The organism is Mesorhizobium sp. ES1-1, assembly GCF_020164785.1.
Taxonomy (GTDB): Bacteria; Pseudomonadota; Alphaproteobacteria; order Rhizobiales; family Rhizobiaceae; genus Mesorhizobium.
The window spans coordinates 56,572-285,670 of record NZ_JAIUGX010000005.1; the positions used below are offsets into that span (position 1 = coordinate 56,572).

At 63.7% G+C, this 229,099-nt stretch carries 205 protein-coding genes, 1 tRNA gene and 4 pseudogenes (2 of these 210 running past the window's edge); 114 read left to right on the forward strand and 96 right to left on the reverse strand.

What is annotated here, in order from left to right; genetic code table 11:
* On the reverse strand, nt 1-863 hold the 5' portion of the coding sequence (locus tag LB513_RS10410) for a S1C family serine protease (protein ID WP_224663408.1). 88 nt of this gene lie to the left of the window's left edge; only the first 863 of its 951 coding nucleotides appear in the window; it begins with the start codon at nt 861-863; its stop codon lies off the left edge, out of view.
* 168 nt (nt 864-1,031) lie between these two features.
* On the opposite strand from LB513_RS10410, the gene LB513_RS10415 reads away from it, so the two are divergent.
* The 3 genes from LB513_RS10415 (at nt 1,032) to LB513_RS10425 (ending at nt 3,610) form a co-directional block, all read left to right on the forward strand.
* Nucleotides 1,032-1,904, forward strand: a complete 873-nt coding sequence (locus LB513_RS10415) for a S1C family serine protease (RefSeq protein ID WP_224663409.1) — start codon at nt 1,032-1,034, stop codon at nt 1,902-1,904.
* Nucleotides 1,905-1,912: 8 nt separating this feature from the next.
* A complete protein-coding gene (locus LB513_RS10420; RefSeq protein ID WP_224663410.1) occupies nt 1,913-2,590 on the forward strand; it encodes a helix-turn-helix transcriptional regulator in 678 nt (225 codons plus the stop codon).
* A 153-nt stretch (nt 2,591-2,743) separates the two neighbouring features.
* Nucleotides 2,744-3,610, forward strand: coding sequence for an SDR family oxidoreductase (locus LB513_RS10425; RefSeq protein WP_224663411.1), 867 nt, complete (start codon nt 2,744-2,746; stop codon nt 3,608-3,610).
* Between the two features lie 262 nt (nt 3,611-3,872).
* Here LB513_RS10425 and LB513_RS10430 read toward each other — a convergent pair whose 3' ends face one another.
* Together LB513_RS10430 and LB513_RS10435 are read right to left on the reverse strand one after the other, a co-directional pair.
* Nucleotides 3,873-4,391: a TIGR00645 family protein gene (locus tag LB513_RS10430; protein WP_224663412.1), complete on the reverse strand. Its 519-nt coding sequence runs from the start codon at nt 4,389-4,391 to the stop codon at nt 3,873-3,875.
* Nucleotides 4,392-4,720: 329 nt separating this feature from the next.
* Nucleotides 4,721-6,634 (reverse strand): OmpA family protein, encoded by a 1,914-nt coding sequence (locus LB513_RS10435; protein ID WP_224663413.1) that lies wholly within the window; start codon nt 6,632-6,634, stop codon nt 4,721-4,723.
* Between the two features lie 195 nt (nt 6,635-6,829).
* Between LB513_RS10435 and LB513_RS10440 the strand changes: the two genes are divergently transcribed.
* Both LB513_RS10440 and LB513_RS10445 read left to right on the forward strand, forming a co-directional pair.
* Nucleotides 6,830-7,276, forward strand: coding sequence for a YcgN family cysteine cluster protein (locus LB513_RS10440; protein WP_224663414.1), 447 nt, complete (start codon nt 6,830-6,832; stop codon nt 7,274-7,276).
* Between the two features lie 229 nt (nt 7,277-7,505).
* Nucleotides 7,506-7,880 carry a hypothetical protein gene (locus tag LB513_RS10445; RefSeq protein WP_224663415.1) on the forward strand — a complete coding sequence of 125 codons (375 nt, stop codon included), beginning with the start codon at nt 7,506-7,508 and terminating at the stop codon, nt 7,878-7,880.
* A 222-nt stretch (nt 7,881-8,102) separates the two neighbouring features.
* Here LB513_RS10445 and LB513_RS10450 read toward each other — a convergent pair whose 3' ends face one another.
* Nucleotides 8,103-8,816: an SIMPL domain-containing protein gene (locus tag LB513_RS10450; protein ID WP_224663416.1), complete on the reverse strand. Its 714-nt coding sequence runs from the start codon at nt 8,814-8,816 to the stop codon at nt 8,103-8,105.
* Between the two features lie 134 nt (nt 8,817-8,950).
* On the opposite strand from LB513_RS10450, the gene LB513_RS10455 reads away from it, so the two are divergent.
* From LB513_RS10455 to LB513_RS10470, 4 genes are all read left to right on the forward strand, one after another.
* A tRNA-Ile gene (locus LB513_RS10455) sits at nt 8,951-9,026 on the forward strand.
* A gap of 535 nt (nt 9,027-9,561) precedes the next feature.
* Entirely contained in the window at nt 9,562-9,843 is a 282-nt protein-coding gene (locus LB513_RS10460; protein ID WP_224663417.1) for a hypothetical protein, read from the forward strand.
* A gap of 1,710 nt (nt 9,844-11,553) precedes the next feature.
* The gene (locus LB513_RS10465; protein ID WP_224663418.1) at nt 11,554-12,075 is read left to right on the forward strand and encodes a ferritin-like domain-containing protein; all 522 of its coding nucleotides are present in this window, start codon (nt 11,554-11,556) and stop codon (nt 12,073-12,075) included.
* A 192-nt stretch (nt 12,076-12,267) separates the two neighbouring features.
* Nucleotides 12,268-13,137 (forward strand): SDR family oxidoreductase, encoded by an 870-nt coding sequence (locus LB513_RS10470; protein WP_224663419.1) that lies wholly within the window; start codon nt 12,268-12,270, stop codon nt 13,135-13,137.
* Nucleotides 13,138-13,528: 391 nt separating this feature from the next.
* On the opposite strand, the gene LB513_RS10475 is transcribed toward LB513_RS10470, so the two are convergent.
* From LB513_RS10475 to LB513_RS10550, 16 genes and pseudogenes are all read right to left on the reverse strand, one after another.
* Complete coding sequence (locus tag LB513_RS10475; RefSeq protein WP_224663420.1) at nt 13,529-13,885, reverse strand: hypothetical protein; 357 nt, start codon at nt 13,883-13,885, stop codon at nt 13,529-13,531.
* A 67-nt stretch (nt 13,886-13,952) separates the two neighbouring features.
* Nucleotides 13,953-14,465, reverse strand: coding sequence for a DUF4142 domain-containing protein (locus LB513_RS10480; RefSeq protein ID WP_224663421.1), 513 nt, complete (start codon nt 14,463-14,465; stop codon nt 13,953-13,955).
* 125 nt (nt 14,466-14,590) lie between these two features.
* Complete coding sequence (locus tag LB513_RS10485) at nt 14,591-16,063, reverse strand: protein adenylyltransferase SelO (protein ID WP_224663422.1); 1,473 nt, start codon at nt 16,061-16,063, stop codon at nt 14,591-14,593.
* A 453-nt stretch (nt 16,064-16,516) separates the two neighbouring features.
* A complete protein-coding gene (locus LB513_RS10490) occupies nt 16,517-17,032 on the reverse strand; it encodes a GNAT family N-acetyltransferase (RefSeq protein WP_224663423.1) in 516 nt (171 codons plus the stop codon).
* A gap of 70 nt (nt 17,033-17,102) precedes the next feature.
* Nucleotides 17,103-17,750 carry a helix-turn-helix domain-containing protein gene (locus LB513_RS10495; protein ID WP_224663424.1) on the reverse strand — a complete coding sequence of 216 codons (648 nt, stop codon included), beginning with the start codon at nt 17,748-17,750 and terminating at the stop codon, nt 17,103-17,105.
* A 314-nt stretch (nt 17,751-18,064) separates the two neighbouring features.
* The gene (arcC, locus tag LB513_RS10500; protein WP_224663425.1) at nt 18,065-19,006 is read right to left on the reverse strand and encodes a carbamate kinase; all 942 of its coding nucleotides are present in this window, start codon (nt 19,004-19,006) and stop codon (nt 18,065-18,067) included.
* 1 nt (nt 19,007) lies between these two features.
* Nucleotides 19,008-20,009: an ornithine carbamoyltransferase gene (gene argF / locus LB513_RS10505; protein WP_224663426.1), complete on the reverse strand. Its 1,002-nt coding sequence runs from the start codon at nt 20,007-20,009 to the stop codon at nt 19,008-19,010.
* A gap of 17 nt (nt 20,010-20,026) precedes the next feature.
* Nucleotides 20,027-21,241 carry an arginine deiminase gene (locus LB513_RS10510; RefSeq protein WP_224663427.1) on the reverse strand — a complete coding sequence of 405 codons (1,215 nt, stop codon included), beginning with the start codon at nt 21,239-21,241 and terminating at the stop codon, nt 20,027-20,029.
* Between the two features lie 13 nt (nt 21,242-21,254).
* A complete protein-coding gene (gene arcD / locus LB513_RS10515) occupies nt 21,255-22,721 on the reverse strand; it encodes an arginine-ornithine antiporter (protein ID WP_224663428.1) in 1,467 nt (488 codons plus the stop codon).
* Between the two features lie 225 nt (nt 22,722-22,946).
* Nucleotides 22,947-23,537, reverse strand: a complete 591-nt coding sequence (locus LB513_RS10520; RefSeq protein WP_224663429.1) for an NAD(P)H-dependent oxidoreductase — start codon at nt 23,535-23,537, stop codon at nt 22,947-22,949.
* Nucleotides 23,538-23,569: 32 nt separating this feature from the next.
* The gene (locus tag LB513_RS10525) at nt 23,570-23,956 is read right to left on the reverse strand and encodes a hypothetical protein (protein ID WP_224663430.1); all 387 of its coding nucleotides are present in this window, start codon (nt 23,954-23,956) and stop codon (nt 23,570-23,572) included.
* An 83-nt stretch (nt 23,957-24,039) separates the two neighbouring features.
* Complete coding sequence (locus LB513_RS10530) at nt 24,040-25,293, reverse strand: MgtC/SapB family protein (protein ID WP_224663431.1); 1,254 nt, start codon at nt 25,291-25,293, stop codon at nt 24,040-24,042.
* Between the two features lie 4 nt (nt 25,294-25,297).
* Nucleotides 25,298-25,748: pseudogene (gene trxC / locus LB513_RS10535) on the reverse strand (thioredoxin TrxC).
* A 28-nt stretch (nt 25,749-25,776) separates the two neighbouring features.
* Nucleotides 25,777-27,630, reverse strand: coding sequence for a heavy metal translocating P-type ATPase (locus LB513_RS10540; protein ID WP_224663432.1), 1,854 nt, complete (start codon nt 27,628-27,630; stop codon nt 25,777-25,779).
* Between the two features lie 97 nt (nt 27,631-27,727).
* Nucleotides 27,728-28,174 (reverse strand): pyridoxamine 5'-phosphate oxidase family protein, encoded by a 447-nt coding sequence (locus LB513_RS10545; RefSeq protein WP_224663433.1) that lies wholly within the window; start codon nt 28,172-28,174, stop codon nt 27,728-27,730.
* Nucleotides 28,175-28,389: 215 nt separating this feature from the next.
* Nucleotides 28,390-28,824, reverse strand: coding sequence for a DUF2267 domain-containing protein (locus LB513_RS10550; protein ID WP_224663434.1), 435 nt, complete (start codon nt 28,822-28,824; stop codon nt 28,390-28,392).
* A 353-nt stretch (nt 28,825-29,177) separates the two neighbouring features.
* Here LB513_RS10550 and LB513_RS10555 point away from each other — a divergent pair, with 353 nt between their 5' ends.
* Together LB513_RS10555 and mgtA are read left to right on the forward strand one after the other, a co-directional pair.
* On the forward strand, nt 29,178-29,990 hold the full coding sequence (locus LB513_RS10555; protein WP_224663435.1) for a universal stress protein: 813 nt from the start codon (nt 29,178-29,180) through the stop codon (nt 29,988-29,990).
* Nucleotides 29,990-32,632: a magnesium-translocating P-type ATPase gene (mgtA, locus tag LB513_RS10560; RefSeq protein ID WP_224663436.1), complete on the forward strand. Its 2,643-nt coding sequence runs from the start codon at nt 29,990-29,992 to the stop codon at nt 32,630-32,632. The genes LB513_RS10555 and mgtA overlap by 1 nt, the downstream gene beginning before the upstream one ends.
* Before the next feature lie 88 nt (nt 32,633-32,720).
* On the opposite strand, the gene LB513_RS10565 is transcribed toward mgtA, so the two are convergent.
* A complete protein-coding gene (locus tag LB513_RS10565; protein ID WP_224663437.1) occupies nt 32,721-33,188 on the reverse strand; it encodes a DUF2231 domain-containing protein in 468 nt (155 codons plus the stop codon).
* A 121-nt stretch (nt 33,189-33,309) separates the two neighbouring features.
* Nucleotides 33,310-33,582, reverse strand: coding sequence for a hypothetical protein (locus LB513_RS10570; RefSeq protein ID WP_224663438.1), 273 nt, complete (start codon nt 33,580-33,582; stop codon nt 33,310-33,312).
* A gap of 126 nt (nt 33,583-33,708) precedes the next feature.
* Between LB513_RS10570 and LB513_RS10575 the strand changes: the two genes are divergently transcribed.
* From LB513_RS10575 to LB513_RS10585, 3 genes are all read left to right on the forward strand, one after another.
* Nucleotides 33,709-34,035 (forward strand): PepSY domain-containing protein, encoded by a 327-nt coding sequence (locus LB513_RS10575; RefSeq protein WP_224663439.1) that lies wholly within the window; start codon nt 33,709-33,711, stop codon nt 34,033-34,035.
* Nucleotides 34,035-34,700 carry a response regulator transcription factor gene (locus LB513_RS10580; protein WP_224663440.1) on the forward strand — a complete coding sequence of 222 codons (666 nt, stop codon included), beginning with the start codon at nt 34,035-34,037 and terminating at the stop codon, nt 34,698-34,700. The genes LB513_RS10575 and LB513_RS10580 overlap by 1 nt, the downstream gene beginning before the upstream one ends.
* An 80-nt stretch (nt 34,701-34,780) precedes the next feature.
* Nucleotides 34,781-36,043 carry a sensor histidine kinase gene (locus tag LB513_RS10585; protein WP_224663441.1) on the forward strand — a complete coding sequence of 421 codons (1,263 nt, stop codon included), beginning with the start codon at nt 34,781-34,783 and terminating at the stop codon, nt 36,041-36,043.
* Between the two features lie 7 nt (nt 36,044-36,050).
* Here LB513_RS10585 and LB513_RS10590 read toward each other — a convergent pair whose 3' ends face one another.
* Genes LB513_RS10590 through LB513_RS10605 form a run of 4 tightly spaced genes read right to left on the reverse strand, consistent with a single transcriptional unit; the run spans nt 36,051 to nt 39,050 of the window.
* Entirely contained in the window at nt 36,051-36,710 is a 660-nt protein-coding gene (locus LB513_RS10590) for an FAD-dependent oxidoreductase (RefSeq protein ID WP_224663442.1), read from the reverse strand.
* Nucleotides 36,652-37,560: an RnfABCDGE type electron transport complex subunit D gene (locus LB513_RS10595; protein WP_224663675.1), complete on the reverse strand. Its 909-nt coding sequence runs from the start codon at nt 37,558-37,560 to the stop codon at nt 36,652-36,654. Before LB513_RS10595 ends, LB513_RS10590 begins: the two co-directional genes overlap by 59 nt.
* On the reverse strand, nt 37,442-38,275 hold the full coding sequence (locus tag LB513_RS10600) for an FAD:protein FMN transferase (RefSeq protein WP_263482058.1): 834 nt from the start codon (nt 38,273-38,275) through the stop codon (nt 37,442-37,444). The genes LB513_RS10595 and LB513_RS10600 overlap by 119 nt, the downstream gene beginning before the upstream one ends.
* Nucleotides 38,276-38,306: 31 nt before the next feature.
* On the reverse strand, nt 38,307-39,050 hold the full coding sequence (locus tag LB513_RS10605; protein WP_224663444.1) for an FMN-binding protein: 744 nt from the start codon (nt 39,048-39,050) through the stop codon (nt 38,307-38,309).
* A 210-nt stretch (nt 39,051-39,260) separates the two neighbouring features.
* Here LB513_RS10605 and LB513_RS10610 point away from each other — a divergent pair, with 210 nt between their 5' ends.
* The 10 genes from LB513_RS10610 (at nt 39,261) to LB513_RS10655 (ending at nt 47,916) form a co-directional block, all read left to right on the forward strand.
* Nucleotides 39,261-39,779 carry a cytochrome b gene (locus LB513_RS10610; RefSeq protein ID WP_224663445.1) on the forward strand — a complete coding sequence of 173 codons (519 nt, stop codon included), beginning with the start codon at nt 39,261-39,263 and terminating at the stop codon, nt 39,777-39,779.
* A 4-nt stretch (nt 39,780-39,783) separates the two neighbouring features.
* Nucleotides 39,784-40,479, forward strand: a complete 696-nt coding sequence (locus LB513_RS10615) for a VIT family protein (RefSeq protein WP_224663446.1) — start codon at nt 39,784-39,786, stop codon at nt 40,477-40,479.
* A gap of 152 nt (nt 40,480-40,631) precedes the next feature.
* A complete protein-coding gene (locus tag LB513_RS10620; RefSeq protein WP_224663676.1) occupies nt 40,632-41,414 on the forward strand; it encodes an ABC transporter ATP-binding protein in 783 nt (260 codons plus the stop codon).
* Nucleotides 41,401-42,132 (forward strand): ABC transporter ATP-binding protein, encoded by a 732-nt coding sequence (locus LB513_RS10625; protein ID WP_224663447.1) that lies wholly within the window; start codon nt 41,401-41,403, stop codon nt 42,130-42,132. The genes LB513_RS10620 and LB513_RS10625 overlap by 14 nt, the downstream gene beginning before the upstream one ends.
* Nucleotides 42,129-43,031 carry a branched-chain amino acid ABC transporter permease gene (locus tag LB513_RS10630; RefSeq protein WP_224663448.1) on the forward strand — a complete coding sequence of 301 codons (903 nt, stop codon included), beginning with the start codon at nt 42,129-42,131 and terminating at the stop codon, nt 43,029-43,031. Before LB513_RS10625 ends, LB513_RS10630 begins: the two co-directional genes overlap by 4 nt.
* A complete protein-coding gene (locus tag LB513_RS10635) occupies nt 43,028-44,077 on the forward strand; it encodes a branched-chain amino acid ABC transporter permease (RefSeq protein WP_224663449.1) in 1,050 nt (349 codons plus the stop codon). The genes LB513_RS10630 and LB513_RS10635 overlap by 4 nt, the downstream gene beginning before the upstream one ends.
* On the forward strand, nt 44,074-45,252 hold the full coding sequence (locus LB513_RS10640; protein WP_224663450.1) for an ABC transporter substrate-binding protein: 1,179 nt from the start codon (nt 44,074-44,076) through the stop codon (nt 45,250-45,252). Before LB513_RS10635 ends, LB513_RS10640 begins: the two co-directional genes overlap by 4 nt.
* A 2-nt stretch (nt 45,253-45,254) precedes the next feature.
* The gene (locus LB513_RS10645) at nt 45,255-46,013 is read left to right on the forward strand and encodes a cyclase family protein (RefSeq protein ID WP_224663451.1); all 759 of its coding nucleotides are present in this window, start codon (nt 45,255-45,257) and stop codon (nt 46,011-46,013) included.
* 63 nt (nt 46,014-46,076) lie between these two features.
* A complete protein-coding gene (locus tag LB513_RS10650; protein ID WP_224663452.1) occupies nt 46,077-47,333 on the forward strand; it encodes a cysteine desulfurase-like protein in 1,257 nt (418 codons plus the stop codon).
* Nucleotide 47,334: 1 nt separating this feature from the next.
* Entirely contained in the window at nt 47,335-47,916 is a 582-nt protein-coding gene (locus LB513_RS10655) for a cupin domain-containing protein (RefSeq protein WP_224663453.1), read from the forward strand.
* Between the two features lie 46 nt (nt 47,917-47,962).
* On the opposite strand, the gene LB513_RS10660 is transcribed toward LB513_RS10655, so the two are convergent.
* Nucleotides 47,963-48,793: a GNAT family N-acetyltransferase gene (locus LB513_RS10660; protein WP_411962697.1), complete on the reverse strand. Its 831-nt coding sequence runs from the start codon at nt 48,791-48,793 to the stop codon at nt 47,963-47,965.
* Between the two features lie 165 nt (nt 48,794-48,958).
* The gene (locus tag LB513_RS10665) at nt 48,959-49,675 is read right to left on the reverse strand and encodes a hypothetical protein (RefSeq protein ID WP_224663455.1); all 717 of its coding nucleotides are present in this window, start codon (nt 49,673-49,675) and stop codon (nt 48,959-48,961) included.
* Nucleotides 49,676-49,822: 147 nt separating this feature from the next.
* Here LB513_RS10665 and LB513_RS10670 point away from each other — a divergent pair, with 147 nt between their 5' ends.
* From LB513_RS10670 to LB513_RS10685, 4 genes are all read left to right on the forward strand, one after another.
* Nucleotides 49,823-50,521, forward strand: a complete 699-nt coding sequence (locus tag LB513_RS10670) for a TIGR00730 family Rossman fold protein (protein WP_224663456.1) — start codon at nt 49,823-49,825, stop codon at nt 50,519-50,521.
* Nucleotides 50,522-50,570: 49 nt separating this feature from the next.
* Nucleotides 50,571-51,533 carry a DMT family transporter gene (locus LB513_RS10675; RefSeq protein ID WP_224663457.1) on the forward strand — a complete coding sequence of 321 codons (963 nt, stop codon included), beginning with the start codon at nt 50,571-50,573 and terminating at the stop codon, nt 51,531-51,533.
* A gap of 115 nt (nt 51,534-51,648) precedes the next feature.
* Nucleotides 51,649-53,319 (forward strand): peroxidase family protein, encoded by a 1,671-nt coding sequence (locus LB513_RS10680; protein ID WP_224663458.1) that lies wholly within the window; start codon nt 51,649-51,651, stop codon nt 53,317-53,319.
* A 23-nt stretch (nt 53,320-53,342) separates the two neighbouring features.
* Nucleotides 53,343-53,744, forward strand: coding sequence for a hypothetical protein (locus LB513_RS10685; protein WP_224663459.1), 402 nt, complete (start codon nt 53,343-53,345; stop codon nt 53,742-53,744).
* 29 nt (nt 53,745-53,773) lie between these two features.
* Here the strand turns inward: LB513_RS10685 and LB513_RS10690 are convergent, their stop codons facing one another.
* Nucleotides 53,774-55,762 (reverse strand): hypothetical protein, encoded by a 1,989-nt coding sequence (locus LB513_RS10690; protein ID WP_224663460.1) that lies wholly within the window; start codon nt 55,760-55,762, stop codon nt 53,774-53,776.
* A 328-nt stretch (nt 55,763-56,090) separates the two neighbouring features.
* Here LB513_RS10690 and LB513_RS10695 point away from each other — a divergent pair, with 328 nt between their 5' ends.
* Nucleotides 56,091-57,242 (forward strand): YcaO-like family protein, encoded by a 1,152-nt coding sequence (locus LB513_RS10695; protein ID WP_224663677.1) that lies wholly within the window; start codon nt 56,091-56,093, stop codon nt 57,240-57,242.
* Nucleotides 57,243-57,331: 89 nt separating this feature from the next.
* On the opposite strand, the gene LB513_RS10700 is transcribed toward LB513_RS10695, so the two are convergent.
* Entirely contained in the window at nt 57,332-59,932 is a 2,601-nt protein-coding gene (locus LB513_RS10700; protein ID WP_224663461.1) for a LuxR C-terminal-related transcriptional regulator, read from the reverse strand.
* Between the two features lie 147 nt (nt 59,933-60,079).
* Between LB513_RS10700 and LB513_RS10705 the strand changes: the two genes are divergently transcribed.
* The 7 genes from LB513_RS10705 (at nt 60,080) to LB513_RS10735 (ending at nt 67,617) form a co-directional block, all read left to right on the forward strand.
* Nucleotides 60,080-61,501, forward strand: a complete 1,422-nt coding sequence (locus tag LB513_RS10705) for an amidase (protein WP_224663462.1) — start codon at nt 60,080-60,082, stop codon at nt 61,499-61,501.
* A 43-nt stretch (nt 61,502-61,544) separates the two neighbouring features.
* Nucleotides 61,545-63,095 (forward strand): ABC transporter substrate-binding protein, encoded by a 1,551-nt coding sequence (locus tag LB513_RS10710; protein ID WP_224663463.1) that lies wholly within the window; start codon nt 61,545-61,547, stop codon nt 63,093-63,095.
* 60 nt (nt 63,096-63,155) lie between these two features.
* On the forward strand, nt 63,156-64,079 hold the full coding sequence (locus LB513_RS10715) for an ABC transporter permease (protein WP_224663464.1): 924 nt from the start codon (nt 63,156-63,158) through the stop codon (nt 64,077-64,079).
* Nucleotides 64,076-64,924, forward strand: a complete 849-nt coding sequence (locus tag LB513_RS10720) for an ABC transporter permease (RefSeq protein WP_224663465.1) — start codon at nt 64,076-64,078, stop codon at nt 64,922-64,924. The genes LB513_RS10715 and LB513_RS10720 overlap by 4 nt, the downstream gene beginning before the upstream one ends.
* Nucleotides 64,921-65,754 (forward strand): ABC transporter ATP-binding protein, encoded by an 834-nt coding sequence (locus tag LB513_RS10725; protein ID WP_224663466.1) that lies wholly within the window; start codon nt 64,921-64,923, stop codon nt 65,752-65,754. Before LB513_RS10720 ends, LB513_RS10725 begins: the two co-directional genes overlap by 4 nt.
* Complete coding sequence (locus LB513_RS10730; protein ID WP_224663467.1) at nt 65,751-66,635, forward strand: ABC transporter ATP-binding protein; 885 nt, start codon at nt 65,751-65,753, stop codon at nt 66,633-66,635. Before LB513_RS10725 ends, LB513_RS10730 begins: the two co-directional genes overlap by 4 nt.
* A 682-nt stretch (nt 66,636-67,317) precedes the next feature.
* Complete coding sequence (locus tag LB513_RS10735; RefSeq protein WP_224663468.1) at nt 67,318-67,617, forward strand: DUF1236 domain-containing protein; 300 nt, start codon at nt 67,318-67,320, stop codon at nt 67,615-67,617.
* A gap of 238 nt (nt 67,618-67,855) precedes the next feature.
* On the opposite strand, the gene LB513_RS10740 is transcribed toward LB513_RS10735, so the two are convergent.
* The 3 genes from LB513_RS10740 to LB513_RS10750 form a co-directional block, all read right to left on the reverse strand.
* Nucleotides 67,856-68,917, reverse strand: a complete 1,062-nt coding sequence (locus LB513_RS10740) for an aromatic ring-hydroxylating oxygenase subunit alpha (protein ID WP_224663469.1) — start codon at nt 68,915-68,917, stop codon at nt 67,856-67,858.
* A 205-nt stretch (nt 68,918-69,122) separates the two neighbouring features.
* Entirely contained in the window at nt 69,123-69,917 is a 795-nt protein-coding gene (locus tag LB513_RS10745) for an SDR family NAD(P)-dependent oxidoreductase (protein WP_224663470.1), read from the reverse strand.
* 14 nt (nt 69,918-69,931) lie between these two features.
* On the reverse strand, nt 69,932-71,107 hold the full coding sequence (locus LB513_RS10750; RefSeq protein ID WP_224663471.1) for a zinc-dependent alcohol dehydrogenase: 1,176 nt from the start codon (nt 71,105-71,107) through the stop codon (nt 69,932-69,934).
* Nucleotides 71,108-71,398: 291 nt separating this feature from the next.
* Here LB513_RS10750 and LB513_RS10755 point away from each other — a divergent pair, with 291 nt between their 5' ends.
* Both LB513_RS10755 and LB513_RS10760 read left to right on the forward strand, forming a co-directional pair.
* Nucleotides 71,399-72,856 (forward strand): amidase, encoded by a 1,458-nt coding sequence (locus tag LB513_RS10755; protein ID WP_224663472.1) that lies wholly within the window; start codon nt 71,399-71,401, stop codon nt 72,854-72,856.
* A 156-nt stretch (nt 72,857-73,012) separates the two neighbouring features.
* On the forward strand, nt 73,013-73,450 hold the full coding sequence (locus tag LB513_RS10760) for a GlcG/HbpS family heme-binding protein (protein WP_224663678.1): 438 nt from the start codon (nt 73,013-73,015) through the stop codon (nt 73,448-73,450).
* A gap of 190 nt (nt 73,451-73,640) precedes the next feature.
* Here LB513_RS10760 and LB513_RS10765 read toward each other — a convergent pair whose 3' ends face one another.
* Both LB513_RS10765 and LB513_RS10770 read right to left on the reverse strand, forming a co-directional pair.
* The gene (locus LB513_RS10765) at nt 73,641-74,282 is read right to left on the reverse strand and encodes a hypothetical protein (RefSeq protein WP_224663473.1); all 642 of its coding nucleotides are present in this window, start codon (nt 74,280-74,282) and stop codon (nt 73,641-73,643) included.
* A 228-nt stretch (nt 74,283-74,510) separates the two neighbouring features.
* Nucleotides 74,511-75,533, reverse strand: a complete 1,023-nt coding sequence (locus tag LB513_RS10770; RefSeq protein WP_224663474.1) for a LacI family DNA-binding transcriptional regulator — start codon at nt 75,531-75,533, stop codon at nt 74,511-74,513.
* Nucleotides 75,534-75,710: 177 nt separating this feature from the next.
* On the opposite strand from LB513_RS10770, the gene LB513_RS10775 reads away from it, so the two are divergent.
* Genes LB513_RS10775 through LB513_RS10790 form a run of 4 tightly spaced genes read left to right on the forward strand, consistent with a single transcriptional unit; the run spans nt 75,711 to nt 80,081 of the window.
* A complete protein-coding gene (locus tag LB513_RS10775; RefSeq protein WP_224663475.1) occupies nt 75,711-76,652 on the forward strand; it encodes a sugar ABC transporter substrate-binding protein in 942 nt (313 codons plus the stop codon).
* Nucleotides 76,653-76,701: 49 nt separating this feature from the next.
* Nucleotides 76,702-78,225: a sugar ABC transporter ATP-binding protein gene (locus tag LB513_RS10780; RefSeq protein WP_224663476.1), complete on the forward strand. Its 1,524-nt coding sequence runs from the start codon at nt 76,702-76,704 to the stop codon at nt 78,223-78,225.
* 16 nt (nt 78,226-78,241) lie between these two features.
* Nucleotides 78,242-79,234: an ABC transporter permease gene (locus tag LB513_RS10785; RefSeq protein ID WP_224663477.1), complete on the forward strand. Its 993-nt coding sequence runs from the start codon at nt 78,242-78,244 to the stop codon at nt 79,232-79,234.
* Nucleotides 79,235-79,244: 10 nt separating this feature from the next.
* Nucleotides 79,245-80,081 (forward strand): N-acyl homoserine lactonase family protein, encoded by an 837-nt coding sequence (locus LB513_RS10790; protein WP_224663478.1) that lies wholly within the window; start codon nt 79,245-79,247, stop codon nt 80,079-80,081.
* A gap of 11 nt (nt 80,082-80,092) precedes the next feature.
* Here LB513_RS10790 and LB513_RS10795 read toward each other — a convergent pair whose 3' ends face one another.
* The 6 genes from LB513_RS10795 to LB513_RS10820 are packed head-to-tail and all read right to left on the reverse strand — an operon-like array spanning nt 80,093 to nt 86,138.
* Nucleotides 80,093-80,866, reverse strand: a complete 774-nt coding sequence (locus LB513_RS10795; RefSeq protein WP_224663479.1) for an SDR family NAD(P)-dependent oxidoreductase — start codon at nt 80,864-80,866, stop codon at nt 80,093-80,095.
* A 5-nt stretch (nt 80,867-80,871) separates the two neighbouring features.
* Nucleotides 80,872-82,206: a dihydroorotase gene (locus tag LB513_RS10800; protein WP_224663480.1), complete on the reverse strand. Its 1,335-nt coding sequence runs from the start codon at nt 82,204-82,206 to the stop codon at nt 80,872-80,874.
* A gap of 15 nt (nt 82,207-82,221) precedes the next feature.
* Nucleotides 82,222-83,154, reverse strand: a complete 933-nt coding sequence (locus LB513_RS10805) for a polysaccharide deacetylase family protein (RefSeq protein ID WP_224663481.1) — start codon at nt 83,152-83,154, stop codon at nt 82,222-82,224.
* A gap of 25 nt (nt 83,155-83,179) precedes the next feature.
* Nucleotides 83,180-84,202 (reverse strand): NAD-dependent epimerase/dehydratase family protein, encoded by a 1,023-nt coding sequence (locus LB513_RS10810; protein ID WP_224663482.1) that lies wholly within the window; start codon nt 84,200-84,202, stop codon nt 83,180-83,182.
* Between the two features lie 30 nt (nt 84,203-84,232).
* On the reverse strand, nt 84,233-84,982 hold the full coding sequence (locus LB513_RS10815) for an SDR family NAD(P)-dependent oxidoreductase (RefSeq protein ID WP_224663483.1): 750 nt from the start codon (nt 84,980-84,982) through the stop codon (nt 84,233-84,235).
* 10 nt (nt 84,983-84,992) lie between these two features.
* Nucleotides 84,993-86,138, reverse strand: a complete 1,146-nt coding sequence (locus tag LB513_RS10820) for an MFS transporter (RefSeq protein WP_263482061.1) — start codon at nt 86,136-86,138, stop codon at nt 84,993-84,995.
* A gap of 400 nt (nt 86,139-86,538) precedes the next feature.
* Here LB513_RS10820 and LB513_RS10825 point away from each other — a divergent pair, with 400 nt between their 5' ends.
* The 7 genes from LB513_RS10825 to LB513_RS10855 are packed head-to-tail and all read left to right on the forward strand — an operon-like array spanning nt 86,539 to nt 93,682.
* Nucleotides 86,539-86,889, forward strand: coding sequence for a RidA family protein (locus LB513_RS10825; protein WP_224663484.1), 351 nt, complete (start codon nt 86,539-86,541; stop codon nt 86,887-86,889).
* Between the two features lie 24 nt (nt 86,890-86,913).
* Complete coding sequence (hydA, locus tag LB513_RS10830; protein ID WP_224663485.1) at nt 86,914-88,344, forward strand: dihydropyrimidinase; 1,431 nt, start codon at nt 86,914-86,916, stop codon at nt 88,342-88,344.
* Nucleotides 88,329-89,243: a nitrilase-related carbon-nitrogen hydrolase gene (locus LB513_RS10835; RefSeq protein ID WP_224663486.1), complete on the forward strand. Its 915-nt coding sequence runs from the start codon at nt 88,329-88,331 to the stop codon at nt 89,241-89,243. Before hydA ends, LB513_RS10835 begins: the two co-directional genes overlap by 16 nt.
* A gap of 11 nt (nt 89,244-89,254) precedes the next feature.
* On the forward strand, nt 89,255-90,577 hold the full coding sequence (locus tag LB513_RS10840; protein WP_224663487.1) for a Coenzyme F420 hydrogenase/dehydrogenase, beta subunit C-terminal domain: 1,323 nt from the start codon (nt 89,255-89,257) through the stop codon (nt 90,575-90,577).
* Complete coding sequence (locus tag LB513_RS10845; RefSeq protein ID WP_224663488.1) at nt 90,574-91,740, forward strand: NAD(P)/FAD-dependent oxidoreductase; 1,167 nt, start codon at nt 90,574-90,576, stop codon at nt 91,738-91,740. The genes LB513_RS10840 and LB513_RS10845 overlap by 4 nt, the downstream gene beginning before the upstream one ends.
* The gene (locus LB513_RS10850) at nt 91,737-93,020 is read left to right on the forward strand and encodes a Zn-dependent hydrolase (protein WP_224663489.1); all 1,284 of its coding nucleotides are present in this window, start codon (nt 91,737-91,739) and stop codon (nt 93,018-93,020) included. Before LB513_RS10845 ends, LB513_RS10850 begins: the two co-directional genes overlap by 4 nt.
* Nucleotides 93,017-93,682: a cysteine hydrolase family protein gene (locus tag LB513_RS10855; RefSeq protein WP_224663490.1), complete on the forward strand. Its 666-nt coding sequence runs from the start codon at nt 93,017-93,019 to the stop codon at nt 93,680-93,682. Before LB513_RS10850 ends, LB513_RS10855 begins: the two co-directional genes overlap by 4 nt.
* On the opposite strand, the gene LB513_RS10860 is transcribed toward LB513_RS10855, so the two are convergent.
* Genes LB513_RS10860 through LB513_RS10900 form a run of 9 tightly spaced genes read right to left on the reverse strand, consistent with a single transcriptional unit; the run spans nt 93,667 to nt 105,001 of the window.
* Entirely contained in the window at nt 93,667-95,154 is a 1,488-nt protein-coding gene (locus LB513_RS10860; RefSeq protein ID WP_224663491.1) for an N-acyl-D-amino-acid deacylase family protein, read from the reverse strand. The two genes, LB513_RS10855 and LB513_RS10860, sit on opposite strands and share 16 nt — an antisense overlap.
* A gap of 6 nt (nt 95,155-95,160) precedes the next feature.
* Nucleotides 95,161-96,702, reverse strand: a complete 1,542-nt coding sequence (locus tag LB513_RS10865) for a trimethylamine methyltransferase family protein (RefSeq protein ID WP_224663492.1) — start codon at nt 96,700-96,702, stop codon at nt 95,161-95,163.
* Nucleotides 96,703-96,723: 21 nt separating this feature from the next.
* Nucleotides 96,724-97,692, reverse strand: a complete 969-nt coding sequence (locus tag LB513_RS10870) for a D-2-hydroxyacid dehydrogenase (protein WP_224663493.1) — start codon at nt 97,690-97,692, stop codon at nt 96,724-96,726.
* A gap of 8 nt (nt 97,693-97,700) precedes the next feature.
* Nucleotides 97,701-98,609: a dihydrodipicolinate synthase family protein gene (locus tag LB513_RS10875; protein ID WP_224663494.1), complete on the reverse strand. Its 909-nt coding sequence runs from the start codon at nt 98,607-98,609 to the stop codon at nt 97,701-97,703.
* Nucleotides 98,606-99,196, reverse strand: a complete 591-nt coding sequence (locus LB513_RS10880) for a hypothetical protein (protein WP_224663495.1) — start codon at nt 99,194-99,196, stop codon at nt 98,606-98,608. Before LB513_RS10880 ends, LB513_RS10875 begins: the two co-directional genes overlap by 4 nt.
* Complete coding sequence (locus tag LB513_RS10885; RefSeq protein WP_224663496.1) at nt 99,197-102,055, reverse strand: 2Fe-2S iron-sulfur cluster-binding protein; 2,859 nt, start codon at nt 102,053-102,055, stop codon at nt 99,197-99,199. It abuts the gene before it with no gap.
* Entirely contained in the window at nt 102,052-102,318 is a 267-nt protein-coding gene (locus LB513_RS10890) for a sarcosine oxidase subunit delta (RefSeq protein ID WP_224663497.1), read from the reverse strand. Before LB513_RS10890 ends, LB513_RS10885 begins: the two co-directional genes overlap by 4 nt.
* Before the next feature lie 16 nt (nt 102,319-102,334).
* Nucleotides 102,335-103,576 (reverse strand): FAD-dependent oxidoreductase, encoded by a 1,242-nt coding sequence (locus LB513_RS10895; RefSeq protein WP_224663498.1) that lies wholly within the window; start codon nt 103,574-103,576, stop codon nt 102,335-102,337.
* A gap of 6 nt (nt 103,577-103,582) precedes the next feature.
* On the reverse strand, nt 103,583-105,001 hold the full coding sequence (locus LB513_RS10900; RefSeq protein ID WP_224663499.1) for an MmgE/PrpD family protein: 1,419 nt from the start codon (nt 104,999-105,001) through the stop codon (nt 103,583-103,585).
* Between the two features lie 169 nt (nt 105,002-105,170).
* Here LB513_RS10900 and LB513_RS10905 point away from each other — a divergent pair, with 169 nt between their 5' ends.
* The 4 genes from LB513_RS10905 to LB513_RS10920 all read left to right on the forward strand — a co-directional run bounded on the left by LB513_RS10905 (nt 105,171) and on the right by LB513_RS10920 (nt 111,494).
* Complete coding sequence (locus LB513_RS10905) at nt 105,171-106,058, forward strand: LysR substrate-binding domain-containing protein (RefSeq protein ID WP_224663500.1); 888 nt, start codon at nt 105,171-105,173, stop codon at nt 106,056-106,058.
* Between the two features lie 196 nt (nt 106,059-106,254).
* Complete coding sequence (locus LB513_RS10910; RefSeq protein WP_224663501.1) at nt 106,255-107,910, forward strand: ABC transporter substrate-binding protein; 1,656 nt, start codon at nt 106,255-106,257, stop codon at nt 107,908-107,910.
* Nucleotides 107,911-108,062: 152 nt separating this feature from the next.
* Nucleotides 108,063-110,483 carry an FAD-dependent oxidoreductase gene (locus LB513_RS10915; RefSeq protein ID WP_224663502.1) on the forward strand — a complete coding sequence of 807 codons (2,421 nt, stop codon included), beginning with the start codon at nt 108,063-108,065 and terminating at the stop codon, nt 110,481-110,483.
* A 108-nt stretch (nt 110,484-110,591) separates the two neighbouring features.
* The gene (locus tag LB513_RS10920; protein WP_224663503.1) at nt 110,592-111,494 is read left to right on the forward strand and encodes an SMP-30/gluconolactonase/LRE family protein; all 903 of its coding nucleotides are present in this window, start codon (nt 110,592-110,594) and stop codon (nt 111,492-111,494) included.
* 54 nt (nt 111,495-111,548) lie between these two features.
* Here the strand turns inward: LB513_RS10920 and LB513_RS10925 are convergent, their stop codons facing one another.
* The 4 genes from LB513_RS10925 to LB513_RS10940 all read right to left on the reverse strand — a co-directional run bounded on the left by LB513_RS10925 (nt 111,549) and on the right by LB513_RS10940 (nt 115,661).
* The gene (locus tag LB513_RS10925; protein ID WP_224663504.1) at nt 111,549-112,454 is read right to left on the reverse strand and encodes an allantoinase PuuE; all 906 of its coding nucleotides are present in this window, start codon (nt 112,452-112,454) and stop codon (nt 111,549-111,551) included.
* A 17-nt stretch (nt 112,455-112,471) separates the two neighbouring features.
* Nucleotides 112,472-113,539, reverse strand: a complete 1,068-nt coding sequence (locus LB513_RS10930) for a pyridoxal phosphate-dependent aminotransferase (RefSeq protein ID WP_224663505.1) — start codon at nt 113,537-113,539, stop codon at nt 112,472-112,474.
* A 331-nt stretch (nt 113,540-113,870) separates the two neighbouring features.
* Nucleotides 113,871-114,551 (reverse strand): outer membrane protein, encoded by a 681-nt coding sequence (locus LB513_RS10935; protein WP_224663506.1) that lies wholly within the window; start codon nt 114,549-114,551, stop codon nt 113,871-113,873.
* A 456-nt stretch (nt 114,552-115,007) separates the two neighbouring features.
* Nucleotides 115,008-115,661, reverse strand: a complete 654-nt coding sequence (locus LB513_RS10940) for a TetR/AcrR family transcriptional regulator (protein WP_224663507.1) — start codon at nt 115,659-115,661, stop codon at nt 115,008-115,010.
* Between the two features lie 109 nt (nt 115,662-115,770).
* On the opposite strand from LB513_RS10940, the gene LB513_RS10945 reads away from it, so the two are divergent.
* The 3 genes from LB513_RS10945 to LB513_RS10955 all read left to right on the forward strand — a co-directional run bounded on the left by LB513_RS10945 (nt 115,771) and on the right by LB513_RS10955 (nt 120,325).
* Nucleotides 115,771-116,454 (forward strand): PspA/IM30 family protein, encoded by a 684-nt coding sequence (locus LB513_RS10945; RefSeq protein ID WP_224663508.1) that lies wholly within the window; start codon nt 115,771-115,773, stop codon nt 116,452-116,454.
* A 65-nt stretch (nt 116,455-116,519) separates the two neighbouring features.
* A complete protein-coding gene (locus LB513_RS10950) occupies nt 116,520-116,807 on the forward strand; it encodes a YiaA/YiaB family inner membrane protein (protein ID WP_224663509.1) in 288 nt (95 codons plus the stop codon).
* A gap of 92 nt (nt 116,808-116,899) precedes the next feature.
* Nucleotides 116,900-120,325 (forward strand): acyl-[ACP]--phospholipid O-acyltransferase, encoded by a 3,426-nt coding sequence (locus tag LB513_RS10955; protein WP_224663510.1) that lies wholly within the window; start codon nt 116,900-116,902, stop codon nt 120,323-120,325.
* Nucleotides 120,326-120,364: 39 nt separating this feature from the next.
* Here LB513_RS10955 and LB513_RS10960 read toward each other — a convergent pair whose 3' ends face one another.
* The 11 genes from LB513_RS10960 to ccoN form a co-directional block, all read right to left on the reverse strand.
* Nucleotides 120,365-120,814: a hypothetical protein gene (locus tag LB513_RS10960; RefSeq protein ID WP_224663511.1), complete on the reverse strand. Its 450-nt coding sequence runs from the start codon at nt 120,812-120,814 to the stop codon at nt 120,365-120,367.
* A gap of 154 nt (nt 120,815-120,968) precedes the next feature.
* Nucleotides 120,969-122,180: a hypothetical protein gene (locus LB513_RS10965; protein ID WP_224663512.1), complete on the reverse strand. Its 1,212-nt coding sequence runs from the start codon at nt 122,178-122,180 to the stop codon at nt 120,969-120,971.
* Between the two features lie 103 nt (nt 122,181-122,283).
* Nucleotides 122,284-123,234 (reverse strand): hypothetical protein, encoded by a 951-nt coding sequence (locus LB513_RS10970; RefSeq protein ID WP_224663513.1) that lies wholly within the window; start codon nt 123,232-123,234, stop codon nt 122,284-122,286.
* 164 nt (nt 123,235-123,398) lie between these two features.
* The gene (gene ccoS, locus LB513_RS10975; RefSeq protein WP_224663514.1) at nt 123,399-123,554 is read right to left on the reverse strand and encodes a cbb3-type cytochrome oxidase assembly protein CcoS; all 156 of its coding nucleotides are present in this window, start codon (nt 123,552-123,554) and stop codon (nt 123,399-123,401) included.
* Entirely contained in the window at nt 123,551-125,830 is a 2,280-nt protein-coding gene (locus LB513_RS10980; RefSeq protein WP_224663515.1) for a cation-translocating P-type ATPase, read from the reverse strand. Before LB513_RS10980 ends, ccoS begins: the two co-directional genes overlap by 4 nt.
* Nucleotides 125,827-126,324 carry a FixH family protein gene (locus LB513_RS10985; RefSeq protein WP_224663516.1) on the reverse strand — a complete coding sequence of 166 codons (498 nt, stop codon included), beginning with the start codon at nt 126,322-126,324 and terminating at the stop codon, nt 125,827-125,829. The genes LB513_RS10980 and LB513_RS10985 overlap by 4 nt, the downstream gene beginning before the upstream one ends.
* A complete protein-coding gene (gene ccoG, locus LB513_RS10990) occupies nt 126,321-127,907 on the reverse strand; it encodes a cytochrome c oxidase accessory protein CcoG (protein WP_263482063.1) in 1,587 nt (528 codons plus the stop codon). Before ccoG ends, LB513_RS10985 begins: the two co-directional genes overlap by 4 nt.
* 156 nt (nt 127,908-128,063) lie before the next feature.
* Entirely contained in the window at nt 128,064-128,927 is an 864-nt protein-coding gene (gene ccoP / locus LB513_RS10995) for a cytochrome-c oxidase, cbb3-type subunit III (RefSeq protein WP_224663517.1), read from the reverse strand.
* Nucleotides 128,924-129,079, reverse strand: a complete 156-nt coding sequence (locus tag LB513_RS11000) for a cbb3-type cytochrome c oxidase subunit 3 (protein WP_224663518.1) — start codon at nt 129,077-129,079, stop codon at nt 128,924-128,926. The genes ccoP and LB513_RS11000 overlap by 4 nt, the downstream gene beginning before the upstream one ends.
* 11 nt (nt 129,080-129,090) lie before the next feature.
* Nucleotides 129,091-129,822, reverse strand: a complete 732-nt coding sequence (gene ccoO, locus LB513_RS11005) for a cytochrome-c oxidase, cbb3-type subunit II (protein WP_224663519.1) — start codon at nt 129,820-129,822, stop codon at nt 129,091-129,093.
* Between the two features lie 10 nt (nt 129,823-129,832).
* Nucleotides 129,833-131,443, reverse strand: a complete 1,611-nt coding sequence (gene ccoN / locus LB513_RS11010) for a cytochrome-c oxidase, cbb3-type subunit I (RefSeq protein ID WP_224663520.1) — start codon at nt 131,441-131,443, stop codon at nt 129,833-129,835.
* A 125-nt stretch (nt 131,444-131,568) separates the two neighbouring features.
* Between ccoN and LB513_RS11015 the strand changes: the two genes are divergently transcribed.
* Genes LB513_RS11015 through cyoD form a run of 5 tightly spaced genes read left to right on the forward strand, consistent with a single transcriptional unit; the run spans nt 131,569 to nt 135,692 of the window.
* On the forward strand, nt 131,569-131,757 hold the full coding sequence (locus LB513_RS11015) for a hypothetical protein (protein WP_224663521.1): 189 nt from the start codon (nt 131,569-131,571) through the stop codon (nt 131,755-131,757).
* A gap of 57 nt (nt 131,758-131,814) precedes the next feature.
* Nucleotides 131,815-132,717, forward strand: coding sequence for a ubiquinol oxidase subunit II (gene cyoA / locus LB513_RS11020; RefSeq protein WP_263482064.1), 903 nt, complete (start codon nt 131,815-131,817; stop codon nt 132,715-132,717).
* Between the two features lies 1 nt (nt 132,718).
* Nucleotides 132,719-134,686 (forward strand): cytochrome o ubiquinol oxidase subunit I, encoded by a 1,968-nt coding sequence (gene cyoB / locus LB513_RS11025; protein WP_224663523.1) that lies wholly within the window; start codon nt 132,719-132,721, stop codon nt 134,684-134,686.
* Complete coding sequence (cyoC, locus tag LB513_RS11030) at nt 134,683-135,315, forward strand: cytochrome o ubiquinol oxidase subunit III (RefSeq protein WP_224663524.1); 633 nt, start codon at nt 134,683-134,685, stop codon at nt 135,313-135,315. The genes cyoB and cyoC overlap by 4 nt, the downstream gene beginning before the upstream one ends.
* The gene (cyoD, locus tag LB513_RS11035) at nt 135,315-135,692 is read left to right on the forward strand and encodes a cytochrome o ubiquinol oxidase subunit IV (protein ID WP_224663525.1); all 378 of its coding nucleotides are present in this window, start codon (nt 135,315-135,317) and stop codon (nt 135,690-135,692) included. The genes cyoC and cyoD overlap by 1 nt, the downstream gene beginning before the upstream one ends.
* Before the next feature lie 44 nt (nt 135,693-135,736).
* On the opposite strand, the gene LB513_RS11040 is transcribed toward cyoD, so the two are convergent.
* A complete protein-coding gene (locus tag LB513_RS11040) occupies nt 135,737-137,077 on the reverse strand; it encodes a PQQ-dependent sugar dehydrogenase (RefSeq protein ID WP_224663681.1) in 1,341 nt (446 codons plus the stop codon).
* Nucleotides 137,077-137,526 carry a DUF2231 domain-containing protein gene (locus LB513_RS11045; protein ID WP_224663526.1) on the reverse strand — a complete coding sequence of 150 codons (450 nt, stop codon included), beginning with the start codon at nt 137,524-137,526 and terminating at the stop codon, nt 137,077-137,079. Before LB513_RS11045 ends, LB513_RS11040 begins: the two co-directional genes overlap by 1 nt.
* Nucleotides 137,527-137,750: 224 nt before the next feature.
* Here LB513_RS11045 and LB513_RS11050 point away from each other — a divergent pair, with 224 nt between their 5' ends.
* Nucleotides 137,751-138,794, forward strand: a complete 1,044-nt coding sequence (locus LB513_RS11050; protein WP_224663527.1) for a YihY/virulence factor BrkB family protein — start codon at nt 137,751-137,753, stop codon at nt 138,792-138,794.
* Nucleotides 138,795-138,841: 47 nt separating this feature from the next.
* On the opposite strand, the gene LB513_RS11055 is transcribed toward LB513_RS11050, so the two are convergent.
* Nucleotides 138,842-139,639 carry a class I fructose-bisphosphate aldolase gene (locus LB513_RS11055; RefSeq protein WP_224663528.1) on the reverse strand — a complete coding sequence of 266 codons (798 nt, stop codon included), beginning with the start codon at nt 139,637-139,639 and terminating at the stop codon, nt 138,842-138,844.
* 47 nt (nt 139,640-139,686) lie between these two features.
* Entirely contained in the window at nt 139,687-140,472 is a 786-nt protein-coding gene (locus LB513_RS11060) for a DeoR/GlpR family DNA-binding transcription regulator (protein WP_224663529.1), read from the reverse strand.
* A 372-nt stretch (nt 140,473-140,844) separates the two neighbouring features.
* Between LB513_RS11060 and LB513_RS11065 the strand changes: the two genes are divergently transcribed.
* The 13 genes from LB513_RS11065 to LB513_RS11125 all read left to right on the forward strand — a co-directional run bounded on the left by LB513_RS11065 (nt 140,845) and on the right by LB513_RS11125 (nt 152,936).
* Nucleotides 140,845-142,248, forward strand: coding sequence for an ABC transporter substrate-binding protein (locus LB513_RS11065; protein ID WP_224663530.1), 1,404 nt, complete (start codon nt 140,845-140,847; stop codon nt 142,246-142,248).
* A gap of 104 nt (nt 142,249-142,352) precedes the next feature.
* The gene (locus LB513_RS11070) at nt 142,353-143,225 is read left to right on the forward strand and encodes a carbohydrate ABC transporter permease (protein WP_224663531.1); all 873 of its coding nucleotides are present in this window, start codon (nt 142,353-142,355) and stop codon (nt 143,223-143,225) included.
* A 3-nt stretch (nt 143,226-143,228) separates the two neighbouring features.
* A complete protein-coding gene (locus tag LB513_RS11075; protein WP_224663532.1) occupies nt 143,229-144,179 on the forward strand; it encodes a carbohydrate ABC transporter permease in 951 nt (316 codons plus the stop codon).
* The gene (locus tag LB513_RS11080) at nt 144,179-145,264 is read left to right on the forward strand and encodes an ABC transporter ATP-binding protein (RefSeq protein WP_224663533.1); all 1,086 of its coding nucleotides are present in this window, start codon (nt 144,179-144,181) and stop codon (nt 145,262-145,264) included. The genes LB513_RS11075 and LB513_RS11080 overlap by 1 nt, the downstream gene beginning before the upstream one ends.
* The gene (locus tag LB513_RS11085) at nt 145,261-146,367 is read left to right on the forward strand and encodes an ABC transporter ATP-binding protein (RefSeq protein WP_224663534.1); all 1,107 of its coding nucleotides are present in this window, start codon (nt 145,261-145,263) and stop codon (nt 146,365-146,367) included. The genes LB513_RS11080 and LB513_RS11085 overlap by 4 nt, the downstream gene beginning before the upstream one ends.
* Nucleotides 146,367-146,570, forward strand: a complete 204-nt coding sequence (locus tag LB513_RS11090; protein WP_224663535.1) for a hypothetical protein — start codon at nt 146,367-146,369, stop codon at nt 146,568-146,570. Before LB513_RS11085 ends, LB513_RS11090 begins: the two co-directional genes overlap by 1 nt.
* The gene (locus LB513_RS11095; protein WP_224663536.1) at nt 146,563-147,567 is read left to right on the forward strand and encodes a dihydroxyacetone kinase subunit DhaK; all 1,005 of its coding nucleotides are present in this window, start codon (nt 146,563-146,565) and stop codon (nt 147,565-147,567) included. The genes LB513_RS11090 and LB513_RS11095 overlap by 8 nt, the downstream gene beginning before the upstream one ends.
* Nucleotides 147,568-147,572: 5 nt before the next feature.
* Complete coding sequence (gene dhaL, locus LB513_RS11100; RefSeq protein ID WP_224663537.1) at nt 147,573-148,208, forward strand: dihydroxyacetone kinase subunit DhaL; 636 nt, start codon at nt 147,573-147,575, stop codon at nt 148,206-148,208.
* A gap of 31 nt (nt 148,209-148,239) precedes the next feature.
* Nucleotides 148,240-149,127, forward strand: coding sequence for a 3-hydroxy-5-phosphonooxypentane-2,4-dione thiolase (lsrF, locus tag LB513_RS11105; protein ID WP_224663538.1), 888 nt, complete (start codon nt 148,240-148,242; stop codon nt 149,125-149,127).
* A gap of 20 nt (nt 149,128-149,147) precedes the next feature.
* Nucleotides 149,148-149,924, forward strand: a complete 777-nt coding sequence (locus LB513_RS11110; RefSeq protein ID WP_224663539.1) for an SDR family oxidoreductase — start codon at nt 149,148-149,150, stop codon at nt 149,922-149,924.
* Nucleotides 149,925-149,943: 19 nt separating this feature from the next.
* Nucleotides 149,944-151,665 carry a dihydroxyacetone kinase family protein gene (locus tag LB513_RS11115; RefSeq protein ID WP_224663540.1) on the forward strand — a complete coding sequence of 574 codons (1,722 nt, stop codon included), beginning with the start codon at nt 149,944-149,946 and terminating at the stop codon, nt 151,663-151,665.
* Entirely contained in the window at nt 151,666-152,502 is an 837-nt protein-coding gene (locus LB513_RS11120) for a triose-phosphate isomerase (protein ID WP_224663541.1), read from the forward strand.
* Nucleotides 152,499-152,936 carry an RpiB/LacA/LacB family sugar-phosphate isomerase gene (locus LB513_RS11125; protein WP_224663542.1) on the forward strand — a complete coding sequence of 146 codons (438 nt, stop codon included), beginning with the start codon at nt 152,499-152,501 and terminating at the stop codon, nt 152,934-152,936. The genes LB513_RS11120 and LB513_RS11125 overlap by 4 nt, the downstream gene beginning before the upstream one ends.
* A gap of 56 nt (nt 152,937-152,992) precedes the next feature.
* Here the strand turns inward: LB513_RS11125 and LB513_RS11130 are convergent, their stop codons facing one another.
* From LB513_RS11130 to LB513_RS11170, 9 genes are read right to left on the reverse strand one after another with little or no spacing between them, the layout of a single operon-like run.
* Complete coding sequence (locus LB513_RS11130; protein WP_224663543.1) at nt 152,993-154,006, reverse strand: zinc-binding dehydrogenase; 1,014 nt, start codon at nt 154,004-154,006, stop codon at nt 152,993-152,995.
* Between the two features lie 59 nt (nt 154,007-154,065).
* The gene (locus LB513_RS11135) at nt 154,066-155,634 is read right to left on the reverse strand and encodes a class I adenylate-forming enzyme family protein (RefSeq protein WP_224663544.1); all 1,569 of its coding nucleotides are present in this window, start codon (nt 155,632-155,634) and stop codon (nt 154,066-154,068) included.
* A gap of 37 nt (nt 155,635-155,671) precedes the next feature.
* Nucleotides 155,672-156,298 (reverse strand): VOC family protein, encoded by a 627-nt coding sequence (locus LB513_RS11140; RefSeq protein WP_224663545.1) that lies wholly within the window; start codon nt 156,296-156,298, stop codon nt 155,672-155,674.
* Nucleotides 156,299-156,315: 17 nt separating this feature from the next.
* Nucleotides 156,316-156,729: a PaaI family thioesterase gene (locus LB513_RS11145; protein ID WP_224663546.1), complete on the reverse strand. Its 414-nt coding sequence runs from the start codon at nt 156,727-156,729 to the stop codon at nt 156,316-156,318.
* Nucleotides 156,722-157,447 (reverse strand): ABC transporter ATP-binding protein, encoded by a 726-nt coding sequence (locus tag LB513_RS11150; protein ID WP_224663547.1) that lies wholly within the window; start codon nt 157,445-157,447, stop codon nt 156,722-156,724. Before LB513_RS11150 ends, LB513_RS11145 begins: the two co-directional genes overlap by 8 nt.
* On the reverse strand, nt 157,444-158,232 hold the full coding sequence (locus LB513_RS11155; protein ID WP_224663548.1) for an ABC transporter ATP-binding protein: 789 nt from the start codon (nt 158,230-158,232) through the stop codon (nt 157,444-157,446). The genes LB513_RS11150 and LB513_RS11155 overlap by 4 nt, the downstream gene beginning before the upstream one ends.
* Nucleotides 158,229-159,155 carry a branched-chain amino acid ABC transporter permease gene (locus tag LB513_RS11160; RefSeq protein ID WP_224663549.1) on the reverse strand — a complete coding sequence of 309 codons (927 nt, stop codon included), beginning with the start codon at nt 159,153-159,155 and terminating at the stop codon, nt 158,229-158,231. Before LB513_RS11160 ends, LB513_RS11155 begins: the two co-directional genes overlap by 4 nt.
* Nucleotides 159,152-160,165, reverse strand: a complete 1,014-nt coding sequence (locus LB513_RS11165) for a branched-chain amino acid ABC transporter permease (protein WP_224663550.1) — start codon at nt 160,163-160,165, stop codon at nt 159,152-159,154. Before LB513_RS11165 ends, LB513_RS11160 begins: the two co-directional genes overlap by 4 nt.
* A gap of 5 nt (nt 160,166-160,170) precedes the next feature.
* The gene (locus LB513_RS11170; RefSeq protein WP_224663551.1) at nt 160,171-161,412 is read right to left on the reverse strand and encodes an ABC transporter substrate-binding protein; all 1,242 of its coding nucleotides are present in this window, start codon (nt 161,410-161,412) and stop codon (nt 160,171-160,173) included.
* A 155-nt stretch (nt 161,413-161,567) separates the two neighbouring features.
* Here LB513_RS11170 and LB513_RS11175 point away from each other — a divergent pair, with 155 nt between their 5' ends.
* From LB513_RS11175 to LB513_RS11205, 7 genes and pseudogenes are all read left to right on the forward strand, one after another.
* Nucleotides 161,568-162,599: a TetR/AcrR family transcriptional regulator gene (locus tag LB513_RS11175; RefSeq protein WP_224663552.1), complete on the forward strand. Its 1,032-nt coding sequence runs from the start codon at nt 161,568-161,570 to the stop codon at nt 162,597-162,599.
* A 428-nt stretch (nt 162,600-163,027) separates the two neighbouring features.
* Entirely contained in the window at nt 163,028-164,647 is a 1,620-nt protein-coding gene (locus tag LB513_RS11180) for an ABC transporter substrate-binding protein (RefSeq protein WP_224663553.1), read from the forward strand.
* A gap of 188 nt (nt 164,648-164,835) precedes the next feature.
* Complete coding sequence (locus LB513_RS11185; protein WP_224663554.1) at nt 164,836-165,849, forward strand: ABC transporter permease; 1,014 nt, start codon at nt 164,836-164,838, stop codon at nt 165,847-165,849.
* A gap of 29 nt (nt 165,850-165,878) precedes the next feature.
* Nucleotides 165,879-166,700 carry an ABC transporter permease gene (locus tag LB513_RS11190; protein ID WP_411962700.1) on the forward strand — a complete coding sequence of 274 codons (822 nt, stop codon included), beginning with the start codon at nt 165,879-165,881 and terminating at the stop codon, nt 166,698-166,700.
* Between the two features lie 11 nt (nt 166,701-166,711).
* Nucleotides 166,712-167,746 carry an ABC transporter ATP-binding protein gene (locus LB513_RS11195; protein ID WP_224663556.1) on the forward strand — a complete coding sequence of 345 codons (1,035 nt, stop codon included), beginning with the start codon at nt 166,712-166,714 and terminating at the stop codon, nt 167,744-167,746.
* A pseudogene (locus LB513_RS11200) lies at nt 167,739-168,765 on the forward strand (ABC transporter ATP-binding protein); the annotation flags it as partial. The gene LB513_RS11195 and the pseudogene LB513_RS11200, both read left to right, overlap by 8 nt.
* An 18-nt stretch (nt 168,766-168,783) precedes the next feature.
* Nucleotides 168,784-169,950 (forward strand): serine hydrolase domain-containing protein, encoded by a 1,167-nt coding sequence (locus LB513_RS11205; RefSeq protein ID WP_224663558.1) that lies wholly within the window; start codon nt 168,784-168,786, stop codon nt 169,948-169,950.
* A 13-nt stretch (nt 169,951-169,963) separates the two neighbouring features.
* On the opposite strand, the gene LB513_RS11210 is transcribed toward LB513_RS11205, so the two are convergent.
* The 4 genes from LB513_RS11210 to LB513_RS11225 form a co-directional block, all read right to left on the reverse strand.
* Nucleotides 169,964-170,317: a RidA family protein gene (locus LB513_RS11210; protein ID WP_224663559.1), complete on the reverse strand. Its 354-nt coding sequence runs from the start codon at nt 170,315-170,317 to the stop codon at nt 169,964-169,966.
* Between the two features lie 79 nt (nt 170,318-170,396).
* Entirely contained in the window at nt 170,397-171,872 is a 1,476-nt protein-coding gene (locus tag LB513_RS11215; protein ID WP_224663560.1) for an aldehyde dehydrogenase family protein, read from the reverse strand.
* A 35-nt stretch (nt 171,873-171,907) separates the two neighbouring features.
* Entirely contained in the window at nt 171,908-173,173 is a 1,266-nt protein-coding gene (locus LB513_RS11220; RefSeq protein WP_224663561.1) for a D-arabinono-1,4-lactone oxidase, read from the reverse strand.
* A 24-nt stretch (nt 173,174-173,197) separates the two neighbouring features.
* Entirely contained in the window at nt 173,198-174,307 is a 1,110-nt protein-coding gene (locus tag LB513_RS11225; RefSeq protein ID WP_224663562.1) for an LLM class flavin-dependent oxidoreductase, read from the reverse strand.
* A 395-nt stretch (nt 174,308-174,702) separates the two neighbouring features.
* Here LB513_RS11225 and LB513_RS11230 point away from each other — a divergent pair, with 395 nt between their 5' ends.
* The 8 genes and pseudogenes from LB513_RS11230 to LB513_RS11265 all read left to right on the forward strand — a co-directional run bounded on the left by LB513_RS11230 (nt 174,703) and on the right by LB513_RS11265 (nt 185,568).
* Nucleotides 174,703-176,628: a sigma-54-dependent Fis family transcriptional regulator gene (locus LB513_RS11230; RefSeq protein ID WP_224663563.1), complete on the forward strand. Its 1,926-nt coding sequence runs from the start codon at nt 174,703-174,705 to the stop codon at nt 176,626-176,628.
* Nucleotides 176,629-176,780: 152 nt separating this feature from the next.
* Entirely contained in the window at nt 176,781-177,305 is a 525-nt protein-coding gene (locus LB513_RS11235) for a flavin reductase family protein (RefSeq protein WP_224663564.1), read from the forward strand.
* The gene (locus tag LB513_RS11240) at nt 177,302-178,582 is read left to right on the forward strand and encodes an NAD(P)/FAD-dependent oxidoreductase (RefSeq protein ID WP_224663565.1); all 1,281 of its coding nucleotides are present in this window, start codon (nt 177,302-177,304) and stop codon (nt 178,580-178,582) included. The genes LB513_RS11235 and LB513_RS11240 overlap by 4 nt, the downstream gene beginning before the upstream one ends.
* Nucleotides 178,583-178,823: 241 nt before the next feature.
* The gene (locus tag LB513_RS11245) at nt 178,824-179,933 is read left to right on the forward strand and encodes an extracellular solute-binding protein (protein WP_224663566.1); all 1,110 of its coding nucleotides are present in this window, start codon (nt 178,824-178,826) and stop codon (nt 179,931-179,933) included.
* A 36-nt stretch (nt 179,934-179,969) separates the two neighbouring features.
* Nucleotides 179,970-181,049, forward strand: coding sequence for an ABC transporter ATP-binding protein (locus LB513_RS11250; RefSeq protein ID WP_224663567.1), 1,080 nt, complete (start codon nt 179,970-179,972; stop codon nt 181,047-181,049).
* Entirely contained in the window at nt 181,042-182,766 is a 1,725-nt protein-coding gene (locus LB513_RS11255) for an ABC transporter permease subunit (RefSeq protein ID WP_224663568.1), read from the forward strand. The genes LB513_RS11250 and LB513_RS11255 overlap by 8 nt, the downstream gene beginning before the upstream one ends.
* 39 nt (nt 182,767-182,805) lie before the next feature.
* A pseudogene (locus LB513_RS11260) lies at nt 182,806-183,723 on the forward strand (NAD(P)-dependent oxidoreductase); the annotation flags it as partial.
* Nucleotides 183,724-184,014: 291 nt separating this feature from the next.
* Nucleotides 184,015-185,568, forward strand: coding sequence for an EAL domain-containing protein (locus tag LB513_RS11265; protein WP_224663570.1), 1,554 nt, complete (start codon nt 184,015-184,017; stop codon nt 185,566-185,568).
* Nucleotides 185,569-185,598: 30 nt separating this feature from the next.
* Here LB513_RS11265 and LB513_RS11270 read toward each other — a convergent pair whose 3' ends face one another.
* The 3 genes from LB513_RS11270 to LB513_RS11280 all read right to left on the reverse strand — a co-directional run bounded on the left by LB513_RS11270 (nt 185,599) and on the right by LB513_RS11280 (nt 187,806).
* Nucleotides 185,599-186,027, reverse strand: coding sequence for a type II toxin-antitoxin system VapC family toxin (locus tag LB513_RS11270; RefSeq protein ID WP_224663571.1), 429 nt, complete (start codon nt 186,025-186,027; stop codon nt 185,599-185,601).
* Nucleotides 186,027-186,326, reverse strand: a complete 300-nt coding sequence (locus LB513_RS11275; protein WP_224663572.1) for a hypothetical protein — start codon at nt 186,324-186,326, stop codon at nt 186,027-186,029. The genes LB513_RS11270 and LB513_RS11275 overlap by 1 nt, the downstream gene beginning before the upstream one ends.
* 97 nt (nt 186,327-186,423) lie before the next feature.
* Nucleotides 186,424-187,806, reverse strand: coding sequence for a PLP-dependent aminotransferase family protein (locus LB513_RS11280; protein WP_224663573.1), 1,383 nt, complete (start codon nt 187,804-187,806; stop codon nt 186,424-186,426).
* Nucleotides 187,807-187,947: 141 nt separating this feature from the next.
* Between LB513_RS11280 and LB513_RS11285 the strand changes: the two genes are divergently transcribed.
* From LB513_RS11285 to LB513_RS11360, 16 genes are all read left to right on the forward strand, one after another.
* Nucleotides 187,948-189,267, forward strand: coding sequence for a hydroxymethylglutaryl-CoA reductase, degradative (locus tag LB513_RS11285; protein ID WP_224663574.1), 1,320 nt, complete (start codon nt 187,948-187,950; stop codon nt 189,265-189,267).
* A 3-nt stretch (nt 189,268-189,270) separates the two neighbouring features.
* The gene (locus LB513_RS11290; protein WP_224663575.1) at nt 189,271-190,275 is read left to right on the forward strand and encodes an ABC transporter permease; all 1,005 of its coding nucleotides are present in this window, start codon (nt 189,271-189,273) and stop codon (nt 190,273-190,275) included.
* 38 nt (nt 190,276-190,313) lie between these two features.
* Complete coding sequence (locus tag LB513_RS11295; protein ID WP_224663576.1) at nt 190,314-191,330, forward strand: sugar ABC transporter substrate-binding protein; 1,017 nt, start codon at nt 190,314-190,316, stop codon at nt 191,328-191,330.
* Nucleotides 191,331-191,345: 15 nt separating this feature from the next.
* Complete coding sequence (locus tag LB513_RS11300) at nt 191,346-193,460, forward strand: ABC transporter permease (protein WP_224663577.1); 2,115 nt, start codon at nt 191,346-191,348, stop codon at nt 193,458-193,460.
* Nucleotides 193,460-194,566 (forward strand): SMP-30/gluconolactonase/LRE family protein, encoded by a 1,107-nt coding sequence (locus tag LB513_RS11305; RefSeq protein WP_224663578.1) that lies wholly within the window; start codon nt 193,460-193,462, stop codon nt 194,564-194,566. Before LB513_RS11300 ends, LB513_RS11305 begins: the two co-directional genes overlap by 1 nt.
* Nucleotides 194,559-196,058, forward strand: coding sequence for a sugar ABC transporter ATP-binding protein (locus LB513_RS11310; RefSeq protein ID WP_224663579.1), 1,500 nt, complete (start codon nt 194,559-194,561; stop codon nt 196,056-196,058). Before LB513_RS11305 ends, LB513_RS11310 begins: the two co-directional genes overlap by 8 nt.
* Nucleotides 196,042-196,929, forward strand: coding sequence for a hydroxymethylglutaryl-CoA lyase (locus LB513_RS11315; protein ID WP_224663580.1), 888 nt, complete (start codon nt 196,042-196,044; stop codon nt 196,927-196,929). The genes LB513_RS11310 and LB513_RS11315 overlap by 17 nt, the downstream gene beginning before the upstream one ends.
* Nucleotides 196,930-197,240: 311 nt before the next feature.
* The gene (locus LB513_RS11320) at nt 197,241-197,927 is read left to right on the forward strand and encodes a TetR/AcrR family transcriptional regulator (protein ID WP_411962699.1); all 687 of its coding nucleotides are present in this window, start codon (nt 197,241-197,243) and stop codon (nt 197,925-197,927) included.
* 367 nt (nt 197,928-198,294) lie between these two features.
* The gene (locus tag LB513_RS11325) at nt 198,295-199,302 is read left to right on the forward strand and encodes an ABC transporter permease (RefSeq protein WP_224663582.1); all 1,008 of its coding nucleotides are present in this window, start codon (nt 198,295-198,297) and stop codon (nt 199,300-199,302) included.
* 26 nt (nt 199,303-199,328) lie between these two features.
* A complete protein-coding gene (locus LB513_RS11330) occupies nt 199,329-200,318 on the forward strand; it encodes a sugar ABC transporter substrate-binding protein (protein WP_224663583.1) in 990 nt (329 codons plus the stop codon).
* A gap of 73 nt (nt 200,319-200,391) precedes the next feature.
* Nucleotides 200,392-202,527 (forward strand): ABC transporter permease, encoded by a 2,136-nt coding sequence (locus LB513_RS11335; protein WP_224663584.1) that lies wholly within the window; start codon nt 200,392-200,394, stop codon nt 202,525-202,527.
* On the forward strand, nt 202,527-203,570 hold the full coding sequence (locus LB513_RS11340) for a hypothetical protein (protein ID WP_224663585.1): 1,044 nt from the start codon (nt 202,527-202,529) through the stop codon (nt 203,568-203,570). The genes LB513_RS11335 and LB513_RS11340 overlap by 1 nt, the downstream gene beginning before the upstream one ends.
* A complete protein-coding gene (locus LB513_RS11345; RefSeq protein ID WP_224663586.1) occupies nt 203,567-205,063 on the forward strand; it encodes a sugar ABC transporter ATP-binding protein in 1,497 nt (498 codons plus the stop codon). Before LB513_RS11340 ends, LB513_RS11345 begins: the two co-directional genes overlap by 4 nt.
* Before the next feature lie 105 nt (nt 205,064-205,168).
* On the forward strand, nt 205,169-206,743 hold the full coding sequence (locus LB513_RS11350) for an AMP-binding protein (RefSeq protein ID WP_224663587.1): 1,575 nt from the start codon (nt 205,169-205,171) through the stop codon (nt 206,741-206,743).
* Between the two features lie 105 nt (nt 206,744-206,848).
* Nucleotides 206,849-207,739 (forward strand): SDR family NAD(P)-dependent oxidoreductase, encoded by an 891-nt coding sequence (locus LB513_RS11355; RefSeq protein WP_224663588.1) that lies wholly within the window; start codon nt 206,849-206,851, stop codon nt 207,737-207,739.
* A complete protein-coding gene (locus tag LB513_RS11360) occupies nt 207,739-208,911 on the forward strand; it encodes an acetyl-CoA C-acyltransferase (protein WP_224663682.1) in 1,173 nt (390 codons plus the stop codon). Before LB513_RS11355 ends, LB513_RS11360 begins: the two co-directional genes overlap by 1 nt.
* 115 nt (nt 208,912-209,026) lie before the next feature.
* Here the strand turns inward: LB513_RS11360 and LB513_RS11365 are convergent, their stop codons facing one another.
* A complete protein-coding gene (locus LB513_RS11365; protein WP_224663589.1) occupies nt 209,027-209,602 on the reverse strand; it encodes a Fic/DOC family protein in 576 nt (191 codons plus the stop codon).
* 5 nt (nt 209,603-209,607) lie between these two features.
* Entirely contained in the window at nt 209,608-209,811 is a 204-nt protein-coding gene (locus tag LB513_RS11370) for a hypothetical protein (RefSeq protein WP_224663590.1), read from the reverse strand.
* 122 nt (nt 209,812-209,933) lie between these two features.
* Between LB513_RS11370 and LB513_RS11375 the strand changes: the two genes are divergently transcribed.
* From LB513_RS11375 to LB513_RS11385, 3 genes and pseudogenes are all read left to right on the forward strand, one after another.
* The gene (locus LB513_RS11375; RefSeq protein WP_224663591.1) at nt 209,934-210,521 is read left to right on the forward strand and encodes a TetR/AcrR family transcriptional regulator; all 588 of its coding nucleotides are present in this window, start codon (nt 209,934-209,936) and stop codon (nt 210,519-210,521) included.
* 87 nt (nt 210,522-210,608) lie between these two features.
* Nucleotides 210,609-211,231, forward strand: a pseudogene (locus LB513_RS11380) (hypothetical protein).
* A 96-nt stretch (nt 211,232-211,327) separates the two neighbouring features.
* Nucleotides 211,328-211,906, forward strand: a complete 579-nt coding sequence (locus LB513_RS11385) for a DUF308 domain-containing protein (RefSeq protein ID WP_224663683.1) — start codon at nt 211,328-211,330, stop codon at nt 211,904-211,906.
* An 18-nt stretch (nt 211,907-211,924) separates the two neighbouring features.
* On the opposite strand, the gene LB513_RS11390 is transcribed toward LB513_RS11385, so the two are convergent.
* From LB513_RS11390 to LB513_RS11400, 3 genes are all read right to left on the reverse strand, one after another.
* Nucleotides 211,925-213,130, reverse strand: a complete 1,206-nt coding sequence (locus tag LB513_RS11390) for a glycosyltransferase family 4 protein (protein WP_224663592.1) — start codon at nt 213,128-213,130, stop codon at nt 211,925-211,927.
* Complete coding sequence (locus LB513_RS11395; RefSeq protein WP_224663593.1) at nt 213,127-213,957, reverse strand: amidohydrolase family protein; 831 nt, start codon at nt 213,955-213,957, stop codon at nt 213,127-213,129. Before LB513_RS11395 ends, LB513_RS11390 begins: the two co-directional genes overlap by 4 nt.
* A gap of 541 nt (nt 213,958-214,498) precedes the next feature.
* Nucleotides 214,499-214,690 carry a hypothetical protein gene (locus tag LB513_RS11400; protein WP_224663594.1) on the reverse strand — a complete coding sequence of 64 codons (192 nt, stop codon included), beginning with the start codon at nt 214,688-214,690 and terminating at the stop codon, nt 214,499-214,501.
* 233 nt (nt 214,691-214,923) lie between these two features.
* On the opposite strand from LB513_RS11400, the gene LB513_RS11405 reads away from it, so the two are divergent.
* A complete protein-coding gene (locus LB513_RS11405) occupies nt 214,924-216,081 on the forward strand; it encodes an alpha/beta hydrolase family esterase (RefSeq protein WP_224663595.1) in 1,158 nt (385 codons plus the stop codon).
* Nucleotides 216,082-216,160: 79 nt separating this feature from the next.
* Here the strand turns inward: LB513_RS11405 and LB513_RS11410 are convergent, their stop codons facing one another.
* Entirely contained in the window at nt 216,161-216,781 is a 621-nt protein-coding gene (locus tag LB513_RS11410) for a general stress protein (RefSeq protein ID WP_224663596.1), read from the reverse strand.
* A gap of 42 nt (nt 216,782-216,823) precedes the next feature.
* Entirely contained in the window at nt 216,824-217,639 is an 816-nt protein-coding gene (locus tag LB513_RS11415; RefSeq protein WP_224663597.1) for a DUF4142 domain-containing protein, read from the reverse strand.
* A 219-nt stretch (nt 217,640-217,858) separates the two neighbouring features.
* Here LB513_RS11415 and LB513_RS11420 point away from each other — a divergent pair, with 219 nt between their 5' ends.
* Nucleotides 217,859-219,547, forward strand: coding sequence for an FAD/NAD(P)-binding protein (locus LB513_RS11420; RefSeq protein WP_224663598.1), 1,689 nt, complete (start codon nt 217,859-217,861; stop codon nt 219,545-219,547).
* A 114-nt stretch (nt 219,548-219,661) separates the two neighbouring features.
* On the opposite strand, the gene LB513_RS11425 is transcribed toward LB513_RS11420, so the two are convergent.
* From LB513_RS11425 to LB513_RS11440, 4 genes are all read right to left on the reverse strand, one after another.
* The gene (locus tag LB513_RS11425) at nt 219,662-220,117 is read right to left on the reverse strand and encodes a DUF6894 family protein (protein WP_224663599.1); all 456 of its coding nucleotides are present in this window, start codon (nt 220,115-220,117) and stop codon (nt 219,662-219,664) included.
* A 176-nt stretch (nt 220,118-220,293) separates the two neighbouring features.
* Nucleotides 220,294-221,970, reverse strand: a complete 1,677-nt coding sequence (locus tag LB513_RS11430; RefSeq protein WP_224663600.1) for a family 1 glycosylhydrolase — start codon at nt 221,968-221,970, stop codon at nt 220,294-220,296.
* The gene (glf, locus tag LB513_RS11435) at nt 221,967-223,097 is read right to left on the reverse strand and encodes a UDP-galactopyranose mutase (RefSeq protein WP_224663601.1); all 1,131 of its coding nucleotides are present in this window, start codon (nt 223,095-223,097) and stop codon (nt 221,967-221,969) included. The genes LB513_RS11430 and glf overlap by 4 nt, the downstream gene beginning before the upstream one ends.
* A gap of 2 nt (nt 223,098-223,099) precedes the next feature.
* Nucleotides 223,100-224,272, reverse strand: coding sequence for a glycosyltransferase family 1 protein (locus LB513_RS11440; RefSeq protein WP_224663602.1), 1,173 nt, complete (start codon nt 224,270-224,272; stop codon nt 223,100-223,102).
* Nucleotides 224,273-224,661: 389 nt separating this feature from the next.
* Here LB513_RS11440 and htpG point away from each other — a divergent pair, with 389 nt between their 5' ends.
* The 3 genes from htpG to LB513_RS11455 form a co-directional block, all read left to right on the forward strand.
* Entirely contained in the window at nt 224,662-226,557 is a 1,896-nt protein-coding gene (htpG, locus tag LB513_RS11445) for a molecular chaperone HtpG (protein ID WP_224663603.1), read from the forward strand.
* 57 nt (nt 226,558-226,614) lie between these two features.
* Nucleotides 226,615-227,637 (forward strand): LLM class flavin-dependent oxidoreductase, encoded by a 1,023-nt coding sequence (locus tag LB513_RS11450; protein ID WP_224663684.1) that lies wholly within the window; start codon nt 226,615-226,617, stop codon nt 227,635-227,637.
* Nucleotides 227,638-227,710: 73 nt separating this feature from the next.
* Nucleotides 227,711-229,099, forward strand: partial view of an aldehyde dehydrogenase family protein gene (locus tag LB513_RS11455; protein WP_224663604.1) — the 5' portion only. The gene runs 105 nt beyond the window's last position; only the first 1,389 of its 1,494 coding nucleotides appear in the window; the start codon lies at nt 227,711-227,713; its stop codon lies beyond the right edge, outside the window.

Genomic DNA, 229,099 nt, shown 5'->3' on the forward strand with positions numbered 1-229,099 from the left:
TCGGCGTCGAGCATGCGTACAAGATCGTCGACGCCGGTCACGGGGCGGCCGTCTATCGCCGCGATGATGTCGCCCTCCTTCAAGCCGGCCTTTGCCGCCGGCGCATCCTTTTCGACGCTGCGCAGCCGCACCGCCGTGCTGGTCGACACCTGGGACAGGAGTGCCGCGCGGCGCGGCAGGTTGGTGGTGTCGGCCGACACGCCGATGAAGGCGCGGCGCACGCGGCCGAAGCGGATGATCTCGGAAATGACGAAGTTGGCGGTGTTGGACGCCACCGCAAAGGCGATGCCGTGCGCGCCGTGGATCATGGCGGTGTTGACGCCGATCACCTCGCCCGCCGACGACACCAGCGGCCCGCCCGAATTGCCGGGGTTGAGCGACGCGTCGGTCTGGATCACGTCGTCGATCAGCCGGCCGGTCGAGGCGCGCATCGAGCGGCCGAGCGCCGAGACGACGCCCGAGGTGACGGTCCATTCGAAGCCGAGCGGATTGCCGATGGCGATGGCGATCTGGCCGCGCCGCAGCCGTTTGGAGTCGCCCAGCGGCGCGACATCGGCGAAGCTGCCATCGGCACGCACCAGGGCGATGTCGGTGTCGGGATCGCGGCCGAGCACGCGGCCTTCGCTGGAGGCGCCATCGGGCATCGAGACGCGAACGGTCCTCGCATCGCCGACCACGTGGAAATTGGTGATCACCAGCCCATCAGGCGCGATGACGAAGCCCGAACCATGGCCGCCCTGGCCGCCGATGCGCTCAATGCGGCAGACGGCCGGACCGATGCGGTCGACCGCATCGGCGACGGTCATGGAATAGGCGTCGAGCAGCGTGTAGTCATTTGGCAATTTTGCAGCGGCGAAGGCCATGGCGGGCTCCGTGTTTTCAGGCTTGATCGTCACTATATGTGCGGAGCGGCAACAACCGCCGCGACCTGACCACATGGCCAGCCGAACCGGCAACTAGCCGTCAGGCGAGTACCTCTTGGCGCGCCATCGCGCGATATCTGGGGCATGCAACAACACCGAGAGATCGATATGAGTGAGTTCAATCTAGCCGCGTTTTCGGAGGCAGTAGCCAATATCGCCGCGAGCGCGGCGCCGGCGACGGCGAGCTTTGCAACGCACCATCACCGCACCGCCACCGCGTTTCACTGGAGCGAGGGCTATTTCGTTACCGCCGAGGAAGCCGTCGAGGCCGGCGAGGAGATCGAACTGGTGCTGGCCTCGGGCGAGAAGGTCAAGGCCGAACTGGTCGGCCGCGATCCGTCGACCGGCGTCGCCGTGCTCAAGCCAACCACCGCGGTGAATGCCGCCCCGCTGGCCAGGGCGGACGCGGTCCGGCCCGGCCATGTCGCCATCGCCATCGGCAGCAGCCAGGGTTCGTCGCTGGCGGTTTCGGGTTCGGTCGGCGAGGTCGGCCCGGCCTGGCGGTCGATGCGCGGCGGCACAATCGACCGGCGCATCAATCTGGCAGTCGGGGCCGGCGGCCGCTTCGAGGGCGGTCCGGTCCTGGACGCCAAGGGGGCGCTGATCGGCATGCTGTTGTTCGGGCCGCGCCACAAGGCGCTGGTAATGCCCTATGAGACGATCGAGCGCGCGGTCGCGACGCTGCGCGAGAAGGGTCATGTGGCGCGCGGCTATCTGGGCGCCGGCCTGCATCCGGTTCGCGACCAGGGCGCCGATGGCGCCATGGTGGTGAGCCTCGACGACGAAGGGCCGGCCAAGGCTGCGGGCCTCTCGCTCGGCGATATCATCGTGGCCTGGAACGGCGAGACCGTGCGGGGTCCACGCGACCTGATCCGCAGGCTTGGCCCCGACAGCGCCGGCGCATCGGTGACGCTGGGCGTGATACGCGCCGGCGAACAGCGCGAGATGGCATTGACCATCGGTGAGAAGCCGCTGAGCTGAGAGGACATATGAAAAGCGACATTCTGGAGAGGCGCAAGACCAATAGCGAGGAGCGGCGGCTGGTGGTGCTGGTCGCGCTGCGCGACGCGGCGCGCGCCGGCCGCCTGTCGGCCTCGCTAGCCATGGCGAATGACCTGTTGCCCGTCATGGCCGGGGGCGGCGCGATCGCCGATGTCGTGGTCATTGACGATGCGGTCGCCAGCAGCGCCGCATGGATCGACCGGCCCGGCAACGGCGCAACCCCAAAGGTGCTGCTGTCGGTACGCGACCGCCAGCCGGAAGGCCAGGTCTATGCGGTGCTGCCCCTGGGCGCGGACCCAGATCTGATCGCTGCCGCCATACGGCTTGTGGCGGCCGGCTACCGGGTCTCCAGCGACGGGCGTTCGGCGCCAAAGCACGATATCGATTTCGGCGGCGACGCCGGCGGAGCCGGCGATGACGGAGGGCTGTTTGGCGAGGAACCGCAAGAGGAGGGGCCCGCCACCCGGCCGACACTATCGCCGCGAGAGGCCGAGGTGCTGGCGCTCCTGGCTGAAGGCGCGCCCAACAAGGTGATCGCGCGCCGCCTGAACATTTCCGTGCATACCGCGAAGTTCCACGTCGCAGCCATCTTGATCAAGCTGGGGGCCGCCAACCGCACGGACGCCATTGCGATCGCCATGCGTCAGGGGCTGGTGCTGGTCTGATCGCACCCTTCGGCTGATTTGCCGACCTGCAAAGACGGAGCCAGCAGATCCGGCGAGCCTCCGCTGCGTCACCATAGCTTGCCAACGCGGCCTCTTGTATCCGCCGGCGGCACGGGCAAGGATCGCGCGACAAGATTAGCCATGGGAGGGAAAATGTCGCTCAAGGGCAAGACGCTGTTCATCTCCGGCGGGTCGCGCGGCATCGGGCTGGCCATCGCGCTGCGCGCCGCGCGCGACGGCGCCAACGTCACGATCGCCGCCAAGACCGCCGAGCCGCATCCCAAGCTGCCCGGCACGATCTACACGGCGGCGAAAGAAATCGAAGAGGCCGGCGGCACTGCCCTGCCTGTGTTGTGCGACATACGCGACGAAGCGCAGGTGGCCGAGGCGGTGGCAAGGACCGTAGAGACATTCGGCGGCATCGATATCTGCGTCAACAATGCCAGCGCCATCCAGCTCACCGGCACGCTCGAGACAGACATGAAGCGCTACGATCTGATGCATCAGATCAACACGCGCGGCACCTTCCTAGTGTCCAAAATGTGCATCCCGCACCTGAAGTTAGCAGCCAATCCTCACATCCTGAATCTGGCGCCGCCGCTCGACATGAAAGCCAAATGGTTCAAGAACCACGTCGCCTACACGATGGCGAAGTTCGGCATGTCGATGTGCACTCTGGGCATGAGCGCGGAATTCGCCAAAGATGGCATTGCGGTGAATTCGCTGTGGCCGATCTCGACCATCGACACGGCGGCGGTGCGCAACCTGCTGGGCGGCGCGACGGTGGCGGCGATGAGCCGCTCTCCGGACATCATGGCCGACGCCGCGCACGCTATCTTCCTGCGGCCATCGCGCGAGACATCAGGCAATTTCTACATCGATGAGGAAGTGCTGCGCGCCGAGGGCGTCAGCGATTTCTCGATCTATTCGCCAGGCGCCACGGGGCCGCTGGCCGGCGACTTCTTCGTGCCGGACGAGGTGTTCGAAGGCAGCAACAGCCAGATCAGCTCGGTCTTTTAGGGGCGCCGCATTGTCGGCCATAGTCGTTGAGGGTAGCCGCTGGTCGACCCCACTCCGTCTCGGCTTCGCCGATCCACCTTGCCGGGGCGAGCCACGGGTCTCGCCCATCCTTCGGACCCCCGATCGCGGGGAAAGGAACGCGCGAGCGGACGCTCATCTAATGGGCACGCCGCCTTCCCTTCGGTGAGGGAAGGTGGCGCGGAGGGAGCAGCGACGGATGGGGGAGGCGATTCTCGGACGCTACGGCGCCCCACTGTTGGCGTCAGCCTTCCTCGCCCTTCTTGCCTTTGCTCAGGCCCATCAGCCGGTCGATATAGGCCAGCATCAGCGCGGAGAGGACGAAGGCGAGGTGGATGATGGTCAGCCACATCAGCTGTTGGGTGGTGTAGGAGGACGAGTTCAAGAACACCTGCAGCAGGTGGATTGAAGAGATGGCGACGATGGTCGAGGCGACCTTGACCTTGAGCGAACCGACATCGATCGTGCCCAGCCAATGCACGCCGCCATCATGGTCGTCGAAGCGGCTGACGAAGTTCTCGTAGCCGGAGATGATGACCATGACCACCAGGGAGGCGACCAGCGCCGCGTCGATGAGGCCGAGCATCTTTAGGATGGTGTCGGTGTCGCCCAGCGTGAAGGCCACGGTGATGAACTCATAGAGCTTCTTGCCGAACGACAAGGCATAGATGGCGAGCGCCACGCCCAGCCCGAGATAGAACACCACCAGCAGCCAGCGAGAGGCCAGGATGATGGATTCAATGGCGAGTTCGAGACGCTTCATGAGTTGCTCCGGTTGGCTCCCTTGACGGTGCGGTCCGTATTTCAGTCAGGTCGCGCCGCTTTGCAAGGTGCCGGACCTCGAAACAAAAAACCCCGCCGGAGGGGGCCGGCGGGGCTTAATGCGTCCCGCTGGAGTCGGGACGGGGCAGGGAACGCCCAGTCTTCAATCTGGTGTTGACCGCCCCCCGATTCAATGAGCGCGGCGGGTATCGATGTAATTCCTGCCAAGGCCGAATGATGGCCCTGGGACGGGCCCATCCCGGAAGCCGGGATGGGCCCGTGTCTACCAGCGTGATTCAGGAGCTTGCGGTAAGCTCCTGAACGACCACTCTATTCGTTGCTGGCAACGGGTGCCACCAGCGAGGTGATGCGGCGGATGCCGACGCGACGGTTCTCGCGGTTCGGCCCCGAAGTGTTGACCTTCAGATACTCCTCGCCATAGCCCTGCGTCGTCAGGTTTTCGGGCGGGATGCCGAAGGCATTGGTGAGCGCCTCGGCGACCGATTCCGCCCTGCGATCCGACAGGGCCAGATTGGCCTCCGGCGTGCCGACGGCGTCTGTATGGCCCTCGATGAGGAAGGTCTCGGCTGGGTTCTTCTTCAACAGCTTCTCCATCGCACTGGCGACGCCCTCGAGCTTCTGGACCTCGGTGTCGGAGATCGTTGCCGAGCCGAATTCGAAGTTCAACGTGTCGAGATCGATGCGGCGGGCGATGTCGCGGACACGAGCCGACCGCTTGACCTCGTCGATCGAATAGAGACGCTGGACCTTCTCCACCGGCGGCTGTTCGAGGAACTCGTAATAGTCGTCCGGGCTCTCGACCTCCTCGGAATCGAGAATGTACTGACGGCGCGGGATGGTCAGCCGCATGGGCGGCAGGTCATCGCCGGGATCGCGCCAGTCACCCTCGTCCTGATAGTCACGTTCGTCGACGTAGCTCAGCACATATTCGCGGCCATCGGGCGTGATGCGAGAGCGCCGGACGACATCGCCGTAGCGGTTGCGGATGGTGACGATCTCGACGCCATTGCCGCGCTGCACGGTTTCACGAGTTCGGCCCTGCGGCAGATCCTCGTAATAGACGTCCTTGGCGCCGCGGTTCAGGCGCGAGCCATCATTGCTCTGGACGATCGTCTGGTCGCCCAACTGGATGATGACGCGGTCGCCGATCTCCTTAAGCACGTCGACGCCCTTCGGACGGCGGCGGTCGCGGATGTTCTCGTCGGGCGCGCGGTCGAGCCGCTTGCCCTTCTCCTCGGTGACGGGAACGAATTTTTCGCGCTTGATCTCCTGCTGGGCGGCCTTGTCGTCAGCAGGCGGCGGGCCCTGGTCGACCGGAGCAGCCACCGGCTTGTTGGCTTCATTGCCACCCTGCTGGGAGCCCTGCGCGTCGTTCTGTTGCTGGCCGTTCTTGTCACGCCTGCGGCCGCCTTCCTTGCGCTCGGCATCCTTCTGGCTGTCCAGGATGGGGGCCGCGTTCGGGTCGGCGGGCGCCTCGCCCTGCACGGGGTTTTCGCCTTGGGCGGGAGCAACCTTGTTGCCATTGGCCGGAAGTTCGCCAGTTGCCGGCTTCTCGCCATTGGCGGGTTGTTCGCCAGTCGCCGGCTGCTCACCATTTGCTGGTTGCTCTTCAACGGGCTTCCTGCCGTTCTTCCTTGTCCTGTCCAAGGGTTGTTCAGCCTCGGTTGCCGGCGCTTCGCCTGCGGCAGGCGCTTGTTTCGGCGTCGGCGCGGCTTCAGGTGTGACCGCCGGCGCTTCCTTGCGTTGGTCCTGCTTGTGTTTCCTGCCGGGCTTGACATCCTGGTTGTCATTGGCTGGCTGGGCTTCACCCGCGGGCTGTTCGGCCGGGGCCTGTTCGGTCTGCTGCTGCTGGTCGCGCTTCTTCCTGCGCGGCTGCTGCTCTTCTGCAGGAGCTGCCTGCTCGGCGGCCGGCGCCTGCTCGCTCTGCTGCTGCTGGTCGCGCTTCTTCCTGCGCGGCTGCTGCTCCTCTGCAGGAGCTGCCTGCTCGGCGGCCGGCGCCTGTTCGGTCTGCTGCTGCTGCTCGCGCTTCTTCTTGCGCCGCTGCTCCTGGTCGCTCTGCTGACCGTCCTCCGCCGGTGCGTCCTGCGCCAGGATCAGCGGTGTCGCGCTGCCTTGCATAGGGCCGAACGCGGCACTCCCCTGAAGCGGGAACGCGCCCAACGGCGCGGATGCCATCAGCAGGCCAAGTGCGGTGCCTGCCAGAATCCGTGGTTGGCGTTTCATTGAAAATTCTCCTTGTGGGGTCCCATCCTTGCCGAAACCGATCGTGGGCTGATTGGTTCCAGTTCAGCGCGTATAGGAGTGGTAAGGGGCTATTGGCCGGCCTTTTGAAGGCAACTTCGTGTCTTTCGCGAGGTTGCGGCCTTCCCAAGCTCCGCCGCGCTTGACGTCACCGCCGCCGAAGGCCACATCCCGCAAATGGATACGCCTTTCTGGAAAACCAAGACGCTGGAAGCGATGAGCCCCGCCGAGTGGGAATCGCTGTGTGACGGCTGCGGCAAGTGCTGCCTGTCGAAGCTGGAGGATGAGGATACCGGCGAGATTTACTGGACCAGTGTCGGCTGCCGGCTTTTCGACGACCAGACCTGCCGGTGCTCGGATTACGCCAACCGGCTGGCACGTGTCCCGGACTGCGTCGGCCTGACGCCAAAAAATGTGCGCACCATCAGTTGGCTGCCCAGCACCTGCGCCTATCGGCTGGTGGCCGAGGGCCGCGACCTTTACTGGTGGCACCGATTGTTGTCGGGCAGCGCCGACACGGTCCATGAGGCCGGCGTTTCGGTCCGCGGGCGGGTCAACGCCAGCGAAACCGATCTTGCCGAACCGGAGGATTACTTCGACTTCATGCTGGCGGAGGAACCCTGATCGCCAGCGATCGATCCGCCTTCGATGCGGGCGAAGGAGGAACCGGGCGCCGGATCAGGCGTTCTTGCGCCATTGCACGGCTATGTACGGGGAAACGTCTGGAGCGTCCCATTATATTTCACATGAACCGCATATGAACGAGCGGTTCGTCAAGAGTTCAGACAGGCAAGTGCATTCTGCGCCCATTGGTTCACCAGAACGGGCACAGCCCGCAACAAGGAGAGAAGACATGTTCAACAAGATCAAGACAGCGGCGCTTTCGGCCCTGGTCGGTCTCGGCACACTGGCGGCAATCCCCGCCCATGCCGACAATCTCTATCTCGGCCTCGGCAACAATGACGATGCGCGTGTCGGCGTCTATGTCGGCGAGGACGGTTACCGCCATCGCCGTGAAGACTGGCGCCGCGATGACTGGCGCCGCGACGAATGGCGCCGTGGCTGCTCGCCGGAACGCGCCCTTGGCAAGGCCGAGCGCATGGGCCTGCATCGCGTCCGCATCCTCGATGTCAACCGCCGGACGGTGAAGGTGGCCGGCCGCCAGTATGGGGATCGCGTCGTCGTCGTGTTCGCCAACGAGCGCGGCTGCCCGGTCATCTACCGCTGAGGTCAGGGTCCCGTTCACTCCTCATGGGGTAGCGGGAGACCGGTCACGGCTGGACTGTCGATCGCAGGCATGACCCCTTGAGGGTTCGCCTGGACTAGCTGAGCCCCTTTCCACGGAAGGCGGCGGCTCCAAGAGCCCCGCGGGATCATTTCCCGCGGGGTTTTTTGATACCGGCCATGGACGATCGCTCGGCCGCAGGCAGGTTGTTCGCGGAGCGGCAGCCTACTTAAGCTCGAACGTGACCGTGACCTGCACGGAGTAGGAGTTTTCGCCAGCCTGCATCGGAACTGCCGCGCGGGGTGCGGAGTCGAAGGCCTTGGCGTTGATCGGCATCGGCACCGGCGCGATGTTCTGGTCGGTGATCTCCAAAACTCGGCCGAGGCTGACCCCGGCGGCTTCGGCCAGTGTCCTGGCCTTCGCCAAGGCGTCGGCGACCGCCCTCTTGCGCGCTTCGTTGACGGTGGCTGCCGGGTCGTCATTGGTGAAGGCGACGCCGCCGCCCTGGTTGACGCCGAGTGTCACCGCCTTGTCGAGAACCTCGCCGGTCTTGTCGACATCGCGCACGCGGACCGAGAGCGTATTGGTCACCTGATAGGCGACAAGCTCGGCATCCTGGCTGCCGTCGGGCTTGTTGGTGTAGTTGTAGCGCGGGTTGATCTGGATGCCCGCCGTCTGAAGGTCGCGGTCGACGATGCCCGACGACTTCATCGCCGCGATCACGGCGGCCATGGCGTCATTGTTGGCATCGAGCGCGGCGCGCGCGGTCTTGGCCTCGCGCATGACGCTTAGTGTCAGGACCGCCAGGTCGGGCGCCACCGTGGCCTCGCCTTCGCCGCTGACAATGATGCGGGGCGGCGTCGGTAAATCAGCCGCGCCGGCCATCGCCGGAAAGGCGATCGCGGCGGCAAGCGCGAGAGGCAATAGGTGTCTGGTCATGAAAATCTCCTTAGTACGCGATCCAGTCGCACGGGTCGCGTAAACAGGGATTATGGGTTGATTTGGGCGTTCTGCGAAAGCCTTCTGGGAAAGCCTTGTGCGGCGATGCGAAAAACATTAATCCAGCCGTCGTGGGGCCTGTAGCTCAATGGTTAGAGCCGGCGGCTCATAACCGCTTGGTTGGGGGTTCGAGTCCCTCCGGGCCCACCATTTCTGTATTTTGTGTTGTTTTCGCTTTGGAATTTGACTCCCCACTCAAGCGCGGCTTGCGGCGGGAGTTTCACCATTCGCTTTAAACGCGACATCGCGAAGAGAGCCCGCAAAGTCTCCCATCCCGCCGCCCTGAAATAATCCTAGGCTAACGCCTGAGCCGGGAAATTGAACACGTGGTGCGGCCGCTTGACACCGAAAGATCCGACCGGCACCTTCCAAGCTGAGGGAGCGAGGAAAATCCATGAAGAAGCAATACACGAGGCCAGTTCTTACGAAGCGCGAAAGATTGTCGCTTGTGACAGCCTTTATGCCGTCATCGCAGATTGAAATCGACGGATAAGACGTTTTCGTTTCAACCAAGTTCCGCGGTTCCGTCGGCCGGCTTTTGCGGTTCGGGCTTCTAGATGGGGACCGTGTCGTCCGTACAACGCTCACTTACCATAATGCGGTTCGCATAAGTCTTCTTCAGAGGTTGTCTCTTTGCGTGTTCCCAGAGCGCGAATGACGCCCAGGGGAGTAGAGGAACGACCTTATGACGGTAGCCTATGCGATCGGCCTAGCGCTTGGTGCGCTGTTCTCTGCTTTCGTGGTCAGCCGAGTTCTTCTCTGGGCCATGCGCCGCTGGTTTGCGTGGCGCCCTATAGTCGCCAACAGTGCATCATTTATCATGATTGTCTGCATATCGGGGCTGGTCAGAGAGGGTGTTGAATGGCCGGCTATGGCATTGCACCTGATCGCTCAGTCGATTTGGCTCTGCTACGATCTCTGGAGGGTCTCCCGGCGGCGATCTCATGACCAATTGAATGCGTCGTGATCTTGCCCTGTTCGAATACACGAACGAACCTACCGACGATAGTCCTGCGGATGACATGGTGGGCACCAAGGCTTGTCAGCTTCTGCCATGCGGTGGAGAAACGTCGGGTCCAGCGATCGATGTCAGTAGAATTCCGTTGACCGCCGCGCGCTCGGAGCGGCAAGCTTCAACAAAGCGAGTCCGTTTTAGGATGCGCTTTGCCAAGTCCGACAGACCGTGGGCACGCACGAGACGAAGCATCGGGTCAGAACGAGAAGAAACGGGATCTGATACGCTTTCCGTCGCCCCAACTTGGCAGCTTCCAGAGTGGGTCCGTGACAGGAACGAGGCCCAGTGACATGGCCGCCGCGACTATATGCTTCTTGAGCTGGCTATCCGCCAAGCCACAGGCCGGCCATGCACGATGAAAGTCCGCACAGGTTTCATCCGTAGAGACGATCGATCCCTTTGGCCGATTGGCGAGACTTGTCAGGATGCGCAATGCAATGACCTGTTCGCTATCATGGTCATGGATTGTATCCATTGTTATGTGATTATCCTTCATTTCAACGTCTACTTCCCGCACACGAAAACGTTGCATACGCATTTGTAGCTTGGTTAATACTTTGTGTGTGCCGGCTCCTTAGAGGGCGCGCCGGAAAGCGAACCCTTATTTTCAAAGTAACGGTGCACCGCGTCGACGCGGATGCAACAACTGCACTGCAGTGCCGCCATCGGGGTGTAGGGGATCGCAGCCATGACGTGCTGGAGCTACCATCTGTCCTGCATGGTCCTGGCCAGAGCCAGATGGCGAAAGCGCAGGCGCTGCCCGGCTGCGTAATTGGCTGCAAACATTTCCTGGGTGAATGACCGGCACGATATCTGACCGCCTTCCAATACCCGCACGACCCAGCCTCCGCGGACTCGTCTGATTGTCACCGAATCGTGGGCGGCCTCTGGCCTCCTGGCGCCGCCCGCAAGGTCGACACCACGACCATTTCGCCTCGATCCAGCGACGTCTGAATCTCTCAAGCCGTCGCATATCTCGCCGGTGAGCTTACGCCGTCGACGATTGCGACGATCATGATTGTCGGGGGTGTCTGCGGTCATCCCGGTAAACGGGGAGCTTTGGCAATCGATCCGGGGGTGTCTCGCGTTGGTTAATTGGTTCCTGGGCTAGGATGTCCTGACCGAGATCGTGCGTGACGCCATCGCGTTGCCCGTTAGCGTCGCTATGTGCGTTGACAGGAGCCTCATGTCGCCCAGGCTGATGGTGTCGAGCGGCGCACCTCCTGCTGCAAATTCCATCTCGCCAGACGCGGCTCGATTTCCCCTAAGCTGACAATGCAGGATTTGCCGGGGATGTTCATCGTCGTGATCTATGCATCGAACTTCCTCCCTTGGCGTCTGTCGCGTTCCCGACGGGCTTGCTCTGCGAGAAGGCGGTCCAGCTTGGCGTGCATAGACATATTGTGCCGTCTCAAGGACACAAAGATTACCGCCAGAAGGATGCCGATGATCAACCATGGAAAGCTCATTCGCTCGTAAATTCAAACTGGAAAGCTTGTTCCGTGCTTGCCAAGAATAAATTTCGGGAATGATTAGGCGGCCGCTGCCGCGGTCTTCAACCTTCATCCCTTTTAGTGAATCCGCGCTGAGGGCAGGGCCATAAGTCTGCCGGAACAATTCGACTAGAGCGTGGTTGGGGCTGTTCAACAGCAGGAGACGCTTATGAACACCGATTTTACCTCCGAGACCCGTGCGATCTTCATCGATGGCCTTCGCAATGCACACGCGATGGAAAATCAGGCTCTTTCGATCATGAAGCCCCAGGTGGCGCGCATCGAAAATTATCCTGAGGTGGCCAGCCGGCTGCAGCAGCACATCCGGGAGACCGAGGGCCAGATCACTCGCCTGGAATCGATCTTGAGTGGATTCGACAAGGAGCCGTCCACCCTCAAGGACACAGCATTGTCCATGGTCGGCAGCCTCGCAACGATAGGACACGCGATGGCGGGCGACGAGATTCTCAAGAACAGCTTTGCAAACTACGCTTTCGAGAATTTTGAAATCGCGGCGTACAACTCGTTGCTGGTGCTGGCGCAAGCCGGCGGTCTGCAGGAGGCCCAGCAAATCCTGCAGCAGAACCTGAGCGAAGAAGAGGCGATGGCCGAGTGGCTCGAGCAAAATCTGCCCGTCGTCACATTGCGCTATGCCGAGCTTCGAGAAGCCGGCCAGACAGCGAAAAGCTGAGCCTGCAGTTATCGGGCTTGGCGAGAGTGATGCCTGTAAGCCCCTGCGACGCTAGTCCGTGCGGATTAACGTCGCAGGGTCGGCGCATGTTCGGAGGCCGCCGGTTGCCGGCTTTCTTTCAGGGAACAACGGCGTCCTTCGCTGGTTGGACAAATACAAGTTCCAGCAATCTTTAGGGAATTAGGGCCAGCCATGCAGACGCAATCTGACAGCACAATCCTGGAAAACCCGCTGCCCAGACAGCAGCAGGAGATGCCAGGGTTTACCGAAGACATGACGCCGCGGCCCGATCATGGCGAGGAAAGCTATCGGGGCAGCGGGAAACTCGACGGTATGGCGGCAATCATCACCGGCGGCGATTCGGGCATCGGTCGTGCCGTGGCGATCGCCTTTGCTCGTGAGGGGGCGGATATCCTCATTTCGTATCTCAATGAAGAGGATGATGCGCGCGAGACCGCGCGCTGGGTCGAGGAAGCCGGGCGCAAGGCGGTGCTGATGCCGGGCGACGTCTCGCAGGAGGCCCATTGCCGCGAGATCGTCCAGCGCGCCGTCGCGGAATTCGGCCGTATCGACGTCCTGATCAACAACGCCGCGCACCAGGACACGATCGACAGGATCGAGGATATCAGTTCGGAAGAGTGGGACCTGACCGTCCGCACCAACATCTATAGCCAGTTCTACCTCAGCAAGGCGGCTATCCCACACATGGGGGAGGGCGCCAGCATCATCAACACCGCCTCGATTCAGGCTTCCAAGCCGTCACCGCAATTGCTTGCCTATGCGACGACCAAGGGCGCCATCGTCAATTTCACCATCGGTCTCGCCCAGATGGTCGCGGAACGCGGGATCCGGGTGAATGCCGTGGCCCCCGGGCCGATCTGGACACCGCTGATCCCGTCCACCATGCCGCCGGAAAAGGTGGAGCAGTTCGGAAAGAACACGCCGCTCGGCAGACCGGGAAATCCCGCCGAGCTTGCCGGCGCATATGTGTTGCTTGCCTCGCGAGACGGAAGCTACATCACCGGAGCCGTCATCCCCGTGACCGGCGGAAACCCGCTGTGATCCGCTGTTCAGGCCTGGACTTCGCCTATCGCCGGCCTACCCGATCGGCGGGCTCCTGATGCTACAGGATCAAAAACCACGCACACCGTTCTCGCGCGTCGCACTCGTGGTGATCGTCGTCATTTGTGCCGTCATCGTGACCGTGTTCTTTATCGGGTTCGAATACTCGAAGCCCAATCAGGGTGCGCTCATCGTGCCAGGAGGATCGCAGCAGGCACAATAAGCGCGGGGGCGCAGACCTGCGTATGATGCTGCTGGCCTAGCATCGATGCCACCGGGCCGGCCGACAGCCGCTGGAGTAAAGCGCCAGTGGGAGGGCGCCGCCAGCGCCATTGCACGAGACGAAATCGGATTCGTCTCGTGTCGCGGCTCATCGAGCTAGGTATTCGGCTCAAAGCTCGGTGCTGCTTCGGCCCCTCTCGAAGACGGGGATGTCTTCCTCGTCCTCTTCATCGTCGCTGGTCGGTATGTCCTCAGCGTAACTGCGGGTCAGTTCCTCAGTCTCGCTCAGACCGTCGATCGTCTCATTGGCGCCGGCCCCTTCATCATGGCGGCCAGTGATCTCGCTGCGAGGTCTTGCACCGATTGGCTGGTCGACATCGTCGGCTCCAATAAAGCCGGGATCGGCGCCGTGCCTGTCTTTATGACCCGCCGGGCTGTCCAACAAGGCGGCATCTTCCGGGCGGATGGGCTCATCATTGGCGAAGTCGCTCGGTCTTGAGTTCGGCATATCGGGTGTTTCCGGCATCTCTGACACTCCTGGCGAAGGCATGTTGACCGGCTCGGAAGCCGGTCAGCTGTGGGCGGCGAGGTCCTCAGCCCTCAGAACCGGTCTTGCCCAGTTGCTTGGCATGTTTGAAATGCTCGCGGATGATCGGCGCGGTCTTTTTGGCATGTGCCTTCAAGTCCTTGGCTTCGCCTCCCTTGGCATAGGATGTCATCAATGCCAGGGCTTCCTGGTGCGCTGCCAACTGAGCCTGGACGTAGGCGTCATCGAATGCCTCGCTGTTGTCATTGCCCAGCGCCTTCAACAGGGATGCATGCTTGCTCGTCATCTCGGGAGCCACGGCGACATCGTCCTTCTTAGCGGCCGCCATGAGCTGCTTGGACGATTTCGTATGATCCTTGATCATCATGCGAGCGAATTCCTTCACGGCTGATGTGTGCGATTTCTGCAAGGCCAATTCGCTCGAACGGATCTCGAACATATCCGAACTGGCAGCGGCCGCGACGAATTCCTGCGGGGACACAGTAGCGGTCTGAGCCATTGCAACCGGGCTGCTCACACCGATGGTGATCGCAGCAACAAGCGTCTTCACGAAATGCATGTTGTTCTCCTTCAATGATGCATTGTTCCGACAGCCGAACCTCGCTTAGAAATCCTTGTTCCGTTCGTCCTCAAAAAACGATTGAAGCGGCGCCCGGATGCCGGCCCGGTGCGAGACTGATTGCCTCAGGTGCCGCAGAAGGTCTGCAGCACCCGCTCATCCGGCTGTGGCGGTTCGGCGTAGCGCTCCATGCCCGGCTGCTCATCGAAGGGCCGGGTAACCACCTCGAGCATTTCCTCGAATGGCTTGAAGTCGCCGCCCAACGCCGCCTGGATCATCTCCTCGATGCGGTGATTGCGCGGGATGAATTTCGGGTTTACCGCGTGCATGGTTGCCCGGCGCGTGGCGCTGTCGGTTGGTTCGCTGGCAATCCGCTCGCGCCACCGCGCGGACCAAGCGTCGAATGCGTCCGGATCCGGGAACAATTGCCGGGTCGCTCCCTGGCCTTGCGCCGTGTCGAGGTCGTCGCCCAAGCGCCGGAATGCGAGCGTGAAGTCGGCCTCGCCGCGAGCCAACACATCCAGAAAATCAGCCGCGAGCTGCAAGTCGCCGTCCGCCTCGGTCAGAAGCCCCAGTTTTCTGCGGAAACCGCGCTGCAGAACAGTCTCGTAGGACGCCTGGAACGATCTCAGCACATCCTCAGCTTCGGCCACGGCTTCGTTTTCGTCCGGGCTCATCAGCGGCAGCAGCGTTTCGGCAAAGCGCGCCAGGTTCCATGTCGCGACACGAGGCTGGTTGGCATAGGCGTAGCGTCCGACGCGGTCGATGGAACTGAACACCGTGGCCGGGTCATAAGCATCGAGGAAGGCGCAGGGGCCATAGTCGATGGTCTCGCCCGAGATCGCCATATTGTCGGTGTTCATGACACCATGGATGAAGCCGACCAGCATCCAGCGCGCCACCAGCTCCGCCTGCGCGGCGACAACGGCCGCCAGCAAAGCGCGATAAGGCCGTGCTTCACCGGCCAGCTGTGGGAAGTGACGCTGAATGGAATAGTCCGCGAGGATCTTGAGCGCCTCCGTGTCATGGCGCGCGGCGAAATATTGGAACGTGCCGATGCGGATATGGCTTGCAGCCACACGTGTAAGGACCGCGCCCGGCAGCCGGACCTCGCGATAGACCGGATCGCCGGTGAGCACCGCAGCCAGGGTTCGCGTCGTTGGAATGCCCAGCGCGGCCATCGCTTCGCTGACGACATATTCGCGCAGCACGGGGCCGAGGGCCGCACGGCCGTCGCCATTGCGCGAGAAACGCGTCGGGCCCGATCCCTTCAGCTGGATGTCGCGGCGAATGCCGTTCACGTCCACGACTTCGCCCAACAGCAGCGCGCGGCCATCACCAAGCTGAGGCACGAAATTTCCAAACTGATGGCCCGCATAGGCCAAGGCGACCGGCTGCAGGCCTTCGGGAAACCTGTTGCCGGCAAGCATCTGCACCCCGTCCGGGCTGGTAAGCTGGTCGGCATCGAGCCCTAGCTCGTCGGCAAGTGCCCGATTGAAGCGGATCAGACTGGGTTCGGAGACCGGCTTAGGCTCCGATTGTGCGAAGAAGCGCTCCGGCAATTGCGCATAGCTGTTCGAAAGCGCTGGAAGCTGCATCCGAATGGCCCGGGTTTGTTCAGGGGTCGCAGGTGAAATCATGGCAGCTGGCTCGGATCGGGATGGAGCGGCTCCGGTTCTAGGAGCCTATTTCATATAGGACGCAACGTCGCCGGTGCCATCCCGATCCATCAGTTCATCGAATCCATGAGATCCGGTCCGCCTTCTAGAGGTACCGCCAGCGTCACCCCATTTTCAGCTGCGGATTGGCGACCTCAACGGCTGCATCATTGCCGCCGCGCTACCTGCCCGAGATCGACGATGACTTGGCAGAACCGTTGCAAACGGCCTGCGCGGCCGCCACTGCCGCAGCCAGCACAATCTGGGTCAGCGCCACGCGCTGGTCAGCGGTGGCTGGGCAACACCAGCGCCAACAGCGGCACGATGCCGAAGACATGATTTTCAAGAGATTGCTTACGGCCAGCCCGGTCGAACCAGGGCCGAACCGGCAGGTTAGACGGCCGGTCGCGCCCCCAGCTCCCGCCGGACCAGAACCAGCGTCGCATCGTCGGGATCGGTGGTGATGGTAAAGCCCGAGTCACGCTCGACTTCGATCGCGGCGCGGTTTTCACGGCTCTCGATCGACTGGATGGCACTCAGCCCGAGTCGTTCGGCATATTTCGAGATATAGGCGAGCAACTCCCAGCCAATGCCCAGATGCTTGCGATCCGCGCGAATACAGATCGCAACCTCGCCATTTCGATCGGCTGCATCGCTTGCCAGCGTCGCAACCGCGATCAGCATTCCGTCGTCGGAGACGGCAAGAAAATTATGGACATGGGCGTCGTCGGACCGCGTCATGGCCACCAGCCGTTCATGTGAAACTTCCTTCATGGCGCCGAGAAAGCGAAATCGCAAATCGTCGGGCGTCACGTGGGTGAAGAATTCCGCCAGCGCCGGCTCATCTTCCGGGCGCGCGCGGCGCACTTCGAAGCGAAGGCCGGTATGGGTGGTGAGTCTATTGTCCATCGTCCTAGCATCCTTGATCTGAGGCCGGCTCTGCGCCGTCATTGTCGTCTCTCTTGCGCGGGGAGCCCCCTCATTCGCTCATGCAGTGGAGCGCGTCCTGCTTGAGGATCTCGATGCTGCGCAGGTTGAGCAGGCGAATGACGCCCTTGTCCTTCAGCCGGGTGAAGACCCGCGAGACGGTCTCGATGGTGAGGCCGAGATAGTCGCCGATATCCATGCGCGACATCGGTAGCTCCACCTGCCGCAAGCCGCCTTGGCGCTCCGCCATGTCGACCAGGAAGGCGGCGACACGTTCGATGGCGTTCTGGCGCCCGAGGACCAGGAGGTGTTCCTGCGCGCGCGTCAGGCCCTTGAGCGCCAAGGGCAGCAGCTGACGCGCCATCTCGGCTCCAGTTGCCAGGCGAAGGACGCGGACCCCGGTCGCGTTGATCGCTTCGGCGAAGAAATGATGCGTCGAGTCGGCTTCGAAGCCGAAGGTCTCGCCGGCAAGGTGGAAGGCGCTGATCTGGCGGCGGCCGTCGGCGAGCAGGCGGTAGATGCGCACGGCGCCGAATTCGACCTGATAGAAGGCCCCGGCCTTCTCGCCCTGTGCATAGATCTCCGCACCGGCGGCGAAAAAGCTGACCGGCTGCGCCGGTGCCGGGTCAAATGTTTCCGGCAAGCCTGGCTGAGCAGAATGCGACGGCAGCGAAATCCTGGAGGCGGTGTAGGCGTGCATGGCTGTTGTCCCGGTGAACCTTGACACAGCAATCGCGCCAATCCGCGGTCAGCGAAATTCGGTTATGTCCCTACGGGAAATTACTGAGTCGTGCGGCACCCGTCCCCCGTCGCGGTGTCACCAGGGCGGCCGCGCCGAGCCAACGCAACGGCCGGCGAGCCTACAAAACCGAGCAGCCAGGATGGCTTTCATAGAGCGTGTAAAAAATGAACGTCGCGTGGGCGCTACGTTTCGATCGCGCAATCTTGTTGCGCGGGCGGATAGGTCGCAACGGGCTCTATGGCGGATCATGTCATCTGGGCGGTGGCCGTTGCCTAACGCCTCGCAGGCTGGCTTGGCGGAGGCAGTGCGCTGACCTCGAACCAAGTACCGCATTCCCCTCTGACAATCCTGCAAGCATCATCCAGTTTGCCGATCGCCGCTGGCCTGCCGGTCGCCGCGACGAATTCGCTTGCGGCGCTGATCTTCGGTCCCATGGAACCGGAGGGAAAATCCCTTCCCGATATCTGCTTAGGGCCCACGCGCCGCAGCGCCCGGGCGGTCGCCGTTCCGTAGTCGACATAGACGGCGTCGACATCGGTCAACAGGAGCAGCATGTCGGCTTTCAATTGCTGGGCGAGCAGCGAGCTTGCCAGATCCTTGTCGATGACTGCTTCCACGCCGCAAAGACTGCCGTCATCCCGGGCTACCACCGGAACCCCGCCGCCGCCGGTGCAGATGACGATCACGCCGTGCTCGACCAGAAACGAAATCACGGACGCTTCCAGGATCTCCAGCGGCCTTGGGGAAGGCACGACGCGGCGCCATTTGTCGCCATCCGGCGCGATCTGCCAGCCGCGTTCGGCGGCAAGCTTGCGCGCGGTTCCCTCGTCGTAGACCGGGCCTATCGGCTTCGTCGGGTGAACAAAGGCTGGATCGCGCGGGTCCACGGTCACCTGCGTCAGCAGGGTTGCGAACAGCCGCTGCTTGAGAAGGTTGGCGAGCTCCTGCTCAATCACATATCCGATCATGCCCGCGCTCTCGGCTCCGAGAACGTCCAGTGGGAACGCCCCGTCGCCTGGGCCGGCGGCGGCCTGAAGCGCGAGCAGGCCGACTTGCGGGCCGTTGCCGTGCGTGACAACAACCGAATGTCCTTCGCCGATGAGTTCGGCAAGCACGGATGCGGCGCGTTTGATGTTGACGCGCTGGTTCTCGGCCGTCATCGGTTCACCACGGCGAAGCAGCGCGTTTCCGCCCAACGCGACGACGATAAGCATTTCAGTTACCGATCGTGGCGACAAGCAGGGCCTTGATCGTGTGCATGCGGTTTTCGGCCTGGTCGAAGACAATCGACGCAGCCGACTCGAAGACCTCGTCGCTGACCTCCATGCAGTCGATGCCGTATTCCTTCGCGATGAAGGCACCGATCTCGGTCTCGGTGTCGTGGAATGCGGGCAGGCAATGCATGAATTTGACGTGGGGGTTGCCGGCGGCAGCCATCACATCGTGGGTGACTCTGTAAGGCGTCAAAAGACGAATGCGCTCGGCCCAGCCCGATTTGTCCTCGCCCATCGACATCCAGACGTCGGTGTAGATGAAATCAGCGTCCTGCACGCAGGCCGTCACGTCCTCGTCGAGCCGGAAGCGGCCGCCGCTGCGCGCCGCCAGGTCGCGGACATGTGCGCAGAATTCCTCGTCTGGCCAGAGTTCCCCCGGCGAGGCAATGCGCATGTCGATGCCGACCTTGGCGGCTCCAAGCGCCAGCGACAGCGCGACGTTGTCGCGCCCTTCGCCAACGAAGGTGACGGTCATGTCCGAAAGATGCTTGTGCGTGAATTCGCGCATGGTCATCAAGTCGGCGAGGATCTGCGTCGGATGCGCCTCGTCCGTTAGACCGTTGTAGACCGGCACGCCGGCATGCGCGGCAAGCAGTTCGGCCTGGTGTTGGCCGAAGCCGCGATATTCGATGGCATCATACATGCGGCCAAGCACGCGGGCCGTATCCTTCATGGATTCCTTGTGGCCGATATGGCTGCCGGTGGGACCGAAATAAGTGACGTGGGCGCCTTGGTCATAGGCCGCCACCTCGAATCCTGTGCGTGTGCGCGTCGAATCCTTTTCGAAGATCAGCGCGATGTTCTTTCTGACCAGACGCGGGATCTCGTGGCCGGCGAGCTTTGCCGCCTTAAGGTCGGCCGCCAGTTTGAGAAGGAAGCGGATCTCGTCGGCCGTGAGATTGTCCAGGGTCAGGACGGAGCGGCCATGAAGATTGATCGACATCGGGATCTCCTTTCGGATCAAATCGGATCGCGCGCAATGGGACAGGTCATGCAGTGCCCGCCGCCGCGGCCGCGACTGAGCTCGGCGCCTTCGACCGTAATCACTTCGATGCCCGCCCTGCGCAGAAGCGTGTTGGTGTAGACATTGCGGTCATAGCCGATGACCACACCGGGCTCGACCGCAACGACATTGTTGCCGTCATCCCATTGCTCGCGCTCGGCCTCGTAGCGGTCGCCGCCGGTGGCGATGATGCGCAGCGAGCTCGACCCGAGGGCTTCAGCGACGACCGTCGTGAATGGCTTTGTCTCATCGGTGACCTCGACCGCCGCTTCTGCATCGCCCGGACGCAGCGAGAAGGTGCGCAACCGGTCGACGACCGGAGGGTACATGGTCACCAAGTCGCGGTCGCAGAAGGTGAAGACCGTATCGAGATGCATGAAACTGCGGTCGCGCGGCATCAGTGCGGCAATCACGCGTGTCGCCTCGCCGGCGGAAAACAGGTTGCGCGCGAGGTCGCCCACGGCTTGCGGCGTGGTGCGCTCCCCCATGCCGACAAGAACCGTTCCGCCGCCGATCGGCATGACGTCGCCGCCTTCGAGGCTGGTCCCTGTGCCCAGGTCCGGCGAAACGAAGGGAATACCGCTTTCGCGGAAACGGGGATGGAAGCGGTAGACGGCTTCGACATTGGCCGCTTCCGGGCGCCGCGCGGGCCAGTACATGGGATTGACGGAGACCGAGCCGTAGATCCAGCAGGAGCTGTCGCGGGTGAACAGCTGGTTTGGCAAAGGCGGCAGGACGAAATCCTGGGGAGCGAGCGTCCGTCCGGTCAGCCCCTTGGGTTCGAAAGGAAGCTCCGCCCGGGCAATGCCGCCGACGAGGCAAGACGACAATTGCTCCGGCGCCATTTCGTTGAGCCATCCGCGCAGTTCGTCGACCATGTCGAGCCCTACGACACCGGGATGGACCCGGCGGTCCAGAAGCCAGTCGCGGGCTATGGACAGGCTCATCGTCTCGGCCAAGAGCTCGCCGAAGGAATGCACCAGAACGCCGCGTTCGCGCAACGCATCGACAAAGACGTCGTGTTCCTGGCGAGCCCGCTTGACCCACAGAACGTCGTCAAAGAGCAGCGCCTTGCAGTTTTCCGGTGTCAGCCTGCGCAGGCTGAGGTCAGGACGATGGACCATCACTTCGCGCAGACGGCCGACTTCGGAATGGACACCCAGCTTCGTCATCGAACCAATCCTTTCACAGTGCGCTGACGGCGCCGGTCCACATCTCGTAAACGGCGAGCATGGCGACGACGACGAGGGCTACGGCGAGCACCGCTTCGACAGGATGGAACACGCGCTGGTTGGTTTCGCGGCGCGCCCAGATGTAGAAGATGATGCCGGGCGCATAGAGGATCGCGCACATGAAAAGATATGCGGGCCCTGCGGCATAGACGAGCCAAAGTCCGTAGATCGTTGCCAGCAACCCCGCAAAAAGCGGACCGGCGCGTTGATCACCGCTCTGGTAGCTCTCTCCGGTCAATGCGAGCTTGGCCGCGTAGGCTCCGGAGAAAATGTAAGGAACCAGGATCGCGGCGGACGCAATGTAGAACAGGGCTTGATAGGTGCTCTGCGCGAAAAGCGTGATCACGAGGAAGGCCTGGACGAGCAGGTTGGTGATCAGAAGCGAGGTCGACGGCACGCCGCGCTCGCTTTCATGGCCGAAGAACTTCGGCATCGTGCCGTCCTTGGCGGCGACATGCGGAATTTCGGCGGCGAGCAGCGTCCAGCTCAGGAAGGCGCCGATAACGGACACGACCAGCGCGATGTTGATCAGGATGGCGCCCCAGGGGCCCACGACCGCTTCAAGCACGCCGGCCATGGATGGGTTCTTCAGCGCGCCGAGTTCGGGCTGGCTGAGAATGCCTAGCGACAGTAGCGACACCAGCGCATAGAGCGCGAGGCAAGTGAAGAAGCCAAGCGCCGTCGCCGTGGCGATGTCCTTGCGGCGCTCGGCCCTGCCGGAGAACACGCTGGCGCCTTCGATGCCGATGAAGACCCACAGGGTGACCAGCATCGTGCTCTTCACCTGCGCGGTGATCGAGCCAAGACTGGCGTTGCCGAGACCCGTGAAGTCGAGCGACCAGACCTGCAGCTTGAAAGCAACGGCAACCACTCCGACGAACAGGACAATCGGAGCGATTTTGGCCACCGTGACGATCAGGTTCACGACAGCGGCCTGACGGATGCCGGCGAGGACCAGTATGTGGATGAGCCACAGCAAGATAGACGCGCCAAGCACCGCCTGCCAGGTGTTCCCGTCGCCGAAGGCTGGGAAGAAATAGGATAGGGCGCTGAACACGATGACTGCGTAGGAAACGTTGCCGACCCAAGCGCTGATCCAGTAGCCCCATGCGCTGTTGAAGCCAATGAAGGGGCCGAAGCCCGCCTTGGCGTAGGCGTAGGGGCCGGCGTCGAGCTCGGGCTTGCGGGTCGCCAGCGATTGATAGACGAAGACCAGCGCCAGCATGCCGACCGCGGTGATCGCCCAACCAATCATTATGGCGAGAGGGCCAGCACCTGCCGCCATGTTCTGCGGCAGGCTGAACACGCCGGAGCCGACCATGGAACCGATGACCAATGCGGTCAGGGAACCCAGTCGAAGTTTCGACGGAGCCGCGGTCGCGATTTTCCGAACAGGAATGTTGATGTCGGCCGTGGTCATGGTGCTCTCCCAAGATTTGAAGGCTGTCATGGGAGGCAGTGAATAGGAAAAAGAGGCCGGCAGCTTTGACACGGGTCAAATAAGATTCGATCTCCAGAGGTGTGACTTGAGAGATCCCGAGTCTCATCCGACCTCAATCGTTTGATCCTCATCGACGGCAATACGAATTCGCCTGTTTATACTTGGGCCATTCCGTCCCGGTACCCGATTGACAATCGACGAGGGTTATCCGGCGCGTTCTCCCAATGCACGCATTTGCCGGATCCACTTCGCGCGGGTCGCATCGCCGGCGCCAGTGACCATGCCGAACAAGGTTTCGCGCACCGGACTGATGCCGACAAAATGGAGAATGTTTCGCCTGATGCCGGCGATGCCGTGTCCGAGGAACCACAGCCGGTAGAGAAGGGCGGGCATGCCCATCGTCACGACGAGGCGTGCGGAGCGGCCGCGAAGCAATGTCTTGGTGAAGCCTCCGCCCTTGTCCGGATACGCAAAGGCCGTTCCCGGCCGCATGATCTGTTCCAGGAATGCCTTGAGCATGGCCGGCACGGTCCCAAGCCACAGCGGAAAGACAAAGACGATGTGCTCAGCCCAGAGCATCGCGTCGGCTGCATCCTTGAGGCTCTCCGGGATCGCGTCGTGCTCGAATTCCTGCATCGTCCGCAGCATCGGAAAATCGATTGTCGCCAGATCGACCCGGCGAACGGCGTGCCCCGCCTTTTCCGCGCCCTCGCCATAGGCCTTGGCGAGACCGCGGCAGAGCCGGTCGGGGGAGGGGTCGGGATGGCCGACCACGATGAGGACGCGTCGCGACATGCTTTATTTCCAGGCAGCTTGTCCCAAACGGGTCAGGGCCGCTCGACTTGTGCCACCTGGTAGGTGTGCATGGCGCCGTTGCGCGCGATCGACACATATTCGCCGGTCACGAAGCGTTCATCGCCGAGATGAAAGCCGATCTCGTCGTCGCGATCGCCTTCGGCATAGTCGAAATACCACTGTCCGCCGGGCTTGCGCCTCAGCCGGCCGATCAGATCCTCCTCGCCGGCGCGAAACCGGCGAACGCGGCAGGAGGCCTTGTGCGCTTTCCATTCTTCCGCATCGAGCCGGCCTTCGCCGGTCAATGGGGCGAGTACATCGTAGCCCTCCAAACGGTCACCTTCGGGATGGCCCTTTTCCCGCGCAAGCAACAGCCGGACGTGACGGAAATTGGGAGTGAGATCTTTCAGACTGGTCATGGCAAACTCCTTTTACGGAGTTTCATAGAGCGGTGCGGGAACTGGCCCTTGATCCGCATCAAAGAGCGCCGAGAACAGCGCTTCTATCCCGAAGCAAGCAACAACATGGCGGCTGTGCCGGCAATCGCGGCGGCCAGGGTTGCGCCGGCCAGCGGCAACCAGAAGCCGATCGGACCGGCAAATACCGCCAGTGAGAGCCGACCCACCGCATTTGCCGCCAGCGCCCCGAGCACGGCCTGACCCACGGTCTCGACTGACACCGAATGCTTGACCAGGCGCAGCGCGCCAAGCACCGAAGCGTCGACATCGAAGGCCCCGGCAAGCATCGAACTCGCCAGCAAACCCCGCCCACCGAAGTGAGCGGCAAGTCCGGCACTCGCGGTCGCGACGACCGCAAAGGCCAAGGCGAACAGGAGCAATGGACCCAGTTCGAACGGATTGTGCGCCACGGCGCCACCCTCGCCATTGCGGCCACCGCGAGCGAGGAGCAATGCCCCGCAGCTGGCGAAGACGACGGCGGCAGAGCCGGCCGGAATGCCGACCCAGGCCAAGACGCTTGGCTCGATGATCAGAACCACGGCGCAGACGCGCAGCAAAGAAACCATCGCAGCCAACGCTGCCGCTCCCGCCAATGGCAGCGGATTGCTTGCTGGGGCGGCGTTGCGGGCCAGCGCCAGGGTGACCGCGGTGGAAGAGACGATGGCGCCGGCGAGTGAGCTGACGAGCAGGCCGCGTGTATTTCCCAGAAGTCGAACGGCGACGTAGCCGGCGAACGAGATCGAGGCCATCAGCACCGTCAGGAACCAGACCTCCCAGGGATTGAAGCCGCCCCATGGATCCATCGTCCGGTTCGGCAGCAGAGGCAGGATGATTGCCGTCATCACCGCCAGGATCAGGGCCGAGCGTAATTCGATCCAGGTGAGCCGCTTCAAAAGACCATGCAGGATCTGGCGGCTGGCCAGGATTGCCGCCAGTGCCGCGCCACCGGCCGCGGCCGCTCGATAGTCACCGGCGACGGAAAGCGCGCCAAGCGCGAAAACGGCGAGTCCGGCGATCACGCTGGTGACGCTGAAATCCTCGTCATGGGCAGCCTCGCGCGCTTTGTACAGGGCGAAGATTGCCGCGAAGGCGATGAACCCGCCGACCAGGACCGAGACCGCGCTCAGCGCGCTTGCCAAGGCGGCCATAACCCCGGCGAGCAGGCCCGATATGCCGAACGTGCGGATGCCAGCCGTGCGGCTGCGATCGGGCGCATCCCGTTCTTGCCAGCCGCGCTCCAGGCCGACCAGCAGGCCAATTGCAAGGGCCAGTCCGAACCTGGCGATCAGCGGGTCCACGGTTTCAGGCGCCGAGGGTCGGCAGGCGGTCGCGGACCCACCTGACGATCTGGCCAGCCGCCATGGCGCCGGATGTACGCGCAATCTCCCGGCCGCCATGAAAGAGGATCATGGTCGGGATGCCGCGAATGCCGAGCCTGGCTGCAACAGCCACTTCCTTGTCGGAATTCAGTTTCATCAGGCGGACATGCGGCTCCAGTTCAATGGCCGCCGCTTCAAAGGCCGGAGCCATGGCCTTGCAGGGACCGCACCACGGTGCCCAGATGTCGACGACGACCGGCACAGTGCTGCGCCCGATCTGACGATCGAAGGTCGCGCCGTCGACATCTTTCCGGATGCCCCGAAAACAGCCGGGTGCTGCACTTTCCGCATTTCGCCTGCATAGCGCTGCGACCGGGCGGCAGTCGGTTGACACCGCCGCATTTGCTGCAAACCACGATGTTCTGCTCTTCCATGGCCATACACCGATCCTGTTGTCGTCCACTATGCGCCCCCTGGATGTCGATCGCCAAGGGCGCGCAATGCGTTCAGGATGACGGCCACGTCAATTGCCTCTTGAAGCAGCGCCCCGGCAACGGGGGAAATCTGTCCCATGGCCGCTGCAATCATGGCCAGACCCGACAGCGCCAGCCCGGCAATGATGCTCTGCAAAGCGATTGCCCGCGTTCGCCGCGCAATCGCAACCGCTTCGGCCACGGGCTCCAGCCTGTCGGCCAGAACGATGACGTCCGCCGCCTCGGACGAGGCGGTCGCCCCGCGCGCGCCCATGGCGACGCCGACCGTCGCGGCGGCAAGGGCGGGTGCATCGTTGATGCCGTCCCCGACCATCATTGTCGGGGCCAGGGCTTTCTCGGCTTCGACCATCGCGACTTTTTCGGCGGGGGTTGCATCGGCGACAACGGCGTCGAGGTCCAGCAAGACGGACATGCGCGCAGCCGCCGCGCCGTCGTCGCCCGTAAGCATGACCATGCGCGCGATGCCAGCCAGGCGTAGCCTGGCCAGCGCATCACGCGCATCGACCCGCAGCGCATCGCCGAAAGTAAATATGCCGGCCAGTCGGCCATCGAGCGCGACAAAAACCCTGAGCACCGGCTCATCCCGGTATCTTTCCTCGCCGCTTTTCGCCCAGTCGGGCAGGGGGCCGTCGGCGAGCACGAGCGCCCGCGATCCGGCGGCGACCGCCATGGTCTCGACCCGACCCTTCACGCCGGCGCCGCGATGCTCGCGGACATCGCGCGGATGCGAAAGCACCAGCTGCCTGGCGCGCGCCGCCCGGATGATCGCGTCGGCGAGCACATGGTGCGATGCCTGTTCCAGGGATGCCAGGAACTGCAGCAGTTGGTCCTCGTCGCGGCCGGGCGCGGCTTCGATTTCGATGAGCTCGGCGCCACCGATCGTCAATGTCCCCGTCTTGTCGAAGATCGCGGTGCGGACCTGCGCAAGAGCTTCCAGCGCCGCGCTGCCCTTCATCAGGATGCCGGCGCGGGCGGCACGCGAGACACCGCCGATGAAGGCGACGGGAGCAGCGAGGATGAGCGGGCAGGGCGTCGCGACGACCAGCACGGCAAGCGCCCGGATCGGATCGCCGGAAACATACCAGGCGGCGCCGGCAACCAGCAGGGTGGCTGGCAGAAGGAAGAGGGCAAAGCGATCGGCCATGCGGATGAAGGGGGATTTTGCGGTCTGGGCCGCAGCCACCATGCGCACGATCGCTGCATAGGTGCTCTGTTCCGCGACGGCCGAAGCCCGCATGGCGAAGGACTCTCCCGCGTTGAGCGTGCCGCTGCGCAGCACGTCGCCCACGCCGCGCCGCTCCGGCAGCGGCTCGCCGCTCACCGCCGACTCGTCCAGAGAAGCCGTTTCATCGAGCAGGATGCCGTCGACCGGGAGCAGTTCCCCGGCCAGGACCAGGAGCTCGTCACCGACCGCGACGTCTTCGACGGAAATCGTCTCGATCCCGAGCTTTGAGGCTCGATGCGCGACACGCGGCGACCGGTCGGTGAGGGCCTTGAGATTACGCTCGGCACGGCCGCGGGCAAAGTCCTCGAGCACGGTACCGCCGGCATACATGATGGCGACCACCACTGCCGCCAGCGGTTGGCCAAGCAGAAGCGCGGCCGACATCGACACCAGCGCAATTGCATCGACGCCGAAGCGGCCGATCCAGAAGTCACGCAGGATCGAAACGGCGAGCGCGCCGACGACCGGCAAGGTCGCCAACGTCCAAATTGTATCAGCCTCAAGAGGGCCGTTCCCGGTTCGCCAGACCCCGAGGCCGACGGCCAGGCCCAGGATGGCGATGACCAGCAATGCGCGTCGCAAGGTGGACTCGGTCATGCGATGCCTTTTGATTTGATCGATGCGCGCCAATTACGCCGACGCCGACGGGCGCATCGAACGCCGGCAACATTTCTCGCGAGACTTGAGGAGGCGACTACTCGCTTGCTTCCCGTCCGGACACCTGGTCGATCAGGATCCGGAAGAATACATGCGGTGCACTGTCGGCCGTCGGAGGAACGACCGGCTTGAGTGCGCCGGGTTCCCACCAGTCGCTGTGCTTGCTCAAGACAGCCCAGGCGTGATCGCGCTCGAGCTTGTGGCCGATACGATCAGGCAGTTCTTCGTAGCGGCCATCGACGACGACGCTTCTCCATCCTCGCCCTTGGCCACGTTCGTCCACCTGGACGCAGACCAGCGGATTATCCCGCATCCATTCGATCTTCTTGCCCGGCATGGAGAACGCGTAGAGGTGATTATCCGAATGGGCATAGTGCAAAGGCACCACGTAGGGTTGCCCGTTCTTTGCGCATGCCAGATGGCCAACGCGGTTGGCCGAGAGCAGTTTGGTGGATTCCAACGCAGAAAGCGTGCGGATCAGCATGAAGTGATCTCCTTTTCTTCAGGACTTTTGAGCCGGGCCGGAAACGTGCCGCGCCGGCTAAGGCAGACCGCGCGGCGTCGGAGAGTCCTCGCCACCTTCGCGGCGACAGGAGTCCAATCGCGCAGCAATGCCAGCAAGACGGGCCGATGCAGCCGAGGCTTGCTCAGCTCTATGCCAAGCTTCTTGCCAGCGTCTTCCCGGTGGCGGAACATCGGTCAATCCACCGGCCACAATCTTCGAAGCGACTTCTTCATCGAGTTCCTGACCTGCACGATTTCGCCGTGCGAGATATGGCGGTCGAGAAGCTTGAAAACCGCAGTGATCGCGACATCGAAATCGACTTCGTCATCATAGCCGAAACTAGTCCTGACGCTGAGGACAAAATCACTTTTCTTGCGCTCGCACACAGCCACCGATGGGTTCCAGCCTTCGAAGTAGATGCCACGGATCAGAACAGGCAGTTGCGCCGAGAGGTCGGCCGTTTCGGCTAGCGGCAGCCAGTCTCGCACCGTATGCAGAACCGACCTCAGGAGCCGGCACGCGCTCGGTTCGCTCCAGCAGAGCTCCTTGGCAAGCTCGTTGACCCACTGTTGCGCCTGCTGGGCAGCGTGGGTGAAGCCGGCGAAGGAGGTATGGGACATCTGGCTCATGACGTGCTCCTTGAGGTTGTCGTCTCCATCGTCAGACGTTTCAGGCATCCGCGCATTGCGCCGGATCAATCGGCACACCCAGCGTTGCGCTATCTCAATTCGAGATGAGACTTGCTTTGGAGTACCGAGCGCGTGACGAACCGGGAGGCGGCCGCATCCAGGGCTTTTGATCGCGCCTCGACGGCATGGCGTGCCAGGATGTGGCTCCGCCGCAGAATGCCCTCGAGCAAACAGGAGGCGAGCTCTCTCGAAGGCGGCCCGCAATCGGCGCGTGTTTGACCGGCATCAAGGCGTCGAGCGCCGGCAGGTGCACTCTATCAACCATTCGACCGCATCAGCGAAAGGCGCCAACTATGTCCTACAAGTCAATTATCGTGAACCTTGCCGTCGATGCGCCTCCGGCGGCCATGGTGAAATTGGGGATCGAGCTGGCGGAGCGGTTTGGCGCCCGTCTTATCGGTCTGGCAGCAGCGGATGTCCCACCCCTGGTCGCGACGGGGGACGGCATGGTCTACGAAGGCGAGATCATGCAGATGCAGCGCACGGAAATCGAAAAACGGCTCGCCGAATTGCGTGCCGAGTTCGAGGGGCTGGTTCCGGCGTCAATCGTGAGCGAATGGGGGCAAGCCGTGTGCAGCCCAACCCGTTTCCTCAGCGTTTCGGCCCGAGCCGCCGATCTTATCATTACCGGCAGCGAGAAAGGGGAAAATGTCTTTCGCGCGGCGGATATTGGCAGCCTGGTACTCGGCGCCGGCCGGCCGGTCCTGGTCGCCGGCAGCAATGTCGAACATGTCAGGGCGAAAACCGTTCTTGTTGCCTGGAAGGACACCAGGGAGGCGCGACGGGCGATCGCCGATGCATTGCCTTTCCTGGCCATAGCCAACGAGGTCGTCGTCGCTACGATAGATACGGACAGCGACGAGAGCATTCGTGACAGCCTTGCCGATGTCGCGGTTTTTCTCGAACATCACGGTATCAGGGCACGAACCGAACTGATCGCCGGCGAAGCCGACGGCGACCGGTTGCTGAGATTTGCTCGGTCAATCCATGCGGATCTGATCGTCTCCGGCGCCTATGGCCACAGCCGGTTGCGAGAATGGGCGTTTGGAGGCGTCACCCGCACGCTCATCGATGAGAGCGGCATCAGCCGCTTGATGTCGTATTAATGATTGGCGAAGCCGACCAGGAACTCGCCTCGCCGGGGGATGGTGCCTATTGGTCGATCGAGACCAAGGACCTCGTGCTGCGCCTTGGTAGCTCGGCCTCGGGGCTTGCTGCGTCGGAAGCGGCATCAAGGCTCGTGAAATTCGGTCGAAACACACCGGCGTCCACGTCAAGCGCTTCGGCCTTGGCAGTGTTTGCCCGCCAGTTCCGAAGCCCGCTGGTCCTGATCCTCATTTTCGCGGCCGGCGTGTCGGCTTTCGTCGGGGAAGGCCAGGAGGCGGCGATCATCGGCGCGATCGTGCTGGCAAGTTGCGTCCTGAGCTTCACCCAGGAATATGGCGCCTCGCGTGCGACAGAAGCACTGAAGCAGCGGATTTCACGCAAGGCCATTGTGTTGCGAGATGGCACCGAGTGCTCGGTTGCTGCCGGAGACATCGTCCCGGGCGACGTGATCAGGCTTTCGGCCGGAAATCTCATCCCCGCCGACGGTATCATCCTGGAGGCGCGCGACTTCAATGTCAGCGAGGCGGTGCTGACCGGCGAAACATTTCCGGTCGTGAAGGCGCCGGGGCGGTCGGCACCGGACGCCTCGCTCACTCTGCGCAACAACGCGGTCTTTACGGGAACATCCGTCCGTAGCGGCACTGCAACCGTGCTCGCGGCAGCAACCGGCGCCCGCACCGAATTCGCATCGATCGCCGCGGCCTTGGAGCGAACGGTTCCCGAAACGGGATTTGCACGGGGGATAAGACAGTTCGGCTATCTGATGACCGAGATCATGCTGGCGATTGTCATCCTGGTGTTCTTCGCCAATCTGATGCTCCATCGCCCGCTGATCGAATCGCTGTTGTTTTCGCTGGCATTGGCTGTTGGTCTGACGCCGGAACTTCTTCCGGCCATCATCAGCGTGACGCTGGCGAGGGGGGCTCGCGCGATGGCTGCCAATGGCGTCATCGTACGCCGTCTCGATGCCATCGAAAATCTGGGCAGCATGGACCTTCTATGCACCGACAAGACCGGCACGCTGACGGAAGGCGTCGTTCGTCTCGATGCAGGGCTCGACGCCGACGGCAATGCGTCAAGCGATATCCTGCTGTGGGCGCGTCTCAACGCGACCCTGCAGACAGGACTGACGAACCCCCTGGACGAAGCAATCGCCAGTGCGCCGGGCGAGGGCGCATCATTGGCGGCCTTCACGAAAGTCGACGAAATCCCCTATGATTTCATTCGCAAGCGGCTATCCGTTGTCGTGGGGACCAAGGACGCCCAGGACCTTCTCATTACCAAAGGCGCGGTCCAAAATGTGCTCGAGACCTGTAGCTTCGTGCGAACGGCCAAGGGGCAAGCACCCCTCGATGAAACGCACCGTGCGGCAATCGACGAAAAATTCCGCAGCTGGAGCGCGCAAGGCTACCGCGTGCTGGGGCTGGCGACGCGCCGGTTTGAAAGCCGGAAAACGTTCAGCCGTAAAGACGAGATCGATCTCACCTTCGCGGGGTTCCTGCTTTTCCTCGACCCGCCAAAGGATGGCGTCCGGGAGACGCTTGCAGCGCTCGCCCGCCGTGGCGTCGCGGTAAAGGTCATTTCAGGCGACAACCGTTACGTCGTCACACATCTCGCGCAGGCGATCGGCTTGCGCGCTGACAGGATCATGACCGGCGAGGATTTGTCGAAGCTGACCAAGAGCGCGCTCTTCGCAGCCGTCCAGCACACCGACCTCTTCGTGGAGATCGACCCCAACCAGAAGGAGCGCATCATTCAGGCCCTGCGGAGCAGGGGCCATGTCGTCGGCTACCTCGGCGATGGAATCAATGATGCCCCGGCCCTCCATGAGGCCGACATCGGCATCTCTGTGGACAGCGCCGTCGATGTCGCGCGCGAAGCGGCTGATATCATCCTTCTCAAGCCGGATCTGGGCGTTCTGGTGCGCGGCGTCGATGATGGCCGCAAGACATACGCCAATACGATGAAATACATCTCGATCACCACAAGCGCCAATTTCGGCAACATGACCAGCATGGCGGTGGCCTCGCTATTCCTGCCTTTCCTGCCGCTTCTGGCGGCGCAGATCCTGCTTAACAATTTTCTTTCCGACGTTCCTTCGCTCGCCATTGCGACCGACAATGTGGATGCGGATCAGTTGCGCCGGCCGCACCACTGGGACATCCGCTTTGTGCGGCGGTTCATGGTCAGCTTTGGTCTGGTGAGCTCGCTGTTCGACTTCGCGACCTTCGCGTTCCTGCTCTTTTTCGCGCACGCAACCGCGGCCGCATTCCAGACCGGCTGGTTCGTCGAATCGTTGCTCACAGAGCTTGCCATTGTGCTCATCGTGCGTACGCACAGGGCTTTCTGGACGAGCCGTCCGAGCCCGTTGCTTGCCTGGCTTACGCTGGGGATCGGGATTGTCGCGATCATGATCCCTTACCTGCCTTTCGCGGCCTTGTTCGGCTTCGTGCCTTTGCCGCTGCCCGTTCTTGCCGGACTCGTCGCGATCACCACGCTCTATCTGTTGGCCTCGGAGCTGACCAAACGCTGGTTCTTCGATCATCAGAGCGGACGCTCGCATCGATCGAAAGCAGGGCGGTTCGCCGCCGCTAGAACCGTAGCCCGGCCGATGCATGCCCAAAGAACCGCTCATGAGTGAAAGTTCGGGCAAGGCAATAAATGCAGCCATACGGCCCGTCGCGGGCCGTCGACAGGCCCGACGACGGCGCGCAAGTCAATCCGGCAGATTAGCCGCCCACAGCCGCCCTGGAGACGTTGACGCCGAGATCGTAGACCAGGAGGCCGCCGTAGTATGCTGTAGTGGTCACGAGAACCGCCCCTGCGATTTCGATCATTGGAACCGCAATAGAAGCTGGCCCCAGCTCGCGATTGCGGACCCAAAGGGCAAGCCTGACGACACCCCAAATCAGAAAGGCGACGGCCGTAATGCCGCCAAGACTCTCGTGAATCTCCGCTATCTCGCTGCTGAAGCCGGCCGCTTCGGCATGATCGAGTGCGAGTCCGCCAAAGAACCAGGTTGCAATGGCGAAGGCCCCCGCGGCGAGCGCGACAAAGGTCGAAATCGTCCCGGCGCCAGAACGCCTTGTTACCGCCTGGCCGCGGGCGAGCGCCACAACGTCGATCACCGCCAGTGCGTAGATGAGGACGATGGGAAAATGCACGAGCATGGGATGAATATGCTGGATTGGTATCATGATAGGAATCTCCGTAGGTCAGGCGAAAAGCACGCGGCCTTGCAGGACGGGGCGTTCGGTTGGTGGGCGGCGTCCGCAACGCCGCGGCTTGGATGAAAGTCGCGAACAGCGGTTTGAGGGCTTAGTCGTCGTCTTCAAGAGCGTCGCCGTCGTCCTCGCCGCTGAATGCGGCTGCGCCGAGGACGTGGCCGTCACGGCACTCGTCATCGCCAACACGTTTGATGGCCTTTGAGGTGGCCGGGTTCCGCATCGGGATGGCCTCGAGGTCGATGGGCCCGGAAGGCGCTGCGGAGGAGGGCGCTTCGCACAACCCCTCGTCGGATTCGGCAGCGGCGGGGACGCCAAAGCTCGCCAGGCCGGCGAGTACGGCTAGCAGAAGCATGGAAATGCGCATGGCCTCGTATCCTTCTCGGCGCGGCCATGATTGGACGCGACGACGCTGATAGAGGACCTTTGCTTGCTGGCGGCTGAGGACGATTGACAGCAGATTGAAAGCTTCGACGTGCAACATGCACCCTTCATGAGAGCGATTCTAAAGCGCCTGGCGATAGCTGGCCTGGCCGGGCTTGTCCTGCTCGAGCCACTCGCCGCGCGCGCCGACGTGGACGATGACGGCGACCATGACCGGGCGCGCGATCTGTACGAGCATGGCGAAATCAAAGGCCTTGCCGACATACTGGATCTCGTCCGAGCCAAAGCTCCCGGCGACATAGTTGCGGTCGATCTCATCCGCAAAGCCGACAGATGGGTCTACCAGTTTCAGGTCGTCGGTGCCGATGGCCGGCGGAGGACAGTCGAGGTCGATGCCGGTGCCGGTGTCATCATGCGCGATGGCGAGGGCGACTGATGAAGATCCTTCTCGCCGAGGACGAGCCCCGCATCGCCGCCGATATTGCAACTGTCCTCAGAGCATCTGGAATGGCGGTCGATGTCGTACAGGACGGTGAGGCTGCCTGGTTCGCTGGCGATGTCGAGACTTATGACGCCGCGATTCTGGATCTCGGATTGCCCAAGCTCGACGGCCTGACGATCTTGAAGCGCTGGCGGGCCAATGCGCGCCGGTTTCCGGTTCTCATCCTCACCGCAAGGGGGACGTGGACGGAGCGCGTCGACGGCATCAATTCCGGCGCGGACGACTATCTTCCCAAGCCTTTTGAAATGGAAGAGCTGCTCGCCCGGTTACGGGCAATCCTGCGGCGTTCAGCCGGGCAGTCGGCGCCCGTATTGAAGTCCGGGCCGTTGCTTCTGGATACGCGCCAGATGCGTGTTTCGCTCCGGGGCGTTCCCATTTCTCTTTCGCCGCTGGAATACCGGCTGGTGGCGTTTCTGATGCATCACGCCGGTCGAGTGGTGGCGCCTACCGAACTTGCCGAACATTTGTACGATTCGGGGAACGACCGCGATCCCAACGCGATCGAGGTCATCGTTGCGCGGCTGCGACGCAAGCTCGGCAGCGATATCATCGAAACGCGGCGCGGCTTCGGGTATCTGATGCAAGATGACGGCGCCTGATGGGCAACTCGATCCGCTTCAGGCTGTGGCTGGCGGCGGCGATCTCGATTCTTGTCGCGCTCGCCATAGCCGGCGCCGCCTTGCGTTACCTGTTCGAACTTCACGTCGAGCGGCGTGTCGTGGGCGAGTTGACGGTCGACCTCAATGAGTTGATCGGAGCAACAAGCTTCACAAGCGACGGTCAGATGGTGGTAGCCCCGGTGCTCACAGACCCCCGCTTCGCCAATCCGCTGTCCGGTTACTACTGGCAGGTCGAAGACATCGCCTCCGGCGGTGTCGAGCGCTCACGATCCTTGTGGGACGCGAAGCTGGCCCTTCCTGCTCGCAGCGTAAGTGGCGAGCTGCGCACGGTCGAGGAGTTCATCGGCCCCGGCGGAGAACTCAGTATTGCGGTCGAGCGTACAATCATCGACGCCGGAGGTCGCTCCTTTCGCGCGGTCGTGGCGGAAAATCATCGAACCGTCGAGGTTTCTGTAAGCGAATATGTTCGTGACCTTGCCCCAGCCCTTCTGATGCTCGCTGTGGCTCTCATGGCTGCGTTTTTCATCCAGATCACCATCGGTCTTGCGCCGTTGGAGACCTTGCGGATCGCCGTCGGAAGCGTGATCGCACAGCGAGCGGCACGGCTTGATGTGGTGGCGCCAAAAGAGGTGCAGCCGCTCGCGGACGAAATCAACCGTCTTCTCGATGCCCAGGAGAAGGCTCTGGCCCGAGCCCGTTCGCGCGCGACCGATCTGGCGCATGGCCTCAAGACGCCGCTGCAAGTGCTGTCGGCCGACATCCGTGCCTTGCGCAAGAAGGGGGAGACGGATCTCGCCGACGAGATCGAGAAGAGCGCCGGCGCGATCCGGCGCCATGTCGAGCGGGAGCTCGCGCGCGCCCGCCTCGCACCAGGCGTCTCGGGTAAGGCCTCGTGTCTTGTGTCCAATGTCGCTTCTGGCGTCGTTGCAGTCGTCCAGCGGACGCCAAGCGGCAAGGAGCTTTCGTTCAAGCTGGATGTCGCCCAAGATCTGACCGCGCCAATCGACGAAGGGGATTTGTCGGAGATTCTCGGCAATCTGGTCGAGAACGCCGCGCGCTATGCAAGATCGTCAGTCCATATCCGTGCATACACCGGCTGGGACGAGGTCACCGTCAGTGTCGCTGATGACGGACCAGGGATACCGGATGCCGATCGGGCGTCGGCCCTTTCACGTGGTGTCCAGCTTGACAGCAAGGGAGGCAGTAGTGGCCTCGGCCTGGCCATCGTTTCGGAGATCGTCGAGGCTTATGGCGGACGCCTTGCCATGGCGAACGCGGATCCGGGTCTGATCGTGACTATTTCCTTGCTGCGGCACGGTTGAACGGGCTTCATGCAAAACCCGGGAAATAGTCGACCTTTATCTTCGAGCGGCGAATGCCCATGGCGCGCAGCTTCCGGCGCAGCGCCTTGACCATCGCCTGCGGGCCGGAAATGTAGAAGGTCCGCTCGAGGTAGTCGGGTATGACCAGACGTATCAGCCGCTCGTCGATATAGCCGGGATATTGCCCGCGCTCACCCCCTCGCGCCACAGCATGGATGGTCTTGATTCCAAGTTCCTGCCTGGCGGCGTCAAGCATGTCGCGATAGGCGATGTCCTGCTGGCCCTCGGTTCCATAGAGGATGACGATCGGTCGCCGCTCCTTGCGGTCTAGGAGATATTGCAGCATCGACCGGAACGGTGTGATGCCGATGCCTCCGGCCAGGAAAGCGACCTTGGTTTCACGCCGGGCAGGGAGAGTGAAATTGCCGGCCAGTTGCGCGGCGTGAATGGTGCTGCCTGGCTTCATGGTCATCAATCCGCGCTTGAAGGCACTCGATCGTGGGTAGAACTTGACCCCCAGGCGCACCGTTTCCTCCGTCGGCGCCGAGGCGACCGTGAAATAGCGGCGGTTGCCGCGATTGTCGGCACGATCAAGGCCAAGCGTCCATTCAAGATACTGGCCGGCCTCGAAGGCGAGCTTGCGCGGTGGAGCTGAAGACGAAGTCAAAGCTGTCGACGGCGGATTGCTCGATGCGCTCGAGAGTCAGCACGAAGCGTCCCTTGGGGCCTGCCGCATAGGCAAACAGGTTGCCGGCAAGCAGCGCCAGTTCCGGTGTGAAATAGAACGAGCCGATATGGATGTTGGGAGCAAACAGAAAGCCGATGATGGCGGCAAAGGCGATGCGCGGCCATCGCATAGTCGGTGCCGTCAGCGGCTCGGTCAGCATCACAAAGGCAAAGAACAGCAGAGGCGACGAAGCCAGGGTCTCAACAAACGCCGTCGAGTACTGCGACGGATCGGTGGTTGCCAGGATGGTGGTCAGCGCCGCGACAACGAAGGTGGACACAAGATCAAGGCGGCGCAATTTCCGCACGATCAGGATGCCTCCAACGAGCACAAGCGGAAGCAAGGGCAGATTGCCCCCAACCCACCATGTGGCAGGTTGGTCGAGCAGCAGAGCGCATAGCGCCACGCCCAGCGCGGCCGGATTGAAAAGGTGCTTCCGGCGGACGGCGAGAATGAATTTGGACGATATCGCCCAGACGGACGTGAATGCCACCGCCGCGATTCCCCTGATGTCCGTGGTGGCCACCGGATCAAGGATAAGCGCCAAAATGAGCGCGGTGATATAGACGGACTCGTTGTTGGCCGGGACGGCAAAGATCCGCTCAAAGACCTTGTTCGTCATCCAGCAGACCGCCAGCGACAGGGCCGTCGTGAAGGCAAGCGCAATCGGGTCATGTGGCACCAGCTTGACGAAGCCGAGAACGAACGCCGCGCCGATCAGCGCCATCAGATAATAGAGGATCAGCCTGTACATCGTCAGCTGATCGAGGAATCGGTCGATGGTCTTGATCATTGCAGGCAGAGGGCTCCGAACCCGGTTGTCGGTGTGGCGCGGCATTGGCGTCGATGAGATAGCCCTCGAGACCAGGCGTCTGCTCTATGAAGAAAATGCCATCCCGCCCCATGGCGAAGGCCGCGGTGGCGAAACGATCGGCCTCGAGCACATCGGCGCCTATGACGGTTAGGCTGACGATGTCCTGGATGGGACTGCCGATCCCATTCGGGTTGTAGATGTGTTGACCGCGGACATAAGTTCCGGAGGTCGCCACTCCGCGACCGCGGGGACAGACGATCTTTACGATCTCGTCGGCGTTGAAGGGATTGCGGATGCCGACACTCCAGTCATGGCCCGAAGCGTTCTTGCCGCAGGACTGGACGTCGCCCCCCGCCTCGATGAAGAAATCGCGGATGCCGGCACGCTGAACGATGGCTGCCGCGTTGCGGATGGCCCAACCCTTGACGATGCCGGAAGGATCGAGCGACCCGTCCGGCTTGCGAATATCGAAATAACCGTCCGTCTCGTCTTTCGTCCGCCATGCCAGAGCAAGCACTTCGTTCATCTCGCCGCTCCAGCCGACGACGGGAACGTCGCCGCGGTTGATGGCCATGATCTCGCTGTCGGCCCGGTATGTGCTGAAGCGCCGGTCGATATGATCGAAATAGCCGAAGACTGTCTCGACCAGCTCACCGTTCGACACGCCGCCGACGTCAACGGTAATGGGCATGCCCATCAAAATGCGCGTTTCGCGCATGGATCTACGACGACGCTTTCTTCAGCGCGCCGCGCAGCGACTGAATGAAAGCCCGGCTGGTCAGCGTCGCCCCCGAAATAATATCGACATTGGCGCTCTGGGCGCTGATCGCTTCGTCGCGCAGCATGGGGAGCGCCTGCCTGTTGATGCTGATGGAGGTGCGGCGATCCGATGGATATTTCAGCACTTTCAGTGCCCTGAGCTGCCTGCCCTGGACGAGGGCCTGAATTTGAATGATGCCGTAGTAGGCGTCGGCCGTGGGGCCGGTGTAGATGCCATCGGCATAGCCCGGTGCGGCAACCTTCATACCCGCGGGGACAAGATGTGCGGGCGCACCCGGATATGCCGGCCTCGGCTGCGGAACAGGTATGTAGACGGCTGGGGTCACGGCGAATGTAGGGATTGATGGCCTAGGACCCGCAACAGCCGGCGCCACTGGCTGCTCCGCTGGTGCTGGCGGCGTTTGTGGCGCCACCCCTACCGCTGTCTGTTTGACCGGATCATTTGGCCGATTGGCTGCGATCGATTTGCCCGCAGTCGTTTCCTTGGCGATGGGGTATCTCGTTGTGAACTGGGGTGAGGGCGGCGGCAAGGTCCGGAACATCGACGTGGCATAGGCAGGCACCTTTGTCGCGTCTGCCGGCGATGCCGAACCAGGCACATCGTCGGCTTGCCGTTCGCCGGCCTGATCCCAGACATAGGCGCCGGAAGCTGCGATCACCAAAAGTGACAAGGCAATCTGTTTCATCGGATTGGGTTTCCACATTGAACCTTGCTGAGATGACCCATCTGGGTCGCTTGGGATGCAATGTCCCACGAACCGGCTGACAACTGGCTGTCAGCCAGATCGCTCAGCGCCGACATGTGAAAGCCCGAGGGGACGGCAAACCTGATTGTCCCAGATCAAGGTTGTCGCATAAGCGGCAAGCTAGGAAGGTTCTCGAACGAGAGACCGCCGATGACTGTTGCCATCGAGCCAGCCGGATACACCGGAACCCAGGTCGTGCTGCATTGGGCAATCGCGGCGCTGGTCGTCCTGCAGCTTGCAGTCGGTGAGGATATCAAGCCGGCTTACCGGGCGTTCTCGCGCGCCACCGAACCCGCATCGGACGACATCTTCAATGCGAATATTCACGTCTATGTCGGTCTGGCCGTCCTGGTGCTGGGAATTTGGCGGATTGCGGTCCGCCTCTCACGTGGCGTGCCGGCGCCGCCGCCCTATGAAAACTTCCTGTTAAAGCGGATTGGCGCCGCCGCTCATTTCCTGCTGTATCTTTTCATTTTCGGGATGCCGATCACCGGGGCGTTGGTATGGTATTTCGGCGTTCGAGCATTGGGTGAGATCCACGAACTCGCCAAGCCGCTGATTATCATTGTCGTTGGCCTCCATGCCGCCGCGGCGCTGTGGCAACATTTCTACGTGAAATCGGATGTGCTGGTCAGGATGGTGCGGCCCACCGGACGGCGCGCGCGGTGATGTCATGAGCCGCCTGCACAGTGAAAACCATCTCGTATCCCGTGTTGGCTGGCTGCGCGCCGCCGTGCTGGGCGCCAATGACGGCATCGTTTCGACGGCGAGCCTGATCATTGGTGTGGCGGCAGCCAATGCCGCGGCCTCCAACGTCCTGGTGGCCGGTGTTGCCGGATTGGTCGCCGGTGCGATGTCGATGGCAGCCGGCGAATATGTTTCGGTCAGCTCGCAGTCCGATACAGAACTAGCCGATCTGGCCCGTGAGAAGGCGGAACTGGCGACGCAGCCAGATCTCGAGCGACAAGAATTTGCGGAGATCTATGTCAAGCGTGGCCTGGAGCCGGCGCTGGCTTTGCAGGTCGCCGACCAACTGATGGCGAAGGACGCGCTTGGGGCCTACGCGCGTGACGAACTCGGTATTTCGGAGCTGGCCACCGCCAGGCCAATCCAGGCCGCGCTGACCTCTGCGGCTGCATTTTCGGTTGGCGCGGCCATGCCATTGGCGATGGTGCTTGTCTCGCCGGCGGCCTGGCTCGCCGTAACGGTGTCTGTTGCCTCGCTCCTGTTCCTGGCGGTTCTGGGCGCCGTCGGGGCAAAAGCCGGCGGCGCCAACGTTTTGAGGGCGACCGTTCGCGTCACCTTCTGGGGAGCCCTCGCAATGGCGCTGACAGCCGGTATCGGCGCCATCGTTGGTGCTGATATCTGACGATCCGTGGATTTTCATTCACGTGCGCGCCATGACCGAGTCATCAATCTTTCCTTCCAGGAATAAGACTTGACATCGCAATCGTTCGATTGTCCATTCGACCTTGGACAGGGCCATTGGGGGGCTCGGCCGACAGGGGAACAAGCCGGCGCGTGGACAGACCAGTACCGAGCAAATTACTGTTGAGGACTGCGGGGCTGACGAAGGCCTTCCGAGGGCTGGTTGCGCTTCGCGATCATGCGATAGAATTGAACGAGGGCGAAATCGTCGGCGTGATCGGGCCGAACGGTTCGGGCAAGAGCACGCTCTTCAACCTCATCACCGGTTTTACCCAGCCAAACTCAGGCAGCATCGAGATGAAGGGGCTGCCCATCGCCGGGATGCGCACGTCGCAGATCGTTGCGATGGGCATCGCACGCACCTTCCAGGGATCGCGTCTGTTCGGCAGCCTCAGCGTCGCGCAGAACGTTCTGGCCGCAGCGCAGCTTCGTCATCCTGTCGGCACCGTCGACACGGTTATTCGCGGCCGGCGCTACCGCGAGCGTGTAGCCGCGACACGACAGAAAGCCGGTGAATTGCTTGACCTCATGGGGCTGACGGAACAGGCCGACAGGACCGCCGCCGATCTTCCCTACGGCGATCAGCGGCGACTTGAGATCGCGCGCGCATTGGCGACCGGCCCGGAACTGCTGCTTCTCGACGAACCTGCCGCCGGGCTCGATTCCAATGAGACCAAGATGCTGGCAGCACTCATCCGGACGATCCGCGACCGCTACGGCGTGACTGTCGTGGTCGTGGAGCACGACATGGATCTGATCATGACTTTGTGCGAGCGCATCCAGGTTCTGGCCGCTGGCGAGGTCATCTGCGTCGGCACCCCGGAACAGGTACGCGAACACCCTAAAGTGCGGGAGGCGTATCTTGGACACGCCTAGCACGCCCCTGCTTCAGGTCGAGGATCTGCAAGTCAATTTTGGCGCGGTGCGGGCGCTGAAGAGTATTTCGCTCGATGTGCATGCCGGCGAAGTCGTGGCGCTGGTGGGCGCCAATGGCGCTGGAAAGAGCACCACGCTGCGCACCATTTCGGGCCTGTCCCGTCCGCGCGGCGGCAGGATCAGCTTTAACGGCAAATCGATCGCCGGCATGGCGCCGGCCAAGATCGTCCGGCTGGGCATTGCTCAATGTCCGGAAGGAAGGCGCCTGTTCGGCGGGCTGACGGTGGCAGACAATCTGCGGCTCGGCGCCTGCACGCGCACCGACAAGGACGCAGTCGCCGCCGATAGCGAGCGGATGTTCGGTTTGTTCCCCATCCTCAAACAACGGCTGAAGCAGCTGGCAGGCACGCTTTCGGGCGGCGAACAGCAGCAGCTTGCGCTCGCCCGGGCATTGATGGCGGCGCCAAGGCTTCTGCTGCTGGACGAGCCGTCGCTCGGCGTCGCACCGCTGCTGGTGCGGCACATCTTCAGCGCGCTGGCGGAGCTGAAGCTTCAGGGCATGACCATGCTGCTGGTCGAGCAGAACATCAAGCTAGCCTTGGATCTGGCCGACCGCGCCTATGTGCTGCGCACCGGTCAGGTGGCCCTATCGGGCCTGTCGGCGGAACTGCGCGACAGCGAGCGCGTAGCGCAGGCATATCTCGGGGCGGCGACATGACCCAGCTGGACTATATGCTGCAGCAGATTGTCAACGCGGTGAGCCTTGGCAGCCTATACGCCCTCGTGGCGGTGGGTCTCTCGATCGTCTTCGGCGTCCTCAAGCTTACCAATTTCGCGCATGGCGACGTGATGATGGTCGGCGCCTTCGGGGTCGCGCTGCTGGTCGGGATCGGGGTTCCTTTCCCGGTCGCCGTAATCTGCGGTATCGCAGCGGCCGCCGTCGCCGGCTTCCTTATCGAGCGTATCGCTTACCGTCCGATCCGCGACGCCCCGGACGTAGCACGGCTGCTGACCAGTCTTGCCGTCACCTACATCATCGAGAATGTCGGCATCCTGGTTTTCACGTCGTCGCCGCGCAACTTCCCGCTTCCAGCCTTTCTCAACACGTCATGGGAACTGTCGAACGGCGCCATAACCTTCACCAGCATCAACCTGCTGACCATTGCCCTGACTTTCGTGTCGCTGCTCCTGCTCGGCTGGTTCATCACCCGCACCACGACCGGCCTCGGCATGCGCGCGGCGGCCGAGGACATGTCGGCGGCGCAGCTTGTCGGGCTCGACGTGAACCGGCTGATAATCGTCGCCTTCATCGTTGCTTCCGCCTATGCCGGCCTCGCCGGCATCCTTTGGGCTGCGCAAGCCGGCGTCGTGCAGCCGCAGATGGGGTTCACACCGCTTCTCAAGGCCTTCGTCGCAGCGATCATCGGCGGCTTCGGGTCGATCGCCGGGGCGCTGGTCGGCGGCTACATTCTCGGCGCATTGGAGATCTTCATCGTGGCGTTCCTGCCGAGCAGCATCTCGTCCTATCGCGACGCCATCGTCTTCGCCGTGCTGATAGCCTTCCTTCTGGTCCGGCCGGGCGGATTGCTGCAGCCAAACCGGGAGATCAAGCTGTGAGCCGGGAAGCGCGGATAAAGCTCTGCGTGCTCTTTGCCTTGGTGGCCGGGGCCGTGGTCGCTTTCGGTGCGCCGCATGTGCTCAGCGACTATTTCGTCCGTATCATCCTGTTGATCGCGCTCAATGCGATCTTGGTCCTGTCGCTATCGCTCAGCAACGGCTTCACCGGGGTGTTTTCGCTCGGCCATGTCGGCTTCATCGGCGCCGGTGCGTATATCTCGGGCATCCTGTCCATCCCGGTCCAGCAGAAGCTGGCGCTGCTGCCGCATCTCCCAGCTTTCCTGCATGCTTTCAGCCTGCCTTTTCTGCCAGCCACGCTGGTGGCGGGCGTTTTGACCGCGTTGCTCGCGGTGGTCGTCGGCTATCCCCTGATGCGCCTGTCCGGCTATTTCGTATCTGTGGCCACGATGGGCTTCCTGATCATCGTCAATGTGGTGCTGATCAACGCTTCGGACTTCACCCGCGGCGCCCGCACCTTTACCGGCGTGCCGCTGGAAACCACGCTGCCATGGGTGTTCGGCTGGCTGGCGATCACGCTCTTCGTCCTGGCGCGGCTGGTCTATTCGCCCTTCGGCCGCGCGATGAAGTCGGTGCGCGACGATACGATCGCGGCCAGCGCCGTCGGCATCGGCGTGTTGCGAACGCGGCTGATCGCGTTTGTCATCGGCGCTTTTTTCGCGGGCGTCGGAGGGTCGCTCTACGCACATTACCTGGGCTCGTTTTCGCCCAACACGTTCTATTTCTCGCTGACGATGAGCCTCATCACCATGCTGGTGCTCGGCGGGATGGGCTCGCTGTCCGGGGCTCTGGTCGGTGTCGTCTGCGTTTCGCTCCTGTCGGAGGTTCTGCGGTCGGTCGAGCGCGGTTTCACGATCGGCGAGTTCTCGGTCCCGGCCCTCTTTGGCGCCAGTCAGATCGTGCTCGGCTTCATCTTCATTCTAATCATGATCTTCCGGCCGAAGGGGATCATGGGGGAACGCGAATTCACGTTCGGGTTAACTCAAAGATCGGCAGTGGTGAACCAGACAGAGGAACGAAAACGATGATCAAACTCACTCGACGCGGTACCATCGGCCTGGGCCTGGGCGCACTTTTCGCCATCGCCTCAGCCAGCACGGCTCTCGCTGCCGACACAATCAAGATCGGCTATCCCGCAAACCTGACCGGAATCCAGGCGTCTCTCGACGGTCCCATGCTGAACGGCGCCAAGCTGGCGGCCAGCGAGATCAACGCCGCAGGCGGCGTGCTGGGCAAGCAGATCGAACTGGTAACTTACGATTCCAAGAGCGATTCGACGACTATCTCCACCGTTGCCAGCCAGCTGATCGACAGCGACAAAGTCGTCGGGATCGTCGGCTTTGCCGATTCCGATTCGGTGCTGGCCATCGGGCCGCAGGTTCAGACGGCGCAGATCCCATTCATCACGCCCGGCGCGACTTCGCCCAAACTGCCCAGCCAGCTCGGCAACGAGATCTTCCTCGCCGCCTTCGGCGATAACGTCCAGGCTGCTGTCGGCGCCGAGTTCGCGCTCAACAAGCTGAACGGCAAGACCGCCTATCTGCTGACCGACATCGGCACCGAATACACGACCTTGCTGTCGGACTATTTCGTCACCGCCTATGAGCATGGCGGTGGAAAGATCCTGGAACGCGACACCTACAAGATCGGCGACAAGACCTTTACCGCCCAGATCGCCAAGCTCAAGGCGCTATCGCCGCAGCCCGACTTCATCTACGCCTCGTCGAATGCCGAGGAGATCGGCCTGATCCTGAAGCAGCTGCGCCAGGCAGGCATCAACCTGCCGGTCGTCGGCGGCGACGGCTATGACACGCCGCTGCTGCTCCAGGTTGGCGGCGACGCGGCCAAGGACACTTATTTTACGACCCATGCCTATATCGGCGAGGGCGCTAGCCCGAAGGTTCAGGCCTTTATCGACGCCTATACGAAATCGGTCGGCAACGCTCCGGAGAATGCCTTCGCTGCGCTGGGCTACGATTCGATCAAGCTGATGGCTGACGCGATCAAGCGCGCCGGCGCGCCCGATCCGGCCAAGATTCGTGACGCACTTGCCGCCACATCCGGGCTGGACGGCGTTACGGGCACGATCACTTACCGGCCTGGCGTCTCGGTTCCGGACAAGTCGGTCTCCGTCATCGGCGTCAAGGACGGCAAGCTGATGCTCGCCAGCGAAGCAGCGCCCAGCTTCGTCGCGGAGCCGTGATCTTGTCGGGCCAAGGCTCGCTTTGGGACATCTACAGGTCGCGGCTATCCGCCGCGACCTTCACCGATCTGACGCATGCTTTTCGCCCCGGGCAGCCGAAATTCCCGAGCTTCCCGGACGAGCAGCGCAATACGGTGCTCGACCATTCGAAGGGCGACTCGTTTCAGGTCCACCATTATGCCTTCGTCGGCCAATGGGGTACGCATGTCGACCCACCGGTGCATTTCATCGATGGCGGCCGCACGCTCGACGAACTACCCGTTTCGGAGATGCTCCTGCCGCTCGTTATTCTCGACATTAGCGAGAGGGTCGCCGCCGATCCGGACGCAACGCCGACACTGGACGATATCGCCGCCTGGGAGGCCCGAAACGGTCGCATACCTGAAAAATGCTTTGTTGCGCTACGCACCGGCTGGTGGCCGCGCTGGCCGGACATTGCAAAGTTCGAGAACAGGTCCTCGGACGGCGTCTCGCATACGCCGGGCTGGTCGAAGCCGGTGCTGGAAGAACTGATCGAGCGTCGCGGCGTCACCGCCATCGGTCACGAGGGCATCGACACCGACCCCGGCGTCGCGACGTCGGCTGGCGATGGCAGCCTGGAATATTACGTGCTCTCGCGCGATTGCTGGCAAATCGAGCTGCTTGCCAATCTCGACAAGCTGCCTGAAGCGGGAGCGCTGATCGTCGCAAGCTGGCCGAAGCCGAAGGGGGGATCGGGCTTTCCGGCGCGCGCTTTCGCGATTCACGAGGCGGCCAGCTAACGCTTGGGAATGGTCGGCGGCCGTGGCTCACGGGCCGCGCCGACGGTCGGGGAGGAATGAAAGATGGATATAGACACGGTTCGCGCTGCCTTTCCGGCCATGGCGAAAGGCGCAAGGTCGGCGAACTGGATCTTCTTCGACAATCCGGCGGGGACCCAGATGGCTGGCCGGTCGATCGAGCGCATGACCCGCGCCATGATCGACACCAACGCCAATCTCGGCGGCTATTTCGAAACGTCGGTCGCCGCGCAGGCCATGGTCGACGACGCCCACCAGGCGATGGCGGATTTCTTGAACGCCGCCGATCGGCGCGAGGTCATTTTCGGTCAGAACATGACGACGCTGACCTTCGCGGTGTCGCGCGCCATCGGCCGCGATCTGAAGGCAGGCGACGCAATCGTGCTGACGCGCATGGACCACGACGCCAACGTCGCGCCGTGGCTCATGCTGGCCGAGGACCGTGGGCTGGAGGTGCGCTGGATCGATTTCGACCCGAAAACCTTCGAACTTGACCTCAGTCATTTGGAGACGACGATCGACGAGAAGGTGCGTCTGGTCGCGGTCGGCTATGCCAGCAACGTCACAGGCACGATCAACGATGTGAAGAGGATCGCCGCGCGCGCCCGCCAGATTGGTGCGCTGAGCTATATCGATGCGGTGCAATTCGCGCCGCATCGGGTGATCGACGTCCAGGATCTCGGCTGCGATTTCCTGGTTTGTTCGGCCTACAAATTCTTCGGGCCGCATCATGGCGTGTTGTGGGGACGGTTCGATCTCCTGCAGGCGCTGACTGCCTATAAGGTGCGAGCCGCCTCGAACACGCCGCCAGGGAAATTCGAGACGGGGACGACGAGCCGCGAGGCGCTAGCCGGGGTGCTCGGCGCGGTCGAGCATTATGCCTGGCTTGGGCAGTCCTTTGGCAATATCCATCCCGACGCGACGCGCCGCGAGCGCATCGTGGCCGGGATCGAAGTCGCCGATCGCTACGAACGCGGTTTGACGGCGCGGCTGATTGCCGGACTATCCAAGATCGATGGCGTCTCCATTCAAGGCATTGTTGATCCGGGCGCGCAGGCCCGCCGCGTTCCGACCGTGTCGGTGACAATCGATGGCGTCGATCCTGCCGACGTCGCCAAAGCGATGGCGACGGAAGGCATCTTTCTCTGGCATGGGCACAATTACGGGCTGGAGCCGATCAGGCGGCTCGGGCTTGCCGAGCGCAATGGCGTCGTGCGCATCGGACTGGCGCATTACAACACCCAAGCGGAGGTCGATTTCCTCCTGGCGACGCTGGCGAACTGGCTGAAGACGCGGACCTGATTTGGACGACGGCATGAAAGCACCGAAGATCGGCGTGAAGCTGCGCCACGCAAGGCAGGTGCTCGGTCTCAGTCTGGAGGAGCTCGGCGCCCGCATCGGGCTGACCGAAGGTTATCTGTCCAAGATCGAAAACGACCGGGCAACACCTTCAATGGCTGCGCTGCACCGGCTGGTGCAGGCGCTGGGCATCAACATGAACGCCATGTTTGGTACCCTTCAGCACGATGCGTCGGAGGTCTTCGTGCTGCGCCGCAACGATCGCCAGCGCATGGAGACGGGCCACCGGCGATCGGGAAACCACGTCGTGCTCGAACAGCTCGTGCCGTCCGGCCCCGAATATCTGCTGCAGATCAATATCCATGTGATCGAGGTCGGCGGCGGCAGTCTGGAGCTCATCAGCCACAAGGGGCAGGAATTCGGCTATGTGCTGGAAGGTTCGCTCGAGTTGCTCGTCGAGACAAATGTGGTGGCGCTCGAGGCCGGCGACGCGTTCTATTTCAACTCCGAACTTGGCCACGGCTATCGCAACGCCGGTTCGGCAACCGTGCGGATACTTTGGGTGAACACGCCGCCTACATTCTGACGCGCCGCTGACTCGCTGACTGTGATGGCGGCCGACACAGTGCGTTTCAGCCCAGCTCCAGAGTGCCGACGGCGAAGACCCGCTCGGCTGCGATCGTTGGAGGCGGGCCAAAATACATTCGGGCGGTCTCGAAACCCGGGGACATCCCGCGCTCGGTCAGCTCGCTTGCCAACCCGGCCTGGGCCTCGGGCACATCAATGTGAGCCGGGCCTGAGCAGCGGTTCGCCAGAGCCGAGAATATGGCTTTGGCCGTATCGAGGTCGATTGCAGATAGCGGGCCGATCTTGAAACCTTCGCGGCATTGACGGGCGACGCCGTAGCCACGGACGGAGGTGCCGTCCATATCCACCAGCGCTATGTGCGGTGGGGCGGTCCAGCGTTCGAGGAAGGCTGGCCGGGTGGCCGGGAAGCAGGTTCGATCGAAGGCTTCGATCCAGGGCAGAAGGTCCGGCGTGATCGTCTTGAGGCTTGTCGGCCATGCCCCGGCCGGCTTCGGCGCGACCTCGCCGCTGAAGCGGACGGTGCGATACGCCGGCGCGAAGCCCATTCTGCGATAATTGGCCTGTTGGGCCGGGACGCCATCGAGGCCGATCGTCCTGCCCCCGAGCAGCGCCATGCCCGCGTCCCATACGGATTTGCCGATGCCCTTGCCGCGCATGTCCGGGCGGCAGATGTAGAGGCCGATGAAGCCGAAGTCGGCGTCGTAAGCGACGGCGGATATGCCGGCGACCATTTGGCCATCGACGACGGCGCCGATGAAGCCGTCCGGGTCGGCGGCCTGGAAGGCGGCAGCGTCGTGGAGGCCCGGATTCCAGCCTTGGTCGGCAGCCCAGTCGATAAGCGTTTCGATTTCAGCGAGCGATAGGGTCCGGATCATCGGATCACTTTGTGGCATCAGGCAATGCTGTGTCCAGAAGCAAAGCTCGCCAGGGCATCGGGCGGCGACGCATGGCCGCGCTCCGCTGGCCTGGTCGTAAGGCCGGCGCAATCAGCGCCTCCACCTGCCTCCAAAATGCCGGGTCTCCGACGCGTTGCGCGCGATTCACGATCGGATCACGCAGAGAGCCGCAAAGCATGCGTCATCAAGGAGGAACCCGAGATGACGCTCAACATCGACAAGTCGCTGAACGCGGCCGCAGGCAATAATCCGGCTCGTGGCCGAGCACTTTCTTTCATCGCCCCACGGATAAGCCTGCCAGCTGTGCGCAGGGTTCTGACGGATCGGATGTTTGGTCCGGGCGGCGCCTACAACATCGGAAATCTCCTTGGCCTCTGCCAGGGGGTAACTGTGCAGATCCTTGCATCCAGGGATCCGAACCAGCTTCCCTGGGCAGGTTCCCCGGCCGCCATAAGCCATTGCCTGACGGGCAATTTCGCCGCCATCGCAATGACCTCGGCTACGGCGATCTTCTTCGCCAGCGGCGAAGTCTACCATCGCGCCTGGAATGGACGTTCCAGACCCAGCGAAAACCTCAACCGCCTCGGCGATTTCCTGTCCGGCGTCGGCGCCGTTTTCCTTGGTGTTGCCCTGTTTGAACTTGGCCATCCGTTGCTGGCATTGACATCGGGCCTGCTTCATTCCGTTGGAAAATTCGGCAGTGCCTGCCACCGTCCGGGTGCCCGCATCCTCAGCTTGCCGGGCCAGAAGTTCGACCTGTTTCGCACCATGGTTCTTCTGAGCCGTCTGCCCGCACTGGTCGCTGCCGGAAACGACCTTCACGCCTCGCTGTTTCAGATCGGGAGCGGCGAGCAGCCGCATTGGTCCACCCCTGCCACTCTGTTTGCTTGTTACCTGCTGTGGTCCTGGGCCGACCTGCTTCTGTTCCGGTCGAGCCATCCTCGCGCCGCCCATGATCGCGCCGCGAGCTGACCCAACCTCACAATTCAAACTCAACGGAGAGACACCATGTTCGGATCATCATTCGACAATTCCGCGGAACAGATCGGCCGCTCCTACCCCTCGCAGCGCCGCATCGGCACCATCTGCGTCTTCGGCGGAGCCATGCTTGGCAACGACCCCGATCACGCCCGTTGCGCCACCGTTCTCGGCGAGGCGATCGCCGCGGCCGGCATCCGCCTTGTCTATGGCGGAGGCTGTGACGGCCTCATGGGCCAGGTCGCTATTGCCGCGGCGGAAACGGGTGGCACTGTCGTCGCCATTACGCCCCAGTTCCTGGTCGAGCGGATGAGGATGCTGTCACCGGGATGCCAGACGATTTCAGTTCCCGACATGAGTATTCGCAAGCAGCTCATGTTCGACTACGCGGATGCCTTTGTGGCGCTGCCCGGCGGCATCGGTACCGTTGAGGAACTGACCGAGGTCATGACGCTGCGCAAGCTGGAAAGGCACTGCAAGCCTTTGGTCCTGGCGAATTTCAAGGGTTTCTGGTCGCCACTTCTGAGCGTCTTCGAGAGCATGTCGGAAGCCGGCTTCATGAACTCGTCAACGCGATGCGGGCAGATGGTGTCGTCAACGCCGGAAGCCATTCTTCCCCTTCTTCAACGCAGCGTCAGTTTCGAGCAGAACGAAACGCCAAAGCCCGTCCTGCTGCCCACCATGCCCGTCTTGCGCAGATCGCACCTTGCGAGTGCCAGCCCGGCATAGGTCGAGAGCCGGGCAGGGCCGGCTTCCGGCGAATACGAATCCCTCGACGATGAAGGGCTGGTCTGACCTGGCCCATCATTTTCAAACCGCATCAAAACCTCAGGAGCCATTGCCCGCCGTGGCGATGCGATCAGTCATGTCCAGATTCAAGGCTAATTCCCTGCTGATGCTTGCCGCTGTCATCTGGGGCCTGGGAAATGTCGCCCACAAAACCGTATTGGCCCACCTCGATCCCATGACGGTCGTTTTCCTGACCAGCGGGATCGCCGGGCTGGTGACGTTGCCCTTCGCGGTCCGGGAGCGCACCCCAGCCGCCAAGACTGGCTGGTTCGCAAGTGTGGCCAGGGTGGTCCTGCTGTTTGCGCTGGGCAGTGTGGTCCAGCAATTATCCTATGTCAGCACGACAGTAACGAACTCCAGCCTCCTCATCAGCGCTTCCACCGTCATCACGCCGGTCGCCGCGTGGCTGATCATGAAGGAGCGCCCAAGCGCACTGATCCTGTTCGTCGCAGTTCTGACGGTCGTGGGGTCAGCGCTCCTGGCCGGCGGCTTCAATGGTTCGGCAACCGCGGGCGACGCGTTTGCCATCCTGACCGCCACCTGCTTTGCGGTATGGACGGTGGAACTCGGGCGCCATGTGCAGGCGCATGGCCGACCTGTCGCGACAGCGACCGCGCAGTTCGTCGGAACGGCTGCAGCCACGCTGCCGTTTGCGCTGCAAGGTCGGGTGACGGTTCCGGCTATCGTGGCGGCCTGGCCCGAACTCCTGATGCTTGGCGTGTTCTCGACAGCTGTCGGCTTTTGCCTTCAGAGTTCTGCACAGCGCTACACTACCTCGTCTCATGCCGCGGTGATCTGCAGCGGAGAAGGCGTATTCGCCGCCATTTCGGCCGCCGCCCTGCTCGGTGAACGGCTTTCGCCCGACGGGTTTCTGGGTGCGGGTCTAATTCTCTGCTGTGTGCTGTTCGTCGCCGTCTCGGCGGGGCCGAAGCTCACCGCGGCAGTGCCGTGATCGCTGGCACGGCCCCGCCATTTTCCGCTGCACGGGGCAGGTCTGTTTCTGCTCCCCGATTCGTGCCAAGCTCGGGCCTGGCCGCATTCATCATCTCCAAAACGAGGTTGCTTTGATGCTCCACGGTGAAACGTCCTCCTTCGAAGCCGCTAACATACCCAACCGGTCGAATCAGAGTTCAGATCACGGGCTGAACGACCAGCCGACCTTGCAGGGCATGAGGCTATTCCCGTCCCTCGCGGACATGCCCATCGCCTTGTTCGCGGCAACGGAAAACGAGAGCGCCATAGACCGTACCAAGGCGGCCTTGTTGGACATCACAGCTGAAATGGTTGGTCCGATCGACGGCCTCGAAGACCGTGATCTCAGCCCGACACCGGCCGGCTTTACCTATTTCGGTCAGTTCGTGTTCCACGACATCGTCTTCAGCCAGATATTCGGGTTGCCCCAACCGGCAGGCAAGATCCATCATCTGAAGAACGCGTCCTCGCAAGGTCTTGACCTTTCAGGACTCTATGGAAGAGGGCCGACCGTCGACGCCCATCTCTACGATTATCCCGATGGAGCAGATTTCACAGCCTGCCGCTTTCCGATCGGCTTGCCCTGTATGAAGGACACCATGCTTCCGGTCGACCGCAGGGTGGCCCCGGGTCGGGATCTGCCGCGCATCGACATGTCGGGCGGGTTCATCAATGCCGAGAGCCGGCGGGCGCCCTATCGACCCCTGGTGGCGGATCCGCGAAACGACGACAATCTTGTCCTCTCGCAACTCCTGTGCACGCTCATGTGCATCCACAACAGGATCGTGGATCTGCTGCTCGGCAGCGGCACGTCCGATCCAGCGGAAGCTTACAGGCGTGCCAGGATCTACCTGACGTCGGTTTATCGTACCGTGATCATCAACGACTATCTCAGAAAGATCCTGGCTCCCGAGATTTGGGATCATTTTTTCGCCAGCGATGACTTCCAAGGCAAGGGTGTTTCGGCACTCGAGACATTCAACGCGCTGCCTTTGGAATTCACGTTCGGGGCGTCGCGCTTTGCCCACGCCATGGTGCGACAGTTCTATGTCGTAAACGACAGCTCGGTCGGAACCCCGGCCAATTTACGGAAAATGCTGTCCTTCTCCAGCCTGCGCCCGGGTGGGGAGATCCCGATACCGGAGAACTGGGTCGTCGACTGGAGCCGGTTTGCCTCGGCGGACCCCGAATCCAAAGCTCAAAGCGCCCGGCGCATCTCACCGTTCCTTTCGAAAGAACTTTCTATTGCCGGGCTGAGTGCGGAGTTGAACGGTACGGTTCGGCCGGTTGCCTTCATGGATTGCTGGCGCTGTTATGATCTGGGCCTGCCGTCCGGTCAGGATTTGGCGGGCGCGGTGAAGGCCGCTCTGGTCGATGATGCAATCGACGTGCCGGTGCTGGCTGGCGATGACATGCTGCCCACGGCGGCTTGCGCCGAACGCTACGTCTACAATGCCGGCCGGCTTCGGGCAGCCTTGCAACGCAACCCGCAGTTCCTGGCTCAGACGCCTCTCTCCTACTACATCATCCAGGAGGCGTCCGTTCTGGGCGGCGATGGCAGCCATCTTGGTCCGGTTGGCTCCTATGTCGTGGGCGCCACGATCGCATCCGCACTGTTCAAGGCGCCCGATACGAATTTCTCGTCTGGCAGGCTCATAGCCGACGTGAAGCCGAAAACGCTGGCAGGACTGCTCGATCTCAATGATACTGCGAAAGTGCCGGACGAAGTGCTTGTCGGGATGATCAACAGTCAAGGTTTCGAATAGCGGATCTAGCGGGGGAAGCAGACATGGTGAAGTTCAAGGATGTGCAGTTCGAAGCGCTTGGCGAATTTATCCGGGACCTGATCAAGGACCCGGCCAAACAAGCGGTCTTCAGAAATGGAGATCAGCAGGGGATGAAGGATCTGTTGCGTGGGTTTATGACGCCCAGGGACAAGACTTGGGAGGAGATCACCATCCGACCGTACTTCGACGAGGACCTGGTCGCCAACATCGCCTTTCCCTTCACCGGCGACGTCGAGCAGACGGTTGACACCATTGCGCCGGTGGATGGTCCCGGCGAGGAGTACACATTTCCCGATCACTACAAGACCGACCCGAACGCCGGGCCAGCCAACCAGATCAAGAAAAATCGTTTGCGTGCCTATCACTGCCGCTTAGGCGACTACGTCATGTCGCGCTGCAAATAGGGTCGTGGGCGTGGCTCGGGATCGTTGCTTCAGCCCGACTGAGCTGCCAGTTCAATGCCGCTCGCCAGTTTCGCTTGGTCGGCCGGCAGGCGAATGGGAAAGGCGGTACTCAGCCACTCGACGGCGAGGGCGCGATCGGGCCTGCCCGGGCCTTGCCATGCGGCCGAGAGGTTGCGCAGGAAGCGCCTGAATTCGTTGCCGGCCTCGCGATTGCGTTTCATCAGGGCCAGGGCCGCAGCCGACCAGCCTGGGATGTCAGCGAACAACTGATCGCACTTGGCCGCGGCGTCCACGCACCCCTCAAGGTCGCCCGCCAAAAAGGCAATGGTCGCCTGATAGCCGTGATAGTGCGCGCCAGGCATCGGATTGAGTTCGAAACATCGCTTCGAAAGCTCAAGCGCCCGCTCGTGATATCCCATGAACGAGCTGGCCAGCGCGTAGGCGATCAGCGTCGCGGGATTGCCGGCGTTCTGCTCGTGCGCCAGGCTGAAGTGGAAATCCGCAAGATCCCAGCGGCGCGCAAGTAGGTGGCTCCAGGCCAGATTGACCTGATTGCGATGGTCGAATGGGTCGAGCAAGACCGCACGCTTGGCCAGTTCGAAGGCGCGCGTGAGGTCTTGTCCGATTGAAGGCGCTCCCGGAACAACGATCCAGCGCGAGTTCAGCACCGCTGCAAGGCTCGAATAGGCGCAGGATAGATCAGGATCGAGCCGGATCGCCTCCTCGTAGCGGGCGATGGCGGCCTCTTCGGTATCCTTGCGCCACATGATCGAAAGGCGCTGACCGTCCAGCCAGCAATCATAGGCTGAAAAGTGGTTTGGTGAGTTTTGCGATATGCGGTGCAGCGTGGCACTGGACAAGGCAATCTGGAGCCGCGCGGAAAATCGCGCGCAGACCTCGTTGAACGCCGAGCGCCATGACGACGGATCGGAAGGAACAGTCAGGCTGAAGGCTTCCCCTCCTTGCAGGAAGTCGTAGCAGGTGATCTCGAACACGGCCGGCAGGTTTGCGTCGATAAGGCGGATAAGCACGCCGATATCCACGTTTTCGCCCGCGGCGACTTGTACCTCCTCGAACGAGATCCGGCTGGCTTGCAACTCCGTCGACAAAGCCGTCCAATGCCGGAAGCGAGAGATCGAAGCCAGGAGCTCCGTCGCCAGGGCGAATTGAAGATGTTCATTTTCCGCTTCGCGCCTGGCAATGATGATGGCGATCATCGGCTTGCCCGGAACGCGGCTGTCGTGAGCGCCCTGCGCAAGACTAGGGCCGGTTGCCTGCTTGGCTTCGTCCTCGCCGGGTTTCAGCGCCTCCATGAGGCGCAGGATCTCTCCTGGCGGCCGCAGATCCATGTCGGCTTTGAGTTCGGCCGCATAGCGCTCGAAGAAGGCCCGCGCTCTTGCATAGCCGCTTTCCTGACAGACGCGCCGGATGGTCTCCACCACGGCATCATCGAAAAACGGATCGAGTTGCAGAATACACGCCGCGATGGACTTGCGCTGTCTCGGGTCCGTCTCGGCCGCCAGCGCGGCTGCCAGCCGTGTGACCAGCCTGTCGGTCATCATGGTCGACTGCATTCTCAGCCAATTGTCGAAGACGGGATCGCAGTCATGCAATCCAGCGCAAAGTCCATCCCTGGCTTTCCCCAGCAGCAGCAGGGCCCGGTCGTAATTGCGGTCGTCAAATGCCTGCTCGAGCTCATCGATGTCGGAGCGTATCGCCGTCGGATCGATGCCAAGGACGAGCTTGTCCACCGTGAGGAAATCGAGCCTGGTTTCGCTTGCCAGGCGTCTGAGATCCTTGATGCTCTGGCGCAGCGAGCCGCGGGCATGCTCCTCGTCCTGTTCGCTCCAAAGCAAGGCTGCCAGTCGCCCGCGCGTCTCGCGTGACCTGCCACTCAGTATGAGATAGGCAAGGATGGCACAGGCCTTCCGCTTGACCAGCGAAAGGGTCTCCGAGCCTTTGCGAAGCTCGAAACCGCCGATTAGCCTAATCGCCAGACCGTCTGTGGAAATTGTCAACTCCGTCGGCTATCGTCTCGTTTCGGCCGATGGATTTAGCCGCTATCCCAACGTAAACAGCAGACGCTAAAATATTGGAAGAGCCAAGTTGCTGTTGCAAGGGCCGCATTGGACAAAGCTCGCGTCCCTGGCGCCACGCGACCTGTCGGTCACGCGGACTGAAGACGGCTTCACCGGGAGTCGCCGGTCGAGCCCCCGTGATCTCGTCCTGGCGGATCTGGCCGCGACCCTTAATGCCGCGCCTGACAATGGCCTGCCGCTTCTGCGCTTCGCTATCCGATACGACCTTGGCGTTGAAGTGTTCGACGTTCCAGGCGGTTTCCTGGCAATGTCCAATATCGCTCCCTTCGAACGAAGCGAGGAGCGGATTACAGCAAGTGGCAAAGGCCTCGATGCTGCCAGGGCCGTATTGGCTTGCCTGGGAGAGGCCGCGGAGCTTTGCAGCTGGGCCTGCCGAGCCGACGACGTAGCGTCAGCGCATATCGCATGCCCGGTCGGTGCGATCAGGATCGATGCGGCCGATGTGTTGGGCTTCTCGCCGGAGCAGATAAACAATCGCCACCGCCTCAGCAGAGTTTGGCGCGGCTGGGATACAATCCCTCCGCCGGATCGGCTGGTCAATCCCGGGCTATGGGTGCAGGTTCAAAGCTTCCATGACGACGCGACCGCGCTTTGCCCGGCATTTCTTTGCTACGGCCGATTTGGCGACTTCGCCCATGGCGATGCAAGCTTGAACGTCGACTCCAATGGCTGCGCCGCGGGCATGACGCGGGCCGATGCGAGGGCTCGCGCCTTGCTTGAACTCGCCGAGCGAGACGCCACCGGCATCTGGTGGCACCGAGGCTGCTTGAGACCGCGGCTCGATGTCGCGCAGCTTGATGACCAAGGCTTGACGTCTTCTATCAGGCAGCATCGGCTCGACACCGGACGAAGGCTTTGGCTTCTGGATATATCCTCCTTCCGGACTGCCACAGTGGTCGCGGCGATCAGCGGCGAAGACAGCGGCGAGGGCATGGCCGCCGGCTTCGGAGCCGGCTTCGATGTGAGGAAAGCCGCCAGCTCCGCGTTTCTGGAATTGGTACAGTCCGAGGCTGCCATGCAGGCTCATGCCGAAAGGATCGAACGGCCCCGCAACAAAACAGTGAGCGCCGACGACTGCCGGATGAGCCGCTGGAAGAGGTTTGCCGACGTTCGCAATTTCCGTTTCGCCATCGGCAAGCCTGCCGATGGCCTGGGACGCACTGGCGGAGGCAACGTCGAGGACCTGCTGGACGAAATCACCGAAGTTTGTGGTTCGCGGGTCTGGTTCGCCGACCTTTCCCGACCCGAGATCGGTGTCCCCGTGGCAAAAGCGATCTGCGCGGGGTTGAGCCATTTCAAGCTGCGCTGGGGCTGCCGCAGAAACGAGGCACCTTCCATCGCCAGCGTTTCGACCAAGAGGCCCGGCAGGCTTTCACAGGCCAGGAAACTGTTGATCTAGCGCTACAGGCGCCCATGGCACGGGCCGGATGACATGCTGAGCGGGCCGACGAGCACGGATCGAGAGACTTCTGGCCGGCTGCGTCGGGATTATCCCAGCCCTTTCAACACAGCCTGTGTGCGGCTTTTGACGCCGAGCTTGGAGAAGAGATTCTTGGTGTGGGATTTTACGGTGTTGATGTTGATGCGGAGTTTGGCGGCGATTTCGCCGTTGGAGAGGCCCCAGCGCATCAACTCGAGGACCTCTTCCTCCCGTCTGGTCAAAGCGCCGGCGAGGGGCTCCGACACGCTGACGGCGCGTCGAGGCGACAAAACCTGCCGGGCGTTCGCAGGAGCGATATCGAGGTAGACGTCTTGCAGCCTACCCACCTTCACCTGTTGCTCGCTTGCGGGCGCTCTGGTGGCTCCTTCGAGCTGCCCGATCAGGCGGGAAACCTGCAGGGCACTCAGAAGCCGTCCCTCCCGGCCGGCCCTTGCCTCGACATCGCGCAGCCCTTCTCCCGCGGCGGCGGCTTGGCCCGTTTCCATCATCGCCCGCGCCGTGACGACGTGGAACGGATCCCAGATCTGCCAAGCGGATGCCGGAAAACGACGCTCGGCTTCCGGCAGATGCAAGGACAGACGCTCCCACTCCCGCAGCCCCTCGGACCGATTTCCAAGGCGGAAAGCGCGGTTGGCCCGCTCGATGGCGAGCTGGAACTCCAGGCGGAAGTCCTCTGTCTCATAGGCGCGGCGGCTGGCCCGCACCAGCACATTGGTGCCTTTGTCCGATCGGCCGGTAGCGTCGTAGACGCGGACAAGGCCCGTCGTGGCGATGAGTACGCGTTCGCACAGTCCGGAGACGTCGGTCGCGTTTTCCGAGGGCATAGCTCGTATCCAGAGCTGCTCGGCCTCTTCGAAATCGCCCCGGTCGAAGGCGACGACGCCCAGCAGCACCGATGGCAGCGCGACCATGTAGGAATGTTCGGCAAAATTGCCGCGCGCAATGCGCAGTGCGTCCTCCGCCACGTCCTTGGCTTCCTGCATCAAGCCTCTCGCAATGTAACACATGGCTGCGATAGCGCGGGAATGAAGGCCGCCCCAATGGACGGCGATCTCGTCATAGATGCCCTTGGCGCGCCAGGTGAGCTTCTCTGCAAGCGTCAGATCGCCGGCCTGGAGGGCAAAGTAGCTGTGAATAGAATCGAGGTCCACGCTGCCAAAGGCAAGGTGATCGAGTTCCCGGCCCGCGAGTTCGTCGATATGGGCCAGGCCGCCGGCGATATCGCCACCATAGGCGCCGATCAGGGCCCGCATCAGGTGCAATCGACCGTCGACGTCCAGGCCTGTTTCACGCGCGATGACCGATAGGCGGCTCGTCTTGTCGGCGGCGAGATCCTCGATCGTGCGAAGTGTCTGCTCGGCCTGGAGGAACCGGCGCATGTTGATGAAGCGCCAGACCTGGAGGAAGAGCAGAAGCGGGCGCTCTTCGCGCGCGTCGCGCGGCAATTGCTGCATCCAGCGCGAAAAGATCTCGAAGCGACCGTGACTGAGATAGTCGTAGAGGCAATAGCTTTCGATCATCTCGGCCGCCCAATCCGGTCGCCGGGCGAGGAAGGCATGTCGAACGGCCTCCATTGGCGAGCCGTTCTCGATGAACCATTGGGCGGCGCGGGAATGCAGCGCGGCGATATCGGCATGCGTCTCGGCATAAAGCCGCGCCAGCAGGAACTCCTGGAACAGATGATGATACTTGTACCAGCGCTGCGAGCCCGGCAATCTGACCACGAAAAGCTGGACTTCCTCGAGATACTCCAGAACCTCGCTGCCATCCTCCCAGCCCGTAACCGCATTGCAGAGGCCTGAATTCAGGGCATCGAGGATTGAAGTCATGGCCAGGAAGCGGCAGATCTTCTCCGGCAGGCCTAGGATCACCTCCTCCAGGAAATACTCGGCGAAAGCGCGATGGCTGCCGGTCGGCGGGGTGGCGGCGAACGCGCTTGGCGTACGACCGAGCACGAGCGACGCGAGCCTCAGACCGGCCGCCCAGCCTTCCGTATAGCCGTGCATCTGCCGGCTCTCCTCGGAGGTCAGCGTCACGCCCGACGACGCCTGGAAAAACGCCTCGGTCTCCGCCTCGTCGAAAAACAGGTCTTCCACCGGCACTTCGAGAATTTCGCCGCTGACGCGCAGGCGGCCGATCGGGATCGAGGGGCGGGTGCGGCTGGCCAGAACGATCGTCATGTTCGGTATACGAGCCGCGAAGATGCGATTGATCGTTTCGCCGCCGTCGCCGCCTTCCGCGAGATGATAATCATCGACGAACAGCGCAATCGGCGCGGCCTCGACGCATCGCACCACCAATGCAACGAGGCGGGTTATGGCATCGGGCTCGTCGCGGGCCGCCATGGACGCGCCGATCTCGCTGAAACTTGCCTTGAAAGCCAGCATCAGGCCGTCGGCGAAGGCGAAGGGATCGCGATCGGCTTCGCCGGCCGAATACCAGACCGTCTTGACGTCGCTTTCCAGCAGCGATTCATGCCATTGCGCAAGCAGCGTCGTCTTGCCCGAACCGGCAGGCGCATGAACGAGGCAAAGCCGGTATTGCGTTAGCAGGCGGGCGAGCGCGGTCAGCCGCGGCCGGTTGATCATCCCGGACGAAGCACGGGGCGGCGAAATGTGAAGATTGATGAGGCTTGCTTGCTGCGACAACAGACATCCGTGCGTTCAGTTGGTCGCGCCAAGGCGTATCACTCTTTCGGGTGATACGAAATTTCTTTCCGTCTCACCCCTCGGGATCATGCAGGAAATTTCGGCACGCCGTAGCTTTGCGAAAATGCCGAACGGGGATCCAGGACGTTGCAGCTCAGCGAATACCAGAATTTCGACGCCACCGGGCTCGCGGACCTTGTCGCCAAAAACGAGGTGACGCCGGGCGAACTGCTGGATACGGCGCTTGCCGGTGTCAGGGCGGTCGACGACAAGCTGAACGCCGTTGTTGCCCTATTCGAGGAAGAAGCCCGCCGGTTCATCAAGGAGGAGCTCCCTGACGGTCCGTTCAAGGGCGTTCCCTTCCTGCTCAAAGACCTGACGGCGCATTACGGCGGTCAGCCCACCGGCGCCGGATGGCCGCCGCGCGCTTCGGTCAAGCCGGCTGAGGACACCGAGCTCGTCCGGCGCTTCAAGAAGTCAGGCGTGGTGATCTTCGGCAAAACCGCCGTTCCGGAGCTTGCCATGGACTGGACGACGCGCTCGCGTGCGCACGGCGTCACCAACAATCCATGGGACACGACACGCACGGCTGGAACGTCTAGCGGCGGCACGGCGGCCGCCGTGGCGGCAGGTGTGGTGCCAATGGCGCATGGCAATGATGGCGGGGGTTCGATCCGCGTGCCATCCTCTGTCTGCGGCTGCTTTGGCCTCAAGCCGACGCGCGGCAGGAATCCAGTCGCTCCGTCGGGCAGTACCTGGCAGGGCATGCTGGTCGAACATGTGCTCTCCCGCTCCGTGCGCGACAGCGCAGCCATGTTGGACGCAACACAGGGCGCCCATCCGGGGCAGTTTTTCAACAGCCCATCGGGTGGCGGCTTTGCCAGCCAAGTCGGCCGCGAGCCCGGAAGACTGCGCATAGGCGTCTCCACCAGGGCGCCCTATGGGGCAATGACCCATCCCGACTGCGTCAAGGCGGTCGACGAGACGGTAAAGCTGCTCGAAAGCCTCGGCCATGTCTGCGAGGCGCATGACATCGCATTGCCCGACGATGGCTGGAGCGCGTTTGAAACCTTTATCCTGGCTGAGTATGCGACAGATATGCGGCTCGAGGAACAGGTGCTCGGACGCAAGCTGACAGAAGAGGATTTCCCACCAATGCTGTGGGAAATGATCGAGGCCGGCAACCGCATCTCGGCGGTCGAGGTCAACGTCGCGACGACACGCCTGCACGCCGTCGCGTCCGCCGTTACCTCGACCTTCAACCGGTATGACGTCTTCCTCTCGCCGACCCTCGCACAGCCGCCGCTCGCCCATGAGGACTTCCCGGAGGCGACCTCCATGCGGGGACACTACGAGTTTTATCTTTCCTGGATGCCCTTCACCCATATCTTCAACGTAAACGGCTCGCCCGCCATGTCGGTGCCGCTCGTCTGGAATGCCGATGGCCTGCCTATCGGCGTGCAGTTCGCGGCCGCCCCAGGCGCCGAAAATCTGCTCTTCCGCTTGGCGTCCCAGCTTGAAGTTGCGAGGCCGTGGGCAGGTAAACGTCCGCCAGTATCCGTCGCCTGACACCTACATGCAGTCCAACCAAATAATAAAGGGAACACGAAGCATGAAACAGAACAATCTCTCCAAGCATATCCGCGCCCTGTTGGCCGCAGCGGCATTTGGGACAGGCCTGAGCCTCTCCGCCGCCGGCGCAGCAGATTTGATCGTCGCCCGCGCCGTCGATGCCGACAGCCTCGATCCCGACAAGACCAGCACGACGCAGTCGCTTCAGATGACCAATCTGATCTTCGACACGCTGGTGACCATGGCCGAGGATGGCACGGTGCATCCAGGCATCGCCAGCGAGTGGTCGATGTCGGAGGACGGCAAGACCTACTCCTTCACGATCCGCGACGGCGTGAAGTGCCACGATGGCAGCACCTTCGACGCCGCCGCCGCCAAGGCGCGGGTCGATCGCGCCATCGACCCGGCGACGGTCAATCCGGACCGTTCGCTCTGGGGACCGATCACAGGCACTAGCGTGGAAGGCAAAGTGCTCAAGGTTTCGATGTCGGAGCCCTACAGCCCGTTCATGTCCTTCCTGACCGGCATCCAAGCGGGCTTTGTCTGCCCGTCGTCATTTGCCGCCGCCGAATTCAAGCCGATCGGAACCGGGCCGTTCAAGTTCGCCAGCTGGACGCGCAACGATAGCCTCGAGCTTCAGGCCAATGCCGACTACAAAAATTTCAATCCGCTCATCGAGAACCCGGGCAAGCCGCATATCGACAAGCTGACGTTCAAGGTGATCCCGGAAGCGGTCGCCCGTATGGCGGCGCTGCGTTCGGGCGAAGCCGATCTCGTCGAGCCTTCGCTGGAGGAAACGGCTGATCTGAAGAGCGACAGCAATTTCAAGGTCTACGCCGCCGAGCTTTCAGGCCAGCAGGTGCTGGCGGCCTTCTCCTGGAAGATCAAGCCGCTCGACAATCCCGATATTCGGAAGGCGATCGGCATGGCGATGAACCGCGATGCCTATGCCAACATCGCCTTCGAAGGCCTGGTCCATACCTCCAACTGTCCGGTCGCGCCAAAGCTGTTTGCGACCGACGAACAGCTGTGCGCCACATGGGGAGCCAAATATGATCCCGAAGGCGCCAAGGCCATCATGGAAGCGGCCGGCTACACCGCCGACAAGCCGCTGAAGATCAAGCTGTTGGCCCATAAGCTCTCGGGCTGGGACCAGATGCATCAGATCATGCAGCAGGACCTGGCTGCCATCAACGTCCAGGCCGAGATCGAGACACGCGAGGTCGCGGCTCACTTCGATCACATGACCAGCGAGAACAAGCGCACCGATGGCGAGCCCTTCGTCTGGACGATGGGCATGTCGGGCGTCGATCCGGACTACCTCAATTTCCTCTGGAAGCGTCCCGGTTTTGTCGAGATGGGCCTGAACGAGCAGGTCGATGCCATGCTCGATGAGCAGCGCAAGCTTTCGGGCGACGCGCGCGCCGCCAAAATCCATGATGTCGAAAAATATCTGATGGAGAATTCCTATACGGTCCCGTTGCTGTCCCCGGGCTGGAACTGGTTGATGGCGTCGAACGCGAAGGTCGAGGGCTTCAAGCTGGGGTTCATGGTATCCCTCCTGTTCAATGATGTGACCCTCAAGCAATAGTAGGTTCGGCACCGCCCTGTCGCCGGTAGGCAGGGCGGTGCATCGACCGGATGGGTTCCGATGCTCTTTCTGATCTCAAAACGAGTTCTCGTTGCGTTCGTCACCGTAATTGTCGTGATCATCCTGTCCGGCCTGCTCATCCACGTCGTCCCCGGCGATCCCGTCACCGCGATGATGGCGCAGTCCGTATCCGCCACCCCGGAGGCGATGGCCGAAATGCGCAGCAGACTCGGTCTCGACCTACCCATCTGGCAGCAGGTCTTGCACTATCTCGCGCGTGTCCTGCAGGGCGACCTTGGCACGACCATCCGCGGCAACGAACCCGTCCTGCGGCTGCTGATGCAACGCGTGCCCAACACGTTCGCACTGGCGGTTTCGGGCCTTGGACTGGCGCTGGCGATCGGCATTCCGCTCGGATTCGTAGCGGCCGTCAACCGGGGCCGGGTTGCCGATACGGTCGTGATGTTCATTGCCGTGCTTGGCGTCTCGATCCCCGCCTTCTGGCTTGGCCTTGTCATGATCCAGCTATTCGCCCTGAAGCTCAACTGGCTGCCCGTCGCCGGGTCGAACTGGCGCAACATCCTATTGCCGGCCCTGACGCTGGGCCTGACCTATTGCGCGCTGGTCGCCCGCATGACGCGTTCGGCGCTGGTTGACGTGCTGGAGGAGGACTATATTCGCACCGCCCGTGCCAGGGGTCTGCGTGAACACCAGGTGTTGCTCGTGCACGCGCTGAGGCCGGCGCTGATCAGCATCGTCACCGTCGTCGGCCTCGTCTTTGCCTACCTGCTCGGCGGCCAGGTGATCGTCGAGAACGTCTTCTCCTGGAACGGCATCGGCCGGCTGGCGGTCCAGGCCATGCTGGAGCGCGACTATCCGATGATCCAGGGCTTCATCGTCGTCTTCGCCACCTCCGTGGTCATCGTCTCAATGCTGATCGACATCCTCTACAGCTTTCTCGATCCGCGCATGAGGCAGCAATGAGCACCACGACTGAAGTTCCCGTATGGAGCCGGCGCCTGCCTGTCAGCGTGGTTTTCGGTCTCGCTCTGGCGGCCCTGGTCATCGCCGCATCGCTGCTCTCCCACTATCTGGCGCCGTTCGATCCGACGCGGATGGCCGCCGGCCCACGGCTTGCCGCACCTTCCGCCGCGCATCTCTTCGGTACGGACGAGTTCGGGCGTGACCTTTTGAGCCGGGTGCTCGTTGGGGGCCGCCTGTCCCTCGGTATCGGCATCACCGCCGTGGTGAGCGGCCTCTTCATTGGCGGGCTGATCGGCCTGATCGCGGCCTTTGCGGGCCGGGCGGTCGAAGGGGTTCTGCTTCGTCTCATCGACGTGCTCTATTCCTTCCCGGACACTTTGATCGCGCTGGCGCTCGTCGCCTTCCTCGGGCCTGGAATCGAGAACGCCACGCTCGCGATCGCCATCAGCCTCGTCCCCTTCTACGCACGGGTCACATACGGGCTTGCCGCAGCGGAAAGGGTCAAGCCCTATATCGAGGCGGCAAGGCTTGCGGGTATTCGCTCCAGCCGGCTGGTTCGCGTGCATGTCATGCCCAACATCGGCCAAAGCCTGATCGTCATGGGAACGCTTGGCTTCTCTTCGGCCATCCTGTCCGCGGCGGGCCTGTCTTTCCTCGGCCTCGGGGTCCAGCCGCCGTCTCCCGAATGGGGCGCGATCCTTGCCTCCGGCCGCAACTACATCAACAAGGCGCCCTGGATCCTGATCTTTCCAGGCGCTGCCATTTGCGTGACGGTGCTCTCCTTCAATCTGATCGGTGACAGTCTGAGAGACCTTGTCGATCCCCGTCGGAAGGGTCGGCCATGAGCATCCCTTATCTGCGCGTCCAGGATCTCTCCGTCAGCTTTCCAGCCAAGTCAGGCGGCTTCCAAGCGATCGACAAGATCAGTTTCGATCTCGCTCGCGGCGAAATCCTTGCTCTCGTCGGCGAATCCGGCAGCGGCAAAAGCATGACGTCTCTCTCGATCATGAAGCTGCTGCCGATGGCGGCGCGGATGGGCGGCCGCATCGAGATCGAGGGGCAGGACATTGCGGGCTTCGGCCGCCGTGAGATGGAAAATGTCCGCGGCGCCAAGATCGGTATGATCTTTCAGGAGCCGATGACCTCGCTCAATCCGGTCCTCACCATCGCTCGGCAAATGACGGAAGGGTTGGTGCGCCACAAATGCGTCTCAAGTCGCGAGGCGCTGGCGACTGCCCGTACCTGGCTTGAGGACGTGGGCATACCGGAGCCTAACCGCGTGCTTGCACAATATCCGCATCAGCTTTCGGGCGGCATGCGCCAGCGCATCATGATTGCCGCGGCGCTTGCGCTTCGCCCGGGCATCCTCATCGCCGACGAGCCAACGACCGCCCTCGACGTCACCGTGCAATCTCAGGTGCTCGACCTGCTGGTCGATCTCAAGGCGCGCTCGGGCTCCGGCATCCTGCTAATTACGCACGATATCGGCGTGGTTGCCGAAACCGCCGATCGTGTCGCCGTCATGCGTGGCGGGCGCATCCTGGAGATTGGTACGGTAGACGAGGTGCTCCATTCGCCGAAGCACGACTACACCAAGGCGCTGCTCGCCTCCCACCTGACGGTCGACAGGGGGTTGAGGCAGCGCGAACTGGAAGTGGCGGGGGTCCGGCCATGATGTCGGAACCCTGTCTCAAGATCGAAGGCCTGCGGAAGTCGTTCACGGCCAACCGGCGAACCGTGCATGCGCTGAACGGCGTTTCCCTTGCGCTCGGCAAGGGCGAGACGCTGGGGATCGTCGGCGAAAGCGGGTCGGGCAAGTCGACGCTGGGGCGGATTGCCGTCGGGCTCGACACACCCTCTGCGGGAGAACTGCATGTCGATGGCGCGCGCATAGATGACCTGTCGCCGCAGCTGCGTCGCGAGAAACTGCGACGATGCCAGATGATCTTCCAGGATCCATACTCTTCGCTCAATCCGCGATTGACCGTAGGCCGGCAGATCGGGGAAGGGCTGTTCGCACGCGGCGAGTTCGACTGGCCGGCGATCAATGCGACGGTCGCCGACCTGCTCGATCGGGTTGGGCTGAAGCGAGAGTTCGCGCACCGTTATCCGCACGAATTCTCAGGCGGCCAGCGGCAGCGGATTGCCATAGCCAGGGCGCTGGCGCCAAACCCGCGGATCGTCGTCGCCGATGAGCCGGTCTCGGCGCTCGATGTGACCATCCAGGCGCAGATCCTGGATCTGCTTGCCGGCCTGAAAAAGCAGGGCGATCTCTCCTACCTCTTCATTTCGCATGACATGGCCGTCGTCGCGCGCTTGTGCGACCGGATCGCCGTGATGCACCGGGGACGGATCGTCGAGTGCGGGCCGGCCCGAGCCGTCATCGAGAACCCCCAGCACCCCTACACGCGAAACCTCCTGGATGCCGTTCCACGCTTCGGCCGCCGGCGCACGGGTCAGAAACCCGTTCCAGTTCTTTTGCCGCACCATGGCGACGCCGATAGATACATGACCGTGGCAGAGGGGCACACAGTGCTTCAGTCGGCGGGCTTATAACGACCATGCCTGCGAGGCGCCAAGACCACATCGATAAGTAAGCCCATCGATAAGTAAGCTATGGCGCGGGGTGCCTCCAGCCTGCAAACGACATCGCGGAGAGCCGGTCGGCTCTAGCGCTTGCCCGAGACATTTTCACAGCGTCCCCAGGGTCAGCAATGCGACCAAAGCGGTTATGGCGACGCAAATGGGCACCGCCGCGAGCAGGGCTGCCTCCAGGAAACGGGTTTCTTTGTCGCTGAACATCAGCTCTCGCCTCCATGCGGGGTCTGGGAACCTGCTTGGCAGGGTGAGATTAAGGCTCGGGCGCCGCACAAGTGCAGCGCCCGAACCCTATCAGCGCAGGAAGGGACATGGCTGCGATGATCTGAATACCTGTCAGCCAGGAATGGTCCGGGCGAGAAGAAATGGGGCGCGGTTGCAAGCAATGGAGCAAGCAACCAGCCGGCCCGCCGAACACTGCTATCCATCTGTTTTCTCCCGCGTTTCCTGGGGAGACAATGTCAGGACGAGCAGGCAGTTCCGCAATAATTAAGCGTTAGGACCGTTGCTTGCCTGTGTCAGACTTAGGTCTGACGCTTGCCCGACTGAAGTCCCCCGGCGGGAACGGTGAGGCCGAGGCAAAAGTTTCTCGGTCAGGTGCCGGCATGTGGTCGGCCCTGATCTGAAAAGGAGATTGATTATGAAAATGTATCTTTCTGCTGCAGCCGCATCGTTCATGCTGCTCGCCGGTATCGGCGTCGCGGCGGCCGAGGACATCATCATTCAACCCGAGCAGGACACGGTCGTCCGTGAGTATGTGAAGAAGCAGCCGCTCGCCTCTGTGAAGCTTCCCGGCGTGGAGCTGAATGTCGGCACAGCCCTGCCGGACACGGTCGAGCTGCACGAGGTCCCGAACGTCAAGTACCGTTATGTCGTGGTTGATAACCGCACGGTTCTTGTCGATCCCTCAACGCGCAAGATCGTGAAGGTTTATAACTAAACCGATTGCCGCTGGAGGCCCGCCGCGCCGAGCGACGGGCCTCCAGCGAAACGGCAAGGCGGTGTTCGATAGTCCTCCCAAGCGCCATTGCGCAGATACCCTATGGCCATGGACCTTGGGCCGCCCGCTAATATCCGGCCACGAAGGGCAGGGGTCAGCAGCGGCCTTTTCCGTCTGGCTAAACTGGCCGACCGGCCCAGGCGACGACGCACGGGGAGAGTGCGCGGTCAAGCCACCCTCACAGCTCCAGTGCCGCAGCGACCCGTTCCTGGAAATACTGCACTCCCCGCTCATGCCGCCCCGAGAGCGGCCCGGAGCTATAGGCGCCGGCGGCATAGTTGCGATGCGTATCGGCGCAGATCGTGTAGTCCTCGCGCACCACGGCCAAAGTGCCTTGCACGGATTTCGCCCTGGTCTCGGATCCTTCTTCGGAGGTGTCTGCAAAGAAAAAATGGTAGTGCTGGTCCGTGTGGTGCGGGGAGGTCGGGTTAATGCGGCTAACGTTCATGCCGCCATCGAAAAGCGACAGCGTCCAGTTCGGCCACATCCAAAGCCATTTGCCGCGATAGAAGAGGCCGTCTTTAGGCGGTGCTGTCATCCGGACATAACCGGGATGGGCGGTGGTCTGGAAAGCTTCGAAGTCGATGGCAGCATAGAACGAGGGATGCGTGCCGGGGATGTGGTAGCCTTCGACGAAATTGTCGGTGTAGATCTTCCAGTTCGCCGCAAAGCTCACCGTGGCCTGATCTGTGGCGGCATAGGTCTCCAGCGGCTCGTCCGCCAGTTCGGCCGGCAGAGCGCCGAGTTGATCGAGAAGGCTCTCCTTCGGCTCGAGTGACGCAAAGAGCAGCCCGCGCCATTGCGACAATTGCACCGTCTCCAGCGGCCAGTCCTCAGGGATAATCGCGGGATCCTTGCCGTACCATGGCGCCTGCACCAGCCGTCCAGTGTCGGCGAAGGACCATTTGTGGTAGGGACAAACGATCAGCCCACATTTTCCGGCGCCATCGGCCAGAAGTTTCGCGCCGCGGTGGCGGCAGACATTCTTGAACCCGCGCAAGGTCCCGTCGCGGCCGCGGATGGCGAAGACCGGCGTGCCGGCGATGTCGATGGCAAGGTATTGGCCTGATGTGGCGACCGAGGCGACAGGCCCCATGAACTGCCAGCTTTGCGCGAAGATGCTGCGCCGTTCCTGCTGCCAGATGTCGTCGCGGATATAAAGCGACGGGTCCAGGTTGAGGTATTGCGCAGGCGCAGCGTCGAGCGGCAGAGGGTCGGATCGCAACATATCCAGCGTCATAGGCAATTCTCCGGTTGCGACAATCCTGTCGTAAGCGGGGCGACATCGCAAGGGAATTGGTCTGCTGCGCACAGGCTGCAAGCCAGCGTGCAACCTTGCTCTAACGCAGATTTCTGGAGTTGCGATCCGTTCCAGTTCGCCGATCTGGTGCCGACGGCGTTCAATGTCAGATGTGCAGGCTCCGTGCGAGGGAGCGCCGTGCCCCCTAACTGTCAGCCGAACCGGGCTCTGCCATCTTGCGATGCTGCTCGGCAAGCATGCCGGCCGGAGTAATGTTGGCAACTGCGGACTGCAATTTGTTCTTCAGCCCGCTGACAATGTCGCCATCGCCTCTCATCATCGCATCCCAACCCGTCTTGGCGACATCGGCGGGATCATCCTTTTCCTGCTGGCCGACCGTCGTATCGAGCATATCGGCACGTTCGAAGAACCGAGTGTCGGTGGCTCCCGGCATCAGGCAGGTCACCGTGACGTCGGTGTCCTTGAGTTCGTTACGCAGCGCAAAGGCAAAACTGTTCACGAAGGCCTTGGTGCCGTTGTAGACCGCCTGGAACGAGCCGGGCATGAAGCCGGCGATCGAACCGGTCAGCAGTATCCTGCCCTTGTTTGCCGCGCGCATGTCGCGCCCGATTTTTTGCACGAGGTAGATGGTGCCGACGATGTTCGTGTCGACCACGCGCTTGGCCTCGTCAAAATCCTGCTCGAGGAACGCGTGGCCAAGGCCGCGTCCGGCGTTTGCAATCAGGATCTCCACCGGGCGTGCCAGTTCACGCGCGGCATCATAGAGCTGATCGACACCTTCGATGGTGGCGAGATCGGCCTGTATGGCTCGAACAACGGCTCCTCCCGCTTCAAGCTCGGAGGCTGCGTCGTTGATCTCAGGCTCGTCGGCCGCGATGACGAGGTCGTATCCTGCCGCAACAGCGAGCTTGGCGATTTGCAGGCCAATACCGCTGGAGGCGCCGGTGATGATTGCCAGGGGACGTGAGGTCTCAGCCATTTGAGCGCTCCTTGTTATGGCTTGAGGACGACTTTGATGCAGCCGTCCTTCTTGTCATTGAACATCTTGTAGAGATCGGGGCCTTCTTCGAGGCTGGCCGTATGGGTGATGACAAAGGAGGGGTCAATGTCACCGTTCTCGATATGCGCCATCAGCTTGGGCAAGTATCCTTGAACCGGCGTCTGGGCCATTCGCATGGTGAGTCCGCGATTGATGGCGGACCCGAACGGGATCTTGTCGAGGAAGCCGCCATAGACGCCAACAACCGAGACCGTGCCAAAATTGCGCGTGCAGTGGATTGCCTGCCGCAGGACATGCGGCCGGTCCGTACCCATGAAGGTCGCGACCTTCACCCTGTCTACCATCGCGTAGAAGCTGGAATTGGCGAGCGGCTCGGTTCCGACGGCATCGATACAGGCGTCGGCGCCGCGTCCTTTGGTGAGTTCCTGGATGCGGTCGTAGACATCTTCAGCCAGGAAATCGATGGTGATCGCACCCGCGTCGCGAGCCAGTTCCAGGCGCTCCGGGACCGTGTCGATGGCGATGACACGCTCGGCTCCGAGCAGGAAGGCGCTCCTGATCGCCATCTGTCCGACAGGTCCGCAGCCCCAGATGGCAATCGTGTCACCCTGCTGGATGTTGCAGAAATCCGCTGCCATGTAGCCGGTGGGGAATATGTCCGACAGGAACAGCACCTGTTCGTCGCTCAGGCCCGCCGGCACCTTGATCGGCCCGACATCGGCGTAGGGCACCCGAAGATATTCCGCCTGGCCGCCGGGAAAGCCGCCGAGGAGGTGCGAATAGCCGAACAGTCCGGCCGGCGAATGGCCCCACAATGTCTCGGCCTTTTCCTTGCTTTTCTGCGGATTTGAGCGCTCGCAGCCTGAGAAGGCTCCGCGCTTGCAGAAAAAGCACTCACCGCAGGCGATAACGAAGGGCACGACGACGCGGTCGCCGACTTTCAGATTGGAGACGCCAGATCCGACTTCGACCACTTCGCCCATATTCTCGTGGCCGAGCACATCGCCGCTATGCATGTCGGGGATGACGCCGTTGTAGAGATGAAGATCGGACCCGCAAATGGCGCAAGAGGTGATCTTGATGATCGCATCCGTAGGCGCCTCGATCGTCGGGTCTGGTACACTCTCGCAGCGGATGTCATGTTTGCCGTGCCAGGTCAGTGCGCGCATGGGTAGCCTCTCCGGTGAATCGAGGCTCTACGTCCCGCGCGTGCATTTGTTCCGGTGCGCGAACCGGCGGCTTGACCCGAATCCGTTCGAAACGGAGAGGGCGTTGATGCGGAGTCCTTAGGGCCGCTTACCGGCAATCCTCCCTACAGTCGACAGGCCGCAACAGGGCGGGGGCAGTCTGAGCTGCGGCTTCTCAGCTCGGTGCAACGCGGTTAAACATGAGGTATGCGGCTTGACAGCCGGAACGACGAGCTTGGCCACAGATCGCATTCGCGCCGGTGAGGACCTTCGATGAACCATGCGAGCACTCCAAGCGTCGACGGCGACGCGACCGGACTCTCGAGCGCCATCGCCGAGCGCCGGCTTTCCTGTGAGCGCGTGATGCGTGATCATCTTGATCGCATCGAGCGCCTGAACCCGGAATTCAACGCGATTGTTTCGCTGCGGGATCCCGAGGCGTTGATGCAGGATGCGCAAGCAGCCGATGCCGCCTTGTCCGCCGGGAGATATGGCGGATGGCTTCACGGATTGCCTGTTGCAATCAAGGACTTGGCCGAGACCGCGGGTCTGACGACCACCTATGGTTCTCCCCTCTATGCCGACAATGTGCCTGACGCCGACTGTCTGATGGCAGAACGCATAAGGAGTGCCGGTGCCATTTTCATCGGCAAGACCAACACGCCAGAGTTCGGCCTCGGATCCCACACTTACAATCCCGTCTTCGGAACCACCCGCAACGCCTACGATCCTTCCTTGAGCGCGGGCGGATCATCCGGCGGCGCCGCGGTGGCGCTGGCCTTGCGCCTTCTGCCGGTCGCCGACGGTAGCGACATGATGGGCAGCCTGCGCAATCCCGCAGGCTGGAATAACATCTGGGGCTTCCGCCCGTCGTTCGGGCGGGTGCCCGACCTGCCGGCGGACGAATTGTTCCTGCATCAGCTGTCCACGTCCGGCCCCATGGCAAGGTCGGTTCGCGACCTGGCTCGGTTGCTGGATACGCTTGCCGGTGAAACCGAAGCTTTTCCGCTTTCCCTGCCATCCGAAGCCGAGAGCTTCGCTGCTGGTTTGGATAGCGATGTCGGGGGGCTGCGCGTCGGCTGGATCGGGGACTGGGGCGGCTACTATCCAACCGACGCCAATCTGCTGGACACGACGCGCAATGGCCTCGAGGCGCTTGCGGCGCAAGGCGCGATCATCGAGCCGATCGAGCCGTATTTCGACCCGGCCCTGTTATGGAAGTCGTGGATGGCGCTCAGGCAGTGGAGTGTTTCGGCGGGACACGCGCAACGCTACGAGGATGCCGAAAGCAGGGAAAAGCTGAAGCCGGAATTGCGATGGGAAATCGAGGGCGGGCTGCGTCTGAGCGCCGCCGACATCCATGCGGCCAGCGTCATCCGAAGCAATTGGGTTCGTTGGCTGAACGGCGCGTTCAGCCGTTTTGATGTGTTGGCGCTTCCGACCGCCCAGGTTTTCGCTTTCGACGCCACGATCTCCTGGCCCCGCCAGATCGCAGGACGGGCCATGGATACTTATCATCGCTGGATGGAGATCGTCATTCCCGGCACTCTCTCGGGCCACCCGGTGCTTGCTGCTCCGGCCGGCTTCGACGACCGGGGCCGTAGTATAGGTGTCCAGCTCATCGGCCGGCCGCGAGGCGATCGGCGCTTGCTTCAGATCGCACGGGCCTACGAGCGATCGGCGCCGTGGATCGCGCGCACGCCTCCGGCGATCTCGCAAGCCGCCATGTGATCATGTTTTCGGCCGGATATCGACTGATGGGTGCATCTTTCCGGCTGCCTGGGCCTCTGCCCACTTTGATCGGCAGATCTTGCCGACAGCAGAAACTCCCGTCCTGTTGATCAACCCTACGCCCTGTTGCATTGTTACGGAATCGCCAAGAGGACCATCATGACCCTTTTACTCAGCCAGGCTCAAACCATTACAGCGGGTGCGATCGAGCATGCCGAACGAGAGGGGATGAAGCCTATCAGCGTGGTGGTGCTCGACGCGCGCGGCGCTTTGAAGGCCGCCGCGGCCATGGACGGGACCAGCTTGAAACGGACCGATATCGCCAGGGCCAAGGCAGATGGCGCTGTCGCGCTCGGCATGGGATCGCGCTCCTTGTTCAAGCGGGCAAAGGATCAGGCATTTTTCATCGCCGCCGCCACGCACGCCATCGGTGGCAGCCTGATGCCGGTGCCCGGAGGCGTGCTGATCCGCGATGCCGCCGGCGCATTGCTGGGCGCGGTGGGCATTTCCGGATGCACGTCCGACAATGACGAGGCGGCCGCCATGGCCGGTATCGGCAAAGCGGGTTTGACCGGAGATCCCGGACAGGACTAGCTTGCCAGGCGAACAATCTTAGCCGCCCCCGACAGCGAGAACCGGCAACCACCAGGACGCGATCGGACGGGTTCATCGTTGCGCCTTGGCGCACAGCCTTGCTTCGCCCCGACAGCGCCTGCGGCAACGGGAACTGCGTTGGGTGGCTCGATTACAGATGCGGTCCGACGCCCTCAAATCGCTGCACCCGTCAAAGAACGCTTTTGTCAGAACCATAGGGTTTGGCGATGCGGACCATGCCTTTTGTGCGAAGCCTTTGGTAGAAATAGAATAGCGCCATCAAGCCGGTCGTCGTTCCCAGACCAAGGCACAGGGCGAGCCATAGCTCCGCACCGAAGAATGATGCCAGCAGAGCAACGCCCGCCGCGGCGACGATGGCGTTGACGAATGCGATCATCGTCGCGGCCGTCGTCAAATATGCCAGCAGCGGCCCTGTGCGAAGCGATGGCTCGGCGTCGTTTTCAGGCCAGCGACCGAACTCCCTGGAAAACTGGAAGGCAGCTTCGTCGTCAAGGGTCCGATAAAAGGCTCTGATCCGCGCAATGCCGATATGGGCCTGCATGTTCTCAGCGGCGATGTCGACCAGCCTCAGAACCGTAAAAGCACCCAGCAGAAAGACCGATGGCAGCACAACCGCGACAAACGGCAGAAAGAACTCGGAAGACTTCGTCATAAAGCCGATTGCCACCAGAGCGCTGGATAGAGACATGATGTAGATCGTCGTCCGCGACGCCATTTCGCTGATGGATGTGCTGATGGCCGTTTGCTGGACGAAATGCTCTGTCGTGAGGGCGGCGATAAGCGCGGGGCTAGGCGTCGGCGTGTCAGCCATGGCGTGTGCCTCTCGTCAGGATTGCCTTGGATCAGTGATCATCTCGTCCGGTATTGTCAGCGGATCACCAGATGGCACGCGGTCCGCAGAGTATTCCTGGTGATTGCGCGAAGGCAACCGCCAGTTCCAAGTCAACTGACGTTACTGATGTGACGGTCGGATTCCAACGATCATTGCCGAGGTGGGGAAATCACGCGAAGCTCCGGTGATTCTGATCGAAGACCAGGCTCACGCCGGGATGTGGGAAGATTTCAACGGGGAGCAACTCTCGCCGACCACGAGCGCCGGCTGGAACACAACGTTGCGGGAGGGCTCGGCGACCTTCCCTTCAATGCGGTCGACCAGCATGCGCAGAGCCTCATTCGTCATGTCCTTGACCGGATGCTCGGTGCGGGTCAGCCGCGGCTTCAGTCCGCCTGCTCCAGCCACCGTATCGGTGGAGGCGATCGACACATCCTCGGGGCAGCGCAGTCCGAGGTCGGCGACGGCCCGCATGACCCCGATGGCCATGACGCCATTGGCCACATAAAGGGCGGTCGGCCGGTCCGGCTGTCCGAGCAGATCGCGCGCGACCGAATAGGCGGTGTCCTCGCGGAACTCTCCGGAGCGCACATGCCCGGTCTTCGGGGCAAGCCCGCGGGCCGCCATCGCGTCGAGCATGCCCTGCAGCCTGCCGCTGCCCGTGGTGAGCTGACTGGGACCGGTGATCGAGCCGATATCGCGATGGCCGAGATCGAGGAGGTAGTTGGTCGCCTGCTTTCCGGCCGACAAATTGTCGATGGTGACCGTGTCGACGCCGGCGTCGCCAATCGAACGGCCGAGCAAGACCACCGGCGCGCCGCCTTCGAAATCACGTCGCTGGTAATGGCTTTCGGCGCCGACGGGAACGATCACCGAGCCGTCGCAGCCCAATGTTCGAATGCGTGAAAAAATGCGCTTCTCGATATCGGGCTTCTCGTCGCTGTTGAACAACACGAGCGAGTAGCCCCAGGCGGCGACTGCCGCCTCGGCTGCCGTGACGATGCGGGCATAGAAAGGATTTGCCAGGTCGGCCACGACAAGCGCGATCAGCTGGCTGCGCCCGCTGCGCAGATTGCGCGCCACCAGCGAAGGGGCGTAGCGAAGCTCGCGAACCGCGGCGAGCACACGACTGCGCAGTTCGGGACTGACATAGGCGCTGTCGTTGACGACGGCGGAGACCGTGGCCGTTGATACACCGGCGGCTTCGGCGACGTCTTTTATGGTGGCCATCTGCTCTCTTAGCTAATCGATTAGCTGACTTTTAGCCTCAATACTTCGCCTATTTTGGGTCTCTTTGCACGAATTTTGTTGCGAAGCGGTTCAGAATGAGAAAATCTGCCGAAACGGTTAGGCGATGATCGGCTTCCATTCGCAGGCCCGCGTCCGACCTCACTAGGGAGAGAGAACATGAAAAACCTGACGTTCGGCGTTTTGGCCGCGGCTCTGGCATTGTCCGGCGCGCAGGCCAGGGCAGCCGACAAGCCCCTCCTGGGCATCGTTTCCATCAGCGCCACCGAATCCAACAACGTCCGCTATATCCAAGGCGCGACCAAAGCGGCAGACGAACTCGGCTGGAAAGTCACCGTCGTCGACGCCGCGGGCAATGCGGACCAGGCCAACGCTGCCATCCAGAACTTCGCCCAGCTTGGCGCGCATGCCATCATCGACATGGTGTTCCCCTATTCTTCCATCGGGGCCGGGCTCGCCGCAGCCGGTTCCGCGAACATTCCCGTCGTCACCTGGGGCGGTGGGCTGGGCGGCACCGTCGCCGCCACCAACGGTTCGGGCGGCCCGATGGCCATCCCGGTCGTGGACCTCATGCTCAAGAACATGAACGGCAAGGGATCCATCCTGGCCCTGACCTATCACACCGGAGAAGTCTGCCGGAACCGAGAGCAGGTGATGGATGAAATGGTCGCCAAATATCCCGACATCAAGGTGACCAAGAACGAGGTGCGCATTCCCGGCTACTTTGAAGATGGCGCGCAATACGCGAATGCATGGCTGGCCTCGCATCCCGCGGGAGACGAGAAGCTGGCGATCTGGGGCTGCTGGGACGATCCCGCGATCGGTGCCATCGGCTCGCTGCGTGCCCAGAACCGCACCGATGTGATGGTGTATGGCATCAACGGAAATGCCCAGGCTCTTGAAAATATCAAGAATGGTTTCATGACCGCCACGGCCTGGCAAGACAGCTACACCGAAGGCTATAACATGGCCAAGATGGTTGAAGAGATTGCCGCGGCCGGGAAGGGCTGGACGCCGAAGGCCGCCGAGGTTCCGGCGGTGCTGGTGACCAAGGACACGGTGGCGGATTTTCTGGCCAAGCATCCTGACGCGATCCAGTAGGCGCAGCCAGCTTTTGACCGATCGGGTGACAGGAAATGCGGCAATTGAGATGGGGGCGCCTGCGGCGCCTCCATTTCTTGTCGTGCGCAACATCGGCAAGGCCTTCGGCGGCGCCCGGGCGTTGCGAGATGCTTCCCTCGACATCATCGCGGGGGAGGTGCACGGGCTGGTCGGCGCCAATGGTGCGGGCAAGTCGACGATGATCAGGATCCTTGCCGGCCTCAACCATCCGGATCAGGGATCGATCGAGATTGATGGGCAGACAGTCGCTGTCGAGACACCGCACCGCGCAACGGCAATGGGGATGAGTTTCATCCATCAGGAACTGGCTTTCGTTCCGGGGATGACCGTCCTCCAGAACATCATGCTGGGCGTGCCGAAACGATCGCGCTTCGGCTTGACGGATTGGGCAGCGATCGCGCGCGACGTCGAACCGATCGCGCGACGCGTCGGCATCACCGCCTCGCTCAATGCAAATGTGAAAGGGCTGTCGACCGCCGAAAACTGGCTGATCAATATCTGCCGCGCGCTGGTGCGCAAGTCGCGGCTTATCGTGATGGACGAGCCGACCGCCTCGCTCTCCGCCGCGGAGGCCGAGAAGCTGTTCACGATCATCGCGGATCTCTCGGCCTCGGGGGTCGCCGTGCTCTATGTCTCGCACCGCCTCGACGAGATCCTGAAACTCTGCGATCGGGTGTCGGTCTTGCGCGACGGCAGTTCCGTCGCCGAATTCACGCGTGCCGGCTTGACGCGCAGGGCGCTGGTCGAGGCGATCGTGGGCGGCGACACTGCCAGCGGCGACAGCGGGCCGGATTACGTGCCGCAAAACCACGAGGTCGTTCTGCGCGTCCGCAACCTGACACGCCTGCCCAAGGTGAGGGGCGTCAGTTTCGAGCTTCGACAGGGGGAAGTTCTGGGCATTGGCGGCCTGGTCGGCGCCGGACGCAGCGAGCTGGCGCGGCTGATCTACGGTGCCGATCGGCCGGACTCCGGCAGCATGACTTTCAGGGGCAAGGCCTACGCGCCGAAAACGCCACAAGCCGCAGTTGCCGCCGGCATAGGCCTTGTGCCGGAGGAGCGACGCACGGAAGGGCTTTTCCTGACGAAAAGCGTCGCGTTCAATCTTGGTCTGGTCAATCTGGACAAGCTTGTGCTCGGGCGCAGGGTGCCGCTTCTCAGCCGAAAAGCGCAATCCTCCCTGGCTCGCGAGACGATGAAACTTCTCTCGATCAAGACGGCAAGCGCGGACAATCCCGTCGGCCGGCTGAGCGGCGGCAACCAGCAGAAAGTGGTCATCGGCCGATGGCTGCAGCGCGCGCCGCACATGCTCATTCTCGACGAACCGACACGCGGCGTCGACATCGGCGCGCGAGCGGAGATCCACCGCCAGATCCGCGACCTGGCGGCGGCAGGCATGGCGGTCCTCGTCATCTCGTCGGAACCCGACGAGTTGCCGGACCTGTGCGATCGCGTGCTGGTGATGGCGGAAGGCGTTGTCGTTCGCGAAATGAGCGGCGCATCGATGTCGCGCTCGGCCATTGTCGAGGCAAGCTATGGCGAGCGAAGCCATTGACCGGGAGGACGATCAGATGAGCGATGCCACCTATAACAGGCGCCTCACACCGCGTGCGAAAGCCGGCCTCGGACTTTTCGCGCGCTATGCGACCATCCTAGGACTGCTGGCGATGATCATCGCCTTTTCGATCCTGTCGCCGAAAGCATTCTCGACCCTGGGCAACTTCACCAACGTCCTCAACCAGGCCTCGCTTGCGATGATCATCGCCGGTGGCCTGACATTGGCGGTCGTGGTCGGCGAGCTTGATCTGTCGATCGGCTTTGCCGCAAGCCTGCACGGAATTCTCGTCACCGGCTTCATCGTCCATGACAAGCTGCCGATCCCCCTGGCCATCGCCATCGTGCTCGCCCTTGGCGCGCTGATCGGCCTGGTCAACGGCTTCATCGTCACCAAGATGAAAGTGAATTCGGTGATCGCGACGCTGGGCGTCGGGACAATCATCACCGGCATCGCCTTCGCCTACTCCGCCGGCGTGCCCATCGTTGCCGGCGTGCCGGAGGCCTTCCTGCAGCTCTCGCTCGGCCGCTGGCTTTTCGGCATCCCCAACAACATCGTCGTCATGGTCCTTGTGCTTGGCATATTGTGGGTGCTGGTCGAGCGCACCTCGATCGGCCAGGAGATCCAGGCGGTCGGCGGCAACCCTGCCGCGGCGCGCCTGGCCGGCATCAATGTCGATCGCATCAAGACACTCGGCTTTGTCATCTCCGGCATGTGCGCCGCGCTCACCGGCATGCTGCTGGCGTCGCGGCTGGGAAGCGGCACGACAAGTGCTGCCGATTCCTATCTTCTGACGGCCTTCGCAGCGGTGTTCCTGGGTTCGGCAACTTTGCGCGACGGCGAGTTCCACGTGCTGGGAACCCTGGTCGGCGCGCTGATCATTGCTTTCGGCTTCAACGGCCTCAATATTTTCGGCGCCCCGACGTTCTCACAATATGTGTTCCAGGGCGCCATCCTGATCATCGCTGTCGGGCTTTCCAGCCTCGGCCGCTCACTTGCCGAAAGCTGAGGAGGACGCCATGGCTCAAACCGAGCACTGGGAAATCTATGTCATCGAGTTCGCACGATCGAAGAACCAGCCATGGGTCGATCTGGTCAACGGGATGTATGATGACGGCCCCACGGATTTGCCCTTTTCCTTTATCCTGGCGCGGCGCGGCGACCGCAACGTGCTTGTCGACACGGGCTTCATGAAGACCGAAGCCGGACCCAACTTCTCCGATAAATTCGGCATACCCTGGTGGATTTCCCCGGTCCGCATGTTGGCCGAACTGGGGCTGGCGCCAGACGACATCACCGACATCATCGTCAGCCATGCGCATTTCGACCATATGGGCTCGATCGATCAGTTCCCGAAAGCCCGGCTCTATCTGCAAAAGCAGGAGCTGCTGTCCTGGCACGAGGCGATGGCGCTGCCGGTGCAATATGGCTTCCTCACCGCCATTATCGACCCGGACGATCTGCGCGCGGCTTTCGACGCTTCGGTGGAACACCGGCTGACCCTGGTCGATGGCGACCGGGACAATCTCCTGCCGGGGATCCATGTCCGTCTTGGGCAGGGCCACACGATGGGACAGCAATTCGTGATCGTCGAAACGTCGAGGGGACGCATCGTCCTTTCGGGCGATTGCGTCTACTCGTCCCGGCAGATCACCGGCCACAAGCACGACGGCGTCTACCAGCCGCTCAACAACGCCGTCGGCAGCGTCTGGGATCAGCTCAAGACGATCGATCGCATCAATACCGAGATCGGCGGCGATCTCGACAGGCTGATCATCCTTCACGATTCGGAGCGCTGGAAAGGCCTGCCGGTGGTGAAGGAAGTCGAAGGATTTCGCATCGTGAAGGCGGCCTAGAAGCTCGCTGGTCAGCCGGCCATCCAGCCGCCGTCAACCATCAAATTGATGCCGGTGATGTAGCTTGCCATGTCGCTGGCGAGGAAAAGTGCCGCACCTGCCACGTCATTTGGTTGCCCGAGCCGCGGCCAAGGCGTGCGCCGGTGCGAATAGTCCAGCGCGTCGGGGTCGTTGGCCACGCCCGGCTTGCCGGTGATGATCTTGCCCGGTGCGATGGCGTTGCAGATGATGAGGTCTTCGGCGTGGTCGACGGCGATCTGCCGCGTCATCTGCACGATGCCGCCCTTGCTGACCGAATAGGGAAGATCGCCGGGGCAGGCGACCATGCCATGCTGCGAGGAAATGTTGATGATGCGGCCGCGGGCTTCGTTGACGGGCGCCTGTGCGAGCATCTGCATCACAGCGCGTTTGGAGCAGTAGAAGAAGCCGGTGAGGTTGACGCCGATGACACGCTGCCATTGTGCCGGCGTGGTGTCGATCAGGTTGGTGCTGGTGTAGATCGCGGCATTGTTGACCATGACGTCGAGCCGTCCGAACCGGTCCACCGTCGTGGCGACAAGTGCGTCGACGGCGCTCCAGGCGGAGATGTCGGTCGGGATGTAGAGAGCGGTTCCGCCCGCCGCGCGGATCAAGTCCGCGGTGGCCTCGCCGCCTTCGAGCGGCGGCTCGGCGGGGTCGGCGATGACGACGCTCGCGCCCTCGGACGCGAATTTCAGCGCGATGGCGCGGCCTATGCCGGAACTGCCTCCGGTGACGATAGCAATCTTGTTGGCGAGCAGTGGCATGGTGTTCAGCTTTCCCGGGTGACGACGCGTCCGAATTTGGGATCGATCAGTTTTCCCTCGCGCACGATCTCGCGACCGCGCAGGAAGACGTTTGTCAGCCGCGCCTGGACGGTCCAGCCATCGAATGGCGTGTAGCCCGCTCGAGACACCTGGTCTTCATTGGCGATCGAACTGGACTGGCGTGGGTCGAGGATGAGCATATCGGCATCGTATCCAACCGCGATGTTTCCTTTGCGGCAGCCTAGGTCGAAGCGCTCGGCTGGATTGCGGGCGCACATGCGTACTAGATCGGGCAGGGCGATCACCTCGTCGTCGACCAATTTCAGCATGGCCTGCAGCAGCGTCTGCAGCCCGGGCAGGCCGCCTGGAATGTCGGCGAAGGCCGCATAGGATGCCGCCTTTTCGGCTGGCGCGTGCGGCGCGTGGTCGGTGGCGACGATGTCGATCAGACCGGCGCTCAGCGCAGCGCGCAACGCGTCCACATCATGCGGCGAGCGCAGCGGCGGAGAGGCCTTCAGCTTGGCGCCTTGCTGTTCGTAATCCGTCGCCGTGAAGAACAGGTTCTGCGGCGTCGTCTCGACGCTGGCGTCGGCCATGCCGCGCAGCCGGCTCCATGTCTCGACGCCGAGTTCGGAATTGATCTGGCGCACATGAATTCTGCTCTCGGCCGCAGCCGCGGCGATGAGCGCCCGGGCGATGCCGTTGGCCTCGGCCAGCGGCGGCCGGCTGGCCTGAAAGGCCGCGATGGTGCCGGAGCGATCGAGCGCTGCGCTGCCGGTCAGGATCGATTGATCGCCGGGCGAGATGCCGATCAAAGTGTCGCTGCCGGCGAAAGCCTTCAACGCCCCGGCCACGGCATCGGATGTAGCGAACAGGAAGTCATCGGGCACGTCGGCGGTGAAGAGCTCGAACGAGACCGGTGCGAGGCCGAGCAAGCGGGGGATCAACGACAAGTCGCGGCTGACCACGGCCTGCAAACCGACATCGACATGGATCCGAGCCTCGGTCATCGCCATCTTGTCGGCAAGCTGTTCAGCCGTGGCTGTCCACGGCTCGTCCGTGGGCATATCGAGCACCGTGGTGACACCGCCGAGGGCGGCGGCATGCGTGCCGGAGGAAAAATCCTCCTTGTGGGTCAGTCCGGGCTCTCGCAGATGCGCATGCGCGTCGACCAAGCCGGGCAGCAGATAAGAGCCGGAAGCGTCGAAGATGGTCCTCGCCGAAGCCATCTCGCCCGGCGCCAGAAGTGCCGCGATACGGCCGCCGCTGATGCCCACGTCGCGCCGCTCCAACCCCCCGGCGTTGACGATGATGGCTCCCCGGATCAGCGTTTCGAACATGGCGTCCCTGGTCCGTCAGCCGCGTCGCTCGAAGCGGGCATGGTTCTCCAGCCAGAAGCGGGCAATGTCTTCGCGGCGCATGAAGGCGGCGGCCGGGTTCCGCTTCACGTGTTCGATCACCTCGCGCAAGCCGGACGCCCGGTTGGGCTGGCCCATCCAGCGCGCGTGGATACCGATCGTCAGCATGCGGCCGCCCGTCTCGCCGGCCTCGTCAAGCATATAATCGATCGCCGAGCGGCAATCCTCGGCGAAGTCGCGCGGATTGCTGTAGCCGGGCGCCACCAGATAGCGGCTGTCATTGAGCGTCTTGGAATAGGGCACGACCAGAATCTTTGTCCCGCCATGGTCGAGGAAATAGGGCAGGTCGTCATTGCAGGGATCTGAATGGTAGAGGAAGCCGCCCTCCTCGACGAGCAGATCGCGCGTGTTGACGCTGGGCAGCGAGCGGCAGTTCCAGCCCAGGGGCCGCCGCGCCAGCAATTTTTCATAAAGCGCCACCGCTTCATGCAGCTGGCGCTTTTCCTCGTCGCGCTCCATCGTCGTGTAATCGATCCAGCGCAGGCCGTGGCCGAGCAGGTCATGCCGGCGCGTCTTCATCCACTCCACAAAGGGCGGATTGCGTTCCAGCGCCACCGCGCAAGCCGAGATGGTGATCGGGATGTCGTGGCGATCGAACAGCCGGGCCAGCCGCCAGACACCGGCGCGGCTGCCATATTCAAAATGCGTCTCGGTCCCGAGGTCGCGCACGGGCGGGCTCGAGGTGAGATTATATTCGCCCCAATTGTCGTTGCGTCCGTCTTCCAGCCATGAATATTCCGAGCCTTCCTCGTAATTCAACACGAGGTTGATGGCGAGCTGGACGCCGCCGGGCCAGGTCACGAGGGGCGGGTGCGGACCATAACCGACGAAGTCGCGCGGTTGCGGTACCTGCTGCGGATCGGTCGGCATCGGCTGGTCTCCTGCGGCTGGCAGTTCAGTTTTCGCTGGCTGCTATCCAGTCCATGTAGGCGTGGAAGGCTTCCTTGCCGGGACGCGGCCGCCAAGTCGTGTCGCGCAGGATGCGGGCGATGTCGTAGGCGCCCCACATGCCGCCTTTCAGTTTCACATCCTGGACGATGTTGGCGTCTTCTCCAGATGTCACTTCGGCCTTCAGTCCGGGTGCGCGTTCCCTTGCCCAGCCGATGATCTCACCGATCGTCTGGCTGGAACCGGAGCCGATATTGTAGTGGCGATAATTGAGGCGCGGTGCGTCGATCAGCGCGAGGATCGCGTCGGCAACGTCGGTCGACGTGACGTAGTCGCCTACAGGGTCCAGGCTGTTCGGCCTGATCGTCTCGCCGGCCAGGGCCATATGCGCGACGCGGTTAGGCACATGGCGGAAGTTGCGGCTCTCGGTGGCACGGTCCATCGGCCCGTAGACCGAGGCAAGCCGCACCGAGACGGCCGACAGGCCGAACAGGTCGGCATAGCGATTGGTCACCATCTCGGAGGCGAATTTCGAGATGCCGTAGAGCGTCAAGGGCGCGACATAGCCGTCTTCGGGCAGCGGCTCGCTGCTCCAGTCCGGCCCATTGTGGCGGTAGACGGAGCCGGAACTGACATAGACGAAGCGCTTGAGGTCCGGTCGGTCTCGCGCCCAGTCCAGCATCCGCACCGTGCCCATCAGGTTGACGTCGACGATTCGGGCAGGGTCTTCAGCCTCCGGCTGGCGTTTTGCCTCCGAGGCGCTGCCGCGCGAGATGGGCGTGATCGTCGCGCCATGCACGATCGCCGTGATGGCGTGCTCATTCAGGGCCGCGGACCATGTCTTCGGGTCGAGGATATCGGCGGTGATGACGGTGAGCCGGTCGCGCACCGGAGCGAAGTGCTTTTCGGCGGCGGCGTCGAGGCCGGACCGGTCTAAGATCACGGCCCGGGCTTGCGGATCGCGGTCGAGCCATGCGCGTGCGACCACGCTCATGACAAAGCCGGTGCCACCGGTGACAAGCAGGGTCATATGAACTCCTTTGAAGCTGAACGGACGGGATCAGCGCGTCGCATAGCCGCCATCCACGAGCATGTCGGAACCGGTGACGAAGGATGCGTCCGACGATAGCAGGAAGGCCGCAGCCGCGGCGATCTCATCGGGCTCCGCGATGCGGCCGAGCAGATGGGCGGGGCCGAGGCCCGCATTGGCAGCCTCGAAGTCTGGAAATCTGCGCAGCAGGCGCGCCGTCGCCACCGCGCCCGGCGACAGGCTGTTGACGCGCACCTTGTCCGCCGCATGGTCGACCGCCATCGCCTTGGCGAGATGGATCAGTCCCGCCTTGGCGGCGCAATAGGCAACGGCCCTGGCGGTTGCGACCCGCCCGAACTGCGAACCGATGAACACCACCGAGCCGCCGCCGCCTGCCGCCATCAACGGCACCGCGAATTTGCTCATCAGGAAGGCGCCGGTCAGGCTGACGTCGAGTTCGCGACGCCAGGACTGTTCGTCGAGATCGACGACGGTGGCGTTGGTCGATGGCGCGGCGGCGTTATGCACCAGCCCGTCAAGCCGGCCGAAGCGCTGCCTTGCCATGTCCACGGCGTCGCTGGCGGATCCTGCATCGGTCACGTCGCAGCGGCAGGCGGCAGCGGCACCGCCAAGCTCATCGGCGAGGGCTTGCGCCGCCGTGAGATCGTGGTCGGCGCAGACCACGCTGGCGCCTTCGGCAACGCAGCGCCGCGCGATGGCGGCGCCAATGCCGCTTGCGGCGCCCGCGATCAGGATAATTTTGCCTTGGAGACGGTTCATCGCGCCGTCCTCATACCCGTTCCTCGACGCTTTGCATGACCGGCGCTCTGACGGGCCGGCGCAGGAGATTGTAGCAGGCGGCCAATGTCACCAGGGCTGCGCCGCCGCCGAGCAGCAGGAACATTGCGGGAGGTCCAAGATGCGCCATCAATCCCGCCGCGAGTCCGGGCGTCGCCACATTGCCGATCGAGTAGAGCAGGAGCAGCGTGCCGGAGGCGGCGACCATGTGCCGGCTATGAAGCTGCGAGGCGCCGAAGGCCATGGCCACCGGATAGATCGTCAGGGCCGTAGAACCATAGATGAAGAACAACACGAAGAGCAGAGGCGCCGACAGGCTGCCGAGCCAGGCGATGGAGGCACAGGCCGTCACAGACACCAGTCCTTGCACCAACAATATCAGTCGGCGGTCGAGACGGTCCGAAAGCCAGCCCACCGGGGTCTGCGCCACCATGCCGGCAATGCTTATCGTGGTCACCAGCCAGACCGTGGTGGCCGCCGACAGGCCGATCTGCGTTCCGTAGAGAGGCGTCAGCACGAAGACGTTCATGTTCGTGATGCCGCCCTGGAAAATCGCCACGACCGTTACAGGCGCCAGCCTGAAAAGCGCCAGCGGCCCAAGCCGCCTGTCTGCCTTGGCTCCGGCCGCGGGCGCCGGATCGGCCGGCACCGAAGGCAGCGCCGGCCAGCGCAGCCCGGCTAGGTTGGGGGCAAAGGCCGCGAGCACCGTCGCCATCGCGACCAGAAACAGATGCGGTGATTGCGGACCGACCAGCGCCACGAGGACCTGGCCAAGCAGCACGGCGATCGCCGTCGTCAGCATGTAGAGCGCGAACAGCGCGCCGCGATTATGCTGTTCGGCATAGAGGTTGATCCAGCTCTCGCAGATGACGAACATCGAGGCCATCGACATGCCGCCGAGCAGCCGGATGCAGAACCAGGCCGGCATGAAGTCGGTGACGACAAAGCCGACCGCCGACATCAGCGCGGTCGCCAGGACCAGCAGGAATGTCCGCTCATGGCCGTAGCGGCTGACCAATGGGCGCGTCATCAGGCATCCGATCAGGAAACCGGCGGGATAGGCGGTCAGCACGATCTGGACGGTCTGGGGGTCGACGCCGGCCTTGCCGAGGTGGAACGACACGGCGGTAGTCAGCATGGCGCTGCCGATACAGGCGAGGCAGACGCTTGCCATCATCGGCAGCGTTGCGCGGGAGCGTTCAGCGTTCCGCCAGAAGCGCATCGCGGATTGAGCGATCGATCCCATGAATGAAGCTAGGCGGACAGGGACGGATCGCAACCGGGGTCGTCAACCGGCGCTGGATTGTCGTGCATTGCGACGGCTCCCCTGGCAGTCACGCTGGCCAGCGACTGCTCTCCCAGACAGAAGCTACACCGCGTCATGCATGCTGCAAGCGAAGATTGACACGGCTATGGCGTCATTTTTTTTGGTCATGCGGGAAGCCGAAATGCCATGTTGCGGTGTTCGCAGGCTTTACAGTCCTTTTGCGCGGTCCCTACGATAGGTCGCCTGCCAAAGACCGAGAGGGGACAACGGAATGACGATCGAACGCCTTGAGAACGGCCAGCGCTTCTGCCGCGTGTTGCGGCACAACGGTACCGTCTACGTCTCGGGCCTGACGGCGGACGACCTTTCCGGCGACACGACCGCGCAGACCAAGCAGATATTTGCCAAGATCGATGCGCTTCTGGCCAAGGCCGGCAGCGACAAATCGAAACTGCTGAGCGCCCAGATCTGGCTGCGCGACATCGCCGACTTCGACATGATGAACACGGCCTGGGATGCCTGGATCGACCGCAGCGCCATGCCGGTACGCGCAACGGTGGAGGCGCGGCTTGCCGGAGACCAGTATCGCGTGGAGATCATGGTGACGGCGGCGGCGGACTGACGGCGCTTGGGTTGGGCAAACCGAATGCATGAGCTGGTGATCAAAGGCGGACGCGTTGCCCTCGACGACGGGTGGGCCGATTGTGATGTCGCCATCGATGACGGTCGTATCGCCGCCATTGGGACAGGCTTGGCCGGCAAAGCCTTGATCGGCGCCGGTGGTCGTTGGGTCATGCCGGGCGGCATCGACGCGCATTGCCATCTCGACCAGCCGGTCTGGGGCGGGGCAGGCAATGCCGATGATTTCGAATCCGGCACCATCTCGGCTGCCTTTGGCGGCACGACATGCATCGTTCCCTTCGGCATGCCCGGTCCGGAGATGAGCACGGTCGCCGCAGTCGACCGCGCGCTCGATCGTGCAGCAGGTCGGGCGGTGATCGACTACGGTCTTCATGCCGTGGTGACCATGGGCACCGGCGAAGATGTCGAGAGCCAGCTGATGCAGCTCGCGACGCGCGGCATTGCTTCGGTCAAGCTGTTCATGACCTATCAGGGCTTCGCCGTTGACGACGACCTGTTCTTTCGCGTCCTCGACGCGGCGAGCGGACTGGGCTGGATCGTGATGGTGCATGCCGAGAACGACGCGGCCATAAGGCGCACGCGGCAGCGGCTGGTCGATCTTGGCCGCACCGATATCCGCTATCATGTCGTCGCCCACAGCGAGACGATGGAGCGCGAGGCAACGCATCGTGCGCTGGCCTTTGCCGAAATGACCGGCGCGCGCATGACCATCGTGCACGTCTCCTCCTGGCAGTCGGCTGAGGAGGTGGAGCGGGCGCGTGGGCGAGGGGTCGATGCCGTTGCCGAGACCTGCCCGCAATATCTGTTCATCGGCGCAGCCGACCTCGACCGGCCGGCCATGGACGCGGCGCGCTTTGTGTTTTCGCCGCCGCCGCGCTCGCCGCGCAGCCATCGGCATCTGTGGCAGGCGTTGATCGATGGCGGCATCGATTTGTGGTCTTCGGACCATTCTCCCTATTTCTTCGCCGACAAGATCGCACGATCGCAGACGCCGGGTTTCACAACCACGCTGAGCGGCATTCCGGGCATCGAAACGCGGCTGCCGCTGCTGTTTTCGGAAGGATTGCTGACGGGCCGCCTGACGCTCGGGCGCTATCTCGATCTCACCTCGCGCAATGCCGCCGCGATCTATGGGCTGGCCCATGCCAAGGGGCGCATCGAAGTCGGGCTCGACGCCGACCTGGCGCTATGGGATCCGCAGGTCACCTGGACGCTCGGGCACCAGGCGCTGCATTCGCGTGTCGACTTCACGCCCTACGAGGGCAGGAGCGTGACCGGCAAGCCGACCACAGTGCTGGTGCGCGGCCTCCCTGTGATCGCCGACGGCCAGCTGCAGGTGCGGCCCGGGTTCGGACAGTTCGTCGAGCGCACCGCGGCCGATCCCGCCCGCTCGGGAAAACCAGTCGAGGAGACGACTCCATGGCTCGATGCCTGACTATCGCGGTCGCGCAGACCGGGCCTATCCAGCGCAGTGCGACGCGGGGCGAGACGGTCGATCGTCTCGTCCATCTGCTGGAACAGGCCGCAGCCGCTGGGGCCGAGATTGCCGTGTTCCCCGAGATGGCGCTGACCACTTTCTTCCCGCGCTGGCGCATCGACGATCAGGCGCAGATAGACGCCTTCTTCGAACAGGCCATGCCCGGCCCCGAAACGCAGCGCCTCTATGATGCCGCTGTCCGCCTCAGGATCGGCTTCGCCCTGGGCTACTGTGAAATCGCCAGGGAAGACGGCCGCACGCGCCATTTCAACACGATGGACCTGGTCGGGCCGGACGGGCGTTTCATAGGACGCTACCGCAAGATGCACGTGCCGGGGTCGAGCGAGCCGGAAGAAGGCACCACGACGCATCTCGAAAGGCGCTATTTCGAGCCGGGCAATCTCGGCTTCCCGGTCTTCGATTATCGCGGCGTGCGCATCGGCATGGCGATCTGCAACGACCGCCGTTGGCCCGAGACCTACCGCATGCTTTGCCTCAATGGCGCCGAGGTCGCGCTGCTCGGCTACAACACGCCGCTGCTGCTCGACGAGGCGCCGGCGCTGGCGCATCTCAGGATGTTCCACAACCATCTGCCGATGCAGGCAGGCGCCTACCAGAACACGCTGTGGGTCGCTGCCGCCGCCAAGGCGGGTCTCGAAGACGGCCAGGCCCTGATCGGCGGGTCCTGCATCATCGCGCCGACCGGCGAGATCGCCGCGCAGGCGATGTCGCTCGATGACGAAATCATCGTCCACCGCGCCGATCTCGATTTGATCGAGACCTGCCGGAAGGTGAATTTCAACTTCGCGCTCTATCGCCGCCCCGATCAATATAGACGCATTTCGGAACCGGCCTGAGATCGAAGCGGATGGATCTCGCCGGAACCAGCCAGGACACACCGCGCGCGGGCGAGCCGCTGTCGCTCGGTGAGATCGTGGAGAACGGCCTGTGCATCGGTTGCGGCCTCTGCCGTTCGATCGCCGGTGCCGGCAGGGTCGAGATGGTGATGACTCCCGAAGGGCGCGAGCGGCCGGTGGCGACAGAGGTGCTGGACAGGCAAACATTGGTCACGATCAACGCCGTCTGCCCGGGAACGCGCATCGCTGGTCCGCCCCCGGCGCAGATGAGCGACGGAGCCTTGTCGGACACTGTCTGGGGTCCCGTCGAAAGACTTGTGCTCGGCCGAGCTGGAGATCCGACGGTCCGCTTTGTCGGATCGGGAGGCGGGGTGCTGACGGCGCTCGGCCAGTTCCTGCTGAGCACCGGACGCGTCAAGTTCGTGCTGCATATCTCCGCGTCACGCTCACAGCCGATGCGCAATGAGCGGCGCCTGAGCTTCGATGCCGTTTCGATGCTGGAGGGCGCCGGATCGCGCTATGGACCCGCTGCGACCTTGATGGATTTCGGCGACGTCCTCGACCGCGGTCAGCCTTTCGCGCTGATCGCCAAGCCTTGCGACATCACCGCCGTGCGCAACCTGGCGCGGCTCGATCGGCGCGTCGACCAGTATATGCGCTATGCCCTGGCCTTCGTCTGCGGCGGCGCATCGGATTTGTCGAAATCGGAACAGGTTCTGCAGCGTTTCGGGCTCGCCGAGGATGAGCTCACGCTGTTTCGTTATCGCGGCCATGGCAATCCTGGCCTCAACCGGATCGAAACCAAAGACGGCCGCGCCTTCGAACTGACCTACCGGCAACTGTGGGAGGACGAGGACAAATGGATGATCCAGCCGCGCTGCAAGATCTGCCCGGACGCTATCGGCCAGGTGGCGGATATCGCCGTCCATGACGCCTGGCTGAATGGCGGGCCGGCAATGGAGGACGAGCCGCTGAACAGCATCATCGTGCGTACAAGTCGCGGGCTCGACCTGTTCGACGCGGCGGTGGAGGCGGGCACCCTGGAGGTCAAGCGCGAGACCAGCATTGCCGAAATCAGCGAATTGCAGTCGCATCAGGTGCGCAAGCGGCGCGCCGTCTGGGCGAGGCTGAAAGGCATGGCGATCGCCGGCAGGCCGGTGCCTTATGTCACCGATCTCGCCCTTGCGGATTGCGCCGCACAGAATTCGATGGCGGAGAATCTGGCCGAGGGCCGCGGCGCCCGCGACCGTGCGCGGCGCGGCCGCCTGGGGGAGCCGCCTGCCGCGCCGCGCGTCGGCAAGGGCGACAAGCAGTTGAAGGATGAGTTGAGATGAGTGCCGCCGAGCAAACGGAAATCATCATTGTCGGCGGCGGCATAGCCGGCGCCGGCGCCGCCTTCGAGATATCCCGTTCGGCAAAGCTGGTGCTGCTCGAGCGGGAAAGCCATTGCGGCTACCACACGACCGGGCGCTCGGCGGCGAGCTTCACCGAAAATTACGGCAACGGCATCATCCGGCGGATCGTGCTGGCCAGCCGGTCTTTCCTGACCGAACCGCCGACCGGCTTCTGCGACTATCCGCTGCTGAGCAAGCGCGGCATGATCACCGTGGCGCGCGCGGATCAACTCGATCTGCTTCGAGAGGATATGGCGGCCGCGCGGGCGCTGGTGCCATCGATCGCTGCCATGAGCCCGGCCGAGGCGATCGCCCGCGTACCGGTGCTGCGCGCCGACTATCTCGCCGGCGCCTATATCGAACCGCATTCGAAGGACATCGACGTCAATGGCCTGCATCAGGGCTATCTGCGCGGCGCCCGCGCGCGCGGTGCGCGTATCGTCACCAATGCAGGCGTGATTGCGGTCGACCGGCAAGGCGGCCAATGGCAGGTCGAGACGCCAGCAGGAACGTTCCTTGCACCGACGCTCGTCAATGCCGCCGGCGCCTGGGGCGACGAGGTAGCCGTCGTGGCCGGAGTGCGCCCAGTCGGCCTGCAGCCGAAGCGCCGCACCGCCTTCAACATTCCGGCGCCGGCCGGCGTCGACATAGCGGACTGGCCGCTGGTCAACGATGTCGGCGCGGAGTTCTATTTCAAGCCTGATGCCGGGCAGCTGTTCGTTTCGCCGGCCGATGCCACGCCGTCGGAGCCGATGGACGCCTATGCCGAGGATATCGACGTGGCCATCGGCGCGGAGCGTCTCGAAAGGGCCACCACGATCGAGGTGCAGCGCGTGTCGCGCTCATGGGCCGGCTTGCGGACCTTCGTCGCCGACGGCTCGCCGGTGGTCGGGCCGGATGACGAGGTTCCGGATTTCATCTGGCTGGTCGGGCAAGGCGGTTACGGCATCAAGACCTCGCCGGCGCTGTCGCGTGTCTGCGCCAGCCTGATCGCCCGGACGGGGCTTCCTGACGATGTCGCCAGGCAAGGCGTGATGCTGGACGACCTCACGCCGCACCGGCTGCGCGGCGTCGATCTTCAAGCCATGCAGTCTGCTTCATGAGCAATGCCGCGCTGACAGAAGGCGGCAGGCTGGCCGGGCAATTGCTGGAGCGGCTTGCGCAAGCCACCGCCGATCCTCCGGGCGTGACCCGCGCGGCCTATGGACCGGGCGAGCGTTTTGCCCACGACCTCATCCGCGACGAGGCCGAGCAGCTCGGCGCCACGGCGCGCGTCGATGCCGCAGGCAATCTCTACCTCACGCTGAAGGGCCGCGATTCGGATTTGCCGGCGATCCTTATCGGTTCGCATCTCGACAGCGTGCCGCATGGCGGCAATTTCGACGGCGCCGCCGGCGTCCTGGCCGGGCTGGCAGTGATGGCCGAACTGGTCGGGCGAGGCATCCAATTGCCGCGCGACCTGATCGTGCTGGCGACCCGCGCCGAGGAGGCGGTGTGGTTTCCGCTCTCCTATCCGGGCTCCCAGGCCGCGCTCGGCCTGCTGGAGCCGGCAGCCCTGGAGGCGAGGCGGTCGGACAGCGGACGCACGCTGGCCGACCATATGCTGGTGGAGGGTTTCGACCCTGACGCGGTGCGGCGCGGCGTGGCGGGCATCGATGGCGAGCGGATCGCGGCCTTCGTCGAAGTGCATATCGAGCAGGGACCGCGCCTTGTCGCCGCCGGCGCGCCAGTCGGCATCGTCACCGGGATCGCCGGTGGGTTTCGCTATGTCGATGCGAAATGCCTCGGCGCCTATGCGCATTCAGGCGCAGAGCCGCGCTTTGCCCGCCATGACAGCGTGCTCGGCTTTGCCGATCTGGTCGCCGGCCTCGAAGCGGAATGGGACGCGCTCGAGCGTGACGGGCGCGAGGCCACAATCACTTTCGGCCGGGTCGAATCGGATCCGAGCCAGCATGGCGGCAGCCGGGTGCTGGGCGAGCTTCGCTTTACGCTCGATGTACGCAGCGCCGAGGCGCCCGTACTGGAGCGGATCGAGGCCAGGCTGCACGCGCTTTTCTCCGAACTGGGCCGGAAGCGCGGCGTCAGCTTCGAGCCCGGACCGCGCTTCACCTGGGAGCCGGCGACGATGTCGCCGGCCTTGATCGCGAGGCTGGACCGTGCCGCCGGCGCGCTGCGGATCGAGGCGCCGCATGTTCCGAGCGGAGCCGGGCACGACGCGGCCAGCTTTGCCGGCGCCGGTATTGCCACCGCCATGATCTTCGTGCGCAACGAGAATGGCAGCCACAACCCGCATGAAGCCATGGAGGTCGCCGACCTCGACCAGGCGATCCGCCTGCTTCTCCAGTTCCTCACCGACTTTGACAATCTCCCGGGACAGCCATGAACCTTGCCGCCACTGCCTTGCTGGTCATCGATCTCCAGAATGAATACCGTCCCGATGCGGCCTGGCCGGTCATCGGCTATGACAAGGTGCTCGCCAATGCGGCCGCGCTGATCGAAGCCGCCCGCGCAGCGGGGGTGCCCGTCATCCATGCGCAGGCCTGGGTAAAGCCCGAAGAACGCGACGGCTATGCGAGGCAGGAAGAGATCCTGACCGAGGAATTTCGCTCGGCGATAGCGGGCAGCGATGGCGCCGCAATCTGCGCCGAGGTGGCGGCGCTGCCCGGCGACATCGTCATTCACAAGCACTGGCCGAGCGCCTTTCGCCGCACCGATCTGTCAAAACGGCTTGCCGACCTCAAGATAGAGAACCTGATTGTGACCGGGGTGCTAACTGACAGTTGTGTGACCGAGAGCGTGTTCGACGCGGTCTATCAAGGGTTCAGGGTCTGGCTGGTGAAGGAGGCCTGCGGCAGCATGAGCGAAGCCATGCACCGCACCGGCATGCTCGACATGGCCAACCGGCTCTATGGCGGCGGCATATTGCGCCTGCCCGAGGCGCTGAAGGCGCTCGGCGGCCGGCCGTACAAGGGCTGGCGCTGCACGCGGCCGGTGGAGTTCGTCTACACGCTGGAAACGGTGGACCGGATCTACGAGGCCCTGTGATCGGCGCGGCAGCCGCATGCGCCGCGGACAACTCTTGAGGCCGAGGGCTTGAGCACGGTGCCGGGCAGTGCTCCGGTCGGCCCGCCGCCGCTCCACACGGCCACGCCGTTGACGAAGACATGCTCGATGCCGGCGGCGGGCCGGTGCGGTTCTTCGAAAGTTGCGGTATCGATGATCGTCGCCGGATCGAAGATGACGAGGTCGGCGAAATTGCCTTCGGCCAGAAGCCCGCGCTGCTCGATGCCGAATTCCCGCGCCGGCAGGCCGGTCATGCGAAACACCGCCTCCTCCAGGCTGAACAGGCCGACATCCCTGGCGTAGTGGCCGAGCACGCGCGGGAACGTGCCCCAGAGGCGCGGATGCGGATGAATATCGTGCGGCAGGCCGTCGGAGCCGATCATGGTGCGTGGATGCGCGATGATGTTGCGCACATCCGTCTCGTCGAGCTGGAAGTAGACGGCGCCAGCCGGCAACAGCCTTTCGCCCGCTTCGCGCTCCGTGCAGTTCCATTCGCGCGCGATATCGGCGATCTCGCGCCTGGCCATTTCCGGATGCGGATCGGACCAAGTGACAAGGATTTTCAGTCCGGTGTCGCAACGCTCCAGCCGCAGCACGGTCGAGCTCGCGGCATAGGGATAGACATCCAGGCCGATGTCCATCGTCTCGCGCGCCCGGTCGATCCTTGCCAGAGAGGGCAGGCTTTTGCCGAAATTGGCGCGGCCGGTGCATTGGTGATGCGAGATGAACAGCTTGCCGCCTGCGTGGTCGGCAATGTCGATGGCTTCCTCGATCGCCTCGTCCATCGTCTCGAAATAGTTACGCGTATGGGTAACATAGGGGCCACCCAGGCCGGCCGCCGTCTCGGCCAGCGCCATGACCTCTTCGGTCGAGGACTTCACCGCCGGCGGGTAGTCGAGCCCCGTGCTGAGGCCGAAGGCACCCTCCGCCATTGCCTGCTCCACGACCTCCTGCATGGCCGCCGTCTCGGCCTTGTTGGCCGGGCGGTCTGTCACCTCCATGCAGCGCTGGCGCAAGGTGGTGTGGCCGACGAGGAGAGCCGCGTTGGTGGCGATGCCGCGTTGCCTGAGCTCGGCCACATACCCGGCAAAGCGATCGAAGCGGAAATTCTCCTGGCCACCGACCAGGGTAAAGGGCGGTGGCGGCGTCCTGTCGAGCAGCAGCGGTGCCAGGCTGACGCCGCAATTGCCGGCGATCACGGTAGTGACCCCCTGGCTGATCTTCGGGTCCATGCCGTGCGGCGCCAGGAGCGCGCCGTCGTCATGAGTGTGGACGTCGATGAAGCCCGGAGCCACGACCTTGCCCCGGGCATCGATCTCCCCGTTGCTCTTTGCATCTTCCAGGCGGCCGATGGCGGCGATCCGGTCATCGGTGACGGCAATGTCGGCTTCGAAAGGTGCCGAGCCGTCGCCGGCGATCAGCGTCGCGTGACGGATGACGAGGTCATAGGGCATTCGGTCTCAACCTTCCGGATTGGCGGCGATCTCCTCTCGGCGTCGCGCGACATAGGCATCGAGCTCTTCGCGGATCGCGGGGTCCATCACCGGTTCTTCGTAGTCCTGCAGCGCCTGCTGCCAGAGCTCCGTCGCTCGCTCGAGCGCGTCCTTGCCACCGGCTTCCTCCCAGGCGCCGTGGTTCTGCCAGTTCGACAGCATCGGCTGGTAGAAGGCGGTCGTGTAGCGTGACATGGTGTGTTCGGCACCGAAGAAATGGCCGCCGGCCGGAACCGACTTGATCGCTTCGAAACCGAGATCGTCCTCCTGGAAGGGCAGGGGGCGCAGGAACTCCATCATGTTCTGCAGGATCTCGACATCGAGCACGAGCTTTTCGTAGGACGCCGTCAAGCCGCCCTCCAGCCAGCCCGCCGCATGGTAGATCAAATTGGCGCCGCCCAGAACCGCGCCCCATGTCGCCATTTCCGTCTCGTAGGCGGCTTGCAGATCGACCACGTTCGAGGCATTCGCATTCGAGGTGCGGTAGGGCAGATTGTAGCGTCGCGCCAATTGGCCTGCGATGATGTTGGCCTTGGCGTTCTCCGGCGTGCCGAAGGCCGGCGCGCCCGACTTCATGTCGACATTGGAGGTGAAGGCGCCGTACATCACAGGGGTGCCGGGGTTGACCAGCTGCGTCAGCACCACGCCGAACAGAGCTTCGGCGTTCTGCTGGCAAAGCGCGGCGGCCAGCGTCACGGGCGTCATAGCGCCCATCAGGGTGAACGGCGTGACGGTCACCGGCTGGCCATGCTCGGCCATGGCGATCAGACCCTCGGCCATGGCGTCGTCGAACAGGCGTGGCGAGTTGATCGAGATGATCGTCGTCACGCCCGGCGAGGTCCGCATCTCCTCTACGGAAATGCCGCGCGCAATCGCCATCATGTTGATCCCGTCCATTGCCCTGGCGCTGCCGATCGCCGTGCAATGGAAGGAGAGGTCGCTGAGCGTCAAGTTGGCGTAATAGGTGTCGAGATGGCGCGAATTGGCCGGCAGTTCCATCGGCGCCACCACCTGGTTGCCGATGATGTGGATGGCGTTGAAGTGGTGCGCCAGCCGGATGAAGTTCTGATAGTCGGGAAGGTTGCCCTGGCGGCGGCCATTGATGCGGTCGTGGACATTGGGCGGGCCGGCGACCAGCCCGAAGACCAGCGAGTTGCCGCCAAGATGCACCTGCTTTTCCGGATTGCGGCTGGTCAGCGTGAAGGAGGAAGGCACCGCCCGCAGCGCTCCGCGCACCAGGCTTTCGTCGATGCGGATGACCTTCTCCTCGCGATCTACGATGGCGCCCGCAGCGGCGAACAGTTCCATCACCCGGTCGCTCATGACGCGGATGCCGAGTTCCGACAGGATGCGCATGGACGTGTCGTGCAGCCGCTCCATTCGCTCTTCATCGAGCAGTTGCATGGGCGGGTAGGGGTTCTTCACCTGCTCCCAGGGCAGTTGCGCGATGCCGCCTCCGCCGCGTCCGGCCTTTCCCCTGCGACCACCGCCGCGCCTGTCCTGTGTCATGTGGCTGCTTTCCTCTTGGCTTCAGTAACCGCGTTCGGGACTGACGACATTTTCAAGCGGCGCGCCGCCGCGGTAGCGCTTCAGATTGTCGGCGAACATGCGGACCGACTTGATGTCCCAGCCGTCATAGACCGCCGCGCAATGCGGGGTGATGGCGACATTCTCATAGCCCCACAGCGGATGGTCCGCAGGCAGGGGCTCGGTCGCGAAGACGTCGAGCGCTGCGCCCTTGATCTGCTTGCCGTCAAGGGCAGCGAGCAAGGCGGTTTCTTCGACGACGCCGCCGCGCGAGATGTCGATCAGCACGGCAGACGGCCTCATCGCGGCGAATTCCGCAGCACCGAGCAGGCCGCGCGTTGCAGGCAGCAGCGGAACGCAGCAGACGATGAAATCGGCACGCCCAAGCAGGGTCGGCAGCGCATCCGGGCCATGCACCTCGTCGAGGCCGTCCATGGCCTTCGGACGCGCGCGGATGCCCAGCGTGCGCATGCCCATGGCCCGTGCGCGGCTGGCGAGCGCCGTGCCAGTCTTGCCAAGGCCGATGATCAGTACCGTCTTGCCTTCGATCGGCTCAACCCGGCCGTCGCCCCACTGCCGCGCCTGCCGGCGGCGTTCGAAGCCGCGCAGGTCGAGCGAGAAGGACAGCATGGCGCCAAGCGCGTATTCCGCCAGCATGCCGGCGGCAACGCCAGCCGCGTTGGTCACAGTCAGCCGCTCCGGGTCCCAACGGCCGAGATGATCGGTGCCCGAGCCGCCCACGGAGACCCATTTCACGCTCGGGCTTTCGATCAGGGCCTGGCGTGGATAGCGCGGCGTGCCGTCGAAGCGCACGGAGTAGACCACTTCCGCCGCCACGCGGTCGATCAGTTCGGGCAGGGCGGCATAGCTGTCGCAGGCATGCACCGTGAGATCCGGATGCGTCTCCTCGAGCACGGCCAGCGCCGCGGCCGGCCGATCGGTGTGCAGGATGACGGATGGATCAGCCGACACGGTGTTGCTCAGCTCAAGCCAATATGGTCGGCCGCAGGACCGAGCGCCGCAACAAGCCTCTCACCGCTTTCGAAGGTTGCATTCTCGTGCGGAGCCCGCAGGTTCAGCCAACGCCTGTCACCCGAACGCACGGCCAGCACGGCCTTCATCGCCGGGATGAGGCCGGCATCCTGGATGATCTTGCGGAACGCCTTGATTGCCGCGTCGGCCTCGGCAATTTCTTCTCCGGCCACCGTGCGATCGTAGAGCGCGCGGATGGCCGCCGCATTGAGGTTGACGGTCGCCGAGATGCAGCCGACCGCGCCACTGGCGAGCCCCTTGGTCAGCTGCGCTTCCGAACTCGGGAAGACCGCGACGCCAGGCGCCGCGGCGATCACCGCCGCCGCATTGTTCCAGTCGCCGCCGCTGTCCTTGTAAGCCACGACGGTGTCGGGAAAGGCGTCGTTCAGGCGGGCGGTCAGGGCAGGACTGACGGGCACGCCGGAGTTCTGCGGAATGTGGTAGAGGATAATCTTCATGGCGGGGTTCGCCACTTTCTCGATCAGCTCGCTGTAGTAGCGCGCCTGGCCGTTGTCGCCGACGGCGGTGTAGAAGAACGATGGCAGCACCATTACCCCGGCGCAGCCGAGCCCGACGGCGTGGGCGGACAGCTCCGCGGTTTCGGACAGCGCGGTGACGCCGGTACCGGGCATCATTCGGCTCGGTGAGATGCCGGCCTCGACCAGCCATTCCAGAGCCTGCATGCGCTCGCGCAGGGATAGCGAAAGCGCCTCGCCCGTGGTGCCGAAGGGCGACAGGAAATGCGCGCCTTGGCCCAGCACCCATTTTGCGTGCGATATCCAGAGATCGCGCGCGATGCGGCCATCGCTCTCAAAAGGCGTCAGGATCGGGGCGATGGTTCCTTGCGGGCGGGTCATATGTGTCCTTCCATATCGATCGGCAAATCTATGCAGTCCATGGCCGCCGCTGCTGTCGCCCTGGCGAAGTAGGCCGACGCTGTGACGTCGAACAGTACATCAAAACCCTCTTGCGAGCGGAACGTGACCGCCTCGATGTGGCCAACGCGTGTCTGCGCTATGGCGTCGACGCCGAACGCACCGGCCCGGAGATCAAGCGCGCAGAGCCGCTCCATCGCTTGCGGCACGTGCCGGCCGGAGAGGCGCATCCACGCCCAACCTTCCTCGCGCCACGATGAATAGGCTTTCGGCCCGGTATCCTTCGTCCAGGCGGCCTTGAGGTCGGCGAGCGCGTCGCCGGCGCCTTCGGCAAGCAGCAGGATGTCCTCGTTGCCGAGGCGCAGAATCCGCATTCCGTGATGCGAGCCGATACGATTGATTGCGGGCAGCGAGACGCCGTGCGCCGTGAGCCAGGCGGCGCTGCCGCCGCCCTTCAGGCCAAAACGCGGAGTGGCCGTCAGGTCGTGGAGCGTCACCGCGCCGACCGGCAGCTTGGTGCCGTGCGCCGCGCCGCCGGCCATGAAGGGGAAGACCGAACTTGGCGCCACCTACATCTCCTGCCGTGCGTTGGCGGGATCGAAGAAGGCATGGCCGACCACCGGCACCTCGACCAGATTGCCGTTGCGGCATTTCACCGTAACCAGCCTGCCTTCGACGGCATCATCCTTATGGACGTAGGCGAGCCCGATGGTGCAGCCGAGCGTCGGCGAAAAGCCGATAGAGGTGACCTGACCGACAGGATGATTGCCGCGCAGGACGAGGCAGCTTTCGCCGGGTAGATCCCGGGCATCGGCGGGAAATCGCAGGCCGACGAGCTGGCGCGACTGGCCCAGCCTTGCGCGCATTTCGATCGACCGTTTGCCGACGAAAAACGGCTTCTTCTTCGACACCGCCCAGCCGAAACCGAGTTCGTCGGGCGTGGTGATCGCGTCGGTGTCCTGGCCGATCAGAATGTGACCCTTCTCCAGGCGCAGGATGCGGGAGGCTTCGAGACCGTAAGGCTTCAAACCATGCGGCTCGCCCGCAATCGTCACGGCGTCCCAAAGGGCGGGTGCGAGGCTGGATGGACAATGCAGTTCGTAACTCAACTCGCCGGTAAAGCCGATCCGCATGACGCGCACGGGCACGCCGGCGGCGACGCCTTCGCGGCCGCTGAGATAGGGGAATGCCTCGCGTCCGAAATCGATGTCGCTGTCCAGCGCCTCAAGCACGGCGCGGGCTTTCGGGCCGGTGACGTTCAGGCCGCTGAAGGCGCCGGACAGGTTGAGGACATCGACCCGCAAGCGCCATTGCGCGTTCCAGAACAGCATGTCGGCATAGACCCGCGCCACAGCCCCGGTGGTGGCGGTCACATAGAAGCGGTCGTCCGCCATGCGGTAGGCGACGCCGTCGTCGACCACCGAGCCCATCTCGTTGAGCATCAGGCAATAGCGCACACGACCGACCGGTTGATTGGCATGCGCCATCGTGTAAAGGCGGTCGAGGAATTCGCCGGCATCCGGGCCGCGAAGTTCCAGCTTGCCCAACGTGGACACGTCGAGCAGCCCGACCCCTTGCCGCACCGTCGTGATCTCGTCGCGGATCATCTTTTCGGCCGCCCCGGCATCGCCATAGAAATACGGCCGCCACCACGCGCCTACGGGCTTCATCATCGCGTTCAGCGCCAGATGCCTGGCATGCAATGCCGTGCGCCGCTCGAGCGGTTCGTGGTGACCGGCGAGCACGCCAAGCGTTTCCGGTCCAACCGGCGGGCGCGCAGTGGTGACGCCGACTTCGGCGACAGTGCGGTTGGTCGCCTCGGCAACGATCCTCGACGTTGCCAGCGCGGAATGGCGGCCTTGACTTGGGCCCATGCCGACGGTGGTAAAGCGTTTGACCAGCTCGATCTCGCGATAACCTTCCTTGACCGCGTTCTGCAGATCCTTGACCTGCAGATCTTCGTCGAAATCGACGAAGTCGCGGCCTTTCTGGTGGGGGACGATCGGCAGCACATGGATCGGACCGGCTACCGCAGGCCTGGGCAATATCCTGTCTTCTGCAACGGCGTGCCCGAGCCTTGAGAGGGCGGCAGCAGCCGCGCGACGGCCGTCGGCCATCGCGTCCTGCAGATGGCCGTCTGCGGCGACGGAGCCGGCAAGGTGGACCGGCGACGGGGGCAGGCTGAGCGTCATGGTTCCAACGGCGGCGTCATAACCGACCTTCGCGCCGGCCTGGCAAGGCAACTGCCAGGCGGGCACCTCGCCGGCCGAGACAGCCAGCAGGTCGCATGCGATCCAGCGGCCGCCGACACGAACCCGCGCCAGATGACGATTGCCCGCCGTCCCCTCGGCGGCTTCTATCGTCGCCGCCTTCCGGATGGCCACGCCCTTGCCGTGCAATTCGGCTTCGAAGAGGCCGGGCTCGCCGCCGGATCTCGGATCGGCAACGAGAGCGACCGAGACACCGGCCTCGACCAGATCGAGCGCCACGCCATAACCCTCGTCGCCGGTGGCCAGCACAACGGCCATTTGTCCTGGGCGAACGGCGTAATGACGGATCAGGCGTTGCGCGGCGCCACCGAGCATGATCCCAGGCAGGTCGTTGTTGCGGAAAATGGCGGGTTGCTCGATCGAGCCGGTCGCCAGGATGACAGCGCGCGCCCGGGTGCGAAAGAGCCGGTTGCCCTGGATCAGCGGCAGCCAATTGTCCTCATACCACCCGTTGCAGACGGTGCCGGTCAGCAGGCGCAGGTTTGGCAGCGCTTCCAGCTTGGAGGACAGGTCGGCAAGGAGCGCCGGATCATGCCGGCCATAGGTCAGCGAACCGCCGATCTCCGGGTTCTCGTCGCAAAGCACGACATCCGCGCCGGCCTCGGCGGCAGCGATGGCGGCGTTCAGTCCCGCCGGCCCGGCGCCGACCACCAGGATGTCGCAGTGTAGATGGGTTTTGTCGAAATGCCGGCGCGGGGCCGTGGTGTCGACGACGCCGAGCCCGGCCTTGCGGCGGATCATCGGCTCCCAGAATTTCAGCCAGCTGTCGCGGCGCGGTCCCATGAAGGTGCGGTAGTAGAAGCCGACCGGCAGGAATCGGCCCAGCCTGTCCATGATCGCATCGCGGTCGCGTTCGAGCGTACCGTTAACGTTCTGCGCGCTGACGCTGAGGCCTTCGCTGATCGGCGTGCGATCGGCAGCGACATTCGGCTCGAACGGCAGTTGCACCAGCGTGTTGGCATCGGCTCCGGTCATCGAGAGGATGCCGCGCGGCCGATGGTATTTGAAGGAACGCGACAGCACCCATTGGCCTGATGCAGCAAGCGCGCTGGCGATGCTGTCGCCGGCGAAGCCCTCGAAATTCCTGCCCTCGAATGTAAAGCGGACGGAACGCGTTCGGTCGATCCGGTTGCCCCAGGGCTCAGCCAGCCTATTCATGGATGAGCCCAACGTTCTGAAGCGTCGAAGGTGCGCAGGACCTCGTTGGTGACGAGGTCGCGCTCGGCCAGGAAGAAGTAATTGCTCGGCACGTGACGCCACCACTCCACCACGATGCCCTTGCGGTTTTCGGCCCGGAACAGATGTCGCGACCAGTCCGCGTCGGCGGTCCGATCGGGATCCGGCTCCGCGCGGACGGGTCCAAAGGATTGGAACTCGTCTATGTTGCGCGGGCCGTTCATCGGGCAGGTCAGGATCTTCATGGTTGGTAGCGTTTCATCAGTGACTGGCCGCCGTCGCGCCCATTTCGTTGAGCAGCCGGAAGGTCTCGAAACGCTCCAGTGCGAACGGCTTCAACAGGTCGGGGACGCGGCCCTTGGCGATGGTCTCCGCCATCCGCTTGCCCGCGACCGGCGTTGCCTTGAAGCCCCACGTCCCCCAACCGCAATCGAGCCAAAGGTTCTGGAGCGGGCTGGCACCCATAATGGGGCTGTAGTCCGGCGTCATATCGGTGATCCCGGCCCATTGCCGGAGCAGACGCACGCCTTGCAGGAAGGGGAAGAGATGCACGGCGCCTTCGGCGAGGTGTTCCTTCATGTCGAGGGTCGAGCGCGTCGAGTAGAGCTGATAGGGGTCGGAGCCGCCCCCAATGACGATTTCGCCGCGCGAGGACTGCACCAGATAGGTGTGCAGCGAGACGGAGGAGACCAGCGTGTGCAGCCACGGCTTCAGCGGCTGCGTCACCATCGCCTGCAGCGGATAGCAGCGGATGGGAAGTTCGACACCGGCCATCAGCGCCACGTCGTAGTTCATCCCGCCGGTGGCGATCAGCACCTGGCCGCAGGCGATACGGCCGCGGCTGGTCTTGACGGACTGGACCCGGTCGCCGACGACCTCGAAGCCTTCCACTTCGGTACGCTGATGGATCTCGACGCCGCGTCGCGACGCCTGCGCGGCATAGCCCCAGGCGACCGCATCGTGCCGCGCGGTGCCGCCGTCCTCATGCCAGAGCCCGCCGAGAATCTCGAGCGCGCCGCCATAGTCCATGTTGAGCGACGGCACGAGCTCCTCGACCATCTTCTGATCCACGACTTCGGTGCGTGTGCCAAGATGCTTGCCCATCTCGGCGCGCGAATGGAAGCTGCGCAGGGTCGCTTCCGTATGCGCCAGCGTCAGCTGGCCGCGCTGCGAGAACATGACGTTGAAGTCGAGTTCCTGGGAGAGGCCCTCGAACAGCTCGACGGCTTCCTTGTAGAAGGCGATGCCTTCCGGTGTGATGTAGTTCGAGCGGATGGTGGTGGTGTTGCGCGCGGTGTTGCCGCCCGCGAGATAGCCCTTCTCGATGACCGCAACGCTGCTTATGCCGTGATATTTCGACAGATGGTGGGCGCAGGCCAGGCCGTGGCCGCCGCCCCCGACAATGACGACATCGTAGGATGGCTTGAGATCGGGCGTTGCGGGAATGTCGCCGCTGACCGGATAGTCCCTGCTGAGACCGTATTTCAGAAGCCTGAGCGGCATGTCAGGCTACCACGCTGGCCGTTGGAGGGTCATGCTGACGAGGGGCGGATCGTAAAGCAATACCGATAGATCGAAGAAGCGGCTGTCCTGATCGGCAAGCGAAAGGACTGCGTCGCGGATCGCCATGGCGCGGCCCTGCCCAAGTACCGGCGTCGCGAACTCCAGGTATTTGGCCTCGATCTGAGCTGAGGTCAGCGGCGCCTCCGGTCCGCCGCGCGCATGGACATCGCCTGAAGCAAGGACGCGTCCATCCGTGGTCGTGATTGCAACATCGGCCCAGCGCCCCGCGGGGAAGCGGGCGCTGTGGCGCTCGCATTCCCGGACCGTGATGCGGCTCAGCATCTCGGCAACGGCTGCGTCCTCGAGCCCGCTGCCGGAAATGTGCTCCAGTCCGATGCGGCCATGCATGATGAAGATCGCAACGGCGAAGCGCAGGCTGTATTGCGCCTTCGACGTCGTGTCCGGCATGCCTTCGAACAGCGTCGCGGCGTAGTGGAAGCTGTTGACCTCGACATGATCAATGTCCGACGGCGTCAGATTGTGCGCCAGGAACAGGCCGCGCGTTGCGTCGATTGCGGCGTGCGCCCAGCGGCAGATCGGGTAGGGCTTCACATATTGATGCAGCACCTGCCAGAAGGCGCCGAGGTCCTGCCAATGGGCAGCGACTTCGGGATCCTCGACCGTGATTGCCGGCGCGCCGGTAAAGCCGCGTTCGGCCAGCACGGCGGCGGACAGGCCGGTCAGCGCGCCGATGCCCGAGCCGTCGTGCAGCATGGTCGGCGTGGCGATCTCGCGCATCATCTGGCTGCGCGGGCCATGATATTCGGCGATGCCGAGGGCCTCCCGGAATTGCCCGTCGCTGAGCCGCCGCAGCCTTGCGGCAAGCGCGGCCACGCCGAGCGCATTCCATGCGCCCGATGTATGGTAGTCCGAGACCGTCGCGTGCAGCGCTATCCCGGCCCGGCCGGCGACTTCGTAGCCGACGACAAGGGAGGCCAGCGCTTCCGGGCCGCTGAGGTCGGGGAGCGACTCCGCCAGCGCCGCCAGCGCCGGAACGACGGCGACGCCGATATGGCCCTTGGTCGGGCTATACCCGTCGTGGCCGTCGAGATTGTCGATCTGGGTCGCGGCGGCGTAAGCGGCTCCGGCGATGCTGGCGCGGCGGCCGTCGAAAAGCATGCGCGCCGAATAGAGCGGATCGGCGGAGCCGTAGAGAAGGGGGGCGGTGTCGCGGGCGATCCGGCCGGCTTCCATGGGGCCGGCTGCGATGGCTATTCCGAGCGTGTCGAGCAGGAGATAGCGCGCCTGCTCCAGGACAGGGGCCGGGAATACGTTTGCGGGCCGCCGCAACACGAAATCGGCAAGGCGAACGGCTACGCTGCTACTCGCGTCAGGCCCTTCACGCCGATGCGACGGCACAGCCACTGGCATCTCTCCCCTCTGCGTCACGACATCATTAATTTGGGTCCATCGCGCTTTCACGCAATTAGTTCGGCGGCTTTGACCAAAAATATCTATGTCTTGTCGCTTGCCCGCAATTGAATGCCGGCACATCCGTGGTTTACCTCTCCTTGCGCATTGCAGGAGCCCAAAGATGAAGCCACCGCCCCCGTTGAACTATATCAGGTCATTCGAGAGTTCGGCCCGGCACCTCTCCTTCACCCTGGCCGCCAAGGAACTGGGATACACGCAGGCGGCGGTCAGCACGCATGTCCGCGCGCTTGAACATTACATCGGCCGGCAATTGTTCATCCGCTATCCACGCAGCCTCAAGCTCACCGAAATGGGCGAGGCGTTCCTGCCGACCTTGCGGCAGGCGCTCGACCAGATCGACCAGGCAACGGAGGCGATCGTGACCTCGTCGCGCAATCGCACAGTGGTCGTCTCCTGCCCGATGAGCCTGGCGGAGAACTGGCTGGCGGGTTGCATGGCCGCCTTCCGCAAGAAACATCCCGAGATCGAGATCGTGCTGCACGGCACGATCTGGGAGGACCTCAGCGAGCAGATCGCCGACATCACCATTTCCACGCGGCGTTTCGATGACCGCCCGCCCGCCGGCATCCCGCTGTGGAACGACGAACTGGTTCTGCTGTGCGCGCCGACGCTGCTGGATGGCGAGGATGCGCTGAAGCAGCCCAACGATATCCTCAAGGTCGACTGGATCTTCGTGCATGGCCGGCAGGAATATTGGCAGGTCGTCACGTCGGCGCTGGGCGTCGACATGGACGATCACGACAAGGGCCTGACGACCAATGCTTCCAACATCGCGCTTGAACTTGCCGCCATGGGGGCAGGGCTCGTCGCCACCCAGCGCTCGCTTGCCCACGCCTATCTGCGGCGTGGACTGCTTGTCGAACCGTTTCCCGTCCGGCCGGCGAGCCCATGGAACTACTACCTCACTGAGAACCAGCTTTCGAAGGGAACCATCGCTCGCACCGTGCGGGAGTGGATTCTCCTGCGGGCGCAGGAGGATGGCGCTTAACGCGCAGTGCTCCGCAGGTCAGCGCATTCCGCCAAACTCAAAAATTGACACGCCAATGGCCTTGTTTTTTTAGGTCTTGTTGGCCGGTTTTCGGGCGTTTGGCGCGGCCCAAGCCCTTCCGGGATTTTTGCATCGCCTCTAACATCCCCGTCGTAAGGGGAATGAACGGGCGGAAAGCCCAAACCGGAGAATCACAATGACGATTTTCAAGAGCAACGGTGACCGCGTCCCGGCCGTCATCGAAAGCTACGCAGACGAAGTGAGGAAGGGCGGCATGGATCGCCGCGAGTTTCTTGCCATGGCGAGCGCGATGGGCGCTTCCACGGCGTTCGCCTATTCCATGATTGGCTCGTCGCCGGCGGAGGCCGCGGCCCTGGAGCCGGGCAAGAAGGGCGGCATCCTGAAGATGCAGATGATCATCAAGGAAATGAAGGATCCGCGCTCCTGGGACTGGTCCGAGATCGCCAATGTCATGCGCCAGTGCAATGACTACATGATCCGCTACACCACCGACTTCACCTTCGAGGGCCATCTGGTCGAAAGCTGGGAAGTCAGTGACGATGCCACCGAATACAGGCTGCATCTGCGCAAGGGCGTGAAGTGGTCGAATGGCGACGACTTCAATGCCGACGACATCGTCCACAATATCGAGCGCTGGTGCGACAAGGCTGCCGAAGGCAATTCGATGGCCGGTCGCATGAATTCCCTCATCGATCCCGCGACCAAGAAAGCGGCAGCCGGCGCCATCACCAAGGTCGACGACCACACGGTAAAGCTGAAATGCCAGCAGTCCGACGTCACGATCATTCCGGGCTTCGCGGACTATCCCGCCGTCATCGTCCATCGCGATTTCGACAAGAACGGCGGCGACATGCTCAAGACCCCCGGCACCGGTCCCTATGAGCTGATCTCCTACAAGGTCGGCGAATCGGCCTCGGTGCGGCGCCGCAAGGACTTCACCTGGTTCGGCGGCGACCCCTATCTCGATGGCGTCGACTGGACCGACTACGGATCGGACGCGTCCAACCCCGCTATCGCCAGCGCCTTCGAGGCCGGCGAGATCGATTGCAACTACCAGACGGTGGGCGGCACGGTCGACCTCTATGACAGCATGGGACTGGTCAAGGAGCCCGTCGTCACGGCCGGAACCATCGTGCTGCGCACCAACGTCACCAACAAGCCTTATGACGACAAGCGGGTGCGCAATGCCATCCAGCTCGCCGTCGACAATGAGACGGTGCTGAAGCTCGGCTATAGCGGTCTCGGACAGGTCGCCGAAAACCACCATGTCTGCCCAATCCATCCCGAATATTACCCCTTGCCGAAAGTTCCGCGCGATATTGCCAAGGCGAAGGCGCTGATGGCCGAGGCGGGCCAGACGGATCACGAGTTCGAATTGATCTCCTACGACGCGGACTATGTGAAGGACCCCGCGGACGTCGTCGCCGCGCAGATGCGGGAGGCCGGCTTCAAGGTCAAGCGCACCATCATTCCGGGGTCGTCGTTCTGGAACGACTGGACGAAATATCCCTGGTCGACGACGGACTGGGGCATGCGCCCGCTCGGCGTCCAGGTGCTGGCGATCGCCTATCGCAGCGGCGAGGCGTGGAACGAGTCCGGCTATGCCAACCCCGAATTCGACAAGAAGCTCAACGCGGCGCTGGCCATGCCCGATGTCGAGAAGCGCAAGGAACTGATGAAGGACGTCGAATCCATCCTGCAGGATTCCGGCATCCTGGTGCAGGCGTTCTGGCGTTCGCTGTACCGGCACCATCAAACCTATGTGAAGAACCTCGGCATGCACCAGACCTTCGAACTGCAGCTGGACAAGGTCTGGCTCGACAAGGCCTAGAGCCAGCCACCACGGCAAAAAGCCCAGGGGCGCATGTTGCGCCCCCGGGCACGCTAGGCGACTGTGATCGTCCCGCCAGCCAACAGATCTCCAAGGCGCTTGCCGAAAGCGCAAAGAAGAAAAGTCGCCGAACCAAGGGAAGAAATCTCGCTATGCGTACTCATGCACAAGCCGTTGTCATCGGCGGCGGCCTGATCGGCTGCTCGATCCTCTATCACCTTGCGAAATTCGGCTGGACGGATGTGGTCCTGCTGGAGCGCAACGAGTTGACTTCGGGGTCCACATGGCACGCGGCGGCCAATATTCACGGCCTGCATGATTCCACCAATATCAGCCGCCTCCAGCACTATACGATGGCGCTTTACAAGGAACTCGAGGCCGAGACAGGCCAGGGCTGCGGCATCTTCCAGCCGGGCTCGCTCTATCTCGCGCAGACCGAGGCCCGCGAGCATCAGCTGAGGCTTCAGGAGGCCAAGGCGCGGCGCTACAAGATGAATTTCTACGAAGTCGGGCGTGACGAAGCGGAGCGACTGCACCCGCTGGTCGATTTCGACGGCATACGCTGCATCATGTATGAGCCGGAAGGGGGCAATGTCGATCCGTCCGGCGTCACGGCCGCCTACGCGGCGGGCGCGCGCCAGCGCGGCGCCGAGATCCACCGCTTCACGCCGGTCACGGCGACCGAGGCGCAGCCCGACGGCAGCTGGATCGTGCGCACTCCAAAGGGCGACATCCACACGCAATGGGTTGTCAACGCCGCCGGCCTGTGGGGCAGGGAGGTCGCCGCCATGGCTGGCCTGCAGCTGCCTTTGATCCCCACCGAGCACCAGTATTTCGTCACCGAGACCATCCCGGAAATCGCCGCCATGGGCCGCCGCCTACCCTCGGTCGCCGATCGCGACGGCGAATATTACCTGCGCCAGGAAGGGCTCGGCCTGCTCATCGGCGCCTATGAGCGCAAGATGAAGTTCTGGGCGGAGGACGGAACACCGCTGGATTTCGGCCATGAGCTGTTTCCCGACGACCTCGACCGCATCGAAGAAAACATGATGCGCGCGATCGCGCGCGTGCCGGCCGTCGGCACCGCCGGCGTCAAGAAGGTGATCAACGGGCCGATGATCTGGTCGCCCGACAGCGCGGTGCTGTTCGGGCCGGTGCCGGAACTGAACAATTATTTCTGCTGCAACGGCATCATTCCGGGCTTCTCGCAGTCGGGGGGCATGGGCAAGCTGGCGGCCGAGTGGATGATGGAGGGCGAGCCTTCGCTCGACATGTTCCCCTGGGACATGGCGCGCTTCGGACACTGGGCCGGCAAGGCTTTCACCAAGGCGCGCGTGCAGGACCAATACAGCCACCGTTTCAAGATCCATTTCCCCAATGAGGAGCGCGCCGCCGGGCGGCCGGTCCGCACCCGGCCCGCCTATGAGCTGCAAAAGCAGATGGGCGCGGTGTTCGGCCTCAATTTCGGCTGGGAGCATCCGCTCTGGTTCGCTGCCGAGGGCGAGCCGCGCGAAGAGACGATCGGTTTCACGCGGCAGAACTGGTGGGCCCCCGTTGGACGCGAAGCGCGCATGCTGCGCGAGCATGCCGGCATCATCGACGTCTCGAACTTCGCCAAATACGAGGTCAAAGGCGCGGGCGCCGAGGCTTGGCTCAACGCGCTGTTCGCCAACCGCATGCCGACGGAAATCGGACGCTCCTGTCTCACGCCGCTGATCGGCAAGCGCGGCGGCATTGCCGGCGACTTCACCGTCACGAAGCTCGCGGACGACGAGTTCATGGTGTTCGGTTCCGGCATGGCCGAGCGTTTCCACCAGAGGTTCTTCAAGGCCGTCCCCTTGCCTGAAGGCACGACGTTCCGTTCTCGCACCGAGGAGCTGGCCGGCTTCAACGTCGCCGGCCCGAAGTCGCGCGAATTGCTGCAGCGCCTGACCAATGCAGACCTGTCGACCGAGGCGTTTGCCTTCATGCGCTCGCGGCGGATCTCGGTGGCCGGCGTCGATGTGGTGGCGCTGCGCGTCTCGTTTACCGGCGACCTGGGATGGGAACTTTATTGCAAGGCAGCCGACCAGGTCGCGCTTTACGAGGCGCTGCTCAAGGCCGGCAGTGAAATCGGCGCCGGACCGGTCGGCTCGCGCGCCCTGATGTCGTTGCGCGTCGAAAAGGGCTATGGCAGCTGGAGCCGCGAATACTCGCCTGAATATTGGCCGCAGGAGGTCAAGTTCGATCGGCTGGTCAAGATGGACAAAGGCGAGTTCCTCAACCGCGAGGCCTATGCCGCTGTCGCCGACAGGCCGGCGCGCGACGAGCTGATCATGCTGTCGATCGAAGCCAAGGATGCCGACGCGACCGGCGGCGAGCCGATCTTCCTGCCGGACGGCACGCCGATCGGCCAGGTATCGTCCGGTGCCTATGGCTATTTCGTCGAGCAGTCGCTGGCGCTCGGCTACGTCAAGGCCGGCTCGGCTCGGCCTGGAGACAAGGTATCGGTCGCCATATTGGGGAGGCCGCATGAGGCGGTGCTGTTGAAGCAGCCGCCCTTCGACCCCGAAGGCAAGCGGCTGCGGGCATAGGCTTTGCCCCTTTGGCCCCAGCCGGCTGCCGAAAGAACCACGATGGCGGGTATCGCCGGCGAACCCGACTCGGGGAAGATTTCAACCGCTGGCACAAAGGGGAATCGCATGATCAAACGGTATCTGCTGGGCACGTTGTTTGCCCTTGCCCTCGCATCGTCCGCAAACGCGGGAGACGTCAAGGTCGTCAATGACGCCGCATGGTTCGCCGAAGGACCGATCTGGTATCAGGACAAGCTCTTCTACGTGGAATATGGCCGCGGCACCGTGACCGTGTGGGACGGCAAGAAGAACGAGATCTTCTGGAAGATGGATGGCTGCGGCCCTTCGGCTGTGTTGCCGACCACGACCGGCGAATTCCTCGTCACCTGCTACGACAGCAATTTGATCGGCCGCATCTCCGCCGACGGCAAGACTCTGCCGGCCTATGACAAGGATAAGGACGGCAAGCCGTTCAGCGGACCCAACGACTTCGCGCCGGACAAGGATGGCGGGGTCTATTTCACCGGCTCGGGCAAGGGCGGCCCGCTGATCGACGCTTCGGCCTACTACATCGGCAAGGACGGCAGCGTGACCAAGGTTGCGGGCGACCTGCACAATGCCAATGGGCTTGTCATGTCGAATGACGGCAAGATCCTCTATCTGGTGGAGACGGAGGATAACCGGATCATCGAGTTCGACGTCCAGTCCGACCACACGCTGAGCAACCGCCGGGTCTTCCTGCGCCTCGACGATCTGTTCCCGAACCAGCCGCATATCTGGCCCGACGGCATCAAGATGGACAAGGCCGGAGAGATGTATATCGGCCAGAGCCCGCGCTCGCTCGACGCGCCAGGCAAGATCCTCGTCGTCGACAAGGATGCGAAGCTCGTGCGCACGCTTTCGGTGCCGTCGCCATCCATGCCGAACTTCGCCTTCGGACCGGACGAGAAGGTGCTCTATGTGATGGCGCTCGACCAGATCGACGCGGCGCCCTGGAAGGGCAAGGTCTACGAGGTGCCGAACAAGTAGTGAGCCACGGCCGACGGGCGAAGGGTTTCGCCCGTCCCTTGGGCGTGGGTCGGCTCAGCCGCCGAACCGGTCCAGCCAATGCTGGGCAAGGTCGGAGCGGCGGCAGATCCAGATGTCGGGATTGGCCTTGATCTTGTCGAGGAAGCGGGCGAGGCCGATCATGCGGCCGGGCCTTGCGGCGAGCCGGCAGTGAAGCGACACGGTCATCATGCGCGGTGTCTTCTCGCCTTCGGCCAGCAGCCAGTCCACGCCATCGCTGACATATTCGAAGAACTGGCTGCCGGTCTCCAGGCCCGAGCCACGCGAGAAGCGGCTGTCATTGTTGTCGAAACTGTGCGGCACGACCAGATGCCGCTTGGCATCGACATCGACGAAATAGGGCAGGTCGTCATTGTAGTCGTCGCAATCATAGAGGAAGCCGCCATGTTCGGCCACCAGCCGCCTTGTGTTGAGGCTGGGCCGGCCGGTGTACCAGCCGAGCGGGCGAATGCCCGTCAGGCGCTGGATGGTGTCGACCGTCATCGCGATGTGCTGGCGTTCCTCGTCCTCGCTCAGCGGCGCGTAGTCGATCCAGCGCCAGCCATGGCACACGATGTCGCTGCCAAGTGCTGCGATTGCCTTGCCGGCTTCCGGATTGAGCTCGAGCGCGCGGCCCACCACGTAGAAAGTCGGGATGATGTCCTTGTCCTGAAACAGCGACAACAGCCGCCAGACGCCGACGCGGGAGCCGTATTCATAGAGCGATTCCATGTTGCGGTTGCGCAGGCCCGGCACGGCCGGTGACACGGCAAGATCCGACAGGATCGCCTCGGAGACACCGTCGCCTTCGCCGATGCTGTATTCGGCCCCTTCCTCATAATTCACGACGATGTTGAGCGCCAATTTGGCGCCGCCCGGCCACTCGGCGGCCGGCGGCTTGTCGCCGTAGCCGATGAAATCGCGGGCGGGCAAATACGGCATTTTCAAATCTCCTCAATCTATGCGCTGCGCATGTCGATCAGTATGCGCAGCGCTCGGTCCATTATCTCTTGCGGGCCGACCGTCGCGCGCAGACAGTCCGTGAGGCCGTAACCGCCCAGGCCCCGGACGATGATGTCGGCCTCACGCAAGGTTCTCCCGGCGGTCTGCGCGGCTTCTGCGCTTGAGAAGCCGATCAGCACGAAGTTCGTCCGGCTCTGCGGAACATGGTAGCCGGCTGACCGCAGATCCTGCGCAAACCGATCGCGTATCTGCGCCGTACGGGCCACCGTTTCGCGCATATAGTCCTGGTCCTGGACCGCCGCGACCGCCATTGCGAGGCTTGCCGTGGTGACCTGGTTGGAGTTCTGGATCTTGCGCACCTCCGCGGCGATTGAAGGCGCAAACAATCCCCAGCCGACGCGCGCGCCGGCCAGGCCATAAGCCTTGGAAAGCGTGCGCAGCACGACAGTGTCGCTGCGCGCGACAAGGGCAAAGACAGGCCGTGGGTCCTGATCGTCGAACTCGCCATAGGCCTGGTCGATCACGAGCAGCACATCCCCACGCAAGGCGGCGCGCAAGCGCAGCAGTTCGGCGTTGCGGATGACCGTGCCGGTCGGGTTGCCGGGATTGCAGACGAAGACGATCCGCGTTGCGGGGGTGACAGCGGCGAGGATGCTGTCGACCGAGACGGCGAAATCCTGTTCCTCGGCCTTGACGTAGACGGCACCGGTGCGGGCCGTCGCGGAGGCCACGAAATTATAGGCATAGGATGTGCCCAGTACCTCTTCGCCCGGCCCCGCGAACGCCGCGATGGTGCAGCTGATCAGATCCATCGAGCCGGCGCCGCACAAGATCAAATCAGGTTCGACCCCATAGGCTTGCGCGATCGCTTCGCGCAGTTCCGTCCAGTCCGGGTCGGGATAGAGGTGGCTATGGGCAATCGCGTCCTGGCCAGCAGCGATCGCTCTCGGGCTGGGCGGAAAGGCGCTTTCGTTCTGAGCCAGGGTCGGCCGGTCATGGCCGCCGAGATTCGCCAGTGCGAACGCAGACATGGCCTCCACATGGGCCGCTGCTTTCAGGGGCATGAATGGTCCTTGGTACACATGCTGGGGTATACATGCTGGCCGAACGATCTAGGAGCAGGCTACAATTCGCATGCTCATGCACAAGCAAAATCGAGCCGCGCAATGGCTTCGAAAATCTGGCCCTCGTTGGATAGGTGACGAACCTTGCGAGGCGACGTCAGCTATACCTGCTTGCCACGTCCAACGCTGCATCAAGCCTGTCAGTCCGGCCGGTCAGGATTGACCAAGCCGAAGTTCGTAGCGGAAGGCAGGGAAGTCGACGGCGCGACCAAGCGTATTCCCGCAGTGCCGGAGTCGTGGCGCTGCCGCCGAAGCTCGCTATGGCGAGAAGCTAGAATTTGTAGTTCAGGCCGAGCCGGACGGTGTGGAATTTGTTGTCGAACTCGGTGTTGCTGCCACCGTAGTCGATCGTCTGATTTCCAAGGTCAACATAGAGATATTCGGCTTTCGCCGACCAGTGATCATCTAATGCGTACTCTATACCTGCGCCGGCCGTCCAACCGGTTTTCGTGCTCTTCTCCGAAAAGCTGTTGTCAGGTCCGTCAAGATAGCGGTTTTCCACGCTGCCAAATGCCAAACCGCCGGTGCCGTAGATCAACGTGCGATCCATAGCATAGCCGACGCGGCCACGAACGGTGCCGAACCAGTCGATCTTTGTGTCGTAGGTATCGCCTCGGACCCCAATGTTGATCTCGTCAGAGCCGCCATTGATATCGGCGCCGCTGAAATCGGCTTCGACACCCAGGACCAGTGAGTTCATCTGATAGTTGTAACCGACCTGCACGCCGCCGAGAAATCCGTCGACATCGTAGTCCTGGGTAGCGGCAAAACCCGGAGTGTTCGGAGCACTGAACGTAGCGTCGGTCTGACCGAAGCCGTAGCCTACGTGCCCGCCGACATAGAGGCCGGTCCAATTGAAGGCCGAGGCCGGTTCCATGACCACCGCGTCAGCAGCGAAGGAGGGGCTCGCTGCGAGAGCGAACAGCGATGAGATGACAAAAAGACGCTTCATAGGAGGCTCTTTGGCGTTCGAGGTGACTGCACCAATATGGCGCCACACCCAGAACGGACAATCCTGAATTGAAAGGGTATATTGCATTCTCCCAACATGTTGCCGAGGGGACACACACATCAGGGCGTATTGCGCAGCCCGCTGCCCCGGCAAACCGTGCATGTGATGACCGCGCCCTTGCATTGTCGACGGCGCGTGCCCGTGGGACAGCAGGTGCCTTGGGTCCGCAAGCTCTTGCTGCATTGAAAGACCTTGCCCGAACCCAGGCACTGTTGGCAGCGAAACTTCCTGAAATGCATCCACGCATCCGCCCGGAAAATGGCAGCTACGCGAGTTCAAGGCGTTTGGTTTCAACCACTCGATGTCAGGTACTTCGCCGCTTGGACAGGGGCGTTGGCGCTGTGTCCCAGGTGCGGGGTCGGCATCCGGCTTCGCCCGGCGCCGTCATCTTTAAGCCTAGGGAAGGGTGGAGGCGGATTCCTGATGCACGGCCCGCCTTCTGTTTCCACTGGTGCTTTCGATGCCCGCCACAAGGGTGGCGACGAAGGTCAGTAACTCGCCTTCGAGGTCTGTTGGCGCTAGACCGATGAAGCGGTCTTCGAGCGAAACAGTGACGATGCCGTGCACCGCCGAGAACAGGGTGCGCGCGCGGGCAAGAAGTTCCGGCCTGTCCAGAGCGGGAAGCAGTGTAGCGAGTGGGTCGACCAGATGCTGGATCAGGACAGCATGCTCGGCCAGATGCCATTCGGGCACCGGCACACCCGGCGTCATGCGATGCTCGAAAAGGGCCCTCCACGCCATGCGGTTGTCACGTGCGAAGCTGAGATAGGCCTTGGCCAGCGCCATCAACTTTGCTCTCGGCGCCGCTGCCCCGGCCGCCTCGTGCTGCAGGGCGGCCCCAAGTTTGGCCAGCGTGATCGAATTGACATGCAGGACAAGCTCATCGAGATCGGCAAAGGCGGTGTAAAGCGCACCCAGGGCGCAGCCGGCATCGGCCGTGACGTCGCGGGCGCGCAACCCGGCCAGGCCTGCGGATTGGATGCGCGCTCGCGCGGCCTCGATCAGCCTGCCCCTCAAGTCCTCACGCCTGGCGTCCCGTGCTGCGGTCATTAACCTTCCTCGCCGAAATTATGAACGACGTTCATTTTTGTCTTGAACGCTGTTCATGATGTGTTACGTTGCAATCATGAACAACGTTCATAGAGGAGAAACCGGAACGATGAAACAGTTTTTTGCCCTTGTGCGTGGCCGCAGCCACGATGCAGCCGAAGCGGTCGTCGACCGCAACGCGCTGGTGATCCTGCGCCAGCAGGTGCGCGATTGCGCCGAAGCGATTGCCGCCGCGCGCCGGGCCGTGGCAATCGCCATTGCCCAGAACGATCAGGAGGTCGCGCAATTCAAGAAGCTCGTCGCCCGCATCGACGATCTGGAGCAGCGGACCATGGCGGCGCTCGAACAGGGGCGCAATGATCTTGCCCGCGAAGCAGCCGAAACCATCGCCCTGCTGGAAGCCGAACGCGACGCCTCCGACGAGGCGCAGAAGACCTTCGGCGCCGAGATCGAGCGGCTGAAGCGGATTGTGCGCGCTTCCGAGATGCGGCTGCGCGAATTGCAGCGCGGCCAGCGCATCGTCGCCGCGGTCGATACCACCCAGCGTCTGCGTGAAAGCGCGCCCGGCTCCAGCCTGTCGGCGCTCAAGGATGCCGAGGAGACATTGCTCCGCCTGCGCACAAGGCAAAAGCAAATCGACGCGGCCGCCGCCGCCATGGCCGAAATGGAACAGTCGGGCGACCCTGCGGCGGTCAGCGAGAAGCTGGCGGCGGCCGGCTGCGGCATGCCGCTGAGGAGCAGCGCCGACGCCGTGCTCGAACGGCTGGCCAGCAAGATCGCCAGGCCGGCCTGACTGCATCAGGCCTGAAACAGACCGACGCCGACCCGACCTAACCCCGAAACAAAAGGATCATACCGATGTCCCCGAATACCTACGCCCCCAAGGACTCAAGCGCCTGGAAGACCTTCACCATGGTCAGTTTTGCTGTTGCCGCATCGATGATGGCCGGCGGCATCTACTTTCTGGAGGCGAGCTTCGCCGCCAAGGGGTTCTACGCCATGGCCGCCATCATGCTTGTGCACACCTCGATCACCATCACCAAGACCATGCGTGACTCGGAAGAGGCAGGCCGTTTCATCAACCGGCTGGAAGACGCCAAGACCGAGAAGCTTTTGATGGAAGTCAGCCGCAGTAACGAAGTGTAACGGCCTTCCCGTTACACCAGGCTCAAACCGCGCAAGGCCGCCGATCGGTCCCAGAAGGATTGCACCGGTCTTGCCCAATGGAAGTCGCCGCTATGGAAATCGCCCCGATCAACCGTCCGACAAGTCATCTGATGACGTCCCGGCGCTTTGCGCCCTTGTTCTGGACGCAGTTCCTGTCCGCCTTCAACGATAATTTCCTCAAGAACACACTGGTGTTCCTCATTCTGTTCACGCTGGCGGCGGACCAGGCGGCGTCGCTGGTCACCCTGGCGGGCGCCGTCTTCATGGCCCCCTTCCTGTTCCTCTCTGCGCTCGGCGGAGAGATCGCCGACCGCTTCGACAAGGCCCTGATAGCCAAGCGGCTGAAGTTCGCCGAGATCGCGGCGGCCGCAGTCTCCGTCGCCGGCATCGCCCTGTCGTCCATTCCCGTGCTGATGACGGCGCTTCTGATGTTCGGCATCATCTCGGCCCTGTTCGGCCCGATCAAATACGGCATCCTGCCGGATCACCTCGAACGCAAGGAATTGCCGCGCGCCAACGCCTGGATCGAATCGGCGACCTTCGCCGCCATCCTCGGCGGCACCATCGCCGGTGGCGTCGTCTCGGCCGACGGGATCGGCGTCACGGTCTTCGGACCGATCATGATGATGCTTGCCGTCGCCTGCTGGCTTGTCAGCCGCTACATTCCCTCGACGGGTTCGGCGGCCCCCGACCTTGTCATCGACAGGAACATCTTCCGCTCGACCTGGCGCCAGGTCAGCGAGCTGCGCACCGACAAGCGGATCTGGCGCGCGGGCTTGATGACGTCGTGGTTCTGGCTGATCGGCGCCATCGTCCTGTCGATCCTGCCGACACTGATCAAGGGTTCGCTTGGCGGCAACGAGATGGCGGTCACCGTCTATCTCGCCGTGTTCGCGGTTTCGATCGCTATCGGCTCGGCAATCGCGGCGTGGATGTCGCAGGGACGCATTGTGCTGCTGCCGGCGCCGGTCGGCACGGCGCTGCTGGCGCTGTTCGGCCTGCACCTGGCCTGGACGATCTGGAGCATGCAGCCTTCGGCCGCGGCCGAAACGCTTGGCGTCTTCTTCGCCGGGCCCAACACCCTCCGTGTCGCGATCGACCTGGCCGGCATGGCTATCGCCAGCGCCTTCCTCGTCGTGCCCACCTTCGCTGCCGTGCAGGCCTGGTCGCCCGAGGCGCGCCGCGCCCGCGTCGTCGCGGCGGTCAGCATCGTCAATGCAGGTTTCATGACCGTCGGCGGCATTGTTGTGGCCGCGATCCAGACCAAGGTTTCCACCGGAGGAATCCTGTTCGGCCTCGCCGCGGCAAACGCCGCCGCCGCCTGGTTGATGTTGAAATATCTGCCGACCAACGCTTTCCGCGATTTCGTCTCCATCCTGTTCCGGGCCTTCCTGCGCCTGGAGGTCGAAGGCATGGAGAACCTCAAGGCGGCCGGCAAGGCGCCGATCCTGGCGCTCAACCATGTCAGCTTTCTCGACGGCCCGCTCGCCTTGACGCTGACCGACGAAGAGCCGGTCTTCGCGATCGACTACACGATCGCGCAGGCCTGGTGGATGAAGCCGTTCATGAAGCTCGCCCGCGCTCTGCCCCTCAACCCGGCCAAGCCGATGTCGACCCGAACGCTGATCAAGATCGTGCAGGGCGGCGACCCGCTGGTCATCTTCCCCGAGGGTCGCATCACCGTCACCGGCAGCTTGATGAAGGTCTATGATGGCGCCGCCATGGTGGCCGACAAGACCGGCTCGATGGTCGTGCCGGTGCGTATCGACGGGCTGGAGAAGAGCTATTTCTCGCGCCTGTCGTCCCAGCATGGGCGCCGCCGCCTGTTTCCGAAGGTCAAGGTGACCATTCTCGAACCGGTCAAGCTCGAGGTTGAGCCGGAACTGCGCGGCCGCAAGCGTCGCGCCGCAGCCGGCAATGCCCTCTACCAGGTGATGTCGGATCTCGTGTTCCGCACCCAGGATATCGACAGGACGGTGCTGGAAAAGATCATCCAGACCGCCTCCACACGCGGCATGAAGCAACTCGCCGTGCAGGATCCGGTGACCGGTTCGCTGAGCTACGGCAAGCTGCTGACGGCCGCGGCCGTGCTCGGCGCCAAATTCGAACAACTCTATGCCGGCCAGCCGACGCTGGGCGTCATGCTGCCCAATGCCAATGGCGCCTGCGCCGCCCTGCTTGGCGTCATGTCATCCGGCAAGGTCCCGGCGATGATCAACTTCACCGCGGGCGCGGCCAATATCCTGTCTGCGTGCAAGGCCGCCGAAGTGCGCACCGTGCTCACCTCGCGCGCCTTCGTCGAACAGGCAAAGCTCGGTCCCGTCGTCGAGGAACTCGGCCGTTCGGTCGACATCGTCTGGCTCGACGATCTGCGCACGACGATCGGCCTCAAGGACAAGCTGCTCGGCCTCCTGCGCAAGAGCAGGCCGCGAGTTGCCCGCAAGCCCGACGATCCGGCGGTGATCCTGTTCACCTCGGGTTCGGAAGGCACGCCGAAGGGCGTGGTGCTCACGCACCGCAACATCCTTGCCAACGCCGCCCAGGCTGCCTCGCGCATCGACTTCCACTCGGGCGACAAGGTCTTCAACGTCTTGCCGATCTTCCATTCCTTCGGCATGACGGCGGGCACGGTGCTGCCGCTGATCTCGGGCGTGCCGGTCTATTTCTATCCTTCGCCGCTGCATTACCGCATCGTGCCGGAGCTGATCTACGGCTCGAATGCGACGATCATCTTCGGCACCGACACGTTCCTGTCCGGCTATGCGCGCACCGCGCACCCTTATGATTTCCGCTCGATACGCTATTGCTTTGCCGGCGCGGAACCGGTTAAGGCGGCGACGCGCATGACCTATATGGAGAAGTTCGGCGTGCGCATCCTCGAGGGCTATGGCGTGACGGAGGCGGCACCGGTGATCTCGATCAACACGCCGATGTACAACCGCTCCGGAACCGTCGGCAAAATCATGCCGGGCATGGAATATCGCCTCGACCCGGTGCCCGGCGTCGATGATGGCGGACGGCTTTTCGTGCGCGGACCCAATGTCATGGCCGGCTATCTCCGGGCCGAGAAGCCCGGCGTGCTCGAGCCACTTGAAAATGGCTGGCACGACACGGGCGACATCGTCGATATCGACGAAACCGGCTTCATCACCATTCGCGGCCGCGCCAAGCGCTTCGCCAAGATCGGCGGCGAGATGATCTCGCTGGCGGCGGTCGAGGCGCTGGCGGGCGAACTGTGGAAGGGCTCGCTGTCGGCCGTCGCCACGGTGCCGGACACGCGCAAGGGCGAGAGGCTGATCCTCATCACCGAGGCCGCCGGCGCCACGCGGGCTGAGTTCCTGACCTTCGCCAAGGCCAATGGCGCCATGGATTTGATGGTGCCGGCCGAAGTGTTGGTGGTGGCCAAGGTGCCCGTGCTTGGCTCCGGCAAGCTCGACTTTGCCGGCATAAGCAAAATGGTGCGCGACCAGGAAGCCATGAAGATCAAGGCCGCCTGATCGGAGACGCGAACAGGCCGGCGCGGGACGCCGGCCTGTTCAGACGATAAGCCCTTGAAGCGGCAACCGTGCGCGGCCGGGTACGGATCCCGCAATTCCGGCCCGCAGCGCATTGATCAGCCGCCGCTCCGCCGGGATGGAAAAATGCCGGGTGCAGATCTCCGCACTTTGCGGGTGATCGGCGACGGCCGCCATCGGCCAGGCAGCGAAGCCGAGCCGTGTCAGGCCGAGCCAGAACCGGTAAAAGGCGCTGCCCGACTCCACGGGAGATTCCTCGCGCGGGCGGTGGAACAGCGCAATCGCCGCCGCCGACCTCGTCTTCGATCCTTCGCCCGTCAGCGCCTTGCCCAATCCCAGCGCATCGATGGCTTCGAACAGCCGCGTTCCCAGGACCGCTCCAGCGCTGAATCCTTCCAGCGAACCCATGCGCAGCGCGTCGAGATTGAGGCCGTCGGCATCGTAGCGCGGATGCGAGCGCGCCAGCCGCATCCAGCCCACAAGCTCGCGGCGGAAAGCGGGTTGGTTTTGGCCGACATGAACCGCTTGAGGTCGCTCAGCATCGGCGAGACGTGGGGCGTGTCGTCGCCATAGGCATTGAAGGGCGCGCGAAAGAAGACGGCCATGTCGCGCTGGAGGATGGCGATCAACCCTTCGCCTCCCGCTGCGAGATCAGCATGGCCATGCGCTGGACGGCGCGCAGTTCCATCTTGACGCCCGGCGACGAGGCCAACGCCGGCATGTTGAGCGCCACCACGCTCAACGGCTCGAGCGTCGCCAGCAGCACATGCGTCGCCTCGTACTTCTCGAACAGCCAGGCCAGTTGCTCGCGTATATCCTGGTCGAACCGGGCGTCCGGCTGCGCATTGGCGAGGGTGAGCACGGGAACCTGCTGCAGCGCCCGGGCCAGCGCCTTGAGGTCGAAATCGCCAAGCTCGGCGGCAGGCAGGATCAACGCCCCGTCGACCAGCATATGATGCTGCAGGCCACGCAGGAAACCAGCCGAATCCGTGAGGTCGCCTTCGGCCATGTGCCGCAGCAGCGAATCGCGGCGTTGTTCGGCTCCCAGGCTGACGCTGTCATTGTAGATGACGGCCAGCAGCGTCGCGGAAAGCACGATCACCACGCCCTGCACGCTGCCGCGCCAGCCGAGATCGTCGATGCCGCCCAGCGCCAGCCCGGCAAACACCGAGCTCAGGGCGATGACGGCGAAAGCGCCGATCGTGTCGCGGTGGCCAAGGCTCGCGCGTCCGAGGCCGATCGTCAGCCAGCACAGGAACAGGATGGCGATGCCGCCGAGCCGCACCGGAACCTCGAACAGACCCGGCCGGTAATCCGTGATCATGAACGGAATGATCAGAAGCAGCGACAGCGCCATGCGCTCGACCGTACGGTTCTCGGCTGCCGAAAGACTGCCGCGATCGCGCTTCATCACCAGCCAGCCGATCGCCAGGAAGCCACCGAACTGGAAGGCCAGGAGCGCGGCCATCCGCCAGGGTTCGGCGAAGCGCTCCGGGACGAGGGCCAGCAAGAAGAACAGCGCGGCGCCGCCTGCGGCGAAGAATTTCAGCGCGAAGGGCGCATGCCGGCGCAGCAAGCCCTCGGTGAGCAGCAGCGCCGCCAGCGGCAGCAGACCCGCTGCCACGATGGTGGCGAAGCGGAAGATGGCGAGGCCCGTGGTCCAGTCGAGGATGCGGCAGGCGAGCAGCGCTGCCAGCACCCTCAGACCGAACAGGAAGCGCCTTGACAGCGGATCGGCCAGGTCGCGCCCGCCGACGACCGAGATCACGATCAGCAGGCCGATCAAAGCGGCGAGCGAGGTGATGGTGTCGGCGACCAGCGTGCCGTCGAAACTCATCGCCCGGTGCCGCAGACGAGCACGGTCGCGTTCCGCAGCCTGGTCTGCTGGGCTTCGCTGGCGAATGCGATGTTGCGGATCGTGAATTCCCCGTAGCTGAATCCTAGCGTGTCCATGGTCTCAACATGTTCCATTGGCGGCTGGAGTCGGCCCAGTGAACCACCGGCAGCACCAGCCGCTGGAGTGTGGCGGCGGCCCCGGCCACGCCAAGGGCGGCAAGTGATCCGCGCGGAACCGCGTCGGCGAGATAGGTGCGCGCGGCCTGGAAATTCATCTGGCCGATCTGCAGCACATCGTCGCCCCGGCCGTAATCGAGTTCCTTGTGGCAGAACTCATTATAGGTCTCGTCCCTGTGCTTGGCCGCGTCGTCGAACGACTTCTTCAGATCGTCGGAGCCGCCCGTATAGGCATTGGTGATGACGAAGCGTTCTTCGTCGAAACCGGCCTCGGGGCCGACGCCGAAGACATGGCGGTGACGCGCCATGATCTGCCGCGCCAGAAGCACATGAGTCAGCGAGCGCCGCGCGCCGGCATGCGGGCCGGGAAACACATTGGTGAAGGCTTCGGCGACCATGCCGACGACGGCGGGGACCTGGGTGACGTTGGAGATCCAGATCGGCCTCAGCTGATTGCGCAGGAACATCAGGAAGCAGGTCAGGCCGTAGAGGATCCAGCTCAGGCCGCGGCTACGCTCGTCCGGATCGACCATGACCAGGCCCAGATGCAGCACCTCATAGGGCTTGCGGGCGAGCGAGATCTCCATCAGGGCCAGCGCGTTGAAGGCAATCGGCCGCCCGTCGCTGCGCCTGTAGACGATGGTGATGATGGACTGTTCCAGGCGGCCGCGGTCGCCGGAAAAGACGCCATAGGTCAGGCTGTCTGCCTTCAGCGTCTTCGACGCGACCAGACACAGATCCCGGGTCAGCTGCTCCAGCTCGGCCGGCTCCATCCAGCGTCCGGGCCGCTCGACGACCCGCGTCTCGTAGCCGTCCGACACGCGCATGCGCACGTCCATGAACCGACCCGGCAGGAGTTGCAGAACCGCGTGTAGCAAGACTTATCATCTCCTGGGATTGGAACCCTGCAGTAGATGAATTCCCCTAAGATGCAGTAAAGTCAGTATTGATGATATTCGATCGGTCTTATCGATGTATAAAGCATAGCTGATTTTGCCGACGAGATCAGTGAATTTGCCAATTCGCCGCGTGTTTTCCCGCATCAGCGGCCAGGCTTGTCGTCTCGGTCGATGAGAATGCGCTCGGCGGCACCCTCGAGATCTTCATACTGACCGCTCCTCAGCGCCCATAGGAAGCCGCCAAGTCCAAGCGCGCCGAGGAACAGCGCCACGGGGATGAGATAGGCGAGGGTGGTCACGACGGTTGCGCCAATTGTCCGGCGCCGGAGCGCTTGCCCGGCCCGGCGGTTCGGGCCGCTGGATCTGCGCCAAGGCCTTGCAGGCGCAGTGCATTCGCGATGACCAGCAGCGAAGAGGCGGACATGGCGATCGCCGCGATCAGTGGCGTGACATGCCCCAATATGGCGATCGGCACGGCGACGGCATTGTAGACGATTGCAATGACGATGTTCTGGCGGATCAGGCTTCCCGCCTTTCGCGAGACCTCCAGGGCGAGGGGCACTGCCAGCAGGCTTTCGCGCAAGAAGACGAAATCGGCCGCGTTACGGCCGATGTCGGCGGCGGTCGCCGGAGCCATCGAGACATGCGCCGCGCTCAATGCGGGCGTGTCATTGAGGCCGTCGCCAACCATCAGGACCCTGTGCCCGTCTTTCGCCATGGTGTCGATGCGCTCAACCTTGCGGGACGGCAACAGGGACGGAACGAAGTCGTCGATACCCAGCATGCCAGAGACGTTGCGACAGGAGGCCTCGGTATCGCCCGACAGCATTTCCACTGAAACCTGCGTGTCGTTCAACCGCTCGATCGCTGCCCTTGCATCGGCACGCAGCACATCCTCGAACTCGAAGGTGGCGACAAACACCCCGTCTTTCGCCAGGACCGTTCCGCCATCGCCATCTCTGCCGCCGCTTCCGGTTGGCGCCTGCCATCCGGCCCAGCCGCGCCGGCCCAGCCGCCAGATGCTCCCGGCGGCCTTGGCTTCGATGCCGAAGCCCGGATGCTCGCTGACGGCATCGAATTCATGCCGTCCGCCCAAGCCCGCAATGGCCTTTGAATAGGGGTGGCGCGAATGCGCCGCCATGCCTGCCGCGATTGCCAGCATAGCCGGGTCGATGGACGCCGCATTGACGAGCCGGGCCTGTCCGTGCGTAAGCGTGCCGGTCTTGTCGAACACCGCCCTATCGATCGTCGCCAGGCGCTCCATGGCCGACCCGTCCTTGACCATGATGCCGTTCTCGAACAGGCGCCGTGCGGCGACCACCTGGACGATCGGCACGGCGAGGCCGAGCGCGCATGGGCATGTGATGATCAGGACGGCGATGGCGATCGTCATCGCCCGGTGCCAGTCGCCGGTCGCCGCCATCCAGCCGAGGAAAGTCACGAAGGCGGTGAGATGAACCACCGGCGCGTAGAGCGCCGAGACGCGGTCGGCGATCCGGCGATACTGAGCCCGCCCGCCTTCGGCGGCCTCCATCAGCCGGACCATTTCCGCCAGGAACGAATCCCTGGCGGCGGCCGTCGCCACGATCGTCAGCGGGCCGGTAAGGTTGAGGATGCCGGCCTGCACGGTGTCGTCCGGCACGGCGTTCCTTGGCGTGCTCTCGCCCGAGACCAGGGAGCAGTCGAGGTCCGATGTCCCCCGGATGATCTTGCCGTCGACGGGGATCCGTTCGCCGGCAGCGATCAGGAGCTGCATGCCCGGTTCAATCTCGCCAACCGGCAGATAATCGCGCGCGCCGTCGCCGCGCAGCACCAGGGCGCCCCGCGCGGCCAGACGCGACAGGCCCTTCACGGCAGTGCGGGCACGCTCTCGCATGACGTAATCCAGTGTGCGGCCGATCAGCAGGAAGAACAGCAGCGATACCGACGCGTCGAAATAGGCGTGATCGCCGTGATTGATGGTCTCGTAAAGGCTCATGGCGTAGGCGAGCGAGACGCCGACCGCGATGGGCACGTCCATGTTCATGCGGCCGTGGCGCAGCGCGTTCGAGGCCGAGCGGAAGAAGATGCCGCCGGCGAAGGCGAGCGCCGGGATCGCGATCAGGGCCGAGACCCAGTGGAACAGGTCGCGGGTCGCGCCTTCGGCGCCGGACCAGACCGAGACCGAAAGCAGCATGATGTTTCCCGCCGCAAAGCCGGCGACAGCGACAGCACGAATCAGCTCCGAAAGCGTCTTGTCGCTTTCATCCGCCTCGGGGTCGAACAGATGCGCCTGGTAGCCGAGCCGCCCGAGCGCCGCGACGAAAGGCGGGACCTCGTCGCCGCGCCATTTGACCGACACGCGTTTGGTGGACAGGTTGACGCGAGCGTCCTCAACGCGATGAAGCTTTGCAAGCGCCGTCTCGATCGCCTGGATGCAGGCTGCGCAATGCACGGTGGGAACCGAAAGGTCGGTCTGGCGCAGGTCATCGCCAAGCGACCGGCTTGCCAGCCTGATCTCCTGCGAGGATGGCAGGACGGAGGCGACCCCATCCAGATCCAGCGCCATTTCCGCGCCTGGCGCACAACAGCTCATTGCAGCGCCCCATGGGAGATTATGATCCTGCGGACATCGCGGTAGGGTTTGGCGAGGCCGGCATCGGCGTCCACTTCGACGATCCAGACCCCGTCCCTGGGCACGTGTTGCGCGGCGAATTCCTGACCCGTGGCGAGGGCAAGGGTGACGGACTTGTCCTCGGACTCGTAGGCCGGGTGGCGAAACAGCACTTTGACCCCATGCAAGGGAACAGGCTTGCCGGCGGCGTCGGTCAGGCTGTAGCGGACCTCGCCCGATGCGATGGTCAGTTTGCCTACCCAGCCGAGGGCTGCCTGCGCGCGCCCTTCCTCCGCCTTCTTGTTGAATTGCTGGCTCGCCACATAGGTGTTTTCGACGACAAGTCCGGTCCAGCTGGTGTTGGCCAACGTCGCCATCGTCACGTTGACCGCTATGACCACGCCGAAAAAGGCGAGGATGATGGCCAACATGTGCTTGCCGGTGAATTCGCGTGGCTTTTGCGCCTTGGCGGTCATCTGGCGATCTCCGGTGCGTTGAAGGTGGCGGTGTATTCGTCCGCTTCGAAACTCGCCTTGTCCTCGACGCGGAAGGTGAAGGTCTGCGCCGCGCCCTGGATATGGCCGGCCGGCTGGCGGACGAAAATCTTCAGCATCTTCAGCCGGTCGGGCTCGACCGAAATCGGGACGGAACGACCGACGGGCAGATCGATGCCGACGACGCTCATCTCTGCGCCGGGCAGGCCCTGCATGGTGACCATGATCGTCCTTGGCTCGGGGATCATGTTGAGCAGCTTGACGGTGTAACCGTTGCGGATCGAACCGTCGGACAGCGTGACGAACTGGGGATTGCGGTCATGCAGCACGTGGACTTCCAGCCTGTCGCGCGTCAGCAGCGAATAGAGCAGGCCAACGCCGATCAGCGACCACACAGCCATGTAGATGTAAGTGCGTGGCCGGAAGATCTTGCGGATATGAAAGTGGGCCAGCTTGTCGGTGAACGTGCCGTCGGCCTTCCTGACCAGCGACGGATTGACGGAAGTGGAACCGCTCGCGGTCGCCAGCATCATGTTGGCGTTGTAGTCGGAGAGGGTGGCGTAGGAGATCAGTCCGCCCTCTCGGCCCAGCTTGTCCATGACGCCGTCGCAGGCGTCGATGCACAGCGCGCAGGTGATGCATTCGAGCTGCTGGCCATCGCGAATGTCTATCCCCATTGGACAGACCGCGACGCAGGCATTGCAGTCGACGCAATCGCCGACGGGCAGCCCTGCGGCAACGACCTTCTTGGCGTGACGCGAGCGCGGTTCGCCGCGCCAGTCATTGTAGGTGACGGTGAGGGAATTCTCGTCGAGCATGGCCGCCTGGATGCGCGGCCATGGGCACATGTAGGTGCAGACCTGCTCGCGCATCAGACCGCCGAACGTATAGGTCGTCGCCGTCAGCACGGCGACGGTGATGTAGGCGATGGGCGCCGCGGCGCCTGTGAAGAGGTCGCGGGCCAGCGTCGGCGCATCGGCGAAGTAGAAGATCCAGGCGCCGCCGGTCGCCGCGCCAATGACCAGCCAGATGGCGTGTTTCGATACCCGCAGCAGAAGCTTTCGGGCAGTCCAGGGCCCGGCATCGAGCTTCATGCGTGCGTTGCGATCGCCCTCGATGGCGCGCTCAACGACGAGAAACAGATCGACCCATACGGTCTGCGGGCATGTGTAGCCGCACCAGGCACGACCGACGGTCGAGGTGATCAGGAAAAGACCGACGCCGGCCATGACCAGAAGGCCGGCCACATAGTAGAACTCCTGCGGCCAGATCTCGATGAAGAAGAAGTAGAAGCGCCGGTTGGCGAGATCGAGCAGCACGGCCTGATCCGGGGCGAACGGTCCCCGGTCCCACCGCAACCAGGGCGTCAAATAGTAGATGCCCAGCGTGATCGCCATCACCAGCCACTTGAAGCGGCGAAAATTGCCGGAGGCGCGTTTCGGGAAGATCTTCTTGCGTGCCGCGTAAAGTGGCTGACGGGTTTTGGCGGAGTTGACCGCCTCGGCCTCAAGCCGTTCTACCTGCGTATTGTCCAGCACATGCGTCTCCATTCGCACAGGCGGCATTTATCCATGCTCGGGCTACCGGCCTCGGCAAGTCATGCCGCAGGGCAAGGTCAGGCGCGTTGATGCAAGTCAATCCGGGTCACCGCAGCGAAAAAGTCGAGGCCCGGACATGCCGGGCCTCGTCGCCTTGGCGGTGAAGGGCAAAGAGCCCCCCGTTTATTCTCCACCGCCAAGCGAGTGGACGTAGACCGCCAACTCCTTGACCTTGGTCTCGCCCAGGCGCGCGCCCCAGGCGGGCATGACGCCCATTTTCGGTGCGCGGACCTGCGCGGCGATTGCGGCTTCACCCGATCCGTAGAGCCAGATCGCGTCGGTCAGATCTGGGCCGCCGAGCTCCTTGTTGCCTTTTGCATTGTCGCCGTGACAGGCTACGCAATTCTCCGCAAACACTTTGGCGCCGGGTTCGACCAGACTTGCATCCGCGACCTTGCCCGACAGGCTGGCGACATAGGCACTGACCTGTGCGATCTGGTCATTGGTGATGATGTCGCCAAAGGCCGGCATCTCCGACAGGCGCGTGTCCGGATCGGCGGCGAAACGGATGCCGTGCGTAATGGTCTGCTGGATCTGGTCGGCCTTGCCGCCCCACAGCCAGTCGTCGTCATTCAGGTTGGGAAAGCCCTTGGAGCCTTGGGCGCCGGAGCCGTGGCACTGTATGCAGTTGACCTTGAATGCGGCGCCGCCGGCGGCGACTGCGAATTCGCGCAGCGTATCGTCCGCGGCAATCTCCGAGACGGTCTTCGATTCCACCGCGCTGACATATTTGCCCTTGGCCGTTTCAGCCGCGGCCAGCTCGCCCTTGACCTCGTTGCGGCTGGAGTAACCAAGCACGCCGCTGGTCGCCGAGTGGAGCAGCGGCCATGCCGGATAGGCGATGGTGTAGCCGATCGCCCAGACAATGGTGACGTAGAACGTTATGACCCACCAGCGCGGAAGCGGGTTGTTCAGTTCCCGGATGCCATCCCATTCGTGACCCGTGGTCGAGACGCCGGAGATTTCATCGATGTGCTGGTCGCTCATGACAAGTCATCCTCAAGGGGGATCCGGGCGGCTTCGTCGGCCAGCTTGCGGCTGCCGGGGCGTAGGGCAAAGGCAACTGCCCCAACAAAGAAAAGCGCCATCGCGACCAAGCCCCAGCTGTCGGCGAATTCGCGCATCAAATTGTAGTCCATGGATAAGCTCCTCAGCGGTAGCCGGCGGCGTCGTCGTAGTTCTTGAAATCGACCAGAGTGCCGAGCATCTGGAGATACGCGACGAGGGCATCCATTTCGGTGACCTGTTGCGGGTTGCCGTCGAAGTCGCCGACCTTGGCCTTGGGATAGCGGGTTTCGAGGCCGGATGGGTCGGCATTGGGATCGGCCTGCGCCATCAGGTCGGCATTGGCGTGAGAGACCATGTCGTCGCTATAGGGGACGCCGACACGCCTGTTGGCGACAAGATGCGTCGAGAAGTCCTTCACGTCGATCTGCGTATCCTTGAGGAAAGCGTAGCTCGGCATGATCGATTCCGGCACCACGGAGCGAGGCGCGCTGAGGTGCTGCACGTGCCATTCGTTCGAGTAGCGGTCGCCAACCCGGGCGAGGTCCGGTCCGGTACGCTTCGATCCCCATTGGAAGGGGTGATCGTACATCGACTCGGCCGCAAGGCTGTAGTGCCCGTAGCGCTCGACTTCGTCGCGAAACGGCCTGATCATCTGGCTGTGGCAGAGGTAGCAGCCCTCGCGCACATAGATGTTGCGCCCGGCAAGTTCGAGCGGCGAGTAGGGGCGCATGCCTTCCACCTTCTCGATCGTGTTGTCGAGATAGAACAGCGGTGCGATCTCGACGATGCCGCCGACCGTGACCACGAGGAGGGAGCCGACGAGAAGAAGCGTGGCGTTCTTCTCGATGATTGCGTGTCTGTCCATCAAGCCCATTTTCGGCTCCTTATTCGGCAGGCTGGAGGGAGGGCACGGAGCCCGTCATCGGTTGCTCCTCGCGCTGGTGGCCGAGGATGGTCATGGCGACGTTCCAGGCCATGATCAGGGTGCCGGAGAGGTACATGGCCCCACCGAGAGCGCGCATGACATAATAGGGGTGCATGGCGGCGACCGTTTCGGCGAAGGAATAGACCAGGAAGCCCTGCTCGTCGTATTCGCGCCACATCAGGCCCTGCATGATGCCGGACACCCACATCACCGCCGCGTAGACGACGATCCCGAGCGTTGCCAGCCAGAAGTGCCAGGTGACGAGCCTCAGAGAATAGAGCCGGTCACGGTTCCAGAGCTTCGGCACCATGTAGTAGATCGCGCCGAACGAGATCATGCCGACCCAGCCGAGCGCGCCGGAGTGCACGTGACCGATCGTCCAGTCGGTATAGTGCGACAGCGAGTTGACCGTCTTGATCGACATCATCGGACCCTCGAAGGTCGACATGCCGTAGAAGGCGATGGCCATCACCATCATGCGGATGATCGGATCGGTGCGCAGCTTGTCCCAGGCGCCCGACAGCGTCATCAGGCCGTTGATCATGCCGCCCCAGGAGGGCATCCACAGCATGATCGAGAACACCATGCCCAACGTCTGCGCCCAATCGGGAAGGGCCGTGTAATGCAGGTGGTGCGGACCAGCCCAGATGTATAGAAAAATCAGCGCCCAGAAGTGGATGATCGACAGCCGATAGGAATAGACCGGGCGGTTCGCCTGCTTGGGCACGAAGTAATACATCATGCCGAGGAAGCCCGCGGTAAGGAAGAAGCCCACGGCATTGTGGCCGTACCACCACTGCGTCAGCGCATCCTGGACGCCGGAGAAGGCGGAGTAGCTCTTGGAGCCAAGCAGGGAGGCCGGCATGGAGAGATTGTTGACCACATGCAGCATCGCGATGGTCACGATGAAGGAGAGGTAGAACCAGTTGGCGACGTAGATATGCGGTTCCTTGCGCTTCAGGATCGTGCCGAGGAACAGGACGAGATAGGCGACCCAGACGATGGTCAGCCAGATGTCGACATACCATTCGGGTTCGGCGTATTCGCGGCTCTCGGTGATGCCGAGCAGGTAGCCGGTCGCGGCCATGACGATGAAAAGCTGATAGCCCCAGAACACGAACCAGGCGAGATCGCCGCCGAAGAGTCGGGCGCGACACGTGCGCTGCACGACATAGAGGGACGTGCAAAGCAGCGCATTGCCGCCGAAAGCGAAGACGACGCCGGATGTGTGCAGCGGCCGCAGGCGGCCGAAATTGAACCATGGCTCGATATTGAGATCCGGATAAGCCAGCTGCAGCGCGATGACCACGCCGACAAGCATGCCGACCACACCCCAGAATATCGTGGCGATGGCGCCGTAGCGGATTGGACCATCCATGTAAGCGGATGGGTCGATCGGTGCTGCCACCTGGAAATTCGTGTTGCGCAGCAGGATCGCGACAAAACCGAGCAGCACAATGAACAGCACCCACATATGCTGCCGGAAGGGCTCGTCCACACCAAAGCCGGCGGCTAGGAGAGCCGCAAAGGTGAAAAGACCCAGCGCGACGATTGGTGTGCCGAATTTCATGAGATGCCCCCGACCTGGATTGCGACGTGCAAACGCCACTTCGCGGGGACACAAATCCGGCAGCGGGCTCATCGCCGCCTTGATCCAGATCAAGGCCACATGCTTTTGGGATCGGGCCGCGTCAGTTGGCGGCCATCATCGCAGCAGCTTTGGGCAAGCAGCAGGCCAGCCGCATCGACCCAAAGCAACGCTCAAAAAGCCGTGAACGTTTGAACCAGTTGAGTTCCGCGATGTTAGTCAGGGCGCACAGGGCCGGAGGGGTGTGGTATGAACTGCGTCACTTTGACGGCATGGTGATGACTCAACCTTGGTGACGGTCAGGTGATGAAGCGGAACATATTTGCCCCGGACATGTCCGGCGCCTCTGACGCATGCGAGGATGGCGCCGATCGAGTCTGTGGTGCGGTCACGACCGCCGTACTCGTCAAATCGGCCAGGCGGTGACGCTCGCGATGGAAAATGCTGGCGTGCTCGATCCGCAGGGGCCGGTTGCATTGGCAGAGCGGACGATGCTGTTCAACGCGACGGCTATCATGCTGGCGGTCATCCTCCCGGTTATTATCCTGACATTGGCCACGGCCTGGTGGTTCCGCGCCGGCAATGCAAAGGCTCGTTACCTGCCCGATTGGGAGTATTCCGGTCGCGTCGAACTGGTCGTGTGGGCGGTGCCGGCGCTCGTGATCATGTTCCTGGGCGGCATCGCCTGGATCGGTTCGCACCAGGTCGACCCCTATGCCCCCTTGGTTTCGGACGCACAGCCGGTCGATGTCGAGGTCGTCTCGCTCGACTGGAAATGGCTGTTCATCTACCCGGAGCAAGGCGTTGCCAGCGTCGGCCGGCTCACCATTCCCGCCGGCCGGCCGATCCGCTTCAGGCTGACCTCGGCCACCGTGATGAACAGCTTCCTGGTGCCGCAGCTCGGCAGCCAGATTTATACGATGGCAGGCATGGTCACACGGCTCAGCCTGCAGGCCGACAGGCCGGGACGCTATCCCGGCCTGTCGGCGCAATTCAGCGGCAGCGGTTTTTCCGATATGCGATTTGAGGTGGAGGCCGTGCCGGATCGGGAATTCGATGAGTGGGTGTCCAGGACCCGCGCGGGGCCGGACGCTCTCGATCAGGCTGCCTACGCGGCGCTCGCTAAGCCGGGCACGGCCGAAGCGCCGCGGGCTTTCGCGTCGGTGTCGCCCGGCCTGTTCGAGGCGATCGTCGGGGGCGATGGCGGCATGATGGGATCGGTCGCGTCAACATCCTCCCATGCGCAGGCTCACTGACATGTTCGGCAAACTGACGTGGTCCGCTATTCCCCTCGACCAGCCCATCCCGCTTGCGGCCTCGGGCCTCGCCATGCTGGCCGGGCTCGCCGTGCTTGGCCTGATCACCTGGAAAGGTCTGTGGCCCTACCTTTGGAAGGAATGGATCACCAGCGTCGACCACAAGCGGATCGGCGTGATGTATGTCGTCCTGGCTTTGGTGATGCTATTGCGCGGCTTCGTCGACGCCTTGATGATGCGCACGCAACTGGCGATCGCGGCGGGCGGCGCGCAAGGCTATCTGCCGCCCGAGCATTACGACCAGATCTTCTCCGCGCACGGCACGATCATGATCTTCTTCGTGGCGATGACCTTCATGGTCGGGCTGATGAATTTTGCCGTGCCGTTGCAGCTCGGCATCCGCGATGTCGCCTTTCCCGTGCTCAATTCGGTCAGCTTCTGGCTCACGGCGGCCGGCGTGCTGCTGGTCAATCTCTCGCTCGTGGTCGGCGAGTTCGCCAGGACCGGATGGCTCGCCTATCCGCCGCTGTCGGAGATCGCCTATTCGCCGGGTGTCGGCGTGGACTACTACCTGTGGTCGCTGCAGATATCGGGGGTTGGCTCGCTGCTCTCGGGCATCAACCTGACGACGACGATCCTGAAGCTGCGCGCGCCGGGCATGGGCTACATGCGCATGCCCGTGTTCTGCTGGACCGCGCTGGCGTCGAACCTGCTTATCATCGCCGCCTTCCCGATCCTGACGGCGACATTCGCCATGCTGCTGCTCGACCGGTATCTGGGTTTCCACTTCTTCACCAACGAGCTTGGCGGAAACGCCATGATGTATATCAACCTGATCTGGGCCTGGGGCCATCCTGAGGTTTACATTCTCATCCTGCCGGCCTTCGGCGTGTTCTCCGAGGTCATTGCGACGTTCTCGCAAAAGCCGGTCTTCGGCTACCGGTCGATGGTGCTGGCGACCATGGCGATCTGCGTGCTGTCGTTCATGGTCTGGCTGCACCACTTCTTCACCATGGGCGCCGGCGCCGACGTCAACGGCTTCTTCGGCGTCACGACGATGATCATCGCCGTGCCGACGGGGGTAAAGATCTTCAACTGGCTGTTCACCCTTTATGGGGGCCAGATCCGCTTCGGCGTTCCGCTATATTGGGCGCTCGGGTTCATGGTCACCTTCGTCGTCGGCGGCATGACCGGCGTGCTGCTGGCGATCCCGCCCGTCGACTTCGTGACGCATAACAGCCTGTTCCTCGTCGCGCATTTCCACAACGTCATCATTGGCGGCGTGCTGTTCGGCGCGTTCGCCGGCTACACCTACTGGTTCCCCAAGGCTTTCGGCTTCAGGCTGCATGAGGGCCTGGGCAAGGCGATCTTCTGGTGCTGGTTCGTGGGCTTCTATCTCGCGTTCATGCCGCTCTATGCGCTGGGCCTCGTCGGCGCCACGCGGCGCATGCAGCACTATCCCGAGACCGAATGGCAGCCGCTGATGATCGTGGCGCTGATCGGCGCGCTCGTCATCGCGGCAGGCATCGTTCTGGCCGTCGTCCAGCTCGTTGTGAGCATCCGCCAGCGCGATGCAACCCGCGACGAGACTGGGGACCCGTGGAACGGCCGCACCCTCGAATGGTCGGTGCCGTCGCCGCCGCCAGCGTGGAACTTCGCCATCCTGCCCGAGGTCGAAGGCCGCGACGCCTTCTGGGCGCGAAAGCAGGGCGGCCGGAAGCATCCGGGCGAACCCCCTCCGATCGCTCCGATCGAGATGCCGGAAAACTCGATGGTCGGCGTGGTCATCGCCTTCTTCGCGGTGATGCTCGGCTTTGCGCTCGTGTGGCACATAGGGTGGATGGCAGCTTCAGGCCTTGGCGGCATCGTCGCGAGCGGGCTGGCGCGCGCCTGGACGACCGCGACGACCGCGGAGATTTCCACCGCTGAGCTTGGCGAGGGGTCGCACCGGAAGGGGGCGCCGGCATGATTGCGGCAGTTGCATCCGGCACGCCCGGCGAGGAGGACGCCGGCGATATCCCGCTGTCGCAACGCGGGCCGGCTTCCACGGAGATCGTCGCTCGTTTCGGCTTCTGGCTCTTCCTGTTGAGCGACATCGTCATTTTCGCGGCCCTGTTTGCCGCTTATGCGGTTCTGGCGAAGGAGACGGCGGGTGGTCCCTCGGGCGCCCAGCTTTTCGACCGCACATACACGCTGATCGAAACCGCTTGCCTGCTGGCCTCGAGCTTCACCTGCGGAATGATGTCGCTGGCTGTCGAGCGGCGGCAGGGACTGGCCATCTACCTGTGGGCCGGCATCACATTCGCGCTGGGCCTTGCCTTCGTCCTGATGGAATTCTTCGAATTCTTAGGGATGGTCGCGCAAGGCGCCGGCCCGACCCACAGCGCGTTTCTGTCGGCGTTCTTCACCCTTGTCGGCACGCATGGCCTGCATGTCACGGTAGGCCTTTGCTGGCTTGCCGTGATGGCGGCGCAAGTGGCCACGCTTGGCCTCCGCCCGATGGTGATGCGGCGACTGCTGTGCTTCGGGCTTTTCTGGCATGCGCTGGACATCGTATGGATCGGCGTCTTCACTATCGTTTATCTGGGAGCTGGCTGATGGAAGAGCAGGATGCCGCGCCGCAGGGACGTGCGCCCGGCCGCCACCGTGACGGGTCGCGGAGCGTCAAGACCTACCTTATCGGACTGGGCTTGGCCGCAATCCTGACGCTTGCGTCTTTCTGGGCGGCGCAGTCCGGGCTGGTCTATGGTCCCGCCGTGCCGATCCTGCTTGCAGCACTGGCCGTGGGGCAGATGGGCGTCCATCTGGTGTTCTTCCTGCACATCTCCAGCGGGCCGGAGGACACCAATAACATCCTTGCCCTCGCCTTCGGCGTGTTCGTCGTGGGACTGGTGGTGTTCGGTTCCATGTTGATCATGGCAAACCTTAACGCCAACATGATGCCGACGCCGGCTTCCATGCAGATGCAGCCTTAGCCGCGAGCGCGCAAGACCAACATGAACTCCGCTGCCTAGTGGAGCTATTTGGTAGCGGCCGTCACGCGCCAGACCTTGTTGCCCACATCGTCCGCGATCAGCAGCGCTCCTGCCTTGTCGACGGCGAGGCCGACAGGCCGGCCGCGCGCCTCGTCCTTGGCGTTAAGGAAGCCGGTGACGAAATCCTGAGCGACGCCGTCGGGATGGCCGTCCTTGAACGGCACGAAGACCACTTTATAGCCGTTGAGCGCCGGCCGGTTCCAACTTCCGTGCTCTCCGACAAAGGCGCCACCCTGGTAGGCTTGCGGCAGCATGGAGCCGGTGTAGAAGGTCATGCCTAGCGGCGCGACATGCGAGCTCAGCGCGTAATCAGGCGCTATCGCCTTGGCCACGAGATCGGGCCGCTGCGGCATGACGCGCGGGTCGACATGCTGGCCGTAATAGCTGTAGGGCCAGCCGTAGAACGCACCATCCTTGACCGAGGTCATGTAGTCGGGAACGAGGTTCGGACCAAGTTCGTCGCGCTCGTTGACGACGGCCCAGAGCGCGCCGGTCTTGGGCTCGAAGCTGAGGCCGTTCGGATTGCGCAGGCCGCCGGCGAAAATCCTCGACCGGCCCGTCGCCCTGTCGACTTCCCAGATCGCGGCACGGTCCTTCTCCGCCTGGATGCCGTTTTCGGTGATATTGCTGTTCGATCCGACGCCGACATAGAGCAATGCGCCGTCAGGGCTGGCGACAAGGCTTTTTGTCCAGTGGTGGTTGATGGGCCCGCCGGGCAGTGGCGTCAGCACCGTTCCGGGCTCGGTTATCTTGGTTGCTCCCGCCGTATAGGGATAGCGCACGATCGCATCGGTGTTGGCGACATAGAAATCATTGCCGACCAGGGCGACGCCGAAGGGCGAACTCAGATGATCCAGGAACACGGTCCTGGTTTCGGGAACGCCGTCACCGTCCGCGTCGCGCAGCAGGGTGATCTGGTTGCTCGGCTTCTTCTCGCCGGGGCTGGAGCTCGAGAGCGATTGCAGAAGACCCATGATCAAGTCCTTCGGCCGCTTGATCGGCTCGGTGCCCGGACTTTGCGACTCGATGACCAGCACATCGCCATTGGGCAGCGTGTAAAGCGATCGAGGATGCGAGAGATCGCTTGCCATGGCCTGGATCCGCAGGCCTTGCGGCACCGTGGGGGTTTCATCCTTGGTCCAGCCGACGACCTTGGCCAGGTTCATGGGCGGGATGAAATATTGCTGCGGCTCGGGCAGCGTCGGATTGGGGCCGATCTGCGTGCTTGGATCAGCGGCGTCGTCGCTGCATGCCGCCAGGGTCAAGGCGGTCGCGCTCAACAGCATCACCGCCGTTATATTTCGGGACTTCATGGAGATACGCATCAACGGTTCGCTCCCGCCATTTCAGATGTTGCCATGGATCGGCCGAGCCATGCTGTGACAATCATCAGCACCACAACCACCGCTGAAAGCGCCAGCCCGGTCGGCACGACCGACGTCCAGGCATCGCGGGTGTGAATGAAGGCGTTGAGCACGGACAGGACGAGCACGGCGATGTTGCCGATCATATGCAGCCAGCCACGGGAGTAATGGCGCACCAGGCGGTTGGTGAAAAAATCGAACAGGCCGGCCAGCGCCGCCAGGACGCCGAAAGCCAGCCCGAAGGTCAGCAGCCATGCAGAGAAATCGGCCCACATCATCTCGGCCGTGCGCCAATATGCGATGTCGGTCAGCAGGGCGCCGGTGAAACAGACGATGGGAAAGGGGACAAGCAATGCATGTAACGGCCGCCGCTCGACGGCGACAGGCGGCTGGATAGTATGGTTGGCCATTGGTGCGGTCCGGGTTGCTGAGGATAACGCTAACCAACCTGCCCGCAGGTCGGAGGTTCCCGTCCGCCGCTCACGCTTGCGAGAGCAGGCCGGGTCTTTGCCGACAAATGTTTCGGCGGCGACATATGCCGGGACTGGGAGCAGGAACGATAAGACAGCCTTGGAAGTTCAAAGAAGCCGGCGCGAATTGGCAGGCGGGTCTGAATGCGGCAAGGGGACAAGCAATGCTCGTCAGTGCGAAAGAATCCTACGAAATCGTGAGGGAAGCCGTTGTCGGCTTCTTCGCTGACGACGCGATGAGCCACAGCGCGGCGATGGCATTTTTCGCGGTGACAGCCTTGTCGCCGGTGCTGCTGATTGTTGTTGCGATAGCTGGTCTCGTCTTCGGGCACGATGCCGCACAGGTGGCATTGTCGGCTCAAATGTCAGGCTTGATGGGACCTCAAAGTGCCGAACTGATGGAAACCGCGCTGCGAAGCGCGCAGGACACGTCGTCGGGCGTTATGGTCGCCGCCGTGGGCGTGGTTACGCTCCTGGTGACGGCATCCGGCGTTTTCGGGGAAATGCAGTCGACCCTCAACAAGATCTGGAAGGTCGAGCCCTTGCCCGTATCGCTCTCGACCCTCGTCCGGGCGAGGGCGGCCAGCCTTGGCCTGGTCGCGGCCCTGGGGTTCCTCCTGCTGGTCTCGCTGGCGGCCACCGCGGCAATTTCCCTGCTTGGCGATTTCATCACGGCGCACCTGCCGCTTGGCGCGATGATCCTGCAGGCTATCAACACGGTCGTGTCGTTGGCGCTGATCACGCTTTTGTTCGCAGCAATCTACAAGGTCCTTCCGGATCGGACGCTGCAGTGGCGAGACGTCATGTTCGGAGCTTTCGTCACCGCGCTGCTTTTCACGATTGGCAAGACGCTGATCGGCCTTTACCTGGGCTCGAGCAACGTGGCGTCCTCCTATGGCGCTGCAGGAGGTCTCCTCATCATCCTGCTCTGGTTGTTTTATTCATCGATCATCTTTTTATTGGGTGCCGAACTGACGAGAGCCTACTCGATCCGGCATGGCAGCCGGCATGATCTGAGAGCCGAATTGGGCCGCCCGCATGTCGCAGCCGCGGCCATCAAAGCACCGGATCTTGCTGTTCCAGACAATGACCTCCCAGTCGTCAGGACAAGACGCTTTCCCGGCATGCCCGACAGCGCGATCATTGCGTGGCTTGCCGCTGTCGCGCTGTTCTCCGCCTGCCTGATCATGTTCAGGAAAAGACGGTAGAGCGGCAGGGTCGCGATCGCCGCCGCCCGCAAGGCAGCCTAGGGCCTCTAGGCTTCGGAACGTCCGTGCACGATCTGCGCCAGTCTCGTCAGGGCTTGAGCGACGTCTGCCTGCTGGAACACGTTGCGTCCGAACATCAGGCCCGTGGCCCCGGCAGCGATGGCGTCCTTGGCGAAGCTCAACGTGTCCTCCACCGTGGCGAGAGCCGGGCCGCCGGCGACGGCGATGGGCGCCAGCGATTGCCGGGCGATGTCGGCGAAGCGTTCCGGTTCGCACCAGTCGGTCTTGATCATGTCGGCGCCAAGTTCGCCAGCCATGCGGCAGTTCATCGCCACGACGGCCGGGTCATCGGCGCGCACGAAGCCTCCCTTCGCAGCCATCGCCTCGATGACGTGCACCAGGCCCCATTTGCGGCATTCGGATGCGACAAGCCCGGCTGTCTCGAACGATTTCGTCTCTTCCTCGGGGCGGTTGTTGCAGGTGAAGAGGTAGGTGATCACCGCTTCGGCTCCCATTTGCACCGCTTCTTCCACGGTCGCGACGAGGCGGCTGTGGGTGTCGGCATATCCGGTTGGTGTGTCGTGGCGCCACATGGTTGTCTGGTCGAGGCGCAGGATAACGGCGGGTCCGCCGGCCAGACGATGGCCGTAACGGATCAGCATGCCGGGATTGACGATGACCGCGTCGACGCCTGCCTTGACGACGATGTCGATCAGCGGGGCCGGGTCGGCGATGCCGGGGATCGGCCCGATCTGCATGCCATGGTCGAGCGGCACGCACAGCATGCGTCCCGAGTTCTTGTCGAGCAGCCGCGCCAGCCTGCGGGCCTTACCGATTTCAGACATTGCTTTTCTTTCGTTCCGGGGGTGGGGACCGACGGTGCGCCGCCGGCTCAAATGAGTTCGAGCTTGACGCCTGCCTGCTTCATCAATTCGACGACGGCGCGGTCGACCGATTGCGAGACCAGGACCACGTCGAAGGCGGTGAGTTCGCAGACGTAGTTGAGGGCCGAGAAATGAAACTTGCTCTCGTCGACGAGCAGGATCTTCTTGCGGGCGATCTCCATCATCGCCTGCTTGGCGCGCACCACATGTTCGTCTTGCGTGTAGAGCGACATGCCCTGGATGGTGGTGGTCGACATCAGGGCGACGTCGACATGGTAGGAGCGGATGGCGCGCTCACACGCTATGCCGAAAAAGCCGTTATAGACCCGGTGGTACTTGCCTCCCAGCCCGATCAGTTCGACGTCCTGCTTGTCGCGCAACCGCTCCATCACAGGCAGGGCGTTGGTGATGACGGTAATCGGCGTCATCTGCTCGATGAAGTCGCAGACATGGTAAGTCGTCGAACTGTCGTCCCAGACGATGGCGTTGCCCGGTTCGATGTGAGCAGCGGCGGCGCGCGCCAGCCGTCGCTTTTCCTCAACATGCTGGCGGGCGCGGTAGAGGTAGCTGCTTTCATGCAGCACCGATTTCTCGACCGATACGGCGCCGCGTATGCGGCGAACCAGGCCCTGGTCATGCAGATCGTTGAGATCGCGGTGGACGGTCATCAGGGACACGTCGAGCATGACGGCGAGATCCTTGATCTGCGCCGTTCCACTCTCCATCAGGATGCGGATGATTTCAGAACGGCGCTGCTCCGCCTTCGACAAATGTTGCGTGTCTTCGGATTCCAAGGCTTGCGCTCCCGCCGCGGTCCCGCCGACGCTTTTAACATCATTGGTCGTTCTCGCCAGAGAAATATGTTAAGATATCAAAAATTCGATATTGCAGTGCGGGGCGCGGCCTTGCCCGATTTCGACTGCCAAAACCCGAAAGCATACATAATCCTACGCTTAGATTGGCTGTTGCGGTGCAGCATGGTCGCTTCGACCGGCGTGTTAGCGTTTGTTTTTGGCGGACGCCGGGAGCCGAGTTAACATGAAAATGCGCTACTTATAACTTTTGAGTTGATATTTTTAACGCCCGTGCCTAGGCTTCGGCTCAGGGGTAGGAGAAGGTCGGGAACGGCCATTGCCCCGTTGAACTCAGTGGAGGAGACAATGAACATGAGCATGCGAATGCGTCTAATGGCGTCAGCCGCAGCGCTTGCAGCCGCGCTTGCTGCAACCGCGGGTTCCGCCCGCGCCACCGACCTGACCTTCGTCTGGCACGCAGGCACCTGCGCCGACGCACTGACCACGATCGCCAAGGACTATCCGGACAAATCGGTGAGGATCGTCCCGGCGCTCGTTCCCTATGGTCCGCAATGGCATGACAAGATCGCTTCGGAATTCGCCATCCAGGGCGACGCTTTCGACTTCGCCATGTGGGACAGCCAGTCCACCGCGGAATTTGCCCAGCATGCCGTCAAGCTCAATGAGATCTTCGACAAGTCGAGCTATCTCAAGGCCGACATCTTCCCCGCCGCGTCGCTGTCGCGCTATGGCGAATATCCGGACGGTTCGGGCGAGTTCTTCGGCCTGCCGGCCAATCAGGACGCCTATGGCCTGACTTACCGCAAGGACCTCTTCGAGGACCCCAAGGAGAAGGAAGCGTTCAAGGCCAAGTATGGCCGCGACCTCGTCGTGCCGCAGACCTACCAGGACGCCAAGCAGGTCGCCGAATTCTTCACGCGCCCGGACAAGGGCCTCTATGGCTGGGGCCAGATGGGTGGCCGCGACTATGATTTCGCGACAACCGCGTCCAATTCCTTCCTGTGGTCGTTCGGCGGCGAGCTCTACAATCCGCAGACCATGGAAGTGAAGGGCTACCTCGATTCGCCGGCATCGGTGGATGGCGTGCAGGCCTATGTCGACATGTTCAAGTTCGGTCCTCCGGGATCGACCAACTGGGGCTTCGACGAGGTCAATACCGCGATCCAGCAGGGCCAGGTCGCCATGGCCATGCAGTGGTTCTACTTCAACGGGTCCAATGTCGATCCGAAGGTCTCGAAGTTCGCCGACAAGATCGGCTTCGCCGTCCTGCCGGGCGCCATCGGCCGCGACAAGAAGTTCCGCCGCCAGTTCTCGGTCGGCGGCCAGGGGATGGGCATCAACAAATATTCCAAGAAACTGCCCGAGCTGACCAAGTTCATGGAATGGTACTTCCAGCCCGAGCAGCAGAAGCGTTATGCCGCCGTCTGCCAGACCGGTCTCAAGGCCGTGCTGGACAGCCCCGACTGGCAGGGCCTGAACTCCTATAACCGCCAGTTCTCGACGGCGCTCCAATATCTGAACGACTATTGGCACCTGCCGGAATATCCGGTGCTGCTCGACGAATTGCAGCAGGAGATTTCCAACGCAGCGACCGGCGCCAAGACCGTACAGCAGGCGCTGTCGGACGCCGCGGAAAAGAACGAGCGGACGCTCGAGCGGGCCGGCTACGAGATCAAGCGTGGCGACAAAGCCCCCGAAGTGCCCGACCAGGTCATTTCGCCGGTCGGCGTCGACGCGGTCGTTCCGGTCGAATAACGCACACGATAGCTAGGAGCACGCGGGTTTCCCGCGTGCTCCGTCCAACTCACCCCTTAGGCATCAGCAACCGGCGCATCGCGCCGGCCCAACGACAGGTCGTCATGACCCATTCGAAGACATCGTCGATTGACCTTGCCACCAGATGGCTCGTGCTGGGCCTGCTCGCCCTCTACACGGTCTACAATGTCGGGCCGATCTTCTGGCTGCTGTTGTCGTCTTTCAAAGGCCGCATGGACTTCTTCACCATGCCGCCAAAACTGTTCTTCACGCCGGACTTGAGTGGCTACCAGGCCGTGTTTGGAGTGGGCGCGGCTAAGGACAGCGCGTCGGCCGTCGGCGTCTTCGATTCGCTGGTCAACAGCGTCATCGTCTCGGTTGCCGGTACGTCGCTCGCCGTCTTCTTCGGCACGCTTGCCGGCTATGTCTGCTCGCGCTTCAATTTCATAGGCAAGGGCGACTTCATGTTCTTCGTGCTGTCGACGCGCATGCTGCCGCCGGTCGCCGTTCTGGTGTTCTACCATCTGATGTTCGCGCGGCTTGGCCTGGCCGACACGCGGACCGGCCTCGTCCTGGTATCGATCTTCGCCAATGTCGGCCTTGCCACCTGGATCATGAAGGGTTTCTTCGACGGCGTCCCGAAGGAGGTCGAGCAGATCGCCATCGTCAACGGCTACACCCGCATGTACGCCTTCCTCAAGCTGGTCCTGCCGATGGTGAAGGGCGGCATCGCGGCCACTGCCGGCTTCTGCTTCATCTTCGCCTGGAACGAATTCGCCTTCGCCTCCATCCTGACCACCACCCAGGCCAAGACGCTTCCCGTCAAGATCTCCGCCGCTTCCGGCGCGACCGGCATCGAGTGGACGCAGATTTGCGCGGCCGGCGTCGTCCTGATCATTCCCGTGCTGATCTTCTTCTACCTGATCCGCAAGCATCTCCTGATGGGCATGACCTTCGGCGTGCTGGGGAGGAGGTAGGCCATGGCAGGCACCGCTAATTCCCTGAATCCCGAGAGCCAGGCCGCCGCCCACGCGGCGCGCCAGACAGAGCTGCGAAAGCGCTCGTCGGGCCGTCTGATGATCTTCGGGTTCCTGTCGCCTACGCTGGCGATCCTGCTGTTCATGGTCGCCTATCCGATCTTCTCGCTGATCTATTATTCCTTCTTCAATTTCTCGGCCTTGCGGCAAGCCACGATGAAGCCGGTCGGGTTCAACAACTACAAGTTCCTGCTGTCGGATCCCGACCTCTGGGAGCGATTCATCTTCACCGGCAAGTTCGTATTCATCTGCGTCACGCTGCAGATGCTGATCGGCATCTTCGTCGGCTACCAGATGCAGAAGAATTTCCGCGGTCGCGACGTCATCTTCACCTTGCTGATGATGCCCATGATGCTGTCCCCGGTCGTGGTCGGCTTCCTGTGGCGCTACATGCTCAATTCGGAATGGGGCGTGATCAATTTCCTGGTGTCGTCGGCCGGCTTCGCCAAGGTCGACTGGCTCGGCCAGACGAACCCCGCGCTGTGGGCGGCGGCCGCCGCCGACACCTGGATGTGGACGCCATTCATCGTGCTTCTGGCCACGGCGGCGTTCCGGGGCATTCCCGAGACCATCTACGAAGCCGCCGAAGTCGACGGCGCCAGTCCCGCGTACCGCTTCTTCCGCATCACGCTGCCGATGTCGGCGCCGGTGCTGTTCATCGCGCTGATCCTGCGCTTGATCGACAGTTTCAAGCAGTACGATCTGTTTGTCGCGCTGACCGGCGGCGGTCCGGGATCGAGCACCGAGACCGTCTCCTTCTCCGTGGCGAAAACGGCATTCAGCTATTTCTACACCGGGGAAGCGTCGGCGCTCGCGGTGATCCTGCTGGTCATCATTATCGGCCTGTCGATGATCCTCGTCCGGCATCTGACCAAGATGGGCGAGAAGTACTGATGGCCGAGATCACCCTCAAAAACCTGAGCGTGCGGTTCGGCGCCTTCAACGCGGTCGACGATGTCAGCCTGACCGTCAAGAACGGCGAGTTCGTCGTCTATCTCGGACCGTCGGGCTGCGGCAAGACGACGACGCTGCGCTGCATCGCGGGCCTGGTGAAAGCCTCCAGCGGCGATGTCCTGTTCGACGGCGTGCGGGTCAACGAGCTTTCGGCCAGCGAACGCAACATCGCCATGGTCTTCCAGTTCGTCTCGCTCTACCCGCATCTCAGCATCAAGGAAAACATCGTCTTCCCGTTGAAGGCGCGAGGCGTCGCCAAGGCGCAGATCGCCCGCAAGCTCGATTGGGTCACCGAGATCTTCAAGCTCGGCGACGAGCTTGCGCGTTATCCCAGCGCCTTGCCGCCCGGCGCCCGCCAGAAGGTGGCGCTGGCACGCGCCGTCATCCGCGAACCCGCGGTGCTGCTGCTTGACGAGCCTCTGTCGGCGATCGACGAGCAGTTCCGCGAGGAAATGCGCTGGGAGCTGGGTCACCTGCAGCGTCAGCTCGGCGTCACGACCATTTATGTCACGCATGACCAGCGCGAGGCGATGTCGCTTGCCGACCGCATCGTGCTGATGAACAACAGCCGCATCGTCCAGGTCTCCGAACCCGACCGCATGTTCTTCGAGCCGATCGATGTGTTTGCCGGCCAGTTCATCGGCTCGCCCTCGATGAACCTGATCGACCTGGCGCCGGTTGAGGGCGGGTTGAAGTTGGGCGACGGCGATGTCACCCTGACGGCGCTGCGCGACCGGCTTCCTGCCTGGGCGCTGTCCTCGAAGCGGCCGTTGAAGCTTGGCGTGCGTCCGCTGAACGTGCACCTGACCGACGATGCCGACGGTGTCGCCATTCCAGTCGACGATGTCTTCTCCGTCGGCCGCGAGCGCTTCTTCTCTTTCCGCATCGGCGACACGATCCACCAGGGCGTCGACAAGCGCCGCTCGCCTTCGAGCTCCGGAGGCAGCGTGCATTTCGATCCAGCCGGGCTGTTGTTCTTCGACGCCGCCACCGGCCGCCGCGTCGACGCGGAGGTCGCAGCATGACAAGCGAGCCGATGCTCCAACTGCGGGGACTGAAGAAATCCTATCGCGGCAAGGCCGCGCTTCGTAACCTCGACCTTACCGTCAACGACAACGAGATCTTCGCGCTGCTCGGCCCGACCGGTGCCGGCAAGAGTTCGACCCTGCTGGCGTCTGCCGGGCTGATCGAGCTGGATGCCGGCCGTGTCGGCCTCGCCGGGCGCGACGTCACCGACGCCGATCCCGGCAGCCGCGATGTCGCCATCGTCTTCGAAGGCTTCAACCTTCTGCCGGTGCTCGACGTCAAGGACAACATCGCCTTCGCTCTGCGGTCGCCGGCGTTCCGGGAATCGGAAGCCGAGATCAGCCTTCGCGTCGGCCGCACCGCGGAATTGCTGCGCATTTCGCATCTGCTCGACCGTGACGTCGACACACTGTCGGGTGGCGAACGTCAGCGGGTCGCGATCGCCCGCGCGCTGGTGCGCCGTCCGGTGATGTTCCTCCTCGACGAGCCGCTGTCGGCGCTCGACCTCAAGCTTCGCGAGGGTCTGCGCGCCGAACTGCGCCAGATCCACCGCCAGCATCGCTCGACAATGCTCTACGCCACGCATGACTATCATGGCGCCATCGCCATCGCCGACCGGATCGGCATCATCGATGGCGGCGTCATCCAGCAGGCGGGCACCATCGAGGAAATCTATCGGCTGCCGGCAAACATGGTTGTCGGCAGGCTGGTCGGAAGCCCCTCGATGGCGTTCTTCGAGGCCGGTATCGAAGACGGCCATGTCGTCGTCAAAGGCGCGCGCCAGCGCATACCGGTCGGCGAATTCGGCACGGTCGCCTCAGCCAGGGGCAAAATCGTGCTCGGCGTCTGGCCCGAGGACATAGAGGTTGGCGGCAGCGATCTGGCCGACGCCAGCCTGGGCACGATCTATGCCGTCGATAACAGAGGCTACGAGCGCGCCATCCAGGTGGAGACGTCAGCCGGTTCGTTCCGCAAGGTGGTGCCGCTGTCGGTGCCCTTCACCCAGGGCGATGCCTGCGCGTTCCGCGTGCCGAAGGGCGGCGGCTTCCTGTTCGACGCGGCCAGCGGCAGACGGATCTCGCAGGTCGAGGGGAACGGCTGATGGGCACGCTGTTCAGCAAGAAATGGTTCTACCGGCTGGCGAGTGTGCTGATCCTCGGCGGCTTCGCCATGCTGTGCCAGCCCTTCACGCACAGGCTGTTCGTCATCGGTTTCCCGGTGCTGCTTGCCGGGGTCGTGCTTTTCATGATCCTCGATCATGTGCCCGACAGGCGACTGACACCGGAGGAGGAAGACCATGGCTAATCCGAAGAAGATCCTCAACGACGTCAAACGCGTCGTCCCCGAAATGATCGAGGGGCTGGCCCTGGCCAATGACGGGCGCGTCTACAAGCTTGACGGCAAGCCGGCGCTGATCCGCAAGGACATACCGGACGGAAAGGTGGCGCTGCTGATCGGCGGCGGGTCCGGCCATGAGCCGCTGTTCCATGGCTTCGTCGGCAAGAACATGGGCGACGGCGCCGCGTGCGGCAACGTGTTTGCCGCGCCGTCTCCCGACGTGATCGCGGCGGCCGCCAAGGCGGTGCATCGCGGCAAGGGCGTCCTGTTCCTCTACGGCAACTATGCCGGCGACAACATGAATTTCGACATGGCCGTCGAACTGCTCGAGGATGACGGCATCGAGGTTCGTACCGTGCGCGTCTGCGACGATGTCGCGGCCGCCCCGCCGGAGCGCATGCACGACCGGCGCGGCATCGCCGGCGACATTTATATGATCAAGGTCGCCGGCGGCGCGGCCTCCGAACTCGGTACGCTGGACGAGGTCGAGCGCGTTGCCCGCAAGGCGCAGGGCTGGGTGCGCAGCATGGGTGTGGCGGTTTCCGCGGGCTCCATTCCGGAGACCGGCAAGCTGACCTTCGAACTTGCCGATGACGAGATCGAGGTTGGCATGGGAGCGCATGGCGAGGCCGGCATCGCGCGCCAGAAGCTGAAATCCGCCGATGCCATCGCCGACGAGCTGATGGACAAGATCCTGGCCGACCTGCCGTTCAAGAGGGGCGACGAGGTGGCGCTGATGATCAACAATCTCGGCGCCACCACCATGATGGAGATGCTGATCGTCAACCGGCGCATCCGCGCCATTCTCGAGCGCGAAGGCATATCGGTCCACCGGACGGATGTCGGCACCTGGCTGACGGTGCAGGAGATGGCGGGCTTCTCGGTGACGCTGATGAAGCTCGACGACGAACTGAAGCGCTATCTCGACATGCCGGCGGAATCGCTCGGCTATTCAAGGATGTGACGGCGATGACCGGGACGCTCGATGCAAGTGCGGTGCGCGACATGATGCGCGCCGTCGCGCAATCGCTGATCGATCAGACGGATGTGCTGACCAATGCCGATTTGACCATAGGCGACGGCGATCATGGTGTCGGCATGCGCCGCGGCTTCGAGGCGGCGCTGATTGCGCTGGAGGCTGAAGAAGCGGCAAGTGCGGAGGGCGCCTTCAAGGCCGTCGGCACCGCGATCCTGTCCAACACAGGCGGCGCTGCGGGCGCCGTGTTCGGCACGCTGTTTCGGGCGGGCTCCAAGGCTTTCGCCGCGTCCGGTGTCATCGATGACGCGTCCTTCGCCACGGCGCTGGAAGAGGGGCTTGCGGCCGTGCTCAAGCGCGGCGGCGTGACCGAGGGCCAGAAGACCATGGTCGACGCGCTGGCGCCAGCGTCGCGCGCCGCCCGCGCCGCCGTCGGCCAGGGCCTCGCTGCGGTGACGGCGGCCGCGACGCAAGGCGCGCTGGATGGGGTCGAGGCCAGCAAGGCAATGATCGCCACGACCGGCAAGGCACGCTCGCTGGGCGAGCGCAGCATCGGCCATCCCGATCCGGGTGCGATCTCGGTCTCGCTGATCCTCAAGGCAATGCAGGACTTCACCGCCGGGGCGTGAGCCTCGCCGGACCCACCAAAAGGACTTCGACATGGCTGATCTCGACGACATCAAGGACGGCAAGGACTGGGGCAAGGACCGTCCCGCCGACACGAGCCGCTTCTACCTCAAGGGCGCCGCCCACCATGATTGGGGCATGAAGGCGCGGCTGTCGCGCATCTTCAATCCGGCCAGCGGCCGCACTGTCATGCTGGCCTTCGACCATGGTTATTTCCAGGGACCGACGACCGGGCTCGAACGCATGGACCTGACGATCGCCCCGCTGGCGGAGCATGCCGACGTCTTGATGTGCACGCGCGGGGGCTTACGCGCCACCATCCAGCCGGAAGTCAACAAGCCGGTTGTGCTGCGCTGCTCGGGCGGCAATTCGATCCTGACTGAACTCTCCAACGAACTGGTCGCCGTCGATATCGACGATGCGATCCGGCTCGGCGCCGTCGCCATGGCCGCGCAGGTCTATGTCGGGGCCGAATATGAGCACAAATCGATCTCCAACGTCGTCAAGCTCATCGACACCGGCACGCGCTACGGCATCCCGACCATGGCGGTCACTGGCGTCGGCAAGGACATGGTGCGGGATGCCCGCTATTTCGGCCTGGCGACGCGCATCGCCGCCGAGCTCGGCGCTCAATTCGTGAAATCCTATTATGTCGAGGAGGGTTTCGAGCGCATCGTGCTCGGCTGCCCGGTGCCGATCGTCATCGCCGGCGGCAAGAAGCTGCCGGAGCGCGAGGCGCTGCAGATGGCCTGGCTGGCGATTGACCAGGGTGCTGCCGGCGTCGACATGGGCCGCAACGTCTTCCAGTCGTCCAACCCGGTCGCCATGCTCAAGGCCCTCGCGGCCATCGTCCATCACGGCGAGAGAGCGGACAAGGCCTACGCCCTGTTTCGCGATCTGGAGCAGGCAAGGGCGGCCTGACGATGGTCTTGGACGAGACAATGCCCCAGGGGGCATGGAAACCGATGCGCGGCAAGGTCATGGCCGTCACCGGTGCGGCGAGCGGCATAGGCCGCGAGATCGCCCGCGTCTTCGCCCAAGCGGGGGCGGCCGTGGCGACACTCGATATCAACGACGCCGCGCTGGCGTCGCTGGCGCAGGACCATGGCTGCACGCCCTATCAATGCGACGTCACGGATGCGCATGCGGTCAAGCGTGTGCTGGAATCGGTGGCCAGCGAGCTCGGCGGTCTCGACATCCTCGTCAGCAACGCCGGGTCGGCGCAGCAGGGCGCGATCGGCGACCTGCCGATGGAGGAGTTGCGGCGCAGTTTCGAACTGAATTTCTTCGGCCATCAGAACGCCTGCCAGGCGGCGATCCAGATCTTCCGGCGCCAGGGGCGGGGCGGGTCGATCCTGTTCAACATCTCTAACCAGTCGGTCAATCCGGGCAAGGATTTCGGACCCTATGGCATCCCCAAGGCCGCGACGCTCGCCTTGATGAAACAGTACGCGGTCGACCATGGCCGCGAAGGCATCCGCGCCAACGGCATCAATGCCGGGCGCATCCGCTCGGGCCTGATGACCGACCAGATGATCGTCGAGCGCGCCGGCGCGCGCGGGATGACGCCGCATGAATACATGGCCGGCAACCTGCTCGGCGTCGAGGTCACGGCCAGCGACATTGCCGAAGCGTTCCTGCATCTGGCGCAACTGGAAAAGGTCAATGCCGCCGTGCTAACCGTCGATGGCGGCGTCGTGGCGACGTCGCTGCGCTAGAGCGAACGGGACGAGGAAGATGACAACGATCCACGACGCGCCGGAGGATTTTGCGACAACCGCGCTTGCCGGTTTCTGCGCCATTCATGCCCGCACCGTGCGGCTGGTCAAGGGCGGCGTGGTGAGATCGACCGCGGTCGCCAAGGGCAAGGTCTCGCTCGTCGTCGGTGGCGGTTCCGGCCACTATCCGGCCTTCGCGGGCTATGTCGGCCCCGGTTTCGCAGACGCGGCGGTGGCCGGCGACGTATTCGCCTCGCCCTCGACCGCCGCCGTGGCGCGTGTCTGCCGCCATGCGGACAAGGGCGGCGGAATAATCCTCGGCTTCGGCAATTATGCGGGCGATGTGTTGAACTTCGGCGTGGCGGCCGAGCGCCTGCGCGCCGAAGGCATCGATGTGCGCATTGTGCCGGTGACCGACGATGTCGCCAGCGCGGCATCCGACATGGTTGCCAAACGCCGCGGCATTGCCGGCTCCGTGCTGGTCTACAAGGTCGCGGGCGCCGCCGCCGAGGCCGGGCTCGGGCTCGACGAGGTTGAACGCCTCACGCGGCTGGCCAATGCGCGCACGGTGTCATTCGGCGTCGCCTTCGATGGCTGCACGCTGCCGGGCGCCGCATCACCGCTGTTCACAGTTCCCGATGCAAAGATGGCGCTCGGCCTCGGCATTCATGGCGAGCCGGGGATCCGCGAGGAGGACATGCCGACGGCAGCCGATCTGGCCAGGCTGCTGGTCGACAAGCTCGTCGCCGAGCGGCCGGAGGGGACGCGCAAGGTTGCGGCCCTGCTCAACGGGCTCGGCGCAACCAAATATGAAGAGCTTTTCGTGCTCTGGCAGGGCGTCGCGGCGGAACTGGCGGCGCATGGCCTGGAGGTCGTCGAGCCGGAAGCCGGTGAATTCGTCACCAGCCTGGACATGAAGGGGTGCTCGCTCAGCCTGATGTGGCTGGACGAGGAACTGGAGCGCTATTGGCGGGCGCCGAGCGACGCGCCGGTGCTGCGCAAGGGCCAGATCATTGCCGTCGAGCCGGCCCCCTCCATGGTCGACGAGGCCGACGCCGAGGCCGTGTATGAGCCCGCTTCAGCGCCGTCCCGCGCCGGCGGCGCATGCGTAGCCTCGTTGCTGGCCGAGATGGAGTCGATGCTGAACACGAATGGCGAGATGCTTGGCCGCCTGGACGCCATTGCCGGTGATGGGGACCACGGTCAGGGGATGAGCCGTGGCGCGGCATCAGCCGTGAAGGCGGCGCAAGGCGCGGTGGCCGCCGGAGCAGGGGCCGCAAGCGTGCTGGCAGCCGCCGGAGATGCATGGGCGGACCGGGCGGGCGGCACGTCGGGAGTGCTCTGGGGCCTGTTGCTGCGCGCCTGGAGCGACGTCTTCCGCGACGACGAGGCGATCAAGGCGCATTCCGTCGTCACCGGAGCGCGCCTGGCGCTGGACGGGATCACGCGGCTGGGCGGGGCGCGGCCCGGCGACAAGACGCTGGTCGACGCGCTGGTTCCCTTCGTCGAAACGCTGGAGCGTGAAAGCGCGGCGGGACAGTCCCTGCCGCATGCCTGGCAAGCGGCGGCGAAGGCCGCTCGCGCGGCCGCGGAGGCAACCGCGTCGATGACGCCCAGGCTTGGCCGCGCGAGGCCGCTGGCCGAGCGCAGCATCGGCCATCCCGATCCGGGCGCCGTGTCGCTTGCGCTTTGCGCGGAGGTCGGCGCGTCCTTCCTCGGAACGCATCCGGCGCTGACCTAGATGGACCAGAGCAGCCGAACCGCGCATTCGGCGCTGGCGCCCTATTGGGTGGGCACCAGCTGGAAAATGAACAAGACGCTGGCGGAAGGCCTGGCCTTCGCCGAGGCGCTGTCGGCGTTCGTGCCCGGGCTCGACGCCCGGATCCAGCCCTTCATCCTTCCGCCCTTCACCAGTGCTCGCGAGGTGAAGCGCGCCCTGGCGTCGACGCGCACGAAAGTCGGCGCGCAGAACATGCATTGGGCCGACGAAGGCGCCTGGACCGGGGAGATTTCGCCGGTCATGCTCAGGGATTGCGGCCTCGACATGGTCGAGATCGGCCATAGCGAACGGCGCGCGCATTTCGGCGAGACCGACCGAACCGTCGGGCTAAAGACCGCCGCCGCCATCCGCCACGGACTGACGCCGTTGATCTGCGTCGGCGAGACGAAGGCCGAGCGGGACGCCGGCCGTGCAGACCAGATCATTGGAGATCAGGTGAGGTGCGCGCTGCAATTTCTGGAGACGGCAAGCGCGCCTTCTGAGGTGCTGTTCGCGTATGAACCCGTCTGGGCGATCGGCGAGGGCGGAACCCCGGCCGGCGCAAGCTATGTCGAGCGCCAGCACGCCTTTATCAAGTCGGTCGCGGCCGGCCTGCTGGAGAGCGCGCCGCGCGTGCTCTATGGCGGCAGCGTCAACCAGGAGAATGCCGCGGAGCTGATCGCGCAGCCGGGTGTCGATGGGCTGTTCATCGGCCGTGCCGCCTGGGACGTCAGCGACTACATACGCATCTTGACCATCGTCGCGGCGACTGTCGGCGAATTGCCCAGCCCGCCTGCCTACAAGGAGGACGTACAGTGAAAATCGTGATCGGAGCCGACAGCGCGGGCAAGCCCTTGCTCGATGTCATCGCGGCGCATCTTGCCACCAAGCCTGACCTGGAGGTCACCGACCTCAGCCAGGCCGGCTACTACGCCGACCTCGCCGCGAAGGCAGGACAAGAGCTTCTCGCCGGCAGGCATGATCGCGGCATTCTGTTTTGCGGCACGGGCATTGGCGTTTCCATCGCCGCCAACAAGGTGCCGGGCATTCGCGCGGCACTCACCCATGACACCTATTCCGCGGAGCGGGCGGCCAAGTCCAACAACGCGCAGATCATCACCATGGGCGCCAGGGTGGTCGGACCGGAGCTGGCCAAGGCGATCGTGGATTCCTGGCTGGCCTCTGACTTCGATCCGAACGGTCCGTCGGCGGCCAATGTCAAGGCGATCGACAGCCTGGATTCCGCGAAGTAGCACCAAGGCGACAGTGGGGGGTTGGCGGCATCCAATGGGCGCCGCCAGCGTTCCCGTCAGGGTTCGATCACCACCTTGCCGTAGACCTGCCGGTCATCCAGCAGCCGCATGGCTTCCCCCGCATCCTCGAGGGAAAACCGCTTCGGGTGCAGCGCAGGCTTCAGCTTGCCGGCCTTGACGAGTTCGAGCAACGCCATCACGTCGTCACGCGACCAGCCGTTCGAGCCGACGATGTTGAGCTCGAAGGTCCAGATCAGGCGGAGATCCTCGTGCGGATCGTAGCCGGCGGTGGCGCCGCAAGTGAGCAGCCGGCCGTCGCGACGCATGACGCGCAGCGAAGGCACCCATGTGTCGCCGCCGGTGAAATTGACGACGACATCGATGCCGCCTTCGTCGTGCCCAAAGACACGGGCGCGGCCAAACTGGCGGCGGCATTCCGCGACCCAGTCGCCCTGCGCGTAATTGATGCCGAAATCGGCCCCCAGTGCCTTCAGGCGATCGAGCTTCTCGTCGCTCGAGGCGCAGGCGATGACAGTCGCGCCGGCCTGTTTGGCGAGTTGCACGCAGCAGGTGCCGACACCGCCGGACGCACCCAGGACAAGAACCTTCTCGCCAGGCTGGATCTTGCCGCGCGTCACCATCATCCGGTACGCGGTGCCATAAGCAACAGGCAGCGCCGCGGCGTCCGCAAAGCTGATTTCGTCGTCGAGCGGGATGATCATGTGCGCCGGCACGCGCACCAGTTCGGCAAGTCCGCCATCGAAAGTCTCCCCGAGCAGCCCACCCTTGACGCGCTCGATCGGGTCGACCAGCACGCGCTGTCCGACCCGCAGGCCCTGGACGTCGCCGCCCACGGCGGCGATCTCGCCGGCGACGTCGATGCCGAGGATCAGCGGCATGCCGATCTTGATGCCCGGCATGCCCTTGCGAGTGAAGACGTCGTGATAGTTGAGCGTGCAGGCACGCACCCTGACCAGCACGTCCCCGGCTTCCGGGGCCGGGTCGCGATAGGATGGTTCGTAAACCATCCGGTCCAGGCCACCATGTTCATAGGTTACGACGGCGCGCATGCGTGATCTCCCTGTATCGTTTCTTGTCTTGCTGTGTCCCGGAGTGGCCCCGCAGCCGGCTAGCCCAGCGTGCCGAAACGCTCGAGCATCATCCGCTGCACGACCTTGCGGTCGATCTTGCCCGGGCCATTGAGCGGCAGTTCCTCGGTGAAGACGATCCGGCGCGGATGGGCGTAGGCAGGGCCGACCGAGAGGCAGAACTGCTTGAGCTCCTCCTCGGTGATGTCGCGGCCCTTGGCCTTGACCACCATGGCCACCGGCACCTCGCCCTTGATGCGGTGCGGGACCGGCACCACGGAAGCCTCGGCGACGGCGGGGTTGCGCAGCAGCATGTTCTCGATCTCGAGCGGATAGACATTTTCGCCGCCCGAATTGAACATGTCGTCGGTGCGGCCGCGGAAATAGAAGAAGCCGTCCTGGTCTTTGGAAAAGACGTCGCCGGTCCTGAGCCAGCCGTCCTGCAGCCTTTGCCTGTTGACCTCGGGCAGCTTCCAGTAGCCGGGCGTGACGCCCGGATTGCGCACCAGCAATTCGCCATAGGACGGGTCTTCATTGCCGGCCGAATCGACGAGCTTGACTTCCCCTTCCGGCCACACGACGCCGCAACTGCCATGCGGCACGGGGCGGCCATCGGTCGGGGTGCCGATCATCACCGGGCCGCCCTCGGTAAGCCCATAGCTTTCGGAGGCCGCGACGCCGAAGGCCGCTTCAACGGCGTCGAGCAGTTCCTTGGGCGTCGGGGCCGAGCCGATCTTCAGGCCCTTGAGCGCGGAGAAGTCGAGGGTCTCGATCAGGTCGCGTTCCTGCAGCAGCAGCGTGAACACCGCCGGAACGGCGCCGGCATGGGTGCAACGATAGTCGGCCAGCGCATGGAGGAAGCGGCGCGGTTCGAAATTCGGCAGCAGCACCACCGAGGCGCCCCAGCTCAGCATCGGCTTGATGGCGCCGGCCATGGCGTTCTTGTGGTAGAGCGGCACGGCCGCCAGCGCCCGGTGCTCGGGCAGGCCCGGCCAGTATTTCTGCAGGCAGCCGAGCCACCAGACCTGCCCGGCATGGGTCAGCACCACGCCCTTGGGCCGGCCGGTCGAGCCGGACGTGTAGGGCTGGAAGGAAGGATGGTCGTCGTCCAGCCGCACAGGATCGAAGCGCGGCTCGGCCGCCGCGAGCGCCGTCTCGTAATCCACCCAGCCGGGCCGCGATGTCTCGAAGGCGATCCTGACCTTGCAACCGATCAGCTCGACCAGCGGAGCGACATGCGGGTTGGCCGAATCCTCGACGATCGCGCCGACACATTCGGCGTCGCGCATGATGTATTCCAGCGCCTCGGCGCCGAGCTTGGTATTGAGGGGAACCGGCACGATGCCGGCGCGCATGGCGCCGAAGAAGGTTTCGACAAATTCGAACCGGTTGCTGACCGACAGCGCCAGCCTGTCGCCCGGCTGCATGCCGGAATCGACCAGCAGCCGGGCCGCCCTGTCGAGGCGCTCTTCAAGTTCGCGGTAGAGGACCTCGCGCGCGGGCTCGCGCGACAAGTCGATGATGGCGATATTGTCGGGATAGAGGCCGGCGGCATCGTGGTTCCAATAACCAAGATTGTTCCAGCGCGGATTGTCTGGCGTGATCGGCATAGGGGACTCGCTTTCGGATACGTATGGCCTGGTGCTGTCAGGACGCGGTGAGGACGACTTCGCCCCTGGGCGTGCCCAGGACCGCGAGAAACCCCGGCCTGGCGGCAAGCCGCACCGCAACTTCGATGCCCATCTCGCCATAGATGCGGGCCAGTGCGTCGGCCTGCGGATGGTGCACGGTGAATTCGCGCAGCGTGGCGCCGGTGGGCGTGCTCGCCGCTGGGTGCGGCGAGGCCTTCCAGTCGATGCCGAAGGGGATCATCTCGCCGAAGACGGTATCCTCGATATAGAGGCAGGCCCAGTCGAGCCGCACGCCGTCCGGTCGCGTCCGGCCCATTTCGATCGGACCTCGGGTGCGGATGCCGGCCCGGGCGGCCGCGGCCGCATAGGCATCGAGATCCGTGGTGCGCACGGCGAAAGTGGCGAGGCCCGGCTCGGCCAGCGCGGCGATGCTTCCACCGCGGTTGCCTTCGAGCGACTGCGCCGGATCGGGCGAGATGATCTCCAGATAAATGCCGCCGAGCGACAGCAGGCTGTTGCGGGTGCCGAAACCGGGATGCGAACCGCCCCGGGCCGGGGTGACGCCAGTGAGCCGGCCGATCAGCGCCGACCCGGCATCGAGGTCGGGGGCTGCCCAGAGAATATGGTCGAGTTCGACGCTCATGTCGTTTCCTTTCAGTCCTAACGTGTCAGGGTCAGGTAGACGCCGCGTCCGCTGGCTACGAGCCTTTGCTGCTCGTCGAACACCCTTGCCTCCGCCGTCGCCAGCGTGCCGCCGAGCTTGATGACGCTGGCCTGGGCGACAAGCGCGCCAGGCTGTGCGGCGCGGTGATAATCGACCCGCATGTCGACGGTCGGCACGCCCCGACCGAGCTTGGCCGCGACCGCATAGTCGCCGGCAAGGTCGATCAGCGCCGCCAGGATGCCGCCATGGGTGTAGCGCACCACGGGGTCGGAGACGAACTCCTCGCGCCATGGCAGCAGGATCTCCACGCTGTCTGCGGTAAGCGACTTCAGGGTGACACCCAGCCAGCGATGGAACGGCGCATCGCGCACCATGGCATCGAGCGCCTCGAAATCCACTGCGTCAGCCATGAAGTCCTCCCAGGTAAAGATCGGCGACCTTCGGATCACGGGCCAGCGCGGGCCCTTCGCCTTCATAGGCATTGCGGCCGAGATCCAGGACATAGCCGCGATGCGACATGGCTAGTGCGCGCGTCGCGTTCTGCTCCACCATCAGGATGGTGACGCCCGAGCGGTTGATGGTTGCGACCTGCTCGAACATCAGGTCGACGAAGCGCGGCGCCAGTCCGGCCGTCGGCTCGTCGAGCAACAGCACCTTGGGCTGCGGCATCAAGGCCCGCGCCATGGCCAGCATCTGGCGCTCGCCGCCCGACAGGCTTCCGGCCATCTGCCGGCGCCGCTCGCGCAGGCGCGGAAACAGCGCGTACATCGCCTCCAGGCGCAGCCTGAGCGGCAGGTCGCGGCGCGGCTTCAGCCCGATCTCGAGGTTCTCCTCGACAGGCATCGTCTCGAACACGTTTTCGCGTTGCGGCACGTAGCCGAGCCCTTGGCGCACGATGGTGCTCGGCGCCAGGCCGGCAATGTCCTTGTCCTCGAGCGCGATGCGTCCGCTCTTCGGCGTGACGAGGCCGACAAGCGCCTTCAGCAGGGTCGATTTGCCGGCACCGTTGGGGCCGACGACAGTGACGATCTCGTCTTTTGCCACCGTGATGGCGACGCCGTTGAGGATGTCGACCTGCGGCACGTAACCGGCGACGAGGCCGGCGACGGTGAGGACTTGGCCGCTCATGCAGTCGTCTCCGGGGACGCGCTGCCGAGATAGGCTTCGACCACGGCGGGATCGGCGCGCACCTGTGCCGGCGTGCCGGCCGAGATGACACGGCCCTGCGCCATCACGATCACCCGGTCGGCGCGGCTCATCACCACGTCCATATCGTGTTCGACGAACAGGAAGGTGGTGCCGCGCTGTTCGCGAAGGGCGGCGATGTGGTCGAGGATGGCGCGGCCGAGCGTCGGGTTGACGCCCGCCATCGGTTCATCCAGCAGCACCAGGGACGGCTGGGTCATCAGCGCGCGGGCGATTTCCAGAAGCTTGCGCTGGCCTCCCGAAAGCGCGCCGGCATAGTCGCGGGCCTTGTCGCGCAGGCCGAAGGTTTCGAGCAGGGCCTGCGCATCTGCCCGTGACCTGGCCTCGGCCGCGCGGGCGCGGCGCGGACCCAGGATCAGCGACGGCAGGTGCTCGCCGGGCTGGCTGGGAGCGGCAAGCAGCATGTTGTCCATGACCGACATGCCGGCCAGCACCCGCGTCAGCTGAAACGTGCGCACCAGGCCGAGCCGCGCGATCCTGTGCGGCGCCATGCCGCCGATCGACCGACCGGCAAACCGGATGGTGCCAGTATTCAGCCTGGCAAAACCGCTCAGCAGGTCGAACATCGTCGTCTTGCCAGCGCCGTTGGGACCGATCAGCGCCGTGATCGAGCCGCGCTCGACATGAAAGCTCGCGCCATCGACGGCGCGCAGGCCATCGAAATCCTTGACCGCGTCGGCGACCTCGAGGATGGCGTCCGCGCTCATGGCCGCACCCGCATCTCGTTGACATTGCCGAGCAGGCCCTGCGGCCGCAGGCGGCTGATCAACAGCAGGAACACGCCGACGATGATGAAGCGCAGCGACGCCTGCTGGCCGGCCGAGAGCGACGTCTCGATCAGCCGCGTGCCTTCCAGCAGCGTCCAGAACAGCACGCTGCCGAGCGCCACGCCGCCATAGCTGGCGAAGCCGCCCAGCACGAGCAGCGCATAACCGAAGAAGGTGAAGGTCGGATCGAAGACGGTCGGGTAGAGATAGGTGACGTTGAGCGCGACGAAGAAGCCGGCGACCGCCGCGAGTGCGGCGGCCAGCGCCAGTGACTGGAGCTTGTAGGCGAACACGTCCTTGCCCAGGGCTGCGGTGGCGTCCTCGTCCTCGCGAATGCCGCGCAGCACACGGCCCCAGGGCGTCGCCTGCAGTCCCTTCATCATCAGGAGAAGCGCGACGAAGGCCAGCCACACGACGATGAACAGCGGCAGTTGCGTGTAGGCGCCAAGCCCGATCGTGGCGAGCCATGGCAGCATCCAGTCGGATACGGCGCGCCATTCGGCGTCGAAGCCCAGAACGCCCTGGTTGCCGCCAGAAAAGGCGGCGTTCTGCAGGGTGTAGCGGACGATCTCGGCGAAGGCGATGGTGGCGATGGCGAAATGGTCGGAGCGCAACCGCAGTGACGCGATGCCGACGAACAGGCCCGCAAGCACGGCCAGCACGATGCCGGCCGGCAGCGCCAGCCACAGCGACCAGCCGCGGTCGACGACCAGGATGCCGACCGTGTAGGCGCCGATCGCCATGAAGCCGGCCTGGCCGAAATTGAGCAGGCCGGTGAAGCCGGCATTGAGCTGCAGGCCCAGCGTGAAGATGCCGTAAATGCCCGCAAGGACGCCGACATTGATCCAGAAATCGATGCTCATGAGCGGCGCTTTGCCCGGCCAAATATGCCTTGCGGCATGAACATCAACATCAGGATCAGCAGCGCGAAGCCGACCGCCGGTTTCCAGCGCGCGTTGAACAGCAGCGTCGACCATTCCTGCGAAAGGCCGATCACCAGCCCTCCGACGAGCGCGCCGTAAGGGTTGCCGATGCCTCCGAGCACGGTGGCGGCGAACAGGCTGAGCAGCAGCGTTATGCCGAAATTCGGGTTGAAACTGCCAATGGCGGTTGCGTAGAGGATGCCGGACAGCGCGGCCAGGAAGCCCGAGGCGATCCAGGTGACGTTGATGATGTGCTGCGTGTCGATGCCGGACACTTCCGCCAGCGCGCGATTGTCGGCGAAAGCCCGCATCTCCTTGCCGATGCTGGTGAAGCGCAGCACCAGGCCGACAATGACCATCGCCGAAATGCCGACGACAAGCGCCAGCGCCTGGAGCGTGCCCAGCCGAAGCGGGCCGATGGCGATCGAGGTGACGACATTGGCGCCGAGCGTCCTGACCTGGCTGCCGGCGAAGAACTGCACCGTAAAACGCAAGACGAGGCCAAGCCCGATGGCCGACAGGAAAAGCTGCAGGCTGCCGGCCTTCGCCAGCCGCAAGGGTTGCCAGATGATCTTCTCGGTGGCGAGCGCCAGCGCCGCCGTCGCCAGCATGGCCGTCAGCATCGCCAGCGGCAGGGGCAGACCGAGCCAGGCGAACAGGATGGTGAAATAGGCGCCGGTGACGAGCAGGTCCCCATGCGCGAAATTGACGAGCTTGAGCACGCCGAGCACGAGCGTCAGTCCGATTGCGCCGAGCCCGGTGTAGCTGCCGGCGACAAAGCCGTTGACCGTAGCCTGCAATGCTCGCACCGGCCCGAACGCGATGACCAGCGCGCACAGCAGGACGATCAGGACGGCCAGCAGCAGGGCAGGGCGCGGCAGCGCGGCAAGAGCGGATGAGAGGACGGAAGCCCTGGCTTCCGTCCTCTCGGTCTGGGTGGTGTCGGTCACCAGTCTTACTTCACGTTGACCTGTTCGATCTTGACCTGCTTGCCGCCCTGATACTGGAAGACGTCATAGAGGCTGGACGACGGATCGCCATTGTCCTTGAAGCGGAAGGCGCCGGAGACGCCGACATAGTCGATCTCCTTCCCAGTGGCGGCGGTCTTCACCGCATCGGCGAGGGTCTCGATGGTGAATTGTGGCGCACCGTCCTTGGTCACCGAGCGGATCTTGTCGCGGATGGCGCCGGGTTCGGTGGAACCGGCCTCGACCGCCGACAGGAAGCACAGGATGGCGGCATCGAAGCTGTTGGCGGTGTAGGAGGCATTGGCAACGCCGCCCGCTTCGTCCCACAGCTTGTTGAACGCCTTGAACGCATCCGTTCCCGTCGGCGAGCCGCCAGCCACGCCATAGGCGCCTTCGAGCGCTTCGGGCGGGATATTGTCGGGCACCTTGGCGAAGGACAGCGCGTCGGCGACGAACACCTTCTTGGCGTCGAACTTGCCGGTGCGAACCAGTGCGGCGCCGAGCTTGGCGTAGGTTTCCGGATAGTCGATCACGACATAGGCGTCCGGATTGGTGTCGACCGCCTGGCCGGCCTCGGAATCGAAGCTTTCCTGCTGGGGATCGAAGGAGATCGTGCTCGATATTGTGCCGCCTTCGGCCTGCCAGTCCGTGGTGAAGCTCTTGGACAGCGCGTCGCCATAGGGTTCGTTGCGGAAGATGATCGCAACGGCCTTCCCTTTGCCGACATGATTTTCGATGGCCTTGACCAGCGCCTTCGACTGCAAATCGTCAGCCGGCACGGGGCGGTAGATGGTGCCGTCATCCTTGACGGTCCGCAGGCGGGTGCTCGACGCCAGCGGCCAAAGGGTGATCTTGCGCTGCATGGTGATACCGTTCAGCACCGAAATCGATTCCGGCGTCGTCGACGGCCCCATGATGCAGGAGGCGCCCTTGTCGACCAGGGTGCGCGTCGCCGAGAGCGCGGCCTGGGGATCGCCCTGCGAATCCGCCGAGACGATCGTCACCTTGGCCTCGACGCCCGCGTCCTTGGCCGCCTTGTTGGCGACAGTGGCCGACAGGTTGATGGCCTTTTCGGCCGGCGGTCCGAGTTCCGACAGCGGGCCGGTCGATTCCAGCAAGGCTCCGATTTTGAGGTCAAGCGGTTCGGCACCGGCCCCCTGCGCCGACGCCACGATGGCGAGGGCTGAAACTGCCGCCCAAGCCGCGAGCCGTCCGATTTTGCACGACATTCCCATCTCCATGACGTTTGAAAACACGCGTTAGTCTGGTAATACTGATCGTTCAGTAATGAAGCGCATGGAGGCTGTTCGAGTCAAGCGATTGGAATTCCATTTTTTGCGCAATATGAAGGACATGCGTTGCGCCGCGGCAGCGAGGGAGGAATATGGGAAAGCTCGAAATGTCTTCGGCATGGTCGCCAGCCGTGACGATCACCTCCGCGACGCCTGATAAGGTGGTCGGCCGCATGGCGGTGCCGGGCGTGCGTTCGGAAGGCTCGCCCCTCGGTCTGCTGACGGATTTTGCGAGCCAGCTCGCAGCGGCCGGCGCGGCGTCGATGCTGGGCCAGGCGCGGTCGGCCCAGGAGATCGAATGTCGCACCAGCCTGTTCTCGCGCCACGTGGCCGGCCGGCTCAAGGGCGAGGCGACGGCGCTGTTCAGCGACGGCTCGACGATGAACTGGCAGGTCCTTGTGCATGACGAGGACGGCAAGGCCGTCTGCGCCGTCAGCATGACTTATCTTGTCGTCGATGCCGAAGCGATTGTGTCCCCGGATGCGTCAGCTCTTTCGCCTGAGCCCGTCGAGCCCGAGCCCGATGATGCGGCGACGCCCGTGGAAACGATGAGCCCGGCCGACAAGAGACGCGAACAGATTGCGGCCGCTGCGGCGGCTGTCATTGCCCGCAAGGGCTTCGGTAACGCCACGATGCGGGAGATCGCCGACACGGCCGGCATGCATGTGCCGACCATGTACCAGTATGTCGCCAGCAAGGACGAGATGCTCGAGCTGGTCTATATCTGGACGATGGCCAGGGTGCGCACGGATGTCGACCAGGCTACCGTCAACTGCGACACGGCGACCGAAAAGCTTCGGGCAACGATTGCCGCGATCGTCGACAAGGGCGACCGGTTCGGCAGGGATGTCGGCGTCCTCAACCGCGAACTGAAATCCCTCTCACCGGCCGCGCGGGTACGCGTTCTGGCCGAATACCGCAAACTCCTGCTGCAGATCGCCCAACTGGTCAGCGAAGGCGTATCGGCCGGCGAGTTCCGCCCAGTCGAGCCGGAGATCGCTGCCAATTTCGTCGACGCGGTCTGCGATATCTGGGCCTTGCGCCCCTTCGCAGTCAGGCAATTCGGCCGAACGGCGTTCCACGATGAAGTCGCGGAACTGATACTGCGCGGGTTGAGGAACTGACACGGAGCACCTCGCCGGTTCCGCAGCTGAAAAGGATCGTTAGTTCGCAGTTGTTAGACAGGTTGACGAACGCATGGCCGCGCGATCGGCCATCGTGCGAGCCCGCCAGCCATGGCGATGGCGGGGTTGTCGCGCCCGGTATCGCAATTGAGACCGTGATCGCGTTTGCGAGAAGCCTGGAAGGACGCGGTGGCCGGCAGGCCCGCATGGCGGCCCGTTCGAGCCGATGTCGTGTGCCCGGGATTGTTGGCACGCCCCTTGCATCGTCTCGGCTATCGGTAGAGCAAAGCATCCGCCACGCTCCCAACCCGGTCAAGATGTCCGCCTGTACGCCGTGGTCCAATCATGCCTGCATTGCTGCACAAGGGCATGGGTCGATCGGCGCAACGTGCACGGCCCGCAGTGAAAAACGAACAAGGGGAATTGTCATGTCAGTGGGAATATCGGGTTACTTTGCCGGCCATGGCCGGCGCTGGAAAGGCCTGTTGGCGGCGACGGCCTTCGTTGCACTGACGCTCTCCTTCGGTGCGGCGTCGGCCAAGACCCTCGTCATCGCGCGGGACATGGATGTGAATTCGCTCGATATTCACCGCTCCTGGTGCGAGACCTGCATCATCTACAATGAAGCCGTCTACGAAGGGCTGCTGACCCTGGACGCCAACAACAAGTTCGTCCCGGTCATCGCCGAGAGCTGGCAGGCGAGCGACGACCTCACCACCTTCACCTTCAAGCTCAACCCGAAGGCCACCTTTTCGGACGGCTCGAAAGTCGAAGCCAAGGACGTCAAATGGTCCTGGGAGCGGCTCAAGAACATCAAGTCGAATGGGAGCGGTTTCGCCGACACGATCGATACGGTCGAGTCGCCCGATGCCGAGACGGTCGTCGTCAAGACCAAGGGGCCGAACTCGGAATTCCTCAACATCATCTCCGCGACCTTCTTCGGCATCATCAACAGCGACGTCGCGCAAGCGCAAGGCAAGGCCATCGCCGGCACCGAGGCGGCGCAGTCCGATGCAAGCGAGGGCTGGTTCATGGCGCATTCGGCGGGGTCGGGCCCGTTCGTCTTCGAGTCCTATGAGCCGGGGGCGGAGCTCAGGCTCAAGCGCAATGAAAAATACTGGCGTGAGCCGGCGAAGGTCGACGAAGTCGTGATGCGGCAGGTCGCCGATTCCGTCGCGCAGGCGCAGCTGTTGCAGAGCGGCCAGATAGACGTTGCCATGCAGGTGGACGCCGAGACCGCCAAGACCCTGACGTCGCCGGACGTGAAGGTCGAATCCGTGCCGTCGTTCAATTTCATCTATGTCGCCATGGCGCCTGGCGCCGTGGAGAATCCGTTCCCGATGACGCCTGAGATCCGCGAAGCGATATCGATCGCCATCGACCGGAAGGCACTGAGGGAGTTCACCGTAGGCGAGGGCAATGGCGAGCTGATCTCAGTTCCGTTCCCGCTCCACTTCCCCGGGGCCGACGGTCACGCCATCCCTGAATACAACCCGGAAAAGGCCAAGGAGCTTCTCGCCAAGGCAGGAAAGGGCGATGGATTCACGCTGAGCGCGACATTCCCCAAGCTCAACGTCTACGGCGTAGACCTGTCGATCATGATGCAGAAAATCCAGCAGGATCTGGCCAAGATCAATGTCACGCTCGATCTGAAGCCGGTCGAGATGTCGGCCTGGCGCGAAAAGATCAGCACCGACCATATCCCGTTTACCGTGGGCTATTATTCGCCCGACTTCTACGGCACGTCACAATTCGTGCAGACGTTCGGGCTGGCCGAGGGAACGCTCTGGTTCAAGCGCGGTGGCGCGGAGCGCGATCCGTCCTACCTGATCCCGGAAAATCTGACGCTGATGGCGCAGGCGCTGAAATCCAAGCCGGAGGAAGCCGAGAAGGTCTGGTTCAAGATCGGCGAGAACATCAAGAACGCCAATGTCGTCATCCCGATCATGAGCCCGAATCTGCTGCTGACCTACAGCAGCAAGGTCCATGGCATGCGCAACTCGGCAATCTGCATCCTGCCGCTCTACGAAGTGTCGCTCGACGATTGATGGCGCCCGCAAGGGACGGACGGCCGCTGGCGTCCCGTCGGTGGCCGCCGAGGCCAAGCCTGCCCGGCAAACCATGCGCCCGGAATGCTGGCTGAGAGGACGACCAGCGCCGGGCCAGGTCCGCCGCCACGCTGTCAGATCAACAGGATGATCGCTCCTCGACAAGAGGTGCGACGGACAAGAGGCCAATGCTCAATTACATAATGAGGCGCGCCGTTGCGATGCCTTTCATTCTGCTCGGCATCGTCACCCTGGCTTTCCTGCTGACGACGATCACCAAGGGCGATCCGCTGACGGCGATCGTCAGCGAGAGGCAGATGAACAATCCGGAGATAGTGGCGGCCGCCAAGGCGCGCTGGGGGCTCGATCGCAGCCTGCCGGAGCGCTACGTGATCTATGTCGCCAACCTGGTGACCGGCGACATGGGAACGTCCTTCGTCACGCGCCGCCCTGTGTCCCGGGACATCGCTGCGCGGCTGCCCGCCACACTGGAACTGGTCATCGCGGCAATGGCGATTGGCAGCACTACCGGCATATTGCTCGGCCTGCTTGCCGCGTATTACCGCGACTCGGTGATTGATCAAACCGCGCGGCTGTTCTCGCTCTTTGGATCTTCCGTGCCGATTTTCTGGCTTGGGCTCGCACTCCTCTTCGTGTTCTCGGTCCACTACCATCTGTTGCCGGGCCCGGGACGCCTCGATGCGCGCCTGACCCCGCCGCCCAGCCTGACAGGCTTCATGGTGGTCGACACTTTGCTGGCGGGCAATCCGGCGGCGTTCAAGGATGCGTTGCTGCATCTCATCCTGCCGTCGCTGGTGCTCGGCTGGACGGTGGCCGGCTCCATTTCCAGGATCGTGCGCGCGAACATGCTGGAAATCATGGAGCGTGAATTCATCCTGACGGCGCGCGCCAAGGGCGCCGGCGAGTTGCGCGTCGTGTTCCGGCATGCGTTGCGCAACATATTGGTGCCGGTTCTCACCGTGCTCGGCTACACATTCGCCTATTTGATCACCGGAGCGGTGCTGACGGAGGCGGTCTTCGGATGGCCCGGCATCGGCAGCTATGCGGTGATCGCGGCGCGGTCGCTGGATTTTCCGGCCATCATCGGCGTTACCATCGTCGGCGGCATGATGTTCCTGATCACCAACCTGCTCACCGACATCGCCTATGTCTTCGCCAATCCGCGCGTCCGGTTGAACTGATGGCCATGGCAATCATCCGGCCGAAGACCATGCGCAGGAGGCTCCCCTCCTGGGTGTCGCCTTCATTCGTCATCGGCGGCGCTGTCGTGCTTTTCTGGCTGTTCGCCACGCTGTTCCCGCACTGGCTGTCGGCGTTCAGCCCTCTCGATCTGGCCGGGCGCCGTCTGCAGCCGCCCAGTCCCGACCATCTCCTGGGGACGGACGCGCTGGGGCGCGACGTGTTTGCGCGCACCGTTTATGGCGCAAGGCAGTCCTTGCCGATCGCCGTCCTGGTGGTAATCAGCGCGGTGCTCATCGGCACGGCGGCCGGCGCCATCGCCGGCTACAGGGGCGGCTTCGTCGGCGCGGCCATCATGCGGCTGGTCGATATCACCCTGTCCTTTCCGGCAATCCTGCTGGCCATGGCCGTCGCCGCCTCGCTCGGCCCCGGGCTCGGCAATGCCGCCATCGCCATGGTGGTGGTGTGGTGGCCGATCTATGCGCGACTGGTGCGGGCCCAGGTTTTGGAAGTGCGGGAGCGCGAACATGTCGAGGCCGCGGTTGCTGCCGGCGCCAGCGATTTTCGCATCCTGACCAAGCATATCCTGCCCCTGTGCTGGACGCCCGTCCTGATCAGCGCGACCATGGACCTCGGACAGGTTATCCTGCTCGGCGCGTCGTTGAGCTTCATTGGCCTCGGTGCGCGGCCGCCGACCCCGGAATGGGGAGCGATGATCTCGGACGGCACCGTTTATTTCTACAATTGGTGGATCGCTTTCGGGGCAGGCATGGCCATCCTGACTATCGTGCTCGGCTTCAATTTCATCGGCGACGGCCTACGCGACTATTTCGATCCTAGGTCGTCCAAATGACGGCGGCCGCGATGACCATTGCCCCGGCTGCGGCCGAGCCGCTCCTGCGGGTCCGCGATCTCAAGGTCGGTTTTTCGACCGGCAGCGGCACGTTGCTGGCGGTGCGCGGCATAGACCTGGATGTCTCGCGAGGCGGCGTGCTTGGCATTGTCGGCGAATCGGGATCCGGCAAGTCGCTCAGCATGCTGGCCGCCCTCGGATTGCAGGCCCGCAACGCCGTGGTAAGCGGATCGGTCCACTTCGACAGCCAGCAGCTTGTCGGCCGTCAGCGCAAGCACATGCGCTCGCTGCTCGGCTCGCGAATCGGCATGATCTTCCAGGATCCGCTGTCGTCGCTCAATCCGGTCATGACGGTAGGCGACCAGATCCGTGAGGTGCTTTTCCTGCATGATCGCCGCCTGACCGGGAAGGGGGCCACGGCTCGGGTGCTGGACCTGCTTGAGCTTGTCGCCATTCCGCAGGCTGACCGCCGGATCAATCAATATCCGCATGAATTCTCGGGCGGCATGCGCCAGCGGGTGATGATCGCCATGGCGATCGCGAACGACCCGGAGCTTCTCGTTGCCGACGAACCGACGACGGCGCTGGATGTCACGGTCCAGGCGCAGATCATGCGGATGCTGCGAGAGCTGAAGGAGAAGCTCGGCCTGGCGCTTATCCTGATCACGCACGATCTTGGCGTCGTCGCCGGCCATGCCGACCGTGTGGCGGTCGTCTATGCCGGCCAGGTGGTGGAAGAGGCGGAGGTGCATGACCTATTCGCCGATCCTCGCCATCCCTACACGCGCGGGCTCATCGCCTCGATCCCCAAGCTGACCGCGACAGGCTCCAAGCTTTATTCGATCCCCGGCGCCCCGCCGCGGCTCGGCGCCTATCCCGAAGGCTGCGCCTTCCATCCGCGCTGCATCCATGCCCAGGACATCTGCCGGACGACCGCGCCCCCGACGATGGCTTTCGGCGGGCACCGATCGGCATGCCACTTCGCCGACAGGCTACCGCCCTGGGATCGCGGCAACGAAGCCGAAAGGCAGGGCCAGAATGGCTGAAACCATCGATCGTTCATCGAACTCCGGCAAAGGCCAATTCGCCTTGTCGGTGAGACATTTGTCAAAGTCCTTTCCCATGATGGGCGGAACCTTCATCCGGCGCGAGGTGGCGCAGTTGAAGGCGGTCGATGACGTGTCCTTCGACCTGGAGGCCGGCGAGACGCTCGGCCTGGTCGGTGAGTCCGGTTGCGGGAAGTCGACGCTCGGCCGTTGCCTGCTGAGGCTTATCGAGCCGACGGCGGGCAGCGTCGAGGTCAACGGCACGGACGTCGTTTCGCTGAACGCGGCCTCGATGCGCGCGATGCGCCGCCATCTGCAACTCGTCTTCCAGGATCCGTACGGATCGCTGCATCCGCGTATGCGCGTCGCCGACAGCATCGCCGAACCGTTGCGGATAACGTCCATGACGCGCTCGGAGCGGCGCGAACGGGTGGCCGAGATGCTCGATTTGGTCAGCCTCGGCGCGGATTACGGCAGGCGCTACCCGCATCAGCTCTCCGGCGGCCAGCGACAGCGCGTAGTAGTCGCCCGCGCTCTGGCATTGAAGCCCGAGGTGGTCGTGCTCGACGAGCCCGTATCGGCGCTGGACGTCTCGGTCCAGGCCGGCGTGCTCAACCTGCTCAAGGAAATCCAGGAGAGATTGCAGACCGCCTATGTCTTCGTGGCGCACGATCTGTCGGTGGTGCGCCACATCTCGCATACCGTGGCCGTTATGTATCTCGGCCGCTTCGTCGAAGTGGCGCCGGCGGCGAGCCTCTATGCACGGCCACTGCATCCCTATTCGCAGGCCTTGATGTCTGCCGTTCCCGTCGCCGACCCCGATATCGAACGCGGTCGCAACCAGATCCTGCTCAAGGGCGACGTGCCAAGCCCGATCAATCCGCCGTCGGGCTGCCCGTTCCGCACACGTTGCTTCAAGGCGCAGGACATATGCGCAAAGGTCAAACCGGCGCTGGTGGAGATCGAGCCCCGGCATTTCGCCGCGTGCCATTTCCCGCAGCCGATGGAGATCGGCTTTGCCAACTGACGGTGGACCGATGGGTGATGCGGCTGAGGTCCGTATACATGGCTTCGTCGCGCCTGGATATGAAGCCGTGGCGGACGAGTTCCGCACCAATTTTACCGAACGCGGCGATCATGGAGCGGGCTTTGCGGCTGTGGTCGATGGGCGCACGGTCGTCGACCTTTGGGGAGGCTGGGCGGACAGCGGAAGTCGCCGGCCCTGGCGCGAGGACACGATCGCCGGAATCTTTTCGGGCACCAAGGGCTTCGTCGCTACGTGCCTGCTGCTCCTCATCGAGCGCGGGCAACTCCAGTTGGACAGCCCAGTAGGCGCCTACTGGCCCGAATTCGCCGCACGCGGGAAGGAGCGGATCCTCGTTCGGCACCTGGTTTCGCATCAGGCGTGCCTTCCTGGCCTTGCCACTCCGGTTTCGGTGGAAGAGGCGACCGACGATGTCCGCATGGCGCGATTGCTGGCCGACCAGTCGCCGGTGCGGGAACCCGGCACGATATTGTATTATCACGCGCTGACATTCGGCTGGCTTTGCGGCGAACTGATCCGGCGCATCGATGGCCGCAGTGTCGGCCGGCTGTTCGCGGAGGATGTCGCGCGGCCTCTCGGCCTCGATGCCTGGATCGGTCTTCCGCCCGAACAGGAGCCCCGCGTCGCGGTGCTCGAGCGCGGCGAAAATTATGGGGCGAAACGCAGCGATCTGGATACGGACCGCGTGGCCTGGTCGATCTGGGACAATCCGCCGAGGTCGAGACCCTACCCGCTGCCGCTGAACTCGCGCTCCTGGCGCGCGGCGGAGGTTCCGGGCGGCAACGGCATTGCGTCCGCGCGCGCCGCGGCACGGCTCTACGGATGCCTGGCGCGGGGCGGCGAACTGGAAGGGACCCGCATTCTAAGGCCGGAGACGATCGCGCTCGGCTACACTTGTCTGGCGCGCGGCGTCGAGCCTTATCTCGAACAGGAACTGGCCTACGGCGTCGGATTCGGTTTGCAGACGAGGGAAGCTCTGTTTGGCAGCGTTCCGGTGGGCTTTGGCCATGACGGCGCCGGCGGATCCTTGCACGGCGCCTGGCCGACGCTGAAGACCGGCTTCTCCTACGTGACCAACACGCTCCGGCAGTTCGAAGGCCATGACCCAAGGTCAGGCTCGCTGCTAGCCGCTCTGTCGGCATGCGTGCAAAGCCCATAGAACATTCGCCGTCTCAGTCCTGCCTGACGGCCTGGACCTGGATTTCGACCTTGAGCTCGGGACGGGCGAGTTTCGATTCCACCGTGGCGCGTACCGGAGCGTGCTCCTTATCCACCCAGGTATCCCAGGCCGCGTTCATGCCGGCGAAATCGCCGATGTCGGCCAGCCAGATATTGGCGGTGACGACATCGCGCTTGGACGCGCCGGCCTTGGCGAGAAGCTCATCGATCTGCGCCAGCACATCGGCCGTCTGCCCGCCTACATCCGCGCCGCCATGGCGCGCGGTGACGCCGGCCAGATAGACGGTGCCGCCGACCTCGACGATGCGATGGAAACGACCGGTGAAATCGGTGCGCTTGATGGTCAAGGCCTTCTCCTCAAATATCCGTCGATTGGCGCGCAGCGCCAGTGCCTGTCATGTCCGGGCCAGTCCGGGCCGCGATGCATCAGCCGTTCTGGAGCACCACGGCCTTGGTCGAGAGATATTCCTCGACATGGTCGATGCCGGACTCCCGCCCATAGCCGCTCATCTTGTAGCCGCCGAAGGGGATGACCGGGTCGAGCACTCCGTAGCAATTCACCCAGACGGTGCCTGAGCGGATGCCCTTTGCCACCCCATGCGCCTTGGCCACGTCGCGGGTCCAGACGCCGCTGCCCAGCCCATAGACGGTCGAGTTGGCGATGCGCAGCGCCTCGCCGACATCGTCGAAGGGGATGGCCGTGACGACGGGCCCGAATATCTCCTCCTGGGCTATGCGCATGTCGTGGGTGACGTTCTTCATGACCGTCGGTTCAAGGAAATGTCCCTGCGCGAGTTCACCGTCGACGAGACGATTGCCGCCGGCGACGATTTCGGCGCCTTCGCCGACGCCAATGCCGAGATAGGACTGGACGCGCTCCATCTGCTTGCCGGAGACGACCGGGCCGATTTGCGTGTCGGGCTCGATGCCGTTGCCGACCTTCAGCGCCTTGGCGAAATCGGCCACTCTCTCGACGAAGCCGTCATAGATCGACCGTTCGACCAGCAATCGGGAGCCCGCGCTGCAGATCTGGCCGCTATTGCCGAAGATGCCCATCGCGGTTCCGGCGACCGCCTTGTCGAGATCGGCGTCGGCGAAGACGATGTCTGGCGATTTGCCGCCGAGTTCCAGCATCAGCCGCTTGATGTTGCCCTTTGAGGCTTCGATGATCCGGCGGCCGGTGGCGTCCGATCCCGTGAAAGCGACCTTGTCGACATCCATGTGGGCGGCAAGCGCAGCGCCGGCCACGGTGCCGAGACCGGGAACCACGTTGACCACGCCTGGCGGAACGCCTGCTTCCAGTGCTAGTTCGCCAAGCCGCAGCGCGGTCAGCGGCGCATCCTCCGCCGGTTTCAGGACCATGGTGCAGCCGGTCGCAAGAACCGGTCCGATCTTCCAGATCGTGCTGGTCAGCGGCGCGTTCCATGGCGTGATGGCGCCCACCACGCCAACGGGTTCCTTGAGCGTATAGGCGAAAACATCGCCAGGCAGGGAATTGGGCAGGGTTCTGCCGCCGATCGTCACGCACATCGAGGCATACATGCGAAGCATGCCGATGGCGCGTTGCCGGCGGCCGCGCGTCATGGTGATCGGCATGCCCATGTCGAGCGTGTCGAGCTGGCTGAATTCCTCGAAATGGCGGTCGACCAAGTCGGCGAATTTCAGGATGACTTCCTGGCGCTGGAACGGCGTGAATTTCGACCACGGCCCCTCGAAGGCGCGCCGTGCCGCCGCAACCGCCAGGTCGATGTCGCGCGCGTCGCCCTCCGCGATCGTGGCTAGCAATTCGCCCGTCGCCGGGTTGTACGTGCCGAATGTCCGGCCTTCCATGGGCATTACGAAGCGCCCGTCGATGATCAGTTTGCGGACGACATCGGTGCGTCCAAGAATGTGCTGGTTCATGGAAAGTCCTTCAGGTCCCGCGCGGCGTTGGCGCTTCAGGCAAACAGCGCCCGCAGATGGTCGTTGAGAAACATGCCGGCGGGATCCAGCTCACGGCGCATCCTCTTGAAGTCGTGGTAGCGCGGATAGAGTTTTTCCAGCCTGGATTGCGTCATGAAATGATGCTTGCCCCAGTGCGGGCGCCCGCCGTGCCGATCGAAGATGGCATCGACATCCCTGAGCATGGCCCAGGTCGACGGTTCCAACGGTCCCGAGACCGAGAGCGCATAGCCATCGCGCTCCGCATAGGCGCTAAGATAGGAATCATCCGCCTTCACCGGCCGGCATTCGACCGGGAAGGTGAAGTCCTTGTGCTTTTGGAGGAAGAGATGGCGGACCTCGTCGAAAGTCGCCTCGAAATCCTCGAACGGCACGGCATATTCGATCTCGCGGAAGTTCGGCTCGTAGAGGTTCGGGAAGATCACCGAGGAATGGTCGAATTGGGAGCCGGGCTCGGGGGCGGGGGCCGGTTCATCGACCGGCACGGCGTTGTAGCTGCGCATATGACAGATGTCGTAATCGCGGCTGGCCAGGTTGGGCACGCCGCTCGGCAGGACGAACAGGTCGGCGGATTCGCGCCTTGGCAACCAGAAGAACCAGAACGTCCTGTTGTCCTCCAGCCGCTGATGCAGCCCGCCGAGGCAGTCTTCGATGTCGGCGTTCCAGGACCGTTTGAAGAGGTTGTAGGATGGAACCGCCTGCAGCGTGATGGATACGACCACGCCGAACATGCCGATCGAGGCACGGAAGGCCTTGAACAGTTCGCCGTCGGCCTCGGCCGAAAGGTCCAGGAAGCTGCCGTCGGCGGTCACGATCCGCGCGGCGATCATCTGCATCGACATGCATGGCAAGGTTATTCCCGCGCCATGCGTCGCCGTCATGATCGCGCCGCAGACTGATTGCGTGTCGATGTCGCCCTGGTTGTTGAGCGACATGCCCTGCGTTCTCAGATACCGGCTGAGTTCGCCGACGCTGATGCCGGGCTGCACGGTGACGCGCATCTGCTCCCTGTCCAGGGACAGGACCTCGTTGAAGGCGCGGAAGTCGATGTGGACACCCGGCGTCGGCACGGCAGGCGTGTTGGCGTGCCCCCTGCCGGACGAGCGGACGGGCAATCCAAGCCGCGCCGCCGCAAGGACGGCCTGGCGCACATCCTCCTCGCTGCGCGGCAGGACCGTGCTGGCCGGCACGAAATAATGCTCGCCGAACCAGTTCCACCACAGCTTGCCCGGCTCCAGCACGTCCGTTTCGGCTTGTCGCATGTCCATCTCCGATCTTTCCTGGCGTCAGGCGATAAGCTTGACGCGGCTGTTTTCCAGCTCGGCATTGACCGCCGGCATCACCTGCGTGGCAAGCAGTTCCATGGATTTGTGCATCACGGCCTTGTCCTTGCAATCATGCGCCGTCATCAGCAGCGTGCCAAAGGGCCCGACCTCGTCGCGCAGCTCGAGGATCTTGCGGGTCACGGTCTCGACGCTGCCGCAGATGACGAAGCTGTCGCGCACCATCTCATAGGTGATGTCGGCTTCGGCCGTTTCGCGCGTCGGCGCCAGCAATTTGGCCGCGCCAAGCCGCTGGTAGACCGTGAACATGTAGTCGTAATACCAGTCATAGGCGCCGTTCGGGGTCTTCACATAGGCTTCGGCCGCTTCGTCGGTGTCGGCGACAAAGATCGAACGCGCCACGCGCCACTGGTTTCCGTCGGGCTTCTTGCCGAGCTTCTTCAGCTCGTCGGCATAGGTGTCCCAATGGGTCTTCACCACCCAGGAGGCGACGAAATTCGCGGAGATCGGCATCATGCCGCGCTGCGCGGCGATGCGGATGGAATTGGAGTTGGGGCTGCTGACCGACAGAGCGAGCGGCGGGTGCGGCAGCTGATAGGGCTTGCCGAAGGAGCCGACGCCGAGATCGGGCCAGACATTGTCCTTGAGCGTCACGTTCCAATATTTGCCCTTGATCTCGTAAGGCGCACTGCCGGCCCAGATCTGCTGGATGATGTCGAGCGAATCCATCATCATTTCGGGGCGGTTCGCGTCGGGCATGCCGAAGGCCTCGAAATCGGATCCCAAGGCGCCCGTGCCGACACCTAGGATGAGCCTGCCCTCGGTCAGATGGTCGAGCAAGGCGACGTGCGAGGCTGCCATGACCGGATGATAGAGCGGCAAGGGAAGAACGCCGGTGCCGAGCTTGATGGTCTTCGTCTTGCTGGCAAGGAATGCAAGGAAGGTGATCGGCGACGAGATCTGCTCGATTTCGCATGTGTAATGTTCGCCGACCCAGCACTCCTCGAAACCGAGCTTTTCAGCCAGCACGACCGATTCCACGTCTTCCATCAGGGTCGTGTGGTAATCGCGGTTCAAATTATGCATCGGCATCATGAAAAACGCGAGTTTCATCGCAATCTCCTTACTCGTTTCCAGTGAGGAGGGTTGAGCAAGGCCCGTGCCATTGTGGCCGACATGACGCGTGGGGCTGATTTCCGCGTGTTCGGCTGGGGCTTCGCTGCGTGTTCTGCTGGAAGCCGTCTCGCGGCAGCGAAAGTCGTCTCATTTCTGATGCCGCGCTACGGCTCCGATGGCGCCGGGAGCGAACACTACGGCGCATTGACGCCAAGACGCTGACTTGCCTATCTTGACGGCAGATTTCAAAGCTGCATAGTTTGTGGACATATGAGCGAGATTGCGTCCACTTTGACGCGCGAAAAATGCTCGGCTACCTTGAATCTCCGTATCGTGCTTTCCGAAGGCCGATCCTGATTTCGGACCGATGCATCAGAGAGGACAAGCTCCGCATGGACTCATTGGGCCGTGTAGTCGCGCAGTCAACGGCCGTCGGCGGATTGGCCAGCCTCGACAATTCCTGGCAGCGCTGCCAGGAACGCTATCACTTCGACCCCAATGCGAACCCACGCCTTTCCTCGCTGAGCGACCGCGAGGTCGTTGAGCTCTGCGAGCCGTTCGACCCCAACCTGGAGACCATCAAGAACGAGCTGGAATTCGTGCAGTCGACTTTGCGCGGTTCGAATTTCTGCGCCAGCTTCTCCAACATGGCCGGCATCATCCTGCGCTATCGTGGCGATCCGCAGAACGACGAAGATCTGAAGCTGGAGCGGCCGGGCACGATCTGGGCGGAAGGCGCGGTCGGCACGAACGGCGTCGGAACCTGCATCATCGAACGCCGCCCAGTGATGGTGCTGGGCCGGCAGCATTATTTCCGCGCCTATGCCTCCGTCTCCTGTGTGGCCGCGCCGGTGATGTCGGCCGACGCGGAAATGATCGGCGTTCTCAATGTTGCGACGGGCGATCCGCGCATCACCTCCGACACCTTCGCGCTCGCCGCCGGCCTGACCATGAACACGGCCGAACGGCTGAGCAACCAGCTCTTTCTCGATCACTTCCCCGGCAGCTCGATCCTGAAAATCCGCGGCGACGGCTCGACCGTGCTTCTGGCCCTGGACGAGGAGCAGCGCATTGTCGGCGCCAACCGGCAGGCGCGGAATGTGTTCGGATCCATCGCCGAGCGCCTCAACCGGGCGACGCTTTGGGAGTTGTTCCAGGGCACGCCGGAGGCGCGCGACAGCATCACCAGGGACGGCAGGCAGCTCGGCCTGAGACGGCTCGATACCGAAGCGCTCTACGAGGCGGAAATCATCGCGCCAAGGCCGGTGCCGGCCAGACGCGCCATCGCCAAGGTTGCGCAACCCGCCGCCCGTCCCGGCGTCGAACCGGCGATCGAGATTGCCCCCTCCCAGGGCCCGACGATCGAACAGTGCCTCGGTTCGCATCCTCGCCTCACCGTTCTTTCCAGGCTGCTGCGGCGCATTTCCGGCAGTGGTTTGCCGATCCTGCTGCTTGGCGAGACCGGCGTCGGCAAGGACACTTTGGCGGGCGCCCTGCATCGCGAAGGCGATCGCTGCGACAAGCCGCTTGTCGCTTTCAATTGCGCGGCTATTCCGGAGTCGCTGATCGACAGCGAATTGTTCGGCTATGGCGCCGGCGCGTTCACGGGAGCCAAGCGGGAAGGCAATGTCGGCCGCCTCAAGCAGGCCGATGGCGGCACGCTTTTCCTCGATGAGATCGGAGACATGCCGCTGTCCTTGCAGACGCGGCTGCTCAGGGTCCTGGAGACCGGGGAGGTCAGCCCGCTCGGTTCGGCCAAGACCCAGACGGTCGACATCAACATCATCGCTGCGACCAACAACGATCTTTCGACCGCCGTCGCCGAGGGCCGCTTCCGGCGCGACCTCTACTATCGCCTGGCGGGCGTGGTCGTCGACATGCAGCCGCTGCGTGAACGAAAGGACATTCTCGACATTGCCCTGCGCCTGCTTGCAGCCGACAGGTCCGGCCCGCCCGTCCGGCTCAGCGACGGGGTGGTCGCCGTCCTTCGGACCTATGCCTGGCCGGGCAATATCCGTGAGATGCGCTACGTGCTGCAGCGGGCGCGACGTGTGTGCGAAAATGGCGTCATCGAGGTCGAGGACCTGCTGCTTGCCGACTTCGCCTCGCCGCGAACCGGAGCCGCTGAAATGCCCGCCCAGGCGCCGCATCCCCGCCAGGCGCTGCAGGATGCCGAACGCAGGATGATCGTATCGACGCTCGAGCGGCTGGACAGCGATGTCAGCCGGACAGCCGATGCGCTCGACATGAGCCGGGCCACGCTCTACCGCAAGATGCGCGCGCATGGGATCGTCGCCCAGAAGGTCGTGCGCGGCTGAGCCCAGCCTGTCAAGGGCGCCGAACTTGGCGGCCGATCCAACCCGGATCGACGCTTGCATCAGGCTGGCACGTGACTTGCGTTGCTCCTTCCAACCCACCGGACGTTGCCGCTTGCCGGCACACCGCCCGACTGGGTCTGAAGGAGACCGACATGCCTGATCCAATCGAATTCAAACTTGCCGAGTTCAAGCTCGCAATGCGCCGCCTGGCCGCCGGCGTCTCAATCGTCACCACCATAGACGGCGAGCAGCCGCATGGCTTCGCCGCGACGTCGGTTACGTCCGTTTCGGCCGATCCGTCGCCCCTGCTGCTGGTCTGCGTCAACAAATCCGTCTCCTGCCACGATCTGATGCTGGCATCCGGCCGGTTCTGCGTGAATGTGCTGGCCGAAGCCGACATGGAAACGGCGCGGCTGTTCAGTTCCTCCAAGGACCGCCATCGCCGGTTCGAATTGTGCAAATGGGAAACCTTGTCGACCGGCGCCCCGGCGCTGACCGGAGCTTTGGCGAGCTTCGACTGCCGCATCCACCGCGCGATGGAAGTGCAGACGCATACGGTGGTATTCGGCGAGGTGGTGGAAACACGGCTGATCGACGACGAGCTCCACCCGCTGGTCTATATGGATGGACGGTTCGGCGGGCTCCGCTGTCCGCCGGCTACCGGTGCAACCCAATGAGCGAGGCGGGGCGGCCAGCTCATTCCAAGACCCATGTGGCGGTGATCGGCGGCGGCGTGATCGGCGTCTGCTCCGCGAGCTGGCTGCTGCGCGAAGGCTTCGCCGTCACCATCATCGAACCGGGCGAGATCGCAGGCGGCTCCTCCTTCGGCAATGCCGGCTGCTTCAACCCGTCCTCGGTCGTGCCGATGTCGATGCCGGGCAATCTGGCCAAGGTGCCGGGGTGGCTGCTCGATCCGCTCGGACCCTTGTCGATCCGATGGCCATATCTGCCCAGCATCGCGCCGTGGCTGCTGCGGTTCCTGCAGGCAGGTTCGCGCGAGCGGGTGGAGAAGCAGGCGGCGGCACTGGCCGGCCTGCTGCGGGATTCGCCGGGCGCCTACCGGCCGTTGGTGGAGAATGCAGGGGCGCTCGACCTGCTGCGGCGCGACGGCCATCTCATGGTCTATTTGACCCGTGCGGACTTCGAGGCCGACGCGTTCGCCTGGCAATTGCGCGAAAGCAACGGCATCGAATACACGGTGCTCGAGCGCGACGCCCTTTGGCAGTTGGAGCCCAGTCTGTCGCACGACTACCAGTTGGGGGTTTTCCTGCCGGGCAATGGCCATACGGTCAACCCGCAACGGCTGGTCAACGCCCTTGCCGATGCCTTTCTGCGCGATGGCGGCCAGATCAAGCGCGCCAGGGTCGACGGCTTCGAGCTTGCGGGCGACAGGCTGTCGGGACTGCGCACGGACGCCGGCTTCCTGGCCGCGGACCGCGCCGTGGTCGCCGCCGGCGCCCATTCGAAACGCTTCACCAGAGAGCTCGGCGACAGCGTCCCGCTCGATACGGAACGCGGTTACCACATCATCGTCAGCAATCCCGAGGCGCGGCCGCGACTGCCGATCATGGACACATCCGGCAAGTTCGTGGCGACGCCGATGGAAACAGGTCTCAGGCTTGCGGGCACCGTGGAATTCGCGGGGCTGCAGGCGGCTCCGGACTGGAGGCGGGCACGCAACCTGCTGAAGCTCGGAAAACGGCTGTTTCCCGGCCTCAGCGAAAACTATCCGGAGGATCGACTTTCGGTCTGGATGGGTTTTCGGCCAAGCATGCCGGATTCGCTGCCCGTCATCGGACACTCCCGGCGTCTGCGTGATGTCGTCTACGCCTTTGGCCATGGCCATGTCGGCATGGCGGCAGGCGCCACCACAGGGCATCTGGTCACCGATCTTATCGCCGGCAAGCCGCCGCGCGTGCCGATCGAGGCTTTTTCACCAAGGCGGTTCGGCTGATGCGGGCGGGCAACCCCCGATCCCTGTCTCACGCGAGAGACTGGTTCGTCACCGATGCGACGGCGATAAACCGGCTGCGGGAGGACAGAAACAAGCACGGCCGGGCTGCGCCCGCGAACAGCCTATCGAATCAACCACTTGCAGGGGTCCCGACTCTCGGCGACAATCGCGTGGAGAGGCCGCCGACATCTGGCACGGCGATTGCTCACTTCCTGACATGAAAATGGGAAAGGACCTGGGCATGAAAAAACTTCTGAATGAAGCCGTCAGCCGTCGCACGATCCTCAAGGCCGGTGGCGCGGCAATCGCCGGTTCGCTGTTCGCACCGAACATCATCCGTCCGGCCAACGCCTCCGAGCAGATCCTGCTGCTCACCTGGGAAACATATCACGACGATGATTGGATCCAGGAATGGGGCCGCGCCAACGATACGGAAGTGCGCGCGGTCCGCATCGGCTCCGAGGACGAGCTCTACTCGCAGCCCTTCTCGGGCGCGATCCAGCCTGACGTGCTCTATGTCGAGACAGGCTCCCTGTCGCGCTTCAAGGGCGCGGGACTGATCAAGAAGATCGACGTCTCCAAACTGCCGAACGCCTCCAACATATCGTCCCACCTGCCGTGGCAGAAGTTCACGACGGTCGACGGCGAGCTGGTCGGCGTTCCCTATAATTGGGGCACGCAACCGCTGATGTACAATGCAGACGTCGTCCCGGAAGCCGAGACGGCGACATGGGCGACGCTCTGGGACGAGAAGTACAAGGGCAAGGTGAACATGTTCGACGACTGCACGATCAGCTTCCCGATGATCGCGCTTTATGTCGGAGCCAAGGATCCCTTCAACCTGACGGAAGAGGAATTCGGCAAGTGCACGGACGCCCTGCGCGCTCTGCATGGGCAGATCCGGGTCATCGCGCGGGGCTTCGACGACGCGTCGACGATCTACGCCGCGGGCGAGGCCGTGATCGGATACTGCCAGAATGTAGCGGTGGTCACCTCGCTCCAGGCCAAGGGCAAGAACTTCAAATATTCGCTGCCCAAGGAAGGCACGCCGACCTGGATCGATTGCGCTTCGATCTCACCGCAAGGCGACCGCCCGATCGTCTACAAGTTCCTCAACGACAATCTGGGCACGCAGTGGCAGTCGCGCTTCATCGCCAAGTCGACCAATAATGGCGTGCTCAGCGCGGAATCCGCGCGTGCCGCAGGCCTCAGCGAGGACGCGCTGAAGGTCACCAACATCGTCGATTCCGCCACTCCCGGTTTCTGGGACAAGCTGGTCGTCTTCCAGAAACCGGAAGACCTAGAGCGTCGCCTGCAGATCTGGAACGATTTCAAATCGGGGATTCTCTAAGCCCCGCGGCAGGCAACCAGAACCGGAGCCACTGCGATGCAGCAATCGGTCGGCAACCATGTGCTTAGCCTGGAAGGCGTCTCCAAGACCTATCCCGGCAACACCAAGCGAGCGCTCGACAGAGTGTCGTTCGACGTGGCAGCGGGCGAGTTCTTCTCGATCCTCGGCCCGAGCGGCTCCGGAAAGACAACGATCCTGCGCACCATTGCGGGCTTCGAAAGGCCCGACGAGGGCCGCGTGATGATGAGCGGCGGCGATGTCACGCATCTGCCGCCCAACAAGCGCGACCTTCGCACGGTGTTCCAGAGCTACGCCCTGTTCCCGCACCTGACGATCAGCGAGAACGTCCAATATCCGTTGCGCATGGCCGGCATGGCAAAGCCCGAGCGGACAAGGAAGGCCATGCAGGCTCTGGAGCTCGTCGCCATGGAATCACTGGCCGGCCGCTTGCCGCATCTGCTTTCGGGCGGCCAGAGGCAGCGCGCCGCGCTCGCACGCGCCATCGTGTCGAGACCGCAATTGCTGCTTCTCGACGAACCGCTGGGCGCCCTCGACCTGCGCCTGCGCCAGCAGATGCAGCACACGCTGGTCTCGCTGCAAAAGGAGCTTGGCATCGCCTTCGTCTACGTCACCCACGACCAGGGCGAGGCGCTCTCGATGTCCAACCGGGTGCTGGTGATGCGCGAGGGGCGGATCGCGCAATTGGGACGACCGCAGGACCTTTATTTCAAACCGAGATCGGAGTTCGTCGCCGAATTTGTCGGCAACTCCAACATGCTGCCGGTGGAGTTCACCTCCAGCCACGGCGCCTATGTCGGGTCGATCGGCGGGGTGACATTCCCGGAAATTCGCGGCGACAGGTCCGGCACGGCGCGCGTGGCGGTGCGTTACGACAATGTCCGAATCTATCCCGACAAGGACGGTTCCGCGACCAGCCGGCTCTCCGGCATTGTCGAAGACGTGCTGTTCCTCGGCACCAACATCGAGGTCGGTGTCCGCTGCGGCGAGTTGCGGATCATGGGCAGCGTGCCGGCCAGCCGTGCCGACAGCCTGGTTGCCGGCCAGGCTGTGACCATCGGCCTCGACCTGGCGGAGGCAAACGTCTTTCATGTCTAGATCGGCCGACATGGCGCTGTTCGCCGCCCCAGCAGTTCCGGCGCGCTTCAGGTTGCGCATCGATTGGCCGCAAGTGCCGGTCTATGGCTGGCTGGCACTGATCGTGCTGATCCCGAACCTGCTGCTGATCGGCACGAGTTTCTTGTCGGTGGCCGGCGGACGCATCAAGTTCGAACCGACGCTGGCCAATTATGTGCGCCTGTGGAACTCGGCCGGATTCTGGCGACTGCTCGAGCAGACCTTCCAGTTTAGCCTGCTCGGCGCCTTCCTGGGTGCCCTGGTCGCCTATCCGATGGCCTATTTCGTCGGCCGGGTGGTCAGGAACAACCGTTCGATCCTGACCGTGCTGGTGCTGGTTCCTCTGTGGATCAGCCTGCTGATGCGGGTGTTTTCCTGGCGTCTCATCCTGGGCCAGAACGGTGTGCTGAATTCCTCCCTGGTTTCGAGCGGAGTGCTGGACGGCCCGTCCTCGGCATTCCTGTATACCGGCTCGTCGGTGGTGCTGACATTTGCCTACATCTCCATCCCGTTCATCTTCGTGTCGACGCTGAACGCCTTCGAGAAGATACCGCAATCGTTGATCGAAGCCTCGCAGGACCTCGACGCAACCTCGTTCCAGACCTTCTGCCATGTCATCTGGCCGCTGACCCGGCGCAGCCTCGCCATCGGCTTCAGCCTCGCCTTCCTGGTCACGGTCGGCGACTACGTGACGCCGTCCATGGTCGGAGGGATCAACGGAACCACGCTTGGCGTGCTGATTTCCTCGCAGTTCGGCATAGCCAGCAACTGGCCATTCGGGGCCGCACTTTCGATCGCGCTGATCGCCGCCGTTTCCATCGTCGTGGCGGTCGTGTTGTGGTCGTGCCCGCAGCGAGGGGTTTTTTCCGGTGACGAGGCGCCGTCTTCGGCGCCGCCGCCGGCAGCCGGCGAGGGGGCTCGGCTAAGCTATATCGGCGGCGCCATACTCTATGGCGCGGTCGTCGCCTTTCTGTACGCTCCCCTGCTGCTGATGGTCGTGTTCTCGTTCAACGATTCGACCTTGCAGGCCTTCCCGCTGCACGCCCTGACCTTCAAATGGTATGCCGAGCTCGCAGGCAATTCGGGACTGATCGCAGCCGGACAGCGCTCGCTGATCGTCGCCGTCAGCGTCGTCATCATCTCCAGCATCGTCGGGACGGCGTTCGCGCTTGTGCTCCATTATCGCAACCTGCTCTATTCGCGCGCTGTCGAACTGCTCCTGACGCTGCCGCTCGCCATGCCCTCCGTCGTCCTCGGCATCGTCATGGTGCTCGGCACGGAAATCGTCGGTGTTCCTCCGGGCCTGGCTCGTGTCGTCATCGGCCAGGCAAGCTTCATCATGCCCATCACCATGCTGATGGTGCTGACGCGGCTTCGACGCCTCGATCCTTCGCTTCTCGAGGCCTCTCTCGATCTGGGCGCGAGCCGCCTGCAGAGCTTCCTGCTGATCGTTCTGCCGCTGATCCGCGGCGCGGCGATCGGCGGCATGCTGCTTGGGTTGACCCTGTCGGCGGACGAGGTGATGGTGACATTGTTCCTCGCCGGCCCATCCCAGACATTGCCGATCTGGGTCTTCAACCAGATGCGCTTCGGCTTCACTCCGTCGGTCAACGCGGTCTTTACCCTGCTCGGGCTGTTCGCGCTGTCGACGGTCCTGATCGGCCAGCTCATCGCGCGACGCCGCGCCGTCGAGACGTGAGCAGGTCAGCAGGTATTTGGCGCAACCACTGAGGAGCAGCGCAACATGCCGTCACCGACAACCGGGCATCGCGTGGCCGTGCTTGGCACCGGCAGCATGGGCACGGCGATAGCCAAGGCTCTGATCGAGGCGGGGCACCACGTAACGGTGTGGAACCGATCGAGGGAGCGGCTGGAGGGCTTGGCCGGATGCCGCGTCGCGCAGACAGCCGGCGATGCCTGCCTAGACGCCGATGTCGCGTTCACCTGCTTTTCGAATTTTGCCGCGACCCATGATGTCTTGGAGCAACAGGACGTGGTCGACGCGCTCAGGGGCAAGGTCCTGGTGGCGATGTCTACAGCCACCCCGGACCAGGTTCATGACCTCCAGCGCTTCGCGGAGGCGTCCGGCATCGACTATCTCGACGCCAAGATCGCGGTTACGCCGGCCCAGATCGGCGCGCCGACGGCGGTGATTTTCTTTGCCGGGCCTCAAGCCATTTTCTCCCGGATCGAACCTGTCCTAAAGGCGCTGGCGGGACGGGCGACGTTGATGGGAGAGCGCATCGATGGCGCCGTGCAGGGCGACTTCGCCTTCCTCAGCGTCTATTTCGCCGGCACGATCGGCATCCTGCACGGCGCGGCATTCTCGCGAAGTTCGGGACTGGATATCGACCAGTTCTTCAGCCTGATCCCCTGTTTCCTCGACGAGATAAACGCCCGCTCGCAATCGTTCCGGAAGATGATCCTTGCGGGCGATTATTCGGATGTTCAATCGGCCTTGAAAACGGATCTGGCCGGCGCGCGGCTGCTGGCGGACGCAACCGTGCATGCCGGAATGCAGAGGCTATTCCCGGACGCCTTGATCGACCTGATGCAGGATGCGGTCGCGCAGGGCCATGGCGATCTGGATTCGGCGGCGATGGTCGAGGCATTCGGGAAGAAGAGCCGCACGGCCGCTTGGCGCAGCGCCGTTTGAATCCTTGGCTGTCGACAAGGGAAGGGACAGTGCCGCCAAACGCCTGGAGATCGCCAATCACCACCACGTCGCCTGGTTTCCGGCCGCATCGCTGTCGGCCGCACCCTGATGGGATTCTGCAGATCCAAAATAGGTGGAGGCAGGGACGGCAATTAACGAAATTGAGAAGAACCGCGTCATTCCCGGACCCTAGGTATCCTGGCACAATAGGTCTACGATCGTTCTATGTTCCTGAGGCCAAGTGGGCGGCCCGGAACGGAATGGCAGGCCATTGGGGTCGTGGGGGCTATTGTGTCTATCAAGCGGGAGGAAATCGGCCGAGCTTTCGACAATGGAGATTTCCGCCCGCACTTTCAGCCCCTGGTCAACCTGCGGGTCGGCGACCTGCATGGTTTCGAGCTTCTCGCCAGATGGAAACATCCCGCGCGGGGATGGATTCCACCCAGCGAGTTCATACCGCTCGCGGAAAAGGACGGCTGGATCGACCGCCTGACCAAGGAATTGCTGCACTTGGCATTCTCTTCGATGGCGAAGCTGCCGGATCATTTGAACCTCTCGGTCAATATATCTCCGGTTCAGTTGCGCGGCCTCGGCTTGCCAAGGGATATCCAGAAAATTGCCGAGCAATCAGGGTTCTCGCTGGAACGTCTGATGGTCGAGATCACCGAGAGTGCGCTGACGGAAGACCTGAACAGTGCGCGAATGATCGCGGCGGCCTTGAAGGCCATGGGCTGCAAGCTGGGTCTCGACGACTTTGGAACGGGCTATTCGAGCTTGACCCATCTCCAGTCGCTGCCATTCGATGAACTCAAGATCGACCGCAGTTTCGTGGGTTCGATGGCGGAGCGCCGCGACAGCCGCAAAATCGTTGCCGCCGTCGTTGGCCTTGGACAGAGCCTCGGGCTGATAACCGCCGCCGAAGGGGTGGAAACGCTCGAACAGGCCCAGATGCTTCAGTGGCTTGGCTGCGAGTTGGCGCAGGGTTGGTTCTATGGAAAGCCGATGCCGGCCGAGGATCTGCCGAAAACGGTGTCGGGATTTCGCGCCAAGGGCGTCGCGGCGATGTCGACGGATGTTCCGGGCCGTTTGTCCAGCCTCGATCTTCTTCCCTCGGTCCGGCTGGCGCAACTGCAGGCCGTGTATGACGGCGCACCGGTCGGACTGGCGTTTATCGGGAGGGATCTGCGCTACAAGATGCTGAACCGACGACTGGCCCAGATGAATGGGCGCCCCTTGGAGGACCATATCGGCAACACCGTCGCGCAAACGGTCCCCGGCCTCTTCCCGCTGGTCGAAGGTTACCTTCTTCGCGCGCTGGACGGCGAAGCTATTCCCGGCGTCGAGATCACCACACCGGTGTCCGATGCCGGCGAGAGCCGGACGATCCTGTTGTCTTACGAGCCGGCGCGTGACGAAGCGGGGGAAGTGGTCGGCGTGTCCGTGGCGATCGTGGACCTGTCGCCGATCAGGCGGGCGGAGGAAGCAAGGCGTGCGGCCGAGGGGCACTTTCGGCAGATGATGGAGTTGCTGCCTCAGATTCCGTGGATCATCGATCCGGAAGGACGCGCCCTCGATGTCAGCCAGCGATGGCTGCAAATCTCCGGCCAGACGGGCGACCAATGGACAGGTTTTGGCTGGCTGGACGCATTGCATCCCGACGATCTCAAGCCGACCTGGGACGCCATGAACGCGTCATTCAAGAGCGGCAATCCGATAGACACGGTCTTTCGCGTGCGCGGTTCTCCCGCCGACCCGTGGAGGCGGTTGCGCTCCAGAGGCGCAGCCAATGTCGGAGCGAACGGCAAGATCATCTGCTGGTATGGCAGCCTGGAGGAGGCTGAATGAAAAGCTGGCCCCTTCAGGTGCCGCCGACCATTACACCGCCCCGCGCAGCGGATTGATGATCGGGATGTCGAAAAAATCCTTCTCATTGTCGGTGACGACGGTGCAGCCATGAGTCTCGGCGACGGCGGCGATGATCATGTCGAGCCCACTGCGCGGCCGACCCCGAGCCTTGCCGTCCGCCATCAACCGCGCCCAGATCAGGCCGGCATTCTCGTCGAAAGCCAGCACGCGGCCCGCGAACAGCGCCTGAGGGCCCTCCGGCCCGGAAAACCAAGCGTCGAGGCTATCGCGGCGCTTGCCGGCCGGCTTCTCCAGAACTCCCCGGCGGATTTCGGCGACCGTCAGCGACGCAACAAAAAGATCCTCGTCGGCCTGTTCGCTCATCCAGGCGAGCAGGGAGTCCGAAGGGGCCGGTTTCGCAATGTCGCTGATGATGTTGATATCGAGAAGGTAGCGCATCAAAAACGGACCTTACGTCCTTCCTCGCTGGAGCGGGTCAGATCGAGACCTGCGCCCACGAGGGGAGAGCGGCGAAGCGCGGCCAGGATGCCGCCCTTCCTTGGTGGCTCGCCGGTGACGATTTGACTGACCGCCGCGCGGAGACGCGAAGCCTCGGGACCGTCTTCGGCGAGGCGGCGCGCCAGCGATCTGATGAATTCGCGGTCGGCATCGCGACCCAGAACCTCGAAGCGCGCGAGTCCGCGCTCGCCGAGGCGGGATCGATAATTCTGTATCGCGCGCTTCTGCGAACTGCTCATGACCATCTCCAGACTATGTCCTGTAATATAGCCAGATGGCGCGTCTTGCCAAGTCCGCGGCTGGGTGAGGGCGACCTGGCATCGGCCTGCGTCAACGCTAAGGTCGGTTTGGACCGGCGCCCGTCGCCCGCACCAGGAAATCGAAGAATTTGGGGTCCGAGGCCCAGGCGACGTTGACGCGGATGCCTCGCTTCGTCGGTTGACGCTCCGGCGAAAAGACGGTGCCCGGCGCGATGAAGATCCCTTCGCGGGCGCCCTCGCGGGCAAGCGCGATATCATCGATATGATCTGGCAGTTCGAGGTAGACGTAATAGCCGCCGGTCGGCTCGGCAAAAAGCTTGAGGCCCGTCTTCTGCAGGCGGGGGACGACCGCCTCCGTCGCCTGGCGCACGCGTTGGGCGAGCCGCTTCAGGTGGCGCCGGTAGTGGCCTTCGCTGATCAGCCCATGGATCAACCGCTCGATATGTCCCGAACTGTTGACGGTGGTCAGCATCTTCAACTCGGCCAGCGAGGCGATCAGGTCGGGACGCGCCGCGATGTAACCGCAGCGCAGGCTGGCCGACAGCGTTTTGGCGAAGGTGCGCACGCAAATGACGTTGCGCAACTGGTCGAGCGGAGCCAGGCCCACGCCATGTACCGTCGGCAGATCGATGAACGGATCGTCCTCGACCACCAGCATGTCATATCGCGAAGCGATGGTCAGGATCGCATGGGCTGTGGGAAGGTTGGTCGAGCTGCCGGTCGGATTGTGCGCCAGCGACTGGGTGAAGAAAATCTTGGGCCGCTCGCGCTCTGCCTTTTGGGCGAGGTCTTCGGGGTCCGGGCCGTTGGCGGTCCTTCGCACGCCCACCATGCGGACCTGGGCCAGCTTCAGCTTGGCGAACAACGGATAATAGCCGGGGTCGTCGACCAGCACGGTGTCGCCGGCGACCAGGAAGCGGCGGATGATCAGGTCGAGCGCGTGATTGGCGCCGAATGTGAGCAGGATCTGCTCGGGCGTCGCCTGGATCTCGCGCTCCATCAGGTCGAAGGCAAGCCGCTCGCGCAGTGCGGGCAGGCCCATTGCCGAGCCGTATCCGTCGCTGCTGGAGCGGTGGTTCCTGCCCAGCAGGCCGAGATGGCGCCGCACCTCCGATTCCTCCATCCACGATGCCGGCGGGCGGCCATCGCCGACCCGGATGGAGAAGCTCTCCTCCAGTTGCGCGTTGAGCAGCGAGGCGATGTCGACGGCCTCGGCCACGTGCAGCGGACGCTCGCCGGGCCGCTGCCGGGGGCGTTCGGCCACGGTGAAGCCGGCACCCGGCCGGGAGAGTGCAATGCCGGCGGAGACCAGACGGTCATAGGCATCGACGATCGTGTTCTTGGAGACGTCGAACTGGCCGGCGGCCTTGCGGATCGACGGCAGCTTGGCGCCGGCGGCGAGAGAGCCGGCATCGATGCGCCTCCTGATCTCGTTGGCCACGGCCTCGGCGCGCGTCATCCTCGCTCCCTATTCGCGGTGTGCCCAGAAATGAGCTGGTACAGTTACCGACTGTTTCTCAAAACCGTACCTTGTCTGATGGTATCAGTTGGGCGATAGGTCGCTCAACAAGAAAAGTGCATTCGCAGGGAGGCGACGGTCATGGGAGCAGTCTTGGGCGGCGTCGAGCCGCGACTGAATTCCCGCATCGAGAAGTTTCGCGCCTTGTCGCCGGCCGATCGCCTGGCGACGATCGGCGATGCCGCAGGGCTTGCGCAAACCGACCTCGATGCGCTGCGCGGAGGCGGCGTCCTGCCGCTCAACCTTGCCGACGGCATGATCGAGAATGTGGTCGGCACGTTCGAGATACCACTCGGCGTCGCCACCAATTTCACCATCAACGGCCGCGACTATCTGATCCCGATGGCGGTGGAGGAACCCTCCGTCGTCGCCGCCGCGTCCTACATGGCGCGCATCGCCCGCGGCTGCGGCGGGTTCGAAACCTCGAGCACTGCGCCTGTCATGCGGGCGCAGGTGCAGATACTGGGCCTCTCCGACCCGCATGGCGCGCGCGTCCGGCTGCTCGCGGGGCGCGACGAGATCGTGGCCGCGGCCAACGAAAAGGACCGCATCCTGGTCGGGCTCGGCGGCGGTTGCCGCGACATCGAGGTGCAGGTCTTCGAAGACACTCCCGTTGGGCCGATGGTGGTGCTGCATCTGCTTGTCGACGTGCGCGACGCGATGGGGGCCAACACGGTCAACACCATGGCCGAGGCGGTCGCGCCGATGATCGAGCGCCTATCCGGCGGCGTGGTCCGGTTGCGCATCCTTTCCAATCTGGCCGATCTGCGCCTGGCGCGTGCCCGGGTCCGACTGACGCCGGAAGCGCTTGCGACCAAGGACTTCACCGGGGAGCGCATGGCCACCGGCATTGTCGAGGCCTGCGCGCTGGCGCTGGTCGATCCCTATCGCGCGGCCACGCACAACAAGGGCATCATGAACGGCATCGATCCGGTCGTGGTCGCGACCGGCAATGACTGGCGCGCGATCGAGGCCGGGGCCCATGCCTGGGCGGCGCGCGGCGGGCGCTACACGTCGCTCAGCCACTGGGAACTCGATGCCGGCGGCGCGCTTGTCGGCACGCTGGAAATGCCGATGGCGCTCGGCCTGGTCGGCGGCGCCACCAAGACGCATCCGGCGGCACGCGCCGCGCTGAAAGTGCTTGCTGTGAAGACCGCGCAGGAGCTTGCCGAGGTCGCCGTTGCGGTCGGTCTCGCACAGAACATGGCGGCGCTGCGCGCGCTTGCTACCGAGGGCATACAGCGCGGCCACATGGCGCTTCATGCGCGCAACATCGCGATCGTGGCGGGAGCCGTCGGCGAGGATGTGGACAAGGTAGCGATGGAGCTCGCGGCCAATCATGACGTCCGCGTCGACCGCGCCAGGGAGATCCTGGCGAGACTGAGCAAAGAGAAGGCCTGAGCGGTGAGCGAAGCGACCGCAAACCCGGGACCGCGCCTGCCCACCCTGCTGAAAAGCCAGGAAGGCATCGTCCTGGCGCTGGCGGTGCTGGCCTTCGCTCTGTTTTCGTTCCTGCTGCCGTCCTTCTTCAGCGCCGGCAACCTCCTGGCTCTCGTGCGCAGCGTCTCGATCCTCGGCATCCTTGCGCTCGGCATGGCGCTGGTGGTCATAGCCAGGGGCATCGACGTGTCGCTGATCGCCACCATGGTGGTTTCGGTGTCCTGGGCGTTCGTGATCGCGCGCTCGGGTTATTCACTCGAGTTCGCGCTGCTGATCGGCGCCTTGTTCGCCATCACCGCCGGCGTGCTCATCGGCTCGCTGATCGCCTTCGGCGAGGTGGCGCCCATCTTCGCGACGCTGGCCGCCGGCTCGGTCATCTACGGCCTGGGCAGGACCTTCTTCTTTACGCTGGAGATGCAGAACGTGCCGCCTGGCGCCGGATGGTTCTCGCTGATCGGCAAGGGCCGCGTCCTTGGCGTCCCGGTCACCGTGGTGGCTTTCGCGGCGCTCTGCCTCGTGCTCCATCTCGTGCTCAGCCGCACGCGGTTCGGCTGGCAGATCTATGCGATGGGCAACAATCCGGCCGCCGCCAAGATCACGGGCATCGCCTATCGGCCGATGGTCGTCGCGCAATATGCCATCAGCGCCCTGATCGCCTATGGGGCGGGACTGATTCTTGCCTCGTCGGCTTCGGCGATCAATGCCCGGCTTTTCAACTCGACGATGATCTACGACATCCTGCTGGTCGTGGTGTTGGGCGGGATCGGCCTCAATGGCGGCCACGGCAAGGTCCGCAATGTCATCCTGGGCACGGTCTTCGTCGGCATCCTGCTCAACGGCATGACGATCATGAACATCGACTACACGATCCAGAACCTGGTCAAGGGCGTGGTCCTGCTTCTGGCCATCGTCATCGATTCCCTCGTCAACCCGCGCGACGAGCAGACATCCCAGCAAGGGGATCTCTGAGGAGCCAATTTCAACATCAACTGCAATGGGAGGAAACCATGCGACTTCTGAAGACAACAAGATGGCTGGCCGTGGCCTGCATCGCGCTTACCGGGATCGTCACGGCGAGCGCGCAGGACAAGGGCCTAGAGAATCCGCGCTCGACCACGTTCCGCAAGACGCTTGAAGGCAAGAAGGTCGTCTTCCTGCCGCTGTCGATGGGCTTCGACCTGACGGAAGGCTGGGCGGCGGTGATGCGGCAGCAGGCCAAGCGCCTGAACTACAGTTTCGAGATTCGCGACCCGGCCTGGAGCACCGATGCCGGCACCAAGGCGCTGCAGTCACTGATCAGCGAAAAGCCCGATCTGATCGTCGCGCACAACCCGGACATCCAGTCCTACGCCCGGCTGCTGGCGCAGGCGCAGGCGGCCGGCATCAAGGTGGTGCAGATCAATCTGGAATCGAACACGCAGACCGATTCCTATGTCGGCGCCGACTGGACCGAGATCGGCGAGCAGGCGGCTCAGGCCGTGGTCGACAAGTGCAGCCCCGGCAAGGGCGTATCGACCAAAGTCGCCATCGACACCGGTGTTCCGACAGCAGCCTCGGACGTCTTCCAGCTCGACGGCATCTACCGCGTGCTGAACCAGCATCCCGACATCCAGGTCGTGTCGCAGCAGGCCACAGAATATAATCCGGAGAAGGCGCGGTCGATCATGGACACGGTGCTGCAGCAGCATCCGGACCTGTGTGGCGCCATCGGCATCTGGGACAATCAGGACACCGGCACGGCGTCGGCCATCCAGCAGGCCGGCAAGGGCGGCCAGGTGTTCCTGGTGACCAGCGGCGGCGGCAACAAGGTGGGCTGCGAGAATGTCGAGAACGGCCTCTTCAACCTCTACATCAGCTATAACGTGCCGCTGCAGGGCGAAATCCTGAATGCGGAAATCGCGCGGTTGCTACTGTCCGACAGCGCCGCGGGAGAGACCAAGACGCTGTACTTCAATCCGCTCACCCAGATCACCAAGGCCAATGTCAACCAGCGCAATTGCTGGACCCTGGACGATCTGAAGTAACGGACAACGGAACCGATGGCCGCCAGCGACACGCTTCTGCGACTGCGATACCGGTTCGTGCCGGATCGCCTGTTCGGAGAACTCCTCACCAAGAGCTGGATTGACAACGTCATTCCCGCACTGGCGCTGGTGGCCACGGTTCTGATCATGGTCTGGATCATTCCGGGCTTCCTGTCGGTCGGGACGTTCTCGGATCTTGCCCGGCAGTTGTCCGAGTTCGGGCTGGTCGCACTGGCGCTGACGATCGTCATCCTGTCGGGCGGGATCGACCTCTCGGTCGGTTCGATGTTCGCGCTTTGCGTGCTGGCCGCCTTGGTGTCGATGAATGTGCTCGGCCTGCCGGTCGGCGTGGCGCTGGCGGCGACGCTTGCCACGGGCATTGTCTGCGGCCTCCTGAACGGGGTCCTGATCGGCTATCTCAGGCTGCGCGCCTTCATCACCACGCTGGTGACGCTGGTCATCTACCGCGCGCTCTACGACATCATCTTCCCGCGCGTGGCCAGCGCGATCGTCGGTTCGATGCCGGTGTCACCGACATGGGACCTGATCGGCTTCGGATCGTTCCACGGCGTGCCCGTCTCATTCATCATCTTCGTGGTGATCGCTGTGGGCGCGCATATCCTTCTGTCTCGCCTGAGGCCAGGCTGGCGCCTGCGCGCCGTCGGCGGTGCGCGCCGCTCCGCCTACAATGCCGGCATCAACGTCAAGCTCACCGTCTGCCTCGCCTATGTCGCCTCGGGCATACTGACGGCGACGGCGGCCTTCCTGTTCTCCGCCCGGCTCGGCAGCACCGGCGCCGACACTGGCATCGGGATGGAGATCGCGGTGCTGACGGCGGTCGTGCTGGGTGGCGTTTCGCTCGGCGGCGGCCGCGGCTCGGTCGGCAATGCGGTGATCGGCTCGATCCTGGTGCTGATCCTGACCAGCGGCCTCATCCGCCTGTCGATGCCCGGCTCGGTCAACCAGCTGATCCTCGGCCTGGTCTTGATCGCGGCGGTGCTCTTCGACGCCAAATGGGTAAAGAACCGCGGCAAGCTCCTGAACAAGGTCTATATATCGCCGACCTACCTGAAGCTTGCCGAGCAGAAAGCCCGCGACGAGAACGACGTGCTGGCCGTCAACGACAGGCTTGGCGCCACGCAACTGATCGGGCTGGGTCAGGTCGAAGGGCCCGAAGACGTGGTGCTCGACCGGGACGACAATCTCTACACGGGTACCCGGCACGGCACGATCGTGCGCTTCCTGGCGCCCGACTATGCGCGCAGCGAGGTTTTCGCCCGCATCGGCGGTCACCCGCTGGGTCTCGCCTTCGCGCCGAATGGCGATCTGCTGACCTGCGTCGGCGGCATGGGCGTCTACCGCGTCGCGCCCGATGGCAAGGTCGCGAAGGTCACCGATGAAACCAACCGCAGCCTGCTCTCGGTGATCGACGATTCCCGCTTGCGGCTTCCCGACGACCTCGACGTCGCGCCCGACGGGCGCATCTTCTTCAGCGAGGCGACGATCCGCTATGAAATGTCGGAATGGGCGGTCGATGCGCTGGAGGGCAGGGGCAATGGCCGCCTGATCTGCCATGACCCGAAGACCGGCTCGACGCGCACCATGCTGCGCGGCCTGATCTTCCCCAATGGCGTCACCATCTGCCGCGACGGCCAGTCGCTGCTGTTCGCCGAGACCTGGGCGTGCCGCATCAACCGCTATTGGTTCGACGGGCCCAACAAGGGCAAGCGTGAAATCTTTCTCGACAATCTTCCCGGCTATCCCGACAACCTCAACCGCGGCTCGGACGGCACCTACTGGATCGCGCTGCTCGGCATGCGCACCAAGACCTTCGACCTGGCGATGCGCAAGCCCGCCTTCCGCCGCCGCATGGCCAGGCGCATCGCCGCCGATGAATGGATGTTTCCCAACATCAATCGCGGCTGCGTGCTGCGCGTCTCGGCAAGCGGCGAGATCATCGACGCGCTGTGGGATCAAGCCGGCGAGAACCATCCCTCGATCACCTCGACCTGCGAGCACAAGGGCTGGCTCTATCTCGGCGGTGTGTCCAACAACCGCATCGGCCGCGTCCGCATCGAAGGCGCCGACCCGGAATGGACATCGCAGGGCGATTATTGGGGGAAGCGCTGATGGGCCTTGGCGCCTTTGTCCGCGGGCTGTTCACGTCCGGCGACGCCGGCATCAGCGTTCCGGCGATGGACGGCATCTTCAAGCCGAACAACCGGCTGGAGGAGGCCGAGCGCCTGCTGTCGCTTCCGACAATCGACAATCTTGCCGCGACCTCAGGCGGCTTGCTGTGCAGTGCCGGGCCCAGGCTGTTGCGGATCGATACGAATGGCGCCAGCGTGGCAGCGGTCGAAATCGCGGCCTTTTCCGCGCCAATCACCTTTGTCGCCTCGGCCCCGGATGGGCGGCTAGCTGTCGGCGTCGAGGGCGACGGACTACACGTCGGCCAGCCGGGCGGGTGGCAGCGCGTCGATCTGCAGGGCGCGAACCGGTCCTGCCTGACAGCCGGTGCTTTCGCGCCTGATGGCACGCTTTTCGTCTGCGTCGGCTCCCGCGACCATCCGGCGCGCGACTGGAAACGCGATCTGATGGAGGGTGGCGCCAGCGGCGTGCTGGTCGCGGTCGGCGCGACCGACGGATCAAGTCGGGTGATCGCGAGCGGGCTGGCCTTTCCCAACGGTGTCGCACTGCTCGGCGACGGTCGCCTGGCGGTCAGCGAAAGCTGGCGCCACCGCATCGTCGCGCTCGACCCGAAATCCGCGTCGCGTCCGGTGGCCATGTTAGAAGATCTGCCGGCCTATCCGTCGCGGCTTTCGCCGGCTTCCGGCGGCGGCCTGTGGATGGCGCTGTTCGCGCCGCGCCGGCAGTTGTTCGAACTGGTGCTGCGCGAGCACGACTATCGCCGCGAGATGATGGCGACGATCGATCCCGACGAATGGATCGGACCGGAGCTTGCTGGATCGGCCAGGCCCGACCAGCCGCTCAGCCAGGGTTCGGTGCGACAGATGGGCGTGCTGAAGCCATGGGCGCCGTCGCGCTCTTATGGCCTCGTCGCTCGTTGCGACGAGAACGGCGTACCGCGGGAAAGCTGGCACAGCCGCGCCGACGGGGCCATGCACGGCATCACCTCCGTGTGGGAACATGGCGGCGACGTCTATGCCACCTCGCGCGGATCGGGCACGCTGCTGCGCCTGGCTGCGACAAATGACGGCGGGTCCGCGCATGGATGAGATCGTCGAGTTTCGCAAGGCGACCAAGGAATTCCGCGGCAATGCGGCGGTTCGCGACGTCGATTTCACGCTGCGGCGCGGCGAAGTGCACGCCTTGCTCGGCGAAAACGGCGCCGGCAAGTCGACGCTGACCAAGGTGCTGGCCGGCCTCTATCCGCTGACCTCGGGCGACATGCTGCTCGACGGCAAGCCGGTGAATTTCTCGTCCCCCGCCGAGGCCATGAAGCATGGCATAGCCATGGTCTTCCAGGAGACCAACCTCGTTCCCTCCATGAACGTGGCCCAGAACATCTTTCTAGGCGACGAGGGGTTTTTCAACCGGCTGCGCGGCGTCAACATCAGGGCGCAGCAACATCTCCAGCGCCTGAACTTCCATGTCGAGCCGACGGCCCTGGTCTCGACGCTGGGCGCGGCCAAGAAGCAGATGGTCGAGATCGCCCGCGCCGTCCACCACAAGGCGCGCATCTTCATCTTCGACGAACCGACCGCCACGCTGACGCCGGAAGAGAAGCAGCACTTCTTCGCCCTGGTCGAGCGGCTGAAGGGCGAGGGCGCCTCCGTCATCTTCATCTCCCATGCGCTGGAGGAGGCGCTGTCGATCGCCGATCGCATCAGCGTGCTGCGCGACGGGGCGCTGATCGTCACCGGCGATGCAAGCGATTTCACCCGCGAGAAGATCGTCCAGGCCATGGTCGGTCGGCAGCTGACCGCCACGCTCTATGGCGACGATGCCGCCAGGCGTGTCGCGCGCTCTCCCGGCGAAAAGGTGCTGGCGCTCGAGAATGTCTCGATGGGCAAGGCCGTCCGCAGCGCCACCCTGTCCGTGTTTGCCGGGCAGATCACCGGTCTCTTCGGGCTGGTCGGAGCCGGCCGCACCGAAATGATGAAGATTGCCGCCGGCGTTCTGAAGCGCGATGTCTTCCATGGCGGTCGCATCAAGCTGCGTGGCGAGACGGTGCGCTTTCGCGTGCCGCGCCAGGCCGTGCGCCGTGGCGTCGCCTATATTACCGAGGACCGCAAGCTCGACGGCCTGTTCGACACGATGGGTGTCGCCCAGAACGTGTTCCTGGGCAAGCTGGCGAAGGGATCCAATCCGGTTTCGCTGATCGGCATGAGCGAGGCAAGGCGGCAATCGGCCGAATGGATCGAGGCGATGAAGGTTCGCTCGATCGGCGGCGACGCCAGGGTCGTGGAACTGTCGGGCGGCAACCAGCAGAAGGTGGTGATCGCCAAATCGCTGATCCAGGAGCCGTCGCTGATCATCTTCGACGAGCCGACGCGCGGCGTCGATGTCGGCGCGATCGCGGAGATCCACCGGATGATCGAGAAACTCGCGGATGCGGGCGCCGCCGTCGTCGTCATCTCGTCCTATCTGCCCGAAATCCTCAATCTGTCGGACCGCATCCTGGTCGCGCGCCAGGGGCGCATCGTCGAGGAGATGACCATCGACGAGGCGTCCGAAGAAAAGATCATGTATGCGGCCGTCCACTGAACGCAGCGGAGCCAAGCGACAGGCTACGATCGTCGAGGTCGGCCCGCGCGACGGGCTGCAGAACGAGAAGCGGCTTGTCTCGACGGACCAGAAGCTGAAGCTTATCGGCATACTGGCCGATTGCGGTTTCGCCCGCATCGAGGCGACGGCCTTCGTTTCCCCGAAATGGGTGCCTCAGATGGCCGACCATGGCGCGGTGATGCGCGGCGCGGCCCGGCGCGCCGGGCTCGTCCTTTCCGCCCTGGTGCCCAATGAGCAGGGCGCGCGGGCGGCGATCGCGGCGGGCGCCCAGGAATTGGCTGTGTTCACCAGCGCCTCGGAGACGTTTTCGATGCGCAATACCAATTGCAGCATCGAGGATGGTCTGGCCCGCTTCGTGCCGGTGATCGCACTGGCCGCCGAGCACGGCCTGCCGGTGCGCGGCTATGTATCCTGCGCGGTCGATTGCCCCTATGAAGGCCCGATCCAGCCCGGCGCCGCGGCAAAGGTCGTGGCGAGGCTGCGCGACCTCGGCTGCGCGGAGATCGCGGTCGCCGACACGATCGGCAAGGCAACGCCCGATCGTGTGCACGCCATGGTGCTGGCCGCCCTCGAAGAGGCGGAGGCCGAGCAACTTGCCGGCCACTTCCACGATACGGGTGGAATGGCGCTGGCCAATGTCGACGCCGCCTGGGATCTCGGGCTGAGGGTCTTCGATTCCTCCGTCGGCGGGCTTGGCGGTTGTCCCTACGCGCCGGGCGCGGCCGGCAATCTGCGCAGCGGCGCGCTGGTTGGGCATTTCGCGGCGAGGGGCATCGAAACCGGCATCGATCAAGCTCTGCTGGCTTCCCTGGAAGACAGGCTTGCAGCGGTCATTTTCAGCGAGCAATAAAGATCTCCGGGTGCGTTTGCGGGAGTCGCGTCCAAGCCAGATCGCGTACCGGCAATCGCAGGCCCCCGCTGCCGATCACCGAAGGCGCAACACGTCCCCGCCGCCCGGTCGCCCATCCTACATTCACTATCAGGCCAGTGAAGATTGACTTGGATGGCGCGTTGGTCGATCCTTTGAATGCGTCGAATTGCCAGGCCCGCCGCGGCAGGCAAGGGAAATGGACGCAAGTGGCGTCGCTTGTTAAGGGGTGCATTGGTTGGTCCGCTGGGACGGCGCGATCCACTCGGCAGTGAAGTGGAAGGATAATGGGATTGTCTCAGGAAAGCGGCGCGAGGCGCAAGCGTGGCACCAAGGCCGAGCAACGGGCCGAGACGATCGAGCAGATTCTCGACACCGCCGAATATCTGTTCTCGAAGCATGGGCTTCACGGGGTCGCCCTCAAGGATGTCGCCAAGGCCATCGGCGTGCATCACACGCTGATCAACTACTATTTCACCGACAAGAAGATGCTGTTCGATGCCGTCTTTGCGCGCAGGGCGGCGGTCACCAGCGACCGGCGCATGAAGGCGCTGGCCGATTACGATGAAGCGACGAAAGGCAAGCCCACGGTGGAAGGCGCGTTGCATGCCTTCCTCGACACCGATCTCGACCTCTACATCGAAGGCGACGAGGGCTGGAAGAACTATGCGGCGCTTGGCGCCCAGGTTGCGAACACGCCGCAATGGGGCGCCGAACTGATGGACAAGCATTTCGATCCGGTGGTGCTGCGGCTGATCGAACTGCTCAAGAAGGCGCTTCCCGGCTCCGCCGAGGAGGACATTTTCTGGGGTTATCATTTCGTCACCGGCGCGTTGATGCTCACCCTTGCGAGAACCGGCCGTATCGACAAGCTGTCGGGCGGTTTATGCCAGTCGGATGACTTCGTCGCCGTCAAGCAAAGGATGGCGACCTTCATGGCCGCGGGCATCCGCTCCATCTGCGTCAAGCCGGCGACCTGAAGCCAAGGCAAAGCTCGCATTCGTCGCCACTTGGCCGGCTGACACTGGCGTTGGCGGGCTAACGCTACCGTCATCCGTGTCCCACTGCAGCTGAGGCGCCTGCGCTCCTGGCGATCCTGTTGCAGCCCGAGCCTTTCATCCTCCGCAATTGCTGAGTGCTGCGAACGCAGTGGCATGTCCAGCGCTGTGAACAATGATATTCGCTATCTTGTTAGTGAATGTAGTTCTTGCTATCACTTCGCCTGGGAGGAGAGGACATGTCACGCAAGCCAAGGATTGCGAGCGTCATCCGCGCGTATCGCGCGATGAGCCCTGCATTGCTCCTCCTGCGGGCCGTCACGCGTCCCGCGCTTGGGCGGTGCCTGCCGTGACGGCAACGGCTCTCTCGAAAATGGTCGGCAGCCGCGAGGGCGGCATTCTCGAACGTGTCGTGCTGGCCGTGACTTTCGGGCTGGTCGTCCTGTTTGCCGTCTTCATCGATGGGTTTGCGACGACGGGAAACCTCCGGGTCGTGCTGTCGAATTCCGCCTCGCTGGTGATGCTCAGCTGCGGCATGGCCGTGGTGATCATTTCGCGAGGCCTCGATCTTTCCCTCATCGCCCAGATGGTGGCGGGCGCGACCATCTTCAGCGTCATGGTCTCAGGCGGCAGCCCCGCATCCGTGGCGCTGCTGGTCGCGATCGTCGCCATGGCTCTTGTCGGCTTCGTCAACGCGTTCCTGATCGCCTATGTGGGGATCTCGGCCATGCTGGCGACGCTGGCCTCGGCGATGTTCGTCACCGGCGTGTTCCGCTTCGCCATCCTGCGCGGCGAATTCATCCTGCTGCTGCCGAAGTCGAACCCCGCTGTGATGTTCCTGGCCGGGAACATCCTTCCCGGCGTGACGGTGCCGGTGGCGCTGATGATCGTCACCCTGATCGCGACCGCGCTGCTGCTGAAGGTGTCGACGGCGGGCAGCGTCATCTACGCCATGGGCGACAATTACCAGGCTGCCCGCCTGACCGGCCTGCCGGTGCGACGGGCAACCGTCATCGTCTATGTCTTTGCCTCGATCACCGCGCTTCTGGCCGGTCTCGTCACCTCGGCGGCAAGCGGCGCGGTCGACTTCCGCACCGTCAGCAGCGGAACCCTTTTGTTCGACGTGATCCTGGTGGTGGTGCTGGGCGGCATACCGCTCAGGGGCGGGCGCGGCGGCATCAGGAACATTCTTATCGGCGCGGCCCTGATCGCCGTCCTGCGCAATGGCATGACGCTGATGAACTTCACCACCCAGACGCAGGACGCGCTGCGGGGGCTGGTCCTGATCCTGGCGATCGTCATCGATAATTACCTCAACCCCAGGGATACCGAAACCGACACTGTCGGCGATCTCTAAGACTGAAAACAACCAAGGAGGAGAACATGGACTACACAATCGTGAAACGCATCCGCGGCGCGGCAATGGCGCTGGTGCTGAGCGCTTCCGTGGCGCTCGGCTCGGCCGGAACGACGTCGGCCGGAACCGATATCGCCGGCAAGAAGGTGATCTTCATCCCGATCGCCATGGGCATCTCGCTCACCGAAGGCTGGGCGCGCCGCATGAAGGAGGATGCGGCGCTTCATGGCTACACGCTGGAAATCCGCGACCCGGCCTTCAGTAGCAGCGCGATGGCCGAACTGCTGGCCAAGGCGATCAGCGAGAAGCCCGACGTTCTCGTCGTCCACAATCCGACCGTCCAGCTGCTGGCGCGGCAGATCAAGCAGGCCGAGGCCGCCGGCATCAAGGTGCTGCAGCTCAACCTGCAGTCCAACCAGCCTTCCTCCGCCTTCGTCGGCGCCAACTGGACGCGCATCGGCCATGACGTCGCCGAGGACATCGTCAAGGAATGCGGCGCCGGCTCCGGCAAATCGGGCAAGGTGGCGATCATCCCCGGACAGCTGACGGCGGCCGACAGCGTCATGCTGAACGATGCCGCCTTCAAGGTGTTCAAGGACCATCCGGAAATCCAGGTCGTCTCCAACCAGGCGTCCGACTGGGAGCCCGAGAAGGCGCGCCAGATCACCGCGACCGTGCTGCAGCAGAACCCCGACCTTTGCGCCATCTTCGGCCATTGGGACGTCCATACGATGGGCGCCGGCCACGCCGTCAAGGACGCCGGGCTCGAGGACAAGGTGCTGGTCTACGCCACGGGCGGCGGCGACAACGTCACCTGCAAGGCGGTTGAGGACAAGATCCTCGACCGCGTGTGGAGCTACGACGCCGACGGCCAGGGCCGCGATGCGGCCACGATGATCGACCTGCTGCTGCAGGGAGCTTCCGCGAAGGACGGCTCCATGCTCAGCGTGGATTCGCCCATGAAGATCATCAAGGCTGGGCCGACATACGACGCCAGCCTGTGCTGGAAAATGTAAGCGGCGGCCGATCGTCAGAATAACACGCGTGCGGGGCTCCCGGAGCCCCGCCGTCCATCGCCTGGAAAGCGCCATGCCCGCCCAAATCGACTTCGCCAGCCTGCCGAAGCAACATGTACCCCTTTGGGTCGTGTCGCCGCGTCGCGTTCTGGCGGACATTCTGGCCAAGGGCTGGATCGAGAGCACCATTCCGTTCCTCGCCCTGCTGTGCGTGCTGGTCGGGATCGCGCTGACGACCGACGACTATTTCTCCCCGGCCAATCTTCAGAACCTCGCGCAATACGCCGCCGATGGCGGCCTCGTGGTGCTGGCCCTGCTGATCGTCGTGGCGGCCGGCGGCATCGACCTTTCGGTCGGATCGAACTTCGCCATGTCGGCTTTCGTCGCGCTCTACTGCTTCCACATCCTGCAACTGCCGGTCCCAGCGGTGCTGCTGCTCGCCCTTGCGTCGGGGGCCGTGGTCGGCACGGTCAACGGGATCGTTGCCGGCCTGCTCGGCTGCGGCGCGCTGCTGACGACGCTCGGCACCATGATCGCCGTCAGGGCGCTGTTCGCGATCGCCGCGCAGGCCGAACTGGTCGAGATCTCGACCAGCAGCCGCACCGACGATCTGTGGGACTGGATCGGCTTCGAGAAATTGCTAGGCGTGCCGATCGGCGCCTGGTGCCTGATCATCGTCTCGGTGCTGGTGTTCGTGCTGTTTCGCCAGCTCCGGTTCGGCTGGCATATCCTTGCCGTCGGCGGCAACCGCAAGGCGGCGCGCCATGGCGGCATCCCGGTCCGGACGACCGTCTTCCTCGCCTATCTGCTGGCCGGGCTGATCGTCGGGCTCGCCGGCTTCCTGTTCGCCGCCCGCCAGAACAGCATCAGCGTGGCCGATACCGGCATCGGCATGGAGTTCTTTGCGCTGACCGCGCTGGTCGTCGGCCTGGGCGGCTTCGTGCCCGGCAAGGGGTCGCCCGTGACGGCGCTGATCGGCTTCGCGACGATCTACCTCCTCAACAACGCCATGATCAATGCCGGTTATCGCGGCGACTTCGTCCAGATATGGATGGGCGGCATCATCATCCTCATCCTGACGATCGACGTCAGGTTCCGCAAGAACCGGCACCGGTTGCTGGCCTCGACCTATCTCGATCCGGTGGCGCTCGACGCCGGACCCGTGCAGGGCATGAAAGGTCTGATGCCCAACGAGATCGAACCAAAGCTCAGGGCGGCGCAAATCCTGGCCTCCGGCAGGGTCGACGGACCCGAGGACGTCATCCTCGACGCCGAGGGCAATCTCTATTGCGGCAACCGCAATGGCTGCATCCTGAAGATCGCCGCGCCCGATTATTCCGACGTCAGCGTGCTGGCCAAGATCGGCGGACGTCCGCTCGGCCTGGCGTTCGACCGGGAAGGGCGGATCGTGACATGCGTGGCCGGCATGGGCCTGATCCGCGTCACCATGGAAGGCGCGGTCGAATTATTGACGGACGAAACGAGCCGCAGCCTGTTCAGCGTGCAGGACGACACGGCGATCCGCATGGCGGACGATCTCGATATCGCTCCGGACGGCGTCATCTACTTCACCGACGCGACCAAGCGCTACGACATCGACAATTGGGGATTGGACCTCCTGGAGGGACGGCCCAATGGCCGCCTGCTCAGCTTCGACCCGAAGAGCCGCAAGACCCGGACGGTGTGCGACAATCTGCTGTTCCCGAACGGCGTCTGCCTGACGCATGACGGCAAGCATCTGCTGGTCGCCAGCACATGGGCCTGCTCGATCCTGATCTTCGACCTGGCCAGGCTGTCCGACGGGCCGCGCGTGTTTCTCAGCGGGCTGCCGGGCTACCCCGACAACATCAACCGGACGTCGGATGGGGGCTACTGGGTCGCCTTGGCCGGCATGCGCAACCCGATCTTCGACAAGGTCCTCAAATATCCCGAATTGCGGCGGCGCATGACAAGGCGCGTACCGCCGACGAACTGGCTTTTCGGCAATCTCAACATTGGCGGCGTGCTCAAGACGGACGGCCTCGGCAAGGTTGTCGATGCACTCTGGGACGCCCCAAACGGTCCGCTCTACATGATCACCTCGATGCGCGAGCATCGGGGCGCGCTGTTCCTCGGCGGCGTTACCAACGATAAGATCGGCCGCCTTGCTCTCGACGGCGCCGATGCGGGTTGGACCGGGCCGGCGAGCTATTGGGGGAGGACCGGCTGATGCTGTTCGCGTCCAAGGCCAGGCAAGCCCCTGGAATGACCCTGGAGGGCATTCTCGGGCCCAATGATCGGCTGGACCAGGCGCCCGGCATGCGGGCCGAGCAGCCCGAGGCCATGTGCGTCTGTCCCGACGGGCAGCTGCTCTTCAGTTCCGGCATGCGCATCCATCGCCTGCGCGCATGGGGCAACCAGGCTGAGCTCTGGGCCGCGTTCGACCGGCCGGTGACGGCGCTGTCATGCGGCGCCGACGGGCTCGTCGCGGTCGGCCTGGAAGGCGGCGCTCTCAAAGTGCTTGATCCCGGCGGCCGCCCCGTCGAAGGCTGGTCCGTCCCGTCCGATCTCGTGTCGGTGACGGACTGCCTGTTCCTATCCAGGGACGAGATCGCCGTCGTCGACAATGGCTACCGCGATGACCGGGATGTCCTGTCCGTCGCGCCCTGGGACGAGACGGCGGGCGGCAAGGTGGTGGTGATCCACCGCTCCGGCGAACCGCGTGTCCTGGCGCGGGGGCTGCATTGCCCGATGGGCATCGCTCCGGATTTGTCCGGCGGCTTCATCGTCTCGCAACTCGAGCGGGCCGACCTCGTCGATGCGTCTGGCCGCGCGCTGCAGCCGGGCTATCCCGGCTATCTCGGGCGCATACGCAGGACGGACACCGGCTATGTGATGGCCTGCCTGTCGAGGCGCGATCCCCTGATCGAATTCCTGAAGAACGAGGAGGTATTCGTGGCCGACATGAAGGCCGATCTCGAGCCGCGCTACTGGATCTCGCCGCGCGCGACGCCGGAGTTCAGCCATGACTTTCCGATCGAACTCGGCGCCGCCCGGCTCTTCGGCGACGTGAAACCCTGGGCGCCGTCCTTTTCCTACGGGCTGGTCATCGAACTGGACGAGAAGCTGATGCCGGTCGCCTCGGCGCATTCGCGCGCCAATGGAAGCCGCCACGCCATCTGCGACGTCTGTTCGTGGAACGGCGAGCTGATCGCCATCAGCCGGGCCAGCAGCGAGATCCTGAACCTTGGCCGCGGGAGCCCGATGCCATGATCGCCCAGCCGGTCGTCAGCCTTGAGAACGTCACCAAGACCTATGGCAACACAGCAGCGCTTGCCGGCGCGAATTTCGACCTGATGCCGGGCGAAATCCACGCGCTGGTCGGCGAGAACGGCGCCGGCAAGTCGACGCTTTGCAAGCTGATCGCCGGGGTAGTCACGCCTTCCGAAGGCGTGCTGATGATCGACGGCCAGACCGTCACCTTCTCCTCGCCCAAGGATGCCAGCCGGCTCGGGATCTCGATGGTCTACCAGGAGACCAGCCTGGTGCCGCAGCTGACCGTGGCGCAGAACATCTTCCTTGGCCGCGAGCGCGTGTTCAATTCCGTGCGGCATGTGCGTAGCGCGGCCCGCCAGGTGCTGCAGCGGCTGAACTTCAAGGTCGATCCCTCGCAACTGGCAGGCACGCTCTCGGCGGCCAAGCGGCAGATGGTCGAGATCGCGCGCGCCGTGTTCAACCAGGCAAGGGTGATCATCCTCGACGAGCCCACCGCGGCCCTCACTCCGGAGGAAACCGACCATCTGTTCGACCTGATGCAGTCGTTGCAGAAGAGCGGCGTGGCGATCATCTTCATTTCGCATGCGCTGGAGGAGGCCCTGACCTATGCCGACCGCATCTCCGTGCTGCGCAACGGGCGGATGATGACGACCGGTCCGGCGGCGGATTTCGATCGCGCCAAGCTGATCCACCACATGATCGGCGACGAATTGAAGGAGCAGGGCAAGATGCCGGTGGCGAGGCGGCCGCCACGGTCCGCGCTGCCGGTGCTGCGGGTCGAGAACATCCGCATGGGCAGCATGGTCAACAACATGTCGTTCTCGATCTTCCCGGGTGAAATCACCGGCCTCGCGGGCCTGATCGGTTCGGGCCGAAGCGAGGTCGCCAAGGTCATCATGGGCCACACCAAGCGCAATTTCGGCGGCGGCCGCATCTGGCTCGATGGCCGCGAGGTGCGTTACGGCGTGCCGGCCCAGGCGGTCGCCGACGGCATCGCCTATATCAGCGAGGACCGGAAGCTGGACGGCTTCTTCGACACGCTGAGCATCGCGGAAAATATCGGTCTGGGCTGGCTGGCCAAGTTCGGCGGACGCCGGCTCATCACGCCGCGGGCGAGAATGCGAACCCTGGCCCGCGAATGGGTGGACAGACTGTCGATCCGCAGCATCGGCGTCGAGCGGCCGGTCCTGTATCTTTCGGGCGGCAATCAGCAGAAGGTGGTCATCGCCAAATCGCTCATCCAGAATCCAAGGCTGGTGATCTTCGACGAGCCGACGCGCGGCGTCGATGTCGGGGCGATCGCCGAGATACGCCAGATCATCCGCGGCTTCGCCGACAGCGGCGCCGGCGTCATCCTGATCTCGTCCTACCTGCCTGAAATCCTGGACACGTGCGACCGGATCCTCGTCGCCAAAAGCGGCACGATCGCCGCGGAGTTCTCACGCGCCGAAGCAAGCGCCGCCAGTATCCTCAACGCCGCCATCCACTGAGAGCATCGGTTCGATGAAGCGGCGGCAGGGGGAACATGGACATACAAGGTCGATTGAATTGCTAACTGGCTTGATAGTGAATATCGGCGAATCGAGGCGCCGCTGATGGACGGCACCATGCAGCCCTATGCGCTGACGCTGGAGAAATTTCTGCAGCATGCGGCAAGGTGGCATCCCGACGCGCAGGTGGTGACCGCACGCGCGGACGGCACCTGCGACAGGATCGGCTATGCCGCGCTGATGCAGCGCAGCATGAAGATTTCGGCTGTGCTGCAGGGTTTCGGCATCTGCGCCGGCGACAGGATCGCGACGCTTGCCTGGAACAGCCACGCCCATGTCGAGGCCTGGTTTGCGATCATGGGCATGGGCGCGGTCTGCCACACGCTCAACCCCCGCCTGACCGGCGCGCAGCTCGCCGCGATGGCAAGCCTGTCCGAGGCCCGCATCCTCATCGTCAGCGCCGACCTCCTGCCGCTCGCCACGGAGATTATCGCCCACGGCACCGCGATAGACCATGTCTGGGTGATCGACGGGTCGCGTGATTTCGTTGCCGATCCTCCGCATGAATCGCTCGACCGCCTGATCGCGCAATCGCAAGGCGAGGTGGCCTGGGGCGATTTCGACGAGACGGCGCCCTGCGGGCTTTGCTTCACCTCGGGCACGACCGGCGCCCCCAAGGGCGTCACCTACACGCACCGCTCGAGCTTTCTGCACACATTGCGCGTGTTGCAGGCGGATGTGATGGCGATTACGGGCGCCGACAGCGTGCTCGCGGTCGTGCCGATGTTTCATGCCAATGCCTGGGGGCTTCCCTTCGCCGTGCCGGCGGTCGGCGCCAAGCTGGTGCTGCCGGGCCGCGCGGTTGACGGCGCCAGCCTGGCAAGGTTGATCGTCGAGGAGGAGGTGACCATGGCGGTGGGGGTGCCGACCGTCTGGCTCGGTCTTGTAGAACATGTCGAGGCGACCGGCGGCAAATTGCCGACGCTCAAGCGCATCACGGTCGGCGGAGCGCCTATCGCGCCGGCGCTGATGGAGCGGATCGAGAGCCGGCTCGGCGTCAAAGTGCAGACGAGCTGGGGAATGACCGAGCTCTCGCCATCCGGCACGGTCGCGCCGCCCTACGAGCCGTCGCGGGCGCCGCTGTCCGGGCGTCCCGCCATCGGCGTCGACCTGCTGCTCACCGATGCCGAGGGACGTGCGCTGCCGGTTCAGCGTGGCGTCGAGGGACAGTTGCGCGTGCGCGGGGCCGCCGTGGTCGAACGCTATTTCGGCCAGGATGAGAAGGCCACCGACGCGGAAGGCTGGTTCGCGACCGGCGACCTGGCGCGGATCGACGGGCAGGGGAACCTCGCCATCACCGGCCGGGTCAAGGACCTGATCAAATCCGGCGGCGAATGGATCAATCCGGCTGAGATCGAGGCGGTGATCGGTGCCTTGCCGGAGATATCGCTGGCTGCGGTGATCGGACGGCCGGACGCCAAATGGGGGGAGCGGCCGGTCCTGTTGGTCGAGATGCGCGAAGCCCGGACGATCAGCGATGAAGCCCTCTTGGCCTCCCTGCGGGGGAGGGTCGCGTCCTGGTGGATTCCCGACGCGATCCATCGCCTGCCGCGCATGCCGCTGGCGGCCACCGGCAAGATCGACAAGCTGAGGCTGCGGGCCGAATATGGCGGCGGCTGAAATATGCTATCCATCCCGTCGAAAGGGCTGGCATAATCTTCGCTATCTTGTGAGTGAATATTAGTTTTGCTAGGTCGATGCCGTCAAAATCGGAGGTTCAGCCGGATGTCAGTCAAGGGACGGATCGCGATCGTGACCGGTGCGGGCGGCGGGCTTGGCCGCGCTCACGCCATGTACCTGGCGCGGCAGGGCGCGACGGTGGTGGTCAATGATCTGTCACGTGAGGCGGCCGATCGCGTGGTGACGGAAATCATTGCTGCCGGGCACGAGGCCATCGCCATCGCGGCATCGGTGACCGACGAGGCCGCCGTCGCCGGGATGGTCGAGCAGACTGTGCAGCAGTTCGGCCGCGTCGACATCCTGATCAACAATGCCGGCATATTGCGCGACAAGAGCTTCGCGAAGATGAGCCTCGACGATTTCCGCCTGGTGCTCGACGTCCACCTGATGGGCGCGGTGATCTGCTCGAAGGCGGTGTGGGAGATCATGCGCGAGCAGCGCCATGGACGGATCGTGATGACGACCTCCTCGTCCGGGCTCTATGGCAATTTCGGCCAGGCAAATTATGGCGCGGCCAAGATGGCGCTGGTCGGGCTGATGCAGACGCTGGGGATCGAGGGGGAGAAATATGGTATCCGGGTCAATTGCCTGGCGCCGACCGCCGCGACGCAGATGACAGATGGAGTGCTGTCTAAACAGCATCTGGACCTGCTCGATCCGGCGCTGGTCAGCCCGGGATTGCTGGCGCTTGTCGGTGAGGACGCTCCAAACCGGGCGATCCTGTGCGCAGGCGCCGGTCATTTCGCGCGGGCCAACATCACCCTGACGCAAGGGATCCATATTGGCGCGGGCGTGGATGCCGGCGAACCGGTGGTCCGCGACTGGGATGCGATCTCGGAGCGCGCCGGCGAGATCGTGCCCGAATACGGCTTCATGCAGGCCGAGCGTGAGCTTGCCAGCGCCGAGGTCGCTCCGGCCAAGGCGGTGCGGTCATGATGCGCGACGCGGTCATCGTCTCGACGGCGCGGACGCCGATCGGACGCGCCTATCGCGGCGCGTTCAACGACACGCCGGCGCCGACGCTCGCGGCGCACGCCCTAAACGCGGCGGTCGAGCGTGCCGGCGTCGCAGCGGAGGAGATCCAGGATTGCCTGCTCGGCTGTTCCCTGCCGCAGGGTGTGCAGCAGACGATCGGCCGCATGGCGGCCCTGCGCGCGGGCTTCCCGGTGACGGTGCCGGGAATGACGATCGACCGGCAATGCTCGTCCGGGCTGATGACCATCGCCACCGCAGCCAAGCAGATCATCGTCGACCGAATGGACGTCATCGTCGCCGGCGGCGTGGAATCGATCTCGCTGGTGCAGACGCACGAACTGCGGACCACGCCGGACCCGGCGCTGGCCGCGATGCATCCAGATGCCTACATGCCGATGCTCGAAACGGCGGAAGTCGTGACGCGACGCTATGGCATCGCGCGCGAAGCCTGCGACCTCTATGCGCTGTCCTCGCAGCAACGCACCGCGGCAGCCCAGGCTGCCGGTCGGTTCGACGCCGAGATCGTACCGACAACGGCGACGATGAAGCGGGTCGACAAGGCGACAGGAGACGTCATCTTCGGCGAGATCGTCCTCGGTCGCGACGAGGGCGCGCGGCCCGACACGTCGCTCGCGGGCCTCACCGCGCTGAAGCCGGTGATCCCGGGCGGGACGGTTACGGCCGGCAATGCCAGCCAGCTGTCGGACGGGGCGTCGGCCTGCGTCGTCATGGAAGCGCGGCTGGCGGAGCGACGCGGCCTTACGCCGCTCGGCCGCTATGTCGGCATGGCGGTCGCCGGCACTAAGCCGGACGAAATGGGCATCGGGCCGGTCTTCGCGGTGCCGCGCCTGCTCGAGCGCTTCGACCTGTCGATGGACGATATCGGTCTTTGGGAGCTCAACGAAGCCTTCGCAGTCCAGGTCCTCTATTGCCGCGACCGGCTGGGCATCCCCGATGAACGGCTCAACGTGAATGGCGGCGCAATCTCGATCGGCCATCCCTATGGCATGTCAGGCGCCAGGATGGTCGGCCACGCCCTGCTCGAAGGCAAGCGGCGCGGCGTGCGATACGTCGTCGTCACCATGTGCGTCGGCGGCGGTATGGGAGCAGCCGGGCTGTTCGAGGTGCTGTAGGCGTCCTGTTGGGCGTTTCGGATTCGAACGACGGCCGTGCCCACGAGACGCTGCCATGGCGACGAAAGACGCGCTCAGCAGATTTGGGCGTCGCTCCAATGACATGTGATCGAGGCTAGGCGATAATATCGCGGATCAACGAGGCGAGGGGAGTTTCGTCGCCGGCGAAGCTGTCAATCATCGCTTGCATCACGCGATCACGCTCAAGGACGTTGGCATCGAAAGTGAATCCGGCATGTTCGGCAAGCATGGCGAGTAACGTCAGTTGCGTGCGACCGTTGCCTTCGCGAAAAGGATGCACTGCGTTGAGTTCGGCGAGGATATGGGCCATCAGCGCTGCAAACGCGTCGGCGTCGAGATTGGCCAGGGCATCCGGGTCGCCGAGTTTGCGAAACACACGCTGCATCTCGACGTCTATATACTCCGGATAAGCAAACCAATTGCCGCCCTTGCCGATGCGGATGGTGCGCAGTTCACCGGCCCAGTCGTAGACGTCCTGGAACAGATGGCGGTGCAACTCGAGATAGTGAGCATAGTCCAGGTTGCCAGCCGGCAGCGGCTCATCGGCACGGGTCAGGAATAAGGCCAATTCGAACTCATCGAGCTCATCCTGGCTTTCGATACCAAGTAGATTCCGCAGCACGGTCGTGCCGGGGTAGCACAATGGGTCGGTGTCGGCGGCGTAGGTCACGGCGCCTATTTCTTGCGGATCTGTTCCTTGATTAGCGTGCGGCGCTCATCGCCGAGCAGACCTCGGCTGGCGCTCTCGGTCAAGATCCTGCCCATACGTGCCGAGACCTTCAGGTCTTCGACCTCACTGATTTTCGCCCCACGGCTGCTGCCGAGCAAAAAATGGCCGGTTTTCGCGGATCGACCGGTCCTGGAGTTTGGTGATTTCATAGGTGGATTCTACCATATGATTGGCGCATCGGCCAAGAGCGATCCGGTCTTCGAAGGGCAAACAGGTGATAGCCTAGAAATCTGCGATTGACACCAAACCTACTAGTAGGTAGGTATGCTGCATGAGCAATCTTGTCATGACTTCCGATCAAATCCTGGCCTCGGCGCGGAGCTTCATCGTTTCCGGCGGCTATAATGGTTTCAGCTACGCCGACATCGCTGGCGTGGTGGGGATCCGCAAGGCGAGCATCCATCATCACTTCCCCAGCAAGGTCGACCTCGTCCGCACACTGGTGGCGCGTCATCGCGAGCAGGCGGAAGCCGGCATGGCGGAATTGGAACGCAAGGTTCCCGATCCGCTCGCCGTCCTGCAGGCCTATGCCGGCCATTGGGCGAAGTGCATCGAGGACGCGACCGTCCCGTTTTGCGTCTGCGCGCTGCTGGCCAGCGAACTACCGGCGCTGCCGCCGGAGGTTGCCGTCGAGGTGCGGGCTTACTTCCGGTTCCTGTCGTCCTGGCTGACCGAGGTTATGCGGCGCGGCGCGGAGCAGGGGGGCCTCCAATTCGCCGGATCGGCGGAAGTGGAAGCCGAAATCTTTATCGCTACCGTCCATGGCGCGATGCTGTCGGCGCGTGCCTGCGGCAATCCCGCCCTGTTCGAGGCAATCCTGACGCCAACCCTGCGGCGCCTGTCGACCACGATCCACTGACACGTGCTTGTGCGCGGCGGCGAGCCCCGCCGCCGCTCTCATATTGATACTTCAACAAACTACCAACTAGTAGGTAAGGAAACCGCTATGACACCTAGAATTCTGCCGGCGCTCGTCGCCATCAGCTTCACTCTATTTCCACTATGGAGCGGGCCCGCGCGCGCCGACGAGCAGAAGGTCCAGCAACTCCACGTCAGGGGAATGGTCGAAACCCTCGGTGCTTCGGTGCTGAAAGTGAAGACCCGGGAGGGCGAGACGCTTGACGTCGCCCTGGCCGATGGCTGGAAGGTCGCGGCCGTGGCACGGGCACAGGTCTCCGACATCAAGCCAGGCGATTTTGTCGGGATCGCCTCGATGCCAAGGCCGAGGGCGGCGACGGCGCGCTCGAAGTCCTCATCTTCCCGCCGGCGCTGCGGGGTGCAGGGGAGGGCAGCTATGGCTGGGACCTTAAGCCCCAGAGCACCATGACCAACGCAACCGTGGCCAATGCGGTCGAGGACATCCAGGGACGGACCCTGACCGTGTCCTACCATGGCCAGCAGAAGAAGATCGCCATCCCCGACGGCACGCCGGTCGTCACCCTGGCCGCAGCCACGAAGGACGACCTCGTGCCCGGCGCGGTGGTGTTCATCCTTGCTGAAAAAGCGGCCGGCGGCGTGCTCGGGCGCCAAGTCATGGTCGGCAAGGATGGCGTCGTTCCCCCGATGTGAAAGCACTCATCAATTGGCTATCGCGCCGGCGGCCCAGTGGATGCCGACGCGAGGCTTTGTCAACCAACTTATATGAAGGAAAATCAGATGCTTGCCATGACCAATGAATCCGATCCGGCGCGATCCTCCCGCGCCTGGCTGAAGAGCTATTATTTTACACGCTTTGCCGTTTCGGCGGCGTGGGTGGTTCTGGCCTTTGCGGTTGCCAAGACGATGCCTTTGGTGGCGGCACTCATGCTGGTCGCCTATCCGGCCTGGGACGCGGTGGCTAATTTCATCGACGCCCAGCGCACCGGCGGCCTGAGCCGCAACAAGCCGCAGCTGCTCAACTTCATCATCAGCGTCATCACCACCGTGGCGGTTGCCCTGGCGCTCGGCAGAAGCATGAATGCGGTGCTCGCCGTCTTCGGGATCTGGGCGGTCCTGTCCGGCATCTTCCAACTCGCCACAGCCATGCGCCGCTGGAAGTCCGGCGCCCAATGGGCAATGGTGCTGAGCGGCGCCCAGTCGGCGCTGGCGGGCATCTTCTTCGTCAAGATGGCGGGCGGAGCGGAGACGATCGACATCACCGATGTCGCGCCCTATGCGGCCTTCGGCTCCTTCTACTTTATCGTCTCCGCCATATGGCTGACGGTGAGCGAGGCGCGGCGCAAGCCGGCCCAGGCGCTCCGCTGAGAGCCTGGCCCGGCGCTCCTACGAGACGGAATGAAGCCGCGTCGCTTCCCGCCTGACGCGCATCAGTTGCCGGAAGATCTGCGCTGTCGACGCCGCCGACTGTCTGATGTCGTAAAGCGCGGCGGCCCGTCGCACGCTCGCGGCCGACATGCGCTGCAAGCGTTCGGGGTGGTCGATCAGGGTCAGAGCCGCCTTTGCCACGCCATCCCAGTCGCCGGGATACTCGGAGACGATCCCCGGCCATTCGTTGGTGCCGATCAGGAGGCCGGTTTCGCCGGCCTCGATCAATTCGGGCACGCCGCCAACGCCAATGGCGACGACCGGCACCCCAGAGGCCGTTGCCTCCAGGATGGCCAGCGGCATGGCGTCCGCCCTGGACGTGTGAAGCATCAGGTCGAGGGAGGGATAGACCTTGCTAGGGTCCTGCCACATGCCCGCGAGATGCACATTGTGCTCGATGCCGGCACGCTCGATCGCTGCCCGGAGCTCGTTTTCCATCAGGCCGGTGCCAACCAGAGCGAAATGGACATCGGGCCTGTGCTGCAGAATCTGTTCGGCGGCCTTGACGAATTTGTCGGGACCTTTCTCCCAGGCCAGCCGGCCGACAAAGCCGATGAGGAGATCGTCGGGTCCGATCCCGATCGCATTGCGCAGGATCGACCGATCCGCGGACACCGGGTTGTAGACCGCCAGGTCGATCCCGTTCGGGACGAGGCTCACCGTATCCGACGCCAGTCCAACCGCCATGGCCTGCGACCAGGCTTCGCGGCAGACGACGATCGTGTGGCTTCCGGTCGTTCTGATGACGCTGATTTCCTGTGGGTGGAGGCTCATGCCGTGAAGGGTGGCGACAGTGGGGGTGTCCGTCAGCCGGCCGGCGATGGCTGCAACCGTATGGGCATTCATCAGATGGGCGTGGAGGAGATCGATGTGGCTCTCGCGGATCAGGGTGCAGATCATTTCGATGGTCCGCCACGGCGGATCATCGCGCAACGGAGCGATGAACACCTGATGCCCCTGTGCGCGGAGCTGGCTGGTGAAAGCGCTTTCGAAGGGACAGAGAACCGTCACCTTGAAATCGTCGACAGGCAGGTGGGCGATGAGGTTCTTGACGTAGTTTTCCATCCCTCCGACGATGGCGTTGCCGAGTACCTCGAGGACATGGATCCTTGACGTCGGGGAGTTGGAATTCCCTGTCACGACGTGAGGTGCTTTGGGCATCATGCAATCTCCGGTGAGAGGGCGGCGGGCAGTCTCAGCCATTCCGCCGCCGTTCGAAACATGATCGCCTCACGGTCGGCCGCGGATACGTCCAACTGGTCGAGCAGGGCATTGACCTCGTCGATGGCGCTGCGGATGTGGGCGCCGCTGCAAGGCAGGAAACGATCGCTGCCAAACTGTATCGAACGCGGTCCGATCACGTCCAGAGCCTTCCTGAACACCTCCTCGCGGTAGATCGGCGGCGGACCGAATGAAATGTCGAACCTGAACTGGCTGTCTTGCGGGCTGACGCCGTTGATCCGGTCGATCACGCCGACGGCATTCGCCTCGTCGCACCACGGCCAGCCGAGATGGGCCAGCGTCGCCCTCAGCCCGGGATGATCGCGGATCGCCTCGTAAAAGGCTGGGCGGCAGAACCTACCGGACCGGCCGTCGATAAAGATCCCGCTGTGGAAGAGGACCGGCAGGTCGAAGCGCGCTGCGACTTCGTAAACGCGATGGGCGCAGTCGTCATAGGGATACCAGCCGGTAGGCACCATCTTGAGGCCGCGGATGCCGGGCAATCCGGCGGCTTCCTCGAGGTCGTCCGCGGCTTGCGGGTGCAGCGGGTTCACGACGGCGAAGCCCACCAGCCGATCGGTGTGGTGCTCGACGAGACGCGAGAGATATTTGTTTCCGGCGCGCAAGGAGTCCCGGTCTTCGAGAGAATAGGGATCGGTCAGGAACGGCGCCAACAGGAAGGCGATATCGACCCCGGCATCATCAAGTGTTTGCAGGACATCTTCGGAAGTCTCCTGTCCCGAGGTGTGAAGATGCGCATCGATAATCATTGTCAGCCTCCGTCTGGCCGACAACTCTCGCTTCCCATGAGCGTTCCATGCTTAGCCGGAAAACAAGCGATAAAAGAAGGTCCGTACTGAAATTACAGAGGCCGGGACGTTAAACGTTGCGCCTGCGTATGATGGGCGTTGCTCGACATCGTCAACGCGCGACTGAGAGCGAGTAACGAGCGCACGCCGGGTCTTCGGGCCATGGGCACCGGACCGGCTGCAATTCTCGCCTTTGCCGCCGCTACAAGCTTTCGGTCGAGGCAGAGTTCTTCACTCTCGCCGAAGATCGGGCGTACGGTCGGCCGGTGCGCGTATCGGGTCAGAAACTTGCGATTGCGGTTGGCTCGCCTGCTGCCCGGCCGGTGTCTTGGCTGAGCCTTCGGGCGCATGACTGGTCGTTACCGGATGCATGCTCGCCGGCTGCTCGAGCATTGGGTTGGGTGGCATGCGAGGTGCGTTCAACATCCTTGAGCCCAGCTGCTGTCATGATCCGGGATTTGGGGTCGCGTGCGGGAGCGGCGGCCAAACCGCCGCCGTCGCATTACTTGGTCGATTTCTTTCTGGCCGCCTTGGGATTCTGCCCGGTCGCGCCCGAACTCTTGGCGTCCTTGGAATGCGCGGCTACGGCCGGACCGGCCCCCGCTGCCTTGCGCATATCACCGCCGCGCTTGGGCGCAGGCGCATCTTTTTTGCCGCCGGTGAACCTCGAGAGTATGTTGCCGAAAAAGCCCATTTCCTTGATCTCCGGATCCGGCTCCACGCCGTCATGGCAAGAAGCTTTATCCCGGCCATTGGTTCCTTTGTGGCGCCGATATTGGGTTGCTGGGCGCTCACGCGTCAGCGCGATGGCGGCCCACCATCGGCTATCCTATACCTGGTCATGCCCTGGCGTAAGCTTGTTATTGTGCAGTGCAGCAACGATGTCCTTGGAGACGCGTTACCATACGCCCAGCAAGGATATCGATTTTGCGCAACATCTCCGACACCATTGCCCGTCTGGCCGCGATGCGGGGCGGCCCGCGTCCTGCCACAAACATTCATCTCGACCGGCTATCGGACCTCGGCGCTTTCGGGTCCAATCCGGGCGCGCTTCGCGCGCGCTGCTATATTCCCAGCGATCTGCCTCCCGAAGCAGCGCTGGTCGTCGTCCTGCACGGCTGCACGCAGACCGCTTCCGCCTACGACCATGGCTCCGGCTGGTCGACGCTTGCGGACGAAGAGGGGTTCGCCGTGCTGTATCCGGAGCAGCAGCGTGCCAACAATCCCAATCTCTGCTTCGACTGGTTCGTGCCTGACGACACAAGGCGGGATCGAGGCGAAGTGCTCTCCATCCGCCAGATGATCGACACGGTCGTGGCAACGCATGGTCTCGACCGCCGGCGCATCTTCGTCACCGGACTGTCGGCCGGCGGGGCCATGGCGGCCTCGATGCTGGCGTCATATCCGGAACTGTTTTGCGGCGGCGCGATCATTGCCGGCCTGGCGCATGGCAGCGCGTCGACGATCCCGCAAGCTTTCGACCGCATGCGCGGTCATGGCGGGCCGACCATGGCGGAACTCCAGCGGCGGCTCAGGGACGCCTCGGCTCACACCGGGCCGTGGCCACCGCTATCGATCTGGCAGGGAACGGCCGACACCACCGTGGCGCCATCCAATGCGGATGCCATTCTCGGCCAATGGCACCGCGTCCATCGTATCGGCTCCGGCAAGCCTAGGACGGAAACGGTCGATGGACATAAGCGTGAGGTGTGGTGCGATGATGCCGGACGCGAGGTCATCGAGAGATATACGATTGCAGGCATGGGCCATGGCACACCGTTGAAGACCCACGGCGAGGACGGTCTGGGCAATGCCGCGCCGTTCATGATTGAAGCCGGCATATCCTCCACGCGCCGGATGGCGACTTTCTGGGGGCTGACGAGAGACACTGACGTTCAGCGAAAGAAAACGTCACGGCAGAAAGCGCCCGGTACGGCGGTCGAGCGTAGGACGCCGGTGGAAAATCCCCGCGCGGTCCGTATGGATCATGCCGCTGAAGCGGCGAAAGGCCCTCAACGGGCCGCAGCGACGGGCATCTCCAAGACGATCGAGGACGCTTTGCGTGCGGCCGGGCTTATGCGTTGACCTCCAGCCAATCCCGGCTCGGCAATTAAAAAACTCCCGGCCAAAGCAGCGCTTCGGCCGGGAGTTTGCGTATCGGAAACTAGATGCGGTTCACGTCACGAGCGCCGTCGCGACCGATCGTGGTCGCATCATAGGCATCGGCGTCCGCGTCGAAACGGGTCCAGCCATCAGCCTGATACTCGCTGCGGCGCTGTTCGAGATTGACCGAGTTTGTCTGGCTGAGAATCCTGCGGGCCTCTGTTTCCAGAGCGTCGTCGACCCTGGCCGTCACCAACGTCCCGCCGCGGCGGACACCTTCGGCATAAACATGGGCATCGTTTTCAGGGACGCCCGACTCCGTGAGCGCACCCACGATGCCGCCGGCGGCGCCGCCGACAACCGCACCGCTCAGCGCGCCAACCGCCGTAGCGGCCAGCCATCCCGCCGCCACGACCGGACCGACGCCCGGAATGGCCATCAGGCCAAGGCCGGCCAGCAGTCCGCCGGCTCCGCCCACAACGGCGCCCAGACCGGCGCCACCTGCGGCGTCGTCTGCCGCGTTGGACGTGTCCATGTGGGACGTGTCCGTGTGGTCGAGGCGGTTGTCGGCATTGTTGGCGACGATGCTGATATCGGAATGGGGAACGCCCGAGGCTTCCAGTTCGCCCACGGCATCGGAAGCGTCGTCATAATTGTCGAACAGTCCTGTAACGGTTTTCATATCTCAAATCTCCTTGATGGGGTTAATTAATTGATCCGGTTATTACTTGGCGCCGGCGACGACATTGCCCTGGTAGTCCAGAGCGACGTCCACGGTCTTGCCGTCCTTGGTAGCCTTACCGCGCCAGATGCCCTGGTCGTCCTTGGTCAGAGCCGAAACGTCGGAGAAGCCGGCATCCTGGATGCGGCCCTTGGCCTGGTTCTCGGTGAAGCTGTTCGCGCCTGGAACGGGCGCCGCCGGGTTGTTTTCATCGGGGGTTGCGACGGCCGGAGTCGTGCTGTCAGAGCCGGACGCGGCAGGCGCGGTGGTGGTGTCGGTGGTCGTTGCGGCCGGCGCCGTGGTGTCGGTCGTGGCAGCGGCCGGAGCCATGGAGGCCATCTTCTCGACCATGTCGCGGTGCATCTTCAGCGTCGGCAGGGTCTCCTGCGCGAACGTCTTCAACGAGGCATTATCGCCATCCTTGGCATAGCCTTCGAACAGGTCGACGGCTTCCTTGTGGGCGTCGCGCTGCATCTGGACGTAGGGCTTGTCGATCGGGTCCTTGGCGTTCTGCAGCGTGTCGACGTCACCCTTGTGCTTGGCGTCCAGTTCCTTCGGAACGGTCAGCTTCTGCTCGCCGGCGATGGTCTCAAGCTTGGCGTTGGCGGCGCCATGGTCGTCGATCATCTTCTGGGCAAAATCCTTGACGCCCTGGTCCTGGGCCTTGCCCTCGGCGATCTTGCTGGAATCCACTTCGAACATGCCGCCCACGGCCGCCTTGTTGACGAAGTCCTGGGCGCTGTCGGCGGCCAAAGCGGGCAGCGCGAAAGTCATGGCGGTGGCCGCGGCCAGGGAAGCGAGAAGTAGTCTAGTTTTCATGAGGAAGGTCCTTTCATGCACACATGTGCTGGGAGCCTAACCTTCATTTGGTGCCTTTGTTCCGGCCGGTGAGCGATAAACAAGGCCCGTCCCGCGTGAAGGATGCCCGAAGGCCGGCTGCTTAACTCAATGATCCGCAAGGAACTTCCGGCCCGCAAAACTGTTCTTGTAGCTCACACCTCAAAGGCAGGCTTTCAGGGCCGGCGCTCGAAAGCCTCAATGTCACGAATTGGAATTATCGGGTCAGGTCCCACGGCCATCTACACATTGCACGCGCTCATGGGCAGCAACGTGCCTCTGAGGATTACTATCTACGAGAAGACCGGCAGCGCTGGCACCGGCATGCCGTATCGCCAGGACACAAACCACGAGGCGCTGCTGGCGAACATTGCCAGCATCGAGCTGCCGCCCTTGCTGGTCAGCCTTGCGGATTGGCTGCGGTCATTGTCGCAGGGGGGTCTTGAGAGCCTCGGTCTGACGGCGCATGACGTCACGGACAGGGCGTTCTTTCCGCGCGTCACGCTGGGCACCTATTTTCGAGACCAGTTTTTCCAACTGGTCGAGAAGGCACATTCACTCGGTCATCGGGTGGAGGTCCTGACCCATCATCAAGTCGACGATATCCAAGCCGCCGAAGGGTATGTCACCGTCAACGGGATCGGCGATGGCGTCGCCTTTGAGGCGAAGTTCGACCATGTCGTCGTTGCCACAGGTCATACCGTCGACAGGCAGGACGCGGCCGGGGGCGACCGCACCTATTTCGACAGTCCGTATCCCACCTGGCGCCTGCAAGGGCTGCCGGCAGGGCGCATCGGTATTTTGGGCACGTCGTTGAGCGGAATCGACGCGGCGATATCCATCGCCCTCGACCACGGCGAGTTTACCGACGCGCCGGACGCCGTCTCGTTCGTTCCTCGCCCCGATGCCGAGGCTCTGCGCATCACCATGATGTCGCGCAACGGCCTGCTGCCGGAGGCGGACTTCTTCTGCCCGTTTCCCTACCAGCAGCTCGAGGTCTTCACGCAAGAGGCCGTCGACGAAGCCATAAAGGCCGGAAGCGACGCGTTGCTCGACCGGGTCATGTCGCTGTTCAAGGCACAGCTGGAGACGAGCGATCCCCAGTGGTCGCGCGCGATCAGGCTGTCGCGCCTGGATGCGGATAGTTTCCCGCCGGCCTATTTCGCGCCGAGGGCGGAGTCCGAGCCCTTTTCCTGGGCGCGCGCCAATCTGCGCGAGGTCATGGCGAACCGGGCGGCGAGCCACACCGTGCCGTGGCGCTACGCCATCTTGCGCATGCATGAGATCATGGAAGACGCGGTCGCGCATTTCAGCGCGGAGGACCGCAAGCGTTTCGACCGCGGCATGAAGCGGATGTTCATCGACAATTACGCGGCCATTCCGCCGCAGTCGGTGGAGCGGCTCCTGGCTTTGCATGAGGCGGGTGTGCTGAGCATCGAACGGCTGGGCGACGATTACGAGATCGACTCGTCGGGCCGTGCCCATTGCGTGAAGAGCGCCACGGCAAGCCTCAACTTCGACGTGCTGATCAATGCTGTCGGCGAGGGAGCGGTGAAGGATGACGATATCCTCTTTGCCGGCCTGAAGGACCATTTCGCCGTCATGGAGGAGGAATCGGAAGCACGAAGCGGTCGACAGGAGGGATCGCCGAGCCTGGCATCGGGCGAGATCCACATTGCGTCGCTTCCCTGGCTCCTGTCGGATCGGCCGTTCATCCAGGGGCTTGTGTCGAGCCACGAACTGGGTGCCGAGATCGCGGCCGACATTATCGCGAAGATATCGCGCCAGCAGCCAGCGCCCGCAACAATGGATGATCTGCTGATGTCGGTGCGGGGCGCCGACAGCGATCAAGCGGTCGAGGCGCGCTCGCCCGAGACGCTTGGCAGCTAAGGTTGATTTCCTAGTCGGCCTGGAACCCTCCGAAACAGATGCTCCGTTCGACGCTGACCGGCTCTGTCAGACGCTCCAAGGCGCGCTCGGGCCGCGCCTGGCATAACTATGGCGTCAGCGGGCGACGTGCTCGGTCAGCTGCGATTGCGACAGGCTCTTGATCATCCGCTCGGCCTCGATTTGCGCCTGGCCGATCAAGCTGTCGATTTCCGCCATCTCCAACGACAGCCCGTCTTCGGCCAGGTCGCGTCTTATCGCCTTCACCTGTTCGTGGGTGCGGCGTAGCGCGGCCACCTTCAAATCCTCCCCGGGTTGCGGGCGGCCGCCGGCGTTTTCGACAAGCCAGGCCGTCGCCAGTGCCAGGGAGGCGCGGAACACATAGGCCCCGTTTTCATCGCGAACCTTGATCCAGAAGCGGCGGCTGGGTCCGCCGGGCAGTTCTTCGCGGGCAATATCGGGAAGTACGCTGACCGCATGATCGCTCAGTTCCGCCAGTGTGTCGCAGATGACGCCTTCGCGGTCATCGGTAAACTCGTGGCCGTCGTGCAGATCGAAAAAATACCGTGCCATGCAATGTCCATCCGCTGCAGCCTCTATTACGAGATTACAAGCACTCATCTTCGGTTAGGTTCCTCTTTTAACTGTTTGAGCTCGTCCGCGATGTGCGAGGTAACCTGATGCTGCCGGGACTCTTCATGCGTCTGACGGACGACGCGCTGTGTAATTTCGCGCGCCGGAGGCAGTCCCTAGGCGACGTTGCTGGTGACTTCGAACTCGGGACGAGTGAAGCGTGCCGCGGGCGACAGGGGGACCAGTTCATACTGATTGGCGGGCCGGGCCCTCGACAGTTCGAAGGCGCCGCGATGGTTGTCTATGACAAGGTCGAGAACCGCGTTGGCCACGTCCACCGGCGCGTATTTGGCGGCGTGTCTCAGCTTCAGTTCGCCCCCGTCGGGAAAGCGCGCAACGATCGTGCCCGGCAATGCGCCCTGGCCGCGCTCGTCGACCTGGATCGTGACCCAGGCGTCGGCGTTCGTGGTCCGCCGAACGGTCTCCGGCGTTGCCGCTGATGCCGCCAGCCTGCGCGCTGCGCAGCATTGTTCCATGGTGGAGATCATGCGGCCGAAGCCCAGCAGCACAATATGCCGTCCGGTCGCGCCATCGTGGTCATCGCGCCACCAACCGGGCCGGTCCAGCGCCGGGTGGTCGCAGACGCCGCGCTTGGCCAGCTCCCTTATGACGCGCGCGACTGCCGTGGGGCGGGGGATCCCAAAGCGCATGTCGAATGCGCCGCTTTCGTAGAAACCATGCCGCGCCGACAGCATCGAATTCCAATCGACAGCGCCGAACAAAGACCAGGCCGTCACGGCGCGGATGTCGACGCCATTGGCCCTGGCCGCCTGTGCGGTGCGCCATCCTTCGGCCAGCCACCGCATCTGTTCGTCGCGGGTAGAACCATTGTGCAGTTCGGTAACGACGATCGGCAGCCGGTAGCGTGCCCAGAGCTCGTCGATCCTCTCGCTCAAGCCCGAGTCCCGCTGGTCGATGCAGCGCACGGCCGCGCTGTCGACATAGGCATCGATCCCGTTCCCGCCAATCGCGTCGTGCGGGTACAGTTCTGTCCGCTCGTCGAGCATCCGGTCGCTGGTGAGATAGTAATCAATGCCTATGATATCGGGCGGGCAGGGCTCGGCCCGCAGCTCGTCGATGTGGTCTTCGCGCACGCCGGCATCGAGCAGCCGCTCATGGAAGGGATGACAGGCGTTGACACGCCCGGCCAGCAGGTCGAGCGCCAGCCAGCGGCGTTCGTTTTCGTGATCCGCCTGATAGGCGAGATGTTCGGTTGAAAAGATCCGCCCGACATCTTCCGTCTGCACCAGGCGAGCCGATGGGACGTGGGCGCGGATCGCTTTCATCGCCAATGCGGTGGCGCGGCATTGGGCGACGACAAGCTGCAGGAAGGTTTCCTCGCTGACGCCATGCGGATGCCATACGCCATAGAGCCCGCTGATCCTGGCGGTCGTCAGCGGCTCGTTGATGGGTGTGTATGAACGGATCCATGGATAGCGTTGCGCGACCGCTGCGGCGTATCTTGCGAAATCAGCTGGGAAATCGGGATCGAGGATCGTTGACCATGAAGGCCCGCTGCCGTGGTGCATGAGACCGGCGATCGGCTTGATGCCCAGCTCGCGGAGACGTTGCAGCCGGGCATCCGTCCAGCTCCAGTCATGGCGGCCCGGCTCGGCTTCGACCTTCTCCCACAAGACGGGATATCGCAGTGTCTTGATGCCGAGGCCGGCGATGAGGTCTAGATCGTCCATTCGGTGCAAATGGCCGGTCTCCGTCAATTGGTCGCGCAGGGTGGCGCCAACCCGGACATGGCTGCATTCCACGCCGCCCCACATCTCCAGCGCATCGTTCATTCAGCGGCCTCTGCCGGCGTCGAACCGGCCAGCGGCAGGCTCTTCTGGATGCGTGCGAACGTCGCCAGCGCCTGGCCGACGACCTGGTCCATGTTATAATAGCGATATGTCGCCAGCCGCCCGACGAACCAGACGTCCTCAACATTGGCCGCAAGGGCCTCGTAGCGTTTATACAGCGCTTCGTTTTCCGCACGCGGCACGGGGTAGTAGGGGTCGCCGACATCGGTCGGATATTCGTAGGTGAGGCTGGTCTTCGGGCTCTGCTGACCGGTCAGGTGTTTGTACTCGGTGATGCGCGTATAGTCTTCCGTCTGCGGATAATTGACCACGGCGACAGGCTGGAACTGCTCGCGGTCGATGGTGACGTGCTCGAAGCGCAGCGACCGGTATGGCAGACGGCCCAGTGACCAGTCGAAATACTCGTCGATCGGCCCAGTATAGATCATGCGGCGGAACGGAATGCGGGACTGGATGTCCCTGTAGTCGGTCTGCAGCATGATCTTGATGTTCGGATTGTCGAGCATCCGCTCGAACATGCGGGTGTAGCCGCCGGCCGGCATGTTCTGGAAACTGTCGCCGAAATAGCGGTCATCGCGATCGGTGCGGGTCGGGACGCGCGCCGTCACCGATTTGTTCAGCTGTGACGGGTCCACGCCCCATTGTTTGCGGGTGTAGCCACGGAAGAACTTCTCATAGAGCTCGCGGCCGACCGTGCTGACCACGACGTCCTCGGCTGTCCTGATCTCTTCCACCGTTTCGCGCCGGGACGCGAAGAACTGCTCCAGCTCCTCGGACGTCAGGTCGAGCCCATAAAGCTTGTTGATCGTATCGAGATTGATGGGAATTGGCAGCAACTGGCCGTCGACCTGGGAGAGCACACGATGCTCGTAAGGTCGCCACTGCGTGAACGCCGAGAGATAGTCGACGATCGATTGCGCATTGGTATGGAAGATGTGCGGCCCGTATTTGTGGATCAGGATCCCGGCCTCGTTGTAGCAATCATAGGCGTTGCCACCGATATGGCTTCGCCTGTCGATCAGGAGGACGCTTTCGTTTCGCTGCGAAGCGATGCGCTCGGCAAGCACGCTGCCGGCAAAGCCGGCGCCGACGATCAGCCAGTCGAACATGTCTACGCACTCCGCCGGAACTGCAGGACATTGCTGGTGGAGCGCACGCGCTGGATGTGTCTCGACATCGCCGCCCAGGTGTTCTCCCAGGACATGTCGGCCAGATAGGCGTCGACCTGTGGCAGCAAGGCGTCGCGGGGACGGGCGAGCAGGGCGCGGAGCTTGGTCTCGACATCCTGCGCGTCGATGATGTCGACAAGTCCCTCCGCGCCATATGTCCTTACCACGTCGACGATCGCCGTTGAGACGAGGGGAACGCCGGCAGACAGGAATTCGGGCGTCTTGGTCGGGCTGATGTAGCGCGTGGCCGCATTAAGCGCGAACGGCATCCAGCCGGCATCCCAATGGCGGAGATAGGCGGGAAGCTCCGAATAGTCCTTGCCGCCCAGCCAGTGAATATTGGCGGCCTTGGGCAGGCTTTGCGGATCGATCTTCACAACCGGTCCGATCAGGATGAAATGCACGTCCGGCATGCGCTCCGCCGCGCTCGCCACCAGGTCCACGTCGAGCCGTTCATCGATGACGCCGAAATAGCCGACTCTGGGGTGCGGTATTCCTGCCTGGTCCAACGGATCGGCTCCGGAGCCCCTGGCCTGATGGAAATGCGAGACGTCGATGCTGCTCGGGAACGGAAACATCGACCCGTGCATGCCGCGCTTGGCCTCGTACAGGCTCTGCCCGCCGGTGAAGACAATATCGGCGCGTTGCAGCAGCCGCTTTTCCATTTCAACCAGTTCGACAGGCGCGTTCTTGAATGCGGAAAGCTCGTCCATGCAGTCATAGACACAGACATCGCAGGAAAGGTGGTCGCTGAAGCGCAGCGCCATCGGCGTGTAGTACCAAGTCGTCAACAGGTTGCGCGGCGCGGAAGCAACCAGGCTGTCGACAAACCGCCGCTGCGTGGCGATGGCGTCAGCTTCACTGGTGCCGTGCGGCAGAATCGGCGTGACGACCTTGATTGACGGGGAGACATCGTTCGAACGCAGGGAGGCTTGTGGTACCTGTTCGAAGATCGGCTCCTCGAAATAGATTACTTGCCTGGTTTTTGCGGCAAGAGAGAGAATATGCTGTGGACGCTGATATACAAAATTCCATCGAAGATGGGAAAAACACAGAAGTAAAGTCTTTTGTTCTTCCGGTTGTCTGTAATGAGATTTTCCCAGCAAGTCGTCCATAAATGAGTCCCTTGATGTTAGTCCCGAATGCATTCCTACAACAAATGTTAATCGACGCATTGAGATGTGATTGTTGCGTTCGGGTCTAACTTGCCCAAGCCTGACTCGTTCCGGCGCCGAACAAAATCATTCGCCAACGCATGATCGGTGGGGGGCCAAGCGGGTGGGTGTCCTAACCTTGCCGCCGGCGAGCCTTTGCCAAAGAACGCGGTCGGCAAGCGGCGTATTGCTGGCGACAGGCGTCGGCCGTCGCACTAGCCGTTTGCGCGGATTCGCATAAACAAGGTGGGCCTGGTTGGCGCGCTTAACCGCCATCAAGCATGGTCTTGAAATCCGCCGCGGCGCTTGCCATTTCGTCGCCGGGATTTGCCGTGGAAAGGGTTGCAGAGATGACGACGAGCACCGAGGAACGAGCCGCCGAGAACCATGTCTTCGAAGCCGATGTGGCGCGCCTTCTTCACATGATGGTGCACTCGGTCTACTCCGACAAGGACGTCTTCCTGCGCGAGCTGATCTCGAACGCGGCGGATGCCTGCGAAAAACTGCGTTACGAGGCGATCGCGGCACCCGAACTTCTGGCCGGCGATCCTTCCAGCCGCATTCTCCTGTCGCCGGACGAGGAGAACAGCCGGCTTGTCGTCGAGGACAATGGCATCGGCATGAGCCGCGACGAGATGATCGAGGCGCTCGGCACGATCGCGCGGTCGGGGACGCGCGCCTTCATGGAGCGCATCGAGGCCAACAAGGCCGGCGAGGGCGCGCAGCTGATCGGCCAGTTCGGCGTCGGCTTCTATTCGAGCTTCATGGTGGCCGACCGCGTCGATGTCGTCTCGCGCCGCGCCGGCTCCGGCGAGGCCTGGCTCTGGTCTTCGGACGGCAAGGGCAGTTACAGCGTTGCTCAGGCACAGCCGGCGGACGCGCCGGCGCGCGGCACCCGCGTCATCCTGCATCTGATGGAGGACGCCAAGACCTATGCGTCGCGCTGGACGCTGGAGCGCATCGTCAAGGAACAGTCGGGCCACGTCCCGGTGCCGATCTCCATCATCGAGAAGGCTGGCGCCGAGCCGGCGGAACTGACCGACGGCACCGCGCTGTGGACGAAGCCGAAGGGCGACATCACCGCCGAGCAGTACAAGGACTTTTATCGCGGCGTTTCCGGCCAATATGACGATCCGGCGCTGACGGTGCATTTCCGCGCCGAGGGGCGGCACGAATATGTCGCGCTTGCCTTCGTGCCGGGATCGCCGCCCTTCGACATGCTCGACCCGGACCGCAAGGGCCGGATGAAACTCTACGTGAAGCGGGTCTTCATCACAGACGATGCGGAACTCCTGCCGCGCTATCTGCGCTTCGTCCGGGGCCTGGTCGACACCGCCGACCTGCCGCTCAACCTGTCGCGCGAGATGATCCAGGACAGCCCGATCCTGGCCGCCATCCGCAAGGGCGTCACAGGCAGGATCATCAAGGAGATCGAGAAGCTCGCGGAGAGCGACGCCGTGGCGTTCGCGAAGCTCTGGGGCAATTTCGGCGGCGTCCTCAAGGAGGGCATCTACGAGGATTTCGAACGGCGCACGCAGCTGCTGGCGCTGGCGCGCTTCCGCTCCACCGCTTCGGGCGAGGGTCACCGGTCGCTCGCCGACTATGTCAGGGACGCCAAGGAGGGGCAGGACGCCATCTATTTCCTCGCCGGTACGAATCTCGAGCAGCTCAAGGCCTCGCCGCAGCTCGAAGGGTTCCGGGCGCGCGGCATAGAAGTGCTGCTGCTGACCGATCCGATCGACAGTTTCTGGACCATGAACGCCCCCGACTTCGAGGGCAAGACGTTCAAGTCGATCACCCAGGGCGCCGCCGACCTCACGAAATTCGCGAGGCCCGAGGGCGATGCCGCGCCGACCGAGACGGCCACGGCCGAGCTGGACGCATTCCTTGCCTTCGCCAGGGAAAAGCTTGCCGACGACGTGTCCGATGTCCGCCTGTCGGACCGGCTGACCGAAAGCGCCGCCTGTCTAGTCGCCTCTGAGCAAGGCTATGACCGAGAGATGGAACGCATGCTGCAGGGCGCCGGGCGGCTGCAGTCGGCGGCCAAGCCGGTCCTGGAAATCAATCGCGATCATCCGACCGTCAAGGCGCTCGCCGCCGAGACCACGGATGGTGCGTTGCGCGAAGACGCGACGCGGCTGCTTCTGGATCAGGCGCGGGTGCTGGACGGCGACAAGCCAACCGATCCGCGCGCCTTCGCCGACCGGCTGTCGCGGCTGCTGCGGTCATCGCTGGGGGCGGCGTAAAGGCCGCCGCTCAGCTTTTGCATTGAAGCCAGACCCGCATCCTTATATCGCATGGCCATGAAAAAAATCGGCTTCCTCTCGTTCGGGCACTGGACACCCTCGTCGCAGTCGCAGGTGCGCTCCGCCGCCGACGCGCTGCTACAATCCATCGACCTCGCCGTCGCCGCCGAGCAACTCGGCGCCGACGGCGCGTATTACCGGGTTCATCATTTCGCGCGTCAGCTGGCCTCGCCGTTTCCGCTGCTGGCGGCGGTGGGGGCCAGGACCAGCCGCATCGAGATCGGCACCGCCGTCATCGACATGCGCTACGAGAACCCGCTCTACATGGCCGAGGATGCGGGCGCCGCCGACATCATCGCCGGCGGCCGCCTGCAGCTTGGCATCAGCCGCGGCTCTCCCGAGCAGGTGATCGACGGCTGGCGCCATTTCGGCTACGCGCCGCCGGAGGGCCAGAGCGATGCCGACATGGCGCGCCACCACGCCGAGGTTTTCCTCCAGACGCTGCGGGGGGAGGGGTTCGCCCAGCCCAACCCCCGGCCGATGTTTCCCAATCCGCCCGGCCTGCTGCGGCTCGAGCCGTATTCGGAAGGCTTGCGCGAACGGATCTGGTGGGGCGCGGCCACCAACGCCACGGCGGAATGGGCGGCCAAGCTCGGCATGAACCTGCAGAGCTCGACGCTGAAATTCGATGAGAGCGGCAAGCCGTTCCACATCCAGCAGGCCGAGCAGATCCGCCTCTACCGCGAGGCCTGGAAGGCGGCTGGCCACGGGCGCGAGCCGCGCGTCTCGGTCAGCCGCAGCATCTTCGCGTTGGTCGACGACCGCGACCGCGCCTATTTCGGCCGCGGCAATGAGAGCCGCGACCAGATCGGCTTCATCGAGGAAAACACCAGGGCGATCTTCGGGCGCAGCTACGCCGCCGAGCCGGACGTGCTGATCAAGGAACTGGCGCAGGACGAGGCGATCGCCGAAGCCGACACGCTGCTCCTCACCGTGCCGAACCAGCTCGGCGTCGACTACAACGCCCATGTCCTCGAGGCCATCCTGACCCATGTCGCGCCGGCGCTGGGCTGGCGCTGAAGGGCGGGCGGCGGCCTTTCGCTTCGATCGCGGCGGCTGGACCGCGCCGGTTCGCAGCCGCTAGGATGGCGCCATGACCCTGTCGGCAAACATTCCGTCGCTGCACACGCCGATCGACGGACGGCACCGCAAGATGCTGATCGACGGCGCCTGGTGCGACGCGCGGGGCGGCGGCCGTCTCGAGACCCGCAATCCGGCGACCGGCGCCGTGATCGGCACCGTGCCACTCGCGGGTGCGCCCGACATCGACCTGGCGGTGGCGGCGGCGCGGCGCGCCTTCGACGGTCCATGGAGCCGCTTCAAGCCCTATGAGCGCCAGCTGCTGCTGCTCAGGATCGCCGATCTCATCGAGCGCCACTGGGAGGAGGTCGCGCTCTCCGACACCACCGACATGGGCATGCCGATCGTGCGCACGCTGGCCAACAAGACCCGCGTGCTCGGCATGCTGCGCTTCTATGCCGGCATGGCGACCTCGATCCATGGCCAGACGATCGGCAATTCGCTGCCGGGCGACATCGTGTCCTATACCCGCAAGGAAGCGGTCGGCGTGGTCGGCGCGATCATTCCCTGGAACGCGCCGACCGCCGCCTCGGTCTGGAAGATCGGCCCGGCGCTGGCGACCGGCTGCACCATCGTGCTGAAGCCATCGGAAGAAGCGCCGCTGACGCCGCTGCTGATCGGCGCGCTGATGATGGAGGCCGGCGTGCCACCTGGCGTCGTCAACGTCGTCACCGGCACCGGCGCGGAGGCCGGCGCGCCGCTCGCCGCCCATATGGACGTCGACAAGATCGTCTTCACCGGCTCGACCGCCACCGGCCAGAGCATCCTGCGCGCCTCGGCCGGCAACATGAAGCGCGTCTCGCTGGAACTCGGCGGCAAGTCGCCGGTGATCGTGTGCGCGGACGCCGATCTCGCACGCGCCGTGCCGATCGCGGCGATGTCAGTGTTCGCCAATTCCGGCCAGATCTGCATCGCCGGGTCGCGGCTGTTCGTCGAGCGGCCGATCCACGACGAATTCGTCGAGCGGGTTTGCGCCTTTGCGGCGAAGCTCAGGATCGGCGACGGCGCCGATCCCCAAACCGAGATCGGGCCGCTGATCTCGGCCCGGCAGCTCGAGCGCGTCGCCGGCTTCATCGAGGACGGCACCAGCCAGGGCGCTCGGCTGGTCACCGGCGGCAATCGCCTCACCGAAGGCCCGCTCGGGGCCGGCAATTTCATCGCGCCTGGGGTGTTCTCCGGCGTCACCGACGACATGCGCATTGCCCGGGAGGAAATCTTCGGCCCGGTGATCTCGACGCTGCCCTTCGATACGCTGGACGAGGCGGTGCGGCGCGGCAACGACACGCCCTACGGGCTGGGCGCCGGCGTGTTCACGCGCGACCTCGGCAAGGCGCACCAACTGGTCAACCGGCTGCGCGCCGGGTCCGTCTGGGTCAACACCTACCACGCCATCGATCCGGCG

What these genes read in the sequence shown, in the direction of transcription:
- LB513_RS10415 (WP_224663409.1), top strand. Translation starts at nt 1,032, where the DNA reads ATGAGTGAGTTCAATCTAGCCGCGTTTTCGGAGGCAGTAGCCAATATC.
- LB513_RS10420 (WP_224663410.1), top strand. Translation starts at nt 1,913, where the DNA reads ATGAAAAGCGACATTCTGGAGAGGCGCAAGACCAATAGCGAGGAGCGG.
- LB513_RS10425 (WP_224663411.1), top strand. Translation starts at nt 2,744, where the DNA reads ATGTCGCTCAAGGGCAAGACGCTGTTCATCTCCGGCGGGTCGCGCGGC.
- LB513_RS10430 (WP_224663412.1), bottom strand. Translation starts at nt 4,391, where the DNA reads ATGAAGCGTCTCGAACTCGCCATTGAATCCATCATCCTGGCCTCTCGC.
- LB513_RS10435 (WP_224663413.1), bottom strand. Translation starts at nt 6,634, where the DNA reads ATGAAACGCCAACCACGGATTCTGGCAGGCACCGCACTTGGCCTGCTG.
- LB513_RS10440 (WP_224663414.1), top strand. Translation starts at nt 6,830, where the DNA reads ATGGATACGCCTTTCTGGAAAACCAAGACGCTGGAAGCGATGAGCCCC.
- LB513_RS10445 (WP_224663415.1), top strand. Translation starts at nt 7,506, where the DNA reads ATGTTCAACAAGATCAAGACAGCGGCGCTTTCGGCCCTGGTCGGTCTC.
- LB513_RS10450 (WP_224663416.1), bottom strand. Translation starts at nt 8,816, where the DNA reads ATGACCAGACACCTATTGCCTCTCGCGCTTGCCGCCGCGATCGCCTTT.
- LB513_RS10460 (WP_224663417.1), top strand. Translation starts at nt 9,562, where the DNA reads ATGACGGTAGCCTATGCGATCGGCCTAGCGCTTGGTGCGCTGTTCTCT.
- LB513_RS10465 (WP_224663418.1), top strand. Translation starts at nt 11,554, where the DNA reads ATGAACACCGATTTTACCTCCGAGACCCGTGCGATCTTCATCGATGGC.
- LB513_RS10470 (WP_224663419.1), top strand. Translation starts at nt 12,268, where the DNA reads ATGCAGACGCAATCTGACAGCACAATCCTGGAAAACCCGCTGCCCAGA.
- LB513_RS10475 (WP_224663420.1), bottom strand. Translation starts at nt 13,885, where the DNA reads ATGCCGGAAACACCCGATATGCCGAACTCAAGACCGAGCGACTTCGCC.
- LB513_RS10480 (WP_224663421.1), bottom strand. Translation starts at nt 14,465, where the DNA reads ATGCATTTCGTGAAGACGCTTGTTGCTGCGATCACCATCGGTGTGAGC.
- LB513_RS10485 (WP_224663422.1), bottom strand. Translation starts at nt 16,063, where the DNA reads ATGCAGCTTCCAGCGCTTTCGAACAGCTATGCGCAATTGCCGGAGCGC.
- LB513_RS10490 (WP_224663423.1), bottom strand. Translation starts at nt 17,032, where the DNA reads ATGGACAATAGACTCACCACCCATACCGGCCTTCGCTTCGAAGTGCGC.
- LB513_RS10495 (WP_224663424.1), bottom strand. Translation starts at nt 17,750, where the DNA reads ATGCACGCCTACACCGCCTCCAGGATTTCGCTGCCGTCGCATTCTGCT.
- arcC (WP_224663425.1), bottom strand. Translation starts at nt 19,006, where the DNA reads ATGCTTATCGTCGTCGCGTTGGGCGGAAACGCGCTGCTTCGCCGTGGT.
- argF (WP_224663426.1), bottom strand. Translation starts at nt 20,009, where the DNA reads ATGTCGATCAATCTTCATGGCCGCTCCGTCCTGACCCTGGACAATCTC.
- LB513_RS10510 (WP_224663427.1), bottom strand. Translation starts at nt 21,241, where the DNA reads ATGACGAAGCTGGGTGTCCATTCCGAAGTCGGCCGTCTGCGCGAAGTG.
- arcD (WP_224663428.1), bottom strand. Translation starts at nt 22,721, where the DNA reads ATGACCACGGCCGACATCAACATTCCTGTTCGGAAAATCGCGACCGCG.
- LB513_RS10520 (WP_224663429.1), bottom strand. Translation starts at nt 23,537, where the DNA reads ATGTCGCGACGCGTCCTCATCGTGGTCGGCCATCCCGACCCCTCCCCC.
- LB513_RS10525 (WP_224663430.1), bottom strand. Translation starts at nt 23,956, where the DNA reads ATGACCAGTCTGAAAGATCTCACTCCCAATTTCCGTCACGTCCGGCTG.
- LB513_RS10540 (WP_224663432.1), bottom strand. Translation starts at nt 27,630, where the DNA reads ATGACCGAGTCCACCTTGCGACGCGCATTGCTGGTCATCGCCATCCTG.
- LB513_RS10545 (WP_224663433.1), bottom strand. Translation starts at nt 28,174, where the DNA reads ATGCTGATCCGCACGCTTTCTGCGTTGGAATCCACCAAACTGCTCTCG.
- LB513_RS10550 (WP_224663434.1), bottom strand. Translation starts at nt 28,824, where the DNA reads ATGAGCCAGATGTCCCATACCTCCTTCGCCGGCTTCACCCACGCTGCC.
- LB513_RS10555 (WP_224663435.1), top strand. Translation starts at nt 29,178, where the DNA reads ATGTCCTACAAGTCAATTATCGTGAACCTTGCCGTCGATGCGCCTCCG.
- mgtA (WP_224663436.1), top strand. Translation starts at nt 29,990, where the DNA reads ATGATTGGCGAAGCCGACCAGGAACTCGCCTCGCCGGGGGATGGTGCC.
- LB513_RS10565 (WP_224663437.1), bottom strand. Translation starts at nt 33,188, where the DNA reads ATGATACCAATCCAGCATATTCATCCCATGCTCGTGCATTTTCCCATC.
- LB513_RS10570 (WP_224663438.1), bottom strand. Translation starts at nt 33,582, where the DNA reads ATGCGCATTTCCATGCTTCTGCTAGCCGTACTCGCCGGCCTGGCGAGC.
- LB513_RS10575 (WP_224663439.1), top strand. Translation starts at nt 33,709, where the DNA reads ATGAGAGCGATTCTAAAGCGCCTGGCGATAGCTGGCCTGGCCGGGCTT.
- LB513_RS10580 (WP_224663440.1), top strand. Translation starts at nt 34,035, where the DNA reads ATGAAGATCCTTCTCGCCGAGGACGAGCCCCGCATCGCCGCCGATATT.
- LB513_RS10600 (WP_263482058.1), bottom strand. Translation starts at nt 38,275, where the DNA reads ATGCCCATTACCGTTGACGTCGGCGGCGTGTCGAACGGTGAGCTGGTC.
- LB513_RS10605 (WP_224663444.1), bottom strand. Translation starts at nt 39,050, where the DNA reads ATGAAACAGATTGCCTTGTCACTTTTGGTGATCGCAGCTTCCGGCGCC.
- LB513_RS10610 (WP_224663445.1), top strand. Translation starts at nt 39,261, where the DNA reads ATGACTGTTGCCATCGAGCCAGCCGGATACACCGGAACCCAGGTCGTG.
- LB513_RS10615 (WP_224663446.1), top strand. Translation starts at nt 39,784, where the DNA reads ATGAGCCGCCTGCACAGTGAAAACCATCTCGTATCCCGTGTTGGCTGG.
- LB513_RS10630 (WP_224663448.1), top strand. Translation starts at nt 42,129, where the DNA reads ATGACCCAGCTGGACTATATGCTGCAGCAGATTGTCAACGCGGTGAGC.
- LB513_RS10640 (WP_224663450.1), top strand. Translation starts at nt 44,074, where the DNA reads ATGATCAAACTCACTCGACGCGGTACCATCGGCCTGGGCCTGGGCGCA.
- LB513_RS10650 (WP_224663452.1), top strand. Translation starts at nt 46,077, where the DNA reads ATGGATATAGACACGGTTCGCGCTGCCTTTCCGGCCATGGCGAAAGGC.
- LB513_RS10660 (WP_411962697.1), bottom strand. Translation starts at nt 48,793, where the DNA reads ATGATCCGGACCCTATCGCTCGCTGAAATCGAAACGCTTATCGACTGG.
- LB513_RS10665 (WP_224663455.1), bottom strand. Translation starts at nt 49,675, where the DNA reads ATGCGGCTGCTCGCCGCTCCCGATCTGAAACAGCGAGGCGTGAAGGTC.
- LB513_RS10670 (WP_224663456.1), top strand. Translation starts at nt 49,823, where the DNA reads ATGTTCGGATCATCATTCGACAATTCCGCGGAACAGATCGGCCGCTCC.
- LB513_RS10675 (WP_224663457.1), top strand. Translation starts at nt 50,571, where the DNA reads ATGAAGGGCTGGTCTGACCTGGCCCATCATTTTCAAACCGCATCAAAA.
- LB513_RS10680 (WP_224663458.1), top strand. Translation starts at nt 51,649, where the DNA reads ATGCTCCACGGTGAAACGTCCTCCTTCGAAGCCGCTAACATACCCAAC.
- LB513_RS10685 (WP_224663459.1), top strand. Translation starts at nt 53,343, where the DNA reads ATGGTGAAGTTCAAGGATGTGCAGTTCGAAGCGCTTGGCGAATTTATC.
- LB513_RS10695 (WP_224663677.1), top strand. Translation starts at nt 56,091, where the DNA reads ATGTCCAATATCGCTCCCTTCGAACGAAGCGAGGAGCGGATTACAGCA.
- LB513_RS10710 (WP_224663463.1), top strand. Translation starts at nt 61,545, where the DNA reads ATGAAACAGAACAATCTCTCCAAGCATATCCGCGCCCTGTTGGCCGCA.
- LB513_RS10715 (WP_224663464.1), top strand. Translation starts at nt 63,156, where the DNA reads ATGCTCTTTCTGATCTCAAAACGAGTTCTCGTTGCGTTCGTCACCGTA.
- LB513_RS10720 (WP_224663465.1), top strand. Translation starts at nt 64,076, where the DNA reads ATGAGCACCACGACTGAAGTTCCCGTATGGAGCCGGCGCCTGCCTGTC.
- LB513_RS10725 (WP_224663466.1), top strand. Translation starts at nt 64,921, where the DNA reads ATGAGCATCCCTTATCTGCGCGTCCAGGATCTCTCCGTCAGCTTTCCA.
- LB513_RS10730 (WP_224663467.1), top strand. Translation starts at nt 65,751, where the DNA reads ATGATGTCGGAACCCTGTCTCAAGATCGAAGGCCTGCGGAAGTCGTTC.
- LB513_RS10735 (WP_224663468.1), top strand. Translation starts at nt 67,318, where the DNA reads ATGAAAATGTATCTTTCTGCTGCAGCCGCATCGTTCATGCTGCTCGCC.
- LB513_RS10740 (WP_224663469.1), bottom strand. Translation starts at nt 68,917, where the DNA reads ATGACGCTGGATATGTTGCGATCCGACCCTCTGCCGCTCGACGCTGCG.
- LB513_RS10745 (WP_224663470.1), bottom strand. Translation starts at nt 69,917, where the DNA reads ATGGCTGAGACCTCACGTCCCCTGGCAATCATCACCGGCGCCTCCAGC.
- LB513_RS10750 (WP_224663471.1), bottom strand. Translation starts at nt 71,107, where the DNA reads ATGCGCGCACTGACCTGGCACGGCAAACATGACATCCGCTGCGAGAGT.
- LB513_RS10755 (WP_224663472.1), top strand. Translation starts at nt 71,399, where the DNA reads ATGAACCATGCGAGCACTCCAAGCGTCGACGGCGACGCGACCGGACTC.
- LB513_RS10765 (WP_224663473.1), bottom strand. Translation starts at nt 74,282, where the DNA reads ATGGCTGACACGCCGACGCCTAGCCCCGCGCTTATCGCCGCCCTCACG.
- LB513_RS10770 (WP_224663474.1), bottom strand. Translation starts at nt 75,533, where the DNA reads ATGGCCACCATAAAAGACGTCGCCGAAGCCGCCGGTGTATCAACGGCC.
- LB513_RS10775 (WP_224663475.1), top strand. Translation starts at nt 75,711, where the DNA reads ATGAAAAACCTGACGTTCGGCGTTTTGGCCGCGGCTCTGGCATTGTCC.
- LB513_RS10780 (WP_224663476.1), top strand. Translation starts at nt 76,702, where the DNA reads ATGGGGGCGCCTGCGGCGCCTCCATTTCTTGTCGTGCGCAACATCGGC.
- LB513_RS10785 (WP_224663477.1), top strand. Translation starts at nt 78,242, where the DNA reads ATGAGCGATGCCACCTATAACAGGCGCCTCACACCGCGTGCGAAAGCC.
- LB513_RS10790 (WP_224663478.1), top strand. Translation starts at nt 79,245, where the DNA reads ATGGCTCAAACCGAGCACTGGGAAATCTATGTCATCGAGTTCGCACGA.
- LB513_RS10795 (WP_224663479.1), bottom strand. Translation starts at nt 80,866, where the DNA reads ATGCCACTGCTCGCCAACAAGATTGCTATCGTCACCGGAGGCAGTTCC.
- LB513_RS10800 (WP_224663480.1), bottom strand. Translation starts at nt 82,206, where the DNA reads ATGTTCGAAACGCTGATCCGGGGAGCCATCATCGTCAACGCCGGGGGG.
- LB513_RS10805 (WP_224663481.1), bottom strand. Translation starts at nt 83,154, where the DNA reads ATGCCGACCGATCCGCAGCAGGTACCGCAACCGCGCGACTTCGTCGGT.
- LB513_RS10810 (WP_224663482.1), bottom strand. Translation starts at nt 84,202, where the DNA reads ATGACCCTGCTTGTCACCGGTGGCACCGGCTTTGTCATGAGCGTGGTC.
- LB513_RS10815 (WP_224663483.1), bottom strand. Translation starts at nt 84,982, where the DNA reads ATGAACCGTCTCCAAGGCAAAATTATCCTGATCGCGGGCGCCGCAAGC.
- LB513_RS10820 (WP_263482061.1), bottom strand. Translation starts at nt 86,138, where the DNA reads ATGCTGACTACCGCCGTGTCGTTCCACCTCGGCAAGGCCGGCGTCGAC.
- LB513_RS10825 (WP_224663484.1), top strand. Translation starts at nt 86,539, where the DNA reads ATGACGATCGAACGCCTTGAGAACGGCCAGCGCTTCTGCCGCGTGTTG.
- hydA (WP_224663485.1), top strand. Translation starts at nt 86,914, where the DNA reads ATGCATGAGCTGGTGATCAAAGGCGGACGCGTTGCCCTCGACGACGGG.
- LB513_RS10835 (WP_224663486.1), top strand. Translation starts at nt 88,329, where the DNA reads ATGGCTCGATGCCTGACTATCGCGGTCGCGCAGACCGGGCCTATCCAG.
- LB513_RS10840 (WP_224663487.1), top strand. Translation starts at nt 89,255, where the DNA reads ATGGATCTCGCCGGAACCAGCCAGGACACACCGCGCGCGGGCGAGCCG.
- LB513_RS10845 (WP_224663488.1), top strand. Translation starts at nt 90,574, where the DNA reads ATGAGTGCCGCCGAGCAAACGGAAATCATCATTGTCGGCGGCGGCATA.
- LB513_RS10850 (WP_224663489.1), top strand. Translation starts at nt 91,737, where the DNA reads ATGAGCAATGCCGCGCTGACAGAAGGCGGCAGGCTGGCCGGGCAATTG.
- LB513_RS10855 (WP_224663490.1), top strand. Translation starts at nt 93,017, where the DNA reads ATGAACCTTGCCGCCACTGCCTTGCTGGTCATCGATCTCCAGAATGAA.
- LB513_RS10860 (WP_224663491.1), bottom strand. Translation starts at nt 95,154, where the DNA reads ATGCCCTATGACCTCGTCATCCGTCACGCGACGCTGATCGCCGGCGAC.
- LB513_RS10865 (WP_224663492.1), bottom strand. Translation starts at nt 96,702, where the DNA reads ATGACACAGGACAGGCGCGGCGGTGGTCGCAGGGGAAAGGCCGGACGC.
- LB513_RS10875 (WP_224663494.1), bottom strand. Translation starts at nt 98,609, where the DNA reads ATGACCCGCCCGCAAGGAACCATCGCCCCGATCCTGACGCCTTTTGAG.
- LB513_RS10885 (WP_224663496.1), bottom strand. Translation starts at nt 102,055, where the DNA reads ATGAATAGGCTGGCTGAGCCCTGGGGCAACCGGATCGACCGAACGCGT.
- LB513_RS10890 (WP_224663497.1), bottom strand. Translation starts at nt 102,318, where the DNA reads ATGAAGATCCTGACCTGCCCGATGAACGGCCCGCGCAACATAGACGAG.
- LB513_RS10895 (WP_224663498.1), bottom strand. Translation starts at nt 103,576, where the DNA reads ATGCCGCTCAGGCTTCTGAAATACGGTCTCAGCAGGGACTATCCGGTC.
- LB513_RS10905 (WP_224663500.1), top strand. Translation starts at nt 105,171, where the DNA reads ATGAAGCCACCGCCCCCGTTGAACTATATCAGGTCATTCGAGAGTTCG.
- LB513_RS10910 (WP_224663501.1), top strand. Translation starts at nt 106,255, where the DNA reads ATGACGATTTTCAAGAGCAACGGTGACCGCGTCCCGGCCGTCATCGAA.
- LB513_RS10915 (WP_224663502.1), top strand. Translation starts at nt 108,063, where the DNA reads ATGCGTACTCATGCACAAGCCGTTGTCATCGGCGGCGGCCTGATCGGC.
- LB513_RS10920 (WP_224663503.1), top strand. Translation starts at nt 110,592, where the DNA reads ATGATCAAACGGTATCTGCTGGGCACGTTGTTTGCCCTTGCCCTCGCA.
- LB513_RS10925 (WP_224663504.1), bottom strand. Translation starts at nt 112,454, where the DNA reads ATGCCGTATTTGCCCGCCCGCGATTTCATCGGCTACGGCGACAAGCCG.
- LB513_RS10930 (WP_224663505.1), bottom strand. Translation starts at nt 113,539, where the DNA reads ATGCCCCTGAAAGCAGCGGCCCATGTGGAGGCCATGTCTGCGTTCGCA.
- LB513_RS10935 (WP_224663506.1), bottom strand. Translation starts at nt 114,551, where the DNA reads ATGAAGCGTCTTTTTGTCATCTCATCGCTGTTCGCTCTCGCAGCGAGC.
- LB513_RS10940 (WP_224663507.1), bottom strand. Translation starts at nt 115,661, where the DNA reads ATGACCGCAGCACGGGACGCCAGGCGTGAGGACTTGAGGGGCAGGCTG.
- LB513_RS10945 (WP_224663508.1), top strand. Translation starts at nt 115,771, where the DNA reads ATGAAACAGTTTTTTGCCCTTGTGCGTGGCCGCAGCCACGATGCAGCC.
- LB513_RS10950 (WP_224663509.1), top strand. Translation starts at nt 116,520, where the DNA reads ATGTCCCCGAATACCTACGCCCCCAAGGACTCAAGCGCCTGGAAGACC.
- LB513_RS10955 (WP_224663510.1), top strand. Translation starts at nt 116,900, where the DNA reads ATGGAAATCGCCCCGATCAACCGTCCGACAAGTCATCTGATGACGTCC.
- LB513_RS10960 (WP_224663511.1), bottom strand. Translation starts at nt 120,814, where the DNA reads ATGCGGCTGGCGCGCTCGCATCCGCGCTACGATGCCGACGGCCTCAAT.
- LB513_RS10965 (WP_224663512.1), bottom strand. Translation starts at nt 122,180, where the DNA reads ATGAGTTTCGACGGCACGCTGGTCGCCGACACCATCACCTCGCTCGCC.
- LB513_RS10980 (WP_224663515.1), bottom strand. Translation starts at nt 125,830, where the DNA reads ATGAGCTGTTGTGCGCCAGGCGCGGAAATGGCGCTGGATCTGGATGGG.
- LB513_RS10985 (WP_224663516.1), bottom strand. Translation starts at nt 126,324, where the DNA reads ATGACCGCCAAGGCGCAAAAGCCACGCGAATTCACCGGCAAGCACATG.
- ccoG (WP_263482063.1), bottom strand. Translation starts at nt 127,907, where the DNA reads ATGCCGCCTGTGCGAATGGAGACGCATGTGCTGGACAATACGCAGGTA.
- ccoP (WP_224663517.1), bottom strand. Translation starts at nt 128,927, where the DNA reads ATGAGCGACCAGCACATCGATGAAATCTCCGGCGTCTCGACCACGGGT.
- LB513_RS11000 (WP_224663518.1), bottom strand. Translation starts at nt 129,079, where the DNA reads ATGGACTACAATTTGATGCGCGAATTCGCCGACAGCTGGGGCTTGGTC.
- ccoO (WP_224663519.1), bottom strand. Translation starts at nt 129,822, where the DNA reads ATGGGCTTGATGGACAGACACGCAATCATCGAGAAGAACGCCACGCTT.
- ccoN (WP_224663520.1), bottom strand. Translation starts at nt 131,443, where the DNA reads ATGAAATTCGGCACACCAATCGTCGCGCTGGGTCTTTTCACCTTTGCG.
- cyoA (WP_263482064.1), top strand. Translation starts at nt 131,815, where the DNA reads ATGCGAGGATGGCGCCGATCGAGTCTGTGGTGCGGTCACGACCGCCGT.
- cyoB (WP_224663523.1), top strand. Translation starts at nt 132,719, where the DNA reads ATGTTCGGCAAACTGACGTGGTCCGCTATTCCCCTCGACCAGCCCATC.
- cyoC (WP_224663524.1), top strand. Translation starts at nt 134,683, where the DNA reads ATGATTGCGGCAGTTGCATCCGGCACGCCCGGCGAGGAGGACGCCGGC.
- cyoD (WP_224663525.1), top strand. Translation starts at nt 135,315, where the DNA reads ATGGAAGAGCAGGATGCCGCGCCGCAGGGACGTGCGCCCGGCCGCCAC.
- LB513_RS11040 (WP_224663681.1), bottom strand. Translation starts at nt 137,077, where the DNA reads ATGCGTATCTCCATGAAGTCCCGAAATATAACGGCGGTGATGCTGTTG.
- LB513_RS11045 (WP_224663526.1), bottom strand. Translation starts at nt 137,526, where the DNA reads ATGGCCAACCATACTATCCAGCCGCCTGTCGCCGTCGAGCGGCGGCCG.
- LB513_RS11050 (WP_224663527.1), top strand. Translation starts at nt 137,751, where the DNA reads ATGCTCGTCAGTGCGAAAGAATCCTACGAAATCGTGAGGGAAGCCGTT.
- LB513_RS11055 (WP_224663528.1), bottom strand. Translation starts at nt 139,639, where the DNA reads ATGTCTGAAATCGGTAAGGCCCGCAGGCTGGCGCGGCTGCTCGACAAG.
- LB513_RS11065 (WP_224663530.1), top strand. Translation starts at nt 140,845, where the DNA reads ATGAGCATGCGAATGCGTCTAATGGCGTCAGCCGCAGCGCTTGCAGCC.
- LB513_RS11070 (WP_224663531.1), top strand. Translation starts at nt 142,353, where the DNA reads ATGACCCATTCGAAGACATCGTCGATTGACCTTGCCACCAGATGGCTC.
- LB513_RS11075 (WP_224663532.1), top strand. Translation starts at nt 143,229, where the DNA reads ATGGCAGGCACCGCTAATTCCCTGAATCCCGAGAGCCAGGCCGCCGCC.
- LB513_RS11080 (WP_224663533.1), top strand. Translation starts at nt 144,179, where the DNA reads ATGGCCGAGATCACCCTCAAAAACCTGAGCGTGCGGTTCGGCGCCTTC.
- LB513_RS11085 (WP_224663534.1), top strand. Translation starts at nt 145,261, where the DNA reads ATGACAAGCGAGCCGATGCTCCAACTGCGGGGACTGAAGAAATCCTAT.
- LB513_RS11090 (WP_224663535.1), top strand. Translation starts at nt 146,367, where the DNA reads ATGGGCACGCTGTTCAGCAAGAAATGGTTCTACCGGCTGGCGAGTGTG.
- LB513_RS11095 (WP_224663536.1), top strand. Translation starts at nt 146,563, where the DNA reads ATGGCTAATCCGAAGAAGATCCTCAACGACGTCAAACGCGTCGTCCCC.
- dhaL (WP_224663537.1), top strand. Translation starts at nt 147,573, where the DNA reads ATGACCGGGACGCTCGATGCAAGTGCGGTGCGCGACATGATGCGCGCC.
- lsrF (WP_224663538.1), top strand. Translation starts at nt 148,240, where the DNA reads ATGGCTGATCTCGACGACATCAAGGACGGCAAGGACTGGGGCAAGGAC.
- LB513_RS11110 (WP_224663539.1), top strand. Translation starts at nt 149,148, where the DNA reads ATGCCCCAGGGGGCATGGAAACCGATGCGCGGCAAGGTCATGGCCGTC.
- LB513_RS11115 (WP_224663540.1), top strand. Translation starts at nt 149,944, where the DNA reads ATGACAACGATCCACGACGCGCCGGAGGATTTTGCGACAACCGCGCTT.
- LB513_RS11120 (WP_224663541.1), top strand. Translation starts at nt 151,666, where the DNA reads ATGGACCAGAGCAGCCGAACCGCGCATTCGGCGCTGGCGCCCTATTGG.
- LB513_RS11130 (WP_224663543.1), bottom strand. Translation starts at nt 154,006, where the DNA reads ATGCGCGCCGTCGTAACCTATGAACATGGTGGCCTGGACCGGATGGTT.
- LB513_RS11135 (WP_224663544.1), bottom strand. Translation starts at nt 155,634, where the DNA reads ATGCCGATCACGCCAGACAATCCGCGCTGGAACAATCTTGGTTATTGG.
- LB513_RS11140 (WP_224663545.1), bottom strand. Translation starts at nt 156,298, where the DNA reads ATGAGCGTCGAACTCGACCATATTCTCTGGGCAGCCCCCGACCTCGAT.
- LB513_RS11145 (WP_224663546.1), bottom strand. Translation starts at nt 156,729, where the DNA reads ATGGCTGACGCAGTGGATTTCGAGGCGCTCGATGCCATGGTGCGCGAT.
- LB513_RS11150 (WP_224663547.1), bottom strand. Translation starts at nt 157,447, where the DNA reads ATGAGCGGCCAAGTCCTCACCGTCGCCGGCCTCGTCGCCGGTTACGTG.
- LB513_RS11155 (WP_224663548.1), bottom strand. Translation starts at nt 158,232, where the DNA reads ATGAGCGCGGACGCCATCCTCGAGGTCGCCGACGCGGTCAAGGATTTC.
- LB513_RS11160 (WP_224663549.1), bottom strand. Translation starts at nt 159,155, where the DNA reads ATGAGCATCGATTTCTGGATCAATGTCGGCGTCCTTGCGGGCATTTAC.
- LB513_RS11170 (WP_224663551.1), bottom strand. Translation starts at nt 161,412, where the DNA reads ATGTCGTGCAAAATCGGACGGCTCGCGGCTTGGGCGGCAGTTTCAGCC.
- LB513_RS11175 (WP_224663552.1), top strand. Translation starts at nt 161,568, where the DNA reads ATGGGAAAGCTCGAAATGTCTTCGGCATGGTCGCCAGCCGTGACGATC.
- LB513_RS11180 (WP_224663553.1), top strand. Translation starts at nt 163,028, where the DNA reads ATGTCAGTGGGAATATCGGGTTACTTTGCCGGCCATGGCCGGCGCTGG.
- LB513_RS11185 (WP_224663554.1), top strand. Translation starts at nt 164,836, where the DNA reads ATGCTCAATTACATAATGAGGCGCGCCGTTGCGATGCCTTTCATTCTG.
- LB513_RS11190 (WP_411962700.1), top strand. Translation starts at nt 165,879, where the DNA reads ATGCGCAGGAGGCTCCCCTCCTGGGTGTCGCCTTCATTCGTCATCGGC.
- LB513_RS11195 (WP_224663556.1), top strand. Translation starts at nt 166,712, where the DNA reads ATGACCATTGCCCCGGCTGCGGCCGAGCCGCTCCTGCGGGTCCGCGAT.
- LB513_RS11205 (WP_224663558.1), top strand. Translation starts at nt 168,784, where the DNA reads ATGGGTGATGCGGCTGAGGTCCGTATACATGGCTTCGTCGCGCCTGGA.
- LB513_RS11215 (WP_224663560.1), bottom strand. Translation starts at nt 171,872, where the DNA reads ATGAACCAGCACATTCTTGGACGCACCGATGTCGTCCGCAAACTGATC.
- LB513_RS11220 (WP_224663561.1), bottom strand. Translation starts at nt 173,173, where the DNA reads ATGCGACAAGCCGAAACGGACGTGCTGGAGCCGGGCAAGCTGTGGTGG.
- LB513_RS11225 (WP_224663562.1), bottom strand. Translation starts at nt 174,307, where the DNA reads ATGAAACTCGCGTTTTTCATGATGCCGATGCATAATTTGAACCGCGAT.
- LB513_RS11230 (WP_224663563.1), top strand. Translation starts at nt 174,703, where the DNA reads ATGGACTCATTGGGCCGTGTAGTCGCGCAGTCAACGGCCGTCGGCGGA.
- LB513_RS11235 (WP_224663564.1), top strand. Translation starts at nt 176,781, where the DNA reads ATGCCTGATCCAATCGAATTCAAACTTGCCGAGTTCAAGCTCGCAATG.
- LB513_RS11240 (WP_224663565.1), top strand. Translation starts at nt 177,302, where the DNA reads ATGAGCGAGGCGGGGCGGCCAGCTCATTCCAAGACCCATGTGGCGGTG.
- LB513_RS11245 (WP_224663566.1), top strand. Translation starts at nt 178,824, where the DNA reads ATGAAAAAACTTCTGAATGAAGCCGTCAGCCGTCGCACGATCCTCAAG.
- LB513_RS11250 (WP_224663567.1), top strand. Translation starts at nt 179,970, where the DNA reads ATGCAGCAATCGGTCGGCAACCATGTGCTTAGCCTGGAAGGCGTCTCC.
- LB513_RS11255 (WP_224663568.1), top strand. Translation starts at nt 181,042, where the DNA reads ATGTCTAGATCGGCCGACATGGCGCTGTTCGCCGCCCCAGCAGTTCCG.
- LB513_RS11270 (WP_224663571.1), bottom strand. Translation starts at nt 186,027, where the DNA reads ATGCGCTACCTTCTCGATATCAACATCATCAGCGACATTGCGAAACCG.
- LB513_RS11275 (WP_224663572.1), bottom strand. Translation starts at nt 186,326, where the DNA reads ATGAGCAGTTCGCAGAAGCGCGCGATACAGAATTATCGATCCCGCCTC.
- LB513_RS11280 (WP_224663573.1), bottom strand. Translation starts at nt 187,806, where the DNA reads ATGACGCGCGCCGAGGCCGTGGCCAACGAGATCAGGAGGCGCATCGAT.
- LB513_RS11285 (WP_224663574.1), top strand. Translation starts at nt 187,948, where the DNA reads ATGGGAGCAGTCTTGGGCGGCGTCGAGCCGCGACTGAATTCCCGCATC.
- LB513_RS11295 (WP_224663576.1), top strand. Translation starts at nt 190,314, where the DNA reads ATGCGACTTCTGAAGACAACAAGATGGCTGGCCGTGGCCTGCATCGCG.
- LB513_RS11300 (WP_224663577.1), top strand. Translation starts at nt 191,346, where the DNA reads ATGGCCGCCAGCGACACGCTTCTGCGACTGCGATACCGGTTCGTGCCG.
- LB513_RS11305 (WP_224663578.1), top strand. Translation starts at nt 193,460, where the DNA reads ATGGGCCTTGGCGCCTTTGTCCGCGGGCTGTTCACGTCCGGCGACGCC.
- LB513_RS11310 (WP_224663579.1), top strand. Translation starts at nt 194,559, where the DNA reads ATGGATGAGATCGTCGAGTTTCGCAAGGCGACCAAGGAATTCCGCGGC.
- LB513_RS11315 (WP_224663580.1), top strand. Translation starts at nt 196,042, where the DNA reads ATGCGGCCGTCCACTGAACGCAGCGGAGCCAAGCGACAGGCTACGATC.
- LB513_RS11330 (WP_224663583.1), top strand. Translation starts at nt 199,329, where the DNA reads ATGGACTACACAATCGTGAAACGCATCCGCGGCGCGGCAATGGCGCTG.
- LB513_RS11335 (WP_224663584.1), top strand. Translation starts at nt 200,392, where the DNA reads ATGCCCGCCCAAATCGACTTCGCCAGCCTGCCGAAGCAACATGTACCC.
- LB513_RS11340 (WP_224663585.1), top strand. Translation starts at nt 202,527, where the DNA reads ATGCTGTTCGCGTCCAAGGCCAGGCAAGCCCCTGGAATGACCCTGGAG.
- LB513_RS11345 (WP_224663586.1), top strand. Translation starts at nt 203,567, where the DNA reads ATGATCGCCCAGCCGGTCGTCAGCCTTGAGAACGTCACCAAGACCTAT.
- LB513_RS11350 (WP_224663587.1), top strand. Translation starts at nt 205,169, where the DNA reads ATGGACGGCACCATGCAGCCCTATGCGCTGACGCTGGAGAAATTTCTG.
- LB513_RS11355 (WP_224663588.1), top strand. Translation starts at nt 206,849, where the DNA reads ATGTCAGTCAAGGGACGGATCGCGATCGTGACCGGTGCGGGCGGCGGG.
- LB513_RS11360 (WP_224663682.1), top strand. Translation starts at nt 207,739, where the DNA reads ATGCGCGACGCGGTCATCGTCTCGACGGCGCGGACGCCGATCGGACGC.
- LB513_RS11370 (WP_224663590.1), bottom strand. Translation starts at nt 209,811, where the DNA reads ATGAAATCACCAAACTCCAGGACCGGTCGATCCGCGAAAACCGGCCAT.
- LB513_RS11375 (WP_224663591.1), top strand. Translation starts at nt 209,934, where the DNA reads ATGAGCAATCTTGTCATGACTTCCGATCAAATCCTGGCCTCGGCGCGG.
- LB513_RS11385 (WP_224663683.1), top strand. Translation starts at nt 211,328, where the DNA reads ATGACCAATGAATCCGATCCGGCGCGATCCTCCCGCGCCTGGCTGAAG.
- LB513_RS11390 (WP_224663592.1), bottom strand. Translation starts at nt 213,130, where the DNA reads ATGATGCCCAAAGCACCTCACGTCGTGACAGGGAATTCCAACTCCCCG.
- LB513_RS11395 (WP_224663593.1), bottom strand. Translation starts at nt 213,957, where the DNA reads ATGATTATCGATGCGCATCTTCACACCTCGGGACAGGAGACTTCCGAA.
- LB513_RS11400 (WP_224663594.1), bottom strand. Translation starts at nt 214,690, where the DNA reads ATGGGCTTTTTCGGCAACATACTCTCGAGGTTCACCGGCGGCAAAAAA.
- LB513_RS11410 (WP_224663596.1), bottom strand. Translation starts at nt 216,781, where the DNA reads ATGAAAACCGTTACAGGACTGTTCGACAATTATGACGACGCTTCCGAT.
- LB513_RS11415 (WP_224663597.1), bottom strand. Translation starts at nt 217,639, where the DNA reads ATGAAAACTAGACTACTTCTCGCTTCCCTGGCCGCGGCCACCGCCATG.
- LB513_RS11420 (WP_224663598.1), top strand. Translation starts at nt 217,859, where the DNA reads ATGTCACGAATTGGAATTATCGGGTCAGGTCCCACGGCCATCTACACA.
- LB513_RS11425 (WP_224663599.1), bottom strand. Translation starts at nt 220,117, where the DNA reads ATGGCACGGTATTTTTTCGATCTGCACGACGGCCACGAGTTTACCGAT.
- LB513_RS11430 (WP_224663600.1), bottom strand. Translation starts at nt 221,970, where the DNA reads ATGAACGATGCGCTGGAGATGTGGGGCGGCGTGGAATGCAGCCATGTC.
- glf (WP_224663601.1), bottom strand. Translation starts at nt 223,097, where the DNA reads ATGTTCGACTGGCTGATCGTCGGCGCCGGCTTTGCCGGCAGCGTGCTT.
- LB513_RS11440 (WP_224663602.1), bottom strand. Translation starts at nt 224,272, where the DNA reads ATGGACGACTTGCTGGGAAAATCTCATTACAGACAACCGGAAGAACAA.
- htpG (WP_224663603.1), top strand. Translation starts at nt 224,662, where the DNA reads ATGACGACGAGCACCGAGGAACGAGCCGCCGAGAACCATGTCTTCGAA.
- LB513_RS11450 (WP_224663684.1), top strand. Translation starts at nt 226,615, where the DNA reads ATGAAAAAAATCGGCTTCCTCTCGTTCGGGCACTGGACACCCTCGTCG.